General features: G+C 30.4%; 208 protein-coding genes, 3 tRNA genes and 1 pseudogene (2 of these 212 running past the window's edge). 105 read left to right on the top strand and 107 right to left on the bottom strand.

Going from position 1 to position 230,686, the window contains the following annotated elements; translation table 11 throughout:
• Window positions 1–498, top strand: the end of a protein-coding gene (gene rocD / locus ES045_RS04640; RefSeq protein WP_147113114.1) for an ornithine--oxo-acid transaminase. 777 nt of this gene lie to the left of the window's left edge; 498 of the gene's 1,275 nt are visible here — the last part of the coding sequence; the start codon falls outside the window, past its left edge; its stop codon occupies window positions 496–498.
• A gap of 111 nt (window positions 499–609) precedes the next feature.
• Window positions 610–1,059 (top strand): DUF5362 family protein, encoded by a 450-nt coding sequence (locus ES045_RS04635; protein ID WP_223267182.1) that lies wholly within the window; start codon window positions 610–612, stop codon window positions 1,057–1,059.
• Window positions 1,060–1,117: 58 nt separating this feature from the next.
• Here the strand turns inward: ES045_RS04635 and ES045_RS04630 are convergent, their stop codons facing one another.
• A complete protein-coding gene (locus ES045_RS04630) occupies window positions 1,118–3,715 on the bottom strand; it encodes an AsmA-like C-terminal region-containing protein (RefSeq protein ID WP_189663029.1) in 2,598 nt (865 codons plus the stop codon).
• 112 nt (window positions 3,716–3,827) lie between these two features.
• Window positions 3,828–4,151: a YbaB/EbfC family nucleoid-associated protein gene (locus tag ES045_RS04625; protein WP_100945208.1), complete on the bottom strand. Its 324-nt coding sequence runs from the start codon at window positions 4,149–4,151 to the stop codon at window positions 3,828–3,830.
• 138 nt (window positions 4,152–4,289) lie between these two features.
• Here ES045_RS04625 and ES045_RS04620 point away from each other — a divergent pair, with 138 nt between their 5' ends.
• The 12 genes from ES045_RS04620 to hisIE all read left to right on the top strand — a co-directional run bounded on the left by ES045_RS04620 (window position 4,290) and on the right by hisIE (window position 17,513).
• Window positions 4,290–6,389, top strand: coding sequence for a S9 family peptidase (locus tag ES045_RS04620; RefSeq protein ID WP_147113110.1), 2,100 nt, complete (start codon window positions 4,290–4,292; stop codon window positions 6,387–6,389).
• Window positions 6,390–6,553: 164 nt separating this feature from the next.
• Entirely contained in the window at window positions 6,554–7,552 is a 999-nt protein-coding gene (locus ES045_RS04615) for a PLP-dependent cysteine synthase family protein (RefSeq protein ID WP_147113108.1), read from the top strand.
• 86 nt (window positions 7,553–7,638) lie between these two features.
• Window positions 7,639–8,886: an aminotransferase class I/II-fold pyridoxal phosphate-dependent enzyme gene (locus tag ES045_RS04610; protein WP_147113450.1), complete on the top strand. Its 1,248-nt coding sequence runs from the start codon at window positions 7,639–7,641 to the stop codon at window positions 8,884–8,886.
• Window positions 8,887–9,229: 343 nt separating this feature from the next.
• A complete protein-coding gene (gene hisG / locus ES045_RS04605) occupies window positions 9,230–10,087 on the top strand; it encodes an ATP phosphoribosyltransferase (RefSeq protein ID WP_147113105.1) in 858 nt (285 codons plus the stop codon).
• 177 nt (window positions 10,088–10,264) lie between these two features.
• A complete protein-coding gene (gene hisD / locus ES045_RS04600) occupies window positions 10,265–11,548 on the top strand; it encodes a histidinol dehydrogenase (RefSeq protein ID WP_147113103.1) in 1,284 nt (427 codons plus the stop codon).
• Between the two features lie 176 nt (window positions 11,549–11,724).
• Window positions 11,725–12,771, top strand: a complete 1,047-nt coding sequence (hisC, locus tag ES045_RS04595) for a histidinol-phosphate transaminase (protein WP_147113100.1) — start codon at window positions 11,725–11,727, stop codon at window positions 12,769–12,771.
• A gap of 59 nt (window positions 12,772–12,830) precedes the next feature.
• Window positions 12,831–13,970 (top strand): bifunctional histidinol-phosphatase/imidazoleglycerol-phosphate dehydratase HisB, encoded by a 1,140-nt coding sequence (gene hisB / locus ES045_RS04590; protein WP_147113097.1) that lies wholly within the window; start codon window positions 12,831–12,833, stop codon window positions 13,968–13,970.
• Between the two features lie 69 nt (window positions 13,971–14,039).
• The gene (hisH, locus tag ES045_RS04585) at window positions 14,040–14,621 is read left to right on the top strand and encodes an imidazole glycerol phosphate synthase subunit HisH (RefSeq protein WP_147113095.1); all 582 of its coding nucleotides are present in this window, start codon (window positions 14,040–14,042) and stop codon (window positions 14,619–14,621) included.
• Between the two features lie 243 nt (window positions 14,622–14,864).
• The gene (hisA, locus tag ES045_RS04580) at window positions 14,865–15,602 is read left to right on the top strand and encodes a 1-(5-phosphoribosyl)-5-[(5-phosphoribosylamino)methylideneamino]imidazole-4-carboxamide isomerase (protein WP_147113092.1); all 738 of its coding nucleotides are present in this window, start codon (window positions 14,865–14,867) and stop codon (window positions 15,600–15,602) included.
• Window positions 15,603–15,680: 78 nt separating this feature from the next.
• Window positions 15,681–16,436 carry an imidazole glycerol phosphate synthase subunit HisF gene (hisF, locus tag ES045_RS04575; RefSeq protein ID WP_147113089.1) on the top strand — a complete coding sequence of 252 codons (756 nt, stop codon included), beginning with the start codon at window positions 15,681–15,683 and terminating at the stop codon, window positions 16,434–16,436.
• Window positions 16,437–16,452: 16 nt separating this feature from the next.
• Window positions 16,453–16,914, top strand: coding sequence for a GNAT family N-acetyltransferase (locus tag ES045_RS04570; protein WP_147113087.1), 462 nt, complete (start codon window positions 16,453–16,455; stop codon window positions 16,912–16,914).
• Window positions 16,914–17,513: a bifunctional phosphoribosyl-AMP cyclohydrolase/phosphoribosyl-ATP diphosphatase HisIE gene (gene hisIE, locus ES045_RS04565; RefSeq protein WP_147113084.1), complete on the top strand. Its 600-nt coding sequence runs from the start codon at window positions 16,914–16,916 to the stop codon at window positions 17,511–17,513. Before ES045_RS04570 ends, hisIE begins: the two co-directional genes overlap by 1 nt.
• 193 nt (window positions 17,514–17,706) lie before the next feature.
• On the opposite strand, the gene ES045_RS04560 is transcribed toward hisIE, so the two are convergent.
• Window positions 17,707–17,862, bottom strand: a complete 156-nt coding sequence (locus tag ES045_RS04560; protein ID WP_147113081.1) for a YqaE/Pmp3 family membrane protein — start codon at window positions 17,860–17,862, stop codon at window positions 17,707–17,709.
• Window positions 17,863–18,125: 263 nt separating this feature from the next.
• Between ES045_RS04560 and ES045_RS04555 the strand changes: the two genes are divergently transcribed.
• Window positions 18,126–19,046 (top strand): EamA family transporter, encoded by a 921-nt coding sequence (locus tag ES045_RS04555; RefSeq protein WP_147113078.1) that lies wholly within the window; start codon window positions 18,126–18,128, stop codon window positions 19,044–19,046.
• A gap of 11 nt (window positions 19,047–19,057) precedes the next feature.
• Complete coding sequence (locus ES045_RS04550) at window positions 19,058–20,383, top strand: MFS transporter (protein ID WP_147113075.1); 1,326 nt, start codon at window positions 19,058–19,060, stop codon at window positions 20,381–20,383.
• A gap of 18 nt (window positions 20,384–20,401) precedes the next feature.
• Here ES045_RS04550 and ES045_RS04545 read toward each other — a convergent pair whose 3' ends face one another.
• Window positions 20,402–21,283, bottom strand: coding sequence for a geranylgeranylglycerol-phosphate geranylgeranyltransferase (locus ES045_RS04545; protein WP_189663028.1), 882 nt, complete (start codon window positions 21,281–21,283; stop codon window positions 20,402–20,404).
• 51 nt (window positions 21,284–21,334) lie between these two features.
• Window positions 21,335–21,799 carry an SsrA-binding protein SmpB gene (gene smpB / locus ES045_RS04540; protein WP_147113070.1) on the bottom strand — a complete coding sequence of 155 codons (465 nt, stop codon included), beginning with the start codon at window positions 21,797–21,799 and terminating at the stop codon, window positions 21,335–21,337.
• Between the two features lie 91 nt (window positions 21,800–21,890).
• Between smpB and ES045_RS04535 the strand changes: the two genes are divergently transcribed.
• Window positions 21,891–22,637, top strand: coding sequence for a DUF6503 family protein (locus ES045_RS04535; protein WP_147113067.1), 747 nt, complete (start codon window positions 21,891–21,893; stop codon window positions 22,635–22,637).
• 275 nt (window positions 22,638–22,912) lie between these two features.
• On the opposite strand, the gene ES045_RS04530 is transcribed toward ES045_RS04535, so the two are convergent.
• Together ES045_RS04530 and clpB are read right to left on the bottom strand one after the other, a co-directional pair.
• Window positions 22,913–23,413 (bottom strand): SixA phosphatase family protein, encoded by a 501-nt coding sequence (locus ES045_RS04530; RefSeq protein ID WP_147113064.1) that lies wholly within the window; start codon window positions 23,411–23,413, stop codon window positions 22,913–22,915.
• A gap of 132 nt (window positions 23,414–23,545) precedes the next feature.
• Window positions 23,546–26,155 carry an ATP-dependent chaperone ClpB gene (clpB, locus tag ES045_RS04525; protein WP_147113061.1) on the bottom strand — a complete coding sequence of 870 codons (2,610 nt, stop codon included), beginning with the start codon at window positions 26,153–26,155 and terminating at the stop codon, window positions 23,546–23,548.
• 158 nt (window positions 26,156–26,313) lie between these two features.
• Here clpB and ytxJ point away from each other — a divergent pair, with 158 nt between their 5' ends.
• From ytxJ to ES045_RS04495, 6 genes are all read left to right on the top strand, one after another.
• A complete protein-coding gene (gene ytxJ / locus ES045_RS04520; protein ID WP_147113058.1) occupies window positions 26,314–26,715 on the top strand; it encodes a bacillithiol system redox-active protein YtxJ in 402 nt (133 codons plus the stop codon).
• Between the two features lie 60 nt (window positions 26,716–26,775).
• Window positions 26,776–28,326 (top strand): DEAD/DEAH box helicase, encoded by a 1,551-nt coding sequence (locus ES045_RS04515; RefSeq protein ID WP_147113056.1) that lies wholly within the window; start codon window positions 26,776–26,778, stop codon window positions 28,324–28,326.
• Between the two features lie 524 nt (window positions 28,327–28,850).
• Window positions 28,851–30,242, top strand: coding sequence for an arginine decarboxylase (locus ES045_RS04510; RefSeq protein ID WP_147113053.1), 1,392 nt, complete (start codon window positions 28,851–28,853; stop codon window positions 30,240–30,242).
• 104 nt (window positions 30,243–30,346) lie between these two features.
• A complete protein-coding gene (gene speB / locus ES045_RS04505) occupies window positions 30,347–31,291 on the top strand; it encodes an agmatinase (RefSeq protein WP_147113052.1) in 945 nt (314 codons plus the stop codon).
• Window positions 31,281–32,258, top strand: coding sequence for a deoxyhypusine synthase family protein (locus ES045_RS04500; RefSeq protein WP_147113049.1), 978 nt, complete (start codon window positions 31,281–31,283; stop codon window positions 32,256–32,258). Before speB ends, ES045_RS04500 begins: the two co-directional genes overlap by 11 nt.
• Window positions 32,259–32,331: 73 nt before the next feature.
• On the top strand, window positions 32,332–32,610 hold the full coding sequence (locus tag ES045_RS04495; protein ID WP_147113046.1) for a hypothetical protein: 279 nt from the start codon (window positions 32,332–32,334) through the stop codon (window positions 32,608–32,610).
• Between the two features lie 56 nt (window positions 32,611–32,666).
• Here the strand turns inward: ES045_RS04495 and ES045_RS04490 are convergent, their stop codons facing one another.
• From ES045_RS04490 to ES045_RS04480, 3 genes are all read right to left on the bottom strand, one after another.
• Window positions 32,667–34,190 (bottom strand): carbon-nitrogen hydrolase family protein, encoded by a 1,524-nt coding sequence (locus ES045_RS04490; protein WP_147113043.1) that lies wholly within the window; start codon window positions 34,188–34,190, stop codon window positions 32,667–32,669.
• 175 nt (window positions 34,191–34,365) lie between these two features.
• Complete coding sequence (locus ES045_RS04485; RefSeq protein ID WP_147113040.1) at window positions 34,366–36,621, bottom strand: FUSC family protein; 2,256 nt, start codon at window positions 36,619–36,621, stop codon at window positions 34,366–34,368.
• Between the two features lie 236 nt (window positions 36,622–36,857).
• A complete protein-coding gene (locus ES045_RS04480; protein ID WP_147113038.1) occupies window positions 36,858–37,730 on the bottom strand; it encodes a LysR substrate-binding domain-containing protein in 873 nt (290 codons plus the stop codon).
• Window positions 37,731–37,840: 110 nt separating this feature from the next.
• On the opposite strand from ES045_RS04480, the gene ES045_RS04475 reads away from it, so the two are divergent.
• Complete coding sequence (locus ES045_RS04475) at window positions 37,841–38,464, top strand: LysE family translocator (RefSeq protein WP_147113035.1); 624 nt, start codon at window positions 37,841–37,843, stop codon at window positions 38,462–38,464.
• 136 nt (window positions 38,465–38,600) lie between these two features.
• Here ES045_RS04475 and fahA read toward each other — a convergent pair whose 3' ends face one another.
• Window positions 38,601–39,878 (bottom strand): fumarylacetoacetase, encoded by a 1,278-nt coding sequence (fahA, locus tag ES045_RS04470; protein ID WP_147113033.1) that lies wholly within the window; start codon window positions 39,876–39,878, stop codon window positions 38,601–38,603.
• A 195-nt stretch (window positions 39,879–40,073) separates the two neighbouring features.
• On the opposite strand from fahA, the gene glyA reads away from it, so the two are divergent.
• On the top strand, window positions 40,074–41,348 hold the full coding sequence (gene glyA, locus ES045_RS04465; RefSeq protein WP_147113030.1) for a serine hydroxymethyltransferase: 1,275 nt from the start codon (window positions 40,074–40,076) through the stop codon (window positions 41,346–41,348).
• Window positions 41,349–41,451: 103 nt separating this feature from the next.
• On the opposite strand, the gene ES045_RS04460 is transcribed toward glyA, so the two are convergent.
• The 3 genes from ES045_RS04460 to rmuC form a co-directional block, all read right to left on the bottom strand.
• The gene (locus tag ES045_RS04460) at window positions 41,452–41,637 is read right to left on the bottom strand and encodes a CsbD family protein (protein WP_147113028.1); all 186 of its coding nucleotides are present in this window, start codon (window positions 41,635–41,637) and stop codon (window positions 41,452–41,454) included.
• A 115-nt stretch (window positions 41,638–41,752) separates the two neighbouring features.
• Window positions 41,753–41,986: a hypothetical protein gene (locus ES045_RS04455; protein ID WP_147113025.1), complete on the bottom strand. Its 234-nt coding sequence runs from the start codon at window positions 41,984–41,986 to the stop codon at window positions 41,753–41,755.
• 98 nt (window positions 41,987–42,084) lie between these two features.
• Window positions 42,085–43,428: a DNA recombination protein RmuC gene (gene rmuC, locus ES045_RS04450; RefSeq protein WP_147113022.1), complete on the bottom strand. Its 1,344-nt coding sequence runs from the start codon at window positions 43,426–43,428 to the stop codon at window positions 42,085–42,087.
• Between the two features lie 91 nt (window positions 43,429–43,519).
• Between rmuC and ES045_RS04445 the strand changes: the two genes are divergently transcribed.
• Window positions 43,520–44,059 carry a 1-acyl-sn-glycerol-3-phosphate acyltransferase gene (locus tag ES045_RS04445; protein ID WP_147113019.1) on the top strand — a complete coding sequence of 180 codons (540 nt, stop codon included), beginning with the start codon at window positions 43,520–43,522 and terminating at the stop codon, window positions 44,057–44,059.
• A 138-nt stretch (window positions 44,060–44,197) separates the two neighbouring features.
• On the opposite strand, the gene pepT is transcribed toward ES045_RS04445, so the two are convergent.
• Both pepT and ES045_RS04435 read right to left on the bottom strand, forming a co-directional pair.
• Entirely contained in the window at window positions 44,198–45,439 is a 1,242-nt protein-coding gene (gene pepT, locus ES045_RS04440; protein ID WP_147113016.1) for a peptidase T, read from the bottom strand.
• A gap of 565 nt (window positions 45,440–46,004) precedes the next feature.
• Window positions 46,005–47,045, bottom strand: a complete 1,041-nt coding sequence (locus tag ES045_RS04435) for a WD40/YVTN/BNR-like repeat-containing protein (protein ID WP_147113013.1) — start codon at window positions 47,043–47,045, stop codon at window positions 46,005–46,007.
• A gap of 45 nt (window positions 47,046–47,090) precedes the next feature.
• Between ES045_RS04435 and ES045_RS04430 the strand changes: the two genes are divergently transcribed.
• Together ES045_RS04430 and ES045_RS04425 are read left to right on the top strand one after the other, a co-directional pair.
• A complete protein-coding gene (locus ES045_RS04430; RefSeq protein WP_147113011.1) occupies window positions 47,091–48,059 on the top strand; it encodes a patatin family protein in 969 nt (322 codons plus the stop codon).
• Window positions 48,060–48,073: 14 nt separating this feature from the next.
• Window positions 48,074–48,979 carry a DUF72 domain-containing protein gene (locus ES045_RS04425; protein ID WP_147113008.1) on the top strand — a complete coding sequence of 302 codons (906 nt, stop codon included), beginning with the start codon at window positions 48,074–48,076 and terminating at the stop codon, window positions 48,977–48,979.
• A 117-nt stretch (window positions 48,980–49,096) separates the two neighbouring features.
• On the opposite strand, the gene ES045_RS04420 is transcribed toward ES045_RS04425, so the two are convergent.
• On the bottom strand, window positions 49,097–50,581 hold the full coding sequence (locus tag ES045_RS04420) for a S41 family peptidase (protein WP_147113005.1): 1,485 nt from the start codon (window positions 50,579–50,581) through the stop codon (window positions 49,097–49,099).
• A gap of 1 nt (window position 50,582) precedes the next feature.
• On the bottom strand, window positions 50,583–52,037 hold the full coding sequence (locus tag ES045_RS04415; RefSeq protein WP_147113002.1) for a S41 family peptidase: 1,455 nt from the start codon (window positions 52,035–52,037) through the stop codon (window positions 50,583–50,585).
• 169 nt (window positions 52,038–52,206) lie between these two features.
• Between ES045_RS04415 and ES045_RS04410 the strand changes: the two genes are divergently transcribed.
• From ES045_RS04410 to ES045_RS16320, 13 genes and pseudogenes are all read left to right on the top strand, one after another.
• Entirely contained in the window at window positions 52,207–52,716 is a 510-nt protein-coding gene (locus ES045_RS04410) for an RNA polymerase sigma factor (protein ID WP_147112999.1), read from the top strand.
• Complete coding sequence (locus ES045_RS04405; protein WP_147112996.1) at window positions 52,703–53,137, top strand: hypothetical protein; 435 nt, start codon at window positions 52,703–52,705, stop codon at window positions 53,135–53,137. Before ES045_RS04410 ends, ES045_RS04405 begins: the two co-directional genes overlap by 14 nt.
• A gap of 42 nt (window positions 53,138–53,179) precedes the next feature.
• On the top strand, window positions 53,180–53,692 hold the full coding sequence (locus ES045_RS04400; RefSeq protein WP_147112991.1) for a DUF4252 domain-containing protein: 513 nt from the start codon (window positions 53,180–53,182) through the stop codon (window positions 53,690–53,692).
• Window positions 53,693–53,748: 56 nt separating this feature from the next.
• On the top strand, window positions 53,749–54,291 hold the full coding sequence (locus tag ES045_RS04395; RefSeq protein WP_147112987.1) for a DUF4252 domain-containing protein: 543 nt from the start codon (window positions 53,749–53,751) through the stop codon (window positions 54,289–54,291).
• A 202-nt stretch (window positions 54,292–54,493) separates the two neighbouring features.
• On the top strand, window positions 54,494–56,935 hold the full coding sequence (locus ES045_RS04390; protein WP_147112981.1) for a M1 family metallopeptidase: 2,442 nt from the start codon (window positions 54,494–54,496) through the stop codon (window positions 56,933–56,935).
• A 255-nt stretch (window positions 56,936–57,190) separates the two neighbouring features.
• The gene (locus ES045_RS04385) at window positions 57,191–57,688 is read left to right on the top strand and encodes a T9SS type A sorting domain-containing protein (protein WP_147112978.1); all 498 of its coding nucleotides are present in this window, start codon (window positions 57,191–57,193) and stop codon (window positions 57,686–57,688) included.
• Between the two features lie 1,697 nt (window positions 57,689–59,385).
• Window positions 59,386–59,640 (top strand): annotated as a pseudogene (locus tag ES045_RS16570) (phage tail protein); the annotation flags it as partial.
• A 7-nt stretch (window positions 59,641–59,647) separates the two neighbouring features.
• Window positions 59,648–61,330 carry a S8 family serine peptidase gene (locus tag ES045_RS04375; RefSeq protein ID WP_147112972.1) on the top strand — a complete coding sequence of 561 codons (1,683 nt, stop codon included), beginning with the start codon at window positions 59,648–59,650 and terminating at the stop codon, window positions 61,328–61,330.
• A 129-nt stretch (window positions 61,331–61,459) separates the two neighbouring features.
• On the top strand, window positions 61,460–62,713 hold the full coding sequence (locus ES045_RS04370) for an NAD(P)/FAD-dependent oxidoreductase (RefSeq protein WP_147112969.1): 1,254 nt from the start codon (window positions 61,460–61,462) through the stop codon (window positions 62,711–62,713).
• A gap of 585 nt (window positions 62,714–63,298) precedes the next feature.
• The gene (locus tag ES045_RS04365) at window positions 63,299–64,450 is read left to right on the top strand and encodes a hypothetical protein (RefSeq protein WP_147112966.1); all 1,152 of its coding nucleotides are present in this window, start codon (window positions 63,299–63,301) and stop codon (window positions 64,448–64,450) included.
• A gap of 63 nt (window positions 64,451–64,513) precedes the next feature.
• Window positions 64,514–66,139, top strand: coding sequence for a BCCT family transporter (locus tag ES045_RS04360; protein ID WP_147112963.1), 1,626 nt, complete (start codon window positions 64,514–64,516; stop codon window positions 66,137–66,139).
• Window positions 66,140–66,147: 8 nt separating this feature from the next.
• Window positions 66,148–67,005, top strand: coding sequence for a universal stress protein (locus ES045_RS04355; RefSeq protein ID WP_147112960.1), 858 nt, complete (start codon window positions 66,148–66,150; stop codon window positions 67,003–67,005).
• A 113-nt stretch (window positions 67,006–67,118) separates the two neighbouring features.
• Complete coding sequence (locus tag ES045_RS16320) at window positions 67,119–67,280, top strand: hypothetical protein (RefSeq protein WP_189663027.1); 162 nt, start codon at window positions 67,119–67,121, stop codon at window positions 67,278–67,280.
• A gap of 176 nt (window positions 67,281–67,456) precedes the next feature.
• Here the strand turns inward: ES045_RS16320 and ES045_RS04350 are convergent, their stop codons facing one another.
• Window positions 67,457–68,323 carry a formyl transferase gene (locus ES045_RS04350; protein ID WP_147112956.1) on the bottom strand — a complete coding sequence of 289 codons (867 nt, stop codon included), beginning with the start codon at window positions 68,321–68,323 and terminating at the stop codon, window positions 67,457–67,459.
• A gap of 200 nt (window positions 68,324–68,523) precedes the next feature.
• Between ES045_RS04350 and ES045_RS04345 the strand changes: the two genes are divergently transcribed.
• Complete coding sequence (locus ES045_RS04345) at window positions 68,524–70,383, top strand: B12-binding domain-containing radical SAM protein (protein ID WP_147112953.1); 1,860 nt, start codon at window positions 68,524–68,526, stop codon at window positions 70,381–70,383.
• Between the two features lie 73 nt (window positions 70,384–70,456).
• Here ES045_RS04345 and ES045_RS04340 read toward each other — a convergent pair whose 3' ends face one another.
• The 4 genes from ES045_RS04340 to ES045_RS04325 all read right to left on the bottom strand — a co-directional run bounded on the left by ES045_RS04340 (window position 70,457) and on the right by ES045_RS04325 (window position 72,652).
• A complete protein-coding gene (locus ES045_RS04340; RefSeq protein WP_147112950.1) occupies window positions 70,457–70,876 on the bottom strand; it encodes a hypothetical protein in 420 nt (139 codons plus the stop codon).
• A 190-nt stretch (window positions 70,877–71,066) separates the two neighbouring features.
• Window positions 71,067–71,450 (bottom strand): DUF3037 domain-containing protein, encoded by a 384-nt coding sequence (locus ES045_RS04335; RefSeq protein WP_147112947.1) that lies wholly within the window; start codon window positions 71,448–71,450, stop codon window positions 71,067–71,069.
• On the bottom strand, window positions 71,440–72,219 hold the full coding sequence (locus tag ES045_RS04330; protein WP_147112945.1) for a HipA family kinase: 780 nt from the start codon (window positions 72,217–72,219) through the stop codon (window positions 71,440–71,442). The genes ES045_RS04335 and ES045_RS04330 overlap by 11 nt, the downstream gene beginning before the upstream one ends.
• Before the next feature lie 73 nt (window positions 72,220–72,292).
• Window positions 72,293–72,652, bottom strand: a complete 360-nt coding sequence (locus ES045_RS04325; RefSeq protein WP_147112942.1) for a helix-turn-helix domain-containing protein — start codon at window positions 72,650–72,652, stop codon at window positions 72,293–72,295.
• A 347-nt stretch (window positions 72,653–72,999) separates the two neighbouring features.
• Here ES045_RS04325 and ES045_RS04320 point away from each other — a divergent pair, with 347 nt between their 5' ends.
• From ES045_RS04320 to ES045_RS04300, 5 genes are all read left to right on the top strand, one after another.
• Window positions 73,000–74,049 (top strand): M14 family zinc carboxypeptidase, encoded by a 1,050-nt coding sequence (locus ES045_RS04320; RefSeq protein ID WP_189663026.1) that lies wholly within the window; start codon window positions 73,000–73,002, stop codon window positions 74,047–74,049.
• 85 nt (window positions 74,050–74,134) lie between these two features.
• Window positions 74,135–74,614: an Lrp/AsnC family transcriptional regulator gene (locus ES045_RS04315; RefSeq protein ID WP_147112936.1), complete on the top strand. Its 480-nt coding sequence runs from the start codon at window positions 74,135–74,137 to the stop codon at window positions 74,612–74,614.
• Between the two features lie 114 nt (window positions 74,615–74,728).
• Window positions 74,729–76,717 (top strand): thiamine pyrophosphate-dependent enzyme, encoded by a 1,989-nt coding sequence (locus tag ES045_RS04310; RefSeq protein ID WP_147112933.1) that lies wholly within the window; start codon window positions 74,729–74,731, stop codon window positions 76,715–76,717.
• Window positions 76,718–76,752: 35 nt separating this feature from the next.
• Window positions 76,753–77,757 carry an NADP-dependent oxidoreductase gene (locus tag ES045_RS04305; protein ID WP_147112931.1) on the top strand — a complete coding sequence of 335 codons (1,005 nt, stop codon included), beginning with the start codon at window positions 76,753–76,755 and terminating at the stop codon, window positions 77,755–77,757.
• A complete protein-coding gene (locus ES045_RS04300) occupies window positions 77,757–77,942 on the top strand; it encodes a CPXCG motif-containing cysteine-rich protein (RefSeq protein WP_223267181.1) in 186 nt (61 codons plus the stop codon). Before ES045_RS04305 ends, ES045_RS04300 begins: the two co-directional genes overlap by 1 nt.
• Window positions 77,943–78,024: 82 nt before the next feature.
• Here ES045_RS04300 and ES045_RS04295 read toward each other — a convergent pair whose 3' ends face one another.
• Window positions 78,025–78,723 carry a pseudouridine synthase gene (locus ES045_RS04295; RefSeq protein ID WP_317131296.1) on the bottom strand — a complete coding sequence of 233 codons (699 nt, stop codon included), beginning with the start codon at window positions 78,721–78,723 and terminating at the stop codon, window positions 78,025–78,027.
• 114 nt (window positions 78,724–78,837) lie between these two features.
• On the opposite strand from ES045_RS04295, the gene ES045_RS04290 reads away from it, so the two are divergent.
• Complete coding sequence (locus tag ES045_RS04290) at window positions 78,838–79,377, top strand: DUF4251 domain-containing protein (RefSeq protein WP_189663025.1); 540 nt, start codon at window positions 78,838–78,840, stop codon at window positions 79,375–79,377.
• A gap of 12 nt (window positions 79,378–79,389) precedes the next feature.
• Here ES045_RS04290 and ES045_RS04285 read toward each other — a convergent pair whose 3' ends face one another.
• The 8 genes from ES045_RS04285 to ES045_RS04250 all read right to left on the bottom strand — a co-directional run bounded on the left by ES045_RS04285 (window position 79,390) and on the right by ES045_RS04250 (window position 86,949).
• The gene (locus ES045_RS04285) at window positions 79,390–80,595 is read right to left on the bottom strand and encodes a multidrug effflux MFS transporter (protein ID WP_147112922.1); all 1,206 of its coding nucleotides are present in this window, start codon (window positions 80,593–80,595) and stop codon (window positions 79,390–79,392) included.
• 109 nt (window positions 80,596–80,704) lie between these two features.
• Complete coding sequence (locus ES045_RS04280) at window positions 80,705–81,088, bottom strand: DUF805 domain-containing protein (RefSeq protein WP_147112919.1); 384 nt, start codon at window positions 81,086–81,088, stop codon at window positions 80,705–80,707.
• A 25-nt stretch (window positions 81,089–81,113) separates the two neighbouring features.
• A complete protein-coding gene (locus ES045_RS04275; RefSeq protein ID WP_147112916.1) occupies window positions 81,114–81,548 on the bottom strand; it encodes a DUF805 domain-containing protein in 435 nt (144 codons plus the stop codon).
• A 33-nt stretch (window positions 81,549–81,581) separates the two neighbouring features.
• Window positions 81,582–82,916: a DUF58 domain-containing protein gene (locus tag ES045_RS04270; protein ID WP_147112913.1), complete on the bottom strand. Its 1,335-nt coding sequence runs from the start codon at window positions 82,914–82,916 to the stop codon at window positions 81,582–81,584.
• Between the two features lie 121 nt (window positions 82,917–83,037).
• Window positions 83,038–84,057: an AAA family ATPase gene (locus ES045_RS04265; protein WP_147112910.1), complete on the bottom strand. Its 1,020-nt coding sequence runs from the start codon at window positions 84,055–84,057 to the stop codon at window positions 83,038–83,040.
• 2 nt (window positions 84,058–84,059) lie between these two features.
• Complete coding sequence (locus ES045_RS04260; protein WP_147112907.1) at window positions 84,060–85,271, bottom strand: hypothetical protein; 1,212 nt, start codon at window positions 85,269–85,271, stop codon at window positions 84,060–84,062.
• The gene (locus tag ES045_RS04255; protein WP_147112905.1) at window positions 85,268–85,984 is read right to left on the bottom strand and encodes a hypothetical protein; all 717 of its coding nucleotides are present in this window, start codon (window positions 85,982–85,984) and stop codon (window positions 85,268–85,270) included. The genes ES045_RS04260 and ES045_RS04255 overlap by 4 nt, the downstream gene beginning before the upstream one ends.
• Window positions 85,981–86,949 (bottom strand): stage II sporulation protein M, encoded by a 969-nt coding sequence (locus tag ES045_RS04250; protein WP_147112902.1) that lies wholly within the window; start codon window positions 86,947–86,949, stop codon window positions 85,981–85,983. Before ES045_RS04250 ends, ES045_RS04255 begins: the two co-directional genes overlap by 4 nt.
• 22 nt (window positions 86,950–86,971) lie before the next feature.
• On the opposite strand from ES045_RS04250, the gene ES045_RS04245 reads away from it, so the two are divergent.
• Window positions 86,972–87,784 carry an RDD family protein gene (locus ES045_RS04245; protein ID WP_147112899.1) on the top strand — a complete coding sequence of 271 codons (813 nt, stop codon included), beginning with the start codon at window positions 86,972–86,974 and terminating at the stop codon, window positions 87,782–87,784.
• 645 nt (window positions 87,785–88,429) lie between these two features.
• Window positions 88,430–88,927, top strand: a complete 498-nt coding sequence (locus tag ES045_RS04240) for an Lrp/AsnC family transcriptional regulator (protein ID WP_147112896.1) — start codon at window positions 88,430–88,432, stop codon at window positions 88,925–88,927.
• Window positions 88,928–88,999: 72 nt separating this feature from the next.
• On the opposite strand, the gene ES045_RS04235 is transcribed toward ES045_RS04240, so the two are convergent.
• The 5 genes from ES045_RS04235 to ES045_RS16560 form a co-directional block, all read right to left on the bottom strand.
• Window positions 89,000–90,403, bottom strand: coding sequence for an aldehyde dehydrogenase family protein (locus tag ES045_RS04235; RefSeq protein ID WP_147112893.1), 1,404 nt, complete (start codon window positions 90,401–90,403; stop codon window positions 89,000–89,002).
• Window positions 90,404–90,413: 10 nt separating this feature from the next.
• Window positions 90,414–91,430: a homoserine dehydrogenase gene (locus ES045_RS04230; RefSeq protein ID WP_147112890.1), complete on the bottom strand. Its 1,017-nt coding sequence runs from the start codon at window positions 91,428–91,430 to the stop codon at window positions 90,414–90,416.
• A gap of 811 nt (window positions 91,431–92,241) precedes the next feature.
• A tRNA-Tyr gene (locus ES045_RS04225) sits at window positions 92,242–92,323 on the bottom strand.
• Between the two features lie 198 nt (window positions 92,324–92,521).
• Window positions 92,522–93,130, bottom strand: a complete 609-nt coding sequence (locus ES045_RS16565; protein WP_223267180.1) for a transposase — start codon at window positions 93,128–93,130, stop codon at window positions 92,522–92,524.
• Window positions 93,131–93,177: 47 nt separating this feature from the next.
• Window positions 93,178–93,459: an IS110 family transposase gene (locus ES045_RS16560; protein WP_262712857.1), complete on the bottom strand. Its 282-nt coding sequence runs from the start codon at window positions 93,457–93,459 to the stop codon at window positions 93,178–93,180.
• Between the two features lie 395 nt (window positions 93,460–93,854).
• On the opposite strand from ES045_RS16560, the gene ES045_RS04215 reads away from it, so the two are divergent.
• Window positions 93,855–94,109: a hypothetical protein gene (locus tag ES045_RS04215; protein ID WP_189663024.1), complete on the top strand. Its 255-nt coding sequence runs from the start codon at window positions 93,855–93,857 to the stop codon at window positions 94,107–94,109.
• 125 nt (window positions 94,110–94,234) lie between these two features.
• Window positions 94,235–94,468 carry a DUF6266 family protein gene (locus tag ES045_RS04210; RefSeq protein WP_147112885.1) on the top strand — a complete coding sequence of 78 codons (234 nt, stop codon included), beginning with the start codon at window positions 94,235–94,237 and terminating at the stop codon, window positions 94,466–94,468.
• A gap of 10 nt (window positions 94,469–94,478) precedes the next feature.
• Here the strand turns inward: ES045_RS04210 and ES045_RS04205 are convergent, their stop codons facing one another.
• Both ES045_RS04205 and ES045_RS04200 read right to left on the bottom strand, forming a co-directional pair.
• Window positions 94,479–96,971, bottom strand: a complete 2,493-nt coding sequence (locus ES045_RS04205) for an ABC transporter permease (RefSeq protein ID WP_147113437.1) — start codon at window positions 96,969–96,971, stop codon at window positions 94,479–94,481.
• A gap of 44 nt (window positions 96,972–97,015) precedes the next feature.
• Window positions 97,016–97,705, bottom strand: coding sequence for an ABC transporter ATP-binding protein (locus tag ES045_RS04200; RefSeq protein ID WP_147112882.1), 690 nt, complete (start codon window positions 97,703–97,705; stop codon window positions 97,016–97,018).
• 123 nt (window positions 97,706–97,828) lie between these two features.
• Here ES045_RS04200 and ES045_RS04195 point away from each other — a divergent pair, with 123 nt between their 5' ends.
• Window positions 97,829–98,473, top strand: coding sequence for an arylesterase (locus ES045_RS04195; protein WP_223267178.1), 645 nt, complete (start codon window positions 97,829–97,831; stop codon window positions 98,471–98,473).
• A 48-nt stretch (window positions 98,474–98,521) separates the two neighbouring features.
• Here ES045_RS04195 and ES045_RS04190 read toward each other — a convergent pair whose 3' ends face one another.
• Window positions 98,522–98,701, bottom strand: a complete 180-nt coding sequence (locus ES045_RS04190; RefSeq protein ID WP_147112876.1) for an adenylosuccinate synthetase — start codon at window positions 98,699–98,701, stop codon at window positions 98,522–98,524.
• 621 nt (window positions 98,702–99,322) lie between these two features.
• Between ES045_RS04190 and ES045_RS04185 the strand changes: the two genes are divergently transcribed.
• From ES045_RS04185 to ES045_RS04120, 14 genes are all read left to right on the top strand, one after another.
• The gene (locus ES045_RS04185) at window positions 99,323–99,937 is read left to right on the top strand and encodes a TetR/AcrR family transcriptional regulator (protein WP_147112873.1); all 615 of its coding nucleotides are present in this window, start codon (window positions 99,323–99,325) and stop codon (window positions 99,935–99,937) included.
• Between the two features lie 2 nt (window positions 99,938–99,939).
• A complete protein-coding gene (locus tag ES045_RS04180) occupies window positions 99,940–101,190 on the top strand; it encodes a TolC family protein (RefSeq protein WP_147112870.1) in 1,251 nt (416 codons plus the stop codon).
• Window positions 101,191–101,276: 86 nt separating this feature from the next.
• Complete coding sequence (locus ES045_RS04175; RefSeq protein ID WP_147112868.1) at window positions 101,277–102,164, top strand: HlyD family secretion protein; 888 nt, start codon at window positions 101,277–101,279, stop codon at window positions 102,162–102,164.
• A gap of 32 nt (window positions 102,165–102,196) precedes the next feature.
• Complete coding sequence (locus tag ES045_RS04170) at window positions 102,197–102,679, top strand: hypothetical protein (protein WP_147112865.1); 483 nt, start codon at window positions 102,197–102,199, stop codon at window positions 102,677–102,679.
• A complete protein-coding gene (locus tag ES045_RS04165; protein ID WP_147112862.1) occupies window positions 102,680–103,582 on the top strand; it encodes an ABC transporter ATP-binding protein in 903 nt (300 codons plus the stop codon).
• Window positions 103,583–103,696: 114 nt separating this feature from the next.
• Entirely contained in the window at window positions 103,697–104,425 is a 729-nt protein-coding gene (locus ES045_RS04160; protein WP_147112859.1) for an ABC transporter ATP-binding protein, read from the top strand.
• A 135-nt stretch (window positions 104,426–104,560) separates the two neighbouring features.
• Window positions 104,561–104,947 (top strand): GxxExxY protein, encoded by a 387-nt coding sequence (locus ES045_RS04155; RefSeq protein ID WP_147112856.1) that lies wholly within the window; start codon window positions 104,561–104,563, stop codon window positions 104,945–104,947.
• Window positions 104,948–105,264: 317 nt separating this feature from the next.
• Window positions 105,265–106,371, top strand: coding sequence for an ABC transporter permease (locus ES045_RS04150; RefSeq protein ID WP_147112853.1), 1,107 nt, complete (start codon window positions 105,265–105,267; stop codon window positions 106,369–106,371).
• A gap of 39 nt (window positions 106,372–106,410) precedes the next feature.
• Entirely contained in the window at window positions 106,411–107,532 is a 1,122-nt protein-coding gene (locus tag ES045_RS04145; protein WP_147112850.1) for an ABC transporter permease, read from the top strand.
• Window positions 107,533–107,616: 84 nt separating this feature from the next.
• The gene (locus ES045_RS04140; RefSeq protein WP_223267177.1) at window positions 107,617–107,937 is read left to right on the top strand and encodes a hypothetical protein; all 321 of its coding nucleotides are present in this window, start codon (window positions 107,617–107,619) and stop codon (window positions 107,935–107,937) included.
• Window positions 107,934–108,374: a DUF2141 domain-containing protein gene (locus ES045_RS04135; RefSeq protein ID WP_147112844.1), complete on the top strand. Its 441-nt coding sequence runs from the start codon at window positions 107,934–107,936 to the stop codon at window positions 108,372–108,374. The genes ES045_RS04140 and ES045_RS04135 overlap by 4 nt, the downstream gene beginning before the upstream one ends.
• A gap of 55 nt (window positions 108,375–108,429) precedes the next feature.
• Window positions 108,430–109,008, top strand: a complete 579-nt coding sequence (locus tag ES045_RS04130; RefSeq protein WP_147112842.1) for a cytochrome b/b6 domain-containing protein — start codon at window positions 108,430–108,432, stop codon at window positions 109,006–109,008.
• 45 nt (window positions 109,009–109,053) lie between these two features.
• Complete coding sequence (locus tag ES045_RS04125; RefSeq protein ID WP_147112839.1) at window positions 109,054–109,953, top strand: hypothetical protein; 900 nt, start codon at window positions 109,054–109,056, stop codon at window positions 109,951–109,953.
• Between the two features lie 14 nt (window positions 109,954–109,967).
• Window positions 109,968–110,816 (top strand): restriction endonuclease, encoded by an 849-nt coding sequence (locus ES045_RS04120; RefSeq protein ID WP_147112836.1) that lies wholly within the window; start codon window positions 109,968–109,970, stop codon window positions 110,814–110,816.
• Window positions 110,817–111,337: 521 nt separating this feature from the next.
• On the opposite strand, the gene ES045_RS04115 is transcribed toward ES045_RS04120, so the two are convergent.
• From ES045_RS04115 to ES045_RS16555, 7 genes are all read right to left on the bottom strand, one after another.
• Window positions 111,338–111,961: a MarC family protein gene (locus ES045_RS04115; RefSeq protein WP_147112833.1), complete on the bottom strand. Its 624-nt coding sequence runs from the start codon at window positions 111,959–111,961 to the stop codon at window positions 111,338–111,340.
• Window positions 111,962–112,229: 268 nt separating this feature from the next.
• Window positions 112,230–114,182, bottom strand: a complete 1,953-nt coding sequence (locus tag ES045_RS04110) for a heavy metal translocating P-type ATPase (protein ID WP_147112830.1) — start codon at window positions 114,180–114,182, stop codon at window positions 112,230–112,232.
• Window positions 114,183–114,185: 3 nt separating this feature from the next.
• Complete coding sequence (locus ES045_RS04105) at window positions 114,186–114,554, bottom strand: DUF3703 domain-containing protein (protein WP_147112827.1); 369 nt, start codon at window positions 114,552–114,554, stop codon at window positions 114,186–114,188.
• A gap of 64 nt (window positions 114,555–114,618) precedes the next feature.
• A complete protein-coding gene (locus ES045_RS04100) occupies window positions 114,619–115,035 on the bottom strand; it encodes a Fur family transcriptional regulator (RefSeq protein WP_147112823.1) in 417 nt (138 codons plus the stop codon).
• Between the two features lie 3 nt (window positions 115,036–115,038).
• Window positions 115,039–116,238, bottom strand: a complete 1,200-nt coding sequence (locus ES045_RS04095) for an efflux RND transporter periplasmic adaptor subunit (protein ID WP_147112818.1) — start codon at window positions 116,236–116,238, stop codon at window positions 115,039–115,041.
• Window positions 116,239–116,242: 4 nt separating this feature from the next.
• On the bottom strand, window positions 116,243–120,577 hold the full coding sequence (locus ES045_RS04090) for a CusA/CzcA family heavy metal efflux RND transporter (protein WP_147112815.1): 4,335 nt from the start codon (window positions 120,575–120,577) through the stop codon (window positions 116,243–116,245).
• Between the two features lie 121 nt (window positions 120,578–120,698).
• Window positions 120,699–121,010: a DUF6660 family protein gene (locus ES045_RS16555; protein ID WP_223267176.1), complete on the bottom strand. Its 312-nt coding sequence runs from the start codon at window positions 121,008–121,010 to the stop codon at window positions 120,699–120,701.
• Window positions 121,011–121,334: 324 nt separating this feature from the next.
• Between ES045_RS16555 and ES045_RS04085 the strand changes: the two genes are divergently transcribed.
• From ES045_RS04085 to ES045_RS04075, 3 genes are read left to right on the top strand one after another with little or no spacing between them, the layout of a single operon-like run.
• Complete coding sequence (locus ES045_RS04085) at window positions 121,335–121,946, top strand: DEAD/DEAH box helicase (RefSeq protein WP_147112812.1); 612 nt, start codon at window positions 121,335–121,337, stop codon at window positions 121,944–121,946.
• A gap of 59 nt (window positions 121,947–122,005) precedes the next feature.
• A complete protein-coding gene (locus tag ES045_RS04080) occupies window positions 122,006–122,644 on the top strand; it encodes a thiamine phosphate synthase (RefSeq protein WP_147112808.1) in 639 nt (212 codons plus the stop codon).
• A 56-nt stretch (window positions 122,645–122,700) separates the two neighbouring features.
• Complete coding sequence (locus tag ES045_RS04075; RefSeq protein WP_147112803.1) at window positions 122,701–123,963, top strand: mechanosensitive ion channel family protein; 1,263 nt, start codon at window positions 122,701–122,703, stop codon at window positions 123,961–123,963.
• Window positions 123,964–124,023: 60 nt separating this feature from the next.
• Here ES045_RS04075 and ES045_RS04070 read toward each other — a convergent pair whose 3' ends face one another.
• The 5 genes from ES045_RS04070 to ES045_RS04050 form a co-directional block, all read right to left on the bottom strand.
• Window positions 124,024–125,028, bottom strand: a complete 1,005-nt coding sequence (locus ES045_RS04070) for an LLM class flavin-dependent oxidoreductase (protein WP_147112800.1) — start codon at window positions 125,026–125,028, stop codon at window positions 124,024–124,026.
• Between the two features lie 135 nt (window positions 125,029–125,163).
• Window positions 125,164–126,219 carry an NAD(P)-dependent alcohol dehydrogenase gene (locus tag ES045_RS04065; protein ID WP_147112797.1) on the bottom strand — a complete coding sequence of 352 codons (1,056 nt, stop codon included), beginning with the start codon at window positions 126,217–126,219 and terminating at the stop codon, window positions 125,164–125,166.
• 2 nt (window positions 126,220–126,221) lie between these two features.
• Window positions 126,222–126,647: an OsmC family protein gene (locus ES045_RS04060; protein WP_147112791.1), complete on the bottom strand. Its 426-nt coding sequence runs from the start codon at window positions 126,645–126,647 to the stop codon at window positions 126,222–126,224.
• Window positions 126,648–126,673: 26 nt separating this feature from the next.
• Window positions 126,674–127,768, bottom strand: coding sequence for an alkene reductase (locus ES045_RS04055; RefSeq protein ID WP_147112788.1), 1,095 nt, complete (start codon window positions 127,766–127,768; stop codon window positions 126,674–126,676).
• Between the two features lie 88 nt (window positions 127,769–127,856).
• Window positions 127,857–128,432 (bottom strand): Crp/Fnr family transcriptional regulator, encoded by a 576-nt coding sequence (locus tag ES045_RS04050; RefSeq protein WP_147112785.1) that lies wholly within the window; start codon window positions 128,430–128,432, stop codon window positions 127,857–127,859.
• Between the two features lie 148 nt (window positions 128,433–128,580).
• On the opposite strand from ES045_RS04050, the gene ES045_RS04045 reads away from it, so the two are divergent.
• From ES045_RS04045 to ES045_RS04005, 9 genes are all read left to right on the top strand, one after another.
• Entirely contained in the window at window positions 128,581–128,943 is a 363-nt protein-coding gene (locus ES045_RS04045; RefSeq protein WP_147112782.1) for a MauE/DoxX family redox-associated membrane protein, read from the top strand.
• Window positions 128,944–128,946: 3 nt separating this feature from the next.
• Window positions 128,947–129,540, top strand: coding sequence for a TetR/AcrR family transcriptional regulator (locus ES045_RS04040; RefSeq protein WP_147112779.1), 594 nt, complete (start codon window positions 128,947–128,949; stop codon window positions 129,538–129,540).
• 17 nt (window positions 129,541–129,557) lie between these two features.
• Window positions 129,558–130,190, top strand: a complete 633-nt coding sequence (locus ES045_RS04035) for a nitroreductase family protein (protein ID WP_147112776.1) — start codon at window positions 129,558–129,560, stop codon at window positions 130,188–130,190.
• Between the two features lie 11 nt (window positions 130,191–130,201).
• On the top strand, window positions 130,202–131,200 hold the full coding sequence (locus tag ES045_RS04030) for an NADP-dependent oxidoreductase (protein WP_147112773.1): 999 nt from the start codon (window positions 130,202–130,204) through the stop codon (window positions 131,198–131,200).
• A 27-nt stretch (window positions 131,201–131,227) separates the two neighbouring features.
• Window positions 131,228–132,388, top strand: coding sequence for an iron-containing alcohol dehydrogenase (locus ES045_RS04025; protein WP_147112770.1), 1,161 nt, complete (start codon window positions 131,228–131,230; stop codon window positions 132,386–132,388).
• 6 nt (window positions 132,389–132,394) lie between these two features.
• Window positions 132,395–133,201, top strand: a complete 807-nt coding sequence (locus ES045_RS04020; RefSeq protein WP_189663023.1) for a type 1 glutamine amidotransferase domain-containing protein — start codon at window positions 132,395–132,397, stop codon at window positions 133,199–133,201.
• A 149-nt stretch (window positions 133,202–133,350) separates the two neighbouring features.
• On the top strand, window positions 133,351–134,259 hold the full coding sequence (locus tag ES045_RS04015) for an EamA family transporter (protein WP_147112767.1): 909 nt from the start codon (window positions 133,351–133,353) through the stop codon (window positions 134,257–134,259).
• Window positions 134,260–134,355: 96 nt separating this feature from the next.
• The gene (locus tag ES045_RS04010; RefSeq protein WP_147112764.1) at window positions 134,356–134,925 is read left to right on the top strand and encodes a Crp/Fnr family transcriptional regulator; all 570 of its coding nucleotides are present in this window, start codon (window positions 134,356–134,358) and stop codon (window positions 134,923–134,925) included.
• 68 nt (window positions 134,926–134,993) lie between these two features.
• Window positions 134,994–135,734 (top strand): acyl-CoA desaturase, encoded by a 741-nt coding sequence (locus ES045_RS04005; RefSeq protein ID WP_147112763.1) that lies wholly within the window; start codon window positions 134,994–134,996, stop codon window positions 135,732–135,734.
• 96 nt (window positions 135,735–135,830) lie between these two features.
• On the opposite strand, the gene ES045_RS04000 is transcribed toward ES045_RS04005, so the two are convergent.
• The 7 genes from ES045_RS04000 to hpf all read right to left on the bottom strand — a co-directional run bounded on the left by ES045_RS04000 (window position 135,831) and on the right by hpf (window position 142,712).
• Complete coding sequence (locus ES045_RS04000; protein WP_147112760.1) at window positions 135,831–137,366, bottom strand: SDR family NAD(P)-dependent oxidoreductase; 1,536 nt, start codon at window positions 137,364–137,366, stop codon at window positions 135,831–135,833.
• Between the two features lie 13 nt (window positions 137,367–137,379).
• Window positions 137,380–138,720 (bottom strand): DEAD/DEAH box helicase, encoded by a 1,341-nt coding sequence (locus tag ES045_RS03995; RefSeq protein WP_147112757.1) that lies wholly within the window; start codon window positions 138,718–138,720, stop codon window positions 137,380–137,382.
• Window positions 138,721–138,954: 234 nt separating this feature from the next.
• Window positions 138,955–139,146 carry a cold-shock protein gene (locus ES045_RS03990; protein WP_004570569.1) on the bottom strand — a complete coding sequence of 64 codons (192 nt, stop codon included), beginning with the start codon at window positions 139,144–139,146 and terminating at the stop codon, window positions 138,955–138,957.
• A gap of 148 nt (window positions 139,147–139,294) precedes the next feature.
• Window positions 139,295–140,605, bottom strand: a complete 1,311-nt coding sequence (locus ES045_RS03985; protein WP_147112754.1) for a DEAD/DEAH box helicase — start codon at window positions 140,603–140,605, stop codon at window positions 139,295–139,297.
• Between the two features lie 198 nt (window positions 140,606–140,803).
• Window positions 140,804–141,700 carry a YihY/virulence factor BrkB family protein gene (locus ES045_RS03980; RefSeq protein WP_223267175.1) on the bottom strand — a complete coding sequence of 299 codons (897 nt, stop codon included), beginning with the start codon at window positions 141,698–141,700 and terminating at the stop codon, window positions 140,804–140,806.
• A gap of 133 nt (window positions 141,701–141,833) precedes the next feature.
• Window positions 141,834–142,343: a peroxiredoxin-like family protein gene (locus tag ES045_RS03975; protein WP_147112751.1), complete on the bottom strand. Its 510-nt coding sequence runs from the start codon at window positions 142,341–142,343 to the stop codon at window positions 141,834–141,836.
• 66 nt (window positions 142,344–142,409) lie between these two features.
• Entirely contained in the window at window positions 142,410–142,712 is a 303-nt protein-coding gene (gene hpf / locus ES045_RS03970) for a ribosome hibernation-promoting factor, HPF/YfiA family (RefSeq protein ID WP_147112748.1), read from the bottom strand.
• A 182-nt stretch (window positions 142,713–142,894) separates the two neighbouring features.
• On the opposite strand from hpf, the gene ES045_RS03965 reads away from it, so the two are divergent.
• The 3 genes from ES045_RS03965 to ES045_RS03955 all read left to right on the top strand — a co-directional run bounded on the left by ES045_RS03965 (window position 142,895) and on the right by ES045_RS03955 (window position 145,226).
• Window positions 142,895–143,473 carry a Maf family nucleotide pyrophosphatase gene (locus ES045_RS03965; protein WP_147112745.1) on the top strand — a complete coding sequence of 193 codons (579 nt, stop codon included), beginning with the start codon at window positions 142,895–142,897 and terminating at the stop codon, window positions 143,471–143,473.
• Between the two features lie 156 nt (window positions 143,474–143,629).
• Entirely contained in the window at window positions 143,630–144,583 is a 954-nt protein-coding gene (locus ES045_RS03960; RefSeq protein WP_147112742.1) for a transketolase family protein, read from the top strand.
• A gap of 49 nt (window positions 144,584–144,632) precedes the next feature.
• The gene (locus ES045_RS03955) at window positions 144,633–145,226 is read left to right on the top strand and encodes a porin family protein (protein ID WP_147112739.1); all 594 of its coding nucleotides are present in this window, start codon (window positions 144,633–144,635) and stop codon (window positions 145,224–145,226) included.
• Window positions 145,227–145,605: 379 nt separating this feature from the next.
• Here ES045_RS03955 and ES045_RS03950 read toward each other — a convergent pair whose 3' ends face one another.
• Window positions 145,606–146,412 (bottom strand): FKBP-type peptidyl-prolyl cis-trans isomerase, encoded by an 807-nt coding sequence (locus ES045_RS03950; protein ID WP_147112736.1) that lies wholly within the window; start codon window positions 146,410–146,412, stop codon window positions 145,606–145,608.
• 79 nt (window positions 146,413–146,491) lie between these two features.
• Here ES045_RS03950 and ES045_RS03945 point away from each other — a divergent pair, with 79 nt between their 5' ends.
• Window positions 146,492–146,872, top strand: coding sequence for an RNA-binding S4 domain-containing protein (locus ES045_RS03945; RefSeq protein ID WP_147112733.1), 381 nt, complete (start codon window positions 146,492–146,494; stop codon window positions 146,870–146,872).
• Window positions 146,869–147,372: a phosphoribosyltransferase family protein gene (locus tag ES045_RS03940; RefSeq protein ID WP_147112730.1), complete on the top strand. Its 504-nt coding sequence runs from the start codon at window positions 146,869–146,871 to the stop codon at window positions 147,370–147,372. Before ES045_RS03945 ends, ES045_RS03940 begins: the two co-directional genes overlap by 4 nt.
• On the opposite strand, the gene ES045_RS03935 is transcribed toward ES045_RS03940, so the two are convergent.
• Window positions 147,364–147,879 carry a shikimate kinase gene (locus ES045_RS03935; protein ID WP_147112727.1) on the bottom strand — a complete coding sequence of 172 codons (516 nt, stop codon included), beginning with the start codon at window positions 147,877–147,879 and terminating at the stop codon, window positions 147,364–147,366. The genes ES045_RS03940 and ES045_RS03935 overlap by 9 nt on opposite strands.
• Before the next feature lie 96 nt (window positions 147,880–147,975).
• Here ES045_RS03935 and ES045_RS03930 point away from each other — a divergent pair.
• The 3 genes from ES045_RS03930 to ES045_RS03920 all read left to right on the top strand — a co-directional run bounded on the left by ES045_RS03930 (window position 147,976) and on the right by ES045_RS03920 (window position 149,517).
• Window positions 147,976–148,048: transfer RNA gene (locus ES045_RS03930), tRNA-Lys, on the top strand.
• A 48-nt stretch (window positions 148,049–148,096) separates the two neighbouring features.
• Window positions 148,097–148,180: transfer RNA gene (locus ES045_RS03925), tRNA-Leu, on the top strand.
• 119 nt (window positions 148,181–148,299) lie between these two features.
• Window positions 148,300–149,517 carry a tyrosine-type recombinase/integrase gene (locus ES045_RS03920; RefSeq protein ID WP_189663022.1) on the top strand — a complete coding sequence of 406 codons (1,218 nt, stop codon included), beginning with the start codon at window positions 148,300–148,302 and terminating at the stop codon, window positions 149,515–149,517.
• 558 nt (window positions 149,518–150,075) lie between these two features.
• Here ES045_RS03920 and ES045_RS03915 read toward each other — a convergent pair.
• From ES045_RS03915 to ES045_RS03850, 15 genes are all read right to left on the bottom strand, one after another.
• Window positions 150,076–150,831 carry a nucleotidyl transferase AbiEii/AbiGii toxin family protein gene (locus ES045_RS03915; RefSeq protein ID WP_147112721.1) on the bottom strand — a complete coding sequence of 252 codons (756 nt, stop codon included), beginning with the start codon at window positions 150,829–150,831 and terminating at the stop codon, window positions 150,076–150,078.
• A 3-nt stretch (window positions 150,832–150,834) separates the two neighbouring features.
• Window positions 150,835–151,122: a DUF6922 domain-containing protein gene (locus ES045_RS03910; RefSeq protein ID WP_147112718.1), complete on the bottom strand. Its 288-nt coding sequence runs from the start codon at window positions 151,120–151,122 to the stop codon at window positions 150,835–150,837.
• A 166-nt stretch (window positions 151,123–151,288) separates the two neighbouring features.
• Window positions 151,289–152,194, bottom strand: coding sequence for a DUF5655 domain-containing protein (locus tag ES045_RS03905; RefSeq protein ID WP_147112716.1), 906 nt, complete (start codon window positions 152,192–152,194; stop codon window positions 151,289–151,291).
• A gap of 53 nt (window positions 152,195–152,247) precedes the next feature.
• On the bottom strand, window positions 152,248–152,520 hold the full coding sequence (locus ES045_RS03900) for a hypothetical protein (protein ID WP_147112713.1): 273 nt from the start codon (window positions 152,518–152,520) through the stop codon (window positions 152,248–152,250).
• Window positions 152,521–152,546: 26 nt separating this feature from the next.
• A complete protein-coding gene (locus ES045_RS16315) occupies window positions 152,547–152,684 on the bottom strand; it encodes a hypothetical protein (RefSeq protein ID WP_189663021.1) in 138 nt (45 codons plus the stop codon).
• A 99-nt stretch (window positions 152,685–152,783) separates the two neighbouring features.
• On the bottom strand, window positions 152,784–153,119 hold the full coding sequence (locus ES045_RS03895; RefSeq protein WP_147112710.1) for a hypothetical protein: 336 nt from the start codon (window positions 153,117–153,119) through the stop codon (window positions 152,784–152,786).
• Between the two features lie 57 nt (window positions 153,120–153,176).
• Window positions 153,177–153,356: a hypothetical protein gene (locus tag ES045_RS03890; RefSeq protein ID WP_147112707.1), complete on the bottom strand. Its 180-nt coding sequence runs from the start codon at window positions 153,354–153,356 to the stop codon at window positions 153,177–153,179.
• 3 nt (window positions 153,357–153,359) lie between these two features.
• Window positions 153,360–156,020 (bottom strand): hypothetical protein, encoded by a 2,661-nt coding sequence (locus ES045_RS03885; protein WP_147112704.1) that lies wholly within the window; start codon window positions 156,018–156,020, stop codon window positions 153,360–153,362.
• Window positions 156,021–156,023: 3 nt separating this feature from the next.
• The gene (locus ES045_RS03880; RefSeq protein WP_147112701.1) at window positions 156,024–158,642 is read right to left on the bottom strand and encodes a hypothetical protein; all 2,619 of its coding nucleotides are present in this window, start codon (window positions 158,640–158,642) and stop codon (window positions 156,024–156,026) included.
• A gap of 100 nt (window positions 158,643–158,742) precedes the next feature.
• Window positions 158,743–159,468: an AbiV family abortive infection protein gene (locus tag ES045_RS03875; RefSeq protein WP_147112699.1), complete on the bottom strand. Its 726-nt coding sequence runs from the start codon at window positions 159,466–159,468 to the stop codon at window positions 158,743–158,745.
• Between the two features lies 1 nt (window position 159,469).
• Complete coding sequence (locus ES045_RS03870) at window positions 159,470–160,285, bottom strand: DUF4339 domain-containing protein (RefSeq protein ID WP_147112695.1); 816 nt, start codon at window positions 160,283–160,285, stop codon at window positions 159,470–159,472.
• Between the two features lie 45 nt (window positions 160,286–160,330).
• Window positions 160,331–161,647: a restriction endonuclease subunit S gene (locus tag ES045_RS03865; protein WP_147112693.1), complete on the bottom strand. Its 1,317-nt coding sequence runs from the start codon at window positions 161,645–161,647 to the stop codon at window positions 160,331–160,333.
• The gene (locus tag ES045_RS03860) at window positions 161,640–163,265 is read right to left on the bottom strand and encodes a class I SAM-dependent DNA methyltransferase (RefSeq protein ID WP_147112690.1); all 1,626 of its coding nucleotides are present in this window, start codon (window positions 163,263–163,265) and stop codon (window positions 161,640–161,642) included. Before ES045_RS03860 ends, ES045_RS03865 begins: the two co-directional genes overlap by 8 nt.
• A 104-nt stretch (window positions 163,266–163,369) precedes the next feature.
• Window positions 163,370–166,498 (bottom strand): type I restriction endonuclease subunit R, encoded by a 3,129-nt coding sequence (locus ES045_RS03855; RefSeq protein ID WP_223267174.1) that lies wholly within the window; start codon window positions 166,496–166,498, stop codon window positions 163,370–163,372.
• Between the two features lie 84 nt (window positions 166,499–166,582).
• On the bottom strand, window positions 166,583–168,079 hold the full coding sequence (locus ES045_RS03850) for a hypothetical protein (protein ID WP_147112687.1): 1,497 nt from the start codon (window positions 168,077–168,079) through the stop codon (window positions 166,583–166,585).
• Window positions 168,080–168,148: 69 nt separating this feature from the next.
• On the opposite strand from ES045_RS03850, the gene ES045_RS03845 reads away from it, so the two are divergent.
• Window positions 168,149–169,060: an IS1595 family transposase gene (locus ES045_RS03845; protein WP_147112684.1), complete on the top strand. Its 912-nt coding sequence runs from the start codon at window positions 168,149–168,151 to the stop codon at window positions 169,058–169,060.
• Window positions 169,061–169,171: 111 nt separating this feature from the next.
• Here ES045_RS03845 and ES045_RS16550 read toward each other — a convergent pair whose 3' ends face one another.
• The 4 genes from ES045_RS16550 to dinB all read right to left on the bottom strand — a co-directional run bounded on the left by ES045_RS16550 (window position 169,172) and on the right by dinB (window position 176,727).
• On the bottom strand, window positions 169,172–169,453 hold the full coding sequence (locus tag ES045_RS16550) for a hypothetical protein (protein WP_223267173.1): 282 nt from the start codon (window positions 169,451–169,453) through the stop codon (window positions 169,172–169,174).
• A 479-nt stretch (window positions 169,454–169,932) separates the two neighbouring features.
• A complete protein-coding gene (locus tag ES045_RS03835) occupies window positions 169,933–172,419 on the bottom strand; it encodes a WG repeat-containing protein (RefSeq protein ID WP_147112682.1) in 2,487 nt (828 codons plus the stop codon).
• Between the two features lie 124 nt (window positions 172,420–172,543).
• Window positions 172,544–175,501 (bottom strand): DNA polymerase III subunit alpha, encoded by a 2,958-nt coding sequence (locus ES045_RS03830; RefSeq protein WP_147112679.1) that lies wholly within the window; start codon window positions 175,499–175,501, stop codon window positions 172,544–172,546.
• An 11-nt stretch (window positions 175,502–175,512) separates the two neighbouring features.
• The gene (gene dinB, locus ES045_RS03825; RefSeq protein ID WP_147112676.1) at window positions 175,513–176,727 is read right to left on the bottom strand and encodes a DNA polymerase IV; all 1,215 of its coding nucleotides are present in this window, start codon (window positions 176,725–176,727) and stop codon (window positions 175,513–175,515) included.
• Between the two features lie 52 nt (window positions 176,728–176,779).
• Between dinB and ES045_RS03820 the strand changes: the two genes are divergently transcribed.
• Complete coding sequence (locus ES045_RS03820; protein WP_147112673.1) at window positions 176,780–177,553, top strand: XRE family transcriptional regulator; 774 nt, start codon at window positions 176,780–176,782, stop codon at window positions 177,551–177,553.
• Here the strand turns inward: ES045_RS03820 and ES045_RS03815 are convergent.
• From ES045_RS03815 to ES045_RS03805, 3 genes are all read right to left on the bottom strand, one after another.
• A complete protein-coding gene (locus ES045_RS03815) occupies window positions 177,545–178,480 on the bottom strand; it encodes a DUF6371 domain-containing protein (protein ID WP_147112670.1) in 936 nt (311 codons plus the stop codon). The two genes, ES045_RS03820 and ES045_RS03815, sit on opposite strands and share 9 nt — an antisense overlap.
• A gap of 118 nt (window positions 178,481–178,598) precedes the next feature.
• The gene (locus tag ES045_RS03810) at window positions 178,599–179,891 is read right to left on the bottom strand and encodes a DUF3987 domain-containing protein (protein WP_147112667.1); all 1,293 of its coding nucleotides are present in this window, start codon (window positions 179,889–179,891) and stop codon (window positions 178,599–178,601) included.
• 73 nt (window positions 179,892–179,964) lie between these two features.
• Window positions 179,965–180,756 carry a hypothetical protein gene (locus ES045_RS03805; protein ID WP_147112664.1) on the bottom strand — a complete coding sequence of 264 codons (792 nt, stop codon included), beginning with the start codon at window positions 180,754–180,756 and terminating at the stop codon, window positions 179,965–179,967.
• 965 nt (window positions 180,757–181,721) lie between these two features.
• Between ES045_RS03805 and ES045_RS03800 the strand changes: the two genes are divergently transcribed.
• The 6 genes from ES045_RS03800 to ES045_RS03775 all read left to right on the top strand — a co-directional run bounded on the left by ES045_RS03800 (window position 181,722) and on the right by ES045_RS03775 (window position 188,968).
• A complete protein-coding gene (locus ES045_RS03800) occupies window positions 181,722–182,687 on the top strand; it encodes a hypothetical protein (RefSeq protein ID WP_147112661.1) in 966 nt (321 codons plus the stop codon).
• Window positions 182,688–182,795: 108 nt separating this feature from the next.
• Entirely contained in the window at window positions 182,796–183,089 is a 294-nt protein-coding gene (locus ES045_RS03795) for a helix-turn-helix transcriptional regulator (protein WP_147112657.1), read from the top strand.
• Window positions 183,089–184,009, top strand: coding sequence for a hypothetical protein (locus ES045_RS03790; RefSeq protein WP_147112654.1), 921 nt, complete (start codon window positions 183,089–183,091; stop codon window positions 184,007–184,009). Before ES045_RS03795 ends, ES045_RS03790 begins: the two co-directional genes overlap by 1 nt.
• A 229-nt stretch (window positions 184,010–184,238) precedes the next feature.
• The gene (locus ES045_RS03785) at window positions 184,239–185,108 is read left to right on the top strand and encodes a hypothetical protein (RefSeq protein WP_147112651.1); all 870 of its coding nucleotides are present in this window, start codon (window positions 184,239–184,241) and stop codon (window positions 185,106–185,108) included.
• A 5-nt stretch (window positions 185,109–185,113) separates the two neighbouring features.
• Window positions 185,114–186,481, top strand: a complete 1,368-nt coding sequence (locus tag ES045_RS03780) for a phospholipase D-like domain-containing protein (protein WP_147112647.1) — start codon at window positions 185,114–185,116, stop codon at window positions 186,479–186,481.
• Window positions 186,482–187,291: 810 nt separating this feature from the next.
• Window positions 187,292–188,968, top strand: a complete 1,677-nt coding sequence (locus ES045_RS03775) for a DUF6035 family protein (protein WP_147112643.1) — start codon at window positions 187,292–187,294, stop codon at window positions 188,966–188,968.
• A gap of 30 nt (window positions 188,969–188,998) precedes the next feature.
• Here the strand turns inward: ES045_RS03775 and ES045_RS03770 are convergent, their stop codons facing one another.
• Window positions 188,999–190,297 (bottom strand): tyrosine-type recombinase/integrase, encoded by a 1,299-nt coding sequence (locus ES045_RS03770; RefSeq protein WP_147112638.1) that lies wholly within the window; start codon window positions 190,295–190,297, stop codon window positions 188,999–189,001.
• A gap of 329 nt (window positions 190,298–190,626) precedes the next feature.
• Between ES045_RS03770 and ES045_RS03765 the strand changes: the two genes are divergently transcribed.
• The gene (locus ES045_RS03765; protein WP_147112634.1) at window positions 190,627–191,430 is read left to right on the top strand and encodes a carboxypeptidase-like regulatory domain-containing protein; all 804 of its coding nucleotides are present in this window, start codon (window positions 190,627–190,629) and stop codon (window positions 191,428–191,430) included.
• 342 nt (window positions 191,431–191,772) lie between these two features.
• On the opposite strand, the gene ES045_RS03760 is transcribed toward ES045_RS03765, so the two are convergent.
• From ES045_RS03760 to ES045_RS03715, 10 genes are all read right to left on the bottom strand, one after another.
• A complete protein-coding gene (locus ES045_RS03760; protein ID WP_147112632.1) occupies window positions 191,773–192,603 on the bottom strand; it encodes a prohibitin family protein in 831 nt (276 codons plus the stop codon).
• A gap of 104 nt (window positions 192,604–192,707) precedes the next feature.
• On the bottom strand, window positions 192,708–194,735 hold the full coding sequence (locus ES045_RS03755) for a VWA domain-containing protein (protein ID WP_223267172.1): 2,028 nt from the start codon (window positions 194,733–194,735) through the stop codon (window positions 192,708–192,710).
• Between the two features lie 100 nt (window positions 194,736–194,835).
• Window positions 194,836–195,582 carry a 3-oxoacyl-[acyl-carrier-protein] reductase gene (gene fabG, locus ES045_RS03750; RefSeq protein ID WP_147112629.1) on the bottom strand — a complete coding sequence of 249 codons (747 nt, stop codon included), beginning with the start codon at window positions 195,580–195,582 and terminating at the stop codon, window positions 194,836–194,838.
• A 138-nt stretch (window positions 195,583–195,720) separates the two neighbouring features.
• Window positions 195,721–196,599, bottom strand: coding sequence for a succinate--CoA ligase subunit alpha (sucD, locus tag ES045_RS03745; protein WP_100945379.1), 879 nt, complete (start codon window positions 196,597–196,599; stop codon window positions 195,721–195,723).
• Window positions 196,600–196,660: 61 nt separating this feature from the next.
• A complete protein-coding gene (locus ES045_RS03740; protein ID WP_147112627.1) occupies window positions 196,661–197,587 on the bottom strand; it encodes a UDP-3-O-(3-hydroxymyristoyl)glucosamine N-acyltransferase in 927 nt (308 codons plus the stop codon).
• A gap of 80 nt (window positions 197,588–197,667) precedes the next feature.
• Window positions 197,668–198,234: an elongation factor P gene (gene efp / locus ES045_RS03735; RefSeq protein ID WP_147112624.1), complete on the bottom strand. Its 567-nt coding sequence runs from the start codon at window positions 198,232–198,234 to the stop codon at window positions 197,668–197,670.
• A 77-nt stretch (window positions 198,235–198,311) separates the two neighbouring features.
• On the bottom strand, window positions 198,312–199,097 hold the full coding sequence (gene lpxA, locus ES045_RS03730; protein WP_147112621.1) for an acyl-ACP--UDP-N-acetylglucosamine O-acyltransferase: 786 nt from the start codon (window positions 199,095–199,097) through the stop codon (window positions 198,312–198,314).
• 3 nt (window positions 199,098–199,100) lie between these two features.
• Window positions 199,101–200,492, bottom strand: coding sequence for a bifunctional UDP-3-O-[3-hydroxymyristoyl] N-acetylglucosamine deacetylase/3-hydroxyacyl-ACP dehydratase (locus ES045_RS03725; RefSeq protein WP_147112619.1), 1,392 nt, complete (start codon window positions 200,490–200,492; stop codon window positions 199,101–199,103).
• Window positions 200,492–201,526, bottom strand: a complete 1,035-nt coding sequence (lpxD, locus tag ES045_RS03720) for a UDP-3-O-(3-hydroxymyristoyl)glucosamine N-acyltransferase (RefSeq protein WP_147112616.1) — start codon at window positions 201,524–201,526, stop codon at window positions 200,492–200,494. Before lpxD ends, ES045_RS03725 begins: the two co-directional genes overlap by 1 nt.
• 45 nt (window positions 201,527–201,571) lie before the next feature.
• Window positions 201,572–202,795, bottom strand: coding sequence for an HD domain-containing protein (locus tag ES045_RS03715; protein WP_223267171.1), 1,224 nt, complete (start codon window positions 202,793–202,795; stop codon window positions 201,572–201,574).
• Window positions 202,796–202,980: 185 nt separating this feature from the next.
• Here ES045_RS03715 and ES045_RS03710 point away from each other — a divergent pair, with 185 nt between their 5' ends.
• From ES045_RS03710 to ES045_RS03695, 4 genes are all read left to right on the top strand, one after another.
• Window positions 202,981–204,525: a bifunctional response regulator/alkaline phosphatase family protein gene (locus ES045_RS03710; protein WP_147112610.1), complete on the top strand. Its 1,545-nt coding sequence runs from the start codon at window positions 202,981–202,983 to the stop codon at window positions 204,523–204,525.
• Between the two features lie 280 nt (window positions 204,526–204,805).
• Complete coding sequence (tsaE, locus tag ES045_RS03705) at window positions 204,806–205,213, top strand: tRNA (adenosine(37)-N6)-threonylcarbamoyltransferase complex ATPase subunit type 1 TsaE (protein WP_147112607.1); 408 nt, start codon at window positions 204,806–204,808, stop codon at window positions 205,211–205,213.
• A gap of 7 nt (window positions 205,214–205,220) precedes the next feature.
• Entirely contained in the window at window positions 205,221–206,417 is a 1,197-nt protein-coding gene (locus ES045_RS03700) for an alanine dehydrogenase (protein ID WP_147112604.1), read from the top strand.
• A gap of 250 nt (window positions 206,418–206,667) precedes the next feature.
• Window positions 206,668–207,036, top strand: a complete 369-nt coding sequence (locus ES045_RS03695; protein ID WP_147112601.1) for a DUF4258 domain-containing protein — start codon at window positions 206,668–206,670, stop codon at window positions 207,034–207,036.
• Window positions 207,037–207,143: 107 nt separating this feature from the next.
• On the opposite strand, the gene ES045_RS03690 is transcribed toward ES045_RS03695, so the two are convergent.
• Complete coding sequence (locus ES045_RS03690) at window positions 207,144–207,821, bottom strand: TrmH family RNA methyltransferase (RefSeq protein WP_147112598.1); 678 nt, start codon at window positions 207,819–207,821, stop codon at window positions 207,144–207,146.
• A 73-nt stretch (window positions 207,822–207,894) separates the two neighbouring features.
• On the opposite strand from ES045_RS03690, the gene ES045_RS03685 reads away from it, so the two are divergent.
• Complete coding sequence (locus tag ES045_RS03685) at window positions 207,895–208,578, top strand: SIR2 family NAD-dependent protein deacylase (RefSeq protein WP_147112595.1); 684 nt, start codon at window positions 207,895–207,897, stop codon at window positions 208,576–208,578.
• 91 nt (window positions 208,579–208,669) lie between these two features.
• Here the strand turns inward: ES045_RS03685 and ES045_RS03680 are convergent, their stop codons facing one another.
• On the bottom strand, window positions 208,670–209,842 hold the full coding sequence (locus ES045_RS03680; protein ID WP_147112593.1) for a response regulator: 1,173 nt from the start codon (window positions 209,840–209,842) through the stop codon (window positions 208,670–208,672).
• A 164-nt stretch (window positions 209,843–210,006) separates the two neighbouring features.
• Here ES045_RS03680 and ES045_RS03675 point away from each other — a divergent pair, with 164 nt between their 5' ends.
• The 3 genes from ES045_RS03675 to ES045_RS03665 are packed head-to-tail and all read left to right on the top strand — an operon-like array spanning window position 210,007 to window position 215,821.
• Window positions 210,007–213,096, top strand: a complete 3,090-nt coding sequence (locus ES045_RS03675; protein WP_147112590.1) for a hypothetical protein — start codon at window positions 210,007–210,009, stop codon at window positions 213,094–213,096.
• Window positions 213,096–214,307, top strand: coding sequence for a hypothetical protein (locus tag ES045_RS03670; RefSeq protein WP_147112586.1), 1,212 nt, complete (start codon window positions 213,096–213,098; stop codon window positions 214,305–214,307). Before ES045_RS03675 ends, ES045_RS03670 begins: the two co-directional genes overlap by 1 nt.
• Window positions 214,304–215,821, top strand: coding sequence for a glycoside hydrolase family 2 TIM barrel-domain containing protein (locus ES045_RS03665; protein ID WP_147112584.1), 1,518 nt, complete (start codon window positions 214,304–214,306; stop codon window positions 215,819–215,821). The genes ES045_RS03670 and ES045_RS03665 overlap by 4 nt, the downstream gene beginning before the upstream one ends.
• A 12-nt stretch (window positions 215,822–215,833) precedes the next feature.
• On the opposite strand, the gene ES045_RS03660 is transcribed toward ES045_RS03665, so the two are convergent.
• Together ES045_RS03660 and ES045_RS03655 are read right to left on the bottom strand one after the other, a co-directional pair.
• Window positions 215,834–217,015 (bottom strand): glycosyltransferase, encoded by a 1,182-nt coding sequence (locus ES045_RS03660; protein ID WP_147112581.1) that lies wholly within the window; start codon window positions 217,013–217,015, stop codon window positions 215,834–215,836.
• Between the two features lie 108 nt (window positions 217,016–217,123).
• On the bottom strand, window positions 217,124–218,389 hold the full coding sequence (locus ES045_RS03655) for an oligosaccharide flippase family protein (protein WP_147112578.1): 1,266 nt from the start codon (window positions 218,387–218,389) through the stop codon (window positions 217,124–217,126).
• A gap of 283 nt (window positions 218,390–218,672) precedes the next feature.
• Between ES045_RS03655 and ES045_RS03650 the strand changes: the two genes are divergently transcribed.
• Window positions 218,673–220,748 (top strand): tetratricopeptide repeat protein, encoded by a 2,076-nt coding sequence (locus ES045_RS03650; RefSeq protein WP_147113421.1) that lies wholly within the window; start codon window positions 218,673–218,675, stop codon window positions 220,746–220,748.
• Between the two features lie 47 nt (window positions 220,749–220,795).
• Here the strand turns inward: ES045_RS03650 and ES045_RS03645 are convergent, their stop codons facing one another.
• The 9 genes from ES045_RS03645 to ES045_RS03605 form a co-directional block, all read right to left on the bottom strand.
• Window positions 220,796–223,918 (bottom strand): ice-binding family protein, encoded by a 3,123-nt coding sequence (locus ES045_RS03645; protein ID WP_147112574.1) that lies wholly within the window; start codon window positions 223,916–223,918, stop codon window positions 220,796–220,798.
• 109 nt (window positions 223,919–224,027) lie between these two features.
• Window positions 224,028–224,741: a LytR/AlgR family response regulator transcription factor gene (locus tag ES045_RS03640; RefSeq protein WP_147112571.1), complete on the bottom strand. Its 714-nt coding sequence runs from the start codon at window positions 224,739–224,741 to the stop codon at window positions 224,028–224,030.
• Between the two features lie 8 nt (window positions 224,742–224,749).
• Window positions 224,750–225,067 carry an Hpt domain-containing protein gene (locus tag ES045_RS03635; RefSeq protein WP_147112568.1) on the bottom strand — a complete coding sequence of 106 codons (318 nt, stop codon included), beginning with the start codon at window positions 225,065–225,067 and terminating at the stop codon, window positions 224,750–224,752.
• Window positions 225,068–225,069: 2 nt separating this feature from the next.
• Window positions 225,070–226,113 (bottom strand): sensor histidine kinase, encoded by a 1,044-nt coding sequence (locus ES045_RS03630; RefSeq protein WP_147112566.1) that lies wholly within the window; start codon window positions 226,111–226,113, stop codon window positions 225,070–225,072.
• Window positions 226,113–227,252, bottom strand: coding sequence for an FIST signal transduction protein (locus ES045_RS03625; RefSeq protein WP_147112563.1), 1,140 nt, complete (start codon window positions 227,250–227,252; stop codon window positions 226,113–226,115). Before ES045_RS03625 ends, ES045_RS03630 begins: the two co-directional genes overlap by 1 nt.
• On the bottom strand, window positions 227,249–229,234 hold the full coding sequence (locus ES045_RS03620; protein ID WP_147112560.1) for a PAS domain-containing sensor histidine kinase: 1,986 nt from the start codon (window positions 229,232–229,234) through the stop codon (window positions 227,249–227,251). The genes ES045_RS03625 and ES045_RS03620 overlap by 4 nt, the downstream gene beginning before the upstream one ends.
• Window positions 229,234–229,773, bottom strand: coding sequence for a heme NO-binding domain-containing protein (locus ES045_RS03615; RefSeq protein ID WP_147112557.1), 540 nt, complete (start codon window positions 229,771–229,773; stop codon window positions 229,234–229,236). Before ES045_RS03615 ends, ES045_RS03620 begins: the two co-directional genes overlap by 1 nt.
• Window positions 229,774–229,775: 2 nt before the next feature.
• On the bottom strand, window positions 229,776–230,189 hold the full coding sequence (locus ES045_RS03610) for a response regulator (protein ID WP_147112554.1): 414 nt from the start codon (window positions 230,187–230,189) through the stop codon (window positions 229,776–229,778).
• 141 nt (window positions 230,190–230,330) lie between these two features.
• Window positions 230,331–230,686: the 3' portion of a DUF6495 family protein gene (locus ES045_RS03605; protein WP_147112552.1), read on the bottom strand. 115 nt of this gene lie beyond the right edge of the window; 356 of the gene's 471 nt are visible here — the last part of the coding sequence; its start codon lies off the right edge, out of view — the gene reads right to left on this strand; the stop codon is at window positions 230,331–230,333.

The raw sequence follows: 230,686 nt of genomic DNA, 5'->3' as shown, positions 1-230,686 counted from the left end.
TCTGGTACACCAGAAGTTAAACCAGATGTTTTAATTCTTGGTAAAGCGTTAAGTGGAGGTGTATATCCTGTTTCTGCTGTTTTAGCAAACGATGCTGTTATGAATGTAATTGGCCCTGGAAACCATGGCTCTACATTTGGCGGAAATCCGGTTGCTGCAGCAGTTGCAATGGCCGCTTTAGAAGTTGTTGCAGATGAAAAGTTAGCAATAAATGCAGATAGATTGGGTGAAATATTTAGAGCTGAATTAACGGAGTTTTGTAAAAACAATCATTTGGTTGAATCTGTGAGAGGTAGAGGCTTGTTAAATGCAATTTTAATTAACGATTCTGAAGACAGTTCTACTGCTTGGGATATTTGTATGAAATTACGTGACAATGGTTTATTAGCGAAACCAACACATGGAAACATTATTCGTTTTGCCCCACCTTTGGTTATAACAGAAGAACAATTAATGGATTGTATTGCGATTATTAAGAATACAATTTCTGAGTTTTAGAAATAGACCTCTTTAAATTTATATTTTTAAAAGCCACAAATTTTATTATTTGTGGCTTTTTATTTGTCAATATTTTAAATTGACTACTTTTGAGTTTAAACAAAAAAATAAATGACTATGCAAAATGCAATTACAGAGTTAGAAAAACTTACGTTATCAGGCGCTGCTAAGAATTTTTTAAAAGAAACCGCTAAATGGTGTAAATTCTTATCTATATTAGGTTTTATATTTATAGGCTTAATGCTTATTGGTAGCTTTTTCATAGGTACAATTTATAATAATATTCCTCAATCTCAAGCAGTTCCTTTTAATTTAGGAGGCATAATGACGGGGTTATATATTTTATTTGGACTTATTTATATTTTTCCAATTTATTATTTATATCAATTTTCTGTAAAAATGAAAAGTGCATTACTTTCTAAAGATGATGAAGTTTTGGCAAAAGCGTTTGAAATGCTAAAATCTCATTATAAATTTATTGGAGTTGTTACCATTATCACTTTGTCTCTTTATGTCTTAGGAATTGTGATGGGAATGCTAGGAGCATTGTCTGCACTTTAAAAAGAAGACTTTATTATCTACAAAAAAACGGAAGCAAATTGCTTCCGTTTTTTTATGATTAATTTTTCTTAAGAGTATCTTTTTTCTTTCCGAAGAGTCCGCCAAGAACATCTTTTATTTTGTCTTTTGTCTTATCTGTAGGTTTTATTGAATCTTTTTTAGTTCCGCCAGAAATTAGATCATTTATTTTATCTTTTCCTTGATTTATTAAGCTTTGTTTTTGCTTTTCTATAATATTTTTCATTAAATCTGCCGTTGCATTTTTAATATTTGAAGAAAAATTAGGACTCGAAAAACTACCTGTTAAAATCGCTTTTACTGGAATACTTTTAACTTCTTCGGCATCTTTTGGGGTTAGTTTAGCCAAAGCAGTTGTAACGGTGTTTCCTAAGTACTTTACAGGTACATCAAACGTAACATTATAATTCATAGTGTTGTCGAAACCATGTTTACCATCAATTACAATACCTACATCTTTATAATTTAGATTGATAGGTTTTACACTTACTTCACCATTATTAAAGGTTAACAGTGCATTAATTCCGTCTAAATTTAATTTATCTAAACTTATAAAATCAACATTTTTTTCTAATAAGGTAAGCATCTTAGAATTGCTTCCATTCAACTTCGGATTTAATAATTTTCCGAATAATTCACCCGTAATAGATTTTAAATTAGGCGTCATATTGCCATCTAAATCTCCAGAAACTTTTACGCTCGAGTTTATTTTACCTTCAATAACTTTAGCAATAGGAGCAATGGACTTTAGCATTTCTAAACTGCTAAAAGATTCTGAAATATTTAATTCTTTCAGATTCAAATCCATCGTAAATTTAGATTTATCTCCTTTGGTAGAAACAATTCCGTTAAAACCAATATTACCACCAAAAACTGCCGTTTTTAAATCTTTTAGACGAACTGTTTCATCTTTTATGAGAATTACACCAGACACATTTGCTAAATGAATGTTATCGTAAATTACTTCTGTTGCTTTGGTGTTTAATGTAATATCTAAAAAAGCAGGAATTTTTAAGCTAGAAGTTTCTTGTGTTTTAGTAGTTGCTTCACTCTTCGCTAAAAAATCATCTACCTTAAAAGTATTTGAGTTAAGATTGAAATTTCCTTTTAATTTTTGATTTTTAAATAGGAATCCATAAAAGTTTTCTAAGTTTCCTTGAATAGCCAAATCGGAAGCACCCGTTTTACCATTAAATTCTTCTAATTTTATGGTATTCGTGTTAAAAGTAACCGAAGTTTTATCAATAAAAAACGGATTTGCAACATCTTCACCTTTGTATTTGAAGTTAGAAACGGTAATATTTCCCTTATTATTTATGTTTTGATAGTTTCCTTTTTCAATAGAATTCATATCAAATTTTGTAATAATATCTGCTTGTAAAATTCCTTCTAATTCGTTTTTTAAAGCAACAGGATATACTTTACTAATGTTAGCTAAATTTATATTTCCTTTTGCTTCTAAGTTTACAGTCGCGTTTTTTGTTAAGTTTGAAATGTTACCGTTTGCACTAAAAATATCTTGATCAATTTTAAATGACGTTTGATTAATGGCAACGTAAGTGTCTTTTATAAAACCTGATTTATTAATAATAGTTGCATCAATATTTATATTATTTACGGCTTTTGGTAAATCTGCATATTTAAACATCGCATTTTTAGAAATAAAAGAAATGTCTAAAGTTGGAATTGTCGTTTTAGAATAGGTTCCTTTTACCACGCCTTTCAAATCGAAGTTTCCTTCTGTTTTTAGGGTGCTTAAATTACCTGAATATTGTTTTGGTAATAATGCTAGTAAATTTTTAAAGTCTGAGGTTGGCGTTTTAAACGTCATGTCATACAGCTGATTGCCGTCTACCAGCTGAATAAACCCATCAAATTCTAATGGCAATTGGTTGATGTAGCCTGTATTTTTTTTAAATGTATATTTTAAGTTCTTTAAGTCAATTCCTAAAAGAGCATCTAATTTTACAGGTATCTTATTTAGATAATTTACATTTTCTATATCTAGAGAAATTTTAGCTTCGGTATTGGTATCTAAATCTAAAATATCTTTGGCAAAATTTCCTTTTCCTGTATGGTAAATACTGTCTGCAATAAATTTTATTTGAGAAATTTCATCAAAATAATTAAACTGAATATTTTTTAATTCATAGGCTGTGATGTCTAAAGAAAGTGCGTTTTTTGAATTTTCTGAAGTTGTATTGCCTTCTTTAGCAATGTTATAATTACCAAAATTATCCTTATTGAAAAGAATGTTTACTGTTCCGTTTTCTGCAGAAACACTATTTATTTTTAAAGTTTCATTAGCGCTTTTAAAAAGTTCTGTAATCTTTAGATTTATATCTAGTTCTTTAGCATTAAACAAAGTGTCTCCTAAAAAAGGTGCTTTGTTCACAACAGCAATATCGTTCACTTTTAAACTTGCCATCGGAAAATTTCGAAACAAACTTAAATCAGATTCATTAAAACTAACAGTTGCATTTATATTGCTATTAATAGTTTTAGAAACCATTGCAACAATTTTATCCTTAAATAAAAACGGAATCGAAACTAAAGTAATTATTAAAACTAAAAAAATAGAGACCGTCCATTTAAGTATTTTCTTTCCTACAGATGTTTTCTTTTTTTCTTTTATCATAATCGATGTTATATTTAGAATGCAAAAATACCTCTTTTACAAGAGGCATCTTAGTTTAAAAACTGTTAAAAATAACTCATATGAGTTATGCTATGATGTTTTAGAAAATGTACTATTTAAACATGTCCATCCCAGGAATATTTGGCATGTTTGTCTTAGCAGCTGCCGCCATTTCATCTTCATTAATTTTAGAAGCCTTAGCAATCGCTTTGTTTAAGGTAAGAATTAGAAAATCTTCTAACTCCTCGGCATCCGAAAGTAAAGATTCATGAATAGAAATATTTTTAATTTCTCTATTTGCCGTTAGTGTAATTTTAATTTTATTGTCTGCTGAAGCTTCATCAATTAAAACAGAATTTAATCTTGTTTTTGTTTTTTCAACCTCTTGTTGCGCGTCTTTTAATTTATTCATCATTCCAGATAAGTCTCCAAACATGTCTATTTTTTTTAAGATTAAGTTAGCTGCAAATTTAGTAAATTGTAAGGATACATAAATCAACTAAAAATGAGAAAATTATTTGTTATAAGCATTGTTATAAATCTTATTTTTGCAACCGCTTGTAAAAATGATCCCATGAAAAATATAGATGCAAAAACACCTACAGCAGACAAACAAACCACTAAATTAGAAAAACACGGAGATGTAAGAATAGACAACTATTTTTGGATGCGTTTGACTGATGAACAGAAATTAGGGGATGTTAAAGATGAACAAACCCAGAAAGTAATTAATTACTTAGAGGAAGAAAATACGTATCACGATAAAATAACTGCGTTTTCTAAGAATTTTGATGAGAATCTATTCGAAGAAATGAAAGGTAGAATTAAAGAAGATGATTCTTCTGTGCCTTATAAAGACAATGGATATTTTTATATTTCGCGTTTCGAGAAAGGAATGCAATATCCTATTTATAGTAGAAAAAAAGACAATTTAGAAGCAGAAGAACAAATTATGTTCAATGTAAATGAATTGGCGAAAGATTTCGATTATTTTCAATTAGGTGGTTTAAATATTTCTAATGATAATAAGTTGGCTGTTTTTGCAACAGACACCGTTAGTAGAAGACAATATTTTTTACGAATTAAAAATTTAGAAACTGGTAAGATTTATAAGGATATTATAGAAAATACCACAGGTGGTTCTGTTTGGGCAAATGACAATAAGACTATTTTTTACACCAAGAAAGACCCGCATACTCTAAGAAGTGAAAAGATTTTTAGGCATGTTTTAGGAACACCAACTTCTGAAGATGTTGAAGTTTTTCATGAAAAAGACGAAACTTTTGGAACCTATGTTACAAAGTCAAAATCCGATAAATACATTCTTATTGGTTCTCATAGTACGGTTTCTACAGAAGCGCAGTATTTAGATGCAGACAATCCTACCGGAGAATTTACAATGCTTCAAGTTAGAGAAAGAGATTTAGAATATAGTGTTTCTCATTTTGGAGATGATTTTTATATCCTTACAAATAAAGACAATGCCATCAATTTTAAATTGATGAAAACACCTATTTCTAATACTGAAAAAGAAAACTGGGTAGATGTAATTCCGCATAGAGAAGACACCTTATTAGAAGATTTTTCAATATTTAAAGAGTATTTAGTTTTAGAGGAACGCACAGATGGGTTAAATAAAGTACGGATAAAGCGTTGGGACAATTCAGCAGATTATTATTTACCTTTTGATGAAGAAACGTATTCTGTAGGGGTGTATTCAAATCCAGATTTCGACACACATGTAATTCGTTACGCCTATAATTCGATGACAACTCCTGCTTCTGTGGTCGATTTTAATATGAGCGATCAATCGAAAGAAATTAAAAAAGAACAAGAAGTTCAAGGCGGAAAATTTAAGAAAGAAAACTACCTAAGTAAACGTGTTTGGGCAACAGCAAGAGACGGAAAAAAAGTAGCTATTTCTTTGGTGTATCATAAAGACACAAAGCTAGATGAAAGTACACCTTTATTACAATATGCGTATGGTTCTTATGGCTATACTATTCCAGACGGCTTCTCTACCACACGTTTAAGTTTGTTAGACAGAGGTTTTGTGTATGCTTTGGCACACATTCGTGGAAGTGAATACTTAGGGAGAGATTGGTATGAAGATGGTAAAATGTTGCAAAAGAAAAACACCTTTACAGATTTTATAGATTGTTCTAAATATTTAATTGATAATCATTACACTTCTGCAAAACATTTATACGCTATGGGTGGTTCTGCCGGTGGTTTGTTAATGGGGGCAATTGTAAATATGAATCCAGAATTGTATAACGGTATTATTGCCGCGGTACCTTTTGTTGATGTAATTTCTACCATGTTAGATGACTCTATCCCTTTAACTACAGGAGAATATGACGAATGGGGAAATCCGAATGATAAAGAATACTACGATTACATAAAGTCATATTCACCGTACGACCAAGTGGTATCTCAAGCATACCCTAATATTTTGGTAACCACAGGTTTTCACGATTCTCAAGTACAATATTGGGAGCCTGCAAAATGGGTTGCTAAATTGCGTGAACTAAAAACAGATGACAATTTATTGCTGTTAAGAACAAACATGGAAGCTGGTCATGGTGGCGCTTCTGGTAGATTTGATGCGTTAAAAGAAACCGCGAAAGACTACACATTCTTGTTAGCTTTAGAAAATAAATTAGAGGAATAATTAATTAAGCTTTAGAATCAATTTCATATATCAAAACGAAAATGTACTTTTGCAGTCTATAAAAAGACTATAAAGCGTCATTACAAAGGTAACGAAGCAATCTTTTTTTAAACAAGATTAACTCGTCATGTCTCTTGTAATGACGTTTTATATATGAATTAAGAATGACAAAAAATAACGGAATTGCCAATAGTATTTTAGATTTAGTTGGAGAAACACCACTTATTAAACTTCATAAAATAACAAAGAATTTAAAAGGTTCTTATTTTGCTAAAGTAGAATCTTTTAATCCTGGTCACTCCTCAAAAGATCGAATCGCACTGCACATTATTAACGATGCAGAAAAAAAAGGAATCCTTAAAAAAGGCGCTACAATTGTAGAAACTACTTCTGGTAATACAGGTTTTAGTTTGGCAATGATAAGTCTTGTAAAGGGGTACCAATGCATTTTAGCTGTAAGTGATAAAACTTCTCAGGATAAAATCGATTTATTAAAAACAATGGGAGCAGAAGTGCATATTTGTCCAGCAAATGTAGCCGCAGATGATCCAAGGTCTTACTACGAGGTAGCAAAAATAATTCACAAAAAAACAAAGAACTCAGTTTATATCAATCAATATTTTAATGAATTAAATATTGAAGCACATTACAGAACTACGGGGCCAGAAATTTGGAAGCAAACAGCAGGTAAAATAACGCATTTAGTAGCTGCAAGTGGTACTGGAGGAACTATTTCTGGGGTAGGGAAATATTTAAAAGAACAAAACCCTGCTATTAAAATTTTAGGGGTTGATGCCATTGGTTCGGTACTTAAAAAATTCCATGAAACTGGCGATTTTGACACGAATGAAATTAAACCTTACAAAATTGAAGGCTTAGGAAAAACATTAATACCAACGGCAACAGATTTTGATGTAATTGATGTTTATGAAAAAGTTTCTGATAAAGAATCTGCCTTTGCAGCAAGAGAAATTGTAAAGAAAGAAGGGTTGTTTTGCGGATATACAAGTGGTGCTGTAATTCAAGCTACCAAGCAGTATGCAGCCATGAATTTTTTTAATAAAGACAGTTTTGTAGTTGTAATATTTCCAGATCACGGTTCTAGATATATGAATAAAATTTATAGCGATACATGGATGAAAGAACAAGGTTTTTTAGACTAAAAAACAACCAAATTTTGGTACCTATATCCAATTGTGTTAATTGTTAAAAAATGTTAACTTTGCAAACTGTAAAAACAGATGATAAAATGACGACAGATTTATTTGATAGAATAGTTAAAGATAAAGGTCCATTAGGTAAATGGGCAGATAAAGCAGAAGGCTATTATGTATTTCCAAAATTAGAAGGGCCTATTTCAAATAGAATGTCTTTCAATGGAAAAAAGGTAGTTACTTGGAGTATTAATGATTATTTAGGTTTAGCAAACCATCCAGAGGTTTTAAAAGTTGATGGAGACGCGGCTTCAGAACACGGTTTAGCATACCCAATGGGCGCTAGAATGATGTCTGGACACACACCTTTTCATGAGCAACTAGAGGAAGAATGTGCAGAGTTTGTAGCGAAAGAAAAAGCATATTTATTAAACTTTGGTTACCAGGGTATTATGTCTGCAATAGACGCTTTGGTTACGAAAAATGATATTATTGTATATGATATGGACACGCATGCTTGTATTATAGATGGTGTTCGTTTGCATTCTGGTAAGCGTTTTGTGTATCGTCATAACGATATGGCAAGTTTTGAAAAAAACATTAAACGTGCCGCTAAAATGGCAGAAAAAACGGGTGGTGGAATTTTAGTGATTTCAGAAGGGGTTTTTGGAATGCGTGGAGAGCAAGGTCGTTTAAAAGAAATTATAGCTTTTAAAAAAGAATATAATTTTAGATTTTTGGTTGATGATGCACATGGTTTCGGAACGCTAGGAAAAGATGGAAGAGGAACTGGTTTTGAGCAAGGAGTACAAGATGATATTGATATTTATTTTGCAACGTTTGCAAAATCTATGGCAGGTATTGGTGCTTTCTTAGCAGGAAATAAAGATGTAATTCAATATTTACAATATAATTTACGTTCTCAAATGTTTGCAAAATCTTTGCCAATGGCAATGGTTAAAGGTGCTTTGAAACGTCTAGACATGATTAGAACAATGCCAGAGTTAAAAGAGAAACTTTGGGAAAATACAAATGCCTTACAATCTGGTTTAAGAGATGCTGGTTTCGATTTAGGAACAACGCAAACATGTATTACACCTGTATTCTTAAAAGGAGAAATTCCTGAAGCAATGGCAATGGTGAATGATTTACGTGAAAACCACGGTATCTTCTGTTCTATTGTAGTGTACCCTGTAATTCCTAAAGGATTAATTATTTTAAGATTAATACCAACGGCAACACACACACAAGAAGATATAGACGAAACAATTACCGCTTTTTCTGCAATTAGAGAATTGTTAGAAAACGGAACTTATAAAAAGATTGCAGCTTCTATGATGTAATCTTTACAAAATTAAGGATTCTAAAAACCGAACATTCTAAGTTCGGTTTTTTTAGTTTTAAAAAGATAAAATCTAACAAATAGCAAGAAAATGATAAATTTTATTTTTTTACAAAAATTTCTTCAATAATATTGGAATACATAGAATAAAATTTAGATATTTGCATAATATAAATAAAGACATGACATTTATTCAATTTCATCATCATCATTTTTATAATTGCAAGCAAGCGATCTAAAAGTGTATTGAATAAAATCAAGATATTTATAAACCCGTTTGAGCAAATCAAACGGGTTTTTTTTATTTAAAACCGTATTTGCTCGAGCATCAAAAAAAACAGAAAATGAGTAATTTAAGAATTGCAGTACAAAAATCAGGAAGATTAAATGAAGATTCAATGAGAATCTTAAAAGACATTGGTATTTCTATAGACAATGGTATCGATCAATTAAAAGCGTCCGCAAGAAATTTTCCTGTTGAAGTTTTTTATTTAAGAAACGGAGATATTCCGCAATACTTAAGAGACGGAGTTGTAGATGCAGCCATTATTGGTGAAAATGTGTTAATTGAAAAAGGGAACGATTTAGAATTTGTAGAGCGTTTAGGTTTTTCTAAATGTAAAGTTTCTATTGCGGTACCAAAGGAATCTGAAGCAAATTCATTGAAAGATTTAGCCGGAAAAAGAATTGCTACTTCCTACCCAGAAACCGTTAAAAAGTTTTTAAAAGAACAAAATATAGAAGCACAATTACACACCATAAGCGGTTCTGTAGAAATTGCACCTAACATTGGTTTAGCAGACGGAATTTGTGATATTGTATCCAGTGGTTCAACTTTATTTAAAAACGGTTTAAAAGAAATTGAAGTTTTATTAAAATCGGAAGCAGTTTTAGCTGTATCTCCAAAAATATCCGAAGAAAGAAGAGCTATTTTAACTAAAATTCAATTTAGAATTCAGTCTGTTTTAAAAGGACAAGATTCTAAATATGTATTGTTAAATGCTCCAAATGAAAAATTAGATGCTATTTTAAGTTTATTACCAGGTATGAGAAGCCCAACTGTTTTGCCTTTGGCAGAAAAAGGATGGAGCTCTGTACACACCGTAATTTCTAAAAATGAGTTTTGGGAGATTATAGATGGATTAAAAGAAAATGGGGCAGAAGGCATTTTAGTGTGTCCTATTGAGAAAATGGTGCTTTAATTTTTGTAAAAAAATAAAGGATGCAGAACTTGTTTCAGTATCCAGAAGTGAAATATTTTAATTTGGGCGTTTAAACGGGCTTTTCGCACTCGCTTTTTTTCTAAAAAAAAGAAAAAAGAGCTCAAACAAATGCTACAATCCCTAACGCTAGAGCAAATTTATAAGAGATCGTAAATTATGAAAATCATAAACAATCCATCCAAAAAAGATTGGAATACAATATTAGAGAGACCAACAAAAAAAGTGGATGATATCGAAAGTGTTGTAAACGAAGTTTTTTCAGACATTCAAAAAAATGGAGACGTTGCTGTAAATAAATACACTCAAAAATTTGATGGTGTTTCTTTAGAAAACAATTTGGTTTCAGAAGATGAAATTAAAGAAGCTGTAACATTGGTTTCTTCAGAATTAAAAGAAGCAATTCAACTTGCAAAAGAAAATATTACAAAGTTTCATGTTGCACAAAAAACGGAGAAAGTTTTTGTAGAAACGGCAAACGGAGTTGTTTGTTGGCAAGAAAAAAGACCTATTCAAAAAGTGGGTTTGTATATTCCGGGAGGAACAGCACCTTTATTTTCAACAGTTTTAATGTTGGCAGTTCCCGCTCAAATAGCAGGTTGTAAAGAGATCGTATTGTGTTCTCCACCAAATAAGGAAGGAAAAATTCACCCAGCAATTTTGTATACTGCACATTTATGTGGCGTTACAAAAATCATTAAAGTTGGCGGAATTCAAGCAATTGCGAGTTATACGTTTGGTACAGAAACCATTCCGCAGGTGTATAAAATATTTGGTCCCGGAAATCAGTTTGTAACGGTTGCTAAACAATTGTCAACCAAATATGGCGTTGCAATTGATATGCCAGCTGGCCCAAGTGAATTATTAGTGGTGGCAGATGCTACTGCGAATGCAAGTTATGTCGCCTCAGATTTATTAAGTCAGGCAGAACATGGTGCCGATAGTCAGGTTATTTTGGTCTCAACTTCTAAAGAGTTAATTGCTGAAGTAGAAAAAGAAATTGAAAAACAGATTTTAGACCTGCCAAGACTAGAAATCGCTCAAAAAGCAATCAATAATTCGAAGTCTATTTTTGTAGAAAATGATGCGATAGCATTAGATTTAATTAATGAATATGGTCCAGAACACTTTATTGTTTGCACAAATAACAACGATTTTTATATAGAGAATATAGAAAATGCAGGTTCTGTTTTTATTGGTAATTATACGCCAGAAAGTGCAGGAGATTATGCTTCAGGTACAAATCATACATTACCAACAAACGGATTTTCTAAATCGTATTCTGGTGTAAACTTAGACAGTTTTACTAAGAGCATCACCTTTCAGAAAATATCGAAAGAAGGAATTAAAACGATAGGGAAATCTATTGAATTAATGGCAGCAGCAGAAGGATTGCAGGCGCACAAAAATGCAGTTTCAATTCGTTTAAAAGATTTAAAATAAGAATTAACAATTTTGTCATTCCGAACGCTAATAAATCAAAATATATTTTGATTGAAATTATCTAGCGAAGCGAGCGAGTAAAATTCTAGTAATATAGAGATTTCTCAATTGCTAAAAAGTTCATTTCAACATGACATTTAGAATAAATAATTAAGATTGTAAAAGTCTTTATAAATATGATTCAATTCAATTTAAATAATCTCATTAGAGAAAATATAAAATCTCTAAAACCATATTCCTCTGCAAGAGATGAATATAAAGATGCAACTTCTAAGGAAATGATTTTTTTAGATGCGAATGAAAATCCGTTTGAAAATGGAGTAAATCGCTATCCAGATCCTCAGCAACATAATGTAAAAGAATTATTAGCAGATATTAAGAATAGCAACAAGAAAAATATTCTTTTAGGAAATGGAAGTGATGAAGTTTTAGATTTAATTTTTAGAGCTTTTTGCGAACCTAATACAGACAATATTATTACATTACCACCAACGTACGGTATGTATGCTGTTCTTGCGAATATAAATGCCATAGAAAATAGAACTGTTTTATTAACGGAAGATTTTCAACCAAAAGTTGAACAAATTTTAGGTGAAGTTGATGCAAATAGTAAGATCTTGTTTTTATGTTCACCTAACAATCCTTCGGGAAATAGTTTTTCTACAAAGATTGTTGAAGAATTATTGCATAGATTTAATGGTTTGGTGGTGATTGATGAAGCCTATATTGATTTCTCTGAAGAAAAAAGTTGGTTAGAGAAACTAGAAAAATTTCCAAATTTAGTAATTACACAAACGCTATCGAAAGCGTATGGTTTAGCAGGAATTAGATTGGGAGTTTGTTATGCTTCCGAAGAAATTATAAGCATTTTAAATAGGATAAAACCGCCCTACAACGTTAACGAGTTAACGCAGCAGAAAGCAGTTGAAAGATTGTTGAAAATTGATGAAGTTGAAAAAGAGGTTTCAGAAATTATCAATCAGAGAAATGCACTATTAAAAGCTTTAAAAAAGGTTTCTTTTATTAAAATAATTTATCCAACAGATTGTAATTTTGTTTTGGTAAAAGTAGACGATGCTACCAAAAGGTACAATCAATTAATAGCTAAAGGCATTGTAATTCGAAATAGAACCACACAACCTTTATGTGAAAATTGTTTGCGTTTTACTATTGGAACACAAATAGAGAATGAGAAATTAATTTCAGTTTTAACAGCCATTTAATAATATAATAAAAAGACCTCACAGATTTTTAAAACCTGTGAGGTCTATAAAATAAAATCATGAGCAAAAAAGTATTATTTATAGATAGAGACGGTACGTTAGTTTTAGAACCGGCAGTAGATTATCAATTAGATAGTTTAGAAAAGTTAGAATTCTATCCGAAAGTATTTCAATACATGGCAAAAATTGCTTCAGAATTGGAGTATGAATTGGTGATGGTTACCAATCAAGATGGTTTGGGAACGGATAGTTTTCCAGAGAGCACTTTCTGGCCAGCTCAAAATAAAGTGATGGCTGCTTTCGAAAAAGAAGGAGTCATTTTTACAGATGTTTACATTGATAAAACATTTCCGCATGAAAATGCAGAAACTCGCAAGCCAAGAACAGGTTTGCTAACGAAGTATTTTTCTGAGGAGTATGATTTAGAAAATTCGTTTGTTTTAGGAGATAGAATTACAGACATGGAGTTGGCAAAGAATTTAGGAGCAAAAGGCATCTTTTTATCGGAAGATTCAGAATTAGGAGCCGATGAAATAGAAACGTCAAAGCAAGAAATTTTAGACTGTATTGCTTTAACGAGTGCAGATTGGTCAGAAATCTATCAGTTTTTAAAATTAGAAGACAGAGTTGTTGAAATTACTAGAAACACGAATGAAACGAAGATTTATATCAAATTAAATCTAGACGGTTCTGGTAAAAATGATATTGCTACGGGTTTGTCTTTTTTTGATCACATGTTAGACCAAATTGGAAGACATGGAAATATGGATTTAACGATTAAGGTTGATGGAGATTTGGAAGTTGATGAACACCACACCATAGAAGATACCATGATTGCTTTTGGGGAATTGTTTAACAAAGCACTTGGAAATAAATTAGGGATTGAACGTTATGGTTTCTGTTTGCCAATGGATGATTGTTTGGCACAAGTTGCCGTAGATTTTGGTGGAAGAAATTGGTTAGAATGGGAAGCAGATTTTAAACGTGAAAAAATTGGAGACATGCCAACAGAGATGTTTTTCCACTTATTTAAATCGTTTACAGACGGTGCAAAATGTAATTTAAACATTAAAGCAGAAGGAACAAACGAGCATCATAAAATAGAAGGAATCTTTAAAGCTTTTGCAAAAGCGATGAAAATGGCTGTGAAAAGAGATGCGAATAAGATGTTTTTACCATCTACAAAAGGAATGTTATAATTTAGCGATTCGTTTTTTAGCATTTAGCTTTTAGCTAATTGCCAAGAGCGAAAAGCGAAAAGCGAATAAATGAAATTAGTAATTATAGATTACGGAGCGGGTAATATTAAAAGTATTCAGTTTGCTTTTAAACGTTTAGGAGTAAATGCTGTTTTATCAAATAATATTGATGAAATAAAAGCTGCGGATAAAATAATTTTCCCTGGAGTTGGTGAAGCAAGTTCTGCAATGAAAATGCTAAAAGAAAGCGGATTAGACAACGTAATTCCTACTTTAAAACAACCTGTTTTGGGTATTTGTTTAGGAATGCAACTAATGTGTAATTTTTCGGAAGAAGGAAATACAAAAGGATTGGGGATTTTTAATGTAGCTATAAAAAAGTTTTCAAATGCAGTAAAAGTTCCGCAAATGGGTTGGAACGTAATTTATGATTTGAAATCAGATTTATTTACAGGAATCAAAGAAAAAGAATTTATGTATTTGGTACATAGTTTTTACGCGGAAAACTGTAAAGAAGCAATTGCAACAACAGATTATGAAATTGAATATGCATCTGCATTGCAAAAAGATAATTTTTATGGAACTCAGTTTCATCCAGAAAAAAGTGGTTTAGCAGGAGAACAAATATTAAAGAATTTCTTGAAGTTATAGAATAGACCCTTCAGGTTTTTAAACCTGAAGGGTCTGATCAAAAAAAAGTAAAAGAAGAAGAGCAGTTATTAGTTCTTCCTGAATTTATAAATAATAACGGATGTCATTCCGAATGAGGAACGGAGAGGAATCTAGGAATCTCATGATAAGATTTCTCAATCGCCTAAAAAGGCTCATTTCGAAATGACAATAATTAATAAAAAAACCCTGAAACAAGTTCAGGGTTGCTTAACAAGTTAATCAATGAGAATAATACCAGCAATAGATATTATAGACGGAAAATGTGTTCGTTTAACAAAAGGCGATTATAGCACAAAGAAAATTTATAATGAAAATCCGTTAGAAGTTGCCAAAGAATTTGAGGCCGCAGGAATTGAATATTTACATGTGGTAGATTTAGATGGTGCAAAGGCAAGTAAAATTATCAATCATAAAGTATTAGAGCAAATTGCTTCTAAGACTAATTTGAAAATTGATTTTGGTGGTGGTTTAAAGTCTGATAAAGATTTAGAAATTGCCTTCAATTCAGGAGCGAATCAAATTACTGGAGGAAGTATTGCTGTAAAAAATAGCGAAATTTTCGAAAGTTGGATTGCTAAATATGGATCTCATAAAATTATTTTAGGAGCCGATTTTTATCCAGATAATTCAGGAGGAAAGATTGCTACAAATGGTTGGCAAGAAGAAAGTACATTAGAGTTAATTCCTTTTATTGCTGATTATCACCAAAAAGGAATTCAGTATGTAATTTGTACCGATATTTCTAAAGATGGTATGTTACAAGGACCAAGTTTCGAAATTTATCAACAGATTTTATCTGAAGTAAAAAAAGTGAAATTAATTGCTTCTGGCGGAATTTCGACCTTTGATGAATTGCCTAAATTAGCAGAAAATGGTTGTGAAGGTGTTATTATAGGGAAAGCGATTTATGAAAATAAAATTAGCTTAAAACAGTTAGAGAGTTTTATATTAACGAACTAAATGTTATTGCGAGGAACGAAGCAATCTCTTTACTAAGAGCAGATTGCTTCGTTCCTCGCAATGACGAAGACAGAAATAATGTTAACAAAAAGAATAATACCTTGTTTAGATATTAAAAACGGAAGAACTGTAAAAGGTGTTAATTTCGTGAATTTAATTGATGCAGGAGATCCTGTAGTTTTAGCAAAACAATATGCAGATTTAGGTGCTGATGAATTGGTTTTTCTAGATATTTCGGCAACATTAGAAGGTAGAAAAACCATGTTAGAAATGGTTTTAAAGGTTGCAGAACAAGTTAATATTCCGTTTACAGTTGGTGGCGGAATTTCTTCAATTGCAGATGTAGATTTATTGTTAAAATCTGGTGCAGATAAAGTTTCTATAAATTCATCTGCCATAAAAAGACCCAATTTGGTAAATGAATTGGCAGAAAAATTCGGAAATCAATGTGTGGTGGTTGCAATTGATGCGAAACAAATTGATGGAGAATGGATTGTGCATTTAGCAGGCGGAACAATTGCTACAGAGCTCAATTTATTCGATTGGGCAAAAGAAGTAGAGAAACGGGGCGCAGGAGAAATTTTGTTCACTTCTATGAATAATGATGGTACAAAAGCTGGTTTTGCAAATGAAGCTTTAGCTAAATTATCAACAAAATTAAACATACCAATCATTGCTTCTGGTGGTGCAGGAACGGTACAACACTTTATAGATACTTTTAAAATTGGAAAATCTGACGCAGCATTGGCAGCAAGTGTTTTTCACTTTGGTGAAATACCTATTTTAGAGTTAAAAAAAGAATTAAAAGAGAATAACATTCCTGTTCGACTTTAATTTCAAAAAAGTAGGTATGAAAGGGTTGCAAATTAAAAGTTACGAAGATAAATACCATGAACAATTTAAAGAGATTTCTTTAAACTGGTTGCATGCACATAATTTGTATGAAAAAGCAGATGATGATTTATTAGACAACCCTCAAAAGTATTTAGACAAAGGGGGTTACATCTTTTTAGCACATTTAGAAGCTAAAATTATTGGAACAATAAGTTTAATTCCTGTGAATAAAAATACCTTCGAAATATTGAAATTAGGTGTTGTAAATGGATACAAAGGGTTAGGAATAGGAAAGAAATTAATGCAAATTTGTATTGACATTTGTATCGATAAAAATATAGAAATAATTACGTTAGAATCAAGTAGTAAGTTAGAAAGTGCTTTAAAATTATACGAAAAGTTAGGTTTTAAACATGTAGAAGTAGTAGATGCTCATTTTGAATCTGCTGATGTAAAAATGGAGTTAAAATTAAAATAATGACAATAGATTTCAATAAAAATAACGACGGATTAGTACCTGCAATCATTCAAGATGCCACCACAAAAAATGTATTGATGTTGGGGTACATGAATGAAGAAGCATTCAAAAAAACACAAGAAACAAAATTTGTTACGTTCTATTCTAGAACTAAAAAACGTTTGTGGACGAAAGGCGAAGAAAGTGGAAATGTGTTGAATTTAGTTGATATAAAGCTAGATTGTGATAATGATTCTTTACTTATTTCTGTTAATCCGAATGGACCAACGTGCCATAAAGGATCTGATACGTGTTGGAATGAAGAAAATAATTCAAACTTTGGCTTCTTTTCAACTTTAGAAAATGTTATAACAGAAAGAGTTGCCAATAAAGACACTCAAAAATCTTATGTAGCTAGTCTATTTGACAAAGGAATTAATAAAATAGCGCAGAAAGTGGGTGAAGAGGCAGTGGAAACTGTTATTGAAGCAATGGATAATAACGATGAGTTATTTGTATATGAATCTGCCGATTTATTGTTCCATTATTTAATGTTGTTGCAAGCGAAAGGATTCACTTTAAAAGATATTGAAGCAGAGTTGAAAGGAAGACAAAAATAAACTTAATTATTTATAAAATATAAAGTGACCAAATACATCGAATGTTTGGCCACTTTTTTTGTGTTGAAATAAAGTACTTAATATAGAAACTGTTTTGTGTTTATAAATTAATTTGTTATAATTCAATTTTTTAAAATTTATTTTTCTCAAGAAATAAAAATGTAACCTAAAACAGTTTGTGAAATACTATAATTTATTTACCATTTACGTACAATGCGTGAATAACACCTGGCAACCATCCTAAGATTGTAAGTAATACACTCAATAAAAATTGTTTACCGATTCCGTGATTTAAAAAAACGGCTAATGGTGGTAATAATACACTTAGAATAATTGTTAAAATTGACATAATAATTTGTTTTTATAGATTGTTATCCTGCAAAAATAGTTACGGAATTAAAAAATATTTAATTTATTTGAATCAATCTTTAACGCATTTCAAATATAAGAATCTACCTTTTATCAATTTATAATGTACAAAAGTTAAACTTTAGCGCTTCTTTATTGGTACAATTTGTTACTTATTATTCCTGTTATTTATTCATTTATAAGGAAAAAATAAAGCAATTAAAATTATTTTATAATCTATCTTTGATTATAAATTTAAACATCTTGAAAAATTCAAAAATACTCATAGTTATAGCATTTTTTACAATCTATATTGTTTGGGGTTCAACTTATTTGTTCAATAAAATTGCAGTTACCGCGTTACCTGCATTTTTTATGGCTTCCATACGGTTTTCTGTAGCTGGTATTTTAATTATGATTATTGCAAAAATCATGAAACTAAACCTTAGAATCACTAAGAAACAACTTCTCAATTGCTTTATTTCTGGTGTTTTATTTTTGGTGTATGGAAACGGTGTTTTTGTTTGGGCTTTAAACTATTTAGATAGTGGTTTTGCGGCTTTGTTAGCTTCTACTCAGCCATTATTTGTTTTAATTCTATTGCGATTAATAGACAGAAAGCCAATGCAAAAACAATCTATAATTGGTGTTTCATTAGGTCTTATGGGTATGTATTTATTAGTTAGCCAACAATCTATTACCACATCAGAAGGTAGTTTGCTGGGTATTTTTATGATTTTCACTTGCGTGTTAAGTTGGGCTTATGGAGGTGTTTTTGTCTCTAAAGCAGATTTACCTAAAAACTTCTTTGTCACTACCGGTTATCAAATGTTATTTGCAGGTACTGTATTATTATTGATGAGTTTCAGTTTTAATGAAACCATGATATCTCCTTTAGAATGGTCTCAGCAAGTACAATTTTCTATGGTGATGTTAGTTGTATTTGGAAGCATTATTGCCTTTACAGCTTTTAACTATTTGTTAAAACTAGTTTCAACAGAGAAAGTAGCAACTTCTTCTTATGTAAATCCAATAGTTGCAATGTTTTTGGGTTGGTATTTTCTAGATGAAGTGTTAACTACACAATCTATTATTGCATCTGGGATATTGTTATCTGGAGTTTATTTTATTACTTCTCGTAAAAGAATCGCAAAAGTTTCTGCGGAAGAACCTATTAAACCCTAAAGAATTTCGAAATGAAAAATCCAAATTCTTTTTCTCTTATAAATCCTAAAAAGTGGCCATTTTTCTACGGATATGTAGTTCTTATTTTTGGAAGTATCGGTGTTTTATTTAGTATTCCTGGTCAAACAGTTGGTGTTTCTGTTTTTACAGATCCCGTTAAAGATGCACTCGGTTTAACTAGAAATCAATTTAGCAATGCATATTTAATAGGTACTTTGTTAAGTGCTTTTTTTGTTACAAAAGCCGGAAGATTATTTGATAAATTTGGTGCAAGATTTGTTGCTTTTTTTGCAGCATTTTTTTTAGCGGTTGCGTTAATTGTCTTTTCATTTGCAGAAGGAATTAGTGATACCATTAAACTTTTTTTTAATACAACATCTTGGTTCGTTCCTTTTTTTTTGCTTAGTTCCCTGTTTTTCTTAGTTCGTTTTTGCGGACAAGGAGTGCTAACTATGTCTTCTAGAAATATGGTAATGATGTGGTTTGATAAGAATCGAGGAAAAGTAAATTCTATAAGCAGTATTGCCGTTTCGTTAGGTTTTTCTAGTTCGCCAATATTATTTAATTATTTAATTGATAAAAATGGATGGGAAGTAAGTTGGCAGATTTTAGCAATATGTTTATTTATTTTCAGTATTTTAATACTTCAGTTTTATAGAAATAAACCAGAAGATTTTGGTTTAATTCCTGATGGTTTTGTTTCAAAAAAGAAATATCAGAAAAAAACAATAAAAAATACTGAAGTTAACTTCACTTTAGAAGAAGCAAAAAAAACAAGAGCTTTTTGGGTCTTTGGCTTAGCACTTGCCTTTAATAGTTTTTTTAGTACAGGTTTTACTTTTCATGTAATTTCAATCTTTAAAACGCAGGGTTATGATAAAACAGCTGCAATTGCAGTCTTTTTACCAATTTCTATAATTGCAATTTCCGTTTCTACAGTTGCTAACATTCTAAGCGATTATATTCAACATAAAATATACCTTTATATCATGTTATTTGGCGGATTTCTAGCCTCTGTAGGAGTTTTAATTTTAGATAATACGATAGGTATTTATCTTTTAATTCTTGGTTTAGGAATTTACAGTGGCCTTTTTGCTGTTGTAAATGCCGTTACCTGGCCACGTTATTTCGGGCGGAACTTTCTAGGCGCTATCACCGGTAAAATAATGAGCTTTTTAGTAATTGCAAGTGCTATTGCGCCAAGTTTGTTTAGTTATTGTTACACTAATTTTGGTACTTATAGTTACGTAGGGTATTTGTTACTTTCTTTTATTCTTTTCTTGGGGATTGCTGCCATTAAGGTAAAAAACCCTCAGCACAACATAAAGAAGCTTTAGCTTGATAAAGCTACAGTTCTAAAGTTTAAAAAGTAACATTGATAAAACTCCGAAAAGCATAATTATTTTCATCAAACTACTCAATTTAGAAAAATCTTTTTTACTTTCTGCTAACCACAAAGAATGCATAAAATAGAGTAGTGGTAGTAGCATAAAAATGCCTCCGTAAACTAAAAGTAAAGGCTCATTCTTCAAGGTTTGAAAAATTACTAATAAGAACAGTAATAAAATACATGAGAAGAAAAAAGCGACTTTAGAAGCTCTTTTTCTACCAAATAAAATAGGAAGTGTTTTTGCTTTTATTTTTAAATCTCCATTAATATCTTCAATATCTTTAATAATTTCTCTAATTAATGTTGTAAGAAATGCGAAAAATGAATAAAGAATTACAGCACCCCAAACGGGCAAAAATAATGTTAAATTTTCTACTTTATCATGGGTTAAATTCCAAAATTTAAGGTATTTAAAATCAAAAAGGTAAACGATATAAATAACAAGTCCAATAAATATTGAAACCGTAAAATTACCAATTATTGGAATTTTTTTTAAATACTTTGAATAAAAGAAAAGCCCAAGGCTTGTAAAAATAAATACAGAACTTAAGTAAGTAAAAACATTATAAATTGAAATATAAACACCTAAAGTAAATCCTAAAAAAGTTACTATAAAATAAACTTTCCAAGCACTTTTTTTAGAAACCTTTTTATCAATAAACACTTTATCAGGTTTATTTATTTTATCAGCTTCAATATCAAAAATATCATTGATTATATAACCGCCAGCAGTAATTAATAAGACACTTAAAGTTAAAATTGAGAATTCAAAATTAGTTAAAAAACTATTTGTTATGAAGGAATGAACCAACGCATACTTTGTTAAAACCATTGTTAATAAAACCATTAGAAGGTTTTTGTAACGAATTAGTTTTAAATAAAAAAGCATAAACTAAATTTATGAATTAAAACTCTTTTTAATTCGAGCCAAATCACGTTTATTGTCTCTGTCTTTTATAACTTCTCGTTTATCATGCGTTTGTTTTCCTTTAGCTAAAGCAATTTCTAATTTGGCAAAACCTCTATCATTAATAAACAAACGTAAAGGAACAATTGTATTTCCTTTCGCTTCAACATCTTTTTTTAAACTACGTAATTCTCGTTTATGCATCAATAACCTACGTTCACTTTTAGGTTTGTGATTAAAGTGATGGCCAAACATATATTCTTGAATGTACATGTTTACAATAAACAATTCTCCGCGCTCGTTAAACTCACAGAAACTCTCTGTAATTCTAGCCTGACTTAATCGAATCGATTTAATTTCTGTACCTGTTAACTGAATTCCAGCCACATATTTGTCTAGAATTTCAAATTCGAAACGTGCCTTTTTATTTTTTATGTTGATGTTTTTTTGAACCATCAATATTTTGTTTTAATTTTAACAAAGATACATTTTTACACTCGGGAAAGAAACGTAATTTTGAAATCTATTTAAGATCAAACAAAAATAAATGAAATATTTATCCCTCTTTTTACTAGCATTTTTATTTTCTTGTAAAACCTCTGAAACAAAGTTGACTGCACAACAAGTTATCGATAAAACAATTGTGTATTCTGGGGCAGATAAAGTAGCAAATTCAGAAATTAGTTTTAATTTTAGAGACAAAGAATACGTTGCGCTTAGAGAAACGAATGGAAAATTTGTTTTAATTAGAAATCAAATAACAGAAGAAGGTGAAATAATATCAGACATCGTTCGTAATAATGGCTTTACTAGAGAAGTAAATGCAGAAGAATTTCCTATTCCAGATTTAATGGCAAGTAAATACTCAAATTCTGTAAATTCTGTACATTATTTTTCTGTTTTGCCTCATGGTTTAAATGACAAAGCAGTCAATAAAAAGTTACTAAAAGCGGCTACTATAAAAGGAAAGGATTATTACAAAGTTGAAGTTACCTTTTCTGAAAATGGAGGAGGAGAAGACTTTGAAGACATTTTTATTTACTGGATCGGAAAAGAAGATTTTTTAATAGATTATTTAGCGTATTCTTACCATACAAATGGTGGTGGAAAACGTTTTAGAGTTCTAAAAGAACAATGTATTATAAACGGAATTCGTTTTGTAGACTATCATAATTACAAGTCTTTAAAGAAAACAGTTTCTTTAAATAATATTGATAAAGCATTTGAAAACAATGAGCTTAAAAAAGTATCAGAAATTGTTTTAAAAGATATTGAGGTAAAGATTTTACAATAATTTTGTCATTCCTTCGAAGGCAGGAACCCATAATTAAATCTTTGACAAGATCAAGAAACATTAGGATATTTTTTTTTGAAGCTATTTCCTGCTTTTCACTACATCTTTTTTTTTCTATTCTGAAATTTTCATCTATATAAAATGAAGTAATTTCATTATAAACAGATTGCTTCGTCATTCTTCCTCGCAGTGACGCTTATAGAAAAGATAAAAAAAGGATGTCGTTTCAATCAGGGCTAAACTTGCTTGCTAACTTCACTAATTTTTAGAAGATCTTATTCACCTATTTTCTCAATGCTACTCATTTTTTTATCACCAGCAATAGTTACAATGTATAAACTAGCATTGTCGTTATCACTTATATCTTCGTACTTTTTTTCTCCTAAAATTTTATTAGCAAAAGCCGGTGTTGTATTACTATGTCCAACAACTAAAACAGTTTTACCTATAGTTGCTTGTTTAAAAATAGCATCATTCATTTCTTTAGGATCATAACTAATAATCTTTAAGTTTTTACTTTCTGAAGTAGGTTTTGCTGTCTGTTGTGTTCTGTTATAATGAGTAGAATATACCGCGTCCAAATCGATTTCATCAAAATACTTGGCCCACTTTTCTGCTCTTTTCAATCCATTTACATTTAAATCAGGATTATTATTTGTTGTATCTGTTCTGTCTTTTTCTGCATGACGAATTAAATAATAAGTTGTGGTTTCATCTGAAGTACAAGAACTTAAAAAACTAAAAATAAAGACAAATACTAAAATAAATTTTTTCATAATGAGGTATTTATACAACGAATATACACAAAAAAAGAAAAATTATTAAAAAAACGTCATTGTGAGAAAGAATAACAAAGCAATCTACTTAATAAAAAGAGATTGCTTCGTTCCTCACAATGACGCTATTATTTATGAATTCTCTTCTAAATCAGACTGATTTCTAAAAACTAATTTATCATCAAAAGCATCTATTAAAATAATACTATCCGTTGTTATTTTACCAGATAAAATTTCTTTAGAAAGTTCATTTAAAACTTCTTTCTGAATCACTCTTTTTACAGGTCTTGCACCAAATTCTGGCTGATATCCTTTTTTAGCTAAATAAGTAATTGCCTCATCTGTTGCATCTAAAGTAATTTCTTGTTTACCAATCATTTTCTTTAAAAGATCTATCTGCAACTTTACTATTTTAAAAATATCACTTTCTTTTAATGGTGTAAACATAATTACATCATCAATTCGGTTTAAAAACTCGGGTCTAACAGATTGTTTTAATAAGGCCAAAACTTCAATTTTTGCCAATTCTGTAACCGCATCTAAATCTGCTTTCGGATCTCTAAACTTCTCTTGAATAATATGACTTCCCATATTAGAGGTCATAATTATAATCGTATTTTTAAAATCTGCAACACGTCCTTTATTATCCGTTAATCTGCCTTCATCTAAAACTTGTAACAATACATTAAACGTATCTGGATGCGCTTTTTCAATTTCATCTAAAAGCACTACAGAATAAGGTCTTCTTCTAACAGCTTCTGTTAATTGCCCACCTTCATCATACCCAACATATCCTGGAGGCGCTCCAACCAATCTACTTACAGCATGTTTTTCTTGATATTCACTCATATCAATTCTAGTCATGGCATTTTCATCATCAAATAAATACTCTGCCAGTGCTTTTGCCAATTCTGTTTTTCCTACTCCCGTAGTTCCTAAAAACAAGAAGCTTCCTATTGGTTTATTCGGATTTTGCAAACCTGCTCTAGAACGTCTTACAGCGTCTGAAACAGCAACAATTGCTTCTTGTTGGCCAACAACCCGTTTGTGTAATTGGTCTTCTAATTTTAGCAATTTTTCACGCTCAGACTGAATCATTTTTGTCACCGGAACTCCCGTCCATTTTGCAACCACTTCTGCAATATCGTCATAGGTTACTTCTTCTTTGATCAAAGAGGTTTCAGACTGATTTTCTTTTAAATCTTTTTGCAAAGCTTCTAAATTATCTTGCGCTTCCTTAATTTTTCCATATCTAATCTCAGCAACCTTACCATAATCACCATCTCTTTCTGCTCTTTCTGCTTCAGTTTTAAAATCTTCTATAGCAGCTTTTGCATTCTGAATATTATCTACAACTTCCTTTTCAGATTTCCATTTGGCATTCATTTCATTACGTTCTTCTTTTAGGTTTGCTAAATCAGATCGTAAAGATTTCAACTTCGTTTCGTCTTTTTCTCGTTTAATCGCTTCAATTTCAATCTCTAACTGCATCACTTTTCTATCTAAAACATCTAGCTCTTCTGGTTTAGAATTGATTTCCATACGCAGTTTCGCCATCGCCTCATCCATCAAATCAATTGCCTTGTCTGGTAAAAAACGATTGGTAATATAGCGTTGAGATAATTCTACAGCACCAATAATAGCTTCATCTTTAATACGAACTTTATGGTGTGTTTCATACTTATCTTTAATTCCTCTTAAAATAGAAATGGCACTTTCTGTATCTGGTTCATTCACTTGCACTTTTTGAAAACGTCTCTCTAAAGCTTTGTCTTTTTCAAAATATTTTTGATACTCATCTAAAGTGGTCGCTCCAATTGCACGTAATTCTCCACGAGCCAAAGCAGGTTTTAAAATATTTGCAGCATCCATTGCGCCATTTCCTCCACCGGCACCAACTAGTGTGTGAATTTCATCAATAAAAAGTACAATGTCTCCGTCTGAAGTTGTTACTTCTTTGATAACCGCTTTTAAACGTTCTTCAAATTCTCCTTTGTATTTTGCTCCCGCAATTAATGCGCCCATATCTAAAGAGAAAATTAATTTGTCTTTTAGATTCTCTGGTACATCTCCATCTACAATTCTATGCGCCAAACCTTCTGCAATGGCAGTTTTTCCTGTTCCTGGTTCTCCTACTAAAATTGGATTATTTTTGGTTCTTCGAGATAAAATCTGAAGCAACCTTCTAATTTCTTCATCTCTACCAATTACCGGATCTAATTTGCCTTCTTCTGCTAATTTATTTAGGTTTTTAGCATATTTATTTAGTGAATTATATGTTTCTTCCTGACTTTGAGAAGTTACTCTTTCTCCTTTTCTTAATTCTTCTATGGCAGCTAATAAATGTTTTTCTGTAACACCTTGGTCTTTTAAAACCTGTGAAATATTACTCTTCGATTTAAAAATTGCCAAAATTAAATGTTCTATCGAAACATAATCATCTTTCATTTTTTTGGCAATAACAGCTGCTTCTGTTAACGTTTTATTTGCTTCTCTAGAAAGCATTAATTCTGCACCAGTAACTTTAGGTAAACTCTCTAATTGTTTGTCTAAAATCTGATTTACAACTTCTGTATTAATGTTTAACTTCTTCAATAAAAAAGGCAACACATTTTCATCTACCTGCGTTAATGCTTTAAAAATATGCTCATTTTCTATTTGATTATGACCAAAACCTTGCGCAATCTGCTGCGCCAATTGTATGGTTTCTTGCGATTTTGTGGTATAATTATTAAAATTCATTTTCGTTTTTTTTATTTTCTTTTAATATAACAAATTTAGTACCAACTAGAAAGAAATGGTTTAATAAGTCATTTTGTCTCTAAAAGTATTGTTGTTACTGACTTTTTGACTGCTAAAAGTTTCTTATATTTGTATCAATAAAGAATAAAAAACAAAAAATGGGTATATTTAACAACATGTTTGGTAATAAAACTGAGAACGAATCGAAAACTGAAAAAAAGTCATTTTTAAACTGGCTTCCATTAACCTCTTTAGAGCAGTTAGAAACAATAAAGGAGAAATCTAATACAGAAGCAATACTAATTTTTAAACATTCTACAAGATGTGGTATTAGTAGCATGGTTATCAAACAGTTTGAGAAGTTATTTACAGAAGAACATCAAAATTTAAAGGTTTATTATTTAGACTTACTAAATTATAGAAATGTTTCTGATGAAGTTGGTGCTAAATTTCATGTAATGCATCAATCTCCGCAACTAATTGTAGTTAGAAATGGTGTTTCTGTACATGATGCTGCCCATAATGACATCACTCAAACGAACTTATCGAGATTTATATAGTTTTAATTTGGGAATAACCTATTTTAAGTCTTACTTTTGTAGCTTAAAATTTTTAAACTTTTGGCAGAAACAAACACTTCACAAGTAAAGGTAGGTAAAGAATTATACGGATATCAGAAAGATGCACTTCAAGAGATTTTTAATCGTTTTGGAACTGCACCTAAAGATTATCACTTATTGTATCAATTACCAACAGGAGGTGGAAAAACAGTTATCTTCTCTGAGATTGTAAGACGTTATATAGAAACTTTTAAAAAGAAAGTTTTAGTATTAACGCACAGAATTGAGCTTAGTAAGCAAACGTCTAGAATGTTAGACGAATTTGGTGTGAATAATAAAATCATCAACAGTACTGCTCAATTAGACGATCAAGATGACTACAATTGTTTTGTTGCTATGGTAGAAACCTTGAAAAACAGGTTAACAGATGAAAAATTAGATATTTCAGATATCGGTTTGGTTATTGTAGATGAAGCGCATTACAATTCTTTTACCAAAATTTTTAAATTTTTTGATGATGCTTTTATTTTAGGAGTAACAGCAACTCCTTTAAGTTCTAACATTAAGTTACCAATGTTTGAGAACTATCAAGAACTTTTTGTAGGAGAACCAATTCATCATTTAATAGAAAGCGGTTACTTAGCGCAAGCAAACATGTACTCTTACAATGTTGGGTTAACTTCTTTAGAAGTTGGTGCAAATGGAGATTATACAGTAAAATCTTCTGAAGATTTGTATATGAATACAGACATGCTTTCTAAACTAGTAAGTGCGTATGAAGAAACTGCAAAAGGTAAAAAAACACTAATTTTTAATAACGGTATTAATACGTCTATACAAGTATTTCACGCGTTTAAAAAAGCAGGATATCCTATTGCACATTTAGACAATACCAATACTAAAAAAGAGCGTGAACTTATTTTAAAGTGGTTTCATAAAACACCAAATGCAATTATTAGTTCTGTAAGTATTTTAACTACTGGTTTTGATGAACCTAGTATTGAAGCTATTATTTTGAACAGAGCAACAAAATCGCTTACTTTATATTATCAAATGATTGGGCGTGGTTCTCGTATTTTTGGTGATAAAAAGACCTTTGAGGTAATTGATCTAGGAAACAATTTTCATAGATTTGGTCCTTGGGGAGCAGATTTAGATTGGCAAAAAATGTTTAGAGCGCCAGATTATTATTTAGATGCCATTCTTTCTGATGAAGAAATAGAAAGCACCTTTAGATATGAGCTTCCGGCAGATATTAAAAAAGAATTTGAAAAATCTACAGACACGTATTTCGATATGAAAAAAGTGTATATAGATACAATTAAAACAGGGGAGTCTTCTAAAAGAGTTTTAGAGAAATCTATAATTCATCATGCAAAAATGTGTATTGAAAACAGCGAAGATGTTTTTGATGCTTTAATTTTAGCTAAAATGATTGGTGAAGAAATTGATGATAGAATTAATAGATACGCAAAATGTATTTCTAAAAGTACACACAATTTTGTAACTTGGTTAAAAGACGATTATCGAAAGAAACTGAACGCTTACTTAAGATCTAATTTTGATGAAGATTTTGAAGAAATTCATGGTCATCCACCAATTGAAGAATAAAAAATAATAAAAAAGCTCTGAATTTTCAGAGCTTTTTTATTTTACAGTTGTACCATTTATTCCTTTGATACAAGTTTGTTTTAGAGAGGATTATATGTCTAATTATAGACGGTTTTATGCTTATTCCTTAAATATTTTATCGCAAAACGAGCTAAGACCACTGTTTAAAAGAAAAAAATAATTCAAAAATAATATACATTTTTTTTTGACTTTTGTTTTTTATATTCAAAAATAATATACATTTGCTTAACTTATTTAAGTAAAATGTTTAATTTTTCTTATTTCGGATGTAGCTTTCAATCGGAGACTGATCGTTACATAGCATTTTGGAAATGCAACGAAAAAATTAAGGTATCTCCATTTTCAATGCTTCCAGAATTGCAGCTCTTCTCAAAGTTGCATGTTGTTTACTTGCAAATATTACAGTGATAAACCCCCTTTATTTAAAGGTTGCTATTTCTATTCTAAAACATTCATACGTTTTAGCTTAGACAGATTTATCATACATATAATTTAAAATAAAAGTGAACACAAAATACATCGATTTAATCGAACAAACATTCGATTTCCCTCAAGAAGAATTTAATATAGAAAACAACAAATTGTTCTGGCATGGAATTAATTTAATGGAATTAACCGCTAAATATGGCGCTCCTTTAAAGTTTACCTACTTGCCAAAAATATCAGAAAACATCAATAAAGCAAAAGGATGGTTTCAAAATAGTATGGAAAAACATAATTATAAAGGAGATTATTTTTATAGTTATTGTACAAAAAGCTCTCATTTTAAACATGTTTTAAATGAAGCTTTAAAAAATGATATTCACATAGAAACGTCTTCTGCTTTTGATATTGATATTGTAAATAATTTAAAAAAAGAAGGTAAAATAAAAGACAATACATTTGTTATTTGTAACGGATTTAAGCGCGATCAATACATAAAAAATATTGGTGATCTAATTAATTCTGGTCATAAAAATGTAATTCCTATTATAGATAATTACGAAGAACTTCCTTTACTTCAAAAAGAAACTTCTAAACCTTTTAAAGTAGGTATTAGAATTGCTTCAGAAGAAGAACCTAAATTCGAATTTTATACGTCTAGATTAGGAATTGGTTATAAAAATATTGTTTCTTTTTATGAGCGTGAAATAGCTGATAATACGCAGGTTGATTTGAAAATGTTGCATTTTTTTATCAATACTGGTATTAGAGATAATGCGTATTATTGGAACGAATTGATGAAATGTTTAAATGTGTACATCAACCTTAAAAAAGTATGTCCTACTTTAGATAGTTTAAATATTGGTGGCGGATTTCCGATAAAAAATTCATTGGCTTTTGACTATGATTATCAATACATGATTGATGAAATTATCAATCAAATAAAACAAGCCTGTGATGAAGCAGGAGTGGATGTACCAAATATTTTTACAGAATTTGGAAGCTTTACTGTAGGTGAATCTGGAGCGGCAATCTATGAGATTTTATATCAGAAAAAACAAAATGATAGAGAGTTATGGAATATGATAAACTCTTCATTTATAACTACTTTACCAGATTCTTGGGCAATAAATAAGCGTTTTATTATGTTACCTCTTAATAAATGGAACAAACAATATGAGCGTGTTTTATTAGGTGGCTTAACTTGTGATAGCGATGATTATTACAATTCTGAACAACATATAAACGGAATTTATTTACCTGTTTACGAGAAAAATAGTCCACTGTATATCGGGTTTTTCAATACGGGTGCCTACCAAGAATCTATTGGTGGTTTTGGCGGATTACAGCATTGTTTAATTCCGCATCCAAAGCATTTATTAATAGATAGAGATGAAAGCGGAGAACTAACTTTTAATGTTTTTAAAGAACAACAAAAAAGTAGCGAATTACTGTCAATTTTAGGGTATTAAATAATAATTAATGCGTCATTAGTGGGAGTGCAAAAGAGGTAATCTCTCTTTTAAATTATAGATTTATTCACTCTTTAGAATGACAAATACATCAACAAAAAAAAATGAACACAAAGAAAACATATGCAGGAATTCCAGAAGAATTTGGAAACTTGTCAACATCAAAAATCGTAGTTATTCCTGTTCCTTATGACGGAACAAGCACTTGGCAAAAAGGAGCAGACAAAGGGCCACAAGCTTTTTTAGACGCTTCAGAAAATATGGAATTGTATGATATTGAAACAGATTCTGAAGTTTATAAGGAAGGGATTTTTCTTGCGGAAGCAATTACAGAAAATTCGTCTCCAGAAGCAATGGTAGAAGAAGTGCATCAAATTACAAAAAAATACATCAATAGAAATAAATTTGTCACTGTTTTTGGTGGAGAACACTCCATTTCAATAGGTACCATTAGGGCTTTTAGTGAGCGTTTTAATAATTTAACGGTATTGCATATTGATGCACATGCAGACTTAAGAAAAGAGTACGAAGGTTCTAAATGCAACCATGCTTGTGCGGTTTATGAAGCAAGTCTAAATACTAATTTAGTACAAGTTGGTATTAGAAGTATGGATGTTTCAGAAAAAAGAAACATGAATACTGACAAAGTTTTCTTTGCACATGATATGGCTGTAAATGAAGATTGGATGGAAGATGTTGTAGATCAACTTACCGAAAATGTATTTATTACCTTTGATTTAGATGCGTTAGATCCTTCTATTATGCCATCTACCGGAACACCAGAACCTGGTGGATTGTTGTATTATGAAACATTAGAGTTTTTAAAGTTAGTCTTTAAAGATAAAAATGTAGTTGGTTTTGATATGGTAGAATTGTGTCCAAATAAATTAGATAAATCGTCTGATTTTTTAGCGGCTAAATTGTTCTACAAAATGTTAAGTTATAAGTTTGCTTCTAATGAAGATTCTTATGATGCTGGTGAAGAAAAAAATAAAGAAAACTCTTTTAGCAAGTTAGCTAAATTTAAAAATGACGAAGATGAATACTAATCAAAAACCAATTTCAGAATTTATAGAAAAATATTTTTTACACTTTAACGCTGCTTCTTTAGTTGACGCTGCAAAAGGGTATGAAGACCAATTAAATAAAGGAAATAAAATGTTAGTTTCTTTGGCTGGTGCAATGAGTACCGCTGAATTGGGTAAGATTTTTGCAGAAATGATTCGTCAAGATAAAGTGCATATTATTTCTTGTACAGGTGCAAATTTAGAAGAAGATGTTATGAATTTAGTAGCACATTCTCATTACAAACGTGTTCCTAATTATAGAGATTTAACGCCACAAGATGAGTGGGATTTAATGGAGAAAGGCTTAAATAGAGTTACAGATACCTGTATACCAGAAGAAGAAGCTTTTAGAAGAATTCAAGAGCATATTGTAAAAATATGGAAAGATGCAGAAGAAAATGGGGAGCGTTTTTTACCTCATGAATACATGTATAAATTATTGTTATCTGGTGTTTTAGAGCAATATTATGAAATTGATATTAAAGATTCTTGGATGTACGCTGCTGCAGAAAAAAATCTACCTATTATTTGTCCTGGTTGGGAAGATTCTACCATGGGAAATATTTTTGCTTCCTATGTAATGAAGGGAGAGCTAAAAGCGTCTACCGTAAAATCTGGTATCGAATACATGACTTTTCTTGCAGATTGGTATACCAATAATGCTAATAACGGAATTGGATTTTTCCAAATAGGAGGAGGGATTGCAGGAGATTTCCCTATTTGTGTAGTGCCAATGTTGTACCAAGATATGGAAAGAACAGACACCCCATTTTGGAGCTATTTCTGTCAGATTTCTGATTCTACAACAAGTTATGGTTCTTATTCTGGTGCAGTACCAAATGAGAAAATTACTTGGGGAAAACTAGCAATCGATACACCAAAATTTATCATAGAAAGCGATGCAACTATTGTGGCTCCATTAATTTTTGCTTATTTGTTGGAGATGTAAATGACGAATGTCATTCTGAAATGAGCTTTTTTAAGCGATTGAGGTATCTCAAAATAATTTAATTATTAAAAAAATGAATAGAGTAATTGTAGACTATGCAAAACTAACAACTGATATTTTAGACATGTTAGTAGAAAAATATCCTGATGGATATGATTATTCAGATATTATTTCCTTTAAAAACGGAAAAGGAGAAACCATAAAAGCGGTAGAAGTTAGAACAGAAACAACTATTTATTTAGTAAAGATTAGTTCTAAACTAGAGCAAACTATGGAAGATTATGCAGATGATGAAGATTCTTTTGATGAAGACGAAGATTTAGATCTAGACGATTTAGAAGATGAAGATTAAATAAAACAAAAAAGCTCCGAAATTCGGAGCTTTTTTGTTTTTCTAATAAGATTGAATTATTTTTTTCGCAATTCGAAAATATCCTTTCTTCTATCTTTTAAGTTTCTTACAGAACCAAATTTATTTAAATCCTTTAGTAAATCTAAATCTACGTCTGCAATTAAAATCATTTCTGTGTTTGTGGTTGCTTCTGCCTTAATTCCGTTTGCAGGAAAAGAAAAGTCACACGGCGTAAAAACCATCGATTGTGCATATTGAATGTCCATATTATTAACCTTCGGTAAATTACCAACACTACCAGCAATGGCAACATAACACTCGTTTTCTATAGCTCTTGCTTGTGCACAATGGCGTACTCTCGAATAGCCATTTTGAGTGTCTGTTAAAAACGGAATAAACAAAATATCCATTCCTTCATCGGCTAATAATCTACTTAATTCTGGAAATTCTGAATCGTAACAAATTAAAACTCCAATTTTACCACAATCGGTATCAAAGGTTTTTAATTGATTACCGCCCTGTAATCCCCAAACTCTAGCCTCATTTGGTGTGACATGCAATTTCTCATAACGTTCTACAGATCCATCTCTTTTACAGATATAACCAACATTGTAAAGTAGTTCGTCTTTAATTTCTGGCATGCTACCAGTAATAATATTTATGTTGTAGCTAATTGCAAGTTTAGAGAACCTTTGTACAACTTCTGGTGTAAATTTTGCCAATTCTCTAATTGCTTCAGATTCTGGTAAATGATTATAAGCAGCCATTAAAGGCGCATTAAAAAACTCTGGAAACAAAGCAAAATCTGAACGGTAGGCAGAAACAGAATCAACAAAAAACTCTGCTTGTTCCATTAATTCGTCTAAATCTTTATACAAACGCATTTGCCACTGAATTAAACCTAAACGGACAACTTTTTTATTGCTAACTGCTTTTTTTGACTTCTTTTCGTAGTAAATATTATCCCATTCTAATAAAACAGCAAACTCCCCAGAATTTTCATCACCCTCTAAATATCCTTTTAAAATTTTTGAAGGATGAAAATCGTTTGAAATTTGAAAGTTTAAAACCGGATCATGAATTTCTTTACGCTTCACCTTTTCTATATATTCTTTAGGTGATAGGGAAGTAGCAAATTTATGGTAATTAGGAATTCTACCACCAAATGCAATTCCTCTTAAATTTAGTTTTTCTGTTAATTCTTTTCTATAATCGTACAATCTTCTCCCAAGACGCAAACCTCTGTATTCAGATTTAATGAACACATCAATGCCATATAAAATATCTCCATCTTCATCATGCGTATCAAAAGTAAAAGCACCTGTAATTTCTTTGTACGTGTGTTGGTCATCAAAACTATCATAATCTAAAATGATAGAAAGGGCACAACCAGCCAACTCTCCATTAATTTTAATAACCACCTGTCCTTCAGGGAATTTATCTATTAAAGATTTAATCTGGTCTTCTTTCCAGTAAGAATCTGGCATACTAGAATATGCCTCAATCATTGCTTCTTTTAACTGTTTATAATCTGTTAACGTTAAATAATGAAGCTCAATGTTTTCTATATTTTGTATCATTTTACTTGTAATGGTTTTTTATCAGAGACCATTTTGTAATAACAAAATTAATTAAAAAAAGGATTGCTTTCTTAAAATAAAAAAATATTTATGGTGTGCTTTTTTAGCGCTATAATTTTATGAAAAACATGTTATTTTATTCGTAAAAATGTCATTTATGAAGAAAATAACTAAATTACTGATCCTCTATAATAGAAGAGTGGTAACGTTCAGTTGCTTTTTTTAAGCTTTCTGAAAGTGATTTTAACCAACTCAGGTGATTTGAAATTAAATACGCTTCTTGCAGACCGTGAAGTGTTTCTGTATCTATTTCTGTGTTTCCTTTTTTGATATTTTCATCTCGCAGATTAGATAATTGCTGATAGGTGTCTAACAATTTATCTTCTGCATCTTTTACCTTCTTTTCTGTTATTTTTTTATTGATTTCTGGTTCTTCTAAACTCTCACAAGAGATTTGTAAAGTATTAGAAATTTTATGAATTAGCATATTAAATTCATCGGAAGCAGGAGTTGTTTTATGATTGATAATAAAGTTACCAATAGATGCAATCGCAGAAATCATTGTTTGATTTAAAGTTACAATTTCATAAATAAGTTCAAATTCCTTTTGTTTCGATTTCGGATCTTGAGTCAATCTTTGAAATGAAGCATTCAAATTACTAATCGCAAGAAACGCTTCTTTTCTAGCCAAATTATAGGAAAGTTTGTGTATTGTAGGGTCTTGATATAGTTCTTGCGTTGCTAAAAGATACTTCTTATTCATTTCTAAAGCATTTAGCAATATCTTTTTAAGGTTATTTGCTTCCCAACTTGGTAAAATCAAATAATTGGCAACCACAGCAATGGTAGAGCCAATAACAGTGTCGATAACGCGATATTGAATTACTTCAAATCCATTAGGATTCATTAAGGAATACAAGAAAATAATACTAATGGTAATGAACGCAGCGGCAGATTTATAATTCTGCTGAATCAATGAAAATGCTAAAATTAACGAAATATAAGCTAATACTGCATAGACAATTACATTTTGAGTAATAAGCACAATGCCAACGGCAATAACAGCCCCAATAAGCGTTCCAATAATACGATCTTTTGAGCGCTCTTTAGTTAAACCATAACTAGGACGCATAATAACCAGAATGGTTAACAGAATCCAATAAGCATTTTGAATGTCAAAAATAAAGCCTAAAAGATATGCAAATACAAGAGCAATGGTAAGACGAAATGAATGTCTAAACATGGTAGAATTGAAACTGAAACTCTGCGTAAAAACATTCAATCTGTATTCTTGTAGTGTTAGAAACTGACTAGAATCTTCTCTTTTTAAGGATATTTTAGAGGCATCATGAACATTTGCCATTACGCGTCTAATGGTTCTTATTTCTTGCAGCAATTGTTCTTGGTAATCGTACAGATTCTTTAAAATAAGCGCGCCCTCACGTGCTTTTGGTAATTTAATGGCATCCACGTAATTGGTTATAGAAGCATCTGCCGCTGACAAAGCTTTTAATAGATCTTCATTTTTTGGTATTTTATCATTCTGAATCAATAATTCTGACAAAAGAATTAGATGATTTCCCATAACCTTGTTTAGCTTTTTCGAAGCTTTTAGAAATTCTTTTCGATCTCCAAAAATTGAATCAATCTTCTTATAATTTAAGTGTTTTGCTTCTATTATCTCAAAAATCTTAATTGTGGAAACAAAAATTAAAAGTTGCTTTTCTTCATAACGAGAGCGTCCAGAACGTTTACGGGCAGTAAGTAATACTTCTCGAAGGGTTTCATGCTTATCATTAATTTGATTCTGAAGTACAAATGTTTGTTTTAAACGTTCGTCTCGTTTTGTCTTTTTAGTTAATAGTTTTGCACGTAACTTTAGGTATTCACCAATAAGTAAAAGAGTATCTGATAATAATTGATTCTGATCTTTTTTAGGTGCCAATTTTTGAAAAACATAAGACACAACCAAATACCAAAGTCCGCCAATACCCATTAAACCAACATGAACAAAAATTTCTTGTGAAGTTTCTTTGTGAATGGCAAATGCCAAAACCATTGCCAACAAGCCAGAAAAAGAAACTAAAGAAGCTCTAAAACCATACACAGAAATTAAAGACACAACAAAAGAAATAACAGCAATTGCAAGTAGTAGAAAGGGTAAGAAAGGTTTTAAAAACAAAATAATAGTGGTAACAGCCATCGTTAATGCTATGCTTATTAAAATAGCATTCACTTTACGCTTAATACTTCCAGGAATGTCACCTGGTGCATTTAAAAAAGCACCTACTACAAGAGCTGGCGCATATTCAAAATACCCTAAGAAATAGAGCAAACCAAAGGGAACAGCAATGGTAACGCCTATCCGAATTCCTCGATTAAAGTTAGAACTTTTTAGAAATAATTCTAGTTGTTTTATTTTCTCTTTCAAGCTATTTTTTTCAATTTAAATGTAAAGTTAGGCTAATTGAATGAAGTATTGTTTTGTAAATTACAATTTAAAAAAATGTACAAAATATCATTTCAGACTAATGAAGCAAAATTATCTTTTTTTAAGGAGAAAAACAAAAGAGAAAACTTCCCTTTTATGAAAAAGTGACATTTTAATTAAATTTCAAAGAACTATTTTTTATAAAAAGAATACCTGTTCTCTTCTCTTTTTAGCTATCAATTTTTAATTAGTTTAGCAAAATCAATTATTTTTTTGATTGTTTCATTTGGATCTCTTTTCCTCCAATTGATAAATAAATTTATTTCTTCATTTAGCTCAATAAATCTAACATTTTTAAACTCTGCAAATTTGTATGAATGCGGAAGTATAGAAACACCTAGTTCTCGAGAGACTAGATTTAGAATCATTCCTCCAAAATCAGATTCAATTATTGTTTTAGGCTCAAAACCATGTTTTTCGAAAAAATTTCTTAAAAGTGAAGCAAAGAAAGTTGTTTGATGTAAACCAGAAATAATAAATTTCTCATCTTTTAGCTCCTTTAAATTATCTAAAGATTCTCTATTTAACCAATGATTATCGGGAACCACTAAACAAATTGGTTCTGATGATAATTTGAAAGAATCTATGTTTATATTTTTTATGGCGTCTCTACTTAATGCAATATCGGTTTCATAATTAAGTAATAAATTTTCATGGCTTTTGTCTGTTGGTTCAATCAATTCTAATTTTAGATCTGGTAAATTAGAATTTAAAACTTCTAAAAAGTTTGGTAGAAATTTAAAAGCAATAGAACCAGGATAACTTATTGATGCAAAACCAGAAGTTCCTTCATCAATTTTTTTCGCTTGCCTATGCACTCTATCAATTTCTTTAATGGTTGCAGTCCATTTCTCTTGGAGAAATTTACCTGTATCTGTTAACTTTACATTTCTTTTATCTCTTTCAAAAAGTTTTATGCCCATTTCGTTTTCAAGAGACTGAATTTGTCTACTAAGAGAAGATTGAGATATAAATACTTTTTCAGAAGTTTTCCAAAAGTGAAGTTCGTTAGAAAGGGCTAAGAAGTACTTTATTTGTTGAATTGTCATATGTAATGCGTTTTTTGCATTAATCAATCAAAAATAAGTATTTTTTTGCGGCTAGCAAAATAGTTTCTTTGCAGTCTATTTTAGTTTGAATTTTTAAAAACAAGATAAAGATGGGAATTGAAAATTTTATTACTTTTATGCTGACTGCTTTAGTTTTTGTAATCACACCAGGAATTGATACCGTATTTGTATTAAACAAATCTATTGGACAAGGTAGAAAATCTGGAATACAAGCTACATTAGGGATAAATACTGGTATTTTAGCACATATTATTTTTGCTGCTTTAGGACTGTCTGTAGTACTTTCTAAATCTGATATTGCTTTTACACTAATTAAATATATAGGTTTTCTTTACTTGATTTATTTAGGTTATTTGAAGCTTAAAAACAATAAAAAAGGATTGAATATAGCACATGAAGTAACTCAAAATAAAAAAGTAAAAAGCGATTTTTGGTCAGGATTTTTAACAAACACATTAAATCCGAAAGTTGCATTATTCTTTTTGGCTTTCTTTCCTCAATTTATAAATCCAGATCAGATAGAAAATCCAATACCTTTTATTTTATTAGGTTTTACATTTGCGCTTATTGGCACCCTTTGGTATTTAGGTTTAACTTTTTTTGCAACAACTTTTACTCAAAAAATTAAAAGCAATCCTAATTTCAGTATCTATTTAAATAAATTTAGCGGCATTGTTTTTATATTAATGGGTATTAAAATAGTTTTAACATAAGAACTAAATGGATCGTTTGTTTAAAGTTTAAAAAGGCATTCTTTTAAAAAGGAAAAACCTCACTTTATATATTAAAGTGAGGTTTCAATTAAATTATAATAGACTTCTACATCTGCAGAAATAATAAATTAGAAACTTATTTAGCAGGTAATATTTTTCCAATACATTCACCAAAACCAATACGAATGGTATCATTTTTACAATGAGCACGCATAATTACCGTATCGTGGTCATTAATAAATTTACGTGTAGTACCGTCTTTTAACGTAATAGGATTTTGTCCTCGCCAAGTTAATTCTAACATCGAACCAAAACTGTCTTTTGTAGGCCCAGAAATAGTTCCAGAACCCATCATATCTCCAGCTTCAACAGGACAACCATTTACTGTATGGTGCGCTAATTGCTGCGCCATTGTCCAATACATGTATTTAAAGTTAGAATTTGCAACGATAGTCTCTTCACCATTTTCTGGTTGAATTCCTACTTGCAAATGAATATCATAACTTCCTTTACCTATTTGTTTTAAATAGGGTAGTGGCTCATGAACTTGTTTTGGGTTGTCTGTTCTAAAGGGCTCTAATGCATCTAAAGTAACAATCCAAGGTGAAATTGTAGAGGCAAAACTTTTCCCTAAAAAGGGACCTAAAGGCACATATTCCCAAGCCTGAATATCTCTTGCAGACCAATCGTTAAATTGTACCAAACCAAAAATGTATTCTTCAGCTTCTTCAATAGGAATTCTATCTCCTAAAACATTTGCATCTGTGGTAATAAAAGCCATTTCTAATTCAAAATCTAATAATTTTGAAGGTCCGAAACCAGGGGTATCACTCCCTTCTACGGGTTTAGATTGGCCCATTGGTCTTCTAACTGGCACACCAGAAGGTATAATAGAAGAACTTCTACCGTGGTAACCAATTGGTATGTGCAACCAGTTTGGTAATAATGCGTTTTCTGGGTCTCTAAATAAAGAGCCTACATTTGTTGCATGTTCTTTACTTGCATAAAAATCTGTATAATCACCTACGGAAACTGGCAATAACATTTCAACTTCGTCCATTCTAAAGATAATTTTATCTTTGTGGTCTACATTGTCACGCAAAGATCCATTGGCAACATCAAAAATTTCTGCAATTCTATTTCTTACTAAACGCCAAGTCTTTCTACCATCTGCAATGAAGTCATTTAAATTATCTTGTAAAAATATATCGTCTGTTAAAGGAATCCCTTCAAAATAGCCTAATTGATGAAAAGCGCCTAAATCTATAGCAAAATCACCAATTCTACTTCCTATTGTAATTATATCATCTCTTGTAATAAAAACACCAAATGGTATGTTTTGTATCGGAAAATCTGATTCTTCGTCTACTTTTAACCATGATTTTCTATTCGGATTATTTGCTGTTATGATCATTCTTTAAAATCTTTATTTTGTTCAAATCTATGGAATTTTTTCTCATTTTTAAAATGAAATTTCACGAATAACTTATTTTTAACACTGCTTTTTTTTGAATTGTACAAATCTTGATAAGTTCTTGAAAATATACGAAAAAGATATTTAAAAGAATTGGGGTTTTTGTTACTTTTGTTCTTACTCAAAACAACAACAATGCAATTAGACAATCAAATTTTTGACCTTATTCAGGAAGAAAAAGAAAGACAATTAAATGGTTTGGAATTAATCGCTTCAGAAAATTTTGTAAGCGACCAAGTAATGCAAGCCCAAGGTTCTATTTTAACGAATAAATACGCGGAAGGATATCCTGGAAAAAGGTATTACGGAGGTTGTGAAATTGTTGATATTGTAGAGCAAATAGCTATTGATAGAGCAAAAGAATTATTTGGTGCCGAATATGTAAATGTACAGCCACATTCTGGTTCTCAAGCAAACACAGCAGTTTTTGCTGCGTGTTTAAAGCCAGGAGATACTATTTTAGGTTTCGATTTATCTCACGGTGGACATTTAACACACGGTTCTTCGGTTAATTTTTCTGGAAAACTTTACAATCCTACTTTTTATGGTGTTGACAAAGAAACAGGAAGAATTGATTACGATCATGTAGCAAAACAAGCAAAAGAGCACAAACCAAAATTGATTATTGCGGGTGCTTCTGCATATTCTAGAGACATCGATTTTGAAAAATTTAGAGAGATTGCAGATTCAGTTGGTGCTATTTTAATGGCAGATATTTCTCATCCTGCTGGTTTAATTGCAAAAGGAATTTTAAATGATCCTTTACCTCATTGTCATATTGTTACTACTACAACCCACAAAACATTGCGTGGACCAAGAGGAGGAATGATAATGATTGGAACAGATTTTGACAACCCGTTTGGCGAAAATTTAAAAAATGGCAAACCTAAAAAGATGTCAACTTTAATAAATTCAGCTGTTTTTCCAGGTAATCAAGGTGGACCGTTAGAGCACGTTATTGCTGCAAAAGCAATTGCTTTTGGAGAGGCTTTAACAGATGAATTTTTAGAATATCAAATTCAAGTTAAAGAAAATGCAGCTGAAATGGCAAAAGAATTTGTTGCTAAAGGATATGATATTATTTCTGGCGGAACGGATAACCATTGTATGTTGATTGATTTACGTAACAAAGATATTTCTGGTAAAGATGCAGAAATTGCTTTAGGTAAAGCAGACATTACTGTAAATAAAAACATGGTTCCTTTTGATGATAAATCTCCGTTTGTTACTTCTGGTATTAGAATTGGAACTGCTGCAATTACTACGCGTGGTTTAAAAGTAGAACACATGAAGGCAGTTGTAGGTTTTATTGATGAAGCAATTAAAAATGCAGAAAATGAAGTAGCTTTACATGAAATAGGAGATCGTGTTTCTGAAATGATGAGCGCAAGAAGATTATTCGTTATGTAACCACGTACTGGTTTTTAGAAGCTCACTCAAGTGAGTAAATATAAAAAAAGCATCAAGTTTAAACTTGATGCTTTTTTCTTTAAATATAAGGTATAAAAGTAGATTACCAGCTTTTTACTTCTTTTTCAATTTCTTCGCGAGTCTTCCCGTATTTTTCTTGAATTTCTCCAACTAGCTTATCAAAAGATCCTTCTGCCTCTGTAGACTTATCATTAGTGGCTTTTCCGAATTTTTCTTTAAATTCCCCTTTAATTTGTTTCCACTTTCCTTCGTTTGTATCAGAATTCATAATTTTTGTTTTTATGTACTATAATAGTACTTGTTAACGCTATTACAAATTTAAAAGAAAACTACTTCAGTAATTGATTCTATCAATTAAAATACGAACTCATTTGATAAAATTATTATTTTTTTGAATTCTGAATTTTATCAGCAACCTTGTTAGCATCATCGGTGGCAATGTATACTTGATTTTCTAGCTTGTCTTTAGCTGCGCCTTTCAATTTATCTTTACTACCATCTTCATCTTTATATCCTTTTTTAACAGTACCTTTTAAAGGATGTAAACCTCTTTCATGTTCATCTCCAGAATTTCCTCTTATAATCTTTTCTGCACTAGCTCTTTCTTTGTTCGACATAATTTTATTTTATTTAAATGAATACTGATTCTTTCAAGAATAAAATATAGTGTTGTTTATAATTAACAAAATGCAGATAAATAATAACTCATTCACAATTAATAGTCTTCTTTAGCTCTTTCAATAATATTTTCTGGAAGCGATTTTTTAGCTTTTGCCCCCATTTTCTTTAACTTTTCTACACTTGTAATAATATTTCCACGACCGTCAATGAGTTTATTCATAGCATTCGAATATTCCTTTTTACTATCATCAATTCTTTTTCCGATACCTATTAAGTCACTTAAAAGACCTTGAAACTTATCATATAAAGCACCTGCTTGTCTTGCTATTTCCAAAGCATTTCTTTGCTGTTTTTCATTATTCCACATAGTATCAATAGTTCTAAGTGTGGCCAATAGGGTAGAAGGCGTAACAATTACAATATTTTTTTCGAATGCTTTATTGTATAAATAGGTATCAGAATTTAAAGCAACAGCAAAGGCGGGTTCTATCGGAATAAATAAAAGCACAAAATCTGGCGATGTTATTTTATAAATATCTTCGTATTTTTTGTCACTTAATTGATCTACGTGTCTTTTAAGAGAAGCAACATGTTCTTTTAAGAAACGTTCTTTTAGAGCATCATCTTCTTCATTAATATATTGTTCGTAAGCAACCAAAGAAACCTTAGAATCTACAATCATTTTTTTGTTATCTGGCAAATGAATTACAACATCTGGCAATACACGTTTGCCTTCATCATTGGTAAAGCTTTGCTGTACAAAATACTCTCTATTTTTCTCTAAACCAGACTTTTCTAAAACACGTTCTAAAACCAATTCGCCCCAATTACCTTGCATTTTATTATCACCTTTTAACGCTTTGGTAAGGTTGATGGTTTCTTTACTCATTTGTAGATTTAGTTCTTTTAAACCTACAATTTGCTGGCGTAAAGCGGCATGATAATCGATGCTTTCTTTGTGTGTTTTTTCTACTTTATCTTCAAATCCCTTTATTTTTTCTTGTAACGGACTTAATATATTCTTTATATTTTCTTTATTCTGTTGGGTAAATTTTGATGATTTTTCTTCTAATATTTTATTGGCTAAATTTTCAAATTCTTTTGTGAATTTTTCATTCAGTTTTTCTACCTCTCCTTTATTTTCGGTTAGCTTTGTTTGTAAATTATTTATTTCTGATTCTTGCCTTGTGTTCGTAGCAATTAATTTTTCTTTCTCTTTTTGATTATTTTTTAACTCTTTTTGAGATTCAATAAAATTATTTTCTGTAATATCATTAGATTGTTGCAGTAAAATAACACGCTCTTCTAAGGCCGATTTTTCTTTCTCTACAATAGTTTTCTCTTTTTCGAAGTTTAATTTAGAAAGTAACTTCCCTATAAATAAACCAATTAAGGCAAATATTATGGCTATGAATAAGTAGATAATTATTTCTGTCATTTTGTAATTTTAAGTCTTTAAATTTATCACTTTAAATAATAAGATAAAATCTTTATATTCGGTATTTGTAAACAATTAATAGAAGATATTTTTGAAAACACTCGCTAAATTTATTTTACACACTCTTTTAGGTTGGAAAGTGGAAAACGGTTTTCCGCAAGAACCTAAAAAATACATCGTTATTGCTGCTCCGCACACTAGTTGGGTAGATTTTCCTATTGCCATGTTAACAAGAATGAGTCAAGGTACAATGGTTCATTTTATAGGTAAAGGATCTCTTTTTAAATGGCCTTTTGGTTGTTTTTTTAAAGCTTTGGGTGGCACACCCGTAGATAGAAGTAAAAGCAATAACTTAGTAGATGCCGTTATTCAACTTTTTAATTCGAAAGAAGAGTTTCGGCTAGGTTTGTCTCCTGAAGGTACTAGAAAAAAAGTAGAAAAATGGAAAACAGGCTTCTATTATATTGCAAAAGGAGCAAATGTACCTATTGTAATGGCTACATTAGATTTTGAAAATAAAAAGGTAAAAATATCCGAACCATACTATACCACTGATGATATGGAGGAAGACTTTAAAATATTTAAACTTTTTTATAATAATATAAAGGGGAAAAACCCTGAATTATCATAAAGATAGTATCTAAATCAATAATATTTACTAAATTTGTGATTGTAAATAATTTTTAATAGAGATTAGGGGCTTTATTACTTAGAAATTTACAAAATAGCATACGCTATGAAACGAGTCTCCAGTTTACTGGAGACTTTTTTATGCACTCTTTTCTACCACTTTTTGGGCAATTCCTACAATTACTTCTGTTGCTTTTACCATTGATTCTACAGGAACATATTCAAAACGACCGTGAAAATTATGTCCGCCAGCAAAAATATTAGGACAAGGTAATCCTTTGAAAGATAGTTGAGAACCATCTGTTCCGCCACGAATAGGTTTAATAACTGGTGTAATACCTATTTCTTTCATTACTTCTTCTACCAAATCTACAATATGCATTACAGGAACAATTTTTTCCTTCATATTAAAATACTGATTCTCAATTTCAACTTCAATTAAATCTTGCCCTAATCTTTCATTAAAATCAAAGGCAATTCTTTGCATTAAGTATTTTCTTTGCTCAAACAAATCAAAATCATGATCTCTTATGATGTATTCTAAAACTGTTTTTTCTACATTTCCAGACATATCATGTAGATGGAAAAAACCTTCATAATCTGTCGTTTTTTCTGGAACTTCTTTTGGTGGAAGTGATGCAATAAATTCATTTGCAATATGTATGGAGTTAATCATTTTTCCTTTTGCATAACCAGGGTGTACAATTTTACCGGTAATGGTCACTTTTGCACTTGCAGCGTTAAAGTTTTCAAATTCTAGTTCTCCAATCTGACTTCCATCCATGGTGTACGCCCATTCTGCATCAAATTTATTCACATCAAATTTATGAGCACCTTTACCAACTTCTTCATCTGGTGTAAAACAAATTCTAATTTTACCGTGTTTTATTTCTGGGTGCTGAATTAAATATTCCATGGCAGTTACAATTTCTGTAACACCTGCTTTGTCATCTGCTCCTAAAAGCGTTGTACCATCTGTAGTTATTAAAGTTTGCCCTTTGTATTGCAACAAATCATCAAAATAATCTGGCGAAAGAATAATCTTTTTTTCTTCGTTTAGAATAATGTCATTTCCTTGATAATTTTCTACAATTTGTGGTTTTACATTTTTTCCTGTAAAATCTGGACTTGTATCTATATGTGCTACAAAACCAATTGTTGGCACTCTGTGTTCTATATTGCTAGGTAAAGTTGCCATGATGTAGCAGTTTTCGTCTAGATCTACATCTTGCATTCCAATATTTTTTAAATCTTCTACCAAAACCTTGGCCAAATTCCACTGTTTTTCTGTGCTTGGAAACGCAGGATTGTTAGGATCTGATTCTGTATCTATAGTTACATATTTTATAAACCGGTCTGTAATCTGCTTTTTATCAATCATTTTTTTGTGCTATTTTAATTTTTTCTAGTAATATTATTGCTTTACAACGTCTTTCGTTTATCAAAAGAATTGCCATAAATTTCTGCTTTTATAAACAAAGAACGCTCTTTATTTATCTTTGAAAGAATTTGTAACTATTTATACGTATACTTCCCTTTTTTTCTAATTAAAACTACAAAATAACCAGGCTTATTTAAAAAAGTAAATTCTTTTGCTTTTTTCTGAATAAGTTTGTCTACTAAATTATCAAGCTCTATTTTTAGTTTGAAAATGTTGTTAATTGCTATAGTATTAGAAATAGAATTTACATCTAAAAGGATGGTTTCTGTAAGTTGTTTCGTAGTGTCTGCAGCATATATAGAAGATTATACTTCATCTGTATAAAAGCTAGTTTTCCAACTTGTTGGTCAATGAATAGAAAAATTGTCTTTTAAATCTTTAATGACTTCTAAATTACTAAAGAATGTTTCTTTGCAATTAAAACTTTCTTTTAATTCTGATGACTAATTGCTAAAAAAATAGGGGAGAAGCACTATAAACGGCTATAATTTAACTAATTATATCGCTACAATTCAAGTTTTCCTATTTTTTGATGTCCGCTTAACCATGCCGTGTTTTCGTCTATAAACTGAATCGCATAATAAGATTCTTTAGAAACTTCGGTCCATGTTAATCCGCCATCATTAGAAAAAGAAACCCCTGTTTTACCTACAGCAAAAACTTCTTTCCCAAAAGTATTTGGTACATATTGCACACAACTTTTATAATTTGGCTTTTGGTTATCTGAAACTAAAGTCCAAGTTTTACCACCATCTGCAGTAATTGCTTTATTTGCTTTATTTTCTAGAGGTTTAGAATAATCGCCACCAACTATAATTCCGGTATTCTCATTAAAAAAATCAATAGAATAAATACCTTGTGGACCATTTCCTTGAATTATTGGAGTCTCGAATACTTGCCAAGTTTTACCATAATTTGTAGATTTTAAAATTCTAGCATTATTTCCTCCAGAAGCAATCCATACGGTGCTACCAATTGTTTTTATGTTGGTATTACTTGCTGCAAAAAAAGCTTCTCCTTTATTAATTTCAGGTAAATTATCACAAGGAATTTTATTCCAATTTTCTCCACCATCTTCCGTTACAATAATAGAAGCACAGTTTTCTGTAGGATCGCCAACGGCAATTCCGTGCAAATTATCATCAAAAAAAGTAAGTGCATCATAAAAAACATTGTCATCTTCTTCTACATACTGTAAAGTTGCTTCCCCTTCAGAAATTTTATATAATAAAGCCGGATTCCCAATAGACAACGCAAAATAATCTGAACCGTTAAAGCCTAAGCTTCTAAAATGCGGAATAATAGAATCTTGGTATCGAATGTTTAACGCATTCCAAAGTGTACCATTGTCTGTTGTATAACCAACATCGCCATTTGAACCCGCGTAAAAAATAGTTTCACTATCTACTACTTGAATTGCTCTAATACTAGAACTATCCATTTTAAAGGCTTTAATAGACACTTGTTCTATAATTCTTGGTTTGTATTCTTGTTTGCAAGCTATTAAAAAAAGGAAAGTAAAAATAAGTACGATTATTCTTTTCATTTTTGATATTTTTATAGCACTAAAGTAAACAAATCATAATAGATAATGAAAAAAGCATTGGTAATTTCTGGTGGTGGAAGTAAAGGCGCATTCGCAGGAGGAGTTGCGCAATACTTAATGAAGCATGAAAATAAGAAATATGATTTGTTTTTAGGAACTTCTACCGGAAGCTTAATGGTTTCTCATTTAGCATTGGGTATGTTAGATGAATTAAAAGAATTATATACCAATGTAAACCAAGAAAGTATTTTTAGCAACAATCCCTTTAAAATTAAGAAAATTGCGGGTGAAAAAGTAATTACCATAAACCATTTAAATACTTTTTGGAACTTTTTAAACGGAAGAAAAACATTCGGAGAAAGCAAAAATTTACGTTCGTTAATTAAAAGGAACATTACAAAAGAAATGTATGTAAAAATTAGAGCAGCCAACAAAGAGGTTGTGGTTACGGTTTCTAATTTAACGGCAAATCAAATAGAATACAAGTCGATAACAGATTGTACCTATGACGATTTCTGTGACTGGATTTGGGGTTCATGTAATTATGTGCCTTTTATGAGTTTGTTAGAAAAAAATCATTGCCAATATGCAGATGGAGGTTTTGGCTCTTTAGTACCAATTAGAGAAGCTATTTTAAAAGGAGCAACCGAAATTGATGCAATTATTTTAGAAACAGAAGTTACTCAGATTAACAGATTGCCAGCTACTAACCCCTTTTCTTTGTTATTTGATGTGTTCGATTTTATGTTGACACATGTAGAAAGACACAATATTACTATTGGTAAATTAGCGGCTTCAAATAAGGATATTAAGCTAAATTTATACTATACACCAACCGTATTGACCACAAATTCTTTGGTTTTTGATCAGAAATTAATGAAGAAATGGTGGAAATCTGGTTTTAATTATGCCAAATCTAAAGATGAAGAAAAAATGAGTGAGTTTAGACCAGATATTCTTACCGATCAAGAAATGGAAGATTCTGCGGAAGATTTAGAAAACTTAAATATTTAAGAAAGTATTTTAGTATGAAATTCGGAAAAGTTGAAAATCCTGAAAATATTGATTTTACCCTACCAGAAACAAACTCTAATACATTTAAAGTTTTAAGTACTTTTCAAAAACCAAAAAAACCAACAGTTTTTGTTGGTTGTGCAAAATGGAATCGTGCAGATTTAAAGGGTTTTTATCCAAGAGGAACCAAAGACGAGTTGGTATATTATTCAAATCAGTTTAACGCTATTGAACTGAATGCTACTTTTTATAGAAATTTTCCTGCACAGCAATTTGAAAAATGGTACGCTAAAACTCCCGCTAATTTTAAATTCTTCCCGAAATTAGGGCAAGAGATTAGCCATTGGAAACGCTTAAATGGAGTGACTGAAGTGACCAACTCTTATATTGACCATTTTAGCAATCTTCAAGAAAAACTAGGAACCATTTTCTTACAATTGCATTCTAATTTTGGTCCCAAGAATTTTAATATTCTTCAAGATTTTGTAGAAAGCTGGCCGAAAAACCTTCCTTTGGCAGTAGAAGTAAGGCATAAAGATTGGTTTTTTAATACAATGATCTCTAGTGAGTATCAACAACTTTTAGAAGAAAATAACATTGCAAATGTTATAGTAGATACTGCTGGTAGAAGAGATATGTTGCACATGAGATTAACCAATAACGAAACTTTTATTAGATATGTTGGTGCGAATCATCCGACAGATTATGATAGGCTAGATGATTGGGTTTTAAAATTAAAGGAATGGACTGACGCAGGTTTGCAAAATATTAATTTCTTTATTCATCAAAATTTAGAAGAAGCATCTCCTTTACTTGCTGCGTATTTTATTAAAAATCTAAATGCTGAATTTGGTTTGGATTTGAAAATTCCGAAGGAAAAAGAGGCGGATTCTTCTGATGGACAAATGAGTTTGTTATAAGTATTTTTTTGACTTCAAAAGTTAGAAAAAGAGAAAGCGACATTATAATTTCTATAATGCCGCTTTAAATGTTATGGCTACTTTATCTTCCATAAAAAATAAATCACCACATTCTTCCTAATATTTTATCAATTCTGAATACATATTGTTACCTGCAGGAGTGGCTAACTTAGAATTAAAAATTTCTTCTGTTTTTACAAAATCATCTTTTTTAGAGAAAGATTTAGAGCCTGTAGAAATATACTTCAAAGTTCTGTCTAATAATGGGTCTGATCTTTCTCCTATAACACCTAAATCGCCAATATTTTCCGCTAAATTTATTCCTGTAAAATTTATTCCAGGAATAATTCCGTTCGGGTAATTTTTATCGTCTTTATTTTTAATTTCTAACACCAAAGGTTGCATTGCATACGTATGTTTGGTGTTTAAGTTAGCGCCTGTTCTCTGTAGATTATCAGAATCATATAATGTAATAGAACCCACTTGTTTACCAACTGTTGTAGTACCAATTACTCTTACATCTATGTGTGCATCTAAAGAATTAATAACCAATTCAGATGCTGAGGCAGAACTTCCTGTAACTATAAAATAGACTCTTTGTAAATTTAAACTGTTAATGGCTTCATCTACAACCACGTTATTATTACGATCTGTTTTTTTAATTCTTGTAGGGAAATTATTGATAAAGTTTTCCGCAGGTAAAGCTGCCATTACCTTACTATTCCATACTTCTTTAGAATATACTTCATCTGAAAATTGACCAGTAACCATACTTCCTAAAAAACCTGCGGTATTTGTAGAACCACCTCCGTTGTAGCGTAAATCGATAATTAAATCGTCTACTACTTCCGTTTTAAAAGTACTAAAGACGGCATTTAAATCTTGGTCATAAGAACTTGCAAATTGGTTGAACATTAAATAACCTATTTTCTTAGATCCATCTGTAATTACTCTAGAATCTGCTATCGGGTTTTCTTTAATTTCTGTTTTATCTAAAGAAACTGTTGTATTATTTGCGATCGGATTTCCAGAATTATAATCTGCCAATCCTATTGAAAAAGAAATAGCATTACTAAATAATAAACCTCTAAAATTACTATCTGTAAGCTGAGTTCCGTTTACAGCGCTAAAATACATGCCTCTTGTAACACCTAATGTTGCTGCGCTAGAACCAGGAATTACATAACGTACATAACCAAAAATCTTTGTAGTACTATTTGCATATCTTACCAAACCAAACTCCATTCCTGTGCTTAGATTTATACCTTGAAAAGAATTCTCTAAAGCAACATAATCATCAACAATCCAAGAAAAACGATCTATGGTACCTGGTTGCTTTAATAAACTATTAAAGGTTTCTTCTGGCGTTGCGTATCTTCTAAAATAAGTGTAAATTTCTTCTAAATTACTAAACCTATTGTCTGCTAATGTTGGTACATCTTCTTGCCATAAATAGTAAAGATTTAAACCTTTCCATATAAAATTATTAATTTCATCATTTGTAGTAACTGTATAACCTTGACTTAAGCCATCTGCTTCCTTATTGCAAGAAGCTGTTAAAAATAAGATGGATAGTAAACTAGCTAAAATGTATTTCTTCATATTAATTGTTATTAGGTAAATCTTGCCTTATAAATACGCCTTTATCAATTTCTCTTTGAAAATCTATAGAGCTGTACAAAAAGGTTAAACCGTTAGCGTTACACGCAACACTTGGACTAGTACTTCCTGTTGAAACATATTCTAAAACTCTATCTAAGATCGGTTCTGATTGATCTCCCAAAATTCCTAAGTCTAAAATATCTTCATTAGGACAAAGCGCAATGTTTGGCATAAATCCGTTTTCATAGGTTTGGTCGTTTTTATTTAAGAAACTTAACACAATAGGTTGTATCGCTACCGTATGTGTTTCATTTCTTAGTTCAAAATCATAATCTTCAGAATTGTATAAAGTGATCGCACCCGTATTGTTACCCACTGTATTTGTACCAATGACATGTACGTTTATATGCGGTTTTAAACTGTTAATTAATAATTCGACAGCAGAAGAACCAGAGAAGTTATTTCCGTTTAAAACAATATAAACATCTGTTAGATTTAAGCTGTTAAAGTTTGTTGTTGGATTTAATTTTGCAGGGAATTTAGTTAATAAAGAGTCTGGCTGGTTTGCTTCAAACCAAGGTTGTGCTTTCGAATTCCATTCTTCCTTTATAAAGACTGCATCTGTAAATTGCCCAGTAATCATGGTTGCTAAGTTGGTAACGTTTTTGGCAAAACTACCACCACCTATATTATATCTCAAATCTAAAATAAGTTCGTTAACCGATTGATTTTTAAAGTTTAAAAAAGTGTTGTTTAAATTGTTTATTGAAGTTTTAGAAAAGTTATTATGGTACATTAAATAACCAATATTATCTGTACCAATAGTAAAAGTCTTTTCTAAAAAAACAGTATCATAATCATAAATTTGTTTTTCTAAAGAAACAAATTTAGTATTTGGGGTAACCGTTGTTCCATCAAAATTTACCATTGTTAGATTAAAAGTGTCTGCACCATTTATTAATAAACTTTCAAAATTTGTTTGTGTTAATTGAATACCATCCACAGCATTAAAAAATTCACCACGAAGTATATTTTTTGTTGCCGCATCAGAATTTGGTAAAATATGAGTTACATAACCAATTACATTTTGTGCATTATTAGGTTCTTCAATAATTCCAAATTCCATTCCGTTTAAAAAACCAGTTCTTGGCGCATGATTATTTAAGCTTGTATAGTCTCCTAATAAAGACGATTTTACATCCGAAGTTAATACTAAGCTAGAAAACAATGTATTGTAGTCTGCAAAACCAGTTAAATAAGCATTTAATTGCTGGTCTGAACTAAAACGTCTGTCAGATAAATCTTTAATATCATCTTGATGCAGATAATAAGCGTTTAAACCTTTCCAAACAAAATCTTTTACCACCAAATTTTCTGGTAAGTTGTATTCTTTAGAACATTGAACAAAGAAAATAGCAAGTATTACTAGGTAGAAAGCTTTTAAAAGGTGTTTCATTTATAGAATAAATATGAATTGTTTCGTAAATCTAACGCAATATAAATAGAATTAGTATTATTTTTAAATTCTTGTGTAACAAATTAAATTGTTACTCGTCTTAATGATATAGACTTGATACTATGAAGATAGTAATTATCTCGTTTATAAATTAATCAACCAAACCTAAATGAACCAATCAGACTTTTTAAAAGTTGTTTTACCATTTAAAGATAAGGTCTTTAGATTAGCAAAAAGATTGTTAGTTTCTACAGAAGAAGCTGAAGATGCTACTCAAGAACTGATTTTTAAATTGTGGAGAAGCAAAGAAAAAATTGCTGATTATAAAAATGTTGAAGCATTTGCAATGACAATGACGAAGAATTATTGTTATGATAGATTAAAATCGAAGCAAGCAAGTAATTTAACATTAATACACAGTAATTATCAAGAAAAAGAAACGTCTTTAGACAAGAAACTGGAGTATAGAGATAGTGTAAACCAAGTACACCAATTGATAGAAAAGTTACCCGAGCAACAAAAAGTTATTATTCAATTAAGAGATATTGAGCAATATGATTTTGAAGAAATCTGTAAAATGGTAGAGATGAAACCAACAGCAGTAAGAGTTGCATTGTCTAGGGCAAGAAAAACAATTAGAGAAGAATTAACTAAAAAACACAACTATGGAGTTAGCTAACATAGAAAAATTAGTAGAAAAATATTTAAACGCAGAAACTTCTTTGCAAGAAGAAACAACCTTGAAAAACTACTTTACAGCAGGGAATGTTGCACCACATTTGCAAGAATATGAAAGTATGTTTAATTATTTTGCGATTGCAAAAGATGAAACGTTTACAAAAACCTTAAAGTTAGAAACTAAGAACTCTAAAAAGAGCAACTTTAAATGGTTGTCTGTAGCAGCATCGGTAGTATTGTTGTTAGGCGTATTTGTTGGCAAACAGCAATATGACAAAAATCAACAAAGAAAAGAAGCGCAAATAATTTATGCGCAAGTAAGTAAAGGGCTAGAATTGTTATCTAAAAACTTAAAAAAAGGAGAACAAGCTGTAGCCACTTTATATACTTATGAAAACACAGTAAATAAAATATTAAAATAAAACCAAGTAAAAAAAGAGTAAAACCGAGTAAATACAGAAATTATGAAAAAAATAATCCTATTAATAGCGTTCATTGTTACTTCAATGGTAACTAGCGCACAGTCCTTATTCGATTCTTTAGAAGAATTAGATGGCGTAGACATGGTAGTTGTTACCAAAGATGCTTTTGAATTGTTGTCTAAATTTAGTCCAGAAAAATTTAAAGATAGCGAAGAAATGCAAGTCTTTCAAATGATAAAAGATTTAAAAGAATTTAAAATGTTTTCTACGGAAGACAAAGCTATTGCAGACAAAATGGAGACCATGGTAAATTCTTCTATAAAAAAACAAAACTTAACACAATTAATGCGAATTAAAGAAGATGATACGCGCGTTAAGATCTATGTAAAATCTACAAAGAACAAAGATTTTGTAAGTGAAGTTTTAATGTTTATTAAAGGAATTGATAAGAGAACAAATGGAATGTCTGAAGCAATGATTATTTCTTTAACAGGAAACATTGATATTAATAAAATGTCTGATTTAGCAGATACTTTTACTAAAAAGAGCAAGTAACAACAGGTAGTGTCAGGTTTTAAAAAATCTGACGCTACTTTTATAAAACCAGCCAAATGAAAAATATAACAAAAATACTTTCGATATTAACGTTAATTTTGATGATAACTTCATGTAAAAATGAAAAATCATTACAAAGCTACTTAGTAGATACCAGCGGTAAAGAGGGCTTTTATACGGGCGATTTGCCAGTAAGTTCTGTACTTCCTGTAAAAGCAGCTGTTTCTGAAGAAGTAAAGAAAACCATTAAAAGTATCAAGAAAATAAATGTCGCTTTTTTACCTAAAACAGCAGAAAACACAGCTGCTTATGAATTAGAAAAAGGGAAACTTAAAAATATTTTCACAGACAATGATACTTACAAAAGCTTAATGTCTATGAAGGTAAAAGGCATGAATATAAATATTTATTATTCTGGAGATACAGATGCTATAGATGAAGTTATTGCTTTTGGATATGGAGACGAAGCCGGAGTAGGAGTTGCTAGGATATTAGGCGAAAACATGAATCCTGCACAAATAATACAGCTATTAAATAGTGCAGCTATTGATGGAGATAGTGACTCATTAAAACAATTCTCTAAAATGTTTAACAAGTAAAACGCACGTTTTTAAGATATAAAAGCCTCAATTTCTTTTGAAATTGAGGCTTTTACTTTTTAAGTTCCTCTTTGTAATGAGAAGTAAACCAGTTGTATTCTTAGGTTTCAGTACAATTTGGTATACTTTTTGAATTTAACTGCTCATTAACAAGTTCTATCTTCATATTTAGTATTTTTGAAGCTAGAAGAAAACATTATTTATGAAGATTAAAAATTGGATCCTAGTTCTTTTTGTGGCAATTACCACCATTGGTTTTTCTCAAAACAACTTAATTTATAAAGCAGAAAGAGAAAAAACGCACAATTTAATTCATACCAAATTAAAAGTTGATTTCAATTTTACCGAAAAACAATTAAATGGTGAAGCTTGGATCACTGCAAAACCTCACTTTTATGCAACAAATCTATTTACCTTAGATGCAAAAGCCATGTTAATTCATGAGGTTTCTTTAGCTGGAAATAAACTAGATTATGATTATGACGATTATAAAATCACAGTAAAACTTCCGAAGAAATATACAAAAGAAGAAGAATTTACCATTTATATAAAATACACCGCAAGACCAGAAAAAGTAAAAGAAAAGGGGAGTGCTGCAATTACAGATGCAAAAGGGTTGTATTTTATAAATGCCGAAGGTGCAGATAAAAATAAGCCGACACAAATATGGACGCAAGGAGAAACCGAAGGAAGCAGTTGTTGGTTTCCTACAATTGATGCTCCGAACCAGAAAACAACGCAAGAGATTTACATGACCGTTCCTAATAAATATGTAACACTTTCCAATGGTGCATTGATTAGTCAGACTAAAAACGGTGCAAACAGAACAGATTATTGGAAAATGAATCAGAAACACGCACCCTATTTATTCTTTTTAGGTGTTGGTGAATTTGAAATTATAAAAGACACCTATAAAGATATTGATGTAGATTATTACGTAGAAAAGGAATATGCAAAGTATGCGAAAGATATTTTTGGAAACACACCAGAAATGATGCAATTTTTCTCAGAAAAACTAGGGGTAGCTTTTCCTTGGAATAAATATAGCCAGATTGTAGTAAGAGACTATGTTTCTGGGGCAATGGAAAACACAACAGCGGTGGTTCACGGAGAACAAGCCTACCAAACAAAAGGGCAGTTAATTGATGAGAACACACATGAAAACACCATTGCTCATGAATTGTTTCATCATTGGTTTGGTGATCTAGTAACTTCAGAAAGCTGGTCTAATTTAACTTTAAACGAGTCTTTTGCTAATTATAGCGAGTACTTATGGCAAGAATATAAATACGGACAAGAAGCTGCAGAAATGCAGATGTTTGAAAACAAGAAAATGTATTTAGACGGACAAGAAGCTGGTAAAAAATTAGTCCGTTTTGAGTATTTAGACAAAGAAGACATGTTCGATTTGGTGAGCTATAATAAAGGTGGCGCTATTTTACATATGTTACGTAATTATGTTGGTGATGAAGCTTTCTTTGCAAGTCTAAAAACCTATCTAAATAAATATAAATACCAAGCTGCAGAAGCCCATCAATTGCGTTTGGTATTTGAAAAAGTAACCGGCAAAGATTTAAACTGGTTCTTTAACCAGTGGTATTTTGGTGCAAATCATCCAAAAATTGATGTTTCTTACGATTATAACAAACTAAGAAAAACAGTAACTGTAAATATTCAGCAATTACAAGCAGAAAACTTTCAATTCCCTTTAACCTTAGATATTTTTGAAGGAAATAAGAGAAGAAGAGAAACTGTTTTTATTGAAAAAAATGACGCTTCATTCACATTTGATTTTAAAACACAACCTACTTTAATTCAAGTAAATGCAGACGGGGTTTTATTGGCGGAAATTAATGAGAATAAAGTGTTAAGTGATTATATTTTTCAATTGAAAAATGCTCAGAATTATGCGCACAGAAGAGAAGCTTTGTTAGAAGTTGTAAAAAAACAAGAGGATAAAGATGCTTTTAATGCAGTAGTAAGTGCCTTGGATGATTCTTCTCATAAAATTAGAATTTTAGCTTTAGAAAAAATCGATTTAATTAATAAATTCTCTAAAAAAGATGCGATTGATAAAATTATGAAAGTCGCAAATTCTGATAAAAAAACATTAGTGCAAGCTGCAGCAATTGAGACTTTAGGGAAATTAACAGATCCAGAATTAAAGCCACTATTTGTTAAAGGGTTAGAGAGTGAATCGTATGCCGTTATAGGAAAGTCTTTAGTTGCCACGTATTATGTAGATAAAGAATTGGCAATAAAAAAGTCTAAAGAATTACCAGACGAAATAAGAAAAATTTTAGCAACACCATTAACTAAGATTTTTATAGAATCGAATGACGAAACAGAATTGCCTTTTATTGCAAAAAGTGTGGTTTCTGGAATGTTTTTAGCTGGTGATGGCACTACAAAAGTATTATACGAAAAAGCTTTTAAGATGATTTCTAAGAGTAATAATATAGTAGCAATTCAGAATTTGGTAGAAGATATGGTTGTTAAAGGAAATCAGTACAAGAAATTTAGTTTCGATAAAGTGGTTATTAATCTAATGAGAACTATGATTAAAGATCAAGAAAAAAGTGATAATTCTAATAAAGAAAGAAATATTGCAATTGTAAAAGAAGGAATGATGGGTTTATTATAATCTCTTCACATATACTTATATATATTTAGAAAGAATACTTTAACTTTTTAAATATCAAGAACATAATAATCACTGCTTTTAGAATAATGTATTACTTGTAATTTACAAGTATTAACAAATCATTAAATAAGGTTAAAAAAAAGCAGGTATAAATACCTGTTTTTTTTAACTAACTAAGTATAAGTAGTTTTAGAGTAGATTTTTTAATTATTTTTAGCGCACCTAACTTAATAATAATTAAAAAACTATTTAAAAATGAACCTCAAATTTTACAGTAACAAGCACTTTTATCCCCTTGTGTTGGTACTTTTTTTTGCATTTAATATATCTGCACAAAATGTATTGCTATCTAGCTATGGGGAAAGTAAAAATAATACCGGGCAAGTAAGTTATTCCGTCGGTCAAATAATAAATAACGTTACATCTTCATCAGGTAAATCTTCAATTTCTACTAGTATACAACAACCTTATGAAGTTTTTAAAGTATTAAATGCAGACAATAATAGCATTGTTCAGTTAATACAACCTTTTCCGAATCCTACTAAAGATATTTTAAATATTAAAGTGAACAACTTTACAAAAGGTAGTCTAAAATATCAATTATATAATATTAAAGGAGCCATGGTAGATAGTAGTACTATTGATTCTTCACTTTCTTTAATTTCAATGAAAAATAAAGCAATCGGATTTTATTTTTTAAAAATAATCAACAACCAAAACTTAGTTCAAATATTCAAAATAGTTAAAAAATGAAAAAAATATACTTTCTATTAACAGTCTTTTTAATTACAGCAAATGTATTTAGTCAAAGTCCTAATAAAATCGGTTACCAAGCTATTGTAAGAGATGCAGATAATAAGTTAATTAAAGAATTACCAATAGGTTTACAGATTAGTATTCTACAAGGATCTGAATCTGGTTCGAGTGTTTATTCAGAAACACATGCCATAGACACCAACATGAATGGTTTAATGAGTGTTAATATTGGTAACGGTAATAATCCATCAACTATTTTTAAAGAGATTAATTGGGCAAATGGTCCTTTCTATATTAAATCTGAAATAGATATAGACGGAGGTTCTAATTATACAATTATTGCGACAAGCGAATTATTAAGTGTTCCTTTTGCTTTATATGCATTATCTTCTGGAGATTCTAAAACAGGAGCTCAAGGAATTAAAGGTGAAACTGGAGAGAAAGGAGATACCGGAGCAACAGGATCGCAAGGTCTAAAAGGTGAAACTGGAGAGAAAGGAGATACTGGAGCAACAGGAACGCAAGGTTTAAAAGGTGAAACTGGAGACAAAGGAGATACTGGAGCAACAGGAATTCAAGGTTTAAAAGGTGAAACTGGAGAGAAAGGAGATACCGGAGCAACAGGAGTTCAAGGTTTAAAGGGTGAAACTGGAGACAAAGGAGATACTGGAGCAACAGGAGTTCAAGGTATTAAAGGTGAAATTGGAGACAAAGGAGATACTGGAGCAACAGGAACTCAAGGTTTAAAGGGTGAAACTGGAGAGAAAGGAGATATTGGAGCAACAGGAACTCAAGGAATTAAAGGAGAAACTGGAGACAAAGGAGATACTGGAGCAACAGGAATTCAAGGTTTAAAAGGTGAAACTGGTAACAAAGGAGATACTGGAGCAACAGGAATACAAGGTTTAAAAGGTGAAACTGGTGACAAAGGAGATACTGGTGACAAAGGAGATATTGGAGCAACAGGAACTCAAGGTTTAAAAGGTGAAACTGGAGACAAAGGAGATACCGGAGCAACAGGAGCTCAAGGAATTAAAGGTGAAACTGGAGACAAAGGAGATACTGGAGCAACAGGAGTTCAAGGTATTAAAGGTGAAACTGGAGACAAAGGAGATATTGGAGCAACAGGAGTTCAAGGTATTAAAGGTGAAACTGGAGACAAAGGAGATATTGGAGCAACAGGAACTCAAGGTTTAAAAGGTGAAACTGGAGACAAAGGAGATACCGGAGCAACAGGAATGCAAGGTATTAAAGGTGAAACTGGAGACAAAGGAGATATTGGAGCAACAGGAGTTCAAGGAATTAAAGGAGAAACTGGAGAAACAGGAGAGAAAGGAGATACAGGAATACAAGGTTTAAAAGGAGAAACTGGAGCAACAGGAATGCAAGGTATTAAAGGAGAAACTGGAGACAAAGGAGATACCGGAGCAACAGGAGCTCAAGGAATTAAAGGTGAAACAGGAGATACTGGGGCTGCAGGAGTTGATGGAGATGATTTGGCTTTACCAACAGGAAGCAATGGTGATTTAATTACAAATGATGGTACAAATTGGGTTGCAAAAAGCCCTGTAATAAATACAATAGCAGCACAACAAATTCAATCTAGAGATCCTTATTTAGCTGTAAATTATGTAATTGCTTTGCAAGGTATATTTCCTAGTAGAAGTAGTGCTGAGCCTTTTATAGCAGAAATAATGATTTTTGCAGGTAACTTTGCTCCCAGAGGTTGGGCGTTTTGCGATGGGCAACTACTACCTATTAGCTCATATCAAGCATTATTTTCTTTAATAGGTACTACTTATGGTGGAGATGGTAGATCTACATTTGGATTACCAGATTTAAGAGGTAGAACAGCTGTCCACGAAGGTTCTGGTCCAGGTTTGTCTAATATTAGGTTAGGACAAAGAGGTGGTAGTGAAACAATTATAATACCAGCTCATACCCATACAATTACTTATGAATAAAAAAATAATAGTATTTATTTTTATTAATAGTATTTTTATTATAAATAATATTACTGCTCAAAAGTCCACAAATCTATCAGATTTATGGGCTTTTGATATGTTAGAAATACCAAAAAATAAAATACAAAAAGAAAAGCTACATAAAATTACTGTAGCAGTAATAGATGATGCTTTTTCACTTTCGCATAAATCTATCAAACCATTTTTGCATAAGTTAGAAAATGAAATACCAGGTAATTTTTTAGACGATGATGGTAATGGGTATGTAGATGATGCTTATGGTTGGGATATAGCAGATAATGATAATGATGTAAGTATAAAAGTTGGTAAAGAAGCAATTTTTTATCACGGAACTTGGGTTGCCAGTATAATTACCCAAATTGTAAAACTACATTATGGTAAAGAGGCAGAGAACCTTGTAGAAATTATGCCAATTAAGGTTTTAGAAGATAAAGCTATTAATAGTGCCATAAGAAAAGGGTATTTAGGAATTAAGTATGCTATAGATAACGGTGCAGATATTATTTCACTTTCTTGGAGTGGTGGTAATGTTACTTTGCAAGAAAAAAATATTATAGCAGAGGCTTATGCTAAAGGTATAATTATTGTTGCTGCAGCGGGTAATTTTAATGAACGCAAAGTTCTATATCCTGCAAATTTTAATAAAGTAATTGCTGTTTCAGGAATTGGTGCTAATTTAAAAAAATATAAAGAAGCTAATTATGGCGATAATATAGTGGTTACGGCTCCTGCTGTTTATGTAAAAGGAGCACATCCATCAAAAGACAATGCTTATTTTCATGAAAACGGAACTTCTGCTTCTTCTGCAATAGTAGCAGGTGTAATTGCTATTTTAAAAACTAAAAATCCGTTATTAACTTCAGAAGAATGTGAAACAATTTTAACTAATTCAGCCATATTAAATTCAAAAGATATTAATTTTAAGGGTTTATTAGGTGCAGGAAGTGTTAATGTAAAAAGGGCGCTAATTGCATTAGAAAAACCTTTAGAATATCAAGATTTTACAAAATCTAAAGCAACTTTAATTTGGACCAATCAAAATAATAATCAATTATTAAAAGTGAATTCTTTGGTAAGTTTAGAAGGTTATTTAATAAAACCAAATGTTAACCATGTAAAAAAGAAATCTAAAAAAAGTTTTCATATTTTTCTAAAAGATACACTTTGGAAAAAGTACTCGTTTGAAAAAATACCAGAAAAAATATTTATCCCAAATAAAACATTTTCTATTAAGACATTAGGCAAACTTAAGAAGAAAGATCTATTTACAATTTCTTATGCCGCAAAAACAATAGATTCTACAACTTTATATTGCAGAGATATTACCTATCTAAATGATAAAAAAGGAACAGTTAGTGATGGTAGTAAAACCAATAACTATAGTAATAAATCTTCTTGTAAATGGCAAATTACAGCACCTAAAGGGAAAAAAATTAAGTTCAATTTTATTAAGATGAATACACAGGGAAATGTTGATTATGTTTACTTAGCAGATGGTAAAAGCTTAATACCTAAAAACATATTTGCTAAATTTAGTGGAAATTCTAAGCCACCAGTAGTTATTTCTAATACAAATGATGTATTGGTTTGGTTTTTATCTGATAAGAAAAAAACACAAAAAGGGTGGGAGTTTGAATATGAATTTATAGATTAAATCTAATTTTAAATACCATTTTTCAATTCTTAAAAAGACTTAAAATTATATTTTAAGTCTTTTTTTTATACAAGTATTAATGTAAATTTGATGGTGATATCTTTTATATAAGGATTAAAAGTAAAATACATGATTAATAAAGAGTATAAAATACATATTGTTGGTGCTGGTGTTAGTGGTCTTGTAGCTGCTAGAGTTTTAGAAAACAATGGTTTTTCACCTGTTATTATAGAAGCTACAGATACAGTTGGTGGAAGAGTAAAGACCGATATTGTAAATGGATTTCAATTAGATCATGGTTTTCAAGTTTTACTAACGGCATATCCTGCAGCTCAAAAATACCTCGATTTTAAATCGTTAGAATTGCAACGTTTTTTACCGGGAGCTTCCATTTTTAAAAATAAGGAACAAAAAATAATTGGAGACCCTTTAAGAGATTTCTCTTTGTTGTTTTCTACACTATTTTCTGGAATTGGAAACTTTTCCGACAAGCTTAAAATATTAAAACTGAACAGTTACCTAAAGAAAAAAAAGGTAGCATCTATTTTTACTGATAAAGAACAATCTACCCATTCGTATTTAAAAAATTATGGTTTTTCAGATAAAATGATTTCAGAATTTTTCAAACCTTTTTTTAGTGGTATTTTTCTAGAATCAGAATTAGAAACATCGAGCAGAATGTTTGAGTTTGTCTATAAAATGTTTGGTGAAGGAGATGCTGCAATTCCGAAAGCAGGAATACAGGCAATTCCTAATCAGTTGCAACAAAATCTAAATAACACAACTTTCCTATTCAATACAAAAGTTGCAGCTATAAAAGATGGAATAGTAACTCTTACTAATGGAGAAAAACTAGAAAGTCATTTTTCGATAATTACCGCAGATGCAAGTAATTTAATTTCAAACTTAAAAAATCAAGCTACCAATTGGAAATCTTGTGACACGTTATATTTCGAAACAGAAAACAGAATCATTCAGAAGAAATTGATTGGTCTTATTCCTAAAGAAAATACATTAATAAATAATATTTTTTACCATACAAGTTTAAAAACAGTTACCAAAACAGATAAAGAATTATTATCTGTAACCATTATAGATTCTAAAAACCTTTCAGAAGAAAAACTTGTAGCAGAAGTAAAAAAAGAACTCAAAGAATATTGCAGTATTGATTCTTGTACATTTATAAAACGGTATAAAATACCAATGGCATTGCCAAAACTTACTAACTTACAATATGAAATGCTGCCATCTGAAACTCGTTTAACAACGCAGGTGTTTTTAGCAGGAGACGCCCAGTTAAATGGATCTTTAAATGCAGCTATGATTTCTGGTGAAAGAGCTGCACTTGGTGTTATCGAAACAATATCGAATACTATTTCTTAAAATTGAAGGAAAGGCAGGGTATAAAATAAGTACCAATTTTAATAAAGAGCGAAATAATGTAATTGTAAAAGAAGAAATGACGGTATTATTATAAGGTTCTTGATTGTATCGTCAATAAAAGTTATTAAATAAATATTGCTGTTTAAGTCCTATATCGAAATATTTATTAAAAAAATTGTTGTAGAAAATAACAGAATATATAAATCATTATTTTTATACCCTAATCAAATCAATTTCTTAAGTTTCTGTACTTTTTACAACAGAAGTCTTATTTTTATTCTCATTCGTTAGAATAATCAGCAATTAAATTTCAACTATTAACACATAATCATTGTCTGATTAAATACCTTATTACTTGATAATGTGATCTTTATATTTTTTAGTCTACTACTAGTCCGTATCCGAGTAAACTCCTTTTTTGTTGCTTACTTCTTAAAAGTATTATATATTTGCATTTTTAAGATAATCGCTAAACATTGACTAACAAGGTGTTACCTTAATCTTAAAATTATATTATGTATATACCTTGTTTATTTTCTAAAATAGACACTCTAAATTTTCCTATAATTTGTTGAATTTAAAATAATGACAAAACTAATTACGTGCTTACAATTTTCAAAAACTTTATACTTTTTAACCTTATCATTTCTGCTACTTTTTTCTGTAAAAGCGCAAGATAAGCCAGAGATCAAAATTGGTGGGGCACTGCGTTTTAACTATAATTTGTCTTCTTGGAAAGACGGTCAAAAAAAACGTGGTGGTGATTTTGGTTACGATATGTTCAGAATAAATGCGAAAGGAGCTTACAAAGGAATCAAGCTAAATGTTGAGTATCGGTTATATTCAGAGGGTTTTGGAGGTGGAATGCTAAAACAAGGTTGGCTAGGTTACAACTTTAGTGAAAAAAATCAAGTTCAGTTGGGGTTAACACAAGTTCCTTTTGGAATTCAACAATATAATTCTCATAACTGGTTTTTTAACCTGACGTATTATGTAGGAATGGAAGATGATCACGACATGGGTATCAAGTACATGCATACAGGTGATACCTTTGAATATCAGTTGGCATTCTTTAAAAATGCAGAAGAATTGAGATTTGGTAACAATACAGAAGTTTCTCCAAGCCGATACTCGTACGACGTTGCAGGAAGAAATAAAGAAATAAATCAATTCAACGGAAAGTTTCTTTACAAATTTGGAGAAAAATCTGCAAGCAGACTCGGGGCTTCTGTTCAATACGGGGGCTTGTATAATCTAGATACCGAACAAGTAGGAGATCACTCTGCAGTTGCCATTCATTACGAACTAAACAAAGGAAAATGGAATGTAAAAGCACAATTTATTACTGCTGCTCACAATCCGGAAAATGCCACGGGAGAAACTAGAGATGTAATTTCTATGGCTGCTTATGGAGCTCCTTATCAGGTTGCTGCCGATTTTAAGATGTATAGTTTAGGGTTTTCTAGAAACGTTCCCGTAAAATTTGGGCCTATTACAAATTTGCAGTTTTATAACGATTTTGCTTATATGGAGAAAAATATATCCGAATTTACAGACTCCTATATGAATGTTACAGGAGTTTTAGTTTCTGCCGGAAATGTATATACCTATTTTGATTATGCAGCTGGTTATAATCACTCTTGGTTGGGTGGCAATTTTGTAGACGATTTTGCAAAAGGAAATTCTGATGCCAAATGGGAAGCAAGATTTAATATTAATATTGGGTACTATTTTTAGTATTTATTAAAGAAGATTTAAAACTCTTATAAAAATTAAATTATAATTAAAAACAAAATTATTATGGCCAAGAAAATTATAAGAAGTGATGAAAAAAAATCCATTTTTGGATTGGACGTGAATGGGCCTGTATTTTTCACCTCTGCAATTACTATCATCATCATTATAACATTAACCTTGATGTTTAAAGACAAGGCTGAACAACAATTTACAGCAATTCAAAATTTTGTAGCAAATAAGGCAGGTTGGTTTTTTATATTAAGCGTAAATGTGTTTCTAATATTTATGATTTATTTGGCCTTTAGTAAATTTGGGCAGTTAAGGATAGGAGGACAAACTGCAAAACCCGAATTTAAAACCCTTTCTTGGTTTGCGATGTTATTTAGCGCAGGAATGGGAATTGGGTTGTTGTTTTGGAGTATTTCAGAACCTATTTATCATTTTCTAAGTCCTCCGATGGCAGTAGGTGAAACTGCCGAAGCCGCTAAAGAAGCTATGAAATTTACATTTTTGCACTGGGGTTTGCATGCTTGGGCAGTATATGCACTTGTAGGGTTGTCTCTGGCGTATTTTACATATTCTCGCGGACTTCCACTTACTATTAGATCTGTTTTTTATCCCTTTTTAGGAGATAAAATTTATGGGAAAATTGGAGATGCTATAGACATCTTTGCTGTACTAGCCACTTTATTTGGTCTAGCAACTTCCTTGGGTATGGGTGTGCAACAAATTGCTGCAGGATTACATCACCTCTTTGGAATAGATAGCGGTGTCTTAACTCAAGTTATTTTAATTGGAGGAATCACCTTAATTGCTACTATTTCAGTAGTCTTGGGAGTAGATAAAGGAGTGAGAGTTTTGAGTGAATGGAATATGAGAATAGCAGTGCTATTTCTACTGATAGTACTAATATTAGGACCAACCATCTTTATCTTTAAATCTTTTGTACAAAATACCGGGAATTACTTATCTAGTTTACTTGAAATTTCTACCTGGACAGAAAGTTACACCGGTTCTAATTGGCAAAATGCTTGGACTATCTTTTACTGGGGATGGTGGATTGCATGGTCTCCTTTTGTAGGAATGTTTATTGCTCGTATCTCCAAAGGACGTACCATACGTGAGTTTATTTTGGGTGTTTTATTAGTACCTTCTGTTGTTACTTTTTTATGGATTTCAGCTTTTGGAAGCACTGCAATAAATGAAGCGATTCTTGGAAATGATGCTATTGTAAATGCCGTGAATGATAATGTTGCCACTGCGTTGTTTGTATTTTTAGAAGATTATCCTTTCGCATTTATTCTTAATATTATTGCCATAATTTTAATTGCAGGATTCTTTGTTACTTCTTCAGATTCTGGATCTTTGGTAGTTGATAGTTTAACCACTGGAGGTAAAATAGATGCGCCTGTAGGGCAAAGAATATTTTGGGCAATTACAGAAGGTGGTGTTGCAGCTGTTCTTCTTATAGGTGGTGGGTTACAAGCACTTCAAACAGCTACTATTGTAACCGGTTTACCCTTTGCTATAATTTTAATAGTCATGTGCTTTTCACTGTACAAAGGTTTAAGCGAAGATATGCGGAAACTAAAAAAACGAGAGTCTCAAAAAGAACTAGAAAATTATGAGGAAATAGTTTCTACCATCGTTAAAAAACGAAATATAAATAAGGAAAACAATACTAAATAATTCGAATAATGACTGAAATAAAAAACATATTGGTTGCTTTAGACCTTTCAGATATTGACAACACCTTAATTGAGTATGCATCCTTTATTGCAGCATCCCTTGAGGTTGAAAAAGTGTATTTTGTGCATAATATTAAAAAATATGAAATCTCAGAATTATTTGAAGAACAATTAAAGGATATTAATCTTGACGAAATAATTGGAGATGAGTTAAATGAAAAAATAACAGAAAAATTCACATCTTCAGTACCATGGGAAGTACTAATCTCAGAAGATCCTTATTCTGAATCTCTCATTAATTATATTGTTGATAAATATGTAATTCAGCTCGCTTTAATCGGAAATAAAAATAAATCTAGAGGTACAGGTGTAGTTAGCGGAAAGTTACTACGTCTACTCAAATGCAACATTCTGTCCATTCCAAAAGATACAACACCTGCGATTACTAGCATTTGGGCAGGAACAGATTTTTCTAATGCTTCTAATAAGGTTTTTAAAGTAGCTGAAAAATTACAAGAAACAACTACTGCAAAAGTGAAGGCAATACACATATACAATGTACCGTTGCAATTCTCTCCTTACATTCCAAAAGAACATCTAGATTCGAAGATAGAGAGTCACTTGAAGGAAAAATACGAGAAATTTATAAAAAGAATTGCATTTAAAGGAGACTTATCTTCAGAAATTATTTTAGGTAGAGATATTGGTATTGCAGAAAAACTAATATCAAAAGCTGAAGACTCTGGGGTAGATCTTATTATTGTTGGAGATAAAGGGAGAAACACTTTTTCTTCCTTGCTTATAGGAAGCGTTACAGAAGAGCTTTTTAACCAGGACATGGAAGTCCCTTTATGGATTGTAAAATAGTTAAAAAAAATAAGAGCTATTACTAATGGTCGTAAAACCAACAACTGCAGGAATAGCTCTTCTTGCAAACGGCCATTAGGGCAGCTAAAGGAAAAAAGTTTAATTTTATTAAGATGAATACGCAAGGCAATATCAATTATGTGTATTTAACAAACGGAAAAAGTTTAGCTCCTCAAAATGTATTTGCTTATTTATTGGTGATTTTTAGCCACCAGTTGTTATTTCTAAGAACAAATGAGGTATTGGTTTGGTTTTTATTTAATAAGAAAAAATAACTAAAGGGTGAGAGTTTTAGTATGACTTTGTAAATTAAAAGAACCTTATTATATATTCTCTCCATGTTATAGAGTAGTTGAGATGTTATATTTAAAGGATTGCATTTACTAAAATATTCTTCATTAAATAACAGGAAGTATTTTAAAAAAAAATCTTCCTAATAAAACAAACCTCTCTATTCTTTAAGATTACCAAAGCCGTTCTGTACGTACTTTTGTAATTGTTGAAATTCTATTTTAGATAAATTTTTGAAGACAAAACTAGTCAGAATATTTAAGTAATCTTTTGGTGAAATAATTTCCATTCCTAAGCCCTTAATTTGTTCAAAATCGCTTTTGTTTGGTAGAGAAAAATAATTTCCTTTTTCTAAGTTTTGTTTTTCAGTTTTAAGGAAGTTATTACCTTCAATTATTTTTAAATTTTTAAGTATTAGCTCCGTTCCTAAAGGATAGAGTAAAACAATATTCCAAAAGAGAGATTTTTCACGATCCACATCAATTTTAGCAATTTCAATTATTTCCCCAGTATCAATTCCGCTATTTGGTATTGTGTGAAGCGTACATCCAATTTTGTTATTTTCATCTTTAAGAGCATGTAGAGTTCCCATAATTCCTCTGTAGTCTGGCAAGATTGCTGAATGCAGGTTTATTAAACCGTTTTTAGGGATTTGGATAATTTCATTCTTAAAAATTTTACCAAAGCGAATCGAAATAAATAAATCTGGACTAAAACTTTTCATTTCATTTATAAATTCTATAGAATTAACATTAGGAGATTTCTCAAATGGAAAAGTATGAAAACTACTATCAAAAAATTCGAAAGTATGTTCAATATTCTTTTTATGTATAAATTTTGGTAATTCATTAAAAAGGAATCCTTTTTCAAAATATTCTAACTTTATTAAATCAGACGGCTTATTGTTCGGGTTCCCAACTGTATCAGAATAATAGATTCTAACACGATGTTTTAAAAGTGCGGGTTTCAGTAAATTAAAAGCAATATTAGCTTCAAGGTCTTTATTAAGGAATAATACTATTTTCATTATATCTTAAAATTATACTTTAACAACATTAGTAAACTGTTGAAATGATATTTATAAGTTGTTAGCGAAGTTATCTTTTTTTGAGAGAAATTCAAGATAAAAAATAGCCTGTTTCATTCTAAAATGAAATCTAAAGAGTTTTATAATTCCGTTAAAAATTACTTAGGGAAACCTATCTTTGCACTTTTTTCAAATAATCTATGTCTATAAACACACTTTTAATAACACCCCCTTTTACACAGCTAAACACAGCATATCCTGCAACTGCATACATTAAAGGTTTTTTAGATTCTAAAGGTGTAAAAGCAACCCAATTAGATTTAAGTATCGAGTTATTTACCACAGTGTTTACCAAAGAATTTATAGATGCTATTTTTAAACAAGCAGCAATGCTTGGCAATAAAGAGTTGCCTTTGGTTTGGAATCAAAAGGAAGAGTATATAAATAAGGTAGATTCTGTAATGAACTATTTACGCGTGCAAGAAGTTACTGCTGCGTATCAAATAGTACATAAAGATTATTTACCGCACGGTCACAGAAGAATTAAATTAGACAAAGACTTAACAACGGAGTTTGGTAAACTAGGTATTCTAGACAAAGCCAAACATATTGCAACCTTGTTTGTAGAAGAATTAGGCGATTTTATAAATATAAATGTTGATGAATTTTTCTCTTTTACACGCTATGCAGAACAAATAGCAAGAGCCGCTTCTAGTTTTGATACGCTTGATGAATGTTTGCAGTTTGAAACAACGTTGGTAGAAGATGAAATGTTGTATTTATTGGATGAGAAATTACAACAAGAAACGTATGATTTAGTTTGTTTTACAATTCCTTTTCCAGGGAATTTATTTTCTGCTTTGCGATGTGCGCAATTTATAAAACAAAAATATCCTACCATTAAAATAGGAATGGGTGGTGGTTATTGCAATACAGAATTAAGACGTTTGTCGGATCCTAGAATTTTCGATTTTGTAGATTTTATAACTTTAGATGACGGTGAAGGTCCGTTATTAAGAATTACCGAGTTTTTAGCTGGTAAAATAGAGGAAGACGCTTTAGAAAGAACCTATATCTGTAGAGATCATAAAGTTGTTTATGCCAATAAAATTCCTAACACTATATTTCATCATAAAAATTTACCAGCACCAAGTTATATAGGTTTGCCTACAGAAAAGTACCTGTCTTTTTTAGATGTCATGAATCCGATGCACAGAATGTGGTCTGATGGAAAATGGAATAAACTCACCATTTCTCACGGTTGCTATTGGAAAAAATGTACTTTTTGTGATGTTAATCTAGATTATATTAGCAATTATCAAAATACCACAGCCGATGATTTGGTTGATAAAATTGAAAAGATAATATCAGAAACAGGTATTACCGGTTTTCATTTTGTGGATGAAGCTGCACCACCTAAAATGTTGCGCGCATTGGCGAACAAGCTCATAGAAAGAAAAGTGTATATTACTTGGTGGACGAACATTCGATTTGAAAAAACATTTACACCAGAATTGTGTGCTTTATTGTCTAAATCTGGTTGTATTGCTATTACTGGTGGTTTAGAAGTTGCTTCAGACAGATTATTAGCGAAGATGAAAAAAGGAGTAGATATTGCACAAGTTGCAAGAGTTACCAAAGCTTTTGCTGATGAAAACATTATGGTACATGCCTATTTAATGTTTGGTTTTCCTACGGAAACAGCGCAAGAAACCATTGATTCTTTGGAAGTTGTACGTCAGTTATTTCAGAATAATTGTATCCAATCTGCTTTTTGGCATCAGTTTGCTTGTACAAGCCACAGTCCAGTTGGTAAAAACCCAGATGCATTTGAAATAAATATTATTGGTCCAGAGTTTAAAGGATTTGCAGAGAATGATTTGTATCACGAAGATCCAACAGGAGCAGAGCATCACTTATATAGTGAAGGATTAAATACAGCGTTAAACAATTATTTAAATTACAAAGGATTTGAAATTCCGTTAGAAAATTATTTTGATTTTAAAGTTCCAAGAATAACCTTGCAAAGTAATTTAATTGAAAGTTGTTTAGAAGCGTAAATATGAAAATAATCTCGTCTAAAGAAGGTGATCTTATAGTGTTTTGATTCTTAATTTACTAGGTAACACTATTTTAATTTTTAGTTTTGGGATCTGGTAAAATTATATGTTGTTTCGCCTTTCTTCTTCGCAATGATTGTTGTTCTAAGGAATTATTGTTTGCATTTATTTTAATTTGTAACTCCTTTATTTCAATAGATAAGTAAGTAATATATGCCTTAAGTACTTCTTCTTTTGTTTTTAACTTAGACAAGTCTTGTTTCGCAAAATTATTTTGGACTTCCCTCGCTTTTAAATTCAAATACTCAAATTCAGATTTATTAATTTGGGAAATTAGAGGATTATTTTCTTTATTAACTATTGGTTGACTTCCTGGGTTTTTCTTAATAATGATATCAATGCCAGAAATCAGATCATTTCCTCCTTGTTTATTCTGAGAAAATACAAAAGTAGATACTAAAATTAGTATTAGTAATAAGGTCTTTTTTTTCATAATTATAACTATTTTAAAAGAACAACTATCTTAATTATTCAATTTTAAACTTAAAATTGAATTTCAGTTTTGGATAAAATGAACACATATTTGAACTTTTTTCACCTGTTCTTTAAACTGGTAGCTAAATTAGCTTTTTTTACTCGGGAATTGAATAGGGGAAAAGCCCCTGTTTTAGAAAGTACTTTTCTTATAAAACAAATTTTTCAAAGATCTCTTGTAATTCTATTTCTGGGTTTTCGCACAAACCAGGATGTGTTTTAGAACTTTGTATAATGGTACTTCTACAAGCTGCAAGCCATCTAAAACGATCAGAAATTTCAAATGCTCCAATTTTTCCTCCAGCAGCTTTTCCTTCGCAAATTAATTTCCAAGCATTTAAATAATCATTTAAGACAGCGACATCTAATTCTGGTGCTAGTGCTTTTAATTTATCAGGATTGATATGATATTTTACAGCTAAGAATTTCTTTCGCTTAGAAAAAAGAAGCACTCCAACATTAAAAAATTCTTCGCGTTCTACTTTGGGGACAACTCTAATAATTGCATATTCGAATGTAACTTTATCTTGCATCTTCTGCTTCTTTAACTAATGTATCAATCATAGCAAGTTTTGCATTTAAAAAGGCAATATATGCAGCTCTCATTTCAATCGGACTCATAGAATCGACTTCATTCAATAACCAATCTTCAGGAATGTTCGAAATGATTTCTGTTATAACATCCATATTTATAAGCTGTTTTATTGCTGTGGAAGCCTCTAGTAAAGAAGTTGCTTTTGGTAAAAGCACATGGTCTTTAATTAATGGAAAAGTTCTTGTCAAATGGCTTTCCCAAGTTTGCCAATTGTGATGAAAATACAAACTAGCACCATTATCAATTACCCATAATTCATGGTTCCAATTTAACAAGTTGGTGTTTTTTGCTGTCCTATCAATATTGCTAATTAAGCTGTCTAGAATTACCACTTTAGAAGCTGTTAAAGAATCTACTTTAGAAACCAAAGGATCATACGTAATTGCGCTAGATAAAAAGTGTAAACCTAAATTTAAACCAACACTAAATTTTAGTAAATCTTGAATTTCTTCATCGGGTTCTGTCTTACTAAAAGAATCGTCTAGATTCATAAAAACCAATTCTGGTACATTTAAGTTGATGGCTCTTGCCAATTCACCTCCAATAAATTCTGAAATTAATGCTTTCTTTCCTTGTCCTGCTCCTCTAAATTTTAAAACATACAGAAAGCCATCATCAGCTTTTACAATTGCTGGTAAAGAACCACCTTCTCTTAAAGGTTGTAAATATTGCACAACATTTACAGTTCGAATATCAATTTTATTCATACGTACTAAAATATACTATTTAACGAAATCTAAGCTAAAAAAGAAAACTTTGTTTTGAAACTGGTTTTTCTAACTATTTCTGATATTCATCAAAAGTACCATCAGAATAAAAAACGACGATACGTTGTATTTTTTTGCCACTACTTTCAGAATTGGTCTTAAATATAGAAGGAGCAGAAGTAGTACTATTTTTTGCTGAAACATCAATAGTAGGAAAAACACCTTTCCCTTTTAACAACCAATGAATGTCTACATCTTTAAATTCTGAAGTCACTTTTAGAATAAAATCTAAGCTGGGTTTATTTCTTCCAGATAGAATATGAGAAATGCTAGAACGTTGCACGCCCACTTTGTCTGCAAAGGTAGATGCCGAAAGTTGATGGTGTTCCATTAGTTTCTTTAGTCTGTTAGTAAAATCTTCACTGTTTATCATTGTAACTATTTACTGTTTTACAAATGTAAAACTTATCATTACAACCACAATGCTAAATCTTGTTTTAATTAAAAAAGATAAAAAAAACATTAAACTAAAACTTTAATAAAACAATACAAGTTACTTAAATACAGTTATTTATAACGCTACTATAGAGGTGTCTTATACTATATTTACTATCTATGTTAAAACAAACTAAGTGTAATTAAAAAGTTTACAAATGTACCTGAATTAATCGAATCAATTGTTTACAAATGTAATGTTTACGTAATTTACAATTGTAACATTTTAGTTTGATTACAAATGTGATTCGTTTATTTTTACAGCAGATTTTACAACAACCAATTATGAGTTTACTACAGATAGATTTTTTAGAAGCAATTTTTAAACAACAAAAGGAAGTTGCTCTTTCTGGAAAATGGATTCGCTTTAAAGACATTAAAGACGTATTTGAAAAATATAAATCTAAATTTACAATTACTCAAATAGGTACTTCCGAACAAGCAACACCTATTTATCAATTAAAAATTGGTACGGGGAAAAAGAAGATTTTATTGTGGTCTCAAATGCATGGTAATGAAAGTACGGGTACAAAAGCATTATTCGACCTATTTAACTGTTTTTTAAATTCACCTAAAGAAGAACTACAAACAATTTTAGAAGCCTGTACACTTGTTTTTATTCCGATGTTAAATCCGGATGGAGCAGAAAAATACACAAGAGTTAACGGTAACAATATTGACTTAAATAGAGATGCTGTAGATAGAAAAGCAAAAGAAAGTAAACTTTTACGCAGTGTTTTAGAAGAATTTAAGCCACAGTTTTGTTTTAATCTACACGACCAAAGAACTATTTTTAATGTAGCAAGCACTAAAAACCCTGCTACTATTTCTTTTTTAGCACCATCAGAAGAAGAAACGCGTGCATTAACAAAAGGCAGAAAAGAAACCATGAATGTTATTGTAGCCATGAATGCGATGTTGCAAAACACCATACCTAATTATGTGGGTAGATATACAGACGAGTTTTATCCAACAGCAACGGGAGACAATTTTCAGAAATTGGGCTATAATACAATCTTAATAGAATCTGGTCATTACCCAGAAGACTATACAAGAGAAGCATCTAGAAAATATACTTTTTTCTCCATTTTACAAGGAATTTATCATATCGCAAAATCAACAGACTTTAGCACATATAAAGACTATTTTAAGATACCTAATAACGACAAAGTTTTTTACGATGTTATGCATCGATATCCAAACTCTGAGAATGACATTGCTTTTCAATTTAAAGATCAAATTATTGATGATAAATTAATTTCATTATTAGTTAAAATTGAAGATGAAAGCCTAAAAGGCAAAATTGGACACTACGAAATCGTTTTCGAAAGCTAAAAACATTAGTTATTTCTCACTTTTTTTATTGTTTTTTTAAATTAAAATCATAAATTTGCACATATAATTGAATAATATATAAATTATGAAGAAATTTACTTTAGACGAAATTGATCATCAAATTTTAGACATTTTAATAGAGAACGCAAGAACACCATTTACTGATATTGCAAAACAATTATTAGTATCTGCAGGAACAATTCATGTGCGTGTTAAAAAGATGGAAGATGAAGGTATTATTCAAGGTTCTACCTTAACACTAAATTACGAAAAAATGGGGTATTCTTTTATAGCGCATGTTGGTGTTTACCTAGAAAAAACATCTATGACACAAAGCGTTATAGAAAATTTAAGAAACATATCTAACGTTACAGTTGCTTATGTAACCGCTGGTAAATACAATATTTTCTGTAAAGTAAGAGCTAAAGGAACCAATGATGCTAAAGACATTATATACGAAATAGATGATATTCCTGGAGTAAATAGAACCGAAACAATGATTGCTTTAGAAGAAAGCATTAATGATAAAAAAAGAATGATGCATGCAATTTTTAAAGAATTGTAGCATTTAAAATATTCATATTTTTATATACATCCTTATCCGTAAAATGGTAAGGATTTTTTTATGGATTTTACTTTTGATTCATTAAGTTTGTTATCATTATGAAATTTATAATTTATGTCTAATAAAATTAAATTTATCACAAACTCTATACCAAAAGAACAATTATTATCACTCTATAGAAACATGCTAAAACCTCGCATGATAGAAGAAAAAATGCTAATTCTTCTAAGGCAAGGAAAAATCTCTAAATGGTTTTCTGGCATTGGTCAAGAAGCTATTTCTGTTGGACTTACGGCTGCTTTGTATGATGATGAATATATTTTACCAATGCACAGAAATTTAGGTGTTTTTACTACAAGAAACATTCCTTTATACAGACTTTTTTCACAATGGCAGGGAAAAATGAACGGCTTTACTAAAGGTAGAGATCGAAGTTTTCATTTTGGTACGCAAGAATATAGCATTGTGGGCATGATTTCTCATCTAGGACCACAATTAGGAATTGCAGACGGAATTGCTTTAGGAAACTTATTAAAGAAGAATCGTAAAATTTGTGCAGTTTTTACAGGTGAAGGAGGTACAAGTGAAGGCGACTTTCATGAAGCGTTAAATATAGCTTCTGTTTGGAGCTTGCCTGTTTTGTTCTGTGTAGAAAATAATGGCTATGGTTTATCTACACCTTCTTCAGAGCAATTTAATTGCGAAAACATTGCAGATAAGGGGATTGGATACGGAATGGAAAGTTTTATCATAGACGGAAATAATATTTTAGAAGTCTATGCAAAGGTGACCGAAATAGCAGAAAGCATACGTAAAAAACCGAGACCTATTTTACTAGAGTTTAAAACCTTTAGAATGCGCGGACATGAAGAGGCGAGTGGCACAAAATATGTACCGCAAGAAACCTTAGATTTTTGGGCAGAAAAAGACCCTCTAGAAAACTTTAAAGAGTTTATAAAAGAAGAAAATATTCTAACGGATGCAATTGAGACCGCTTATAAAAATGAAATTACGCTAGAAATAAATGAGCATCTAGAAAAAGCGTATAACGAAGAAAAGATTGTACCAGATTTAGAAACAGAGTTAAAAGATGTTTTTAAAGAACATTTATTTGAAGAAATAAAACCTGCAGCAGAAAAGAAAAATATTCGTTTTGTTGATGCTATTTCTCAAGGATTGTTTCAGTCTATGGAGAAACATGATGACTTAATTATTATGGGACAAGATGTTGCAGCATATGGTGGTGTTTTTAAAATAACAGATGGGTTTGTAGAAAAATTCGGAAAAGAACGTGTTCGAAATACCCCAATTTGTGAATCTGCCATTGTTGCTGCAGCCTATGGTTTGTCTGTAAACGGAATAAAAGCTGTGGTAGAAATGCAATTTGCAGATTTTGTTTCCTCTGGTTTTAATCCGGTTGTAAATTTATTGGCAAAATCTCATTACAGATGGCAACAAAATGCAGATATTGTAATAAGAATGCCTTGTGGTGCTGGCGTTGGTGCTGGCCCTTTTCATAGTCAAACAAATGAAGCTTGGTTTACAAAAACACCGGGTTTAAAAGTAGTGTATCCCGTATTTCCTCAAGATGCAAAAGGCTTATTAATTGCTGCCATTAATGATCCGAATCCTGTTTTATTTTTCGAACACAAAGCATTGTATCGCGCTGTTTATAATGATGTTTCTGAAAATTATTTTACAACAGAAATTGGCAAAGCAGCACTTCTAAAAGAAGGAAGTGATGTGACTATTATTAGCTACGGAGCGCCAATTCATTGGGTATTAGAATGCTTAGAAAATAACACCTCCATTTCTGCAGATGTTATCGATTTAAGAACTTTACAACCTTTAGACACCGAGACCATTTATACTTCTGTAAGAAAGACCGGTAAAGTTATAATTGTGCAAGAAGATTCTCTTTTTGGCGGAATAGCTAGTGATATTTCAGCATTAGTAAACGAAAACTGTTTTGAATATTTAGATGCGCCTGTAAAAAGAGTCGCGAGTTTAGAAACTCCAATTCCGTTTGAACCTAATTTAGAAAAACAATATTTAGGAAAAAATCGATTAGAAAAAGCCATTAAAGAACTTTTAAATTATTAATAATATTCTTATTTTTAAGTAATCTTATCAATCTTATGAAGAACAAACAAATCATCTTAAAAAATAGACCCAAAGGTTTTCCTGATGAAACTACTTGGAAGCTAGAAACACAAACAATTCCTGAGTTAGAAGAAGGAGAAATTTTAATTGAACACCATTATGTTTCCTTAGACCCTGCAATGCGTGGCTGGATGAATGATACAAAATCTTACATTCCGCCCGTAGAATTAGAACATGTAATGCGTGCTGGTGCTATTGGAAAGGTGATTAAAAATAACAATAATCCTAAATTTGAAATTGGAGATTGCGTTACCAGTTGGGGCGGAGTGCAACAATATTCTGTTTCTAATGGACATAGTTGGTTAAAAGTTGATGAGAAACTGGCTTCGATGCCAATGTATTTAGGAACTTTAGGAATGCCAGGGATGACGGCTTATTTCGGGATATTAGAAGTTGGAAAAATAAAAGAAGGAGACATTGTTTTGGTTTCTGGAGCAGCAGGAGCTGTAGGATCTATTGTTGGTCAAATAGCAAAAATAAAAGGCTGTACCGTTATTGGTATTGCTGGTGGACAAGAAAAGTGCGATTATATAAAAAATGAATTGGGCTTTGATGCTGCAATTGATTATAAGAATGAAAACATTTATTCTGCTTTAAAAAAGAAATGTCCGAAAGGAATTGATGTCTTTTTTGATAATGTTGGTGGTGTAATTTTAGACGCTGCTTTAAGTAAATTAAGAATGCATGCTAAAGTAGTTCTTTGTGGTGCTATTTCACAATACAACAACAAACATAAAGTTAATGGGCCAAGTAATTATTTATCATTATTAGTAACCCGCTCTACCATGCAAGGTATGGTGGTTACAGATTATTCAAAATATTTCGAAAAAGCAGCGAAAGAAATGGGTATTTGGTTACAAGAAGGAAAACTAAAATCTAGAGAAGATATTTATGAAGGCATAGAAAATTTTCAAGAAACGTATAACAAACTTTTTTCTGGAGAAAAGAACGGAAAATTAGTTTTAAAAGTAAAAGAATAGTGGAACAAGAACATTTTTTTCAATGTCCGCATTGTTGGGAAGAAATCTCTATGATTTTAGACGCCAGCGTCCGAGAGCAAACCTACATAGAAGATTGTGAAGTTTGTTGCAACCCTATTGAGATTTCACCAAATTTTGAAGACGGAGAGTTGATTGGTTTTCGATCTCAATCTATTGATCAATAGGTTGTCTGGTGGCTAATAGTAAAGTTTTAATTCATCATGAATACCTCACTGTTTTTTTTTCTAGTACACAATAAACTTGTAACTATGCCAGCGGATTCTCCCATGAAAATTCCTTAAACATCGCGATCCAATCTTTGGGATAAGGAGCTTTTAGAATTAATTCTTCACCTGAAAAAGGGTGTTTGAATGCTAACTTTCCTGCGTGCAAAAACATATTTTTCCAACCAAAATTTTCATCAAACATAACATCATGGTTTTTATCACCATATTTTGCATCGCCAATTAAAGGGTGGCTAATTTTATTTGTATGTACTCTTAATTGATGCATTCTACCTGTTTTTGGTTTTAATTCTACCAAACTGTAGCGAGAAGAATCATACGGTTTTACTGGGACATCTAAGGTCACTTGCGCTAGTGTTTTAAAATACGTTAAAGCTTCTTTATGCACATTTGCATCGCGTCCTTTTACAGGAGAATCTATCGTTTTGGTTGCTGGTGAAAAGCCTCTTACAACACCGTAATACGTTTTTTCAATTTCATTATTTGTAAATAATTCTTGAAATTTAGAAACAAACGCGGTTTCTTTCGCGAGTAAAATAATTCCTGAAGTTTTTCTATCTAATCGATGAATAGGATATACTTTGATGCCTTTTTCTTCTTGAATCCATTGTAAAAGAGAAGTTTCTTCGGATACATTTCTAGAATGGTGCGCATGATGCACCAACATATTATTTGGTTTGCTTACGCACAAGAGGTATTCATCTTCAAAAACAACTTTCATCGGTATTTTATATTTTAGATTTCAAAAATACTACTTAATTTATAATATTTTTAAAAGTTTTTTAATGTGATTTTTGTATATTTAGATCACTACTAATCAGTTAATTATTAAATGATGAGAATAGCCATTTTAAGTATTTTAGTGATTTTCATGAGCTGTGCAAGTGCTAAGAACACTTTTACTTCAACGGAAATAAATAATTTAATAGGAACAGTAGCGTCAAAAAATATCGAAGCTACTTTTAATTGGGCACAACCAACCGGTTTAAGTAATGTGAGAGGTTTCAATAAATTATTGCCTCCAGGAAGTTCTGCTAACAATATCAATCTCATAGGAAATGCTAATTTCTTTCGAATAAAAAACGATAGCATTCATATTGATTTGCCTTATTATGGCGAGCAACAAATGTCTACAGGATATACTTCTGGCAGCGGAATTAAATTTGAAGGTAAAGCCAGCGAAACTTCAAAAGTATACAATGAAAGAAAAGGAGCTTATATCATAGCATATTCTGTACAGGCTAAAGATGAAAACTATGAAATAATGCTGACACTTTATGCGAATAATAAAAGTAATTTGAACGTAAACAGCAGTCACAGATCAAATATTTCTTACAATGGAGATTGGAAAGAATTAAAAAAGACTTCTAAATAAAGTCCACGTTTTTTAGATTGCTTTCCTTTTGTTTGAAATATTCAAATATTGAATGAGAGCTAAAGCTAAGAGTCCACAAACAAAGAAACCAATAAATAAGGGTAAAGCCGTTTTTTCTATAAAACCACCAATATAAGTTGCAATAGGTACCGCCATAATTGTAGAAACAAATCCATTAATTGCGGCTCCAATACCAGCAATATGCCCAATTGGCTCCATTGCTAGCGCTCTTGTATTCCCAAATAAAAATCCGATTGCAAAAAATTGCATCCAAAAAAAGGCAATTAACACATAAATACTAGGGTTGCTTTCTCCTGAATATAAAAAAATATATACCAAAGGAACAAGCGTAAAAACAATAGCAAAAACATTTACGAGTTTAAACATTCCTAGTTTTACAACTAAGGTTCCGTTTAAAAAAGTTGCCAAACCAATACCAATTGCAAGACCTGCAAAAATAAACGGAAACTCTTCTTTTAAGTCATACTGTTGCTCGAATATTAGTTGACTTGCACTTAAATACACCATAAAAGAACCTGTAATAAAACCAGAAAATAAAGTGAAAATTATAGCATTCTTATGTTTTATAAATTCTTTTACTCCACCTACAAAAAGAGAGAATTTAAACTTCTTTCTCTTCTCTAGCGGTAACGTTTCTGGTTGTCTTTTCCAAAGCCAAATCATTACAAATAACCCAAAAAATAACTGACTATAAAAAATAGACTTCCAGCCATATAAATCTAACATAATCTTTCCTATTGCTGGTGCAACTACGGGTACCAAAATAAAAATAACCACTACAAAAGACATTACTTTAGCCATATAATTACCACTAAAACGGTCTCTAACCATTGCTATACTAATGGTTCTTGGAGCAGAAAGACCAACTCCTTGTAAGATTCTACCAACAATCATCATCTCTAAACTAGTAGCAAACACACAAACTAAACTTGCCATCGCAAAAACAACAAAACCTACGTAAATAACAGGCTTTCTCCCAAAACTATCAGACAAAGGTCCAGAAATTAATTGTCCGAAACCCAAACCTAAAAAAATCATAGTAATTAATAACTGATTATCCCGTGGATGTGTCACATTTATAGACAAACCAATATCTGCAATTGCAGGTAATAATGCGTCTATAGAGAGTGCTACTAAAGACATTAAAGAAGCCATTACAATAATAAATTCTAGTTCTGTTTTTTGCTTAATCTTCATGCTGCAAAAGTAGTTTTTTAAGATTGATATCTATTTGGGTTTTCATAATTTTTAACCAAAAAAAAGGACTGCAAATTGCAGTCCTTTTTAGTATTCTAAAAAAGAAGTTTTATGCTTTTCCTATGGCATCTATTTCTGCATTGTTACCAATTCCTTTTGGATTTTCACCCCATTTATTTTCTCCATTATCACTATCTGTGCATAATAAAATTAAATTATAAATAGGAATTAACATATACCAACCACTTTTACCAACATCATGCATTCTTCTTGCAGTAACAGCTATATATGGTAATAGAACGGCTAAACTATAGAAAGATTCAAAATATCCATCTTCATTAAATTCTCCGTATGTTGTTCCTAGCGCTTTGTCTAAAAAAACTAGAAGAATAGAGAAAATAATGTTAAAAAGAACAAACATCCAATATTCTTTTCTTCTTGCTCTTCCTTTAAAATCTGAGTACTGCTTTAATACTTTTAAATACCAATTCATTTTTTTTATTTATTAATAGTTACACTTATTCTTTTCCTATAAATTCTATTTCTCTGTCACTTCCTTTTCCTTTTGGATTCTCTCCGTATTGATTTGTTTTACTTTCTCCGTCCATACATGTTAAAACTAGGAACCAAAAACCACCAATATAGGGTATTAAGTTTATAAAAAACCAAGCACCACTTTTTCCTAAATCGTGCATTCTTCTTGAACTCACTGCCAATATAGGAATTAAAGTACCCAAAGAATACAGCCCCAAAACTTGAAGAAATAAAAAGCTTGTAGTTCCATCTGCAAAGCTTTCTTCGTAAGAATTCATGTTATTATTCGTATAGAAAAAAAGAAATAATAAGAGTCCTGAAAATAATAAATGAAATAACTGAAACATCCAATATTCTTTCCTTCTTGCTCTACCAGAAAACTTAAAATAATTCCTTAAAACGAGTAGATACCAATCCATAATTTATCTTTTTTTTTGCTAAAATATGTAAAACTAAAACAATCCTCTAGACTTTAATTCTAAATATTTATGAAGCGTATCTCCCGTTAAATTTTCAGGAGAAGTTAACACAGATTGAATTCCGTATTTCTTTAATTCATTCACAATACTTATCTTTTCGTACATAAATTTTTCAGCAATGATACTGTCGTACACCTCTTGAACATTTTCTGCTTCTGTATTTATCAAAGACTGTAACTCGGTGTTTTTAAAGAAAACAACCAAAACTAAATGGTTTTTAGCCAACGCACGCAAGTAGGAGAGTTGCCTGTTCAAACCATCCATCGTTTCGAAATTTGTGTAGATAATTAGCAAACTTCTGTGTGTAATTTTTCTTTTAATAACTGAGTATAAGGTACTAAAATCTGACTCTGAAAAATCTGTTTTCAAGTTGTGTAAAGCTTCAGAAATTAAACTCATTTGCGAGTTTCTTTTTTCAGCAACAATCCAATCTTCTAAACTCTTAGAAAAAGACAACATTCCTGCTTTGTCTTGTTTTCTAAGAATAATGTTACTAATTGCCAACGTTGCATTTATAGCATAATCTAGCAAACTTAATTCATTAAATTGCATTTGCATTGCACGCCCTTTGTCTATAATATTATAAACAGGTTGCGATTTTTCTTCTACATATTGATTCACCATTAATTGGTTTCTCTTCGCAGTCGCTTTCCAATTTAACGTTCTAATGTCGTCACCAGAAACGTATTCTTTAATCTGCTCAAACTCTAAAGAATGGCCAATTCTACGAACCTTTTTCGTTCCGTAAGAAATGGCATCATTGGTAAAAGCCTTAAAATCGAATTCTCTTAATCTTAAAAAAGAAGGATAGCATTTTAATTCTTTTTCTTCTGCTAAAATATATTTTTTAGTCACTAATTGCAGCGGGGAACTCACATAAATGTTGCTGTTACCAAAATTATAAACACCTCTTTCAGATGGTTTTAAATCGTAAAAAAGTATTTTTTCTTCTTTGGATGCTATCAGCAAAGGAAAAATAAAATCTCTCTTTTGAAATTGAAAAGGGACTTCTTCAATAATGGATACATGATTGGTAAACTTATAGTTGTTCTTTATTTTTAAGGTTACCTTATTCAAGTCTCCGTTCGAGAATCTTTCTGGCAAAATGCGTTCTAAAGAAATCCCTTTTTTGGTATTGTACAAAAGAAATACATCCACAAAAAATAATACTGAAAGGATGAATAACAACACTTTAGAAACCTCAAAAAAGATAGGAACAAAAAAACCAACTACAAACAAAACGGAAACCGTTCCTAAAAAGTAGAAAAAACGATTGTTTAGAAAAAGGGTGTTGTAGAAATGTTTCAAATGTTGTGTACTTGTTTAAATGTTTTATGTTGAAATTGACGTCATTGCAAAGATTTTTTATCACTTTCTCTGACAATCTGTTTATTATAATAATTATTTAGTTCTTCGGAATGATGTGCGTTTATCTCGGAATTTCAACAGCTTCAATAATTTGCGCTATAATTTGTTTGCTTCCTAAACCTTCCATTTCTCTTTCTGGCGTTACAATAACTCGGTGTTGTAAAACAGGAATTGTTGCTTTTTTAATATCTTCTGGGGTTACAAAATCACGACCTTCAATTGCTGCAAAAGCTTTTGAAGCGTTTAAAATAGCAATACTTGCCCTTGGTGAAGCACCTAAGTATAGAAATGAGTTAGAACGCGTGTTTACAACAATATTTGCAATGTATTTTAAGAGGTTTTCTTCAATAGCAATCTGATTTACTAAATTTCTAAACTCCATAATTTTAGCCGCAGAAATAACCGTTTCAATTTTACTTGATTTCGTTGTGTTTTTTAACCCCTGTTCTCTAAATATAATTTCATATTCTTCTTCAGCATTCGGATACTCTACATTTATTTTGAATAAAAAACGATCTAATTGTGCTTCTGGCAAACGATATGTTCCTTCTTGCTCAATCGGATTCTGAGTCGCCAAAACCATAAAAGGTTCGTCCATTTTATAGGTTTTACCATCTATTGTGACTTGTTTTTCCTCCATTACTTCAAACAAAGCCGCTTGTGTTTTTGCTGGCGCTCTGTTAATTTCATCAATTAGAATCATGTTGGAAAAAATAGGTCCTTTTTTAAACTCAAATTCAGACGTTTGCAAGTTATAAACCGAAGTTCCTAAAATATCTGAAGGCATTAAATCTGGCGTAAACTGAATTCTACTAAATGCTGCCGCAATGGTTTTTGATAATAGTTTAGCAGTAATGGTTTTTGCCACTCCAGGAACGCCTTCAATTAAAACATGACCGTCTGAAAGTAACGCCACAATTAACAAATCTAACAGGTCTTTTTGCCCCACAATTACCTTTTTTAATTGTGCTTTAATTTTGAAGACATTTTCTTGTAATTCAGCAAGATCTATTCTGCTTTTAAAGGCAATAGCATCAGAATTTTGTTCGTTGTTGAAGTGGTCTGTATTTGGTGTTTCCATCGTTATTTTTTTAAGAAATTTTCTATCATTTTATGCAATCCAATTAACTCTTCTTCAGAACATTCTAGCTTCTTATTTAAAGTAATAATTGTATGTATTAAATATTTTGTTTTTTGGATTTCATTTCCAGATTTAGCAGCTAATTTTATAATAAAATCCGTATTTAAATTAGCGGTATCTATTAAATACTTTGAGCGGACTTTCGACAAGAAAAAAGCAATTTTTTTATCTACTAGATTTTTATGATCGGCTTCACTTAAATACAAATTAGAAATGGTTTGTGTAAAAGCAACCGTGGTATTTTTTAGCGGTTCTAAAACAGGTATTGCACGTTGTTTTCTTCTCGCATTAAACAGCATAAATAATAATAAACCCACTAGAGAAACAAATAAAAACCAAGTTAAGCTTTTGTGCTTTAGAAAGAACTTAAAAATAGAGGGTTTCTTTTCTTCAGCATCTGAATATGCACTTGTTTTTATATGATTGTCCCATAGAATAGGCTGTTTTGGAAGGTAGGAGAGTAGGTTTTCTACATATACTTCCTGATCATTTAACAAATAATAGTTGCTAAAAACAATCGGATTGGTATGCAAATAAAAAGCCCCTTTGCCATGGTGTATTTTAATAAAATTAGGAACTTCTTCTCCGTCTATGTTGGTTGTTCCCAAAACAATAGTCTTGTTCTCATTGTATTCTAAAAAGTAATTTCTACGGATGTTTCTTTCAAAATTATAGGGTTGATCACTAAAATCTTTGTGTTTTAAATAAAATGTCCCTTTCAATTTCCTTAGAGCAGCTACGTCAAAAACTTCTGTATCGAGATTATTGGTCGTAAACTCTAACTGTTCTTTAAAATTTTCTTTGAAGAAATTTAAGGCTATAAATGCCGAATTCCCTTGTTTCACATAGTCTAAAAGAGCCGTTGTACCTGCTGCAGTTTGTTTATAAGCGGCATTTTTAATAAGAATATAATTGCTAAACTTAGTACTAACCGTATCACTTTTAAATAATAAGTAATCGTAGAGATTTTCTTTTAATTTGATTATTTTCTGATCTTTAAAAAGTGTTGCCGCTTCGTTAGAAATAATATAATTACCAAACGGACTTTTCTCTTTTTCGCTATAATTTTCTTTCCAATCTGTTTTTGTACAACTTGTAAAAACAACAATCGATAGAATAAAAAGAGTTTTTAATAAGTGCTGAAGTTTTCTCATTTCTTTACCTTGGTTTTAAATGATGAGTACTTCTCTTTAATTTTATTAAAATCGTTGCTATCAATAGGGAAATCGCCATACCAAACATATGTGTACACATAAGAAAGATAAGAGAACTCTTCTCTAATAGTTCCTTGTTCTAACTCATATGTATAGGCGGTATTTGTTTTATCTTTATGATAATCAATCAATTTTTTGTTTGATAATTCCTTTAAAACAGACAGATAGTTATAACGAACTGCCAACCTAAAGTTCTGCTCTAAAATTGCTTGTGCTAACAATGCTTCTAAATCTACTTCGTGAATATCTTCATCTTCATACACTAGTTTTTCTGCAACTTTCTTCTTTCCTTTTTTGAAGTTCCAAAAGCCAATTTCAGAACCTAAAACCAATTTTAAAATAATAAACACGACAAAGCCACCTAATAAAAATGGAAAAATAGCCTGCATGAAAGAAGCAAAAGCTCTTAGAAAACTCAAATCTGTAGAAGAGGCTTCATTTTCTTCAGGGATTTCTTCTTCTGTATATACAAATTCTTTATCGGTGTATCTTAATTTGATCGCTTCTTGAAAAGACCTTTTAGCCGTATAATCAATTGTTTTTACATATTTTGTAGTGTCTTTTACCACAGCAATACTGTCTAAAAGGTGCTCTTGTGCATTTGTAATAAAAGAGAATTGAGCCATGATAAAAAGTACAAGGAGTTTTCTCATGAGCGCAACTGGTGTTTTCGAGCCACTTTAAAAGGCAAGATTAAATAGTAATAACTAATAGACGCTAAACTAAATAGTATAATTGCGAAGCTTACAATTGTAGGCATTTTGTTCGAGTATCTGGTTACATATCCTTCTAAAAAAGCTGCCGCTATGGTAAACGGAATGGTGCTAATAAAGATATAAAAAGCATCTCTAACCCCTTTTTTAAAAGATTCGAAACGTTTTAAAGTTCCTGGGAATAAAATACTTGCGCCAATAATATACCCCGTAGCTGCTTCAATAATAATTCCGAAAATTTCGTAAGTTCCGTGAATCCAGATTCCTTTTAAACTGTCGAAAAAACTATTTTGCTGATAGAAAAAAGCTTGAAAAACGGCCACCATAATTCCGTTTACCACCACATAATACCCCGTTCCAATTCCTAAGAATAAGCCCGAAAGAAACATGTTTAAGCCCACTCTTTGGTTGTTGTTATAAATACCAATAAAGGTTCCCCAATTGCTACCTCCTTTGTAAATAGCCATGGCATCGCCACTTTCTATATTCTCTAAAGTAAGATCTACATATTCGTTTCCTAAAATTTGTCTTGCAAAAGTCTCATCATTAAAAGTTGATAATAACCCAATGAAAAAGCAGATAAAGAAGAATATAAAAGACAAATAAATGTATTTTTTATATTGATAGGCGAGGAGTGGTACTTTGTCAAAAAAGAAATATAATAAAATATTTTGATCTCTTCTTTTGGCGTGATATACCTTATCAAAACTACTTTTAGCAAGCTTATTTAGATAGGTAGTCACTTTACTTTTAGGGTAATAGGTTTGTGCATATACCAAATCATTCATGATTTTTATATGCAGGTTGGCTATGTCGTCTGGACTTTTTTTATTTTTATTTGAATTTACTTGTTCAAATTCAAGCCATTTTTCTTTATTTTGCTTTATAAAAGCGACCTCTCTCATTAAGAGCGAATTTAACCATTGCATGAAAACACTCCAAATAAAAACAGCACAAAATGTAAATATTAATTTTACGGTAGCCAATGTTGGTCAGCGTTTGTTAGCTTTTACACTAGACAATGTTCTTAAATTTGCATACTTGTACTTTGTGTATTATGTATTTGATTTTCAAGCAGTAGAACGTCTTTTTTCTGGCGATAATTGGACCATACAAGCTGTGGGTATTTTAGTTTTAATTCCGGTTACTTTTTACTCTTTGTATTCAGAAATTTTATTAGACGGACAAACATTAGGTAAAAAACTTTTAAAGATTAAAGTTATAAATGAAGACGGATTTAAACCTAGCATTACAGATTATGTAATGCGTTGGTTTTTACGTATTGTAGATTTTAATTTGTTTATTTTATTAGGGGTTTATATTTATTCTGTGGGTTTAGATAATGAAGATTTCTTATTAGGATTGGCTTTTTTAGGCGGAAAACTAATTGGTCTGTTATTAATTATTTTCACAAATAAGAGTCAGCGTTTTGGAGACATCATAGCAAATACTATTGTAATTTCTTTAAAAGACGAAGTTCAGTTTTCTGAAACCATCTTAGAGAATATCTCAAGCAAATACATTCCAACGTACCCGAATGTGATTCGCTTGTCAGACAATGATGCTCGTATTATTAAAAACACATTTCAGTCTGCTAAGAAATTTAACGATTATAAAACTTTAATCAAACTTCGTTCTAAAATACTAGAAGTAACCGAGATTAAATCGGTGCATAAAAGCGATATTAAATTTATAGATGTTGTCTTAAAAGATTATAATTATTATACTCAAAGCATGTAACTATTGTGCTTTGTGATTTTCTATTTAACATAATATAAATTATAGTACATTTATAAAGTAATTTCTGTATAGCCGTTTTTACGGCTATTTACACATAATATCAGATATAGTGCCTTTAGGTCTATATCGGCAGATATTATGTTAAAAGAAATTACGGCTAATTTAACTTCTAGATTTGTTTGATAGCTATAATTCTCTATTTTTGTTTAGTACTTTTAACATTATGTAAAATAGGAATCAAACATTGTAACTATTAAACCTTTTAATATTTTCTTTTTTTCCTTTATGAAAAAAGAAATCGACTTTTTAGGAGATTTACGAACACTAAAAAATATAAACGCGTGAGCTAAACAAAAAAATCAAGACTTACATATAATCTTGGAAACAATTACGGTTCGTCTCTTTCTATTTTAAGCCATTTAGCGTTAAGAAAATGTCTGGGAGACATTTTTAGATAAATACTATTTAAAGCAAGATTATAGTTTAGTTTTGTATCTAAATACAATTTTCTACTAGATAATTGTATTTGGATAGCCTAAAATATTACGTTCCATTATCTTATTGTTTTCCCATAATTACATTAATTAAATATAATTTTGTATTATTATACTTAAACATTAGGATAAACAATAAAACATTATAAAAATGGATACTATTCGGAAAAACTCCGCAAATAACGAATTAGATAAAACTGACGAACAAATAATTAGACTCTTACAAAAGAATGCGAGATTATCTAATAAGCAAATTGCTGCAGAAGTTGGTATTGCAGAGTCTACCTGTTCTGAAAGGATGCGTAAATTACAGCGAAAAAAAATATTCTTCGGGTTTCACGCTATTGTTGATTCTTCTAAACTTGGTACGAATATAGAAGCAATGGTTGCCATAAAATTAACCAAAAACACAAAAGATCAAGTTGATCATTTTAAAAATGCAATGTCTTTGTTACCTGAAGTTGTAAATATTTACCATTTAGCAGGTCAAATTGATTTTCTGCTTTACATTGCAGTAAGAGATAAAAATCATTTAAGGGATTTTGTAATGGATCATGTTACAAAAGACTACGTCAAAAGTTTAGAAACTTCTTTGATTTATGATTTTTCACAAAACCCATTATTTCCTATTTATTTGGATCATGAATAAAGGAGAAATTCTAATTAAAATATTGATTAGATCTTCTCCTCTATACTTGCTAATTGAAAAAATAAATGATATTTATATTTTTAACTTGAAACAAACAACTTTGGTTTCAGACATCGCTTCAATAGCAGATTTTAGGCCTTCTCTGCCTATCCCGCTGCTTTTAACGCCGCCAAAAGGCATCGCATCTATTCTATAATCTGTAGAATCGTTAATCATTACACCAGCGCACTCTAGTTCGTTAATTGCTTTATGTGCATGATTAATATCATTCGTAAAAATTGCGGTATGCAAACCAAAAGGAGATTTATTACAGCATGCGATCGCTTCATCTAAGTTTTTTATTTTTGAAATCGTTACTACAGGTCCAAAAACTTCTTTGCAATTGGCGATATCATTATTACAGTCAGCCTCCAAAATGGTTGGCACATAACAATTTCCAATTGTTTTTCCTCCACTAATTATTTTTGCTCCATGATTTATGCTTTCGGCAACAAACAGCTCAATCTGATTAATTGATTCTTTACTAATAATTGGTGCAATATCTATATCTTCAGACAAAGGTGAACCCATTTTTAAAGTAGCCGTTACTTGAGAAAAATGAGTTAAAAATGAATCGTATATAGTTTCTTCTACAAAAATTCGTTTTACACCCACACAATTTTGTCCACTTGCAAAAAATGCTCCTGAAACACAAGATTGAACAGCGTCTTTAACATCAGCATCAGACAAAACGATTACAGGGGAATTAGAACCCAATTCCATCACTATTTTTTTTAGTCCTGCTTTTCTTTGGATAACCTTTGCTGCTGCTACTCCCCCCGTAAAACTTATCAATCTTATGCGATCATCGCTAATGAGCGCATCACCAAAGTATTCTGGAGAACCTGTAATGATACTTAACATTTCTTTTGGTAAGCCAGCTTCATAAAGAATTTCTCCAAACTTAATGGCTACTAAAGGCGTATAATCACTTGGTTTTAATATCACCGGATTTCCTGCAGCAATTGCTGGTCCTAGCTTGTGACAAATTAAGTTTAAAGGATCGTTAAAAGGGGTAATGGCAACAACAATACCAATGGGTACTTTTACTTCGTACCCCACTCTGTCTTCTGAACCAGAAACAGCGTTAAACGGAATGGTGGCTCCAATTATTCTTCCTGCTTCCTCTGCAGAAAGTTGCATGGTATTTAAAGCTCTAGTAACTTCTTTTCTTGCCTGAACTATTGTTTTTATTCCTTCTGTTGCAATGAGATTCGATAATGCATCAAATTCTCGCTCCATTAGGGTTACGGCTTTTCTAAGAATTGCCATTCTTTTTGAAGCTGGCATTTTTTTACCAATTGCCTCTCCTATTTTTGCTACATCAAGGGCATTCTTTACATCTTGTTCCGTTGATTGCGGGACAGTTCCGATTTTATCTCCTGTATAACTATTATAAACAGGTACGGTACTTGTATTTTTTTTATCTATTACCATGTTTTAATTTTTAACCTTTAACTATTGATATAATATCATTGTACAAAGCAAAACCAGTTTCAATTTTCCCAGCTCCAGTGCCAACTATTGTAGTATCTCCTAAAATATTAGAGGTGATTTTTAAAGCATTCGTAGCACCTAAAATACCATATAATGAATCATTCATTGGTATCAGTTTAGGGCAAACTGAACCATGGACAATACTTTTATCATCCTTCCAAACGCTTCCAATTAGTTTCCATCTTTTATTATTTGATGCTGCTTCTTTTACATCTGAAAGTGTAATTTTAGAGATTCCCTTTACGGCAATATCTTCTTGAATTAATTGCACATCAAAAACAACATTTGCCAAAATCATTACTTTAGCCAACGTGTCTAATCCTTCAACATCACTTGTAGGATCTGCCTCTGCATATCCTAGTTTTTGTGCCTGTGAAAGTGCATCATTATAAGACATTCCTAATTCCATTTTAGATAAAATATAATTAGATGTTCCGTTCATAATACCACTTACAGCAGTAATACTTGAACCTAAAAGACCATTGTTTAAAACATTTATAATAGGGGTACCACTCATTACAGTTCCTTCAATTGCTAACGTTTTTCCCTTTAGTTTAGCCAAATTAAAGATGTGTTCATACCCTATAGCAAAAGGACCTTTATTAGTAGTGACAACATGCTTACCTGAATTTAGTGCAGTTTCTATATGAGATATTGCTGGCTGCCCTGTTTTAATATCTGTGAAGCTAGCCTCAATGATGATATCTGCATTAATTTCTTGTATCGCTTTAGGAATGTCAAGTATATTCTCTGATAACAAACTATAATCAGCGTTATTGGCATTTGTAAGCACTTTCTGCATATCTATTCCATTCGCATCGATCAGACTGCCTTTCATGATATCTAAAATACCTACCGTTTGTATTTCTAAATTTTTAGCCAGCGGTAATACCGAATTATTTCTTAAGATAATTTCAGCTAATCCTTGTGATACAATTCCAAATCCTACATATACTATTTTTACCATTTGTAATTATTTAAATTCATGTTTATGCCACAAATCTATATATATATTCATATACAATAATTATTACCGTAAAGGATTCTGTTATTTTGTGTTTTTAGTAAATTATATGCGATTGTTAATGCAAAACATATTTAAAACAAAATTTAAATCGTTTGTAAAACATTTTATGAAGCAGATAAGTTTTTATTGGAGAAATTTGAGAGCTAACTTTAATGTGTTTTTTAATACAACCTAATGTAAAAATTGGATACTATGGCCAGCATATAATTCGTTTTATTTTTCCTTTCCACACACATTTCCACTTCTCTCCTATTGTCATTTCGTAAAAAGCATATTCCATTAAATTTTAAAAGAAAGTTTTTAGAAGTAAGGTTTGAGAAGAAAAAATAAAAGAAGATTGGTATTGTAAAAAGCTTTTTACCAAAGCAAAGTAACATAACGCAGAACATTATAGTACATTTATATTATATTTTCTCTACAGCCTTTTTTAACGATTTTTATACACAATACTAGAGATTAACCGCGTCATTTCGAGGAACGAAGCAATCTGTTCGTAGTTTACAAAAATCTTTTAAAATTTAATTATTCATTCTTACAGTACCAAGACCCAATCTATAAAATTCCTTCAGAATGCTGTACTTGTTATAAAAAAAATAAAGCAGATTCGTATGGTGTAAAGCTTTCCCAGCAAAGAAATCCATCAATAAAAATTATCAGAATAGCACTTTTATGCGATATTTAATAAGGATATCAGATCGTTAGAATTAACGAAGAAATTTAATTCATTTTAGAGTGCAGAAAGGGTAAATTGTGGGGAGAGCAGGATTCGAACCTGCGAAGACGTAGTCAACGGAGTTACAGTCCGTCCTCGTTGGCCGCTTGAGTATCTCCCCTTTTATTTATTGTTTCAATGAACATGCAAATTACTTTCGTAATGCATTGTTTTTTTTAACGATTGCGAATATACAAAGTTTTCATATATGTCCTAAAAAAAGTATGTTTTTTTTCAACTTTATTTTTCAGTCGAATAGTAGGTTTTAAGAATCCGTCATTGCGTATTCTATGACTATACCAAATATATTTTCTATTATTTATGCAGCATATTTTAAAACATTTACATAGGGAGTTTGTCTTTTAATAGTTGCAAAAATACGTGATAATAACTTATTTCTAATGATGTTAATTGTACTCATTTTATTTTTTCCTTGATCAACTCTACGATTATAGTATATTTTCATTTCAGGATTATTTTGTATTGCTGATTTTGCGCACATATCAAAAAGGCTTTTGAGTTTTTTATTAGCAAGATTGCTCACTTTAGTTCTTCCTCTGATACTTGTTCCAGAGGTGTTAGGGAAAGGAGCAATACCACAATAAGAAGCAAATTTTCTCCAAGATGCAAATTTTGTAAATCCGTTGGTTGTTACAATCATAAATAAAGCTGTCTGGTTTCCTACACCTTTAATACTAATAATTAATTTATACTGTTGTTTTAGTTGCTGGTTTGATTTAATAATTTCTTTCATTTCAGCTTCAATAGTCTTAATTTGTTTGGTAAGGTATTTTATCATTCTTTCTTGAGTTTCTAAAAGAAGTTGATTTTCTTTTCTAGTATAAATTCTTTTTTGCTCTTTAAGTGTTGATTTATGACCAGCTCTTTGTTTAACCAATCTTTCTCTTAATGTTAGTAGGCGTTTCAATTGATTAATACTTTTTGATGGCAGTTTATAGGGTTTTATTTCGTCTCTTAATGATAGCCATACAACGCAATTTTTGTAGCATCTACTTTATCATCTTTTCCTCTGGATATTCCTAACGATTTCTTTATCTCTAATCCTGGAATTAATGCAAAATAAAAATCATTTTCATCAAAAAATAAAGAAATTTGTTCAGAATAGATACCAGTGTGTTCTAAAACAAATAAAGTTTGCTCTTTAGAAATAGGATTGTTTTTTTCTACCCATTTAATAAGTCTTTTAAAGCCTTTAGGATTATTCTCAAATACTTGATAAAGCCGGTTACTGTGAATACGAACATCAAAAGTTAATTTACTAATGTCAATACCAATTGTTTGTTTAATTTTATAATTTTGTTTTGTGTTAGTAAAAATGATTACGTTGACTAAAACCTTTAAAAGGTCGAAACTGAAATTCTATTTGGTCCTTTGTAATCGAAAATGAAAAGAATGGAGACTAATACGCAAAATAGAGCTAATAATTCTAGAGGGACGATAAGTTCACTCCATTCTTTTTTATTAAAGAAATGAAATTCTTTAATGCTGTATAATATAGCAATTAAATGATATAATTAGACTTTGCTAATCTAAAGGAGGCACGAAGCAAGCTGTCCATTATTACATCCTACTTCATTGTGTAGCCACTCTTATCTTCCATTCTTTGCATTAGGTTGCCACGTTGTACCTCCTTGCAACAACAACAACAACAACAACAACAACAACAACAACAACAACAACAACAACAACAACAACAACAACAACAACAACAACAACAACAACAACAACAACAACAACAACCCACTACCCTACGCACGACTCTCCCTCACCTTTCCTCCCCAAAAAGTCCATTTTTAAAAAATACAGTCTTGCAGTCTCCGAACAAATCTCGAGCCAAGCCCGAACAAAACCCCTTAAAAAAGTTGTTTTTGTGTCATCACATGTAATTAGAGGTCAGCACCGTTTACAACCTGTCAGTTTGTGTCAATACGTGTCAGAAGGTTTCAGGTGTTTGGTTATCTTAGTTTTAGACTTTAGATTTGGAATCTATTAATCATAAAAAAAAATAATTATGGCAACATTTGAAAAAGGCATACTTGGCGGGTTTTCTGGCAAAGTAGGCAACGTAGTAGGTGCTAGATGGAGAGGTGAAAATGTAATGCGTAGTTTACTAAAGCGTGGTAATTACACAGCTACCGCAAAACAGGAAGAACAACGTCAAAAATTTAAAACCCTCATTGGTTTTTTAAGTCCGATTGTAGACGTATTAAATCCTTATTTTGGGAATCCACAGGGCAATCTATAAATAAATAAAACTACACCTCTTTTCTCAACACCTCTAAAGGCGGACTTCTTAAAACCGATTTCAAATTGCTGACACCAATAAGTACTACTAAAAAAGTAACACCAGGTAAAAAGACCAGAAAAGGAATTACAGCGGGTATAAAAGGTTCTTTGAATAAAAAGGTGGCTAATAACTGACTCCCAATTAAAGACAATAAAATACCAGTTAAACTTCCTAAGATTCCTAAATAGACATATTCTAAGGCTGTAATTTTTAAAATTTGTTTGCTTTTTGCTCCGAGTGTTCTTAATAAGACACTTTCTTTAATTCGTTGGTATTTGCTATTTCTCACAGAACCTATCAGCACAATAAAACCTGTTAAAATGCTAAAAAATGCCATAAAATTGATAATCCATGAGATTTTATCTAAAATACCTTCCACTAGCGTAAATACTTGCCTTAAATCTAAAATGGTCACATTCGGAAATTGTTGCACCAAATCTCTTTGTAAGGCTGCTGAACTTTCTTTGTTAGGCACCTGTGTGGTCATCACATTAAATTTTGGCGCATTTTCTAAGACTCCGGTTGGAAATAAAATTGAAAAATTGACTTTCATACTGCTCCAATCTACTTTTCGAATACTCCCCACAATCGTTTCCATCAACACTCCTTGAACGTTAAAAACAACGGCGTCTCCTACATTTAAATTTGCATCTCTCGCAATATTGTCTGCAATAGAGATATAAATAGGTACTCCTTGGAGTCTTTTTCCTGTAAACTCACCGGCTACAATCTCTTCTGTCGCAGATAAAGCATTTCTATACGTAACTCTAAATTCTCTATTTAAAATCCACTTACGCATTTTAACCGTGGTGTCTTTGCGAATCTCATTGACCGATTCACCTCGAATGCTTTGCATGCGCATGGTAATGATTGGTATGTTGTCAATCACTTCTAAGCCTTTGCTTTTAAAGGTTTCTAAAAGCGCGGTTTCTTGGATGCTTTGTACATCCATTAAAATGATATTGGCATCACTTTTTTTATTTTCGATCGTTGTTTTAGCAAGTAAAATATCTTTGGTAAAATACAACGTACTAATTAAAAAAGTACCGAAACCAATGGCCAAAACAAGTACCAAGGTTTGGTTGTTGGGGCGAAATAAGTTTAATAAACTTTGGCGTTGGGTATATCCCCAAGAACTGGGAAAGTATTTTTTAATTAGTTTGATGAATGCATTGGCTACCCCCCCCATAATAGCAAATATGATGAAAATACCGAGCGTAAAAAACAGGCCATTTAGGGCATCTTTTAGAATCCAAAAAGAAAACAAAAAGATAAAAAGTAGTATTAAAAACCCTACTGCAATTCGTGCTATTTTAGGTTTTTGTAAATTGTCTTCAGCACCTCTTAAAACTTCTAATGGCGATATATACCAAGTGCCTAATAATGGCAGTAATGCAAACAAAATAGACATTAATACACCTAATGAAATCCCCATAATTATAGGCCAAATAGAAATTGATATGGCCACATTAAAGGGTAAAAAATCTTGTAAAATATAAGGAAATCCATATTGTAAAACAATTCCTATAGCAGCACCAAGTATACCTCCTATAAGTCCGATGCTTAAAATTTGAAACAAATAAATTAAAAAGGTTTGTTTTCTAGAAGCTCCTAAACATTTTAAAACAGCTACGATTTTTAGTTTTTCTTTAATATAAATATGTACAGAACTTGCTATACCAATGCATCCTAATAAAAGCGCAATAAAAGCAACTAAATTTAAAAACCGACTCACATTATCGTATCTTCTTCCCAAACGTTGACTTGTACTTGTATGGGTATCTAAATCTGCATTTTCCGCTTTAAGAATAGGAGCTATTTTTTTATCTAATCTTTCTAAATCCATTGCTGGAGCTTCAAAAAAGTATTGGTATTCTTTTCTACTGCCAACTTGCAACAATGCTGTTTCTTCTAAAAAACGATAAGGAATTAGAACAGTTGGTGCTATAGAAGAGGAAATCGCTGTACTACCCGGAATTGATTTTAAAGCGCCTAGAATAGGAATTGTAAGTTTGCCTAATTTTATGGAATCGCCAGGATTTAGATTGTATTGTAATAACAAGGTCGCATCTACCAATGCACCACCTAATTCTTGATAATTTTCACCAGCAGCTACTGGGTCTGTTGCCAAATTTCCGTAAAAAGGGAATGCTCCTTCAATCGCTCGTACTTTTACTAATTTGGTGCCGTTATTTTTTGGGAAAGCAGCCATAGAAACAAAATTGACTTCAGAGGCACTTGCTCCTAAGGAATCTATAATTGCTTGTACTTTTTTAGAGGGAATTTGTTTGCTATCAATCAAAAAATCGGCGCCCATTAAGGCTTTCGATTGCAGTTGTATATTCTGTTTTAAATTATCACTAAATAATTGAATGGAAACCACCGCTGCAATTCCTAATATAATAGATGCCATAAAAAGCATTAATCTAGAAAGACTTGCTTTTCCGTCTCTCCAAGCCATTTTTAAAAGCCACTGTAAATTCGCTTTAGATTTAATTGTACGCATTAAATAGTGTTGGTTTTTTCGTTTGAAGTAATCTTTCCTCCTTTTAAGCGTAAAATTTGTTGTGTTCTGTTGGCCAAATCTAAATCATGTGTAATAATCACCAAAGTGGTACCGGCTTCTTTATTCAATTCAAAAAGTAATTGAATCACCTTTTCGCCTGTTTCTTCATCTAAATTCCCGGTAGGTTCATCGGCAAATAAAATAGACGGTTTGTTAGAAAAAGCTCTTGCCAATGCCACGCGTTGTTGTTCTCCACCAGATAATTGAGACGGATAATGGTGCAAACGATCTGCTAACCCTACCTTTTCCAACAAAGCGATACCAAATGTAGCGGCATTTTTTTCGCCTTGTAATTCTAAAGGTACAATGACGTTTTCTAAAGCCGTTAATGTAGGGAGCAGTTGAAAATTCTGAAAAATAAAACCTACTTCTTTGTTTCGCAATGCCGCACGTTCGTCTTCATTTAAATCTTGCAGAGGCGTTCCGCATAATTCAACGGTTCCTGAACTTGGATAATCTAAACCTGCACACAAACCTAACAACGTAGTTTTACCACTTCCAGATGGACCTACAATTGAAAAAACACTTCCTTTTTCTACTTCGAAAGAAATAGTACTAATTACTGTTAATTTTTTAGATCCACTAGTATACGTTTTCTCTAAATCATTAATCTTTAATATATTTGACATTCTTCTTTTTTAATTTTTATCTAAAATAAGCTGATGTTTAAAAATAACCAATTACTGAAACATACCAACAATAGAACTCGAAATATTTTCTTAAAATTTTGTTATTTTTCTTTGCTGATATTCTTGTGCGCCTGCAAATCTGATGTTCCTAAAAAAGCAACAACTATAGAAACCACAACACCTAAAACTGAAATTAAGCAGCCTGAAGATACACGTTCTAAAAGAATTGTTTTTTTTGGGGATAGTTTAACTGCTGGTTACGGTTTAAACGATGTTACCGATGCATTTCCTGGAATTATTCAACATAAAATAGACTCTTTGCAATTGAATTATCGCATTGTTAATTCTGGTGTAAGTGGAGAAACTACTTCGGGTGGAAAAAATAGAATCGATTGGGTTTTAAATGAAGAACCAAGCATTTTTGTTTTAGAATTGGGCGCAAATGATGGTTTAAGAGGTGTTCCTTTAAAACAAACAAAAGAAAACTTACAAGCTATTATAACTGCAGTTAAAAACAAGTATCCTACTACAAAAATTGTTTTAGCAGGCATGCAAATTCCGCCTAATATGGGACAGGATTATACCTCGGAATTTAAAAATATATTTCCTGCATTGGCTCAAAAAAACGATTTATTTTTGATTCCCTTTCTATTAGAAAATGTTGGTGGTATGGCAGGTTTAAATCAATCGGATGGCATTCATCCAACAAAAGAAGGGCATCAAATATTGGCTAAAAATGTTTGGACTGTTTTAGCGCCTTTGCTTTAATAAAGCGATGAAGATACTTTACGTATCGTAACCTTTATGTAGCAAAAATTATTTCCTATTCTTTCGCTTCTTTCTCCAAATGATATAAAATAAAAAAGCTAAGATGGGCATAATGATAATTACAATCACCTCAAATGGATCTGTAAAATCTAACGGTTTGTTATCGTCTGGGTTTGGCGTACCTATTGGTAATTGTAAAATAACGCTGTTATATATTGCTGCGAGCATATTTTTAAGGATTTATAGTCAAATTTATGAAATTAAAAACACCTTACAAGCATAAAACCAAATTACATTATTCAAAAAACTTTTTCCCCTTAGGTTTTACACTAATTAGTACTTGCAATTGCATGTAGTACCCTTTTATGGGGAAATTTCGCAAAAAAACACCCTATTTTTTTTTATAGTATACTGCGCTAAAAATTCACTTTACCGTCTAATTCTTAAAATAGTATCAATTGATTTAACGAGCTATCTTATCTAAAACAGCGATAATTTCATGCTCCTTTTAGCTTACTGCTCATAAAAGTTACAGTTTGATTTGTAATTTTAAAAAAGGAAAAAGCGGATGCCATTTTTAAAGTTTCCCTACTGCTATTTTCTGTGTTTTTTGGTGGCAGATACGTACTCGTTTCACCTGTAAATAAAACAGTATTTTAGAAATAGCACCTTTAAAATTCTTAAAACTATTTTATATAGTTTTAAGGACCAATCTTGTACTACCTATTGATTATCAAACACCTTTTGTCTACTTTCTTATTAAAAAAATTGTTTCAATCAGATTTTTAGCAAGCACTTGCAAAATTAAATGTACCTTTGTTAACCAAGTGGTTAAACTATATAGTTAGAATGACAAAAACAAAAGACAAAAATACAGAAGAACAAATATTAAATGCGGCTAAAAATATATTCCAAACAAAAGGAATGGATGGTTCTCGTATGCAAGAAATTGCTGATAAAGCAGGTATAAATAAAGCAATGCTGCATTATTATTATAGAAGTAAGCAATTGCTTTTTGAGGCTGTATTTAAAAATGCATTTTCATTACTAGCCCCTCAATTGAACACCATTTTAAATGATGATTCTTCTATTGAAGATAAAATAAAAAACTTTACAGTAGACTATACTTCATTTATGATGAAACATCCTTATTTACCAAAATTCATTATACAAGAACTGAATAGAAATGAAGATTTTATTAAAAAGCTAAAAGAAAATGCAGGATTTCCTAATCTTAAAAAATTCAAAGAAAAGGTGGCAGAAGAAATCAAACTCGGTACCATAAAACCAATAGATGCAGATCAATTATTTGTAAATATATTGGCGTTAAACATATTTCCTTTTTTAGGAAAACCATTAATAAAAGCCATTACAAACAAAGACGAAAATAACTATAAAACATTTGTTAACCAGCGTAAAACAGCGGTAGCAGATTTTATTATTAATGCTATAAAGACCTCATAAAAATGAAACAGTTCTTATTTTTTTTAACAATACTAACATCCCTTTCGGGTTTTTCTCAGCAAAGTATCAGCTTAGAAAAATGTTATCTTTTGGTAACAGAAAATTTTCCGTTAGCTAAGCAAAAACAACTTTTAGAAGCACAGAATAAACTAGATTTAGAAGTTATCTCTACATTAAAATTGCCACAAATTAATTTAGCTGCACAAGCAAACTATCAATCCGAAGTTATAGAAATACCAATTGCAAATGCAAACTTAGAGTCTTTAAATAAAGACCAATATAGAGCAACACTTTCTGTAAATCAATTCATTTATAATGGCGGCATAACCAATGCTTCATTAAAAGTTAAAGCTGCACAGTTGAAAACCAAACAAAAACAAATAGAAGTTAGTTTGCATCAATTAAAGCAACAAATCAATCAACTTTATTTTTCTATTTTACTGTCTCAGGAATCTAATTTGTTATTAAATGCTAAAAAAATACAACTAGAAGCAAAACTTAAAGAGGTTACTTCTGGCATAAAGTATGGCCTTATTTTACCTGCTTCAGATAAAATTCTAGAAGCCGAATTATTAAAAATTAGGCAACAATTTTACGCATTAGAAAGTAATAAACAAACATTAATAGAAACATTATCTAGTCTAATAAACAAACCTTTAAACCCGAGTACTTTGTTTAAAAACCCGCTAATAGAAACGCAATTTCAAACAGCATTAACAAGACCAGAACTAGCGTTATTTCAACTTAAAAAAGAAGAAATTGAAAATTCAGAAAATTTAATATCTAAGCAAAATGCTCCTAAATTATTAGGTTTTGCAACAGGAGGTTATGGCAACCCTGGTTTGAATATGTTAGACAATTCTTTTCAACCTTTTTACACCTTAGGTGTTCAATTAAAATGGAATGTTTTTGACTGGAATTCCAATAAAAAACAACGTAAATCAATCGCTATTCATAAGGATATTGTAGATAACGAAACCGAAATTTTTAAACTGAACACAAAAATCGAATTAAATAAGGAACAAAAAAATATTGATAGAATGACCACAATCATTGCGTCTGATACGGAGATTATTAACCTTAGACAAGAAGTTCTAAAAATGGCAGATTCACAGCTTAAAAATGGCGTGATTACTTCCTCTGCTTATATTACAGAGCTCACTAATTTATACGAAGATGAAAACACATTAATACAACATAAAATTGAGTTACAACTAGCGAAGGCTAATTACAATATCATTAAAGGACACTAAAAATAAAATTTCGCGGATTTGGCTGATGTAATTTAAAGACAGGAAATACAATCAAATGATAATCAGTGGAAACTAAAATACAAAACATGAAAAAACACACCTATATAGTAAGTTTAAGCATCGCAGCTACACTGTTGTTTTCTTGCAACAACGAAAATGGAAAAGCAGATGGTTACGGCAATTTTGAAGCTACAGAAATAACTATTTCCGCAGAAAATAACGGAAAACTAATACAGTTTGCTGTTCATGAAGGTGATCAATTGGAAGCAAATCAATTTATAGGTTATATAGACACGATTCCGTTGTCTTTAAAACGTGAGCAATTAGTTATTTCTAAAGCTGTAATTAGTTCTAAATCTAGAGGTGTTTTGTCTCAAATTAATGTGCTAAAAGCGAAGTTAAAATCAGCAAAAATAAACAAAACACGAACTGAAAATCTAATAAAAGATAATGCTGGTACACAAAAACAGCTAGATGATGTTACAGGAGAAATGAATGTTATAAAAAGTCAAATTAGAAGTGTAGAAATTCAAAATGCACCCGTTGTAAATGAACTGAAATCTATGGATGTTCAACTAAAACAAATTGACGATCAAATACAGAAAAGTAAAATCATAAATCCGTTAAGAGGAACCGTTTTAACAAAATATGCAGAGCCAAATGAAATTACTGCTTTTGGAAAACCTCTTTATAAAATAGCAAATTTAAACACCATGCAACTGCGCGTGTATGTTAGCGAAACACAATTAGCCAGTATTAAAATCGGACAAGAAGTTATGGTTAAAATTGATGCTGCTGATGCTATGAAATCTTACACTGGTAAGGTTAGCTGGATTGCTTCAGAAGCAGAATTTACACCTAAAATTATTCAAACCAAAGAAGAACGCGTTGCTTTAGTATACGCAGTGAAAATAAATGTGACCAATGATGGAGTTCTAAAAATAGGAATGCCCGCAGAACTTTGGCTTGACTAATAAAACACGAACAATTAAATAAATTAGAGACAATGAAACATGTAATTTTAGCAATAAGCCTATTGGCTTTCGTAAGCTGTAAAGACCGCAATAACAAAGAAAAAACAATAGAAAAAGATGGTATTGAAACAACCGAAATACATCAAAAGGAAGAAATTAAAAACCTATCTGACAATTCTTGGATAAAAGAAATTAAAACCAATAATGGCAGTAAATGGAAAGCCAATACAGCAACTAATGATGGTGTACAGCAAATGGAAAAAAGCATTGAAACACAAACAACCAATACTTTAGAAGACTATTATGCATTAGCAAAACAGCTGAGTGATGATAAAGATTTTGTCCTAAAAAATTGCACAATGAAAGGCGCTTCTCATGATAACCTACATGTTTGGCTTTTGCCTTTAATGGGAAAAATTGAAGCTCTTTCTGAAGCTAAAACTTTAGAAGATGCTTCTAAATTAAAACAAAGTATTGTAAAGAATGTAAATGAATATACTAACTACTTCGAATAAATGGGCATTACTGTTGCTAACATATCAAAATCTTATAAAAAGGTAAATGCTTTAGAGGATATTTCCTTTGAAGTAAAACCAGCAGAACTTTTTGGACTCATCGGACCGGATGGTGCAGGAAAAACAACTTTGTTCCGAATTTTAACAACGCTTTTAATTGCAAATGAAGGCAATGCTACAGTTGCAGGGTTTGATGTTGTTACAGATTACAAAAAGATTCGAAATAATGTAGGATACATGCCAGGGAAGTTTTCACTGTACCAAGATTTAACCGTAGAAGAAAATCTGAATTTTTTCGCTACCATTTTCGGAACAACTATTGAAGAAAACTACGACCTCATAAAAGAAATTTACGTACAAATAGCACCTTTTAAGAATCGTAGAGCAGGTAAATTGTCTGGTGGAATGAAACAAAAACTAGCTTTGTGTTGTGCTTTAATTCATAAACCAAAAGTGTTGTTTTTAGACGAACCAACCACTGGTGTTGACCCCGTTTCTAGAAAAGAATTTTGGGAAATGCTAAAGCGCTTGCAAAAAAAAGACATTACCATTTTGGTGTCCACACCTTATATGGATGAAGCTGCTTTGTGTGACAGAATTGCCTTGATTAAAGATGGCAAAATTTTGCAGATTGATACACCAGAAGCAATTGTAAAACACTTTCCTAAGCAGATTTATAATGTAAGAGCAAGCAACATGTATCTGCTTATTAATAGTTTAAAAACCTATGAATACAACCATAGCGTCTACCCTTTCGGAGAGTTTGTGCATTATACAGACAGTAGAACTGATTTTAATCCAACAGAATTAAAGAAGTTTTTAGAATCGAAAAATCTGTTAGATATAGAAATTAAAGTAACAGAAGCAACCATTGAAGATACTTTTATGGAATTAGCAAAATAGAGCTCATTTTAAGCATTATTATAAAGTCAGAATATTTTTTTTATAGTAGTATGTGAAACTTTTAGAGAACCATTAAGACATCTTAACTGCCATAGATGAGACAAATTAGAAATTATGAACAACACTAAAGTCATACAAGTAGAAGGATTAACCAAAATGTTTGGTGATTTTGCAGCAGTGGATGCCATTACTTTTGAGGTTGAGAAAGGCGAAATATTCGGATTTTTAGGCGCAAATGGTGCAGGAAAAACCACCGCTATGAAAATGTTAATTGGTATTTCTAAACCAACCTTAGGAAAAGCAAATGTTGCAGGTTTTGATGTGTTTACGCAAGCGGAAGACATCAAGAAAAATATTGGTTATATGAGTCAGAAATTTGCTTTATATGACGATTTAACCGTCAAAGAAAATATCACATTTTTTGGAGGGATCTATGGTTTGTCGAGAAAACAAATCAAAGAAAAATCGGCTGTTTTAATTGAAGAATTAGAATTAAAGGAAGTCGCAAATAAATTAGTTGGTGCTTTGCCATTAGGCTGGAAACAAAAATTATCTTTTTCTGTGGCGTTGCTTCACGACCCTAAAATTGTGTTTTTAGATGAACCAACAGGAGGCGTAGATCCAATTACCAGACGTCAGTTTTGGGAAATGATTTACAAAGCAGCCAACCAAGGAACAACCGTTTTTGTAACTACACATTATATGGACGAAGCAGAATACTGTGATCGTGTTTCCATTATGGTAAACGGTAAAATTGAAGCTTTAGATACACCAAAGAAATTGAAAGAACAGTTTAAAGCAGATACGATGAATGAGGTGTTTTTAAAATTAGCGCGTGGGTGAAATTTCTCCCGCAGAAATATTAAAGGTTTCCCGTAGATTTCGCAGATGTGCGCAGAAATAATATAAATGAAACTCATTGAAGAAAAAAATCTGCGATAATCTGTGAAATCTGCGGGAGAAACAACAAAAACAACTATGGAGGAAAAAACAGAAAACGAAATCTCTTATATAATAAGAGGGGCAATTTTTAAAGTTTATAATGAATTAGGTCCAGGTTTATTAGAATCTGTTTACGAAGCTGTTTTATTATTCGAATTAAGAAATCAAGGTTTAGACGTAAAAAGCCAAGTAGTATTGCCAGTATATTATGAAGGCGCTAAATTAGAAATTGGTTTTAGGCTGGATTTACTGGTAAATGATAAAGTAATCATTGAAATAAAATCGGTTGAAACTTTATCAAAAGTACATCATAAGCAAGTTTTAACTTACTTAAAGATTTCAGAATTGAAATTAGGCATTTTGGTAAACTTTAATGTAGAAGATATAACAAAAGGAGTTTTCAGAAAAGTAAACGGATTATAGAAAAAATGTCCCGCAGATTTCGCAGATACATGCAGAAATATAATATTCATAATCAATGAAAAAATCTGCGAACATCTGCCGGAGAAAAGAATAATAGAGGTAAAAGTTTCCCGCAGATTACGCAGATTCAAGCAGAGAAATGTGTGTGAGTCAACATTATAAAAATCTGCGAATATCAGCGAGATCTGCGGGAGAAAAGAATAATAGAAGTAAAAGTTTCCCGCAGATTACGCAGATTCAAGCAGAAAATGTTTCACGAGTCATATTAAAAAATCATCAAGATCAACGGGAGTTAAATCTGTATAAAAAAATATAAAATGAAAAGATTTGTAGGTTTTATAAAAAAAGAATTCTACCATATTTTTAGAGATAGACGCTCCTTGTTTATTCTCTTTGGTATGCCAATTGCGCAAATTTTATTATTTGGTTTTGCAATTACCAACGAAATCAATAATGTAGACATTGCTATTTTAGACCATTCTAAAGATGCCACAACAAAAGAAATAATCAATAAAATTTCGGCTTCTAAATATTTTAGTATCAAACAAATTATTGAGAAAGAATCTGATATTGAACCCATTTTTAAAAAAGGAAAAGTAAAAGCAGTCTTAAGTTTCGAAAAAGATTTTAGTAAAAACTTAATCAAAGAGAACAACGCAAGAATACAGATTATTACAGATGCAACAGACCCCAACACAGCAAATACAATAAGTAATTTTGTGAATGCCATCCTTCAAAAATATCAAAAAGAATTAAATAAAGATATTAGAATTGCGTACCAAATAATACCAGAAACACGTATGGTATACAATTCGGAATTAAAAAGTGTGTACATGTTTGTTCCTGGAGTAATGACCATTATTTTAATGCTAGTTTCAGCAATGATGACGTCTATCTCCATTACAAGAGAAAAGGAATTAGGTACTATGGAAATCCTGTTGGTTTCACCAATAAAACCTTTTCAGGTGATTATAGGTAAAGTGTTTCCATATATTTTTCTATCAATAATTAATGCTGCTGTAATAGTTGTTTTAAGTATTTTTATTTTTAAAATGCCAGTTCAAGGAAGCTTGTTTCTTTTAGGTTTAGAAAGTATTTTATTTATTGTTTCTGCTTTGGCTTTAGGCATTCTAATCTCAACAATTTCTGCGACACAACAAACAGCCATGATGATTTCTTTAATGGGCTTAATGCTACCAGTAATATTATTATCTGGTTTTATTTTCCCTATTACAAGTATGCCAATGCCACTTCAAGTAATTAGTAATATTATTCCTGCTAAATGGTTTATCATTATTGTAAAAGGTATTATGCTAAAAGGTGTAGGATTACAGTTTATATGGAAAGAAACGCTAATTTTAGTAGGAATGACGGTGTTTTTTATTGCACTAAGTATTAAGAAATATAAAATTAGACTAGAATAAAAGTTTGCAATATTTAGTCATCAGTAAGCATTCAAAAATATGAAAACAATACTATACATCATACAAAAAGAGTTTAAGCAAATCTTTAGAAATAAAGGAATGCTTCCTATCATTTTTGTTTTGCCTTTATTACAACTAGTTATTTTATCTAATGCAGCTACTTTTGAAGTTAAGCATATTAAATTTGGTTATATTGATAACGACCATTCTATAACATCAAGAGCTTTGGTTGAAAAATTCAATGCGTCTACTTATTTTGATGTCTTAACAAATTTTTCATCTGAAAAAACAGCAAGTTCTGCAATGTTAAAAGGTGAAATTGACGTTGTTGTAAATATTCCGTTACACTTTGAACGCGATTTACAAAAAGAAAAGCATATTGATTTAGGAGTAACTATCAACGCTATTGATGGTGCAGCAGCCGGAGTTGAAAACGTATATATAACGCAGATTGTACAAAATTTTAATAGACAGTTAAAAGTCGATCTATTTCAAATTTCAGACCAACAAATACAGCCAATACAGATTGAAACCATTCCATTATTCTGGTATAACCAAACCTTAAATTATAAAACCTTTATGGTACCAGGTATTTTGGTCTTATTGGTTTCTATGATTACTTTATTTCTTTCGGGAATGAATATTGTTCGCGAAAAAGAAATAGGAACTTTAGAACAAATAAATGTAACACCAATTAAAAAAAGCCAGTTTATTATTGGTAAACTTTTTCCGTTTTGGGTAATAGGAATGGCCTTGTTAACGGTTGGTTTACTTCTATCGAAACTAATTTTTAATGTTCCTATGCTTGGTAGTTTAGCACTTCTATACGCATTTACGTCTGTTTATATTTTAGTGATTTTAGGCATCGGTTTATTTATTTCAAATTTTACAGATACGCAACAACAAGCCATGTTTATTGCTTGGTTTTTTGTGGTTATTTTTATTTTAATGAGCGGTTTGTTTACACCTATTGAAAGCATGCCTGTATGGGCACAAATAGTTACAGAATTTAATCCCATAAAATACTATGTAGAAGTCATGCGAATGGTGATGCTTAAAGGTTCTGGTTTTACAGATATTCTTCCGCTATTAATTAAAACATCGCTGTACGCAATTATTATGAATGGATTGGCAGTTTGGAGTTATAAGAAAACAACTTAGAATAATAATTATATGAATGCTAGAAATATTATCCGTAAAGCGAGTGCGATTATAATATTCATAATTGCATGTGTTACTTTGTTTATGAGTAGTTCTGTAATTTTTGACTGGTTTGGAATTAGGGCCAAAGAAGGAAATTATGTGCTATTTATTGTTTGGGCGAATTTTATTTCGGGATTCTTTTATGTAGCTGCTGCCTACTACTTTTTTAAAAATAATAAAAGAGTGTTTCCAATATTAATCTTCGTTTTAATACTATTGATTATTGCTTTTATTACACTACAATTTCATATTAAAAACGATGGGATTTATGAACTCAAAACAGTAAATGCTATGATTTTTAGAATGATGTTTACATTCGTCTTTTCTTTAACAGCATGGTTTACTTTAAATAAATTAAAATGAAAATACTACTTTTTTTAAGTTTATTATTTGGTGTATTTACAGCCAATACCAAAATAGATTCTTACTCATTAACTATAAAAACGAATGGTTTAGAGAACTCTAAAGGATCCGTTATTGTTGCTTTGTACAATAGAGAGGGCTCAATTCCGGATCAAAAACTTAAAAAGTATTACAGAAAAGTAAATGTTCCAATTATTAATAAGAAAGCAGAAGCTATCTTTAATAATTTACCCAAAGGTTTATATGCGGTTACACTAATACATGATGAAAATAAAAACGAAAAATTAGATACAAAATTTTTGTTACCGTTACCTAAAGAAGGTATTGGTTTTTCAAATTATGAAGACTTTGGATTAAGCAACCGGCCAAGTTTTAATAAGGCAAGTTTTAATTTAATTAAAGACACAATTATTACGATACAAGTAATTTATAAATAAAACTGAAACAATATTATACATCAAAAAAGAACATCAGAATAAAAAAACAAACATTATGGAAAACACAACGTATTCTAAAGTATATCGAATTATTCATTGGTCCATAGCTATTTCATTTATGCTATTATTAATTACAATTTTTTTACGATTAACATGGATGAATAAATATAATGTCGCAGCAATTATTCAGGATTATTTGAGTGACACAGGGCAAAACTTATCTCAAGATCAATTGATTGTTTTGGCTAAGAAAATAAGACAGCCTATGTGGAATTGGCATATTTACATTGGTTATGTCTTGGTTGGCTTATTTAGTGTTCGTTTTATACTTCCTGCATTTGGGGCTATGAAGTTCCAAAATCCATTGGATAAAAATCTAACCACAAAAAATAAAGTACAGAAATGGACATATATTATTTTTTATATCTGTGTTATTGTTTCACTTATTACCGGCCTAATTATAGAATTAGGACCAAAGGAATTTAAAAAGCCGATGGAAGAAATTCACATACTTGGTATTTACTATCTGTTAGCATTTATAGGAATCCATTTGGCAGGTGTATTGATAGCAGAATTTACAGACCAAAAAGGAATTATTTCAAGAATTATAAGTGGCTCTAAAAAAAAAGATTAAAACATAGAAAACACTGCAAAGAATATATAAAATAAAACGAATCAAATGAAAGTTAAAGCATATCTCTTATTTTTATATTTGTGTTCTTCACATATTGTCTTTGCGCAACAAGCTCTTGATACATTGCCACAGCTTAATTTATTTAAAATAGCGCTAATCAATCAAGCAGATAGTTTTATTACTTTTCCAACAGATATTGGTAACATTTCACCTTTAATATTTGAAGCTAATTTAAATCCGTCTTTTGTTATTAGAGAACGAAAAGACTCTAAACTTATGGCAATCTTAACACCACAGATAATTATTAGAATGTTTAATGAAGATTCTTACCCTATAAGAACGCCAAGTTATATTCCTCAAATTTCATTTTATTATTTAGCAAGTAAAAAACAAGCCCTTAATTATTTGGTATTATTCGGAAGAATTGCACATCATTCTAACGGACAAGAAGGAAATTTTTACAATGATGATACAACTATCAACATAAAAACCGGAAATTTTGCCACTAATTATATGCAATTTGGCTTTCTTAAAACATCCTATAGTAGTAAATTGAAAGCAATTAAAACGATAAAGAGTGCTATAGAATTTCATCCTAAAAAATGGATGCTACAAGAAATGAGAGCTATTTACAGTGGCTTTAGATGGCATAATTCTTTTACATCTTTTAAATTCCCCTTAAATAATAATAATAATAAAACTGGGAAAGCTAAATTTTCATTTAAAGCAGAAACAACCTTAATGCTAGATAATTTTAATAATTTAGCTTTTTTCGATTTAGAAAGATTCAATGCGAGTCTTACCTTTTATTATCATCCAAAATTTTTAGAAGATATTGGGTTGTTTGTTCAATTTTATCATGGGGCAGATTACTATAATATTAATTTTAAACATCAAATAACTGCTATTCGATTTGGATTAATGACAGAAATACTAAGGTTTTAAAACAATATCATATAATGGAGAAACTAGTTTATATTAAAAAAGAGAACAATAAAATTGAACTTTTTTCATTCGAAAAATTAAAAAACTCCCTTCGAGCCACAGGAGCATCTGAAGAAGAGATTGAAACTATTGTAGAAATAATTCAACCTAAAATTTACGATGGTATTTCTTCTAATGAAGTCTATAAAAAAGCTTTTGCTTTATTAAAAAAACACAATAGCGTTTCTGCTTCGCGATACAGCTTAAAACGTGCACTATTCGATTTAGGACCAACCGGTTTTCCTTTTGAGAATCTAGTGGGTGCATTGTTAAAAGAAAAAGGCTATAAGACCCAAGTAAGTAGTATCTTAAATGGGGAATGTATTACTCATGAAATAGATGTGTTGGCTGAAAAAGATGGAAACGTGTATGCAATAGAATGTAAATTTCATTCAGATACAAAAGCCACAAGTAATGTAAAAGTACCACTGTATATAAATTCTAGATTTTTAGACATTCAAGAACAATGGAATAAAAATCCAAATTACAAAACACATTTAAAACAAGGTTGGTTGGTAACCAATACCAGGTTTACAAAAGATGCTATCGATTATGCAGAATGTGTTGGTTTAACTTTATTAAGTTGGGATTATCCAAAGAATAACGGACTAAAAACAAACATAGATTCTATGGCTTTGTACCCCGTTACCACGTTAACAACATTAACTAACAGAGAAAAACATCAGCTTATAGATAGTAATATTATTTTAGTGAAAGAATTGATAAATGCTACCGATAAAATGAAAAATATAGGATTGTCTGATTCGAAAATTAAGCACGTCTTATCTGAAGTTAAAAAATTATGTTTTAATAAGTTAGCGTAAAAGATATTTTAATAATCACGCGCTGCACAAACAGCCTAGTTATTAAAAAAATATTCTTTAATACAACTATAATATAGCATAATAACTTGTAAAATCCTTTAAATTTCTTGTGTAATATAAGTTACTGTATCGCCCATTTATTAAGGGAATCCTTACTCTCAAATGAAGGATGGTTATTCCGCAGAAAGTCAAACTGATATATGTCAGCTTCTATCCTTTAATTTTAAACTAATTTCACCATATAAAATAATGAAAACTGACTTATTAAAGTGTGAAAATAATATTTATTTTGCTAGAGGAAATGTCCGCAATAGAAAAGTAAACTGAAGTGGTTATCAGTTTTTAGTTGGTTAGTTAGTTGAAAGAAGGCATTTATAAAAGATTATAAATGCCTTTTTTTTATAGTAATAGCCTGTGTAATTTTATTTAAAAAAAAACATTCAAATCTTTACGACTAGTTTACAAATTAAACGCTGCTTTATTTTAAACCTTTCTTATTTCAGCTAGCGCTTAAAAAGCAACTATTTAGAAAGTAAATCAAAAGAAATTTTAATTCCCTGTATAATCATACCCGTACCAATAATTGCAATAATTAATCCCATTATTTTTCCAATTACAGAAATTACGTTATTACCAACTATTCTAACAACAAGATCACTTAGTCTAAAAGTAAAAAAGGTAATCAAACTCATCAATCCGAAAATAGCAATTACTAAGAATATTTGCAGATTACCAGCGTTAGACACAAAGTTCATCGCAGTAACAATGGTTCCTGGGCCTGCTAAAATAGGTATTGCCAATGGTGACACTGCTATGTCTTCATCTTCATCAACTCTATCTAAACTCTTTACGTTAGACTGTTTAGATTGTAGCATATCGAAACCAATAAAGAAGATTAAAATACCTCCTGTGATCTTAAATGCAGGAATACTAATATTAAATAATTCGAATATATATTTACCTAAAAGGATAAAAACAGTTACAATTATAAATGCTATAATATTTGCTCTTTTATTAATGTCTGCCTTCGTTTTTTTATCTTCACCTCTGGTTAAAGATAAAAAAACAGTCATGTTTGATATTGGGTTTGTTATCGCAAAAAAACCTGTAAAAACTGTAATTGAAAATGTAATTAAATTATCCATCTGTTACTAAATTATTCTTCTGAAAAAAAAGAGCAAAACTACTTCTTTATATTAAAGTAATTCTACTTTATTTTTAATATTTTATGCAATAATTTAATATAGGGACTATTGAGATTATAAAAAATTATTTATTATAAAATTGTCGTCGCATTCATTCATTTTATCAATTTTTGAAAGAATAAAATCGAGAGAAATTTCAACAAAACAACTTCATTTTACCAAAAAAAAAAGAACTAAATAAATGTATCATTCGTTAAAGATGCAATAATTAACTCCATTTCATTCTTTGCAATCTCACGGCATTTAAGATTGCTAACAAAGCCACACCTACATCTGCAAACACAGCTTCCCACATAGTTGCCAAACCTCCTGCTCCTAAAATTAAGACAATTACTTTCACGCCGAAAGCCAATGTAATATTCTGCCAAACAATTTTTCTTGTAGAACGACTAATTTTAATCGCTTTTACCACTTTAGAGGGTTGATCTGTTTGAATGATAACGTCTGCCGTTTCGATAGCAACATCACTACCCAAACCACCCATTGCAATACCTACATCACTTGCTGCTAAAACAGGGGCATCATTTATTCCATCACCAATAAAAGCAATTTTATTTTTTGGATCTTGTTTTAAAATTTCTACTTCATTTAATTTATCTTCTGGTAATAAGCCGCCTTTTGCAATTTTGATGTTCAATTCTTTTGCTACTTTTTGAGTAATAGCATCTTTATCACCTGAAAGCATTATAATAGTATCAATACCTACTTTTTGCAAGTTGATAATGGTTTCTTTAGCATCTTCCTTCAATTCATCTGCAAGTACTACATACCCTGCAAATTTGCCATCAATAGCTACTAAAACAATAGATTCTACAATGGATACAGTTTCTGGCAGCACTTCAATATTATAAGTTTCCATTAAGGCTTTGTTTCCTACGATGACCGTTTTGCCATTGATGACTCCTTTTAATCCTTTTCCTGCGATTTCAGAAACTTCAGAAGCTTTAAAATCTGCTCCTTCGGCTTTGTAGTCTAAAATAGCCTTGGCAATAGGATGTGTAGATTGTGTTTCCATGGCCATAAGATATTTCATAAACTCGGCTTCATCATAACCAATGGCTTTTACTGCTGTTATTTTAAAAACACCTTTGGTAACGGTTCCTGTTTTATCTAGCACCAACGTATTTATTTTAGTCATAGCCTCAAGAAAAGAAGCGCCTTTAAATAAAATTCCGTTTTTAGACGCTGCTCCTAGTCCACCAAAATACCCCAACGGAATAGAAATAACCAAAGCACAAGGACAAGAAACTACTAAGAAAATTAAGGCACGGTACAACCAATCGTTAAAAACATAATCCTCCACAAAAAAGTAAGGAAGTAGTGTTACGCCAATTGCTAAAAACACGACAATTGGTGTATAAATACGTGCGAATTTTCTAATAAATAATTCCGTTTTAGATTTTCTAGCGGTTGCATTCTGAACTAAATCTAAGATTCTAGCAATAGAACTGTCCTTAAATTCTTTCGTTACCTCAACCTCTATAACACTTTCTAAATTAATACTTCCCGCAAATACAGTTGCTCCTTTTCTAATACTATCTGGTTTGCTTTCTCCTGTTAAAGCCGCCGTATTTAGCGATGCTTTTTCAGAGGTTAAAAGACCATCTAACGGAATTTTCTCACCTACTCTTATTTGAATTTTTTCTCCGATGTTAACTGTTTCTGGCGAAACACTTTCTATACTTCCGTTTCTAAAAACATTGGCTTCTTTGGGTCTTACATCTAACAAGGCTTTTATGTTTCCTTTTGCTTTGTTTACCGCAGCACTTTGAAACAACTCGCCAACTGCATAAAAAAGCATAACTGCAACACCTTCTGGGTATTCTCCAATAACAAATGCACCAATGGTTGCAATAGACATTAAGAAAAACTCCGTAAAAACATCTCCTTTTAAAATACTTTTCCATCCTTCTTTAACTACCGGAAGTCCGACAGGTATGTAAGCGATTCCGTACCAAACAATACGAATCCAGCCTTTAAAAAAAGACACATCAAAATAATCGAAGCCAATACCAATCATTAACATTGTAAAACTTACAATTGCTGGAATGTAGGCTTTAAATCCAACTGAATCTCTATCGTGATTGTGCCCATCATCATGACTGTGCTCTTCTAGATCGTTCGGTTTTAGATCTCTTAAATTGAGTTGCTTTTTCTTCATTTGTTATTTTTTATAGTATTTGAATACTAATTTAAGGTCATTTGGTAACTCCATTTTCTTTAAGGGATGAACATTTGAACCACCAGTGTTCCCTTTAGGAATCTGATTGATAAAAGATTTCCAACCACCTACTAACAATCTAATAACTTGACCAAAAACTTCTTTTATATTTTTAAGACGAAATCCAAACTTTAACATCAACCAATGAGAATAGGTATGTTCAAAAGGATAAGATTGACCAACAATATGTAATCTTTCTAAATGATACCATGCCAATTCTAAATTTTGGGAGCCCATAGCCTTTTCATACATTTCATACTCCACCTTAAAAATTGATTTTAAGTATTTCGTTATTTTAAAATTGAAAGTCATGGTATCTTGTATTTATTGTTAAATACTTCAAATTTACCTTAAAAGATTATGCAACGGAAGTGCATTAATTTTTACTGCACTTATCACAAATACCTTTAACCACCAAGTTTACATTTTCTGAAACAAAACCCTCTGGCACTTTTATTTGCGGAATTTTATGATCTGTTAAACAAATGGTTGTATTGCAATTGTTGCAATGGAAATGTAGGTGTAAATCTGTTTCAATTTCACAACTACAACCTTGTTCACAAAGTGCATATTTTGTTATACCTGTCCCATCATCTATTTGATGTACAATTCCTTTCTCTTCAAACGTTTTTACGGTTCTATACAAAGTGGTTCTGTCTGCTTTGTCAAAAGCATTTTCAATGTCACTTAAAGTTACAGTTACTTGTTTTTGTGTAAGAAACTTATAAATTAATAAACGCATTGCCGTAATGCGAATATTTTTTGACGCGAATAGTTCTTCTATTGTTTTCATAGGCTAATGTTCGTGTGCTGTATCTCCTTTTTTCATTTCTGCAATTAGGTAATACGCATTGTTATATGCAAATTTGGTGTTTTCTGAGATCTCTTTGAGAAATTTTACAGCGATCCATTCTCCATCTTTTTGACCTAATATAACTTCCACAGGTTTAAAACTCCAATCTTTATTTTCCATTTCTACTGAAAACACATAAAAACGATCACCTTCCTTTGTAATTGCACTTTCTGGCAATGCCATTGTGTTGGCACGCTCCACTTGAATTCTTCCTTTAATGTACATACCTGGAATTAAATTACCATGTTTATTTTCAATTTCTGCGTGTACATGAACTGCTTTCGGGTTGTCTTCAAAAGTTTTACTAACGGAATAAATTTCTGCTGATAACTCTTCATTCGGAATAGATTGAACATCAAACGTTACTTTTTGTCCTTTTTTTACCTTGTAAACATCTTTTTCGAAAACCATTAAATCTGCATGCACATGATGTGTATTTACAATTTCGAATAATTCTGTTTGTGGCGCTACATATTGACCTATTTTTACGGACACTTTTTGTACAAATCCTTCAATAGGACTTCTCAAAGCGATGCGTTGCAAAATTTTACCATTATGAACAACTGTTGCATTGATGTTTAATAATTTTAACTGTGCTCCCATTCCGTTTACCAAAGATTTTGAAGCTTCATATGCTGCTTCAGATTTTTGAAAATTTGCACCAGAACCAACACCTGCATCATATAATTTTTGCTGACGCTCATACCCTTTTTGTAAGAAATTACGATTGCTATAAGCGTTCAAATAATCGGTTTGCATTTTTATAATAGTAGGATGCGATAAATACGCCACAACTTGATTCTTATGTACTTTATCACCTTCAATAACTTCAATTGAAACCACATTTGCACCTACAACCGAAGTTATTGCTGCTTCACTTTGTGGCGGCACTTCTAAGGTTCCGTTTGCTTCAACATAGCCATTCATTTGTCGAGACGCAATAATGCCTACTTTCATTTGTAAAGCTTCAAATTGTTTTGCAGAAAGCATCGCTTCTTCAATCTTTTTATTCGCTATTTCTATCTTTTCTTCCGTTCTTACATCTTCGTCATGTGAATGATCATCGTCTTTTTTATGATCACATGCTATTAGTAACATTGAAAATACTGCGATTGCTAAAGTATTATATATTTTGAATTTCATTTTTCTAATTTTTAAAATATTGTAATTCGAAAGTACTTTCGATATAATTTATAAATGCGTTTTGTGCTTCTAGTTCAGATTGAATGGCTTCTTTTATAAGCTGTGTAAATGTTGTGTAATCTATCTCTCCTTCTTTATAAGCGAATAAAGCACCCATTTTTTGTTCTTTTGTAAGTGGCAATACTTTCTCTTTATAAAAGATCCAAGAAGTTTTCCATTTTTTATAATTCTCTTTGGCTTGCAATAATTGAGATTGCACTTCCTTTTGTTTAAATAGCACATTCGCTTTCGCTATTTCGGTATCAATTTTCGCCGTTTTAATTTGTGCTTTCGTTTTACCAGATAAAAACGGAATAGAAATACCCGCTTGATAGGCGTAAAACCCTGAGGTACCATTTACTTTTTGCAAGCCTCCTTGCAAATTAAATTTTGGTAAATTGGCTGCTTTTGCTACTTTATAATTGGCTGCTGCTGCAGTAGCTTTTAGAGTCGAAAGCATATATAAAGGATGTGATACTGCTTTAAAAGTATTTAAATCAATAGTAGCAACAACATCAAACGCATCTAAAACCGTGTATAATTCATTAGAAACAAACCATAAATTTAACTGCTGTAAGGCAATAATGTATTCGCTGTAGGCCTGTTTTGTTTTATTCTGAATTTGCAATGCCTGGTTTTTTGCTGCTAAATATTCTAATTTTGAAATGGCTTCTACTTCATAATTCAAGCTTACCGATTTTTCAAAATTGATATAAATAGTATCTAATTCTTCATACAAATTATAGTTCTTTTTTGCTTTAAAGGTTTTTAACCATGCTTTTTTAACTTGTAATTCTAAATCTAATTCAGAAAGTTGAAAAGCTTTTTCTGCAAGTTGAATTTGTTGTTTTTGTAATTTTCGTTTGGATGAAATTCCAAAAATATCAATATTAGATTGACCAACACCAATGGTTGTGTAAATTCCAACCCCGCTATTTAATTCTTCTCCTCCAGTAAAAACTTCCGTGGTACCGAAGTCGAAAGCAGTACTTTTTAACAATTGTTGCTTCTTTATTTCTAACTGACGTTGTTTTAAAATCGGATAATTTTCTTTTGATAATTTCACGGCATCTTCCATAGAAATTACTTGCAATGCATTCTTAGATTGCTGTGCATTAACAGAAATTGGCAAAAAGAATACAAATGCGAAAACTGCTGTAACTGTAATTGCTTTTTTATTCATTTTAAAATGGAACGTTTTATTTTCTACCCAATGGTATAATATTGGTAAAACAAACAAGGTTAATAATGTTGATGTTAATAAACCACCAATAACAACCGTTGCCAATGGACGTTGTACCTCTGCGCCTGCCGACGCTGAAATTGCCATAGGTAAAAACCCTAAAACATCTGTAAAAGCTGTTAACATTATCGGTCTGATTCGGCGTTTTGTGCCTTCAATAATTCGGTCTTTTAAATTGGTCACACCTTCTTCTTTTAATTCATTTAAGCCGCTAACCATTACCAATCCGTTTAAAACAGCAACACCAAACAGTACAATAAAACCAACACCTGCAGAAATACTAAAAGGCATGTCTCTAAGCCATAGCGCCACAACACCACCAATGGTTGCCATAGGTATTGCGATGTAAATCATTAATGTTTGTGGTAACGATTTTAAGGCAAAATAAATCAATACAAAAATAAGAAGTAACGCAATTGGTACCACAGTTTGTAAGCGATTACTAGCGCGTTCTAAATTCTCAAAAGCACCACCATAACGAATAAAATAACCAGATGGTAATTCTAGTTGTGCATCTAACTTTAATTTTATTTCTTCTACTAGCGATTTTACATCTCTACCTCTTACATTAATACCTACATAGGTTCTTCTATTGGTATTGTCTCTACTAATTTGCATCGGGCCCGATTTGTAACTCACATCTGCGACTTCACGAAGCGGAATTTGTGCGCCAGATGGCAAATTGATATACAAGTTTTCAATGTCTGAAATATCTTTACGGTTTGCTGAATTTAACCGTACGACAAGATCAAAGCGTTTTTCACCTTCAAAAATAACACCTGCGGTTCCTCCTGCAAATGCAGATTGCACAATTTGATTCAACGTATTTATCTGCAAACCATATTGTGCCAGTTTATTTCTATTGTAGGTAATTGTCATTTGTGGTAAGCCTGTAGTAGCTTCCGCCTTCATGTCTCCAATACCCGGAGTTCCTGCTATTATTTTTGAAATTTCCTGTGCTTTTTGAGAGAGTACATTAATGTCTTCTCCATAAACTTTAATAGCAATGTCTTCTCTTACACCTTCTAATAATTCATTAAAACGCATTTCAATAGGCTGACTAAATTCGTAATTTACACCAGGAATTATTTCTACCGCTTTCTTAATTTTATCAATCAGCTCATCTTTAGAAGTTGCTGAAGTCCATGCGCTTTTGGGCTTCAGAATTACAAAAACATCTGCAATATCCATTGGCATTGGGTCGGTTGGAATTTCTGCAACACCAATACGACTTACTATTTTTACAACCTCTGGAAATTCTGATTTCACAATTTGCTCTATTTTCGTAGTTGTTTCAATGGTTTCTGTCAGAGAACTTCCTGGTTTTAAAATGGCATGAAATGCAATATCACCTTCGTCTAATTGCGGAATAAACTCACCACCCATTTTAGAGAACATAAACACAGTAATTCCGAATAAAACAACTGCAATACCTACAATCCATTTGCCTTTTTTTAAAGCTTTTTCTAATAATGGTTGGTATTTGCGTTCTACCCAATGCACAAATTTATCACCGTACGATTTTTTGTCAGATTTTGGAGCTCTTAAAATTAAGGCAGACATCATTGGTACATAGGTTAAACAAAGAATCATTGCACCAATCATGGCAAAAATAAAAGTCAACGCCATGGGTTTAAACATTTTTCCTTCAATACCCTCTAATGCTAGAATCGGTAAAAAGACAATCAGAATAATAAGTTGCCCAAAGAAGGCAGCATTCATCATCTTTTTTGAAGCTTTTGAAGCAACACCATCACGTTCTTTACTCGTTAATTTCTTCTTTTTTAATACTTGTGACGCTATTAGAAAAACGGTACTTTCTACAATAATTACGGCACCATCCACAATAATTCCGAAATCGATAGCACCTAAACTCATTAAGTTTGCCCAAACACCGAAGGCATTCATAAGAATAAAAGCAAATAATAAAGACAACGGAATAGTGGAAGCGACAATTAAACCACCACGCCAATTTCCTAATAGAAAAATCAGCACAAAAATAACGATTAATGCGCCCTCCATAAGGTTTCTAGAAACTGTAGTAGTTGTTTCGGCTATTAATTTACTTCGATCTAATAAGGGCTCGATAGTAACACCCTCTGGCAAAGAACTTTCAATTTCTAGCATTCTTTGCTTTACGTTGGTTATTACATCGTTAGAATTTGCACCTTTAAGCATCATCACCATGCCTCCAACAACTTCGCCAGTACCATCTTGGGTCATTGCTCCATATCGAATAGCAGCACCAAATTGAACCGTAGCAATGTCTCCAATAGTAATCGGAATGTTATTCGTGTTTTTAACAGCAATTTTCTTAATATCATCTAAACTTCTCGCCAAACCTTCCCCACGAATAAAATTGGCTTGATGATTTTTTTCAATATACGCACCTCCTGTATTTTGGTTGTTCGCTTCCAATGCCTCAAAAACATCGGTAATGGTTATTCCGATGGCTTTTAATTCGTCTGGATCTACCGCTACTTCATATTGCTTAATTTTTCCGCCAATAGCATTCACTTCAACCACACCTTTTACCATCGCCATTTGACGTTGTACAATCCAATCTTGCATGGTTCGCAAATCGGTTATTGAATAGGTGTCTTTAAATGCTGGGGCTACTTCAAGTGTGTATTGATAGATTTCTCCCAAACCAGAAGAAATGGGGCCCATGGAAGGTTTGCCAAATCCGGTTGGAATTTCTCCTTGCACTTCGTTCAGTTTTTCAGCAACTAATTGACGCGGTAAATAAGTTCCCATATCGTCGTTAAAAACGATGGTAACGACCGATAAACCAAAACGAGAAATAGAACGAATTTCTTGAACGCCTGGTAAATTACTCATCGCAATTTCCACAGGATAGGTTATTATTTGTTCAATGTCTTCGGTGCCTAAATTAGGTGCTTGGGTAATTACTTGTACTTGGTTGTTGGTAATGTCTGGTACAGCATCTATAGGTACTTTGGTCATGCTCCAAATACCTGCTGCTGCAATGGTAAGCGTTAGCAAACCAATTATAAATTTGTTATTGATTGAAAAATCAATGATTTTATTAATCATAGAAAATGTTTAATTCAGTGATAGTTTTCAATGTAATTCTAATACTACATTAGATTACCTCGAAATGAATAGAACCAACGATGGTTCGAAATTGGATATAAGTATCCTCTAAAAAACTGAATTATACACGTGGTGGTTGTAATAGTGAGTTTTGATACCCTTTGTTTCTACCATCAAAGTATTTGGTATGCAGCTGAGGCATCAAAAGCTTTATAGGCTTAAATTTTAAAATATCAAAAGCAATGGTGTGAACATGACAGCAATTACAAAGACAAAAAGGAGAACAAGTATCAATTGTAGCATGCCCGTGATCTGAATCTATTAATTGTGAAATTTCTGTATTTATATCACTTTTATTCACAGCCGTATCTCCGCAAGGCGCAAAGTTGAGCCCTAGTAAATAAAAAGACAATATGATTGTAAGTATTTTCACTTTACAAAGATAAAATAAATTTAATGCAACTCGGTTGCAAAAGGAATGTGATTTTATCTTTTTGATAAGCCTTACCCTAAGATGAGGTAAATTTCATCAATAAAAAGATATATTTTGATGCTTATTGGAAACAATACATTCCCATTTTAGAAGTTACAATTAGTTTTAAATTTTATGCTATTTTTTTGCTAAGAAAAAAATAATAAATGCATTTACGTAAGTACATTCTAAGTAGCTTTTTGTAGGTATAAGTACGTCAATTAAATTGTATCTTTGCCTCCTTTAACATGAACATTACGAGAAACAATTATCTATTTATTTCCTATGCCTTTTAAAAAATTACATTCACATATACAAGAGAAGTTAGAATCTCTAGAAATAAGTACGCCTACGCCATTTCAGAAGGCAAGTATCCCCGTTATAAAAAGTGGTGCGAATCTCTTTTGCACAGCGCCAATAGCTGCCGGAAAAACAACGACTCTTATAGTTACCACTTTGCAAAAGTTAAAGTGTGAGGAAGTTGGCGTTGCACCAAGAGCTATTGTTTTAGTCGAAAACAGAGAAAAAGTTTTAGAATTAAATGAAATCTTTCTAAAATACACCAGACATACTTCATTACGTGTGTATGCTTGTGATGATAAATTACATATTGAAGTGCTCACCTCAGAAATTTTTGAAGGGGTAGATATTCTTATTGCGACTCCTAAGACGGTTTGTAAATTGCTTTTGTTAGAAGGTCTAAATATGACACAGTTAAAGATTTTTAATATTGATGATGCTGAATTTTTATCCAAAAAAATGGCATACACAGACCTTATGGCAATTACACAGAGTATTTACAAATGCCAATATGTACTGTATTCAGAAAAAATAAACCCAATGTTAAAGCGCTTGGAAACTCAATTTATGGAATATTCTAAAACAGTAGCTATTTAAGCCTGTACTGCTTTGTACTTGTATAGCACTATAAATTACTAACAAAAAACGAAGACCTCATGATCCCTAAACTACATTATATTTCTCAAGGAGATTCTCCAAAAGAACATCTAGAAAATATTCAGAAAGCGTGTTCATCTGGTGCAGAATTAGTACAGTTACGCTTGAATACTGTTTCAGAAAAAAAATATTTAAAAATTGCAAATGAAGCTCGAGAAATTACTTCTCATTTTCAAACAAGGCTAATTTTAACCAATAATTATAAAATAGCAAAAGAAGTAAAAGCAGATGGTGTTCATTTAGAAAACACAGATTTCTGCGCTACAACAGCGCTAGAACATTTATTTACTTGGCAAATTGTTGGTGGAACCGCAAATACTTTACAAGACTGTGAAACTTTAATTAGTAAAAAGGTAGATTATATTAGCTTACGTCCGTTTAGAAGTGCAGAAACAAAAGAAGAATCACCTACTGTTTTAGGTTTACATGGCTTTACTGCAATTGTGGAAGCCTTAAAAACTGAAACTCCAATTATTGGTGCTGGTGGTATTACAACTGATGATGTAATTTCTATTTTAGAAACAGGTGTTTCTGGAATTGCGGTATCTGAAGAAATTACCAAAAACTTTGACTGCATTAAAGAATTTAATCAACTATTAAGCGCATCATCTATAGATGAGCAGCGTCATACTTTTTAAGTAGTAAAGAAATTCTATTTTAAAACGAAGAAACTTTCTTCGAAAATTGCACACCCATGAAAAATGCTCACCTATTATACGATTATTTAGTATCAACAGGAATCTCAGAGACATCATCTGCATATATAAATATGTTTGCTTTGCTAATCGCTGTATTAATAATTGCGTTTTTAATCGATTTTATCATTAAAACAATTATCGTACAATTATTTTCACGTTTTGCTCTAAAAAGTAAAACTAATTTCGATGATTTATTAGTGAAAAATAAAGTACCCCGGAATATAGCGCATATCGTCCCTTTAATTTTTGCGTTAGAATGCGTACCCTTCGTGTTTATAGATTACCCATATATTGAAAATTTAGTTCAAAAAGGATTAGAGGTATTTACGATTGTGCTTATACTTTGGATTGTACGAAGTCTCTTAAGCGCTCTTAAAGATTACCTAAAAACGGTGCCTCGTTTAAAAGACAAGCCTGTAGATAGTTACATTCAGGTATTTATGATCTTTTCTTGGACGTTCGGAATTTTATCTGCCTTTGCGATTATTACAGGCATAGAATTTATCAAATTTATTACCACTATTGGTGCTGCTTCGGCGGTTATTATTTTGATTTTTAAGGATACCATTTTAGGTTTTGTTGCGAGTATTCAAGTCTCTATTAATGACATGGTAAGAATTGGAGATTGGATTACGTTTGAAAAATATGGTGCAGATGGTGATGTTACCGAAATTAATCTATCTACCGTAAAAGTTCAAAACTTTGATAAAACCATTACTACAATTCCTACATATGCCTTAATTTCTGATTCTTTTAAAAACTGGAGAGGAATGGAAGATTCTGACGGAAGGCGTATAAAAAGATCTTTAAATATTAATTTAGAGAGTATTCATTATTTATCTAAAGAGGAGGTAGATAATTTAAAAAAAATTCAATCTATCACCACTTATTTAGAAACACGTCAAGCAAACATAGATGATTACAATAAGAAAAATAATATCAATAAAGAACTGCTTTTAAATGGAAGAAACCTTACCAATATTGGTGTTTTTAGAAAATATATTGAAACCTATATAGAAAATCATTCGGGTACGAATAAAGAAATGATGATTATGGTACGTCAATTAGAACCAGGAAGTCAAGGAATTCCTTTAGAAATTTATACTTTTAGTAACGATAAACGTTGGAAAAATTACGAATACATCATGTCTGATATCTTTGATCATATCATTGCTGCTGTTCCTTATTTTAATTTAGAAATTTTTGAATTGCCTAGTAATTCAAGTTTTTCAGTTCAAAAGAATAATTTACCTTCTTAAAATAGAAAAAATGGCACAAGAATTTTATCATGCTTCTAAAGTTCTTGTGCCATTGTCATTTTATGAGAACTCTTTCATAATTTCAGAAAACAATTCATAAGACCTAATTCTGTCTTCTATATCATAAATATTTGTAACAGCAATGATCTCATCTGCATTAGTTTGCTTCATAAAATCTGCTATCTGCGACTTTACAGTTGCTTTGCTTCCTACGAAAGAATATTTTAACATCTGATGAATTTGAGGGTTTTGCAACAACCCTCTAAACTCATCTGTCATGTCTGTTGGGGGTTGTACAAAATCTCGTTTTCCTGTTAATATCCCCACAATCATTCTTATTAAAGAAGTTGACAAACGTTCGGCTTCTTCATCTGAATCTGCGACTATAGTATTTACACCCGCAATTACATACGGTTCTTTTAAGTCTTTTGAGGGTTGAAACTCGTTTCTGTAAATAGCCAAAGCTTCTAATAAATGTGTTGTTGCAAAATGACTTGCAAATGCATAAGGCAATCCTTTTTTTGCGGCTAAATGCGCACTATCTGTACTAGAACCTAAAATATAAATTGGTACTTCTACTCCCTCTGCTACCGTTGCACGTACTTTTGAAGTTGCATTCTCTTTAGAAAAATATTTTTGTATTTTGTCTACTTCCTGCGGAAAAGAATGTGCCGCTTCCATAAAATCTGAACGTATTGCTTGTGCCGTTTGTCTGTCTGTTCCTGGCGCTCTTCCTAAACCCAAATCTATTCGATTAGGATACAAAGAAGCAAGGGTTCCAAATTGTTCTGCTATAATTAATGGTGAATGGTTTGGTAACATAATACCACCAGAACCAACATGAAGCGTACTTGTACCTTGCGCAACATATCCTATTAAGATAGAAGTTGCACTACTACCAATATTAGGTGAATTATGATGTTCTGCCAACCAATAACGTGTGTACCCAAATGCTTCTGCATGTTGTGCCAATTTTAGGGCATTATTAAAGGTTTCTTTTAGTGTGTGATCTTTAGAAACTAAAGCAAGGTCTAAAATAGAATAAGCTGTGTTTTTAGTTTTCATAAAATGTATATAATCGTTTATAAAATTCGTTCTCTAAAATAACAATTTTGATTTTTAATCAACTTAATATTTCGTTAAAAAACAGCACCTAAAATTACTTTAGATGCTGTTTTTTAAGACGAAATGAGAAACTACTTATTTAAGCGATTTCATATCAATTACAAATCGATATTTTACATCATTTGCTGTAACACGTTCAAAAGCGGTGTTAATATCTTGCATATCTATCAATTCAATATCACTTGTAATATTATGTTTTCCGCAGAAATCTAACATTTCTTGCGTTTCTTTAATACCACCAATCAATGAACCCGCAATGCGTTTACGACCTCCAATTAGACCTCCTCCATGAAATGGTTTTAAAGGCTCTACTGCACCCACTAAAACCATGGTTGCATCAATTTTAAGTAATCCTAAATAAGGATCCATTTCATGACCAACAGGAATCGTGTTTAAGATGAAGTCGAAACTTCCTTGATGCTTTTTCATATCGTCTGCATCTTTAGAGACTAACACTTCATCAGCTCCTAGCCTTTTTGCATCTTTTCCTTTTTCTGGAGACGTAGTAATCATAACCACATGTGCGCCTAATGCGTGTGCAAATTTCACGCCCATATGTCCTAAACCACCTAAACCAATCACACCAACTTTATCTCCTTTTTTCACTTTCCAATGACTTAAAGGCGACCATGTAGTAATTCCTGCACAGAGTAAAGGTGCAGTGGCTGCTTCGTCTAAATTTTCTGGAATGCGTAATACAAATTTTTCATCAACAACTACAGACGTAGCATAACCTCCATAAGTTTGAGCTCCTTCGTTATGTTTATCTGGACTGTTATATGTAAATGTTGCTCCTTTTTCACAGAATTGTTCTAAATCTTGCTCGCAAGAAGAACAGGTTTGGCAAGAATCTACCATACAACCTACACCTACTAAATCGCCTACCTTATAATTGTTTACACCGTTACCAACTTCTGTTACACGACCAATAATTTCGTGCCCTGGTACTACCGGATAGGTAGATCCTTTCCAATCATCTCTAGCGGTATGAATGTCACTATGACAAACACCACAATACGTAATATCTATTTTAACGTCGTCTGCTTCCACAGCTCTTCGTTGAATTGCTAATGGTTTTAAATCTTCTGTTGCGGCTGTTACACCGTATGCTTTTATTGTTGTAGTTGCCATTATTATGCGTTTTTTAGAGTGACTTTTAATTCGATTTCTGTGTTCAATAATTTTGAAATAGGACACACCTCTTTCGCTTTGTGTGCTATTTGCTGAAACTCTTCAGCATCAATCTCTGGCACATCTCCTTCTAAATTTAAAGTAATTTTTGTAATCGCTCCGTCTTCAAAAGCAACTGTAGCAGCTACATCTAAAGTTGTTGCTGTAAATTTAGCTTCGTTTAATAAGAAACTTAATTGCATTGCAAAACAACCTGCATGCGCAGCACCTATTAATTCTTCAGGATTGGTTCCTTTTTCTCCATCTTCAAAGCGCGTATGAAATGAATATTGTGTTTTATCTAAAACTTTGCTTCCTGTAGTGATATTTCCTTGTCCTTCTTTTCCACTACCTTTCCACGCTGCACTTGCTTTTCTTGTAAATTTCATAATCTATGTATTTTAAGTTAAACTATTTATTTTGAAGCCTTCGGGTAATCTGTATACCCTTTGGCTCCTGTGGTGTAGAACGTATCTTTATCCCATGTTGCTAACTCCAAATTGTTTTCAAAACGTTCTACTAAATCGGGATTCGAGATATAGGGCTTTCCGTAAGCAACTAAATCGGCAAGACCTTCTTCTATTACTTTATTTCCTTTTTCTTGATCGAATGCTGAATTAATCATTAAGGTTCCGTTGTATAAAGGTCGGAAATGTTTAGCGATTTCTGTTACAGCAAACGGAATTTTAGAAACATCTGTAAATGGTTCCGAAAGATGCACGTACGCCAAATTATAATCGTTTAATTTCTTAATAATATATTCAAAGGTTGGAATCGTTTGTTCATCCATCGTCATTCCAAATAAACCATTTAAAGACGGATTAAAACGTGCGCCAATTTTTTCTTGCGGAATTACTTCTTTCATTGCGTCTAGCACTTCAAAAAAGAAACGAGTATTATTTTCTATACTTCCACCATATTCATCGGTTCTTTTATTAGAAGTATTGTTGAAGAATTGATGAAACAAATAACCGTTAGAAGAATGTATTTCTACACCATCAAAACCTGCTTTTACTGCATTTACTGCGGCATTTTTAAAATCTTTAACGGTAGTTTTAATATCTTCAAGAGTCATTTCTTTTGGCGTAACCGTATCTTTAAAACCTTCTGGAGTATAAGATTGTGCGTTCGGATTGATCGCTGAAGCAGACAATGGCAATTCACCATTATGAAAATCGGGATGCGACATTCTACCCACGTGCCATAACTGAATAAAGATTTTTCCTCCTTTATCATGTACACGTTTCGTTACTTTTTTCCAACCCTCTACTTGCGCATCAGTATAAATACCGGCAGTATGAATATAACCAACCGCATTGGCAGAAACCTGCGAACCTTCTGTAATAATTAAACCTGCAGATGCACGTTGCTCGTAATACAAACCATGTAAATGGTCTGTTGGCACGTGCCCTTTGTTATCTGCTCTACTACGTGTCATGGGTGCCATGACAATTTTGTTTGATAAGTTTGTGTTTTTATGATAGGGTGTTAATAGGTGTTGCTTGCTCATATAATTTTTATCTAATTATGTTATCAATAAGAACAAAAATACAGTACTTCATCACCAACCTCATTGACCTATGTCAATTAAGAGATCTTTAACTTTTAATTTGTCGTCTAACACGACTCAAGTTTTCTGGTGAAACACCTAAGTAATTTGCAATGTCATAATTAGCAACTCGATCTTCTATATTAGGGTATGAAGTACAAAACTCGAGATACCGTTCTTGTGTATTTTTTTCGAGTGTAGACAAAATTCGTTTTCGCTGTGAAATAAAAGCTTGTGTTGTTAAAATTCTAAAATAACGTTCAAAAATTGGTGCTTCTGTATAAATTTTTTCAAGACTATTATTCGTTATCGATAACAGTTGAGAGTCTTCTATTGCTTCTATGTATAATTTTGAAGGTACATGATTGTAAAAAGCATCAAAGTCGCCAACCCACCAATTCTCTATTGCAAACTGAATGATGTGCTTGCTCCCCTTATCATCCATATAATATGCTTTTAAACATCCTTTAATAACAAAGTATTCGTGTTTAATGTTTGTACCTGGTTTTAATAAAAACTGACCTTTGCCCACAGTTATTTCATTTAGTGCAGCATAAAAGAACTCGAGATCTTTAGGGATAGGTTTTATATGGTTTTGTATGTGTTTTGTAATTGACTGATGCATGTTACAAAGATGCATATTTTTTAAACTTGAAAATAATATTTCTTATTAGTTGTATATATATTCATCTTATTCTGCGATAAATAAATTTGATATTCAAAAAATGAATGTTCATTCTTTTTATATACCTTTGTCATATCAAAACAAATAAATGAAACCTTTTTGGTGTGTTTTAAGAATAATAGTAGCCCTCTTTATATTGTATGCAGGGATTCAACATTTTATCAAGCCAGACTTTTTTAATGCTTTTGTTCCTGACTTTTTGATCTATAAAACGGCTATTATTTATGTTTCAGGAATTATAGAAGTTGTTTTAGCTATACTATTAATCATACCAAAATATGCACGTATAGCGGCAACAGGAATCTTCTTTTTAATGCTTCTCTTTCTACCGATACATATTTGGGATGTATTTTCTGAAACACCGGCAATTGGAAGTCATAAAGCAGCAATGATACGTTTACCACTGCAGTTTGTATTAATAGGATTGGCTTATAAACTTAAAAAAAAATGAATAATGGCGAAGCTTCAAAAAAGTAAAGACAAAAGAAATGCGCTAATTAAAGCAACTATAGAGCTCGTAAACAACAATGGTTTTCATGCGACTCCTATGAGTAAAATTGCAAATATGGCCAATGTTTCTCCTGCTACTATTTACTTGTATTTTGAAAATAAGCAAGATCTAGTTAATAAAACATACGTAGAGGTGAAAGCAAAATATACAGATTATGCTTTTGAAACTTATGATGTTGATATGTCTGTAGAAAAAGGGTTTGAATTGATATGGAAACGCATTGCAGATTTTAAATTAAAGGATTGTGAGAATGCCATGTTTTTAGCACAATGTGACAACACACCAGTAATTGATGAAACTAGTAGACAAGAAGGTATTAAACATTTGCAGCCCCTACTCGATCTTTGGAGTCGCGGTAAAAAAGAAGGTATTATAAAACCAATGTCAGACTATTTATTATATGCTTATTCCATAAATCCGCTATCGTTTTTAATGATGTCAGAAAAAAGAGGAGCATTCAAATTAGATAAAACACATTTAGAAGAAGCCTATCAATCTGCCTGGAATAGTATAAGAGTAATGAATGAAAGTTCGTAAAAATAGAATTGAAAAATATGGAATTATTAGATAAATTAAAGTGGAGATACGCAGCAAAAGCAATGAATGGTAAAGTTGTCGCTGAAGATAAAATTGAACGTATTTTAGAAGCGGCTCGTTTAGCAGCAACTTCAAGCGGATTACAGCCTTTTGAAATTTTTGTTGTGAAAAATCAAGAAGTAAAAGAAAAAATTAGACCCATTGCATGGAATCAATCTGTAATTACAGACTGTTCTCACCTGCTTGTTTTTGCTGCCTGGGACACGTATACACCAGAACGTATCAACTATATGTTCGATTTAACCAATGAAATTCGTGGTTTTAAAAATGAAGGTTGGGAAGCTTATCGTCAAATGTTATTAAGCACATATCCTCAAAAGGATGCAGAAGAAAACTTTAACCATGCTGCAAAACAAGCATACATTGCTTTTGCTCATGCTATAATTGCTGCTGCTTATGAAGGTGTAGATGCAACACCTCTAGAAGGTTTTGATCCTGAAGCTGTTGATGAAATTTTAGGCTTAAGAGAAAAAGGATTGCGTAGTGCTGTTTTATTACCATTGGGTTATAGAGCAGAAGATGCAGATTGGTTGGTAAACTTAGTCAAAGTTAGAAAACCAATGAAAGATTTAGTAACTGTAATTGAATAAAAAGAACAATTATGATAAAGACGATAGTATTAAAAAATAGACCAGAAGGAAAGCCTACGGTTTCAAACTTTCAGTTTATTACCGAAGACACAACGCTAACAATTAACAAAGGAGAGGTTTTGTTAGAAGCAACTTATGTTTCTGTTGATCCTTATTTAAGAGGAAGAATGAGTGCTGCGAAATCGTATATACCGTCTTTTGAATTAAATAAACCAATACAGTCTGGTGTTGTTGCTAAAGTTATCGAATCTAAAAACGACAACTTTAAAGAAGGTGATTTTGTTTATGGAATGTTATCATGGAAAACAAAACAAGTTTCTAATGGTGAAGGTCTTTTAAAAGTTGATGATTCTAAAGCTCCTTTAAGTACCTATTTAGGTGTTTTAGGAATGACAGGTTTAACGGCTTATTTAGGTTTAAACCAAATTGGTAAACCTGTTGCAGGAGAAACAATTGTTGTTTCTGGTGCCGCTGGTGCTGTAGGATCTGTTGTTGGTCAAATAGCAAAAATTCTTGGACTTAGAGTTATTGGAATTGCTGGCACCGATGAAAAAATAGAAATGCTTAAAACGAAGTTTGGTTTTGATGCTGGTATCAATTACAACACAAGTAAAGATATAAATGCAGACATTAAAGCAGCTGCGCCAAGTGGTGTAGATATTTATTTTGATAATGTTGGTGGACCAATATCTGATGCGGTATTATTTAATATTAACAGGTTTGCAAGAATTATTGTTTGTGGCGCTATTTCTGTTTACAACAATATCGAGACTCCAAAAAGTGTGAGCGTACAACCGTTTTTAATTAAAAATAGTGCCCTAATGCAAGGTTTTATTGTTTCTAATTATGCTGATAAATTTCCAGAAGCAATGCAGCATTTATCTGGTTGGTTAGCAGATGGAAAGTTAACATACACAGAAACTATTGTAGATGGTTTTGATACTATTCCGAATGCTTTTATCGACTTATTTGAAGGTAAAAACAAAGGAAAAATGGTTGTTAAAATTTAATTTTAATAAAATAATAAAGAAAATAAGATGAACAATTTTGAATTTAAAAATCCGACTAAAATTATTTTTGGAAAGGATTCTATCGGAAAATTAGAAAGTGAAATTCCTAAAAATGCCAAAGTATTACTATTATATGGTGGAGGAAGCATCAAGAAAAACGGAATTTACGAACACGTAAAAAAAGCATTGTCAGGTTTTGAGGTTGTTGAGTTTGGCGGAATTCCTGCAAACCCTGAATACGCCGTTTTAATGGAGGCATTGGACGTTATCAAAGAAGAAAATATCACCTACTTATTAGCTGTTGGTGGAGGTTCTGTAATTGACGGAACTAAATTTTTATCTGCTGCTGCTATTTATGATGGTGAAACTCCTTGGGATATTTTATCAAAAAACATTCGAACAGAAAAAGGAATGCCTTTCGGTACCGTTTTAACATTACCAGCAACAGGTTCTGAAATGAATTCTGGTGCCGTAATTACAAGAGCAGAAACCAAAGAAAAACTAGCAATGGGCGGTCCTGGTTTGTTTCCCGAATTCTCAATTTTAGATCCTCAAGTAATTAGTTCTATTCCAGAGCGTCAATTAGCAAATGGTTTAACAGATGCTTTTACACATGTTTTAGAGCAATATATGACGTACCCAAATGGTGCACTATTACAAGATCGTTTTGCAGAAAGTATTTTGCAAACAATTATTGAAGTTGCTCCAAAAGTATTAAAAGATCCTACAGATTATAAAGCTGCTTCTAATTTTATGTGGAGCTGTACGATGGCTTTGAACGGCTTAATTCAGAAAGGAGTTCCTACAGATTGGGCGGTGCACGCAATGGGACATGAATTAACGGCTTTATTTGGTATCGATCATGCACGTACTTTGGCGGTAATTGCTCCAAGTCACTACAAATTTAATTTTGAAGCTAAAAAAGAAAAATTAGCACAATACGGTGAACGTGTTTGGAATATTACCGAAGGAAGTATCGATGATAAAGCAAATGCTGCTATCGAAAGAACGGTTGCTTTTTTCCATGAATTAGGTATCGATACCAAATTATCTGATTATACTGAAGAGTACGAAGGTACTGCAGAAAAAATAGCACAACGTTTTACAGATCGTGGTTGGTTAGGTTTGGGTGAACACCAAAACTTATCACCAGAAAAAGTAGCCGAAATAGTAAAAATGTCTTACTAGAAAATAATGAAAATAACAAAAATAATAGCTTTAGCGCTAACGATCATTACAGCATCTAGTTGTAAGGAATCAAAAAAAGAAGTAACTTCTGAAAAAGTTTCAGAAGAAAAAATAACAATTAAAAAAGATAAAAAAATGAACATATTATTTGTTTTAACATCTCATGATAAATTAGGAGATACAGGGAAAAAAACAGGATTTTGGGTAGAAGAATTCGCAAATCCATATTACACATTATTAGATAAAGGTGCTACAATTACTATTGCAACACCTAAAGGAGGTGCTGCACCTATCGATCCAAGTAGCGATTCGCCAGATGCTGCTACAGAGGCAACTGCACGTTTTGATAAAGACACAGAAGCAAAGGAAAGAATTGCAAATACGAAAAAATTATCAGATATGAATGCCGATGATTTTGATGCCGTTTTTTATCCAGGTGGACATGGACCGTTGTGGGACTTAGCAACCGATGCAACTTCAATTGCTTTAATTGAAAAATTTAATAGTCAAGAAAAGCTAGTTGCTTTTGTATGTCATGCGCCTGCTGCTTTAAAAGATGTAAAAAATGCAGATGGAACACCTTTAGTTAAAGGAAAAAAAGTAACAGGATTTACAAATACAGAAGAAGCCGCAGTTGGATTATCTGAAGTTGTTCCATTTTTAGTGGAAGACATGCTTACTAAAAATGGCGGAATCTATTCTAAAAAAGAAGATTGGGCTGCTTATGCAATTCAAGACGGAAATTTAATTACAGGTCAAAACCCTGCTTCCTCTAAATTGGTTGCTGAAAAATTACTACAAAGCTTAAAATAATTTTTGGTTAGTTAGTTAGTTAGTTTGAGAAAAGGTTGTCTATTAAGACAGCCTTTTTTTTATTTGTTAAAATCATAAAATAACATCCTAAAAAAAGCTGTAATAATTTTATTTTATAATGGCTTTTTAAAAGTATCTTCGCGCGCATTATGTGGATGTATTTAGGCTTATTAGCAGCACTTTTTTTAGGATTACACAATTTATGCAAGAAACATGCAGTGCAAGGAAATGAAGTTTTTCCTGTACTTTTTGGGACAATTCTTTCTGGTTTTTTACTATTACTCCCCTTTTTTATAGGTTCACTCTATTTTCCTGCATTTACAAAAGAAATTGGATTTCATATTACCACACTTCCTTGGAAAACACATGGTTTTATTTTTATAAAATCGATGATTATGGCAGCTTCTTGGGTTTTAGCATATCAAGCTTTAAAACATTTACCTATTACTATTGTTGCTCCTATTCGTTCTGCGGGTCCGTTTTTTACATTTATTGGTGCTATTTTAATTTATAATGAACAACCTACCTTTTTACAATGGATTGGTTTTTTTCTTATCATTTTATCTGTATTGTTATATGCGAGAGTAGGTAAAAAAGAAGGCATTATTTTTAAACGAAATAAATGGATATTCGCTATTATTGGTGCCACCTTTTTAGGTGCCTCTAGTGGATTGTATGACAAGTTTTTAATTCAGAGTTTGACCTTGAATCCGCAGACATTGCAATTTTGGTTTTGTTGGTATACCGTTTTAATTTTGTTCGTTATTTTATCGGTTACTTGGTTTCCTAATGCAGTAAAAAGAAAATCTTTTAAGTTTCGTTGGACCATTGTTGCTGTAGGAATTTTATTACAAGCTGCAGATTATTTTTATTTTAAGGCGCTGCAAGATCCAGATGCCTTAATTATGTTATTATCAGCAATAAAAAGGAGTCAGTTAATAATTGCCGTAGTTGTTGGTGGTTTGTTATTTAAGGAGAAAAATAAGCGTAAAAAACTAGTGCCATTGGTAGGGATTATGATTGGAATATTTTTGATTTTATATTCCGCTAGTTCCTAAAAAATTCTATTAATTTTAGGATTTAAAACGTCATAAATCACTTTTGAAGTTGCTTGAATCCTTATCTTAGCAACTTAACTAGACTAATTTTAAGATTTGGAACAAATAAAAGCATACATTGATCAAATAGCGACCATATCTAAAGAAGATTGGACTTTTTTTAAATCTAAATTGCAGCGTCGTACTTTTCCGAAGAAAACTGCTTTTTTAAAAATTAATGAAGTAGAGAATCATATTTCTTTTATTGAATCTGGTGTTGTACGTTTGTACATTCCTAAAGAAAATCCTGAAAAAGAAATTACTTTCGGTTTTAGCTTTGAAAATCAATTTATAAGTGCTTACGATTCTTTTTTAACACAAAAGCCTTCTTTATATCAATTACAAACGCTTACAAAAACGAGTCTTTTAAGCATAACCTACAAAGATTTACAAGAAGTTTATAAAACAACACAAATTGGTAATTTAATTGGAAGATTAACTGCAGAACGCCTTTTTTTAATAAAATCTAAACGAGAACAAAACTTATTAAACCTTACTGCAGAAGAACGGTATTTAAAATTATTTAAAGAACGTCCAGAGCTTTTAAAAGTAATCCCTTTAAAATATATTAGCTCTTATATTGGTGTTACTGCACAAGCTTTAAGTAGAATTAGAAAACGTTTATAAACCTATTTTTATTGATTTGGGTTCATTGTTTTGTGCATGATATCAAACTATCTTTGTAAAAAAAATAAATGATTATAATTATATTTGTTTTAGTACTTTGGTATGGAGGTTTGTTTTTTCAATCTTTCTTTTTACATCGGTATGCAGCGCATCAAGTTTTTACAATGTCTAAAACCATGGAGCGTATTACGTTTATTTTAACTTGGTTTTTTCAAGGCTCTAGTTACTTAAGTGCTTATGGCTATGGCGTAATGCACCGCATGCACCATGCATATACTGATACTGAAAAAGATCCTCATTCGCCGTCTTATGACGATAATTTGTTCGCAATGATGTGGAAAACAAAAACTATTTACCAAGATATAAATGAGCAAAATATTGCGGTAGATGCAAAGTTTACTAAAAACGTACCACAATGGAAAAGCTTCGATGCTTTTGCTAGTTCTCGTTTTTCTAGATTGCTTTGGATTACTTTTTACATTGCATTTTTCGCCTATTTTACAACGGCTTTGTGGCAATGGGCCTTATTACCAATTGCATTGTTAATGGCGCCAATTCACGGAGTAATAATCAATTGGTTTGGTCATATTTATGGCTATGTGAATTACAAAATGACAAATACAAGTAAAAACCTTTTCCATTTCGATTTCTTAATGATGGGAGAAGGATATCATAACAATCATCATAAACATGCAAGTAGCGCTAACTTTGGTGTAAAATGGCATGAAGTAGATGTTACTTATTTAATCATTAGAGTTTTAGATTTTCTTGGTTTCATTAAGTTAAAGGCAGTTGCTATCAAAAAATAATTTTATAAGTATACTTTTTTATTCTATTGATAACAACAAAAAACCTTTCGTACAATCGACGAAAGGTTTTTTGTTGCTCTTTGATAAATTAAAATTCTACCAATCTATAGGAAAATAATCTTTTAGGAATTTACCAGACCAATGTTTACCTGTGTTAATTCCATCAATTAAAGGATCCATTACTCTCGCTGCACCGTCTACAATATCTAACGGAGGCTGAAAATCGTGAACGTCTTGTTTCTTTTTAGACAACTCTGCAGGATCTTCATCTGTAACCCAACCAGTATCAACAGCATTCATATAAATACCCGATTTTGCAAACGTAGATGCAGAAGTATGCGTTAACATATTTAAAGCTGCTTTTGCCATATTTGTATGTGGATGTCTGTCTACTTTCTTAAATCTATGGAACTTTCCCTCCATTGCAGTAACATTGATAATGTGCTTTTTACCCGTATTTTCTTTCATCATTAAATTAGACAAACGATTGCATAAAACAAAAGGAGCAACAGCATTTACCAACTGTACTTCTACCATTTCTGTGGTTTCAATTTCGCCTAATCTTAAACGCCAACTGTTTGTTTTTCTTAAATCTACTTGTTGTAGATCACCATCTAATTTACCTTCAGGAAAAACTTCTGCGGTTTGCAAAGAATTGTCAAAACTATACGGAATTTGAGATAATTCTGCTGAATTACGCAGACCAATTCCTGGTTCTGGTCCGTGCCAAGTAACTGGTAATACGTTATTTTTACTTGTTTTAGAAGTAGAATCACTTAAACTAGACAATTCTAACAAACAATCTGCATGTTCTTTTAACAAACTCTGTGCTAATTTTGGTAATTGATCTATTGGTTTCTTTTCATTTTCCATTAAATGGAAATAAAAACCAGAAGGTCTTCTAACAGTTTGTGCCGCATTATTGATTAGAATATCTAATCGATTGTATTTTTGCTCTATATAGTTACAGAAAATCTCTACACTTGGTATGTGTCTTAAATCTAAACCATGAATGTGCAAACGATCTCCCCAATCTTTATAATCTTCCTCTTTAGAAAAACGAATGGCAGAATCTGCTGGAAAACGTGTGGTTGCAACTACAGTTGCTCCTGAACGCAATAACATTAACGTAATATGATAGCCTATTTTTAAACGAGAACCTGTAATTACAGCAACCTGATCTTTTAAATCTGTGGTTTGAAAACGTTTAGCATAATTCAAATTTCCACAATCAGAACACATGGTATCATAAAAATGATGCAACTTGGTAAAAACAGCTTTACAAACGTAACAGTTTCTTGGAGATTCTAATTCTGGCGTTTCTTCATCTATAGAGGCTGCAGATAGTAATTTCGGAGCCACAAAAAGAGCAGATTCTCTTGCAGAACGAATTCCGGTTGATTTTCTAGCATGCTTGTCACTCTCTATTTGCTTACGTTTTGCGGCTTTTTTAGCGTCTTTTCTTCTGCGTTGAAATTCATCACGATTGGGTCTAGACAATTCGCCGGCAACCTTAAAAAGTGCGACTCTTTGTGCTTCTGGAATTTCAAAAAGTTGATTGGTATCTTCCAATAATCTCTGAAGGGTAGCAATGCAAAATGCTATTTCTGTATTCTCTTCTTTATCGCTCATAATACTGATACAATTACTTCTTTTTCTTCTTTTTTGTAACTTCAGAACTCGTATTCGTAGCTTTTGTATTGGCTAAATAATTCGCTAATATTTTGTCTACTAATTCTTCTTTTGTTAAATGATGAAAAATGGTTTTTATTTGCGATTTAAAATCTTCTGATACTGAACGATTTGGTTTCGTTTTAAATATTTTATTTGCCCAAATTACCCCATTACTTTCTTCAATACTTTGTGCATCTGCCTTTTTATAAGCTTCAAAACGAATGTCTAATGCTTTTTCAAAATCGCCAATATCTTGTCTTTCTTCCTTCTGAATAATGGTTAAAGACAATCCGCTTGCTCCTGCCCTAGCAGTTCTACCGCTTCTGTGTACATACGCATCATACGTATCTGGTAAGTGATAATTTACAACATAAGAAAGGTCTTTTACATCAATACCACGCGCAGCTAAATCAGTAGCTACCAAAATATCAACATGTCCTTCTCTAAATTGATCCATAATACGATCACGAATTCCTTGGGTTAAACTACCATGAATTGCGCCAGAAGAAAATTTATTAATTGCTAAGTTTTTGGCTAATTTATTAACGGCAGCTTTCGTTTTACAGAAAATAATTCCTCGTTTTCCAGCTTGTGAATTTAAAAAATGCAGTAATACCTCTAACTTTTCAATAGGTGCTACCACTACATATTGATGATCGATACCTTGATGACCAAGAGTTTCCATATTGGCTTCAATAGTAATGACCTGTTTTGCCATGTAATTATTTACCATTTGTCTAATGGCTCCTGGCATGGTAGCTGTAAATAATAACGTTCTTCTTTTCTTCGGAATTTCTGCAATAATACTATCTAAACCTTCTTTTAAAGCAGTAACCATTTCATCTGCCTCATCTAAAATAAAGTAAGAAATATTTTTAATGTTGATGGCTTCTCTTTTTACTAAATCTGCCAAACGTCCTGGAGTTGCTACCACAATGTGAGTTGCCTCTTTTAGACGCTCTATCTGAGGTTTAATAGGGATTCCTCCGCAAATAGTAGCAATTGAAATATTAGGACTATTTTTTGCAAAAGATTCTAAATTACTAGAGATTTGTTGCCCTAACTCTCTTGTTGGTGCTAAGATTACGGCTTGTATATTGTCGTTTTCTACATCAATTAATTGCAACAATGGCAAACCAAAAGCTGCAGTTTTACCAGTTCCTGTTTTTGCCAGTGCAACAACATCTTCTTGTTGTTTTAAAACAATAGGAATTACTTTTTCTTGAATCTCTGTAGGTATAGCGATGTTTAAATCGGCTAAACTCTGTTGCAACTCTTTATTAATTCCTAAATCTGAAAACTGTTTTGACATGAAAATATTTTTGTGCAAAGATACTGACTGTTTTAATTGATTGTATTATTTATAGACAGTATTATTTCTCTTTGCGTTGTGTTTTTTATTGATGAGTTCTAAATAGAATTTATTCAGCATAAAAGTTAAGAACCGCTACCTAAAATCTTAACGAAAATGATAAACTCTAAATTTTAAGCAATAAAAAAGCCCATCTTTAAAAGATGGGCTTTTATGAAAATGTTTGAATATATATTAGATAACTTTTACGTTAACTGCATTTAATCCTTTGTTTCCTTCTTGTAAGTCAAATTCAACTTGGTCACCTTCTCTGATTTCATCTACTAATCCAGAAATGTGAACGAAATGATCTTTATCAACTCCTTCTTCTGTAATAAATCCAAATCCTTTAGACTCATTGAAAAACTTTACTGTACCTTTACTCATCTTATTATAATTTAATTTGTAATATTATATTGCAAAGATGGTACCAATAAATTAGATATCAGTCATAAAAATCATAAATCTTTTAATAAAACTCATATTTCTAAGTTTTATTCGCTAATTATAGATAAATCACGTGATTTATAAATATTTATACACCGTAAATTCTAACTTTTTTCTTTTTTAAACGAGAATTATTTAACTTTTCTTCTAATTCTGAAGCCAAACTAGCAGGAACGGCTACAAATGCACAATCTTGTTTTAGCTCTATATCTCCTAATTGATCTTTTGTCAATTTTCCTTGTTTGATAAATAAACCAGCAATATCACCTTTAGAAATTTTATCTTTTCGACCACCAGAAATAAATAAAGTTTCCCAAAAAACAGGTTTTCTTTCTGCTTGTTTAGAAATGTTCTCTAAATCTGCATGCTTCATAAAGTCTGGTAAGCGCTCTTCTTTCCATTTTAATACATACGCAGTTCCTTTTGCAGAAACTCTTGCTGTACGTCCGTTTCTATGCGTAAACTCTTCTACTTCTCTTGGTAGTTCATAGTGAATGATGTATTTCATCTCTGGAACATCAATTCCTCTCGCTGCTAAATCTGTAGCAACTAAAAGTTGATTGGTACCGTTTCTAAACTTAATTAAAGAACGTTCTCTATCTTTTTGCTCCATTCCACCACTAAAATTACCGTGCTTAATACCTTTACTTTCTAAAAAAGCACTCACATTATTAATGGTATCTTTTAGGTTACAAAAAATAATTCCTTGCTGATTGCCTAAGTGATTTAATAAATGTAATAACGTATTTAGTTTATTTTTTGCAGGAGAAACAACTGTTTTAATTTGTAATTTAGAAGTGGTTGCTTTTAAATAATTAACCGTATTTGGCTTGTCTAATCTTACAAAATCAGGAATCTCAACTCCTTGTGTAGCAGAAGTTAAAATTCTTTTATTACAAGCCGTTAATTGGTTAATAACACCACGCATTTCATATTCGAAGCCAACTTCTAGAGACTTATCAAACTCATCTAAAATTAATGTTTTAATATGGTCTTTAGAGAATCTTTCGTTTGCAAAATGATCTGAAATTCTTCCAGGAGTTCCTATTAAAATCGCAGGTAAATGTTTCAATTCTATTTTATCTTTAGACATTGGTCTACCTCCATAAACAGCATTTACTTTATAACCAGACCCCATAGAACGAAGTACTTGTTCTATCTGAATTGCCAATTCTCTTGATGGTACTAAGATTAATGCTTGAATTTCTTCAACATTAGGATCTAAGAACTCTAATAAAGGTAAAGAAAAAGCCAATGTTTTTCCTGTTCCTGTTGGTGATAGTAATATGGTATTTACGTTTTTCTTAATCGTAGCAATAGCCTCCTCTTGCATAGGATTTAACTGACTAATATTCAGTTTTTCTAATATTTCTTGCTGTCCTTTTATATGATTCGCCATTACTTTGGTGTTTGCTTTTTTTTTAAAATAATGCACAAAGATAGTTAGACTTAGCCCGTATTGGATAAAATTGTTAAATAATTGTATTTTTTTTTCAATAAAATAAAGGATATAATTATTTTAAAAGAAATAAAAAGCATCGATTTCAATCTTCAAAAGAGTGTAAAATTGATAAATTTAAACGGAGCTATAAAAATTCTATTTCTCGTTCACTTTAGTACGCAACGGAATTTTATCTTCAATTAGGTACACATCAGAATATACTTTGGTAAAATGTGCTCCGAAAAATAGGATGAGACTAGAATATGAAACCCAAAGCATAATTAAAATAACAGAACCTGCAGCACCATAAGTAGAACCCGGGTCCATTTCTTTAAAATACCAAGCCATTAAGTATTTACCAATTACAAATAAGATTGCTGTTACCGCTGCTCCTACTTTTACTGCGCGCCAACGCACAGTTTTACTCGGTAAATATTTAAACATCGCTGCAAAAAGAATGTAAATAAAAACAATGGACATTAAAAAATCTACCAGAAAGATATATTCAAATAAATTATCGGGGACAAATTTTTCTATCCGTTTACTAAAAGTGCTTATTAAGGCAGTTAATACAAAGCTAATCAATAATAAAAATCCGATAATTAGAATAAAGCCAAAACTTTTTATTCTACTAAAAACCATTTTTAAGAATCCGTTTGCATTTTTATTTTCTGGGATTTTCCAAATTTTATCAAAAGCTGCTTGTAATTGATAGAAAACACCTGTAGAACCATATAACAGTGTACCAAAACCAATAATAGTTGTAAATATTGAAACTTTTTCATCTCCTCTGTCTAACATCATAACCCGAAAGGATTCTGCAGTTTGTGTGCCAACAGCACTTGAAATTTCATCTAATAATTCTCCCTGAACAATTTCTCTTCCCCAAACATTTCCAACTAAATTTAGAATAATTACAACCAATGCAGGTAGAGATAAAATAGCATAATACGCTACAATTGCACTCAGCTCAAAAGGCTCGCTTTCGAGCCAATTGTTTCCTGCCTTTTTTAATAGACTAGGAAAATCTTTCATTACTTTTTTAATTTGCAATAGTGTTGCTTTTTTGGAGTTGTAAAAATCAATCAAAAATAAGCTATTTATCTTCTAAAAATTAACGATTTACTTACTTTTATATCTGTAAAAACGTCTAATTTCAAAAAAATAAAATTAGACGTTTGACCTTTTAAGCTTGGCCTCTAGCGGGATATCCTTCTTTTAAGATATAATCAATTCCGTTTAGAACATCTTTAAATTCTGGTCTACCAAATGGCATCGATTGTATCGATTCCCAATATACTTTCCCCTCTTTGTCTATTAAAAACAAACCAGGCTCTGTAAACTGTTTGGGTTCTTTATCACTAATACCATTAGAAATAAACAAGCCCCATTTTCTTGCTTCTTCCATTGTTAAGCCATAACCAATTGGTAAGTCTTTAACATTCCAATCTTTATAAGTTTCTTTTGCTATTTCTTCTGTATTGGCACTTATTGCGATTAAATTTACACCTCTTTCTTTAAAATTATTTACTTTATTTTGCAATTCTTCTAATTGTTTTTTACAAACAGGGCAATGTTTTCCTCTGTAAAACACTATTAATGTAAAGTTTGTGGTTTTTTGTTCTTGCAGACTCCATTGTGTATCATTTACTAAATTGATTGTTAGCTCTGGTGCTTTTTCTCTTGGTTTTATCATCTTTATTGCTCACTTTTATAATAAATATCTTGGTTCCTTAATTACTCATAAATTGATAAATACAATTTAATGATCCATCATTTTACCTTTTTTCTTTGTCAATTGTTTCTCCAAATCGCTAATAGATTCAGAGATAGCGCTCACAAAATTATCATGACTTGCCTCGGCAAACAACCTTGGCCCTGGCACACTTAACCGAATGTTACAAATCTTACCGGTTTTATCTGAAGAAGTATTTTCTGTTTTAAAGAAAACATCTGCTCTTGTAATCATTTCAAATTTGGTGTATAAGTATTTTAATTTTTCTGTTACAGACGCTTCTAGTCTCTCACTTGCCTCTACATTGTGGTATTCAAAGTTAATATTCATAATCTCTTACATTTTTAATTAATAATTAAACTCTCTACTGTAAAACTATCAATACTTTAAAGATGCTGTTTGCGTAAATGATGCTATTATGAACTCATATCAAATTCTAAGTGTTTTATTGAAGCCTATTTTATATTTATAACTAGCTTTGTTTCTTTTTTTAAAACAATTTAATTCAAACGATGCTGAAACAAAAATTAAAATTTTATAATGTAATTCTTGCTTCTAAATCTCCGAGAAGACATCAGTTTTTTAAAGATTTAGACATCAAATTCTCTATTCAATTAAAAGAAGTTGAAGAAATTTATCCGAAGGAATTAAAAGGTACAGAAATTACCGATTTTTTAGCCAATTTAAAATCGAAAGCGTTTACAGATTTGCAAGAAAAAGACCTGCTTATTACTTCTGATACTATTGTTTGGTTAGAAAATAAAGCGTTAGGAAAACCAAAAGATGCAAAAGACGCTTTTACCATGTTAAGAGCGCTATCTGGTAAGAAACATGAAGTAATTACATCTGTTTCTATTAAAAACAATGCTTTTCATAAAATTATAAATGACATCACAACCGTCTCTTTTAAAGAATTGACGGATGATGAAATTAATTATTACATCAACAATTATAAACCTTTTGACAAAGCCGGTGGGTATGGCATACAAGAATGGATTGGTTATATTGGCATAGAAAATATAGAAGGAAGTTATTTTAACGTAGTTGGTTTGCCTGTTCACAAACTCTATCAAGAGTTAATGGACTTATAAAAATTAGCTGTTTTTTTAGTCATATAATTGTTTTAGGAGACTTTCTCATATTATATTAAAATCTTAGCTCTTATTCTCTCTTTTATGTACTTTAAAGAAAAATAAAAGTTTATTTTTACAAAAATTTTTACAACACAACATTTTTACAACTTTATAATGAAAAAATACACGTACACAGAAAAAAAAGATACACGTTCAGGTTTTGGAGACGGTTTAACAGAATTAGGTAGAACGAACCCAAATGTAGTTGCTTTATGTGCAGATTTAATTGGCTCTTTAAAAATGGATCAATTTATTGAAGAAAATCCAGAAAGATTTTTTCAAATTGGTATTGCAGAAGCAAACATGATTGGTATTGCAGCTGGTTTAACTATTGGTGGTAAAATTCCTTTTACAGGAACGTTCGCTAATTTTTCTACAGGAAGAGTTTACGATCAAATTCGTCAATCTGTTGCATATTCTGGTAAAAACGTAAAAATTTGTGCCTCTCATGCAGGAGTTACTTTGGGTGAAGATGGCGCAACACACCAAATATTAGAAGATATTGGTTTGATGAAAATGTTGCCAGGAATGACGGTAATTAATACCTGTGATTATAACCAGACAAAAGCAGCAACGATTGCAATTGCAGATTTTGATGGCCCTGTTTACTTACGTTTTGGAAGACCTAAAGTACCGGTATTTATGCCAGCAGATGAGAAGTTTGAAATTGGTAAAGGAATTCAATTAACAGAAGGTACAGATGTTACTATTGTTGCAACTGGACATTTAGTTTGGGAATCTTTACAGGCTGCAGAACAATTAGAAGCAGAAGGTATTTCTGTAGAAGTTATCAATATTCATACAATTAAACCTTTAGACGAAGATATTATTTTAAAATCTGTGGCTAAAACAGGTTGTATTGTTACTGCTGAAGAGCACAATAAGTTAGGTGGTTTGGGTGAAAGTGTTTCTAGAACATTAGCATTAAATAATCCTACACCACAAGAATTTGTAGCAACAAATGATACTTTTGGTGAATCTGGTACACCAGAACAATTAATGGCTAAATACGGTTTAGATGCTGCTGCAGTTGTAAAAGCTGTTAAAAAAGTAATATCTAGAAAATAATTTCGTTTTAAACTTTAAAAGTTTTAATATTAATTTTAAATAAAAAAGGATGAAAAAAGTTATTTTAATGATGTGTTTGGCTTTTACTTTTAGTCAAACGTCACATGCACAAATAGATTTTGGTGTAAAAGGTGGTATCAACTACAATAATGTAGGAGAAGACTCTTTTAAAGATGCAACAAATGATATTGTAGATGGTGCAAATGCAAAAACGGGTTTTCATGCAGGTTTGTGGTTTAGAGGTAATATTCCTATTTTAGGTTTGTATTTAAGACCAGAGCTTGTTTATACGCAAGTTAAAACAGAGTTCGAAGAGCAAAGTAGTCAAAATGAATATTCATTTAAAAAATTAGATGTACCTGTTTTAATAGGTAAAAAGTTCTTAGGATTTGCGAATGCATTTATAGGCCCATCATTTCAATATATTTTAGATGATGAAATTAGCTATAAAAATTTTTCTTCGGAAGAATTAGATAAATTTTCTGTTGGATTGCAAATGGGTGTTGGTGTAGAGTTTGGAAAACTAGGAGTTGATGTTCGTTGGGAAAGAGGTTTATCTAAAACGGAAGCAAAATTTGCGAATAGTGTAACTGTAGATAACAGAACGAATCAAATAATATTTGGTCTTTCTTTACAATTATAAGAAAATAAATTACGAAATAGATAAAAGGCTCTTGATTTTCAAGAGCCTTTTTTGTTGAGATCATATTTACCTTTAAATATTAATCGAATACGTTAGAAGCTCTAAAATGTGTTAGATATTCTTCATTAATTAACATGTTATTCAACCTAATACACAAGCTTACATACCATTCATTGAATTTAGAATAAGGGCTATAAATACTAAATATATCGAAGCATTTTTTTTACGAATAAATCATAAAAAACGTTTCAATATAAAGATAAAACGAATCTGAATTAATTTTGATTTCTCTAATCTAAGAGTCAAGGTTCAAATCTTAAAACAAAAAGGCTCTTGATTTCTCAAGAGCCTTTTTCTATATAATAAATTAACTTACTTTTTAAACATTAGGATTTAAGTAATCTGGTAAAGTAGGATTACTTTTGTCACTAAAATCATTTGTAGGATCACCGTCACCATCTGCATCTTCATCTATAGAAGCTGTACCATCATTATCATGATCTGTGTTTTCAACCAAATCTAACAATTCTACATAGAACATTAAATTTGTGTTTACAAGATTGCTGTTAAAGTTGATTGCATTGCTTGAAGGATACGCCAAACCAGAAGGAATAAACAAAATACCTTTACCTGTATTCAAGTAATTGATTGGTCCGTTTACAGTCTCTCCATTTGAATCCTTTTCTAACTCACCTCCTTTAAGCTTCGTAAAACCATGTGTCCATCCTTTAATAACTGCATTTAAAGTCAACCAAATTCCATTGTCATTTTTATCAAAATTAAAAGAGAGCAACTTAGCATTAGAAAAAGCTTGTCCCGAATACTTCACATAAATAGAATCCATTACCGTAGGATTATCTTTTACAGGAACTGGTTCTCCTTCTTGTCTCATATATACATACAATGTATGCTCAATATCATTTTCTATTACTTGCATGGTCTTTAAATTACTGGTATCATCAAATAAAGATGTTTGCCCAGAAACTAGCGTTTTTACAGAGTCTAATGAAATATCATAGTAATTGTTTTTTAAAAACTTTACAATAGAATCATTGTCAGAAATGGCTAATTCTTCGTAATTTATATCCGCAAACGGATTTACAAAACCATTATTATCATCATCACAAGAATAGATAATACCTACTCCTAATAAAATCAGTAAAAAAATATTTTTTATTTTGTTCATTTAGTCATAAAATTTAAGCGTGCAATTTACCATTTTTATACCTTTGTAAAAAGACAAACATTATATTTTAACTTTTTTTATGAGAATAGATAAATATTTATGGTGTATTCGCGTTTTTAAAACGAGAACTATAGCAACAACTGCCTGTAAAAAGGGTCAAGTTAAGATCGACGCAAAAAGTATAAAACCTTCTAGAGAAATTTTTGGAGGAGAAATAATTGTGGTTCGAAAAAATCAGATTAATTATCAAATAAAAGCTTTAGATTTACCAGAAAGTAGAGTTGGCGCTAAATTGGTAGATCAATATAGAAAAGATGTTACACCAAAAGAAGAATTTGAAAAAACAGCGCTTTTAAAATTTGCCAAAGACCATTATAGAAAGAAAGGAATTGGTAGGCCAACAAAAAAAGACAGAAGAGATTTAGACAATTATCAAGAAGATACAACAGAAGATTTATGATTGCAGAAAACAATATTATTTTAGACAACATTCAAATAAATCAAAAAATTAAAAGAATAGCGTATCAAATTTACGAAAGTAATAGCTCTGAAAAAGAAGTTGTTATTGCGGGAATTGTTGGTAACGGATTCACTTTTTCAAAAAAAATAGCTCTAGTTTTAGAAGAAATTTCAACAATAAAAGTTAGGCTATGTGAAGTTGTTATTAACAAGAAAAAACCTTTGTTACCAATAACAACGTCTATTTCTGTTGATGAATATAAAAACAAACCCTTAATTTTAGTTGATGATGTTCTAAATTCTGGTACCACTTTAATATACGGAATTAAACATTTCTTAGAAGTTCCTCTAAAAAGATTTAAAACAGCCGTTTTGGTCAATAGAAATCATAAAAAATATCCTGTAAAAGCAGATTTTAAGGGTATTTCTTTATCTACGTCTATTAAAGAGCACGTGCAGGTAGAATTTAATGAAAAAGACGCTATTGCCTATTTAGTGTAGTGCAATTCTTATTTCTGTTACAATTTCTTCGATAGTTTTTTTGTCTATGCTAAGCGTTATGTCTGCTTGCTCATAGAAAAACCTTCTTTCAAAAAGATGCTTTGCTACAAATTCTGTGATTTTTTCATTATCTAAACTGGCAACTAACGGTCTTTTACTTTTCTCATTAATTAGTCTAGCAACTAAAGTATTTATACTTGCTTTTATATAGACCGATTTTGCTTCAGAGTTTTTAATCAATTCCATATTATTTGCATAACAAGGTGTTCCTCCACCTAAAGAAAGCACAAAATTACCTTCAGAATTTAGAATTTCTTTCAAATATGTGTTCTCAATTCGTCTAAAATAAATTTCTCCTTTGATTTTAAAAATTTCTAAGACACTCATCTTTTCTTGCTCAGAAATGTAATCATCTAGGTCTATAAAATTCATATACAGCTTTTTAGAAACCTCTTTGCCAATGGTAGATTTTCCGGAAGCCATGTATCCTAAAAGTATAATTTTCATTTATTTTTGTTTTTCACAAATATCGATAAAAAAAAATCATTTTTATGCTAATAGTTCCAATGATTGATAGTATATTTGCAGTCGATTTAAGAAAAAGACCTGGTAGCTCAGTTGGTAGAGCATCTCCCTTTTAAGGAGAGGGTCCTGGGTTCGAGCCCCAGCCCGGTCACAAGAAAGTTAAGCTTAATACGCTTAACTTTTTTTTTTAATATAATTTGCGCACGTGGCGAAATTGGTAGACGCGCAGCCTTGAGGGGGCTGTGTTCGCAAGAACGTGGAAGTTCGAATCTTCTCGTGCGCACTTAACTATAAGTGTCTGTTTCACAGTCTTATTAGAGTTGTTTTTTATTGCAAATAAAAAATATAATGGCTCTTAAAAAACAAATCGTCCCACTATTCGTCCCTGTTTTAAATCACAGTATGAGATATTCTAAACCTAAAATATTTATACCAAAATCTAAAAATAAAAAAGGAGATTTAAAGCCAACAACGGCAGTAGGTAAGTATTGGTATGTGAAATATTCCTACAGAAACCCTAAAACAGGAGTTATGGAAGTGTTTAGAGTTAAAGAAGGAATTAATCGGGTACAAACGATTAAAGAACGTACAAGGGCTATAAAGTGTTTGCGTATTGCTGTACAACAATTTTTAGAAATGGGTTATTCTCCTTTTGAGTACATTCCTGAAAATGTTATTGAAAAAAAAACATGGACAACAAAAGAAGCTTTAGAATTGGCTTTGGAAGAAAAACAGAAAGTATGGAGTGTATCTACCATAAAGATTAATCATTTTCCTGTAAATGTTTTTATTCGATATTTAGAAACTTCAAACTTATACCACAAGGATATTAAAGATATTACAAAAAGGCACATCATAATCTTTTTAAATAACCTTGGTAAAGACAAAAATAAACCTGTAAATCCAACAACTAGAAATACTTATCGGAAAATAATAAGTAGCTTATTTAATCAATTGGTGGCAGATGACATTATCTCTAAAAACTTTGTAGAAAGCATTCCTAAACTTGCTGCAAAACCTAAAAAAAATATTCCGTTTCGAAAAAAAGAAATGGAAACGATAAAAGAACATTTACTAGAACATGATCCTTATTTATATCTTTTTATAAAATTTGTAATGTATGGTTTTTTTAGACCTGTAGAAGTTTGTAGAATAAAAATAAAAGATATCAATATAGATCGCAATACTATTTCTGTAAAGAGTAAAACAGAAGATGCTACTGCAAATACGGTATTTCTTACAAAGCAATTAAAAGAAACTATTGCAGAAATGGATATTCATAAATTTGATTCTGATTTTTACTTATTTACTTCAAAATTAGAGCCTAGTAATTGGCTTGTTGATGACACTATAAAAAGAACATATTTTGGTAGGCGTTTTGCAAAAGTAAAAAAAGAACTAAAATTTGATGAAAATTATGGTATCTATTCTTTTAGACATACAGCAGCCATAGATATTTTTACAACTTATAAGGAACAAGGCTTAACAGATTTAGAGGCTAAGCATAAAATGCTACCTATCACAAGACATAAAAGTATTGATAGCTTAAATAAATACCTTCGTGATATTGGTGCGTCTTTGCCTAAAGATTATTCTGACGATTATAGTTTGGATTTTTAATTTATTATGATATATTTAGTTGTAATATCTAAAATTATAAAACTATTGTAATTCAAATAATATTACCTTAGAAAACATAGAGTCCATCTGATTTGACATTTATTTGTATAATTACAGAAGTTAGGAAATATTAAATTCACCTGTTACAGAAATTATACTCTTTTTCCAATTGATTTTTTATATTGAAACTAAGCTAGCATATATAAAAAAATGCAACAAGTAGCGCATGTTCTTAAACTATCTGTGGGCTATTAAAAGTTTCTAAGTTGACCGCTGGAAGTGGTTATTTTACATAATGGCGTTATAGACCCTGGAGTTTTACGCAAGAGGGCTATAACTTGTATTATGTAACATAGCTTGGGTGAGTTTAGGGTTTTATGAAAACAATTTCAAGGTTTGCTTTTTATAGTTGTTTTTGAGTGTGCGAAAAGACAAGCTTTAAAATGCAAGTACCTTTAGAATACTAAAACGCTAAACTTGCGGAGGTGTGCGGAATAAAACAAAAACAGAGGCTTTTGAAGTTATGAAAAAACTGGGTTTTGTTTTGTGGGGAATTTGTTATGACGGATATTCAATACCTAAAGTAGTATACAGTCTTCTTAATTTCATTCTCCAACTTGTTCTTGTTACTATCCAAGTTTGACCTCCTTCAACTATTAAAATATTATCGTTAGAATGTATTGGTATTTGTCTGTTTTGCTTAGGATTTTTATCGAATTTTAATAATAGATAAGGGTTTTTAGTAGGACATTCTTCACCATCTAAATCAAAGATATTTTGATGTTCTTTTTTATAAAAAGTTTCTTTTTTAATCTTTAAGGACTCAAACAATTCTATGATTGGTATTTTTTGAGTAATAAACTCTAAATCGTAAATATCTTTTTTAGCTGCTCTACTCGAACCACTTATCAGTTTAAATAAACCTATATCTTTTGTAGTTACCAATCTAACCTCATCTACAATCTCCATAGCATCCATCATTTTCATATTCTGAATAATTTCTACTTTAATCATTGCACCACAAGGTTTTGTTACCCAAAATCTAAGATACGTATGTTGCTCACTTTCTTTATCAAAAGGGTATTCTAAGCCAGATATGTTTGTTTTGCCATAAAAGTTTAGTACTTCTTTTTCTATAGCTTCAAAATGCTTTATACCTACAATTTCAGAGCAAAACAAATCGATGTCTTGAGATTCTCTATGATTGAAACGGAATGCTAAATTTGTACCTCCTGCTAATGCAAATTGAGATAAACTTGGTAAGGACTGTAATTCTTTTATGGTTTGTAAGAGTACTGAAGATACTGCACTCATTATTTAAAACTTATAGCGTAAAAAGGTAGGTTTCTTATATCGCTTAGAAACCATTCTGCAAACATTATTACTAATACGCTCTTTAGTTTCTTTTAATGTTGAATAGATTTCATTGGTATTATAAACACTTTCTACAATAGCAATATCTTTAGAAAAAGAAGCTTCATTTGTAGTCATCAAAACTCTTGGAATAATAATAGCTTTATCTCTTTCAATAGATAATCTACTACAATCCATATCCCAAAACGCTTGTTTAGGAAAAACTTCTGATATGTTTATTGCTTTAGCCAACAGTTTCATTGTATTAATAATACTATACAAAAGTATGTAATCATAGTTTACTAAACAACTATTATACCAATTATTGTATTGTAAACGTTATACTTAACTATATAATTACTTTTATTAATTAGACGTTTATTTCTATTTATAGTTACAAAACTATCGTTAAAGTATTTTATATAGCCTGTTTAATCAAGTATAAAATATACTCTAAATTATCCTTATTAGTTATTACTAATTCATAATCTCCATTTCCCCAATGACCAGTATTAGATACATCACGCATTAGGTTTTTAGGGTCTTCTAGTTTACCTTTTTGTAGATTTATAAATAGTTTTATTCCTTTCTTTAGTGTTACAATATCTGCTATGTTTTTATCCTTTTTAAAAGCGATATATAGTTTTTTAGGCTCTAACTCTATATCATCTGCTAGATTTAAAATAGCTTCTTTATATATTTCGTAAATCTCTTTTACTTTATCTGGATAACTATCTAAATGAAATTCTTCGGTATATACTTTTATCTCTTTCGTAACTGCTTCTAATTGTGTATTGCTTGATGTTATAGGCTTTATACTTTCGGCAGATTTACTTTTCTTTATCTGATTTACACTAATTAAATTGTTTTCGTAGCGTTTTACTTCCCACAACTCAATAGCTATATCTTTAAAGTTTGTTGCTGTTCTTTGATTTTCAGTAAAACTTGTAGATACAAATACCACTCTTGTTTGACTCCAATCAACATCAGTACGTTTTAAATTTTGCTTTAGTGTTTCGTTATACTCAACAATAAAATCTGCTTTATTTTCGAGCATTAAACTTAAATATGTAAAACCTTGATCTACTACACTAATGTTTTTACTTCTCTTATATTCAATTATAATAAATGCATTTGATTGTGTATCGTAAGCTAAAGTATCGATACGTTTGTTTTTAATAGAGAACTCAGACTTTACTAATTGTAAATCCATTAACTCATTTAAATTATTTTCAAAAAGTGATTGTATTTCTCTTTCTAATTTAAAAGGCTTTTCTCTTAAAATACTAATAGATTCTTTTGATTTTAAATTGTATAAATGCATATTTTTTTTAACTATTTTAAGATATTACAGATTGTGAATTATAGCATAAAAAATCAATTAGAACTTGCAATAAACTCACCAAATCTTCTTAAAGCATTGATAAAAGCGTTATTACTTTTTTTACCAAAAGCACTATCATTACCAGTTGGACCATATTTCTCAATATAAATATTTATATTATCTGCTAAATGTACTACAGTGATAGCTTCTCTAGAACATATTTTACTTACACGCTTCATATAGTCATATGCTGTTGAAGGATTACCAGATGGAGTAAACTCGCTGTAACCTTTACTGATTAAATATGTTTTGAATTTTTCCAACATAGTTGTAAATTTTAAAAATTGATATACTAAACACTACCACCCACACCCTTAAACTTCTCTACAAAAGAAGCTGTTTTTTGAAAAACACTTTGTTTCTTTGTCAAATACCGTAGATTTAAAGGGCCAATTTTTTGCTCTTTCTTTGCATAGTAATACTCTTTCATAATTATTCTTTCAGGGTTATTTTAATTATTTAGTTGTTATCTTTCTTTTTATCAGTAACAACATTTTTTTTGTTTTTTATGTTCATTTTATTTTTAACACTAATCTAAAATTCTGACAACAATCCCATCTATTCTTTCTTTTTCTTCTTCCATATTTTCTTCATCTTCCTCCTCAATTTCTCCTAAAAATAAAGTGTACCAACTTTCTAACTTTATATTTTCGGTTAAATTTCTCTTCACCTTTTCTAAAGCTAAATTTAAATCAGCTGTAATTAACATTGCAAATATTTTAATTAAAACATCATATTCTATCTTTAAATCTTCTCCCAAAAAATAAGTTTTTTCATTAATTGAATGGTATTCTAAAAACTTTTGTTTTCCAAAATAATAGTCATAGAGGCAGTGATATTCTTTTTCACCTCTATCTATTAACAACTCTATAATATAATCTTCATTAAAACTTGGTGTACCATGATTATCTTGCCTAAATAATTATTTACTAATTGTATTGGCAGCTAGTGTTTTATAAAAATAAGTTAAGCTATTAGGGACTTTGTGATACCCCATTTTTTCTATAACAAATTCATAGATTTTAGATTCATTCACATATTCATTTTCATCTATTTCTGATGTAAACTTTAACTCACTTAAAATTTCTTCTATTACTAACATATTTTACTTTTTAAAACTTTGTTCTAAACCCATTTCTCTAATTTTATCTAGCCATTCATAAATCATGGTTTGGCTATATTTAGGTTTTCCGTCTTCATTCTTTTCTTTTTCCATGGCAATAGCTAATAAAGCATATTCATTTTCTAAAGATGTGCCAAAAACACCTTGATCGTCTGTATTTATAGAGACAAACAATTGTGGACATTCTTTTATCTTGTCAAAATCAGTTTCTAAATGCAAATTGAAAAAGTTCTTTATAGGGTGTTTATTGTATTTATCTATGGTTCCTATTAAATAATTGGATGTTGGATTACATTCAATCCCTATATTCATTTGTACGATGTAGTTTTGATATTCTTTTTGAATACTTGTTACTAGTTTTATATAGGCATCTGTAATTTCAAATTGCTTTATTTCTTTACCCTTCTGTTTTATTGCAGGATTAAAATGATATTGTTGATACAAAAATTTTGTTTTACTATCATTTCTTATGTTTCCTCTTTTAGGATAAAAATGGTTAATTCTACATCTTTCCCAATAGGTAATATTCGGAATGTCTTCTATTTTCTCATGTATATCTTCTAAATATAAATACGGATCATCTCCTCTTAGTTTCCATGCATCAAAATAGATTTCATGTTTAAAATGTATGTTATAAAATTTAGAATCTTTATCAAAATAACATTGATAAACTTCTCTAAATAAGGAATCAAATAATTTTTCTAATTTATATATTTCGCTGGTATGGTCATTTATGTTGTATTTTCTAACCTTAGCCAATAACCACGCAATATTATCTAACAACATTTCTTTCGGAATCAATAATTTTCTTCCTTTAAAATCAAAATACGCTTTAACATCTATTCCTAATGCCAATGCATGACCGATTCTGTCTCCTTGGCAAAATTTCAGAAACTTAATGGTTTCATCAATACATCTAATTCCATCTATAATATCATAAAAATCTTCTCCTGCATGATAAGTAGCATACAGTTTATTTTCTACAATCTCTTTCTTTAAATGATTGTATTTTCCATTTAATTTATGGTCTTTTAAATACCTAAAGGCTTGTGCAAAAACTTCTGGTCTTGCATTAAATTCATTTGAAGCTGCATCGATGCCTCTTATCAATTTTGCTTTCTTAGAATACGACTCTCTTAGTTGTACGATTGCTCTTGCTTGTTTTTTTACATCTTTTCTTAATTGGTGATGTCTTGGTAATACTTCTTGAGCCAATTTGTAATTCGTATTCTTCTCTTTAAACTTAATAAAATGAACTGTATAAAAATGTTTTTCTTTGTTTGCTTTATATGTACCTAAAACCTTTTTGATAGGAATATTAAAGTGCGTCTGTTTTAATGCTTTAGGATCACTATTAATTTGATATTTCTTTAAACTCTTATTAATTGCTAAAGCTGTGTCTTTAGGTGCAATCCTGGTTTCAAAAGAAGTTATATTTTGAAACTTAGTACTATCATTAATAGCCATTTGTAATAAGGCTGTTTCATAAATACTATTATCTGGAATAAAGTATTCTTTTCTATCCTGATATGTAGAAAAGTTTGCAAAACCAACTTTTTTATTTACTTGAATTAATTCTGACCTAAACTGATTTTTAATGGATATATAAGCGTGTAATAATTTTTCTACTTTAAAGCTTTCTTTTTTTTCTGCATACATATATTTTAAAGCTTTGTAGAGTAATTGCCTTTCACCATACATCATAAAAGAACCTTTAAAGTTATTAATATGCATGTCTTTGGTAATGGCGTAATCTGCAACGTCTTTTTTTCCTTTATGATAAAATTTATAGCCGTAAAGTTTCTTTTTTTCGTTTATTTCAATTTGAATATTAGACAAATTCATTAATACCTCAAATGAATCGTTTTTATTAGAATTTGGATATAATAAGTACTTAAAATCAGCTACGTTAATTTCACTATTTTTATCTAATAAAAACTGAAACAACACCAGTCTTATTTTCGAAGCTTTATAAACAAGAATGTCTATTTCTTTATTTTGATTATGGAAGGAATGAGAAGTAGCTCCATTTAATTTGAGTCCTTTTTTTAATTTCTTAAACTTTTCAGTATGATGATTACTATTAATTGTATTCATTAAAGAAATCCAATTCAAGTCGAAAACAGGAGCAGAACCTTTTAAATGAAAATGATTTTCTGCAATCCCTTTATCTAATAATTTTTTAAGTCTGTTATTGTTAGAAAAAGCAACGGTTCTCCATGAAAAGAAATTTCTTTCTCTTTTCGAACGATTATCCATGTATGCAAAATAAGAACACGTAAATAAATCCTCTCCTAAAGAAAAAGATAAATCTCGCCATCGTAATAAATGCTCATAACATACAAAAGGTTCTTTGTCTCGTTCTATTAAAACTTGTTTATTAAAATGAGTTAATAAATTAAAAATTGACTTATTACTCCTTTCTCCTTTATATACATCTAACAACCAATCTGAATCTAACTTTTTATATAAGTTTTCAATTTCATCAAAACTATAGTTATTAAAAAGTGCCAAACCTTGTTCTAAAAATCTTGTTTTAGAAAAAGCATCATTTTCTAAACCATTACTATATATATACTGAAGTATTAAATCAGGGCATGTATTGTTAAAAATTGCTTCTATGGATTTTCTGAGGTTATCCATGTTTTATGCTTCTAATTTACCTAAACTATCTAAATAATCATATAATTCATCTAAATGCCCTTGATGGCTATTTATCATGCTTTTATCTCTTAAAAGAGTATAAATATTATCTAAAGGTTGAATTATGTTTGTTTTATTTTTGAAATCTTTCTGTTTCAATTTATTTATCAATGTCTTTAAGCTAGTAGATTGTGTTTTTGCTCTCTTTATCTTATTGATATAGCTTTTAGCTAACTTAATAGCTTCTTTTGTTTCATCTTGATTTTTAACATTCCTGATTAAATCTAACAATGCAGTAACAGAATCTAAGTTTTTGTTCCAATACTTTATAATTGGATTATCAAGAATTGGAGTCAAATCTAGATATGGATATTTAACATTAAAAACATCAATTACTTCTGCTAACCCATTAACAATAAAGTTGTGTAAATCTGTTCCAAAACTCCCATTACTATCTAAGTTTTTGTCCATTGCTTTGTTATATAATTCAATCAAAAACTCATCAAAAAGTTGAAAATTAAATATATTGTAGTAATTAGAACCTTCTTTTAATTCTTCATTCCATGCTTCGATCTCACCAAATAATGGGGTTTGTTTTACTAAATTATCATTAGGAAAGAATCTTTTTAAAACAAGTTTTGTAGAAAGGGTATTGTGTAAAAAAGCTAAAGCATTAAAAGTAACTGTTAGGTATGGGCTTCCTATTTTTTTAGCTATTGTTTTGTATTGGACTTCAGACTCATTTCTGTACCTTGAACTAGGTGTTCCTAAATGAGTGAAAAAACAAGTCAACCAAAAGTAGAGCTCCTCTTTAGAAGTTGTATATTTCACGTTAGTTTCTTCTTTAGTTGGTTGTATATTTTCCTTAAAATTAAATAAACTCTTTCTATCTTCTATAAGTCTAAATAGATCAGCAGCTTTATATTCTATTTTAAATTCGTGACGATCTGAAGATCCTTGTTCAGAACGAAGAAATTTAAGCTCTGAGTTAGTCATTTCTCCATTTATTAATTGAAGTAATTCAGTTTTATCTGATAAAGATACTCTAAGCGAATAATATAATTTTATATATGAATACAGTTTAAATAAATCTTTATCAGAAAATAATCGATATTCTTCAAGGCTTCTGACTAATAGCATTACATCTGCATAAGATACATTAGCATTATTGGAAGCTTCTGTTATTAAATATACATGACGATAAATTACAGATTCTTCTCGATTTTTAAAATTTTTAACTGTTGGATATAATAAACGCTTAAAACCTCTTTTTGACTCGTTATTTTCTAATCTTTTGTTGTTTTCACTACCAATCCAATTTACGATGTATTGGTTTAATGATTTATTAGGTGTATTTTCTATTTCTTTAAAAAAGTTTATATAATCCGTATTTAAATCGCTATTTATACCTTTAAATAATACTCTTTTATATGCTTCAATATTTTTTTCTCTATAAATAAATGTTGCGACATTTGCTATATTTCTAAGAGTAGAAGGAATTATAATATTTTCAAAATCATTAGAAGTAACAATATGTTTCGTTTTTCTGTAAATTAGTTCTAATATTGTTTTTTCAATTGATTTTCCTTTATAAAAATCGTTGTCAACATCTTCTCCATGAATATTTAAAACATCTTTGGAAGAGTTATTTAAATCGAAACTAGGTGTGTTAATTCTCTTTTCAATTGGTAGTAATTTATCTAAATATCTTTCAGATTTATCATTAACTTCTTCAGACAAATAAACATTTTGTATGGTATCATTATTAATTATTGTTTTGAAGTTTTGAACTATTTCCTGGTTCACTGAATCCTGTAATTGTTCTATTTTACAGGCGATAAAAAGAATTATATTTTTTTGAATTAAAAACTGACGAATATCTTCTAACATTTCATGTGCTCCAGAAATATTCAAATCAAAATCATCAATTACAATAAGTATAAAATTGGAACCTTTCCCTATTGTCTTTAAAAAAACATCTACTAGTTTACCAAAATTGTCCTTTAAGTTTGTACCATAAGCTAAGTCACTTAAAGCTTCAATAGCTTCTTTATCATAAACATCAGACTTGCCTTTGTGAACTACTTTTAAATTATTAAATACTTTTTGAAAGTGTTTAATTAATTTTCTTTTGTCATCTTGACTAATATTTTGAACTCCTTCTTTTATTTCTTTTTGAAATGTTGAGAACATTTTTGAAATTATTATTTCAAAAAGCTTGTCTTCACCTTTAAATAATGAAGGGTCAATTACATCTAATGAAATTATACTTGTATCATTAATAACTGTAAAAGGTTTTAGTGTTACTTCAGCATTTTTATTTGCTTTTTCTTTTGTGAAAAACTCTTTATGAGAACTATCTTTTTTATTTATTAAAGCTTCAGCAAAAGAAATCATAGAAGAACTTTTACCTGTACCACGTTCTCCTGTAAATGCAATAATATTATTATAACTATCATTACTTATAGAAGAAATAGTATCTGTTTTTTTAGATTGAACTATAATTTCTTCTACACATTTACCAGCTTGTCTATAAACGTCTTTAAAAATAGATGTATCAAACTTGTTACCTTTTTCAATCTTAATATTATATTCTTCACCTATATTAATTTCTAATGCCATTTTTTTTCTTTTTTTAAATATTTTATATCAATTGTTTTTTTCATTTATTAAAACCAAAATTGGTATTAATTTATCGATACTAGATAAACCGCAGCTAACCTCATACACTCATTTTCTTTAACGCTTCCGAATCATATATCTTCATTCCATGATCAATAAAATAATTAATGTTTTCTTTTAGTTTTTTAATACTACCTTTTTCTATATGATCTTCAACTTTTTCATGAAATAGAATCCTTAATAATTTATTGAATTTAAATATTCTATTTGCAATTTTTAAGGCAATCTGATAATCATTAATAGTAACTTGTACGTTAGGGTCAATTAAAGCATCTCTATAATCTACATAAAAGCCTTTATTTTTAATAGAATTAAACTTTTGAAGGTAATCGATATTAAGCTTTGTGTTTAGAATAGGGTCTAATGCTTTTCCTATATCTATAAAACCATTTACAAGATTATCAACCCATTTAATATTTGTTTTTAAAAGTTTTGTAGGTTTACGTTGATCATATAAATACCAAGACTCGAAAATACCCAGTCCCATTTCTATAAACATTGCTATTTGATGCCTGATTACATGATCTGAAAAGAATTTTTTTGCATCTTTTATTTTATAAACATTACAATTTTCAGAATGTAATAAGACCAAAATTGACTTTACACATTCTTCTGTACTTAAAACTAACAAAGATGTAGCAGAACTATAAGATTTACTTTTTTCTGCGATTAAAATAGCATCTCGTTTTAAGTTTAATGCATTTTTATAAATAGGTTTGTCTAAACCTTTTGACTGTAAAGCGGAAAGATTTAAAAATCTCTTCATACTAAGCTATTTGTTTATCAGTCTTTATAAAATTTTCAAGTAAGAATATTAATGGAAATGCACTTAAAAAAGTTTCTATAACTGTTGCTACTTTGTCTTCAAATACCATAAATGCAATAATCATTAAAGGAAAAGCGATTATAGTTGTATAAGCAAAAGTTGAAATTTTTGAGGCTCTTTTATTTTCAATTTTTGAAAGTTTTTTTCCAAGTTTATAGTAATAAATCACATTAAAAATTAAAGCAATAAAAACAACTAAACCAGCAATTAAAAAAGGAGTTCCTAATGTTTCCATTGCGTCCAATTTAGTCTCGTATTTAATAAGTAATTTCGTTGCTACACCCAATATTATAGATGTCACAATTAGTATATTTAAGGTGGTATTAGCAGCATTATAATTTAAACCTTTATTAAGATAAGTTTTTATACTTTGTAAAAGGTAATATGTTGCTATTGCTATAGCAGTGAATAAGAACCCATAGAATTTATTAGATTCATAATTATTAAATTCCATAAAGCCAACAGCTAAGAATACTGCCAATAATATAAGCGCATTATTACCTATCTTTTTTGCGAATTCGTTATTCTGAGATTCTGAACCTGGAATAGGTGGTGCTTCTTGCTGTGTTTTTGAGTTAGGTATTGGTGGTGGCTCATTTTGAAAAAAGTCTTTTAACTCAGAATGTGCAGATGCCTTAACCCAATCTTTCATTCCTGCTTTCCAAATTAATGTGTCTTGAGATATTTTACCTTTTAATTCTGCTTTGGAAACTGGACCTATTTTTTGATCATTCTTTACATAATAGTACTCTTTCATAATAATTAATTTAGCAATTTATTTATTTTCTTTTTTATACTCTTTTTAACTTTTTCTATACTCTTCTCTTTCCTCAGCAACCAAACCTAAAGAATCACTTGCGTTTTCTTTATAAGATTGCTTCGTGCCTCGCAATGACGAAACTGCTGTTTCTGCACCAACAACTGTAATTTGCCCATTCATTAACATAGGCAATAACCAATCTCGTAATTCTGAAAGTTTTTGGTTTTGTTTTGAATTTACAATTATTTTATTATGAAGTGGATCTGCAATTTTTTTGAATTCTTTTAAAACTTCTTTTTTAGGAATACAAACTTTTAAACTAAAAAGATCATCCTTTGTGATTGAACCAAATGTTGTCCCTGAAGAATTTCTTCTATCAAAAATTTGTTTAAAATATTCCATTTGACTCCATAGAAAAGAAATAGAGCCTTCTTTCTCTCTTAAAGCTGCCAAACCACGACCAATACAACATCTTTCTATTGCTTGATTCAATGTTCCAACAGGAGCTCTTACAGATAAAAGAATATCACCTTTTTCTGCAATTCTTGAAGGTTCTGTTGTGTATTTTCTTACTGTTGGAAATCTTGAACCAAAATCGGTTGAACCTTGATAGAAAACAGTTCCGTTTTTATTTTCGTTATATGAACTTCCTGAAGGAGATTGTCCCATTGTAATATCAGCAATATCAGTTAATATTCCACTTTCCCAACCAAAAGGAATCTCCCGTTTCAATTCTTCATTAAAAACCATTTTACCACCAGAAGATTTATAAGGTTTGCTATTGGCATCAGGAAAATCGAATTGTACAAACCAATAATCATACAACGTTTTTGCCATTGCTTCTAATTCTTGGTTTATTTTATTGTTGATATCTATTTTTACATCTAAATCTGATAAAACTTTGGCGATTTTTTTTTGTTCCTCTAGCTCTGGTAATTGAATAGGAAATTGTTTTAACATTACTACATCTACTCCAGTTTGTCCTCCGGTTCTTGGGGATAAAGCATTTACATATTCAAATAAATGCTCTTGAGTTAAAAAATAATATAAATAGTTATTTGTTATATTTTCCTTTGGTATTGCTTTCATCAAAGCGACATTATATGCGCCATCAATTCCTCTCAAAATTTGAAATATTGGAGGGCCATAACGTCCGATCATTATGTCTGTTTTTGAACAGAATTTTCTAGTACTATCTTCTGGAATATAAGTAATGTAAGTATCTGTTTTATAATCTCGTATTTGGATTAATCTGATATAACCTTGTTTTTTAGAATTTATAAAGAATTTTTTAGCAGGTTGACTACCTCCTACAAAATCACAAACTTCATCTAAAGTTGTGTTTATTATATTACTCATATTTCAAACTTTTTAAATTAGTTTGAATTTCCTTTTCCAATGTTTTAGATTCTGCAAACAAGGTTTTTAAATTACTTTCAAAACTGTTCATTTTAGTTGCAAAGGCATCCGCAGAAATATCTATGTATTCAATTTTAACTTCAAAATATTGTCCTGCACTTAAACTGTAGTTTTTGGCTGTTATTTCATCATAAGAAACCACCACAGAAAAATCTTCTTTTATTTCTTTAGCATTAAAAACATCAATAATTTGTTGTTCTTCAGTTTCGCTTAAAACCGTTTTTTGGTTTTTACCATCTTTAACCTTGGTTCCTAAATTAGAAGCATCAATTAAAACCACGTCTTTGGTATTTGCTTTGTCTAAAAACAAAATACTAACGTTAGTACCTGTAGTTGCAAAAATATTAGAAGGCATAGAAACCACACCTGCCAACATTTTACTTTCCACTAATTTTTGTCTAATCTTTTTATCAATGCCACTTTGTGCGGTAATAAAACCTGTGGGCACTACAATTGCCGCTTTTCCTTTGGCAGACAAACTGTGCATAATATGTTGTATAAACAACAAATAAATTGCCATAGAATCTTTCTTTGTTTTCGGAATGTTTGGTATTCCTGCAAAAAATCGTTCTTTATTGGCTTTAGAATCTAAAGATGCCGAGTAATCAGAAAAATCTAATTTAAACGGTGGGTTAGAAACAATATAATCGAAGGTTTGTAATTGTCCTTTTTCTTGTTTGTGCGTTGGGTTAGAAATGGTATTCCCTTGTACAATGTTTTGTATGGAGTGTACTAAGTTGTTTAAAATTAAGTTTAAACGCAATAAGCCAGAAGATTTCTGCGAAATATCTTGTGAGTAAATAGTACATTTATCTTCGCCAATTTGGTGTGCAATATTCATTAAAAGCGTACCAGAACCTGCACTTGGGTCGTAACAAGTAGCATTGGTTACGTTTTTGTCTGTTACCAAACACGCCGCCATAATTTTTGCTACGGCATGAGGTGTAAAATACTCTGCATATTTACCACCACTATTGCTATTGTAATCTTTTATTAAATACTCGAAAATAGTAGCAAAAAAATCGAACTTTTGTTCAAAAATATGCTCGAAACTAAAACCAACCAATTTGTTAACCAATGCTTTGCAAAACGCATCTTTATTGTCGGTTACATATTTGCTAATATCATCAAACAAGACTATTTTTTCTCCGCCTTGTGTGAGTACCGAGAAAATATCATTATTAGCTCTGGCAACTTCTAAAAAGGTTTCATCAAAAATTTCTGCAAACTTGTCTTTGTTTTGTTGTTCAAACAAACGAGATAATAAGTTTTTAGGTGCAAAAACAGCTGTATCTTGGCTAATTTGCATGGTCAGCATTTCTAAATCGTCTGCGGATAAGTTTTTTAGAGCAGCATCGAAATCTTCTGCTTGGGCTAATTTTGGTTCTAATTGTTTTAGTTCGTAAACGTACTTATCGTTTAAGAATTTATATAAAAATACTTGGGTAATTATTTTAAATTCGTTTCCGTCATTTCCTAAACCATAGTTTGCACAAACGCTTTTTAGGTCGTCTATTAATGCTTTGGTTTTGGTTTCAAATTGTAGTGTACTTGTCATTTATTAATATAATTTTAAATCGTCATTGTTAACGGAAAGAAGCTATCTGCTAGTCGATAAACAGATTCCTTCATTCGTACCTCTTTCGGAATGACGAGTTTTATTTAAGCAACGTGTCCGTTGTATTCGTTGATGTATTCTTTTACTAAAATATTATTGATGCGTTTTACATCGGTTGCATTGATGTTGATGTTTTGTTTGTTTTTAAATTGATTGATCACCAAACGCATCATCATTTTTTCTACATAACTTTCGTTTTCTAAAATTTTAGCGTTTTGTAAAATCTCATTATCTACTTCTGTTTTCAATCCTTTTAAGGCTTCAAACAATTTACGTTCGTTGTCTGTTAACGGATTTTTCTCTAGCAGTCTTTTATGAATTCGTGTATACTTTTCATCATTATCATACTTTGCTCTCAATAGCTGATTTTCTCTTTCTAGTTTTTTTGCTTTGGTGTAAATTTCATTTAAGGCTTTTATATTAACTTCCATTTCTTCTTTAGAAACTTCACTTAAATTTTTCTTTTTAAACAAACGTTCTAACTCTTCACGTAAGGAAACAAAAATTGGGTCTTTCTGATCGAAATTTCCACCTAACATTTCTCTTGTTTTTTGTAACGTGTCTTTTAATTCATCTGCCAACACCATTTCTTCTTGCTTTATTTTGGTAAAAGCAAAAATGACATCTTCTAAAGCAGTGTTTAAAATGTTGTTAGTTTCTAAATTGGTTTCTAAAGCAATTTTTGTATTGATTAACGCTAATCGATCATTAGTCATTCTAGATAAAATAACCAGTTTTCTAAAGTCTAACTGTTCTAATAATTCAAAGTTACCAGATAAACGAATTAAGTTATACAGTTCTTTAGAGTTGTTTAAAACTTTAGCAATTAACCTTATTTCTGTACGATCGTTTATTTCTGATATTTGCTGACTAAATACTTCTGCATTTATAGTGTCAAACTTGAAAAGAACATCTTTTATTTCTTCAATCTCTTTTTCTATTTCTTCTGCGGATTTAAACAGATTGGTGTAATGTTGCATTTCATCTCCTAACTCAGACTGTAATTCGTTAAAATAATCTTGATTAGTTTTATCGAATTCTTTCTGAATATCAGCAAAATCTACTACAAAACCATACTTATGATTTTTATAGGTTCTGTTAACTCTGGTAAGCGTTTGTAGTAAATTGTGTGATTTTATTTTACGCCCAATGTATAGTTTCTTTAATCGTTTTGCATCAAAACCTGTTAATAGCATATTGTAGACAAAAAGAAAATCGATATTACCTGCTTTATAATCTGCAACCCAATCATTTCTATCTTGTTTTGTACCAACATCATGTAAAATTACTTGTGCTTTTTTTACTTTGCTATTTTCTAATTTCTGATGACCATAATGCTCTGGATCTTCTGCTGCTTGTAAAAAAGAAGAAGCTTCTTTTACGGCATATTTTTCTTGAAAGATTTCATACATCATTTTTGCCTGATCAGAAGAATCGCAAACCACCATTCCGCCAATAGAAGTATCATCCATAGAAATTCTTGCTTGTTCCATATCTTGTACAATATAGTTTAGCATCGGTTCTACAAATTTATGATGTGCAAAGGTTTTCTTTTTATCAGCATCACCTTCTAAAACTTTAATTTTCTCTAACGTTTCTTGTAAGGTCAGTTTGAATTTGGTTTCTATTTCTTCACGAATTAAACGCAAAGTATAGCCATCTTTTATAGATAAATTGTAGTAGTATTTATGAATATAATCGCCAAATAAGGTTTTAGAATTGTATTCTTTTCCTAAAAGTGGCGTTCCTGTCAATCCTATTTTTATAGAATGCTTGTCTGCTAATTCTAAATTGGCTAAAAAACTCCCTTTTGGATTGTAACTTCTGTGTACTTCATCTAAAAAGAAAACACGTTGTACGCTTAAATTGTAATCGTTGTTTTTAATAACATCAGGATCGTCTTTAAACTTCTGAATATTTACAACGGTAATTTCTGCTTTACCAGAACTGTTATGTATTACTTTGGTAGATTTAATATCTCGGGTAAATTCATCTCTACTATTTACTTTGTGAACTATTAATCCACGAGCGTTAAATTCTTTTGCAGCCTGGTTTAATAAATCGATTCTATCTACAATAAAATAGAATTTTGGAATGATATTTTTCTTTTGATAATAGTCTGTAAGATGTTTTACATTAAAATAGGCTAAGGCAGTTTTTCCTGAACCTTGTGTGTGCCAAATGATTCCTTTTTTTGTTCCGTTCTCTAACTTATCTTCAATTGCTTTTGTTGCAAATATTTGAGGATAACGCATTACGTGTTTCTCTAAACCCTTTTCTTCTTCTACATACGCAAAGGCATATTGTAAAATGAATTTTAAGCGTTCTTTTTGAAATAGGGAAGTGGCAATAGAATTTGTTGCTGTATTTGGACTTTTATTCGATGCAAATTCATCAGAACTTTTAATCCCGATTAAATTATTGTCTTTTAAAACAACGTTTTCAGTTTCATCAGAAACTGGTAATAATAATTTTTCTAAATCAAAGGTTTCTTCTTCTCTAAAATAATTAAAAATTGGTTTTCTATAATTTGTAGTGCTGTAAAAAGCACCTTCTAACATTTGTGTATCGTTATCACTATACTGCATGTTGTTAGAAAATACCATTAACTGTGTTTGGTTGATGAATTTTCGGAACTTCTTATTTTTAAAACGAGTTTGCATGCGTTTATGTTCTGCTAAAATTCCATCTCTATTATTTGGCTTTTTAACCTCTATAAAAACAAGTGGCATTCCGTTTATGATAAGAATAATGTCTGGTCTAAAATTATCATCATCTTTTTCATACGTCAATTCTGTAACTACATGAAACGTGTTGTTATCAAAATTCTCGAAATCAATTAGTTTTATTCCTGATTGATCTATTAGTTTTTTATAAAAAGCTCTTCCTAAATCTTCATTTTCTAATGAAAGAGAAATTTCTGTAAAAACTTTTTCAGCTTCTTTTTGAGAAAGGTTTGTATTGATTTTTTTTAGCTGACTGTAGAATATGTCTGTAAATATATTTGTTTCTAAATCCCAACTATTTTCCTTCAAAGAAAGATACGTGTATCCTAACTTGATTAAATGGAGTATTGAGGGGATTTTTACTCGGGAATCTTCGTTAAACTTCATAGCAAATGAATAAGCTACTAATGTAGTAAAACGAACTGATATATAATTATGGATTTCCATAATTATATAAAACTAGATTGGTTATATAAAATCGTGTCTAATTATTTCAAAAGATAACATTTACATTTTAAACTTTGCTTAAGATTATTTCAACACTATTTGTAAATTATTTAAGTTTTTTATATTTAATATTCCTTGATAAAAATCCAAATCATTACTAAAAAGTATCCAGCTTAAAAATTCTATTGCATGTTCTATTTTTTCAAAATTAAGTACTTCAAGATTTATTTTTAAAGGGATGTCATCTTTTAAAATTTGATAAACCTCAGGCTGGAAATCTGATTTGTTTATTAATATAATTTCTTCACATCGATCATCATCTTTTTTTATTTCACCAAATAGATATTTTACTCTGTGTTTATATTCAGGTATGTATTTGTGTCCACCGCTTTTTTGTCCTAGTATTCTTCTATATAAAAATCTGTAATTAATCTTAGCTTTTATATCTTCATTTATATCAGGAAAAAAAACGTTTGTGAAGTTTTTATTCAAATCATCATAAGAATTTGGTTTTGTACCTTCTAGTGTAGTTTTAAATAAATTAGTATAATTGGTGAATTTTATGGTTTTACCAAAATTGCCATTATATTGTAAATCAACATTAATAGTGGTATTCCCTTTTAGATTTATACCTTCAAAACCTTCTTGTTTAATGTCAAAACCATTATCATTTAATGTACCAGAGAGCTTTAGAATTTGAGACTTAAATAATCTTGATTCATCGAGTTTATCTGTAGCAGATAACTTACCACTAGCTGCAGTTTTTGCTGATTGAGTAAGTTGCTTTATTTTGTTATTTAATAGATTTAAAACATTTTTATCAGATGTAGATTGTCCTGTTGTATTGGATAACACCTCATTTTCATCTGTATTACTAATTGTAGAATTTGATATTTCAGTTAACTCATTATTAATACTTTTTTCTTCTTTCATGTCATCCGTAGAACTCACGCTTCCACTAGTATCATATCCTAATGAGATTTCAGAAGAAAGACTTTTACTAGAAGTAATAGAACCAAAATCTGCAGTTGCATAATCATTCTCAAATTTATTCCAATTTTTAAATTTTAGTTTGTTTGAGTTTATTATTTCCAAACCTAAATCTAAATATTGTATTCGATCACCTACTTTATTAATCGTCTTAAAATTATCTCCTTGCGATGTAAAAACTCTTGTTACGTTAAAAACAATATTTTTATTAATTTCATTATTTAGAAATTTTGTTTTATGAGTTATTACACCTTTTTTAGGTTTACTTTTTGATGTATTATTTTTTGGTAAAATATTAAGTTCTTTAACTAAAGCAGATATTGTTAAAGCAGTGTCTTTAAGAGTTACTTTTTTAAGAATTTCACTTTGCCCTTTTTTTGATAAATCAAAAATTGTTTTATATTTTTTTTTATCATCTGTTTTTTTTGCAGAATTGGTCTTATAGGTATTTGTTTTTACAGTTACATAGTTTTGTACTGATTCTGAATTAATCCAAACATTTTTAGAAGATTTATACCTTTTTGCTAATTTGGGCGAAGAGCATCCTAATAAAAAAGTTATTGAAACAATTAATAAAATGTATTTTTTCATAATAAATTATTGTATATCCGTAAACATTCATAATGAACAAATTTCATTATCTTTAAGAAAAACCAAGTTATGAATATTTTTAGTTTTACAGCAGAGTTTGATAGTGAAGAAGCTTGCCGTACTCATTTTAAAGAAGAACGAGACAAGTTAGGTGTTATCTGTAAACGTTGCTCACATACAGAGCATTACTGGATAAAAAGTCAATGGAGTTATGAATGTAAACAATGTAGGAGTCGCACCTCTCTTCGTAGCGGAACGATAATGCAGAGTTCCAATCTTTCGTTTTTGATCTGGTACAAGACCATGTTCTTATTAACTGCAACAAAAAAAGGATTTTCTTCTAAAGAGATACAGCGTCAATTAGGCTTAAAGCGTTATGAGCCAGTTTGGGCAATGGTCCATAAACTACGAAAAGCCATGGGAAATAGAGATGATCGATATACTCTTGAAGGCATGATAGAAATGGACGAAGGTTATTTTACTATAGAAGCATCTGAATATGAGCATAAAACCCAAAAATCAGGACGTGGTAGTAAGACCAAATCCAATGTTATGGTCATGGCTGAAAGCACTGTTCTTGAAAATTTAGATACAGGAAAAGTAGAACGTCAATGTCGCTATTTTAAAGCAAAAGTATTAGTAGACCACCAAGCAGATGGTACCGATAAAACGTTTAAAGATGCAATTGAACAAGACGAGTCCATTGTTTTTTCAGATCAAAGTACGTCGTATATAAATATTGCTGACTATGTAGAGATACATATAAGTGAAAAATCGAGCGAAAAAACAACAAAAGAAACCCTAAAATGGGTGCATATAGCAATTAGTAATGCTAAACGGAATTTTGTAGGTAATTATCATAAAATCAAGAAGAAATACTTGCAATTATATCTAAATGAGTTTGTTTACAAGCTCAATCGTAGATATTTTGGAGAGAGAATCTTTGAAAGGCTTGTTATTGCTAATATTACAGGATTATGATTAATTACGGATATACAAATAAATTATTTTAAATCGAAAATAGTTTTTTCTTTTTTTAAAGTTCTACCTATAATTAGGTATGTTCTAATAAAGTATTGTTTTTTCATAACCTTATAACCTCGGATCACCAGCAATACTCATTTTTTTAGACTGAATAACATTCATAGAGCAAAAACCAAAACGATCTGTGATTTTTCCATAACAGGCATAAACTCCCATTCCGTTTATTGGGTATTGATGCACCACATTTGTAAAATGAACAGCATCAAAATAATTGCCATCAGCATCAATAAACGTACTTAAACGCATGAGTTTTCCTTGAGATGTTTTATTGAATCGTGTATTTACCAACTGCCCATATAGCAGTACGCTTTTATTTATATACTGATGCATCTCTTTGGCTTTTACATGCGGACATAGTTTGTCTGCTACTAAAGAAAATAATCGTGAATTGTAAATCCTAGTAGCTCCATTTCATCATATACCTTTTCTAACCAGTGGGTATTTAATGTTGGAATTTCAAAATTTTGATTTTGTACGCGAAACAATTTCACCTGGCCTGGTTTGAGTTCTTTTTTAGTCGCATTGAGTTTAAAAGTAGCTTGCCAAAGCAATTTGGTTTTTGGTTTTCATTCTGTATGAAGTTCCACACATTTTTACTTCGTGGGTATAATGATTGTTTAAGTAAAGAAGAGAAAGAGAATATAGATAATAATTTAGAAATATTTACACCTTAATAACTGACTGTACATCCTGTTTTTCCTCTTTATTTTCTTATAAAATTAAAGCCAAAATTACTTGTATTTTTATACAGGACAGATTATCAAAGAAGGTTCTTTTAAGGTGTAAATATTGCAGCCTATTTTGCTATTTTATTTTTTTTCTATTATAGCACCAGTTTCATCAACATACACATAATTAGGTTTTCTCCAACTACCAATATCAACTTTAGCTATTCCGCTTACAAAAGTGGGTTTTCTTTTAAATTTTAATTTTAATTTAGAATTTCCTTTTTTATCAACTATAGCCCATTTTGTTCCTTTTTTAACTAGTGCATATCCATTTTTATAAGGATAAGCCAAAGTATAATTATTAACATTTAATTTTTTACCCGAGGAATTTAAATAATAAGATTTGGCGTTACTACCTCCCATAAATGAACCCTTCGCATATTTTCGAACTATCGCTAAACCATCCATAAATGGTTTACCTGCGTCAAATTTTCCATCAAAAGCGATCTTTCCATTCTTATTAATATAGGCAGATTTTCCGTACATTTCACCTCTTTTTATTTTCTCAATTATATAAACATAAGCTAATCCTTCAGAAAAAGGTCCTGCTTTACCATACTGAAAACTAATTATGAGTTTTCCCTTTGTGTCAATAAAACCCCATCTTTTTGCTTGTAAATCTTTTACGGCAGCTAACCCCTCATTGAACATACTTGCATCTTCGTAATAGAACGGAATTGCAACTTCTCCTTTCGTATTTAAAAACCCATATTTTCGGTCAAAATTTCTACGAACCCTTAGCAAACCATTATTAAATTCATCCTCGCCCAGGTCATATTCAGATTTGTTGTAATTATTTCTATACTTAATGTAGAAAGAATATTTTTTACCTAAAGAGATACATACCTCTCCTTCATCATTAATAAAATAGTAATTATCATGTTCATTATATCTCATTAAATTATTATGTTGGGACCAATTATAATTCGGTCTCTGACTTACCAGATCTTTAGACAAAGTAATTGTTATTTGTCTTGTTAATTCTGCTCTATTTTTAACATCTACAAGTTGCTTTTTATAAATATTTTTACCAGGGCTTAAAGCAATTAGTCTTTCTAACAACATAATTTTACCTTGCAAGCTCATTCCCTTAGTATTGTATTTTTCGAAAAGCCAGATTTCATTATTTGGTTCTTTCTCTATAGCTAGTTCTAGAAAGTAGACTGCATTTTTAGAAAGTTCTTTAATATTTTTTTTACTTTGGTATGCTTTGTAATATTCTTTACCAGAATATTTATTATTTTTAGAAAAAGTTTTTGTTTCTGGTTTTCTGCAAGTTTCTGTATCTAAAATTACCGAAAGTGCATTATCTATCATACATGTATTATACTTATAATGCCTTAAGTAGTAATTTTCTTCATTACCATTAACCGCAAATTTTGCTTTTTCTAAGTAAGATTCAGCTATGGGTTTATATTCTTTTTTCAGCATTAATGCAATTTCCTCTAGTTTTTTTTGTTTTTTATATTCAAGATTATTAATTTTCTCTTTACGTTCTTTTTCTAAAGAAGATTGTGAAATAACCTTACCTAATCCACTAAATACTGAATTTACTGCATCTTGTTTGTTATCTCCTGTTTTAGCGTAAATATTGTCTATCTCTCTGTAGGTATCACTTTTTTTGTCAGAATATAAATTATTTATTTGCTGTATTTTATAATTTACTTCTTTTAAAATTGCTGAGGCATCAAGACTGCTAATTTTTGATAACGAGTTTATTTTTCTGCGGAAATTATCCTCTTTGGCCCAATTGCTAGACATTCTAGAAAATTGAGAATTTAACGTACTACCAAGGTTCTCTAAAGCAGCATCATATTTCTTACTTTCTGCTTTTTGTTTATTTACAAAATCATTAGCATCCTTTAATCGTTTGCTTTCTAATGGAGTCGCGTTATCGCTTCTTTGATCAGAGAAATCTCTATTCTTATCGCTTTTAATTGTTGATGAAGAATTATCTTCAGTTCGATTATTGTTCTCTGGAATAATTTCTTTTACCTCATTTAAGTTAGAGTTCTTTTGATTATTACTCATTTTATCAAGAAAGCTTTGAATTATTCTTTCGTTTGAAGTATTGCGAGCATTAGTTATTTCAATATTACTAATTTGATAATCTTGAAGTCTATGTGGTGCTGATTTTTCTCCATCGTTTCCATCAAAATTAACCCCAGAATATGTCGTGAAATTACCATTTTTTTTAAGTCCGTTGACAAGTACTACACGAGCCTCAACTGACTTTGGTGACATTATAGCTGGGTTTTTGCCACTAAAATCATTATACGGGTACAACTTATTTTTATAAACATAACCCGTAGAGTTTAATTCACCCTTTAAAACGACAGAACCTTGGATAGTCCATAACTTATCACTTTTAGCAGCTCCGTTAGAATTGTCCCAATTGTAGGTGTTTTTAACTTTACATTCAAAAATAATATCACTTAAGATTGCTCCATCTTCATTTATACTACCATGACTAGAGATGGTATAAGTATCATTGAAGTTTTGTGCTTTATTAGCGGTTGAAATAAATAATAATAGTAAGATAAGAGTTTTAGTAATTTTAAAATTCATGCTGTTAATTTTGATTTTTTTTATTGGAATTGCCTTGTTAGATTATGGTTTTAAAGATATTTAAATATATGATTTAATCATATACCTACTTATAGGGATATTTCAGATATTTATTTTCAATTAACTACAGCCTAGGATCCCCAGCAATACTCATTTTTTTAGACTGAATAACATTCATAGAACAAAAACCAAAACGATCTGTGATTTTTCCATAACAGGCATAAACTCCCATTCCGTTTATTGGGTATTGATGCACCACATCTGTAAAATGTACAGCATCAAAATAATTCCCATCAGCATCAATAAACGTACTTAAACGCATGAGTTTTCCTTGAGACGTTTTATTGAATCGTGTATTTACCAACTGCCCATATAGCAGTACGTTTTTATCTATATACTGATGCATCTCTTTGGCTTTTGCATGCGGACATAGTTTGTCTGTTACTAAAGAAAAATAATCATGAATTGTAAATCCTAGTAACTCCATTTCATCATATACATTTTCTAACCAATGTGTGTTTAATTTCGGAATTTCAAAATTTTGATTTTGCACACGAAACAATTTCACCTGGTCTGGTTTGAGTTCCTTTTTAGTCGCATTGAGTTTAAAAGTAGCTTGCCAAAGCAATTTGGTTTTTGGTTTCTTGGTAAAGCGAAATGCATCTATACGAATTAGAACCGTTAGCTGCTCTATAGATATTGCAATACGATCTATAAAATCATCTAAAGAAAGAAAATTGCCATACAATTGACGTTCTGTTAAAATTCGTTGGATTAATAAATGTTCTAAATTTTTTAAATACCCAAAACCCAAATAAATCGTTTTTCCTTTTACGGTATTTGCATGGTCGCTATTATTGATACAAGGCAACTCTACAATAGCACCACACATTTTTGCTTCATGAATGTAATGTTCTGCAGCATAAAATCCGCCACCATTATTTAAAACAGCAGTCATGAATTCTATTGGATAGTAACATTTTAAGAATAAACTTTGGTAGCTCTCTATCGCATAGGAAGCAGAGTGCCCCTTTGCAAACGCATAGCCTGCAAAACTTTTGATCTGATTCCACACTTCAAAAATTAAATCGTCTTTGTGTCCCTTTTTTCTACAATTGGCTATAAATTTATCTTCCACCGCTTTAAATTCTTCCACAGAACGGTATTTTCCACTCATTCCTCTTCGCAACACATCTGCTTCCCCCAGGGTTAAATCTGCAAATTTGTTTGCGACCTTCATCACATCTTCTTGGTACACCATTACACCATAGGTTTCGGGCATAATTTGTAATAAAATCGGATGTGCTTCTTTTCGTTTTTCAGGAAAACGATGTCTTTTTATAAATTCCTCTTTCATTCCAGAACCAGAAACACCTGGTCTGATAATAGAACTCGCCGCCACCAAACCTAAATAATCATCTGTTTGTAATTTTTGCATCAACCCACGCATTGCAGGAGACTCTACATAATATGCACCAATGGCTCCCCCTGTTTTTAAAAGGTTGTTGATGTTTTTGTCCTTTTTGAAACTTTCTACATCTGTGATGTCAATTTCTGGAGCATCGGGATTGTTCTCTTTGATGATTTCTAAGGCCTCCTTAATTTTTGCCAATCCACGTTGACCTAAAATATCGAATTTAAAAACACCTACATCATCTGCAATGTTCATATCGAACTGAACGGTAGGAAATCCTTTTGGAGGTAAACTGGTCGCAGAATAATAATGAATGGGCTTTTCTAGAATTAAAATCCCTGCAGAATGCACACTTACATAATTTGGAAAGCCCTCTATCAGTTTTCCGTATTTTAAAACCAATTTCGAAATATCGTCTAATGTATCTCCAATAGCTCTTTTACTGAGCTTGTCGATTTCCTCTTTAGGTAGCCCAAATACTTTCCCCAATTCCCGAACCACTGCTCGGTATTTAAATGTAACGTAGGTTGCTAATAAAGCCACATTATCAAAACGATCGAACATATATTGTGTCACGGTGTTTCTATCTTTCCAAGAAAAATCAATGTCAAAATCTGGTGGAGAAGCTCGAAACGGATTGATAAAACGTTCGAAATATAAATCGAGCTCAATAGGATCTACATCTGTAATTCCTAAAATATACGCCACTATACTATTGGCGCCACTTCCTCTACCCACATGAAAAAAGTTGTTGCTTTTCGCATATTTGATAATGTCATAATTGATTAAAAAAAAGGAAACAAACTTCAATTCAATAATGACTTTCAATTCTTTCTGAAGTCGCTCGTGTACTTTTTGAGTAGGGTTTGGATATCTCTTGTGTATTTTTTCATCACATAACAGCAATAACATTTTACAATCTTCCTCGAAACTATTGCAATACTTTTTAAGGTTTTGGTTGTTTCTATCATCATGAAAGTCAAAAAACGTATTACATTCTTGCAATACTTTTTCTGTGTTTGCAATACTTTTAGGAAACTCTTTATAAAATGCTAACAATTCTTTTTTTGTATGCATTACATCTGTTGTAAGACATTGTTCTGTGGTAGCGAGTTTGCTTAATAAAGTATTGTTGTCTATGGCACGTAACAATCTGTGTGCGTTAAAATCTTTTTTATTTCTGATGGTAACTTGTTGTTGTATGACAATTTTATCTTCAAATTTGTTTAAATGAGAAAAACGGAGTTTATTAATTTCAGCAATAGAAACCCCAATAAATTCATGCTCTTTAAAAGAGGTCATATTTAACTGCAATACTTTTTCAAAGGGATAAATAATAAACACCTCTTCTAAATAACTTGGAATATCTGGAATGGGTGTTTTAGATTCTAAAAAAGCAGATAAGTATTGATTAATGTTTTGAAAACCAATATTATTTTTTGCAAGTGCTACAAATTGTTGTTGATTGCCATTTCTAAAATCAACACCAATAATAGGTCTAATGTTATATTTATTAGCTTGTTGTATAAAATTCATGCAAGCAGAAGTATTGTTAATATCTGTAAGAGCAATACTTTTTATATTGTTTTCTTTTGCGAGTTCTAGTAACCCTATTTCCGAAAACGTACCGTAACGTAAGGAATAATAAGTATGACAGTTTAGATACATATAACGATGGATTATTGTTTTCTATGTGCTAAAACTAATGGTGGTTCTCCGTTAAAAGGATTGCTAAAACGTCCAATAGATTTTGCGCCCATAGAAGCCGCTCTCATAATACTTTTCTCTCCGTACTTGTTACGAACCATATCCATTGCATTGTATAGCTCTAACATTTGTTCCGTATCATCAAAAAGATTGATTTGATAATTACCACTTACAATATCAGATACCTTCACTCCGACCAACCGAATTAATAACCTACGTTGATACAGTTTTTTAAACAATTCTAAAACAGCAGGAATAATAATATGATCTGCACTCGTATATGGGATTTTTATTTGTTTGTTATACGTGTTAAAGTCTGAATATCTAATTTTCACACTAATTACACCTGCTAATTTGTCTCCTTTTCTCAGTTGGTAAGCTAAGTTTTCAGCCATTGCAAAAATGGTTTCTTTTAACTTTATCATATCAATGGTGTCTTTTGTATAGGTTCTTTCAGTAGATAAAGATTTGCGCTCGTGAAAAGCAATAATTGGGGGATTATCAATTCCGTTGGCACGTTTCCATATTGTTTTTCCGTTTTTACCTAAAACACTAACCATCATTTCTAAAGGCATTTCTTGAATGACCTTTATTTTATCAACGCCAAGATTTCTAAGAATTTGATAGGTTTTGTTACCTACGGATGGAATTTTTTTAATGGATAAAGGTGCCAAAAAATCTTTTTCAAAACCTGCATCAATCAATAATTGATTGTTTGGTTTTGCTTCACCAGTTGCTACTTTAGAAACCATTTTATTCTGCGACATTCCGAAGGATATTGGCAATCCGCTTTCTCTAATAATTCGCTGACGTAATTCAGAAGCATATTTATAACTTCCAAAAAAGGCATCCATTCCGGTTAGGTCTGCATAGAATTCATCAATACTTGCTTTTTCGAAAATAGGCACTTTCTCTTTGATGATTTCTGTGACAATATTTGAGTATTTAGAATAGATACTGGTGTCTCCCCGAATAACAATTGCTTCAGGACATAACTTTCTTGCAATCTTCATAGACATGCCAGAATGCACGCCAAATCTTCTTGTTTCATAACTACAAGCCGCCACAACACCTCGGTCTCCAGTTCCGCCAACTAACAAAGGTTTTTTTTGCAACCTACTATCAATCAAACGTTCACAAGAGACAAAGAAAGTATCTAAATCGAGATGCAAAATATTTTTTTTCACGCTACAAAACTAGCTACAAAAGACTACATTTGTTGCTCACTATTGTAGCATTATGAGTAATTTATCAAAAAACATCAAACATTTAAGAAGTTTAAAGAAGTTTACACAAGAGTCTTTAGCAGAAGAATTGTCTGTAACTAGATCTAGAATAAGTTCTTATGAAGAGGGAAGGTCTTCGCCTACCATCGATTTTTTGATTGATTTTTCGGCTTATTTTAAAATCCCGATTGATATTATCATCAAAAATGATTTGACAAAAGCTAAAGATGTTTCCTTTATTGAAGTTGGTAATAAAAGAGTCTTATTTCCAATTACAGTAGATAGTGATAATGAAAACTTAATAGAAGTTGTTTCTGCAAAAGCATCTGCAGGATATTTATTGGGGTATGATGATCCTGAATACATTGAACAATTAGAAAAAATAAAGCTCCCATTTTTACCTACAGGAAAACATAGGGCTTTTCCAATTAAAGGAGATTCTATGTTGCCAATGAAAGATGGTTCTTATGTGGTGGCAGAATTTGTTGAAGATATTAAAGAAGCGAAAAGCGGACATTCTTACATTGTCGTTACCAAAGATGATGGAATGACCTATAAAAGATTAGAAAACCTAGTCGAAGAAAAGCAATCTTTTTTATTGAAACCAGACAATACAATGTATCAGTCTTACGAAGTGCCTGTTTCTGAAATTTTAGAATTGTGGAAATTTACTTGTAGTATTAATACCCAAGAATATGAAGAACATGAATTAAAACTAAGTAGTATTTTACAAATGTTTAATGGTTTAGGTGTGGAGTTAGAGGCTTTGAAGAAAACATTAGTTTAAAAAATCCTCTAAATCGCAATTGTAAAAACCTTTTTCAATTAGTTCCTCGTCACTTAATCCCTTTCTCATATCCCAAATTTTTGCTGAGATTTTTAATACCTTTAATTCTTCCGCTCTTTTATTTGCAATACTTATTGCTTTTTCGCTTAAATCTGGCACTATAAAAATATTTTTTCCAGATAATACTTTCATTTTATCATTTGTCATACCATTTATTCCTCCGTATGACAACCAATTAAAATTTGGAAAATGAATTGCACAAACAATGGCGGTTTTTTCTCCTTCCACTAAAACGATGGGGTTATTGTTTTTAAATAAAAGATGTTCTCCGAAAAGACAATCGTAATATCCGTCATCTTTTACAAATGGAACTTTAAAATGCGTTGTTCTTTTTCCGTTCTTTTTATGATAGAAAATTTTAGATTTCTGAACTTTACCATCTTTGTTAATGTTCCAAAAAATCGTTCCGCCATCTTTAACAGTACCGATATAATACTTTTTTTTAATGAAATCAATTTTAGTGTTGCAATACTTAGAACGTAAGTGTCCTAATAAATTATTTTCAGGTAATAGTTGCATACTTTTTGTAACTTCATAAAAATCAATGTGTTTTATAGCTGCAATACTTTTTGTTTTACTTGTAGCAATACTTTTTATATTTTGTAATACAGATTTGTCATACAAATGTAATACGGATTCAAACTTCTTCTGTAATACATTCCAATAAAACTCATTACCAAGATCATCTTTATAAATTGTTGGAGGTAAAGTTGCTTTTCCACATGAATGGCAATAACCATATATTTCTGGATAGTTCCTATAAGTTACAAATTTTAAATTTTTATTGCTTTTATGACAACACGGCGTAACCAAGTTTTTATTCCTTTTTTTATTAAATACTAAATGCTGCTCTATTTTATGATACATATTGTTTTAGTTTGCAACCTGCAACTCACAACTTTACAAATAAGTTGTTCAAGTTGTTTATTTTTAGATGTTTAGGTGGGGTTGTTAGAAAGTTTCTAGTTGCGTGTTGCGTGTTGCATTAATCATCTCCCCATTTTCTTGAAATAGTACTTTTATGAACCCCAGTAACTTCTGTAACAGCTTTTTGAGTTGCTCCATTCTTTTTACCCATTGCAACAACATCGTCAATAGAAATTTTATTATGTTCAGCTTTAATAGCATCTTCAATAATAACTTGAAAATTTAAAAAATAAAACTCATTTAAAGCTATCGCTAACTCTACTGATTCTTCAGTTATTTCTGATTTAAAAGTACTTTCAGAAGCATTTAACATCATAAAAGACAACAAACAAAACTTATGAATAGAAATTTGCATTTTTGACATATACTCTTTTATCATTGGTTGCGCAATCTCTTTTTCATCTATAAGATTTTGCACATAATTAAATAACATTAATTCAGCTTCTTTGGTAAATGGAATTTTAAATTGTTTTCTTAATTCTTCTGGATTTTCACTCTGCTTTTTATAGTCTAATAAATTTTTAATAGAATGATTGTATTGCTCTAGACAACCTGGAGGAATACCTTCCTTTCTAAGTTTTCTATTTTCAGTCAACTTTGTAGTAAATAGAAGTCTATCAATAAAACCACTTTCTAAATTACCATTTGCAAATAAATCCTTTACAAACTGATGTTGCAAACCACCAATTAAGGTTGGATAGCTTTCGGGAATTCTAAAACTAAGACTTGTTTTTCTAGATACATCAATATAATCGTTGGTATAACCTTCTAAAAAGAAATTTCTCCATTCTACACCATCTCTACTATTAGGATTAGCCATTTTTTGTACCAAACCATAAATTTCATCCAAACACAAACCGATAGAATTGGGATTTTCAAAATGAATCTGTTGCGCTGCTTCTATAGTTGCATTTTGAATTAATGTTTGTCTTCTTTTAATTTCTTTATCATCTTTACCAAGATCTCTATTATCAAATAAAAAGGTTTCATAATCTATATCATCTGCCTTTTTTATTGGAGCAGTAGCGGTTTTTATTGCTTCACTTTTTACATCTCCTCTGCTTCCTATTATTACAAAATAAAGGTTTGCATAGTTTTTATACCCAAAAGCATCAATAAAAAATGTTCTTCCTGTAGCTGCTGAAAATGCAAATAGAACGGAACTTAATAAATACTCTTTTGGTATTCTTTTATACTTAAATCCATTTTCTATTAAGGAAGATAAACCTAGAGGTAATTTTGAAATTATTACATCTAATTGATCTCTAAGAATGTCTTTCTTTGATTTAGTTAATTTTTCTAATGATTTTTCTATCTCTAAATTTGAGTTAAATAATTTTTTATTTACCATAATTTTTATTTTTAATTACGGTGTAAACGTATATAAATATCTAGTGATTTTTAGTTTTGGTATATACCAAGTCTTATACCATGAGGCTTTTTATAAGGCTATCCATTTGATCAACATATTTCTTATTCTCTTCAAATGATCTATTAAGTTTAGAAATAGACTTTCTAAGGAATTGCTCATTATTACCAGTTAATAAGCTTATAATTTTAGCCCTTTTTTTGTAGTCTAATTCATCCCAAGTATCAACTTCAATTTCCCTAATTTTATCTAAAAAAACAATTTTTTCAGGAATTGTTAATACATTATTTTTTCCATTTTTATTATGAGTAGCGTTGGTTATTTGAGATTGTAAAAATTCTAAAGCCATCATTGCTTTTTCAATTTTTATTAAATCGTTAAAAGGATAGGTGGTTTCATAATATGTATAGGTAAGCTCACTTGTAATGTAGTCTTCAATTACCTCTTCGGAAATTTGATCTTTAAAGTATTCTTCAAAACTATCATATAACATTTCTTTAAGATCTTCTGGTGAAGATAAGTAACCAAAAGTTAGTTCACATTTATGAAGTATTTTTTTGTTTTTTTTGAATTTCTTTTTAATAAGTTTTTCTTTTTCTAAATTATCTATTGTAATTTGCAGGTCTATTTTTAATTTTCGAATAGGATAATCCTCCGCTTTTACAGTGTTTAAATGATCGTAGCAAAAAGTTTCATAAATCTCATCTAATATTTTATTGCTGATGTAAGTTTTATTATTATGTTCACTTCTAGTAAGAATACCATTAGCAATAAATAATTCTTCTTTCTCTTTTTTGTTTAAATTTTTTAAATACTCTTTTTTTAGACTGTTTTTTAGCAAATTCATTTTATAGCATTATATAAAAATAATTGAAATGGTGTTTCAATTATGTAATAGTTAGTTTATTTAAATTCAAAGATAATATCTTTATTAGAGAGTTGTTTAAAAAGTAATAATAAAACCTAGTACTCAATAATTCATAGAATATTAATTTTATTATTACTTTTACATTATTATAAAAATAATCTGCTTTTAAAGGCAAAAAAATCGTACCAGTAATCGTACCACTTTTAAATTAATATAATAAAAAACAATAATATAAACCTCTGATTATCAGTCGTGAATTTTTGGTAAATTTGCACTACATAATTGAGGGGGCTGTGTTCGCAAGAACGTGGAAGTTCGAATCTTCTCGTGCGCACTTTTAAAAATCATAATACACTACAGTAAAGACACTTACACTAATGTGTATTTATTTTTACCCCCAAAAACACCCCTTTTTTATAACCTTAATCTAGTTTAACTTACTTTAATTAGGTTTTATAAATTAGTTTATAATCTTCATTTAAAAACATAATTTGTAAAAGCTGTAATAACTACCTAGGGGATATTTTAAAAAATAGCTTCATAAGCATAAGTGATCTTAACAGTGGGAGCAAATACAATTCCGCAAAAAAAAATAGAATAAGTAATTAATTCAATTACAATTTTAAAAATTTTGATTATTTGTAAATTTAATCTTTCTAAATAGTTGGTAACTGTTACAAACTTAATATCATAATCTTTAATACTAAAGGTCGTCGGAAGTAAAACAAGGGTTATTCATGCTTTTATGAAAACTTTTAAGATATATATTAAAATTGACCAACCAATAAAAAACCTATATACGCATGTGAAACAAATTTTATTAATATATTTCATATATTTCAGATATGAAAATATTTCTGTTTCAATGAGGTTTATTGTGGTAGGTGACAATTTCTCTTAATTAGTAAAATATATTTCACAGAATCTAAATTAATTAATATGTTATGGCTAAAAAAGACTTTCTAAAGACCAAATTTGTAAACAAACTAATGTTATTTAACGTTTTTGATATAGATGAATTCGTTTTGAACGTGATTGAGGATATTAAAAAAGGTAATAATGGCTTGAATGCATTTGAAGTTAGTAGCGCTAAAAGATATTCTTATGAATTATGCAGAGTTGGAGAAAATGAAATGCAAAAAGATGAAATTAGCACAGAAGATTATCTCTATAGAAAAGAAAATTTTGATGATACTATGTATTTTTATTCTGAACTAAATTATATAGATTTTGAAAAAGAATTTCCAACAGAAGAGCTTTACCAATGGTATGGAAATGAATGGCTATATGATGTTCATTACAATAAGTACTTTTTTCCAGAAGTTAAAAAATGGATAAATGTAGCTGAAGGAGATGGATCAAAAAAAATAAGAATAAGAGATATTTTTAATTTATTAAGGAGAAGTAATTTTGCTTTAAAAAATATTGAAACTAATTGGAATGAGATTAAACCAATTCACGAAATTCAAAAAGCTGTAATAGATATTCATATAAACTTTACAGATTTGATGATAGAATCAATAATTAAATACTACAACTATATATTCCCAAATTTCTTGGAGATTGAAAAGGAAAATGAAAAAGAAGACAAGGAAGACAAGAAAGACAAAAAGCTACCCATTAAACGCCATTCTGATTATTTTAAAGATAATTTTTACATTAGTTTTAAAATCTACACAGAAAAACATATAATTGAACAATATGTAGATTACAGTTACTTATTTCAAAGAATGAAATTTGAGAAAATGATCTATGAGATTAAACATAAAGAATTCGCAAAATGGCTATTAGAAAATAAATTCATTAATGAAAAAACAATGGAAAAAATTAATGAAAGTGGTTTTCGTTCATTAAATAAATCAGAAAGTGGTCAGCGAATGAATAACTTTAATAACTTATTTGGTATTTAATTTTGTTCCTGTTCCGATTATCGGAAAAAACTGATTACAATAGGAATTCTATTTTTTTGAATATTTGTCTTGTCAATGAGATAACTAAAGCCATGACACAGATAAAATATGAGTACACAAAGCCTACAAATGATAAACCTATCGATTGATGATTTATCAAAATTAATTAAAGACTGTTTTAAAGAACAGCTTAAAAACATCCAAGAATCTAAAATTACTGAACCCAACAAAGCAGAAACAGATTTCTTAACCAGGAAAGAAGTTAAAAACATTTTAAACGTGTCTTATCCTACCCTTTGGAAGTATAATAACGAAGGCACATTAAAGGTTAAAAAGAAAATTGGTAGAAGAGTTTATTACTCAAAGCAAGATTTAAATAACCTTTTAAATGATTTAGTCTAATGATAGATTTACTAAAATATTACGTTATCAACAAAGATAAATTTGTTACAACATTAGAGAACTCGGAGAAAGTAGATTTAAGATTAAGTGTTAATTCAAGAACTGCCGAAGTTTTAGATAAACGGACTGCGCACTTCAATAAAACCATATTTATTGATGTTACAAAGAATAACGCTTCACTAAAAGGTAGTATTCACAAATATTACAATGTAACAGAAGAATTTGGAAATCAGAATTATAATGATTTTAGTTACTGTAACTATAAATACGCTATTAATCATTTACAAAATTCATTTAGTATTGATAATGATGATACAAGAATCACTAATTTAGAGTTTGGTTTAAATATTGAAACTAAAGAAGACCCTGAAAAATTAATTAATAATCATATTTTAATGTATGACTACAAAACGCCAACCATAGACGAAAAATTTCGAGGAAAAGGCGATTATTTAGAATTTAAAACTACTGATTATAGTATAAAAATATACAATAAATCGAAACAGAACGCAATAACAGATAAAAATATATTGCGCATAGAACTAAAAATAACTGGTGCAAGATATTTAAAAAAGCATTTTAATATTTACACCTTAAATGACCTCGATAGAAACAGATTTCAATTATTATTTAACAAGCTTTTAGAGCATTTTAATAAGCTATTAATAGTAGATGAACTAATTCTTACAAAACACGATAGAATAGACGAAACAATGCTTTTTCAACAAGGTACAAACAGCAATTATTGGAAAGAAATCAGACAAAACGCAAGAAATAAACTAAAGTTTAAAAATGATTTTGAAAATTTACTAAAAGCCAACTGTTTACTAAAAACAAAGAATCAATTAAAGTTTCTTTTAAATGATAAATTTAAAGAAATGATGAATTGCGATTTAGAAATCCTAAAATACATTGCTTAAAAAAGAAAGTACTAATTGTTTGTAACTATATAGCTTACAATTAGTACCATTCCATTATTCTTATTGAGAAATAGAATCAATTAAACCTTTTAAAAAATACTACTCCTTTTATCAAATGAAATTACTTACAATTTTTAAAATAGACTCTTGTAAATATTATTTAATAAAACATACCAACATACCTCCTATTTTAAGTGTTTTTTATTTATTTTTACTAAAAAGAGAATTAATGGAAAAAGAAAATGGTTTAGTAAAAATAAACAACAATGTTTTAAAAAAAACTGACAATATTTTTTCTATTACAAATAAAGTTTTATCCAAAAAACAATTAATTCTTTATGACGATTATGAATGGTGGGATAGTTTAGATGATATTTGGAAAAAAATATTTAATCTTTACATCAATAAACCTAATCATAATTTTCAATTAACTACTGGTGAAATTTACTCTAGGTACGATGATTGCACTTATGAATTGGGAAGTGCTTGGGATAAAAATGAGCTCAAAAAATTTATTTTGTTTAAGGGTTCTGTTTCTAAACCTAATAAACTTGAACTTAATAAAATTCTAGAATTAACAAATATAAATATAAACGATTTTGATTATTTAGATCCTAGCGAATCACCTTCACTGAATATAAAAGACTTATCTCCTTTGAAAAGGTTAAAAAATCTTAAATGTTTGATAGTCCATAATTCCCATAAGAATGTTGATATAGAGTATATAAAAAGTTGTGTAAATTTAGAAATACTGCAAGTAAATTGTATAGAAAATAATGAAAGAGTATTGCAAAATTTTAAAAAATTAAAAATTCTAAATTTAAGTTGGAGTGAGCTACTTAATATTGAATCAATTAAGAACTTAAATAATTTAGAATTTTTAAGTTTAGGTTTTACCCCAGTCGCCAATTTAACACCGTTAAAAGATTTGAATAAATTAAAATTCATAGGTCTATGTTCTAGTTCAAAAAATTACGACTTAACACCTTTAATAGGTTTAAAAAGTTTAAAGTATTTATATTTGCACGACTTTTTCACTTATAAAAAATACAGAGATTTTTATAAAAAACACCTAAATCACTGTACAATTATACCGTAATAGATATGCAAACAGAAGCAATATTTGAAAATATAAACAAGCGAATAAAACAAGAAATCCAAGAAGCAGAATACTCAATTTATGTGGCTGTTGCTTGGTTTACTGATGATGTTTTATTTCACGAATTAGAAAAAAAAGTAAAAGAAGGTTGCACAGTTTCTATAATAACTTCAGATGACTTTATTAACAAACAATCAAGAATTGATTATGATTATTATAGGTCAGAAAATTTTCAAATACTATTATACGGAAATTCGAATAAAGATTTAATACATCATAAATTTTGTGTAATTGATGAAAAAACTGTTATTTCTGGCTCTTATAATTGGACAAGAAAAGCTAAAACTAATTCCGAAAATATAGTCATTACCAAAGGAGATGATGAACTGGCAAAACAGTTTATAAATGAATTCAATAAACTACACAATCAATTTAATAAAGATGATAAAATAATAGATTATAGAATTGATTTAGATAAAATTATTAGACGTTTAGAAATAATAAAAAATTTCATTTTTTTAGAAGATATTGAATCTATTGATAATGTAAGTAAAAAGTTAAATCAATATTACAGTAACAAAGAATTAAAGTCAATTGTTAAATCTATAAAAAATAAAAATTATTCTCTAACTATTAATCAAATTCAAGACTTTATTAATAATCATAAAAATGAAAATCTAATTATTTGGGTTGATGAAGAAGTTGTTGCACTGAAATTAGAGCTAAAAAACCTAGAAATTCAATTAAATGCCTACAGTAACGAAAAAATTGAAATTGAAAAACAATTATTAGATTTTCAACATAGACACAGCATAGAGCTTGGAGATATAATGTCTAAAATTTTACATTTCCGAAAAATAAAATACAAAAATAACAAGAAGAAATTTAAGGAAGCAGAAAAAGACGAAGAACAATATAACGAACAAATAAAAGAAGATAAAGAAAAGAAACATTACGATCTTAATGACGCTCAAAAAAAAGAACTAAAAGTAAAATTTAGGAAAGCATCTATTTTGTGCCACCCAGACAAAGTAAATGATGAAATGAAAGATGAAGCTGAAAAAATGTTTATCGAACTAAAAGAATCTTATGATAATAATAATTTAGAAAAAGTATCTGAAATTTTGAACTCTTTAGAAATTCAGAATTTTTTCAAATCAAAATCAGAGACAGTAACAGAAAACGAGAAACTTAAACTAGCCATTCAAAAAACTAGATCACAAATAAAAATTATTTTAGATAATATTATTGAGATTAAAGAAAATGAAACTTTTAAAACTATTACATCAATACAGAGTTTAGACGAATATTTTAATAACCTAAAATCTGAATTAAAATCTGAATTGGAATCTTTAGAAAATGAAGCCGTATAAAAATTAGTTATTAATTTTGTATCTGCTTTAGCGTTTTTAAAATTTGAGAATAGCGGATGATACAAGCGCAAAGGCATTCTCAAATTTTAAAAATGTTAGCCCAATGGCGATTGAATGACACAAAGTGAATAAAAAAATTAATTTATATCAAAAAAAATATTATTTTTATACTTTCTTTTTCATAGCAGTTTCCCACCTCTCAACGATGTGGGTTTTTTTTGAAAAAAACTGAATTAAAGTACCTAGTGCGCTGGCAGAAGTGGGAATAAGTGTATCATTTTTTATTTGTATTTTTCCACTTTTCTTGATTGGTTTTGTTAAAAGTAGTTGTTCTAAATTATTCTAAAAAAACAACAATTCCTTTAACTTATTAACCACTTTTATTAAACATATAAAAGCAACTGCTTTTAGTGAAAACAACTTTCTAAATTTCTTCACAAATAAAAAATTATACTCTTATTGGCTTTTTTTGATTTTATAAGTGCTTTAGAGAGATACTTGTTATAACCGTATTGTGTTGTTTGAAACCTTGTTGTATTGAAATTAAGCTAGCATTTATAAAAACAATGCAAAGAGGCACTGCGTGTTATTAAATTATCTACTTGTTATTTCTAATTTACGAAGTGAGCGTTGGCTGAAGTGGCTATTTTACATAATGGCGTTATAGTGCCTGGAGTTTTTACGGAAGAGCATTATAACTGCGCATTATGTAAATATAGCTTTGGGTTTCATTATCGTAAATTAATAGATTAAGAATAAATCATTAAGTTATTCTTAATTAAACTATATTTAAGGACAGTAATTATAAGAATGGAAAATATAAAGAGTATTCGAACAATCAAATCAGTTTTAAACAAAAAAACAGGACAAGAAATTATTGCTGATGAATTTTTTAATAAAAGTGAGCCAGAAATTTGGGATTATAGGATAAGACTACAACAAGTATTTCAGAAATTAAAAAAACCACTATTAGTATGTTACATATGTGGACAAAATGTGAAAATAAATGGGGGAATTGGTACAAACAAAATACTTCATTTCTCTCATTTTAAAGATAGTGAAATCTGCCCATTAAAAACAGATAGTTTAATTGATAGAGCAGATTTATTAAGAGCAAAGTATAATGGAGCTAAAGAAAGTTTACTGCATAAAGAAACTAAAAATTTAATAAAAGATTTTCTGCTTTTGGAAAAATTAACTACAGGTAATATAACTTATGTAGAAACAGAAAAGGTAAAAAAAAGTATAACAAATTATTCAAAATGGAAAAAACCAGATATTACATCGATTTACAAAGGTCTAGATTTAGTATTTGAGATACAATTATCAACAACTTTTTTAAGTGTGATAATTGATAGGGAAAACTTCTATAAAGAAAACAAAACATACATAATATGGATTTTCAAAGACTTTGAACTTAAAAAATCTAAACAGCGTTTTACTGATAAAGATATATTTTACTCGAATAATAGAAATGTATTTGTACTAGATGAGGAAGCTATCATACAATCAAAAAAGAATAAAGAATTAGTTTTGTTATGCTACTGGGAAGAACCAAAAATAATAAACAATAAAATAGTATATACTTGGTCTAACAATTATGTAAACCTTAATGATTTAACTTATGACAAAGAAAATTTTAAGGTTTTCTATTTTAATTTCAACAAAGAAGAAGAAATTCTTAAAAAAGAATTAGAAAAAAAAAGACAAACAGCTATACTAGAAAATAATAGGGAGGAAATTAAAAATAACAATCAAAATTATATTAACACAAAATTTAAAGAAAATTACAACATCAGAAGAAGAAATCATTTATTGCAATATGAAGAGGATTTTATTAACAGAAATAATGAATTTTATAACAGATTATTTAATAATAACGTTATCAGCAAATTCAAAAAAAATTTTCTATTACCAAAATTTGAACTTCAAAATAATATTTATAACTATTTTGAACGTTATCATAACATCAGTGTTATGGACAAATCATTCATAAATAAAGAGTTTCTAATCGAACTTGAATCGAATAATAGCAAGGGCGATGAATCAATCTTCTATTATTTAACCCAAACCGTTTTTTATATCAAATTCATAGAACACCACAAAGAAGAGTACTTTCCTCGTTATAATTTAAAAGACATTGTAAAACATAATAAAAAATTATTTACAATTTTATCCTTTAAATACAATTTAATACTAGGCTTTAACTATAAACAATTTTCTCAATTAGTTAATTTATATTTTAATCCAAAAAGTGCTTATTACAATTATCGTGCTATTATTGTCTTTGGAATTAAATTTTATTATCCAGGAGGTTTCGAAGCATTTTATAAAGTAGAAGATAAAAAAGGTGCTTTAAAACTAAAAATTGATGACTATATTGAAGTTAATCAGCAAGAAGGTATCACAAAAATGAAAAACGAACCAGAACTATCAAACCTTATAGAAATTATTTTTCCTAAAATATCATTTCATAGTTACATTTAAAGAACACTGTTTTAATTTAAAAACAAAAGATTACTCAAACAAATCTTTATGATTTTCCCAATAGCTTTTTAATTTATTAGCATATTCTTTAGGAGTTATTTTTATATAATCCAAAAATTGAGATTCGGTTTTGTGTCCTGTAATATTCATTATTGTCAAAGTATCTAACTTTCCATATAAATTTGAAGCAAAAGACCTTCTACAAGTATGACTTGTAACTAACTCGAATTTCGGAAATTTACCATCTTTTTTTCTATGTATTATTTTCTTTTTTCCATTTTCTTCTATTTCCTTTGGACACATTTTTGCACCCTCCACTATTTCAGTAATACCAGCCAATTCACAAACTATTTTTATATAATCGTTAAGTTTTTGGTCACTTATTCTTTTAGGAAAGTTATTATTTCTTTTATTTAAAATCTCTTTTACGTGCTTATGTATCGGAATAATAACAGGAAATTTTGTTTTAAGAGTTTTCTTATAAATAAACTCTTCGTCTCTATCTTTTTTTGTTAGTTTGAGTAAATCAGAAACTCTTAAACCAGTATATAAACCAATAATTAACCAATCTTTTGCATTACTCAACTTTTCATTTTCGATATGAGTTTCGTAAATCTTGTTAATTTCTTTTGTTGTTAAATAAATATCATTAGTCTCATAACTTGGTGAAAAGAATTCGCTTAATTTATAGTCATTTGAGACCTTAATATCTGTATTGTCGGCATTTCTACAAAACGCACGTATATCGTCTATATAACCACCAATAGTGCTATCCTTTAGGTGTTGCTCTTCTCTTAAATGATTTAAAAAAGCAGAATGAAAATCTAAATCTATATCTATAATTTTCAATCGTTTATTAATTTTATTTTCTAACGACTGTACTTTTCTTTTAGTGGTTTCATAATGTTGTATCGTTCTTTTTGCAACAGGTGTATTTTTTTTAGTTTTTCTTGTATTTGATTTTTTAATGTAAGAATCTATAAAATTTACAAAAAATATTTTATCATCAATAACAGCATTATTAGTTTTAGTATTTAAAAAAGATGCTATCTTTTCTTTTAACCATTTAGTACTTATTATTGTACCATCTGTTTTAGAATCTTCATACTCTTTTATTATATGATTTTTAAGTTCTTTAAGCTTTAGATTTACTTTTACCGCACTTAACTTTGTTGTTGATAGTATTTCTTGTTTTGGTTTGCTCCACCTGTTTTTAGGGGCTTTTAAATCTGTTTTTATTTCATAATCAAAACTATTACCTTGTTTAAATCTTAAATAGATACTATTCCACTCACTATCAGTTTTTAATCTATAACTTATTGAAGCCATTAGTATAATATATTTTTTATCAAATATAACAAATTACCCCCATTTTTACCCCTATATTGATTAATATTTTAGAATTTAACTGAATTAATAAAAGTTAACACATTAACAAATGTTATTAAAAAACCTTATATTCATTGACATTATAAATAAATTAAGATTAATCAAAATTAAAAGTTCGACTCTTCTCTTGCGCACTTTTAAACACCCAATACATTAAACTACAGTATTTTAATGTATTTCATAAGAACATGTAAAAATAATTGTGATGTTTTTAACTTCTTTCACAAATAATTAACCAAATTATAACGGATTATCATTAATTTTGCAACATGCAAAAATTAATAATTATTTTGTGCTTATTTGCCTCCTTAAGCACATTTTCTCAGATTGATACATTACGTACTAAAATTTTAAAAGGGCAAATTATACACGCAGAAAATAAGAGTGTTTTAAGCGCCGCGCATGTATTGAACTTAAATTCCGTTACAGGAACCATTACCAATGATAAAGGTTTTTTTGAGCTTGTTACAAGAGTAAATGATACAATCTTAGTTTCTTACTTGGGATATTCTTCGATTAAATTAAAAATTACAAATGATTTATTAAAAGGAAACGAATTAGAAATTTCCTTATATGAAAAGCCAGAAGAAATTAGAGAAGTTGTTATAAGATCTACCGAATTAATAGGTGTCTTAGAAATTGATGTAAAACAAGTTCCTAAAGATCGTTTTACCAGAATACATATCAATGGCTTACCTCAAACCTACGAGGTGGGTAAACCTAAAGGAACAAATTTCTCCTCTCCTATTGCTGCATTATTTCAGCCAGTAGACTTCTTATATAATCTTTTCGGAAATAAACCCAAGCAGTTAAAAAAACTACAAAAATTAAAAAATGAAGACGATTTACGAAAAATGCTTGCGGGTAAGTTTGACAGAGAAGTGATGATGGAGTATCTAGAAATGGATAGACAAGAGCTTTCTGAATTACTAACAGACTGCAACTATTCAGATTATTTTATTAAAAAAGCATCTGACTTACAAATGATCGAAGCTGTTTTAGATTGTTACGAGAACTACAAAGCTCTAAAGAACGGTAAAATAGAGCGTAATAAAATTCCTGAAAAGAATTAAACATCAAAATTGATTAAGGTCAGAAACACGATGTATCTGACGTTAATCAACTATTAAAAACTAACGAATAACTAAAATACAGTGGTTATGTATTTATAGTTGTATTTTCTCTCGCATTCCAAGTTCTTCTTTTAAATTGAACTACGGTTACTTTTTAGTCTCTTTCTCTAAAGTTTGTATTGCTGTAAATAAGTGTTTTCTTTACTCTTTATAACAGCCATAAGAATACAGTTACCTTTATTAAACTGTTTAACACAACTTTAGCAACTTCACTTAAAACTTTATTAAACAAAAAAAAATCTAGCAGATGCTAGATTTTCTTAATTAAAAAATTATTGTTTCTTATTGGTTTCCTAAAATAATTGGCATTCCAGATTTTCCAGAACCAATTACAACTACCTTACTATTAGGTGATTTAGATAATTCTAAAGTTGCATCAATTCCTTTTTCTTGTAAAATTTTATCAGTTAAAGAAGCACTCAAAATTTTATTTGCTATTGCTTTACCTTCTGCATCAATTCTTTGTCTTTCAGCCTCTTTTTTAGCTTTAGAAATTCTAAACTCATACTCTAAAGATTCTTGCTCTTGTTTTAATTTTGTTTCAATAGCAATTCTAATAGTACTTGGTAATTTTACATCTTCTACCAAAACTCTTTTCACTAATAAGTATTGTTCTTTTAATACTATTTGAATTTCATCTAAAATCTCCTGTTCAATAACATCTCTTTTACTAGAATAAAGTTGTTCTGGAGTGTAACGACCAACAACACTTCTTGCTGCAGCATTAATAGCAGGATCTAGCAATTCACGTTCGTAATCTTCTCCTTTTGTTTTAATTAAAAAACCTAAATTCTCAAATTCTGGTTCATACCAAATTGTTCCATTTACTTTAACCTCTAATCCGTTAACAGAAAGTACATTCATTTCATCTGAAATAGATTGCTGACGTACTTTTCTTACAATCATTCTGTTCCAAGGAGCAACAATATGAAAACCTTCTCCATATGTTTTTTCTGTATTAATACCACTCCCTAAAGTTTCAAAGAGAACACCTCCTTCACCAGGACCAATAGTAACCGTAGATTTAGAGAATAGAATTAATGCAGCTACTGCTAAAATTATAAAAAAAATTCCACCTTTTGGAAACTTAATATCCATTTGATTGTTTGCCATTTGTATTTATTTTAAATTCATTCAAATTTACAATATATCTTTAGGAAACGCAATGAATATGTATAATATTAAAAAGAAGGTTTCACTAAAAACAGATGATATCATTAGATTTTACCATAATATTTTCTAATAAACCATTCTGCAGTAAATAAAGAGATTACAAAAAATAAGCCCCATTTCCAGTCAATTAAATTTTGCTCTTTAATTGTTGGTTTTTGAACTGTGTAATAGGCTTTATTTTGAAGTAATGTTTCAATTATTTTTTCTGAATCATTCCTGTAAAATAAAACACCTTCTGTTTTTGCCGCTAATTTTGTTAACTTTGCTACGTTTGCATGTGTAAATTGTTCTTCAACCTGATAAGAAGTTATTTTAAAACTACCGTATTCAGCAATACTCTGTCCCAAAACATCCACTTTAAAGCCATATTCACCAGAAGAAAGGTTTTCTATGGCTATTTGATATGCGTTGTTTATTAACGATAAAGGTAGTTTTGTAATCTCTTTTGTGTCTTTATTAGTAATGGTAATTTCTAAAGAAGCTCTTGCATCAAACTGATAATTCTTATCTGTATAAAAAGCAGAGATCTTAATAGCAGCATTGGCAGGATATAAATTTTCTGAGTTTACTTCTAAACGGTTTCTTTGTTTCGTTGAAGAAAGATACTGTACCAAATTCCCTATAAACTGATCAAAATCTTGAAATGAATTCGCATTTAAATAACTAGAAGCTCTCCATTTCCAGATTCCTTCTCCAAAAATCATCCCTATTTTCTGATTATTTTGTTCTAAAACAGAAATTAAAGGTTGCTGTGTTTGCAGTCCATTTATATTTTGAAGTAATAAATCTTGATGGTCTCTAGAAAAAATAATTTCCCCGAACGTGTCCTTTAAAGGCGAAAACTGATTGAAACCAATATCTTTCTGTAAAAAGGTTAAGAAAGAAGCATTGTAGATTGCCCCATAATTTTCTGTCTGATTGATGCTTTTTTTAGAAAAACTTAATTGTTGTTTGTTAATGAGATCCCAATCTGTATTTGCACCAGAAACGAATAAGAGGTTAGAGTTTGCTTGTTTTATCTCACTCAAAACAGTCTTGAATAAATTGTTTGGTTGATATAATATAATTAACTGATAATCAGATAATTTATTATTAAATTTATCAATCATAAAAACATCAACAGAACGTTGTTTATTACTTTCTATTGCTTTTTTTAATGCACCGATATCGGGGTGTAAAACAGCCGTAAGGAGTAACACTTTTGTTTGTTCATCAATTACTTCTACAGAAAAATTCTTACTATTATTTTTGATGTTTCTCTCGTCTTTTATTTTCTCAATAGAAGCTGTGTAGTAATTAACACCTTCTTTTGTTGAAGTTAAATTTGTAGTAATTATTTGAGAGTTTTCCTCTTTCGAGAATTGTATCTTTTTAGAAAACACCGTTTTTCCGTTACTAAAAATTGAAAACTTCGTTTGAACAGTTTCATTTCCATCGTAATTTAAAATAACTTCTACAGGAAATTTATTTTTAATATAACTGTACTTATTTACGTTTACTTGACTTACTTTTAAATCCTTGTATTTTGTAGTATCTCCAAAAACTACCGGATAAATTGTTTGTTTAGAGTTGATAAACTCATAATCATTACCAATGGTCTGGTTACCGTCTGTTAATAATAAAATTGGCGCATTCTTACTCTTGTTCAATTTATTTATGGCTGTAATTGCTGTGTAAATATTTGTCGCATTTCCAGTGAAAGAGATACTGTCAGAAATATTCAAATCTGCACTAAAATTAAATTTTTCAATCGTAAACTTATCAGATAAATAACTATTTTTATTTATCTTACTTATGAATTCTTCAACATTTTTCTCTTCTTTAAAAAATGAAATTGAGCTAGAATTATCTACCAGAATAGATAAAGTTGGCTTTGTATTTTCTAATTTCGTCGTTTTTATCTTCGGATTTACCAATAGAAGTATTAATAAAAATAAAGAAAACGTTTTTAGACTAAAAAGTAAAATATGTATTTTAGCTTTACTTTTCGCCTTATAAAAATATTGAAAATAGGAAATAGCAATACTTATGAAAAGTGCTAATATGATGTATAAAATAGTTATTGTTTGCAATTATTTTTATTTGTGTGAAAGATATAAAGAACTATCTAAAAAAAGAAAACCTGTAACGTTAAATTGTTACAGGTTTTATAAATTTTATAACTTTTATTTTTTAAGTCAACATTCCACCATCTACAGATAATGTTTGTCCTGTAATGTAAGCAGACATGTCTGAAGCTAAAAATACACAAGCATTTGCAATATCAATTGGCTGTCCTCCTCTTTTTAAAGGAATACCATCTCGCCAAGATTGAACTGTTGCTTCATCTAATTTTGCTGTCATTTCTGTTTCTATAAAACCAGGAGCAATTACATTACTTCTAATATTTCTAGAACCTAACTCTAAAGCTACAGATTTAGAAAAACCAACAATACCTGCTTTTGATGCTGCATAATTAGATTGACCAGCATTTCCTTTCAATCCAACAACAGAACTCATATTAATAATAGAACCAGAACGCTGCTTCATCATTGGTCTAATTACTGCTTTTGTTAAGTTAAAAACAGATTTTAAATTTACTTCTATAACTTTATCAAAATCATCTTCAGAAATACGCATTAACAAGTTGTCTTTTGTAATTCCTGCATTATTTACTAAAATATCGATAGCACCGAATTCTTTGTGAACTTCTTTTGCTAACTCTTGTGCGGCATCAAAATTTGCTGCGTTCGATTGGTATCCTTTTGCAGAAACTCCGTAAGATTTTAATTCCTCTTCTAATACATTTGCTGCATCTACAGAAGAACTATAGGTGAAAGCAACATTTGCGCCTTGTCTTGCAAATTCTAACGCAATTTCACGTCCGATTCCTCTTGTTGCTCCAGTAATTATTGCCGATTTATTTTCTAATAATTTCATATTGTAGTATTTAGTTGATATTCAAATATAAAAAAGAAATTCCCGTTTTCACGGGAATTTTATATTATTGTCATTGTTTTTATAACAGAAAATCAATTTTATAAAAAGATTACCTCATTATAAATAAATAACACTGTTTTATTTTTTACCTAAAACTTTAGCTACCATTTCTCCAATTTTAGCTGGTGAACTCACTACGTGAATTCCATTTTCTGCTAAAATCTTCATTTTTGCTTGTGCTGTATCATCAGCTCCACCAACAATTGCTCCTGCATGCCCCATTGTTCTTCCTGCTGGTGCAGTTTGTCCTGCGATAAAACCAACAACTGGCTTTCTGTTTCCATCAGCCTTAATCCATTGTGCAGCTTCAGCTTCTAAATTTCCACCAATTTCACCAATCATAACAATTGCTTCTGTTTCTGGATCATTCATTAATAATTCTACAGCTTCTTTTGTTGTAGTTCCAATAATAGGATCTCCACCAATACCAATTGCAGTTGTAATTCCGTATCCTTGTTTTACAACTTGGTCTGCTGCTTCATACGTTAAAGTTCCAGATTTAGAAACGATACCTACTTTCCCTTTTTTGAAGATAAAACCTGGCATAATACCAACTTTAGCTTCATCTGGCGTAATTACACCCGGACAGTTAGGACCAACTAATCTACAATCTCTTGTATCAATATAAGCTTTCACTTTTACCATGTCTGCAGTAGGAATTCCTTCCGTAATACAAATAATTACTTTAATTCCTGCATCTGCAGCTTCCATAATTGCATCTGCTGCAAAAGCTGGTGGTACAAAAATAATTGAAGTATCTGCGCCAACTTTATCTACAGATTCTTTAACTGTATTAAAAACTGGTTTTCCTAAATGCTCTTGTCCTCCTTTACCTGGAGTTACCCCTCCAACAACATTCGTTCCATAATCAATCATTTGACCTGCGTGAAAAGTACCTTCACTACCTGTAAAACCTTGAACTATAATTTTTGAATTTTTATTTACTAAAACACTCATTGGTTTGATATTTTATTTTGTTACGCAAAAATAGTTTATTGCTTGTTTCTAAAAAAGTTTTTTAAGAATTCTTTCTCTCTTTCAAAAAACGTTTTATTTCTGCCATTTCTTTTAATTTTTCTCTTGATTCTGAAACCGGAGTTCCAAAATAACTTTTTCCTCCAGCCACAGATTTTGTAACGCCTGTTTGCCCAAGAATAATAGCTCCTTTTCCTATTGTAATTCCACTATTTGTACCTACTTGTCCCCAAATAGTTACTTCATCTTCAATAATTACACAACCTGCAATTCCTGTTTGTGAAGCTATTAAACACTTTTTCCCAATTTGAGTATCATGCCCAATATGAACCTGATTGTCAATTTTTGTTCCTGCTCCGACTCTTGTATCTCCTGTAACTCCTTTATCAATTGTACAAGAAGCGCCTAAATCTACATTGTCTTCTATGACAACTCTTCCTCCAGAAATTAATTTATCAAATCCTTCCGGTCTATTTTTATAATAAAAAGCGTCTGCGCCTAAAACAGTATTTGCATGAATAGTAACATTGTTTCCAATTACAGCATTATCGTAAATAGTAACATTTGGGTGAATCACACAATTTTTACCAATTGAAACATTGTTTCCAATAAAAACATTTGGCTGAATAACAGTTCCTTCTCCAATTACAGCACTTTTAGAAATACTTTCTTCAGATGCAATAAACGGATTGAAATGTTTTGTTATTTTATTGAAATCACGAAAAGGATCTTCTGAAATTAATAATGCTTTTCCTTCTGGGCAATCGACTTTTTTATTGATTAAAATGGTAGTTGCAGCAGAATTTAATGCTTTGTCATAGTACTTCGGATGATCTACAAAAACAATATCACCCTTTTCTACAACGTGAATTTCATTGATACCAAGAATTTCAAAATTTTCATCACCAATAAATTCCACCTCTATTAGTTTTGCTATTTGTTGTAATGTCTGCGATTTTTTGAATTTCATAGTTCAGTGCTCAGTGCTCAGTCTTGCGCAGGTAGCATTCAGTTAGATAGTTTTACTGAACGGCCTACTGCCAACTATTTTTATTCCTTAATACGTTCTTGATACGTTCCTTTTGTAGTTTCTACTTTTATTTTATCTCCTTCATTTATAAACAAAGGTACGTTTACAGAGGCTCCTGTTTCTACAGTTGCAGGTTTTGTTGCATTTGTGGCAGTATTTCCTTTAACACCAGGTTCTGCATGTGTTACTTCTAAAATTACACTTGCTGGCAAATCTACAGAAAGTGGCATATTATCTTCAGAATTAATAATAATTGTTACCACCTCTCCTTCTTTCATTAATCCAGGATTGTCTAAAGCAGCTTCTAACAAGCGAATTTGAGTATAATCTGCTTCATTCATAAAATGATAAAATTCACCATCATGATACAAAAACTGAAACTTATGTGTTTCTACTCTCACATCATCAATTTTTCTTCCGGCAGGAAATGTATTATCAATTACTTTACCATTGGTAACGCTTTTTAATTTTGTTCTTACAAAAGCAGGTCCTTTTCCTGGTTTCACGTGTAAAAACTCTACAACTTTAAATATATCGTTGTTATATTTTATACACAATCCGTTTCTAATGTCTGATGTTGTTGCCATTTGTAGTTTTTATATTAAATTAATAATTTTAATAAAATTATCGTAATTATTACTCCTTATTTACTTTTATTCGAAATTTAGTTAGAGTTAAAATACCCTTTCATAATTCCTCTATGAGATTCTTTTATAAATTGAATAATTTCATCTCTTTCTGGAGTTGCTTCCATTTCTGCTTCAATAATATCAATTGCTTGCGTATAATTGTAGTTTTTTTGAAATAAAATTCTGTAGATATTCTGAATTTCTCTAATTTTTTCGGTGGTGTATCCTCGTCTTCTTAAACCAACAGAATTAATACCAACATAAGATAAAGGCTCGCGTGCAGCTTTTACATAAGGCGGAACATCTTTTCTTACCAAAGAACCACCAGTAACAAATGCGTGTTTACCAACAGATGCAAATTGATGTATTGCAACCATACCTGCCAAAACTACATTGTCTCCAATAGTAACATGACCTGCTAATGTTGTATTGTTTGAAAAAATACAATTGTCACCAACAAAAGAATCGTGTGCAATATGGCAATATGCCATTATTAAACAATTATCACCAATTTTGGTTTTCATTCTATCTGAAGTTCCTCTATTAATGGTAACACATTCGCGAATGGTAACATTGTCGCCAATTTCTACGGTAGTTTCTTCATCATCAAATTTTAAATCTTGAGGAATCCCTGAAATTACTGCTCCTGGAAAAATTCTACAATTTTTGCCAATTCTAGCTCCTTCCATAATCGTAACATTAGAGCCAATCCATGTTCCAGATCCAATGGTTACATTGTTATGAATTGTTGTAAAAGGTTCTATGACTACGTTTCTTGCTATTTTTGCTTGCGGATGTACGTACGCTAAAGGTTGATTCATATTTTAATTTTTTCTAGCAATTTGAGCCATTAATTCTGCTTCGGCAACTAGTTTCCCGTTTGCATAAGCATACGCTTGCATGTGACAAATTCCTCTTCTTATTGGTGAAATTAACTCACATTTAAAAATAATAGTATCTCCTGGTAGCACTTTTTGTTTAAACTTAACATTATCCATTTTCATGAAATAGGTCAAATAATTCTCAGGATCTGGTACGGTATTTAATACTAATACGCCACCACATTGCGCCATTGCTTCTACTTGTAAAACACCTGGCATTACTGGTGCTCCTGGAAAGTGACCTACAAAGAAGTTTTCATTCATTGTAACGTTCTTCATACCAACAACATGTGAGTCTGAAAGTTCTATAATTCTATCAATTAATAAAAAAGGAGGTCTGTGAGGTAGAATATCCATAATTTGATAAATATCTAATAATGGAGGTAAGTTCAAATCATATGAAGGTACGTTGTTCCTTTTTTCTGCCTTGATAATTTTTGCAAGTTTCTTTGCAAATAATGTATTAATTAAATGACCTGGTTTATTTGCAATAATTTTTCCTTTGATACGCGTACCTACCAGAGCTAAATCTCCAATAACATCTAATAATTTATGTCTTGCAGCTTCATTAGCCCAATGTAAAGTTAAATTATCTAAAATTCCGTTGGGTTTAACAGCAATGTCATCTTTATTAAAAGCTACTTTTAATTTACGCATTGTGCTTTCAGATAACTCTTTGTCTACATATACAATTGCATTATTTAAATCGCCACCTTTGATTAAGTCATTTTCTAATAACATTTCAATTTCATGTAAAAAACTGAATGTTCTAGCATCTGCTATTTCCTTCTTAAAGTCAGATATTTTTTCTAAAGTAGCATTTTGTGTACCTAATATTTTAGTACCAAAATCTACCATAGTAGTTATTTGATATTCTTCTGAAGGCATTAATATAATTTCGCTTCCAGTGGCTTCGTCTCTGTAAGAAATTATTTCTTTTACAACATATTCTTCAATGTCTGCTTCTTGCTCTTGGATGCCTGCTTTCTCTAAAGCTTCAACAAAAAACTTAGAAGAACCATCCATTATTGGTGGTTCAGAGGAGTCTATTTCAATTAATAGATTGTCTATATCTAAACCAACAGCAGCCGCTAAAACGTGCTCTGAAGTCTGAATTTGTACTCCGTTCTTCTCTAAATTTGTACCTCTTTGTGTGTTTACCACATATTCTGCCTTTGCCGCTATTATTGGCGAACCTTCTAAATCTATTCTGCTAAATGCAAAACCATGATTTATGGGTGCAGGTTTCAAAGTCATTTTTACAGTATTACCGGTATGTAAACCCACACCAGATAAACTGATCTCTTTCTGTATTGTTTTTTGTTTTTTACTCATTATTCTTTTATTTGAGCCTTCAACTGTTTTTCTAGTTGATTGATTTTTGATATTATTTTTGGTAAACTTTTAAAATGAACATAACTTCGGTTAAAGTCTTGTACTTTAAAGGCTGGTGTTCCATAAACCATTTCATTGTCCTTCAAACTTTTTGTTACACCAGTCTGACCTAAAACCTTCACATTATTTCCTATCTTTATATGACCGGCAACACCTACTTGCCCACCAATCATACAATTTTCACCAATTTTTGTAGAACCAGAAACACCCGTTTGAGAAGCGATTACAGTATTTCTACCAACTTCTACATTATGGGCAATTTGAATTTGATTGTCTAGTTTAACACCTTTTCTAATAATGGTAGACCCCATAGTAGCTCTATCTATTGTTGAAGCGGCACCAATATCTACATTGTCTTCTATAATCACATTTCCTATTTGAGGAATTGCTTTGTATTCGCCGTTTTCATCCGGTGCAAAACCAAAACCATCTGCACCAATAACAGCACCAGAGTGAATTTTACAGTTTTTACCAATTTGTGTATCAGAATAGATCTTTACACCTGCAAAAATAACGGTATTGTCGCCAATTTTGCTATTATCTCCAATATAAGAATTCGGATAAATTTTTACATTATCTCCAATTACTACGTTTTCTCCAATATAAGCAAACGCACCAATATATTCATTTTCTCCAATTTCAGAAGATTCAGAAATAAAATTAGGTTGCTCTCTACCTGTCTTGTTGTTCTTAACCTCGTTATAGAATTCTAGTAACTTAGAAAAAGATTTATAAGCATCAGCTACCTTAATTAGGGTAGTTTTCACTTCTTTTTCTAGAATAAAACTCTTGTTAACAATTGCTACAGAAGCATTTGTTGTATATAAGTAAGAGTTGTATTTAGGATTCGATAAAAAAGTTAGAGATCCTTTTTCTCCTTCTTCAATCTTAGAAAGTTTAGATATTTCTTCTTCAGGATTACCTATTACTTCACCTTCTAAAATATCTGCTATTTGTTGTGCTTTAAATTTCATCAAACGCAAAAATATAAAAATTATACCGTTTTCTCTAATCTCATCTTACTTTGGATAACAAATAAAATATTTTACTACGGGTATTGTGAGCGCTTGCAGGTTTAATTGGTCAGATGCTTTTGAAATATCTTTTAATTTTCCTTTCTTATTTAAAATAAAAATTGGTGTGTCTAAATTGTAAGCTTGATTGCTAATTTCTTGATGAAAAACAAAATAACTAGCTTCTTTCTCTGAAATATTTAATTTATTAATTGCTTTTTCTTTCTTTTTATTAATATAACTTTCTTTAAAACCTTCTTGCTGAATTTCAATTCTTAATAATTTTCTATCAACAATCATTTTTGCTATCAATGAAAGTACTTTATCCTCGTGATTTACCCATTCTTTTATGGCAGACATAACATCATAATCATCTAATTTAGAAAACATCTCTAATGTTTCTTCTGTAAAATTATTGGTAGAAATCTGATTGTATAAAAAATACTTTAATGCAGAACTACCATACAATTCTACCCCTTGTTCTGCCAATTCTTTGGCTCTTTTTAAAATATTTACTAAAATATTTTCTGCTACCAAACCTGTTTTATGTAAATATACTTGCCAATACATGAGTCTTCTGGCAATTAGAAAATTTTCTACCGAATAAATTCCCTTTTGCTCAATAACCAACACATCATTTTTAACATTCATCATGGCAATTAATCTGTCTGATGAAATGTTTCCTTCTGTGACACCTGTATAAAAACTATCTCTTTTTAAATAATCTAATCGGTCTATATCTAACTGACTAGAAATTAATTGCCCTAAAAAATCACGCGGACTTTTACCTTCAAAAATTTCAATTGCTAACGTTAATTCTCCTTTAAATTCTTCATTTAATTTCTTCATAAATTTTAAAGAAATTTCTTCATGACTAACACCACTTACAATGCTGTGCTCTAAAGCGTGTGAAAATGCGCCATGACCAATATCATGCAATAAAATAGCAATGCACAAAGCATTTTCTTCTTCATTAGAAATTTCTACTTGCTTAAAACGCAAAACTCGTATCGCCTTTTGCATTAAATGCATGCAACCAATGGCATGATGAAAACGGGTGTGATTTGCACCTGGATAGACTAAATTAGAAAACCCCATTTGCGTAATTCTTCTTAAACGCTGAAAATAAGGATGTTCTATAATGTCAAAAATTAAAGAATTTGGTATTTGAATAAATCCGTAAATAGGATCATTTAAAATCTTAAGTTTGTTTGCTGCTTTTTTCTTCAAAAGGTAAAAATTTTTCAATGTATACCTGCAAAATACAATATTTATAAGCGCAAAATTATAAATTTAATTCAGAAATTTATAAGTAGGTCATTTAATTTGTAAAATTGGCAATATTTTATCATTTTAGTGGGGTAAAAAAAATAACAAAACCCTAATTTTAACGTTAAAGAAATAAAACAAGTTATATGAGCATACAAATTCTATGGGTAGATGATGAAATTGATTTATTAAAACCGCACATTATATTTTTAGAACGTAAAGGTTATAAAGTAACTACTTGTACCAATGGTGCAGATGCTATAAACTTAGTGGATGAAACAAATTTTGACATTGTTTTTTTAGACGAAAATATGCCGGGTTTAACGGGGTTAGAAACACTTTCTGAAATCAAACAAAAACAAGCCAATTTGCCAGTGGTAATGATTACCAAAAGTGAAGAGGAATATATTATGGAAGAAGCAATTGGATCTAAAATTGCAGATTATTTGATAAAACCGGTAAACCCGAATCAGATTTTATTAAGTTTAAAGAAAAATTTAGATCATTCTCGTTTGGTTTCAGAAAAAACAACGTCTAGTTATCAGCAAGAATTCAGAAAAATTACGATGGACTTAGCCATGGTAAATTCTTATGAAGAATGGATAGAATTGTACAAAAAACTAGTGCATTGGGAGTTAGAATTAGAAAACATTAGCGATCCCGGAATGTTGGGGATTCTAGAAAGTCAGAAACAAGAGGCAAACTCACAGTTTTTTAAATTTATCAAAAAAAATTACGAAGATTTTTTAACAGCACATGACAAACCTACTTTTTCTCATACGTTGTTTAAAGATTACGTAGTACCAGAGTTAAAAAAAAAACAACCTGTATTATGGGTTGTAATTGATAATTTACGTTACGATCAATATAGAATCTTAGAACCATTAATTAACAATCACTATAAAAAGGACGAAGAATACTCCTATTTCTCTATTTTACCAACAGCAACCCAATATGCTAGAAATGCTATTTTTTCTGGGTTGATGCCATCTGAAATGGAAAAAAGACATCCTGATTTATGGAAAAACGACACCGAGGAAGGCGGAATGAATTTGTATGAAAACGAATTTTTAACTGCACAAATAAAGCGCCTGAGTTTAGATATTAAACACGAATATTATAAGATAACTTCGCTAAAAGGTGGAAAAGAATTGGCAGAGAATTACAACGGAACAAAACAAAACGACCTAACTGCGGTGGTTTATAATTTTGTAGATATGCTATCTCATGCTAAAACAGAGATGGAAGTAATTAAAGAATTGGCCGGAGATGACAAAGCATATAGAAGCTTAACTTTAAGCTGGTTTAAGAATTCTGCTTTGTATGAAATTATTCAAAAAGCGCAAAGTTTAGGTCAGAAATTAATTATTACCACAGACCACGGTACCATTAATTGTAAACATCCAACAAAAGTAATTGGCGATAAAAATATTAGTTCTAACCTGCGTTATAAAACGGGTAGAAGTCTTTCTTACGAAGAGAAAGATGTGTATGCCGTAAGAAATCCTAAAGATGTTTTTTTACCAACGGTAGCAATGAATAGTCCGTTTATTTTCGCAAAAGAAGACCTGTTTTTTGCCTATCCAAACAACTTTAATCATTTTGTAAAATACTTTAAAAACACGTATCAACATGGTGGCGTTTCTTTAGAAGAAATGATTATTCCGTGTGCAATTTATAGTCCGAAATAAAAAAGTTGGCAGTTTTAAGTAGCAATAAATTAGTATAAAACTTATGTGCTCTATATTTCCATTTGGTTAGAAATTTAAAAAATTCTTTTAAAAAATTTTTAGAAGCTATTTCCTGCTTTCCACTATATCTTTTTTATGAAAATAAAAAAGGATGCCGTTTCAATCAGGGCTAAGCTTTTTTGCCAACGAAATTGCTTAAACTAAAATAATTAAACATAAAAGAACCTCAAAGGCTTTAAAAATCTTTGAGGTTTATTATTTTTACATTTTTATTTATAAAATGAACAAAAACTATTCTTTAGAAAACGTACCTGAAATTGCAACTGCAATTATTACATCCGTAAAAAATAAAACGTTATTGTTTTACGGAGAAATGGGGGTGGGTAAAACTACGCTTATTAAAGAAATATGTAAACAATTAGGTGTTTTAGATAACATTACCTCTCCTACCTTTTCATTGGTTAATGAATATGAAACTTCTAAAGAAGAAAAAGTTTTTCACTTCGATTTTTATAGAATTACAGATGAAGAAGAAGCTTTAGACATGGGAATTGAAGATTATTTATATGATAACGATTGGTGTCTTATCGAATGGCCGCAAAATGTGGAAAATTTACTACCTTTAGAATCTGTTGAAATCCATTTATCTACATTAGAAAACGGACAACGCAATATGCAAATAAAATAACCAAATTATGAGTTCATTTTCTCCGTTTAGTAAAGCAGAATTACTCCCTCAAGAAGAAATGTTAGAAATAAAAAAGCAAAAAGGAGAACTCTTTATTGGTTTGCCTAAAGAAATTTATTTAAGTGAAAAACGTGTTTGTTTAACACCAGATGCTGTAGGTGCTTTAACTGCAAACGGACATAGAGTTGTTGTAGAAACAGGTGCAGGAGATGGTGCTAATTTTACAGACAAAGAATATTCAGACGCTGGTGCAAAAATTTCTTATAACGTAGAAGAAGCTTTTAAGTGCAATATTATTTTAAAAGTGGCACCACCAACAGAAGGTGAAATCGAATACATTAATCCGCAAGCAATTTTAATTTCTTCCTTGCAATTAAAAACACAAACTAAAAAATACTTTGAATGTCTGGCTAAAAAGAAAATTACCGCCATTGCCTTCGATTATATAAAAGATGAACAAGAAACCTACCCAATTGTTAAGTCTTTAAGTGAAATTGCAGGTACTGCTTCTATTTTAATTGCTGGTGAGTTAATGAGCGGTGTTAATAAAGGAAACGGTCTATTATTTGGAAATATTGGTGGCGTTCCGCCAACAAGTGTTGTTATTTTTGGTGCAGGAACCGTTGGCGAATATGCCGCAAGAACCGCTATTGGTTTAGGTGCAAGAGTAAAAGTTTTTGATAATTCTATTAGTAAATTAAGAAAATTACAAGATTGTTTACACACACCTATCTATACATCTACATTACAACCTAAATCTATTTTAAAAGCATTAATGCGCTGTGATGTTGCTATTGGCGCCATTCGAGGTAAAAATAGATCGCCAATTTGTGTTACAGAAGAAATGATTGAAAAAATGAAAGAAGGCGCTATTGTTGTAGATGTAAGTATTGATAGAGGTGGTTGTTTTGAAAGTTCAAATGTAACCACTCACAAATCTCCCACTTTTGTAAAACATGGTGTAATTCATTATTGTGTGCCTAATATTCCTGCGCGTTACGCAAGAACAGCTTCGGTTTCTATTAGCAATATCTTTACACCGTATTTATTAAACATTGCAGAAGAAGGTGGTTTTGAAAATACGGCAAGGTTTGATAAAAGTTTGCGCAACGGAATGTATTTCTATCACGGAATTTTAACCAACAAAACCGTTGCAGATTGGTTCGATTTGCCTTTTAGAGATATTAATTTATTGATTCTTTAAGAGTTTATTATATCGCACTATGACATAAAAAATTACAGATATTTACAGCATTTTTACTCTTTATATTGAAATAATCTTAGTCTCTACAAGCACTCAAAACACGCTTTTATTTTTATTTATCGGTCTAAAAGCCTTAAATCATTCACTAATACGTCTTCTTCAATTTTTTTACGAGCTACCCTGTTAAAATTCTCTGTGAATCTCTGTGAAACAAGTTTAATTCCATAAATTTGCATTTCAAAATTTTAGCATGTTAGTAAAGAGAATTTTTTATTATTTAGTAGGATTGTCATTAGGTTCTATTGCCGTTTATTTCTTTTGGCAAAAGAAAAATGCAACTTTTGATTATGGAATGGACTCAAGAACACTAAAAACGATTCGAATTAAAAAACGTTTGTTTTCTGAAGATGCAAAAACTGCAATGCGAAAATTTGAGATTGATACTTTAAAAATATCTACCATCTTAACTACTGGTGATGTAGATTTTGGAAAAGGAAGTCCGAGAGAAAGACCTTGTGCAAAATATTATGTTACCGGAACAAAAGAGCTAAAAAATGTAAGTTTATTAATAAAACGTTGCGATTCAACTGCTACAATAGAGAAAATTATTGTTGAATAAAGTCTAACTTCTTTATAAGAAAGAGTAACAAAATAATTTATATTTTAAATAGTTATCATCTATTTCTAAACTGCGTAAAGATTTCGGTCTTATTTAGAATCTCAAAATTATTCAGTTTTTAAATTTTGATGATAATGTGCTTCTATTTTAGCTACATTTTTAATCGTTTTTTGTACCCAATCAAAATACAAAATTTCTTTTTCTTCTTCAGATAATTGCCACTCGATATCTGAATTTCTAAGCTTTATAGTAACATCTTGCAAAATAATAGCTGCGGCAACAGAGATATTTAAACTTTCTGTAAAACCAACCATAGGTATTTTAAGAAATCCATCTGCATTTTCTATGACAGTATCAGAAACACCCTCTGCTTCTACTCCGAATACAAAAGCAGCTTTTTTTGTAATATCAAAATCTTCTAACAAACAAGAATCATTGTGTGGTGTAGTTGCTATTATTTGATAGCCTTTTGCTTTTAAAGCGTCTAAACAAGGCTTCGAATTATCACCATCTTTTCGATATCTATATTGATTTAACCATTTCTGAGAACCTTTCGCAACATGTCTCGAAACTTTATTGTTATATTTATTTTCGATGGCATGTACATCTTGTACGCCAAAAATATCACAAGTTCTAACCACAGCACTCGCATTATGAGGTTGAAAAATATCTTCTAAAACCACCGTAAAATGTCTTGTTCTTTCTTCTAAAACTCTTTTAAACAGCTTTTTTCTTTTGTCTGTTAGAAAACCTTCGAAATAATTTAATAATTTTTCATCAATCATAAATACAAATTTAAAATTATTATTTTTGTCTTCCTTGAAATATATTCATAAAAATACTCAAATCTTCAATTGAATGAAAAAACTAGTTATTTTAACAGGAGCAGGAATTTCTGCAGAAAGTGGTATACAAACGTTTAGAGATGCTGACGGTTTGTGGGAAGGTCATGATGTAATGGAAGTTGCTTCTCCCGAAGGTTATAAAGCAAACCCTACCTTAGTTTTAGATTTTTATAACAAGCGTAGAAAACAACTATTAGAAGTTTCTGCTAACAAAGCACATTCTAATTTAGTTACATTAGAAAATAATTTTGATGTTGAAATTGTCACGCAAAATGTAGATGATTTACACGAACGTGCAGGAAGCTCTAAGGTAACACATTTACATGGCGAACTTTTAAAAGTGAGAAGTTCTGTTAATGAAAACGATATTTTAGAATGGAAAGAGGACTTGGTTTTGGGTAATTTATGCAAAAAAAATAGTCAATTAAGACCTCATATTGTTTGGTTTGGAGAAATGGTACCAATGTTAGAAAAAGCCATTGAAATTACTCAAAAAGCAGATATTCTAGTAATTATTGGAACCTCTATGCAAGTATATCCGGCAGCAAGTTTAATTGATTATGTAAAACCGAATACACCCATTTATTTTATTGATCCCAAACCATCTGTTTCTATAAATAATTACAACAACTTAACAATTATTGAAGATGTAGCCAGTTCTGGCACTAATAAATTAATTGAATTATTAAAAGGTTAGAAATTATTTTAAGATAAAATCCTTTTTTATGTTTCTCGTCTTTACTTCTAAAAGAAGATAGGGTTCATATTCTTTTCCCTAAAATGCTCTGCTATTCTACTAAGACTTTATGTCCTTTATTTTTGCCTTCTCTATAGTACCAAGCAATTTGCCCTAATTGACCAACTATTTTTACAGAATCTTTCATAGATAATTTAGAACCATCTGCATGAATCCATCTTTTTAAAGGTTCTTCACACACTATTTCTTTTGCCTTTTCTAAGCCAAAATGAAGTGTTATTCTTCTAAATATTTCAACATCAAAAATCCATTGTGTTACAAATTTTTCACCAAAAGAGATATCAATTACGTCCTTATGGAAAATTTTAGCTCCACACTGAGTATCTTTAAAATCCATTTTTAAAATCTTTCTAATAATATAGTTTATGGATAAACTAATAACCTTTCTAGCAGATTCTTTCGTTATATTGGCTCCCATTCTACTAATTCTAGAACCACTAACTATCTTATAGTTAGAGTTTTCTATCGTTTTCACTAAGTCATCAAAATCTGCTAAATCTGTAGATAAATCTGCATCCAAAAAACCGATGTAATCCAGATCTTCTTGTTTTGCCATGTATAGCATTCCTTGTCTTACCGCTTCTGCTTTGCCTCCATTTTTCTCACAGTCATAAACGGTAATAAAATCCTCTCTTCCTTTTCTTAAATCATTTAAGACTTGTAACGTATTGTCTTTACTTCCATCATTTACAAAACATAAATGATAACCAGAGTTTTTAATAATAAAGTCTGTAAATTCTTTACTTAAAAGTCGTTTTTCTTCATCATAACAAGGTATCACAACACCAACACATCTTTGTTGAATTAAGACGTTTTTATATTTCTTCTCTTTATTCTTTGTTTCTGGTGCGCCAATTAGCCTTTTTGTTCTAGCACAAACTTCTTGTAAGCTTAACGGCTTTTTCATGTAATCATTTGCCCCCAACTCAAACCCTTGCGTAATCATGTCATCATCGGTATTACCAGACAAAATCATAATTGGGGTCTCTGGTTTTTTAGATGCTCGAATATGCTTTACAATTTCTAACCCAGAAATAGATGGCATATTAATATCTACAATGACTAGATCTGGCTGAAAAGAGTCATATAATTCAATTCCTTTTACTCCATCTGTTTCCGTAATAACTTCATATCCCATTTCCTTTAGTCTACTTGCTAATGGAATTAAAACTAATTTTTGATCATCAATTGCTAATATTTTCATCTTCTATTTGTTTGGCTAAAAACTCGTACAAAAGTACCTTGGATATCCTAATTCTTTTTAAATGTAAAGAACCTTAGTTGAAAGGTAAGATAGTAAAGTTAAATAAAAAAAAATAAACCTTAAAAGTTTTTATATTTACAATATTATAAGTCATCAATTTATCCATGAAAGAAAAATCTAATAAGTATCTAATTACAGCAATACTACTTGCTGTAATATTTCATGGATCTACAATTTTTTTTACACTAGAAACAACTTATGATGCATTAATTCATCTCTTTTTTGCAGATCACTATGCAAATAGTTGGTTTGAACCTTGGAACTATAAGTGGTATACTGGTTTTACGGTACAAAGTTATCCTCCTTTGGTGCATCAAACAATTGGAGCACTGTCTTTAATTGGTGGTTTAAAATTCGGACTTTTCACCGTTGGTTTAATTGCGATTGTTCTTTTTGTTACAGGTGCTTATCGATACTCTTTACTAATAACCGCTAATAAAACTGTTGCTGGTTATGCTGCTATTTTAGCCGTTTTTTCTTCCTCTTTTGTAGAAACCTTACATATTTTTGGCCAGCTGCCCAGTATTATTGGCGTTTCCATTTTAATGCACGCTTTACCAGAAATTTATTTATGGCTTAAAACAGGTAAATACAAGTTCTTTTTCACATCACTTTCATTAATTGCTGTTACAGTTACCTCGCATCATGTGACTCCTATCTTCGGAATGTTATTTTTTATATTTCCTTTAATTGGAACCGTAATTATGGATGTTGCTAGAGAAAAAGTAAACTCATACAAAGAAGTTACTTTTTCTCTATTTCTGAAGACATTTTTTAAACAATTGAAACGAAACTTAACCTTTGGTTTTTCATCATTACTTCTTATTATATTTTGCATTTTTCCTTATTGGTTAAACTCTAAAAAAAACCCGATAACTCAAGTACCAATTCCGCATGGGTCTAGAGACAACTTTCTAGAAATAACATCTTCTGGGTTGGTATTTTTTACGATTCCTTGGGGACTCTTACTTTTTATTTTACCGTATATTTTTTACAGATATTTTAGTAAAAGATACTTGTTCTTTGGATTGTCTTTTACCATGTTAGTTATTTTAGGAACGGGTGGTACAACGCCAATTCCAAAAATGATCTTGGGTGAAAATGCCTTTAATATTTTAACCTTGGATAGATTTACACTTTGGGCAACAATTATGTCGATTCCTATTTTTGGTGAATTTATTTACAGATTTGTAGAAGGAGATTTGAAAACATTGATACAAGAAAGGTTTGGTGCAGTATATCATCGTTTATTGGGCGGTCTTTTAGCTACTTTATATATTGCTATGGTTATTTTTACGATGAGTTTAGGGTACTTTAGACCCTCACAACCTCAAAAAATAAAAATGTTGCCTATTGTGAATTTTCTAAGTCAAGATTCACATGATCAATGGCGTTATTTAACGCTAGGTTTTGGAGATCAAATGGCATGGTTAGCTGCACAAACAAATGCGATGAGTGTAGATGGTAATTATCATTCTGCAAGACGTTTGCCAGAGCTTACAACAAGACCCATAGAACGTTTAGAAAATTCTAAATTTAAGGGAGTTGCTGGTATTGGCTCTCTACAACAATTTTTAACTACACCTGAAAAGTATAATTTAAAATATATTTTTTCGAATGATAAATTTTATGACCCTGTGTTGTTTTTCTGCGGATGGCAGCGTTTATCGCAATTAGAAAACGGAATTATGGTTTGGGAAAAATTAAACGTCCCTCCTGTTTCTTCAATTTTACCAAAAGAAGATGTGGCTACTTGGATAAAAATAGTTTGGGGAGTAATTCCGTTTTTAACGGTACTTATTGCCTTTATTTTAAATATTCAATCCTTATTTGTAAATGGTTTAAAAACGAAAGTGAAAGAGAAACCTGCCTACTTTAAATTTCAAAATAATTACACCAAATTTCCTAGCATTGTTTTAAAAGTATTTCATATTTGGGCAGTAGTTTTAATCGCTCTTATAATATACGCTTCTTACCTATTTTATATTAAAAACGACACCCAAAGATCCCCTAAAAATGTTGTTAATGCTTATTATGATGCGTTAGATTTTAAAGAATTAAATAAAAGTTATAGTTATATAGATCCTAAAAGTGGTGTAAGTCGCGCTCAATATTTATTAGAAATATCTGTAACAGATGGTTTGTTAAGTTCGTATGCAAAATTAGATGCAATCACCACAGAGATCACCAAAAAAACAGATAGTTTAGCAACTTTAAAAGTAGAAACAAAATGGATTACTCCTTTAGAAAAACTATCGAAAACAACATTTAAAACAGCTGTTAAAAGAAATGGAAAATGGTTTTTAAAACCAGAAAGAAAGTCTATCGATTTACCACCAGATCAATTATATTCTAGAAATACTACAGGCTATTTTAATCAAGGAAGAAGAAGAATTACAACAGAACAAACGCACCACGAAGATGTTTTAAAACAACCTGTATTAGAAATTGTTTCTGCTAAATTAATAAAATTTAACAAGCGATATGCCATTATAGGGGAAGTACAAAATATAGACAATGTACCTGCAGATGTTGTATTAAAAGGAACACTTTATAATGATGCTAATAAAGAATTGGCAACTTACAATGCTAAACATATAATAAAGCATAAGTTAATGCCTAAAGAAATAAGTGCTTTTAGAATTAATTTTGAAGGCATTGCATGGTCTAAAACAAAGGATTCCATTCCTAAAACATTTAATCCTGATGAATTTACACCTATAGAATTAAGTGAACAACCAACTAAGTTTAACTTGCAAGCTGCAGGAAATGTTTCAAATTCAGATTTATTTAAAGACATTGCTTTGAGTAATTTAAACGTTTCTTCAAAATTTATAGATGGAACTTTATTTAACAGTGGTATTCAAGAAATAACAGTTCCTCAAGTAATTATAACCTTTTACAACGAGGAAAAAGAAATGATTTGGGTAGATAATTTATTTTTAATAGAAGGAATTCGACAAGAACGAAAATTACGTTTTCAATATGCGATTCCTATAAACCCAATAATTATAACCATAAACGATGATATGAGCTTCTGTTTTGTAAATGGTTTGCCCAATAAAGATATTGCTGGTAAAATTTTACCGAATAGGAAAAGAAACCATACCACAGATAAATTACAAAAGGTCAACCATCCTTTGTTTGGCTATATAAAAATAGAATTAAATAATTACATTGGTAATCCTAAATAATGAAATTAAAAAAGCTTTTTTTTCTACTATTTTTTCAACTAATATTAACTTCTTTTCACGCACAAGAGGCCAATATTAGCAATGCTATCCGATTAATATCTACAACTAAGGAATTTATTGCAGGTGCTAAAATTATTCTAGAATTTAAAGTAGAAAAAGAAACCAAGTTTCAATTATATTGTTCCAATAGTTATGGGTCTAGCATTATAGAATCAGAAAATTCGGGCAATAAAATATCCTTTGAAATTCCTGAATTTTTAACCAAAAAAAGAGGTGTTTTATCTTGGGAAGTTCTCGCTACAAAAGAAAAAGTTTCTGGTAATATTACAATTCTTTCAATACAAAAACCAGTTACTATAGAAACCTATTTAGGGCCACCAAGTATAGATGCTGGCGCAGTAGACTATACAATGTTGGTTGTTATACCAACCGATAGCCTAGACAATCCTATTAGAGATAATAGTAAAGTTTTGGTGAAACATCAATTTTTAAAATCAGAAAAAGAAACAGCTATTTACACTGATAAATTAATCGGTTATAAAAATATTTTTTCTCCTTTAAAAAGTGGTAGAATAATTATTTCTTCAGAATCATTTGGTTTGAATTCTAAAGAATTTGATGTAAACGTTATGCCAGCAATTGCAACTAATTTTAAATTATTTGTGAATAGAAATCATGAATATGCAGACGGAAATCAAATAACAACTTTTTACACGTCTGTTATAAAAGATAAAAATAATAACATTGTTAGTGATGGTAGTTTTGTAGAGTTTTTTATCAGAAATAAAACTAAAAATATTTTAAAAACTTTTGGAACAACAATTAACGGAATTGCAAAAGCAAAAATGATACACCCAGATTACGAAGAAAAATGGAAAGTAAAAGCGTATTTTATTGGCATTGCTGAAAGTAATGTTTTAGAGGTAAACTATAAAAAAGTAATTGAAGATTATATGGTTTCTTTCTCAGAAAATAATAGAAAAATAAAGGTAGGGCCTTTAAAAAGTTTTATGAATCAGACAATACCAGATGGTTTGTCTGTAAAATTAGCTATTTATCAAAATAACATACTAATTAAGCAGCTCTATGAGGAGTCTAAAAACGGATTTACAGAATTTTATTTAGATCCGAATATTTTTGAGAATAATTCTTATAAAATAATTACTGAAACTGCAGGTATCCAAAAAGAATTTAAAGAGATAAAACTATGATAAAAACAAATAAGCAAATTATTAGAGGCACATTAATGCTTACTTACCTTTTAATCATTGCAATTCTATTATTCTTAGTAAGCTCTTTATATAGTTTTTTAAATACAGGTGCAGACAGAAGTAAAATGTTGCACACAGAAGTAAAAAAAGTAGAACAATATTTACCGAAAATAGTATGGAAAGATGACGGTAATGAAGGCAGAACCATTAGTCAACAAAAAATAAGTGCAGTAGAAAACGATTATTTAGATGCTTGGTATGTAAAGCAAATTGCCTACAAAACAAACACGCAAGCAGGCATCTCAGATTATTACACCAAAAACTCAAGAAAAAATATTTATGACATTCTAAAATATAATAAATTAAACAAAATATCTATAGATGCAACAACTTTAGAACACCATTTAGATATTGAGTTTTTTAGTGAAGACGGACAATTAATTGTTTTAAAAGATAGCAATGCTATAGAGTATAAACAGGTTTTTAAAAATGAAAAATTAATTTTAGAAGCGACTGAAGTTTCAAGTTATAGAGCTGTTCTTTTATTAGAAGATGGTTTTTGGCGTATCCGCCATATGGTAAAAGAAGCTTCGGAGAAATTTAAAAATACTACTCAAAAAAACTTCATCGCTTTTACAAATATTAAGGGGATAAACTATTACCCACAGGCAACTCCTTGGAACATGTATGGAGACGATTTTGACATCAATATTATTGAAAATGATTTTAAAATTATTAAAAATGCAGGTTTAAATTCTATTCGAATTTTTGTGCCTTATGTAGATTTTGGGAAAGCAAATGTAAAATTAGATAAGTTAGAAAAACTTCAAAAAGTATTAGATACCGCTCAAAAAAAAGGTTTAAAAGTTGTTGTTACCTTATTTGATTTTTATGGAAATTATGATGTGTTAGATTGGACATTAAATCACAGACATGCAGAGAAAATAGTAGAAAATTTTAAAGATCATGAAGCTATTTTAGCTTGGGATATTAAAAATGAACCCAATTTAGATTTTAACTCTAGAGGAAAAGAAAATGTAATTGCTTGGTTAGATTATATGATTATTGTAATAAAATCTATTGATAAAAAACACCCGGTAACCATTGGTTGGTCTAATACAAAAAGTGCTACAATTTTAAAGGACAAAGTAGATGTAGTTTCTTTTCATTATTATGAAGATCTGGCTAATTTTGAAAACGAATATCTAGCATTACAAGAAGAAATAAAAGACAAACCAATCATTTTACAAGAGTTTGGATTGTCTTCTTATGGGGGTTTTTGGAGGCCTTTTGTTGGCTCAGAAAAAAAACAAGCAAACTACTATGAGGAAATTCAAAAAATCATGACAAAAAACTCGATTCCTTTTATGTCCTGGACTTTGTATGATTTTGATGTTGTTCCAAAAGAAGTCTTAGGTAGACTTCCTTGGCGCACGAATCCTCAGAAAAAATTTGGCTTTATCAATAATAAAGGCGAAAAAAAACTATCTTTTAAATATATATCTAAGGAATAGATTCAATAAAAATTATTTCTTTTTAGCTATAATTTTATGAAATTCTTCTAAATAAATATCAGTAATTCTATCCATAGGAAAAGCAGTTGCTGCCTTATAATTTGTTTCTCCTAACTCAATTCTATAAGCATCATTCGTTACAATTGCTTTAATTGCATTTGCCAAACTTTGTACACTTTCTGGCTCAAAAAACTCACCTCTATATCCTTCGTCTTCAATCAAAGTAGTTAAATCCCCCAAATTTGGCATTACTACTGCCCTACCATAGCTTCCTGCTTGGTGCAAAACGCCAGAACTTCCTGTGGTAGATGTATAAGGAAAAACAACAACAGCACTTTCTGTAAACAACGGTGCTACCTCTACTTCTTCTACATAACCTGTAAAAATAAGCTGTGGTACCTGCTTGTATTTTTCTTTCGCGTTTGCTAAATAACCTGGTACATTTGGGTTGTCTGTTCCTGCAATTATAATCTCTAAATCTAAGCCTGTTTCTTTTCTTACAAGTTCTACCGCTTCAATCATAGACTCTACTTTTTTGTACGTTCCAAATTTACCGAAAGTCATTATTTTTAAAGGGCCTTCAGGTAATTTCTGCGAAGGATTTTCTGGTATTTCAAAAGTTCCGTGAGGAATCATTTTTACATTATCTACCTTATATTTATCCTTTAAAGTGGTTACATATTTATCCATAGTAACAGCTACTAAATCTGCTTTTAGAATCATTTTGGTTAATGAAGTTCCTATGAAATTATATGCTTTTTGGACTAATTTATTCGATGTAAAGCCTGCACTTTCTAAGTCTACTTGTTCTAAAATATTGTGTAATAAAACTATTGTCGGTATTTTTTTAATTCTACACACCATTGGAATTGCCAAACCTAAAGCAGCGGCCACTTTTTTATCACCAAATTTCATGAACTGTAAATTAAACAAAATTGCGTCTGGTGTTGTTTCATTAATTGCTTTGGTAACATTTACAATATTTGTATAACTGTTAAACTTCCAACATTCTTTCACTGTAATCTTACAGCCATCTTGCTCAAAATGAATATCTTTTTTTCCTGGAGTTGCATCTGTTAAAAGAATTAATTCTGTTATTTCTTTCTTTTGTCTAAAACTTTTTACTAAATGATATGCATATTCATTTAAAGTTACTTTACTTGGAGGATATGCAGTTACAATGGCTAATTTCATATTGTTTTTTTAAGTTATATTATAAATTTCAAACTCTTACTTTATTTTTTTGTAAAACTGTTTAAAGGCAGTTGTATAGAGATGAATGAAAAATAGGTCTAGATATTATTATTTTATTTCCTTTATTGATTTCGGCACTTTAGAATCTTTAAAAAAGAAGAAACTAAGCTGCACTATTAACAGTAAAACCATCGCAATTATTTGCACGTGCACCACCTGCTCCAATGTTTCATGGTAAAGCACCAATAGAACTATTTGTAACATTCCAAAAATACCAGAAAGTACTACAGGTACATACTTATCTAATGACAAATAATAGTATGCAAATATGTTTGAAATTGCAAAAATACCCGTTGCAGAAGCATATTTCCATAACAACCCTGAAACTGACACATACTCGCTGCCAAATAAAAGACTGATAATTTCATTAGGAAAGAAAAAACAACTCACAACAATTGCAGTCGCTATAAAAGCAATATAGCCAACATATTTTAATAAAATAGGTAGCGTTGGTTTTCCTTCTTTTTTAAGTTGGACTACCGTTGGTAATAATAACATTACAAACATCCAAGCAATAAAATAGACAACTCTACCTATTAATGCTAAAGAAGCGTATAAACCTGCTTCATAAGATTCAAAATAATGTTTTACCAATAAAATATCACTATTATTAATGATGATTTGTGTAAGCTCGTAAAAAGCGGTAATGATAAAGAATTTCTTAACTAGCTTTTGGTTAACAACATCTAAATTAAAAGGTTTAAATAAAGAAAAATTACTACTTTTAAAAGGAATTAATCCGAATACAAAAGAACAAAAAATGCCAATTGCTATAATTAAAGATGAATCTATTTCTAGAAAATATAGTAAAGCAAAAGTTAGTAATAAACGACTAATCATTTCTGATTGATATGTTAATGACAACGATTTTAACTCTTGCTTTCCTTGAAAAACACCTCTATTTACGCTCATTAAAAAATAAAATGGAACTCCAAATCCGAAAATCACGAACATTGTCGCAGAAGTTGTTTTAAAAAAATATTGCAATTGTGATGAAAAAAGAATGATTGCAATCCCTAAAAAGATACCTGTAAATAAAGCATTCTTATATATCTTAGAAATAAAACCACTAAATATCGAATCTTCAAATAGCACAGAAAATTTAGCAGTTACCAATTGAAAAGTCATAGCTACAAAAGATAACACTAATAAAAAGGTAATTAAGATTGCCGCATCTGCAAATTTCTCCGGCCCTAAGACTCTACCTAAAACCAGATTATACAGGTAATTTCCTCCATTCACCAAAAGAACGCTAAGCATAAATAATTGTTCTGGCTTAACACCTTTTTTCACAAATCTTATAATTGCTTGCATGACTTCTTTTGTTTTATTTAACTACTTTTATGTGTTGAAAATAATAATAAAATTCATTAAAACAGTAAACAACAGGATAAAATAATTATTTATTATTTTGCATTATCATAGAATATCTTGTTTTTCTAAATTTTTAGGATTAAAGTGAGTCGTTTTTTATTCTTAACAAACAAATTATTATATTCATACTCTAAAAATAATATTTATCATTGAAAACAACTTTATATAGTAAAATGATAAAATACTAATGCTTAACTTGCCTTTACAATAAACACCTATAATGATGAAATTAATATATTCTACTCTTTTGTTCCTTATTTTTTTTAGTTTGAACAGCTTTGGTCAAGACATGAAAGAAGGATTTACCTATTTAGAAACCGGTAAATACAAACAAGCAGAAGTTTTTTTTAAAGAAATACTAAAAGAATATCCTACAAATAAAACAGCAAGACTCTGTTATGGTAGAGCGATTGGTTTAAAAGGTGATGCTGAAAAAGCTGTTACTATTTTTACGAACCTTCTAAAAGACTACCCTACAGATTTTGAGGTAAAATTGAATTATGGAGAATCTTTACTTTGGAGTAAAAATTACTTGAAAGCTAAAGGATATTATAAAATATTATTGGAAGAAAACGATAAAAGTTTTCCTGCATTGTTAGGTTATGCAAACACACTATCTAATTTAAAAGAGTTTGAAGAAGCTTTAGTTTACGTAGACAAAGCTTTAAAAGTTTTACCAGGTAATCCTAATGCGTTGGTTTCTAAAAAATATATGAGACTAGGTTTAGCGAACAAAAAAATTCAAACCAAAGAATATAATGTTTCAGAAGCATTGCTAAAAGAAAATTTAGAAACCTTTAAGAATGATAAAGAAACATTATTAAATCTTGCTAATTTATATTTAATTTCTAATCAAATTGATAAGGCTAAAAGTACTTATGAACTTATTGGAGAAAATACAGAGAATAAATTGACTTCTTTAAATGGAATTGCATTAGCGTATCATTTAAATGGTGATGACAAAACTGCTTTAAATATTAGTGAAAAAGCTTTGAAAAGTATCGATGCAAATACTACAGAAACATTAAAAAATCAAACAACAGAAAGATACATACAGGCTTTAATTTGGAATAAAAAATATACACCAGCAGCAACGGAAATCGACAAACTTTTAGATGATAATAAAGCTCCTGAAAATTGGATGTTATCTTTAAGAGCAACACTTAATATTTATAAAAGTGATTTTAAAAAGAGTTTAGAAGATTATAACCTAATCTTAAAAAAAGACAGCGCTTCTTTTGATGGCAACTTAGGGAAGGCAAATACTTTAAAAGCATCTGGTTATTATAAGAAAGCTTACAAAAGTGCAGAAAACACCTTAATATTTTATAAAAACCAGAAAGATGCGATGAACTTCGTAAAACAATTAGACTTAAGCTTTACACCTTTTGTAGAAACAAAAGTTTCTTATTCCTATGATAATGGAGACAATAAAGCAAATGCATATGACATTAATGCTGAAATTCCTTTTTCTACAAAGTTTAAAGTTTTAGCTAATTATAACTATAGAGTCACTTCTAATGATGTTACTAATTTAAAGGCAACAACAAATAATTTACTGTTAGGTGCTTCCTACCAGTTATTAAATAATGTTACCTTAAAAGGAAGTTTTGGGGTTACATCTTCAGATTCTGAGACTAGTAAATACAATCAATTATTAACAGACATTTCTATTAATATCAAACCTTTTAAACTTCAAAATCTAGAATTGGGTTATAAACGAGATATTCAAAATTTTAATGCGGCATTATTAGACAGAGAAATAGTACAAAACAACCTTATTCTAAATTATAGTTTGAATACTAATTTCAATTTAGGTTGGTTTACTCAATATTATTACACATTTCAAAGTGATGAAAATGCGAGAAACTTATTATTTACTTCTCTTTACTATAATATCTTAGAAAAGCCTGCTTTAAAAGCGGGTGTGAATTACCAAAATATTTCTTTTAAAAACCAAGTACCTACAATTTATTTTAGTCCAAGTAAATTTAATGCTATAGAAGTTTTTGTTAACATTATAAAAGATGAAACTGCTGCTAAAAATAAAGAATGGTTTTATGCATTAACTGCGGCTACTGGTTTGCAATATATAGAAGATGAAGAAAAACAAAGTACGTACAGAATTCAGGCGAAGTTGGGGTATAAATTCTCCGAATATGCGCTATTAAATTTTTATGGCACCCAAAGTAATATCGCTTCTGCAGTTGCAACTGCTGGTTCTGCTGGTTTTACGTATACCGAATTCGGATTGCGTTTTAAATGGATTTTTCTTAAAAAACCTTTTTTCAAAAAATAAAGGCAAAAGAATAAACTTTTGCCTTTAACATTCTTTTAGGTTTGGGGCTAATTGACAATAAAAGTTCCCGAATGCGATTTGTTCTTATCGTCTTTCAAAAGGTATTTATAAATTCCTGATTTTAGATTTGGAGCATTATATTGTACTTTATTCATAGAATTATCTGTGTCTAGCTTCTTATAATCTACAATTCTTCCTATTACGTCGAATACTTGAATTTGAATAAATTCTGAATTTACAGGTAATTTAATCGTTGTACTCTGTGTAAACGGATTTGGATAATTCATTAACTTAGCTTTCTTTTCTGTTGAAAAACGATCCATAGACAAAACAGCTTGTGAGGTAAATGATAAATTTTTTATAGCAATATTAAATGGTATGTAATTTGTATAATCTCCAATTACAGAGAACACAATTGTCTTAATATTAGCAATATCAACTGTTGTTCCCTCGGCATCCTTAAAGTCGTTAAAAGCAATCTTAAATACCTTTTCTTCTGAGTTTGCAGCAATTGTGTAACGCAATCTGTTTTCCCAAGCTCTGTCATCTTCTTGCATAATAACAATTTCAATTGCTTGATTGTTCATTATTGAAAAATCTACAAAATCATAATCTGCAACATCTAACGTTTGATCTCCTGGTAAAAGGTGTCTAAATAAGTTAATATTTCCTTTTACTTCACCTGTAGCACTTGCACTTCTATCTACTTCATAAACATCATCTGCATATGCTCTTTCTCCTACTTCAATTTTAAACTCATCTACAGTAGCAAATTCTTTTAAATAATCTAAACCCCAAGGACCATCTGCAAGATATAAAGCATCTTTTTGAGCAGAATTACTGGTCTGTAAAGAGAAACCAATATCAAATAACACCCCTGTTTCTATGTATAGAACTTCATTATAATTACCAGATAATGAAAAAGTACTTTTAACATTGTTATGTTTTGATACTTCTGTTTGTGCAATGTTACCATCAAAAAGAATAGCTGTTTCTTTTGTTTTATTGACAATGTTTAACTTAAGAACTCCATTAGAATAAGAACCCGATTTTACAAATACATTTGGCAATACAGAGGCAACTTTATTACTTATTAATCCAGTCTGATTGATGTGTTTATCTATAATAAAATTTGCTATAGAAAATACTTGTGAGAATGAACTTCCCCAAATTTGAAAATTCTGATAATTACCTATCGGATATTGATCTATATTCCAAAAACTAAACAATTCATTTTCAGTACCATCTACCTTAACAGAAAAACTTAAACTATATTCTATTTCTCCTGTTGCTCTTTTTATTTTAGAACTAATAATTTGATGCCCTCTTGTCTCTACTGTTCTTATATCTTCTAAACTAGAGTTATTCAATCTATCACAAATAATTTTTGAATGGTCATAAATGGTCCCTTCCGTTGTTGTTGCTAAGACTGCAGAGATTCTTTTTTCTCCTTGATAGTAATCTACTGAGAATATTTCTTTCGCATTTGTTATTCCTAATAAATCTGTGGGACTAGAAACCTTTGCCGTTTCTGTTTTATACATACCTGTTTCTGGTAAATAATCTATTAAAGAACTTGTATTTGTTTTACTTTTTAATTGTGTTTTACTAAATTTTGATTGTGCATCTTTTTTGTTGAATGAGTTTCCTTCTTTATCTCTCTTAAAATTTCTTTTTGCTATTAAACTTGCTAGATCACCATTACTTTCTAAGCCACCATCATTAGCTGAAGTAACAACATTAGCTTCTGCTATATCTGCAAAATTATTGGTATTAATTGCTTCATAAGGATTCGCGGTTACATAAAAAATAGCATCATTAAAATCTTGATCACAAGAAGGGTTATCTCTTCTAATGTCTTCAAACCCAAGAATAATTCTTTCATTTTCTGGATCTGCAAGTAATACATTGTGATATTTTAAAGCTTTATTACTTTCTGGATTAAAATTAGGATTCGAATATAGTTTCCAAAGACCATCTCCTACAGTTTGCTCATTTGAACTCCATGCATTTGCTAACAACACCCAACCAATTCCTGTTCCGGCCTCAAAGGTTCCTATTTTTACTTTATCACCAACTTGCAATCCGCCACCACTTCCTAAAGCAGATACATTCGGAAATATAATTGTAATTTCATCTTTTGTTGGGGCTATGTTTTTTGGGCTATCTAAGTCATATGTATAATAGCCTAGAACATTTTTATAACCAGCTCCTTCTTTCACAAATGTTACCCAAACATCTGCATGTGCATCAATTTTAATATCTGTATCATAACCAGAGGTAATGTATTGTGGGTTGTAGTCTGGAACGGGATAGCTTTCTGGAAGTGAATTACTTATCATTTCTTGAGTTTCTACAGAAATAACATCACTGGGGTTTTCTAAATAAAGTGGCGTACCATTTGAAGTATATTCTCCAAGATAATTATAAGAAGGTATTGTTACCGGAACTGCGCCTAATGTGCTATTAATAGCAACGGCACCCACAGTAGCATATAATCTCCCATCTAAAACACCTCCAGCTCCCAATGAAACTGCTCCTGGATATCCAATAGCAGTTCCTATCATTGTTGTATTTGCTGCCAAAGCAACAGCACCAACAGCAATCCAATAAACATTATCAGATGATGCACCATTAGCCAATATTACCTTTGTACCAGCTACTGAGGTAAGCGCTCCTGTAATTTTAAAAATAAACATCGCATTAGGATCTCCTTGGGCATCTAATGTTAAAGTACCTGTAATGGCTACGGCTGCAGCAACAGCATAAACACCAGGGTAAATGGTTTCCCCGTTTATACTACCAAAAATGCCACCGTGATCTGTTATTGTTGCTGGTATATTTTGAAGTTGAACGCAAGCTGCAGATAAATCTGTTTTAGCTTGTGCAGTAATTGCGTTGGCACTTTCTACAGTTCCGTTTAAGACCGAAGGTGCCCCAAAACCAGCAATCGCTCCTACATTAGAACCAACATCACCAGTAAGTGTAGAAACACCCGTATTAGCTACCGCTCCTGCTCCTGTAAAAAGTATGAAGTTCGCTACTGAACCAAAATCAATCTCAGTTGTTTCTAAAGTACTACGATCGTATGTATTTCCAAATGATTGGTTCTTTTGCGCATTTATCGATGTAATTGCTGTCGAAAGTAAAATGAGTAGAAATTTTTTCATGATGTGGTTTTTATACCGCAAAGATACTCAATAAATTAGTTAAGGTTATACGTGTTCGTCACCGACACTTTAACTATAGACCAAATGCAGGTTTAATGTAGACCAAATATTAAAGTAAATCTAAACGTTTCATTAATTCTGGTCGTTTAGATCTGCTTACAGGAATTACATCTTTCATTATCAAAACACTATTATCTTCAATATCTATAATCTTTTTAATATTGATTATATAAGAACGATGAATTTTTAAGAATAAAGAACCTGGTAGTTTTCCTTCTATCTTTTTTAGGGTTGAATGCACTGTATAGTCTTTGTGATCTGTTTTTATTTTTATATAATCTCCTTTTGCTTCTATTAAATAAATACTTGGTAAATCTATTTTTATTAAACGTCTGTCTATGTTTACATAGAAGTCATTATCAACCTCATTCTTACTAAAATTATTATTAATAGTACTTGAAGCCGCCTTTAATTCTTTAGCCTCGGCTTTGTCAATTGCTTTCTTAAAACGAGGTAACGCTAATGGTTTTAAAAGATAATCTACTATAAAATCATATTCAAAAGCTTCTATTGCAAATTTTGGATCTGAAGTTGTTAATATTATTTTTGGTGGGTTTTTTAAGCTTCTAATAAAATCTAAGCCACTAAAATTTGGCATATGAATATCCAAAAAGATTAAGTCTACTTTGTTTTCGTTTAAGTACTTTATTGCATCTATCGCATTAGAAAATTCTTCTAAAAGGTTTAAAGAATCTATTTCATTGCACAAGGTTTTTAGAATGACCCTAGCCATTTTTTCATCATCAATAATAATACAATTCATAAGGAGACTTATATAATTTCTATATAGTCTGAAATTGCTATTAAAATTTCATCAAAATCCTCTTTTCTATCTAAACTTAGTTCTCGAAGATTGTGTTCAAACTCATTCGCTATTTCATAACTTTTTTCAAGCCCTAAAATACTGATTTTATGTTTAAGTTTATGAACATTTTCCTCAATTCTTTTATATTCTTTGCTTTCTAAGCTATTATAGTAGTCTTTTTTTTCTTCTGGAAACTCTGTTTTTATTACATCAATTAACTCATTTTTAATAGACTCGTCTCCTCTTGCTAGTTGATTTATATATTCTAAATTTGGCTGTTCCATACTTATTTTTTTAAACTAAAATAAAAAGTAGTTCCTAAATTGGGGCTAGATTCTATCCAAATTTTTCCTTTATAAACATCAATAACTTTCTTCACTAAAGACAACCCTAAACCTGTAGATGTATTTTCGTTTTCTAATTTTTGAAAAGCTTCAAAAACTTTATCAAAATACTTTTCTTCTATTCCATTCCCATTATCTTTAACAAAGAAATTCCAATACTTACTTTCTTCTTCAAAGCCTATTTCTACTACTGCAATCTCCTTCTCATTATACCTTATTGCATTCTGTAAAATATGATAAAAAAGCTTTTCTAGTCTATAATTATCTCCTTTTATTGTTGGTAGTTTTTTTGGTATTACTACTTTGATATTATTGGTTGTAATTAATTTTTTTAAAATAGTATCAACTAACTTTTCTAAATCAACATTATAATATTTATTTTCAATTTTTCTAATTGTAGCATATTCTAAAATTCCTTTTACTAATGTATCCATTTTTTCTACATTATCTCTTATAAGTTGTAAATTCTCATTTCCTGAAGCATCTAAAAGATTTTTATAATCTTCTTGAATCCAACTTATCAAGGCTTCTATACTTTGTAAAGGTGACTTTAAATCATGAGAAACCATGTGCGCATAATCATTTAACTCTTGGTTTTGTAGCTCTAAACTTTTTAAAAGTTTGTCTTTCTGTTGATTTACTTTTATTATTTCTCTTGTTTGATTGTCTATAAAATCAACTAATTTTAAAGAGTCTGTATTTTCTTCTGGTCTATCACCTAACAAATTAAAGGACTGTATCTTATCGATTACACTTTCTAATTTATCGATCACTAGCTTTTGAGAGTTAGATTCTTCTTTTAATCTATTATTAGCCCTAAAAAGTTCTTCAGAACTAATTGCAGTAGCTCTTTGAAGCATACCGAATTGTTCTTCTGAGGTTGTATAAGACCTATCAATAGCATCTAGAAATTTCTCTAAATCTTTATTAGAGTGCAATTCTTTTGGCAGAAATTTTCTTATTTGTCTTTTTAAAAGTGAATTCATTATTCGCTAATTAATGTAATTGTCATTGTTTGGTTGTGTAACTGACAATTATTTTCGCCATGAAATGGAGCAATCTCTCCATAAGAATACAAACCACATATTGTGGTAGTATCTCCAACAACTTCCATTACTTCTTCAACTTCTTCTTCTACTCTTTGGTCTAAAACTAACTTCCTACCAATACAACTTACTAAGATTGCTAATTCTGGTTTTTTAGTTCGAAATTCTAAGGCAGATTCTGCTGCAAATTGTGCTGCATCTACAATATTATCTACATTTGTCATCATCAACTGAACCTTAGAGTTTTCTAAAATATCACCAGCCAATATCATAGAGTTTTCTTCTTCATTTATATTTAATATTGTTCTTACAATAGATTGTTTTTCATTTGTAGATTTTACTTTTAAAGGGTACAACAGTGCTGCTCCTGGTAATTCTTTAGATTTATCACCTAAATATTTTTTATATAAATCTAACGCTGGTTTATCGTCTAGCTCGAAAAGTATATTGTCTTTAGATTTTGTGACCGTTCTTTCTGGTCCAAAAGGTGTCCAACCTCCGTTAATTGAAAATGAAACCTCTAATGTTTCTCCATACAAACCTATCGCTATAATTTCTCCTTGTTTAGGATTTTCATTGTAAGAAGAAATTGTTTTTTCAAACCTAGCTGCATCTCCACATAAAGCACCTGTAATTAGTAAATTATTGTCAGTAGCAGCGTTCATGCCTTTAGACAATTGGCTTCCGTTTATAAAACTTCCTTCAGAGATTATAAAAACATGCTTTAAACCCTCTTGTGGAAATTGTTTTATTAAATCTTTACCAGCTTTAAAGCTATCTAATTTCTCTTTGCTTTTTAAAATATTTGATGTTTTTACAAGAAAAGAACTTCTTTCAAACTCGATTGCAGTTATTGTAATACAATTATCATCTACAGATTTTGATGTGATGTCTCCTGAGGTTGATCCAAATATTATTTCACCATCTTTAAAAAGGTCCTTTATTTCGTTATAAATCTCACTATTTTCTAGCAAATATCTATTACCAAAAACCAAAACTAAAGGCTTTTTTAAAGTTAACTTTTTACTTAGGTACTCCCAATCTTCTCCTTTTCCTCTCTTTAATTGTACTATTTTCATTTAGTTTTTTTAATTGTAAAATAAAATGTTGTACCAACGTTAGGTTCACTTTCTAACCAAATATTCCCTTCATGCAAGTCAATTATTTTTTTAACAATAGACAATCCTATTCCTGTTGAATCTTTTCTTTTATTTAGTGAATGAAAAATTTGAAATATTTTTTCGTGGTATTTTTTTTCAATACCAATACCGTTATCCTTTATAGAGAATTGATGAAAAGTATTTTTATCACAATAATCTATTTCTATAATTCCTATTTCTTTATCACAGAATTTAATAGCATTGCTTATAAAATTTTGAAATAATTGCTGAAACTTTGTTTTATCTCCTTTAATTAAAGGCAATTTATTTAAAACATTAACAGATATGTTTTCTGGAATAAATAAGATCTTTTTCAAATCACACAAGGTATTATTCAAGTCTATTTCCTCTTCTTCTTGTGTAATAGAGCCAGCACTAGAATATTCTAAAACATTAGAAATTAACGTCTCCATCGTTTCTAATGTTGTGTCTATTAATTCGAAGTTTTCAAGTGTCATCTCATCAAATGTTCCTTCATTGTCTGTTTTAATCCAAGAAACTAAAGCATTTATACTTCTTAGTGGAGATTTTAAATCATGAGAAACAATATGGGCATATTCATGCAATTGATTGTTGCTTTTTTCTAATTCTTTTAAAATACTTTCTTTCTGTAATTGTAATATTTTAAACTCTGTAATATCTAAGTAAATACCTACAGAACCTATTTCTTCTTCTTTTAGATTATAATTAGGTGCACCACTTATTAACCAATATCTTAGGTCTCCATTTTTATTCTTAATTCTTAATTGGTAAGAACTGTCTTTCCCTTCTCTCTTATCTAAATTATTATTAATAATAATTTCTTTATCTGCATCTATCGGAAAAATTTCTCCAACCTTTTTTCCTAATAATTCTTCTTTTTTGTAACCAGACATTTCAGAAAAACTCTGATTCACCATCAAAATTTCATCATTTGTGTTTACTTCTACCAAGCCTAAATTCATATTGGCAATGATATTACTATACTTTGCTTTTTGTGCTTCTAAACTTAAGTTATATTTTTTTTCTAGCGTTATATCTCTAAACGTCCACAAATAGCCTTTCGTCTTTCCATCAATAATTATAGGTGTGTAGTTTCTTTCAAGAATTTTACCATCTATCATTTCTAATTGATCTCCAAAAACAGCAATCTTACCTTCAACTATTTGGTTCATTCTTTGAACAAAAGACAATGAATCTTTAAATAAAAATTTATGCTGTTCGGATGCCAAGCCACAATCCATTCCTAATAAATCATTTGGCTTAGCATCTATTTGAAATAATTCGCAAAACCTAGTATTAGATGAAATTATTTTTCGATTTTCATCTTCTAAAACAACACCACTATTTAGATTTAAAACAAGTGCTGCTAACATATTCTTAGACTCCATTAACTTTTGATCTAAGGCTCTTTGTTCTGTTATATCTCTAACAATGCCCTGCGCTGCAATTGGTTTTTTATCTTTGTCATAAATTACACTAGCATTTATATGTACCAATTTAATTTGTTTAGACTTTGTATAAATTCTAGCTTCGTAATTCTTAAAAAAACCTTTTGTCTGTAAATCAAAAAAAGAAGATAGAGCGTATTGCATATCTTCTTTATATATTAAGTTCATAACATTTAAAGGCTCTATATCTATATCATAGCCAAAAAGATGAGTAGCGGCGTCGTTAAATTTAATAACATTGCCTCCAAGATCGATCACAACAAATGCATCAACAATATTTTCAAAAACCCCTTCTAATTGAGCTGACTTTTCACCTAAAAGACTCTCTAACTTAAAGTTTGTTTTCTTTAATTTATCAGTTATAAAGTATAAATCTCTAGATTTATCTTCTAATATTTTTTCTGCTGCTTTTCTTGCTGCTTTTTCTCTTTTTAAACTTCTTTCTAATATGTCTATTCTTTCTTGGCTCATTAATTTTTATTAATGATAAACTTCACTTCTGTACCGTCTTCTTTTATTTTTTCTAACACAATAGTTGCTGTTGAATTAAAATGTTCGAAAGTTTTATTCATTAATCCCAAACCAAAGTGATGCATTGCTCTGCTAGACTTATAGTTTAAAACTAATGAGTTTGCTGTTTTTTCTTCTACTATAAATGTAGGTAATTCTGCATCTGGGTATATTTTTCTTACTTCTACATGAATATGATCTTCTATAGAAGATATCATTTCTATAGGATCTTTATAAGTTGCTAATAAACCTGGGTAACTTTTTTCTATAACACCAAAAAAATGTTCTGCATAAACTAGTAACAAATTATCTATTGAAATACCAGTGTTTTGACTCAAATGCTGCAATAATTGCAACATTTCAGAAAAACTGTAAGTTCCTATTGAAGTATAAATCCCTTCAGATTCTAAGTCTGATTTAGAAATAATCTCATCTACCATTTCTAAACCAAACTTTTCTTCTACTAAGTCTAATAATTCGGTAAAAACAATACCTTTCATATTTAATATTTTTTCAATTCATTAATGCTCCAATAAGACATAACACTTTCAATTTTTTTAACGTAATCATCATATTTTAATGGTTTCAAAATATAACCAGAGACTCCTATTCTATAACACTCTTCTAAATCTTTTTGATTGTCTGAAGTTGTTAATATAACTGTAGGAATGTGTTTTATAGCATCGTTATTTTTTAAAATCGTTAAAAATTCTATTCCACTAACTTTTGGCATGTTTAAATCTAATAAAATTAAATCAGGAAATTTACTTTTATCTTCTAAAACTTCTAAAGCCTCTTCTCCATTGTTAGCTACATTAATAGTATGCTTTAATTCTAATAATGAAAGTGTTCTTTTCATTTTCATTATTTCTATTAAATTATCTTCTATCAATAATACGTTAAGCTGTCTTCCCATAATTAGATTTTCACTTTTACTAGATACGAAAATAAACTAATAATAGAAGTTTAATTTCTAAACCTGATTAAATAAATTAAAGTGTAGACAAGATACAAAAAAATATAGATGAATGGTAAAAAACAAATTATTCGATAATATCTAAGAAACCAATTGATTAAAATACTCAAAAATTTCTCCTTTAGAAATTGAACTTCCTTTTTCTATCAAGTCGAAAATTTCGATATTTCTTTCGTCATTATTATAAGGTTTGGTTCCTTTAAAAATTTCAACAGAATTATCCATAGGATTTTGCATTAACCACTCAAAACCTTTCTGTTCTAGTAAATTAATATCCCAAGTTATTTTTATAGCAATTCTATGAATTTCTTCGGCATCGCATTTAAATAAATTTACAGATGTTTTAGAAAAATGTTCTACATACGCCGTTTTTGTTAAAACATCATCCCAAACAACATCAGAAAAAACATTCATTTCATCTTCTGCCACTTTTGGTG

It is taken from the genome of Polaribacter sp. IC073, from assembly GCF_007997075.1.
GTDB lineage: Bacteria > Bacteroidota > Bacteroidia > Flavobacteriales > Flavobacteriaceae > Polaribacter.
This window is presented reverse-complemented; position numbering and strand designations above follow the sequence as displayed.

Coding starts and splice junctions, on each gene's coding strand:
- ES045_RS04635 (WP_223267182.1), top strand. CDS start 610: ATGACTATGCAAAATGCAATTACAGAGTTAGAAAAACTTACGTTATCA.
- ES045_RS04630 (WP_189663029.1), bottom strand. CDS start 3,715: ATGATAAAAGAAAAAAAGAAAACATCTGTAGGAAAGAAAATACTTAAA.
- ES045_RS04625 (WP_100945208.1), bottom strand. CDS start 4,151: ATGTTTGGAGACTTATCTGGAATGATGAATAAATTAAAAGACGCGCAA.
- ES045_RS04620 (WP_147113110.1), top strand. CDS start 4,290: ATGAAAAATATAGATGCAAAAACACCTACAGCAGACAAACAAACCACT.
- ES045_RS04615 (WP_147113108.1), top strand. CDS start 6,554: ATGACAAAAAATAACGGAATTGCCAATAGTATTTTAGATTTAGTTGGA.
- ES045_RS04610 (WP_147113450.1), top strand. CDS start 7,639: ATGACGACAGATTTATTTGATAGAATAGTTAAAGATAAAGGTCCATTA.
- hisG (WP_147113105.1), top strand. CDS start 9,230: ATGAGTAATTTAAGAATTGCAGTACAAAAATCAGGAAGATTAAATGAA.
- hisD (WP_147113103.1), top strand. CDS start 10,265: ATGAAAATCATAAACAATCCATCCAAAAAAGATTGGAATACAATATTA.
- hisC (WP_147113100.1), top strand. CDS start 11,725: ATGATTCAATTCAATTTAAATAATCTCATTAGAGAAAATATAAAATCT.
- hisB (WP_147113097.1), top strand. CDS start 12,831: ATGAGCAAAAAAGTATTATTTATAGATAGAGACGGTACGTTAGTTTTA.
- hisH (WP_147113095.1), top strand. CDS start 14,040: ATGAAATTAGTAATTATAGATTACGGAGCGGGTAATATTAAAAGTATT.
- hisA (WP_147113092.1), top strand. CDS start 14,865: ATGAGAATAATACCAGCAATAGATATTATAGACGGAAAATGTGTTCGT.
- hisF (WP_147113089.1), top strand. CDS start 15,681: ATGTTAACAAAAAGAATAATACCTTGTTTAGATATTAAAAACGGAAGA.
- ES045_RS04570 (WP_147113087.1), top strand. CDS start 16,453: ATGAAAGGGTTGCAAATTAAAAGTTACGAAGATAAATACCATGAACAA.
- hisIE (WP_147113084.1), top strand. CDS start 16,914: ATGACAATAGATTTCAATAAAAATAACGACGGATTAGTACCTGCAATC.
- ES045_RS04560 (WP_147113081.1), bottom strand. CDS start 17,862: ATGTCAATTTTAACAATTATTCTAAGTGTATTATTACCACCATTAGCC.
- ES045_RS04550 (WP_147113075.1), top strand. CDS start 19,058: ATGAAAAATCCAAATTCTTTTTCTCTTATAAATCCTAAAAAGTGGCCA.
- ES045_RS04545 (WP_189663028.1), bottom strand. CDS start 21,283: ATGGTTTTATTAACAATGGTTTTAACAAAGTATGCGTTGGTTCATTCC.
- smpB (WP_147113070.1), bottom strand. CDS start 21,799: ATGGTTCAAAAAAACATCAACATAAAAAATAAAAAGGCACGTTTCGAA.
- ES045_RS04535 (WP_147113067.1), top strand. CDS start 21,891: ATGAAATATTTATCCCTCTTTTTACTAGCATTTTTATTTTCTTGTAAA.
- ES045_RS04530 (WP_147113064.1), bottom strand. CDS start 23,413: ATGAAAAAATTTATTTTAGTATTTGTCTTTATTTTTAGTTTTTTAAGT.
- clpB (WP_147113061.1), bottom strand. CDS start 26,155: ATGAATTTTAATAATTATACCACAAAATCGCAAGAAACCATACAATTG.
- ytxJ (WP_147113058.1), top strand. CDS start 26,314: ATGGGTATATTTAACAACATGTTTGGTAATAAAACTGAGAACGAATCG.
- speB (WP_147113052.1), top strand. CDS start 30,347: ATGAACACAAAGAAAACATATGCAGGAATTCCAGAAGAATTTGGAAAC.
- ES045_RS04500 (WP_147113049.1), top strand. CDS start 31,281: ATGAATACTAATCAAAAACCAATTTCAGAATTTATAGAAAAATATTTT.
- ES045_RS04495 (WP_147113046.1), top strand. CDS start 32,332: ATGAATAGAGTAATTGTAGACTATGCAAAACTAACAACTGATATTTTA.
- ES045_RS04490 (WP_147113043.1), bottom strand. CDS start 34,190: ATGATACAAAATATAGAAAACATTGAGCTTCATTATTTAACGTTAACA.
- ES045_RS04480 (WP_147113038.1), bottom strand. CDS start 37,730: ATGACAATTCAACAAATAAAGTACTTCTTAGCCCTTTCTAACGAACTT.
- ES045_RS04475 (WP_147113035.1), top strand. CDS start 37,841: ATGGGAATTGAAAATTTTATTACTTTTATGCTGACTGCTTTAGTTTTT.
- fahA (WP_147113033.1), bottom strand. CDS start 39,878: ATGATCATAACAGCAAATAATCCGAATAGAAAATCATGGTTAAAAGTA.
- glyA (WP_147113030.1), top strand. CDS start 40,074: ATGCAATTAGACAATCAAATTTTTGACCTTATTCAGGAAGAAAAAGAA.
- ES045_RS04460 (WP_147113028.1), bottom strand. CDS start 41,637: ATGAATTCTGATACAAACGAAGGAAAGTGGAAACAAATTAAAGGGGAA.
- ES045_RS04455 (WP_147113025.1), bottom strand. CDS start 41,986: ATGTCGAACAAAGAAAGAGCTAGTGCAGAAAAGATTATAAGAGGAAAT.
- rmuC (WP_147113022.1), bottom strand. CDS start 43,428: ATGACAGAAATAATTATCTACTTATTCATAGCCATAATATTTGCCTTA.
- pepT (WP_147113016.1), bottom strand. CDS start 45,439: ATGATTGATAAAAAGCAGATTACAGACCGGTTTATAAAATATGTAACT.
- ES045_RS04435 (WP_147113013.1), bottom strand. CDS start 47,045: ATGAAAAGAATAATCGTACTTATTTTTACTTTCCTTTTTTTAATAGCT.
- ES045_RS04430 (WP_147113011.1), top strand. CDS start 47,091: ATGAAAAAAGCATTGGTAATTTCTGGTGGTGGAAGTAAAGGCGCATTC.
- ES045_RS04425 (WP_147113008.1), top strand. CDS start 48,074: ATGAAATTCGGAAAAGTTGAAAATCCTGAAAATATTGATTTTACCCTA.
- ES045_RS04420 (WP_147113005.1), bottom strand. CDS start 50,581: ATGAAGAAATACATTTTAGCTAGTTTACTATCCATCTTATTTTTAACA.
- ES045_RS04415 (WP_147113002.1), bottom strand. CDS start 52,037: ATGAAACACCTTTTAAAAGCTTTCTACCTAGTAATACTTGCTATTTTC.
- ES045_RS04410 (WP_147112999.1), top strand. CDS start 52,207: ATGAACCAATCAGACTTTTTAAAAGTTGTTTTACCATTTAAAGATAAG.
- ES045_RS04405 (WP_147112996.1), top strand. CDS start 52,703: ATGGAGTTAGCTAACATAGAAAAATTAGTAGAAAAATATTTAAACGCA.
- ES045_RS04400 (WP_147112991.1), top strand. CDS start 53,180: ATGAAAAAAATAATCCTATTAATAGCGTTCATTGTTACTTCAATGGTA.
- ES045_RS04395 (WP_147112987.1), top strand. CDS start 53,749: ATGAAAAATATAACAAAAATACTTTCGATATTAACGTTAATTTTGATG.
- ES045_RS04390 (WP_147112981.1), top strand. CDS start 54,494: ATGAAGATTAAAAATTGGATCCTAGTTCTTTTTGTGGCAATTACCACC.
- ES045_RS04385 (WP_147112978.1), top strand. CDS start 57,191: ATGAACCTCAAATTTTACAGTAACAAGCACTTTTATCCCCTTGTGTTG.
- ES045_RS04375 (WP_147112972.1), top strand. CDS start 59,648: ATGAATAAAAAAATAATAGTATTTATTTTTATTAATAGTATTTTTATT.
- ES045_RS04370 (WP_147112969.1), top strand. CDS start 61,460: ATGATTAATAAAGAGTATAAAATACATATTGTTGGTGCTGGTGTTAGT.
- ES045_RS04365 (WP_147112966.1), top strand. CDS start 63,299: ATGACAAAACTAATTACGTGCTTACAATTTTCAAAAACTTTATACTTT.
- ES045_RS04360 (WP_147112963.1), top strand. CDS start 64,514: ATGGCCAAGAAAATTATAAGAAGTGATGAAAAAAAATCCATTTTTGGA.
- ES045_RS04355 (WP_147112960.1), top strand. CDS start 66,148: ATGACTGAAATAAAAAACATATTGGTTGCTTTAGACCTTTCAGATATT.
- ES045_RS16320 (WP_189663027.1), top strand. CDS start 67,119: ATGAATACGCAAGGCAATATCAATTATGTGTATTTAACAAACGGAAAA.
- ES045_RS04350 (WP_147112956.1), bottom strand. CDS start 68,323: ATGAAAATAGTATTATTCCTTAATAAAGACCTTGAAGCTAATATTGCT.
- ES045_RS04345 (WP_147112953.1), top strand. CDS start 68,524: ATGTCTATAAACACACTTTTAATAACACCCCCTTTTACACAGCTAAAC.
- ES045_RS04340 (WP_147112950.1), bottom strand. CDS start 70,876: ATGAAAAAAAAGACCTTATTACTAATACTAATTTTAGTATCTACTTTT.
- ES045_RS04335 (WP_147112947.1), bottom strand. CDS start 71,450: ATGCAAGATAAAGTTACATTCGAATATGCAATTATTAGAGTTGTCCCC.
- ES045_RS04330 (WP_147112945.1), bottom strand. CDS start 72,219: ATGAATAAAATTGATATTCGAACTGTAAATGTTGTGCAATATTTACAA.
- ES045_RS04325 (WP_147112942.1), bottom strand. CDS start 72,652: ATGATAAACAGTGAAGATTTTACTAACAGACTAAAGAAACTAATGGAA.
- ES045_RS04320 (WP_189663026.1), top strand. CDS start 73,000: ATGAGTTTACTACAGATAGATTTTTTAGAAGCAATTTTTAAACAACAA.
- ES045_RS04315 (WP_147112936.1), top strand. CDS start 74,135: ATGAAGAAATTTACTTTAGACGAAATTGATCATCAAATTTTAGACATT.
- ES045_RS04310 (WP_147112933.1), top strand. CDS start 74,729: ATGTCTAATAAAATTAAATTTATCACAAACTCTATACCAAAAGAACAA.
- ES045_RS04305 (WP_147112931.1), top strand. CDS start 76,753: ATGAAGAACAAACAAATCATCTTAAAAAATAGACCCAAAGGTTTTCCT.
- ES045_RS04295 (WP_317131296.1), bottom strand. CDS start 78,723: ATGAAAGTTGTTTTTGAAGATGAATACCTCTTGTGCGTAAGCAAACCA.
- ES045_RS04290 (WP_189663025.1), top strand. CDS start 78,838: ATGAGAATAGCCATTTTAAGTATTTTAGTGATTTTCATGAGCTGTGCA.
- ES045_RS04285 (WP_147112922.1), bottom strand. CDS start 80,595: ATGAAGATTAAGCAAAAAACAGAACTAGAATTTATTATTGTAATGGCT.
- ES045_RS04280 (WP_147112919.1), bottom strand. CDS start 81,088: ATGAATTGGTATTTAAAAGTATTAAAGCAGTACTCAGATTTTAAAGGA.
- ES045_RS04275 (WP_147112916.1), bottom strand. CDS start 81,548: ATGGATTGGTATCTACTCGTTTTAAGGAATTATTTTAAGTTTTCTGGT.
- ES045_RS04265 (WP_147112910.1), bottom strand. CDS start 84,057: ATGGAAACACCAAATACAGACCACTTCAACAACGAACAAAATTCTGAT.
- ES045_RS04260 (WP_147112907.1), bottom strand. CDS start 85,271: ATGAGAAAACTTCAGCACTTATTAAAAACTCTTTTTATTCTATCGATT.
- ES045_RS04255 (WP_147112905.1), bottom strand. CDS start 85,984: ATGAGAAAACTCCTTGTACTTTTTATCATGGCTCAATTCTCTTTTATT.
- ES045_RS04250 (WP_147112902.1), bottom strand. CDS start 86,949: ATGAGAGAGGTCGCTTTTATAAAGCAAAATAAAGAAAAATGGCTTGAA.
- ES045_RS04245 (WP_147112899.1), top strand. CDS start 86,972: ATGAAAACACTCCAAATAAAAACAGCACAAAATGTAAATATTAATTTT.
- ES045_RS04240 (WP_147112896.1), top strand. CDS start 88,430: ATGGATACTATTCGGAAAAACTCCGCAAATAACGAATTAGATAAAACT.
- ES045_RS04235 (WP_147112893.1), bottom strand. CDS start 90,403: ATGGTAATAGATAAAAAAAATACAAGTACCGTACCTGTTTATAATAGT.
- ES045_RS04230 (WP_147112890.1), bottom strand. CDS start 91,430: ATGGTAAAAATAGTATATGTAGGATTTGGAATTGTATCACAAGGATTA.
- ES045_RS04210 (WP_147112885.1), top strand. CDS start 94,235: ATGGCAACATTTGAAAAAGGCATACTTGGCGGGTTTTCTGGCAAAGTA.
- ES045_RS04205 (WP_147113437.1), bottom strand. CDS start 96,971: ATGGCTTGGAGAGACGGAAAAGCAAGTCTTTCTAGATTAATGCTTTTT.
- ES045_RS04200 (WP_147112882.1), bottom strand. CDS start 97,705: ATGTCAAATATATTAAAGATTAATGATTTAGAGAAAACGTATACTAGT.
- ES045_RS04190 (WP_147112876.1), bottom strand. CDS start 98,701: ATGCTCGCAGCAATATATAACAGCGTTATTTTACAATTACCAATAGGT.
- ES045_RS04185 (WP_147112873.1), top strand. CDS start 99,323: ATGACAAAAACAAAAGACAAAAATACAGAAGAACAAATATTAAATGCG.
- ES045_RS04180 (WP_147112870.1), top strand. CDS start 99,940: ATGAAACAGTTCTTATTTTTTTTAACAATACTAACATCCCTTTCGGGT.
- ES045_RS04175 (WP_147112868.1), top strand. CDS start 101,277: ATGAAAAAACACACCTATATAGTAAGTTTAAGCATCGCAGCTACACTG.
- ES045_RS04170 (WP_147112865.1), top strand. CDS start 102,197: ATGAAACATGTAATTTTAGCAATAAGCCTATTGGCTTTCGTAAGCTGT.
- ES045_RS04165 (WP_147112862.1), top strand. CDS start 102,680: ATGGGCATTACTGTTGCTAACATATCAAAATCTTATAAAAAGGTAAAT.
- ES045_RS04160 (WP_147112859.1), top strand. CDS start 103,697: ATGAACAACACTAAAGTCATACAAGTAGAAGGATTAACCAAAATGTTT.
- ES045_RS04155 (WP_147112856.1), top strand. CDS start 104,561: ATGGAGGAAAAAACAGAAAACGAAATCTCTTATATAATAAGAGGGGCA.
- ES045_RS04150 (WP_147112853.1), top strand. CDS start 105,265: ATGAAAAGATTTGTAGGTTTTATAAAAAAAGAATTCTACCATATTTTT.
- ES045_RS04145 (WP_147112850.1), top strand. CDS start 106,411: ATGAAAACAATACTATACATCATACAAAAAGAGTTTAAGCAAATCTTT.
- ES045_RS04140 (WP_223267177.1), top strand. CDS start 107,617: ATGAGTAGTTCTGTAATTTTTGACTGGTTTGGAATTAGGGCCAAAGAA.
- ES045_RS04135 (WP_147112844.1), top strand. CDS start 107,934: ATGAAAATACTACTTTTTTTAAGTTTATTATTTGGTGTATTTACAGCC.
- ES045_RS04130 (WP_147112842.1), top strand. CDS start 108,430: ATGGAAAACACAACGTATTCTAAAGTATATCGAATTATTCATTGGTCC.
- ES045_RS04125 (WP_147112839.1), top strand. CDS start 109,054: ATGAAAGTTAAAGCATATCTCTTATTTTTATATTTGTGTTCTTCACAT.
- ES045_RS04120 (WP_147112836.1), top strand. CDS start 109,968: ATGGAGAAACTAGTTTATATTAAAAAAGAGAACAATAAAATTGAACTT.
- ES045_RS04115 (WP_147112833.1), bottom strand. CDS start 111,961: ATGGATAATTTAATTACATTTTCAATTACAGTTTTTACAGGTTTTTTT.
- ES045_RS04110 (WP_147112830.1), bottom strand. CDS start 114,182: ATGAAGAAAAAGCAACTCAATTTAAGAGATCTAAAACCGAACGATCTA.
- ES045_RS04105 (WP_147112827.1), bottom strand. CDS start 114,554: ATGACTTTCAATTTTAAAATAACGAAATACTTAAAATCAATTTTTAAG.
- ES045_RS04100 (WP_147112823.1), bottom strand. CDS start 115,035: ATGAAAACAATAGAAGAACTATTCGCGTCAAAAAATATTCGCATTACG.
- ES045_RS04095 (WP_147112818.1), bottom strand. CDS start 116,238: ATGAAATTCAAAATATATAATACTTTAGCAATCGCAGTATTTTCAATG.
- ES045_RS04090 (WP_147112815.1), bottom strand. CDS start 120,577: ATGATTAATAAAATCATTGATTTTTCAATCAATAACAAATTTATAATT.
- ES045_RS04085 (WP_147112812.1), top strand. CDS start 121,335: ATGCCTTTTAAAAAATTACATTCACATATACAAGAGAAGTTAGAATCT.
- ES045_RS04080 (WP_147112808.1), top strand. CDS start 122,006: ATGATCCCTAAACTACATTATATTTCTCAAGGAGATTCTCCAAAAGAA.
- ES045_RS04075 (WP_147112803.1), top strand. CDS start 122,701: ATGAAAAATGCTCACCTATTATACGATTATTTAGTATCAACAGGAATC.
- ES045_RS04070 (WP_147112800.1), bottom strand. CDS start 125,028: ATGAAAACTAAAAACACAGCTTATTCTATTTTAGACCTTGCTTTAGTT.
- ES045_RS04065 (WP_147112797.1), bottom strand. CDS start 126,219: ATGGCAACTACAACAATAAAAGCATACGGTGTAACAGCCGCAACAGAA.
- ES045_RS04060 (WP_147112791.1), bottom strand. CDS start 126,647: ATGAAATTTACAAGAAAAGCAAGTGCAGCGTGGAAAGGTAGTGGAAAA.
- ES045_RS04055 (WP_147112788.1), bottom strand. CDS start 127,768: ATGAGCAAGCAACACCTATTAACACCCTATCATAAAAACACAAACTTA.
- ES045_RS04050 (WP_147112785.1), bottom strand. CDS start 128,432: ATGCATCAGTCAATTACAAAACACATACAAAACCATATAAAACCTATC.
- ES045_RS04045 (WP_147112782.1), top strand. CDS start 128,581: ATGAAACCTTTTTGGTGTGTTTTAAGAATAATAGTAGCCCTCTTTATA.
- ES045_RS04040 (WP_147112779.1), top strand. CDS start 128,947: ATGGCGAAGCTTCAAAAAAGTAAAGACAAAAGAAATGCGCTAATTAAA.
- ES045_RS04035 (WP_147112776.1), top strand. CDS start 129,558: ATGGAATTATTAGATAAATTAAAGTGGAGATACGCAGCAAAAGCAATG.
- ES045_RS04030 (WP_147112773.1), top strand. CDS start 130,202: ATGATAAAGACGATAGTATTAAAAAATAGACCAGAAGGAAAGCCTACG.
- ES045_RS04025 (WP_147112770.1), top strand. CDS start 131,228: ATGAACAATTTTGAATTTAAAAATCCGACTAAAATTATTTTTGGAAAG.
- ES045_RS04020 (WP_189663023.1), top strand. CDS start 132,395: ATGAAAATAACAAAAATAATAGCTTTAGCGCTAACGATCATTACAGCA.
- ES045_RS04015 (WP_147112767.1), top strand. CDS start 133,351: ATGTGGATGTATTTAGGCTTATTAGCAGCACTTTTTTTAGGATTACAC.
- ES045_RS04005 (WP_147112763.1), top strand. CDS start 134,994: ATGATTATAATTATATTTGTTTTAGTACTTTGGTATGGAGGTTTGTTT.
- ES045_RS04000 (WP_147112760.1), bottom strand. CDS start 137,366: ATGAGCGATAAAGAAGAGAATACAGAAATAGCATTTTGCATTGCTACC.
- ES045_RS03995 (WP_147112757.1), bottom strand. CDS start 138,720: ATGTCAAAACAGTTTTCAGATTTAGGAATTAATAAAGAGTTGCAACAG.
- ES045_RS03990 (WP_004570569.1), bottom strand. CDS start 139,146: ATGAGTAAAGGTACAGTAAAGTTTTTCAATGAGTCTAAAGGATTTGGA.
- ES045_RS03985 (WP_147112754.1), bottom strand. CDS start 140,605: ATGGCGAATCATATAAAAGGACAGCAAGAAATATTAGAAAAACTGAAT.
- ES045_RS03975 (WP_147112751.1), bottom strand. CDS start 142,343: ATGATAAAACCAAGAGAAAAAGCACCAGAGCTAACAATCAATTTAGTA.
- hpf (WP_147112748.1), bottom strand. CDS start 142,712: ATGAATATTAACTTTGAATACCACAATGTAGAGGCAAGTGAGAGACTA.
- ES045_RS03965 (WP_147112745.1), top strand. CDS start 142,895: ATGCTGAAACAAAAATTAAAATTTTATAATGTAATTCTTGCTTCTAAA.
- ES045_RS03960 (WP_147112742.1), top strand. CDS start 143,630: ATGAAAAAATACACGTACACAGAAAAAAAAGATACACGTTCAGGTTTT.
- ES045_RS03955 (WP_147112739.1), top strand. CDS start 144,633: ATGAAAAAAGTTATTTTAATGATGTGTTTGGCTTTTACTTTTAGTCAA.
- ES045_RS03950 (WP_147112736.1), bottom strand. CDS start 146,412: ATGAACAAAATAAAAAATATTTTTTTACTGATTTTATTAGGAGTAGGT.
- ES045_RS03945 (WP_147112733.1), top strand. CDS start 146,492: ATGAGAATAGATAAATATTTATGGTGTATTCGCGTTTTTAAAACGAGA.
- ES045_RS03940 (WP_147112730.1), top strand. CDS start 146,869: ATGATTGCAGAAAACAATATTATTTTAGACAACATTCAAATAAATCAA.
- ES045_RS03935 (WP_147112727.1), bottom strand. CDS start 147,879: ATGAAAATTATACTTTTAGGATACATGGCTTCCGGAAAATCTACCATT.
- ES045_RS03920 (WP_189663022.1), top strand. CDS start 148,300: ATGAGATATTCTAAACCTAAAATATTTATACCAAAATCTAAAAATAAA.
- ES045_RS03915 (WP_147112721.1), bottom strand. CDS start 150,831: ATGAGTGCAGTATCTTCAGTACTCTTACAAACCATAAAAGAATTACAG.
- ES045_RS03905 (WP_147112716.1), bottom strand. CDS start 152,194: ATGCATTTATACAATTTAAAATCAAAAGAATCTATTAGTATTTTAAGA.
- ES045_RS03900 (WP_147112713.1), bottom strand. CDS start 152,520: ATGTTGGAAAAATTCAAAACATATTTAATCAGTAAAGGTTACAGCGAG.
- ES045_RS16315 (WP_189663021.1), bottom strand. CDS start 152,684: ATGAAAGAGTATTACTATGCAAAGAAAGAGCAAAAAATTGGCCCTTTA.
- ES045_RS03890 (WP_147112707.1), bottom strand. CDS start 153,356: ATGTTAGTAATAGAAGAAATTTTAAGTGAGTTAAAGTTTACATCAGAA.
- ES045_RS03885 (WP_147112704.1), bottom strand. CDS start 156,020: ATGGATAACCTCAGAAAATCCATAGAAGCAATTTTTAACAATACATGC.
- ES045_RS03880 (WP_147112701.1), bottom strand. CDS start 158,642: ATGGCATTAGAAATTAATATAGGTGAAGAATATAATATTAAGATTGAA.
- ES045_RS03875 (WP_147112699.1), bottom strand. CDS start 159,468: ATGAAGAGATTTTTAAATCTTTCCGCTTTACAGTCAAAAGGTTTAGAC.
- ES045_RS03870 (WP_147112695.1), bottom strand. CDS start 160,285: ATGAAAGAGTACTATTATGTAAAGAATGATCAAAAAATAGGTCCAGTT.
- ES045_RS03865 (WP_147112693.1), bottom strand. CDS start 161,647: ATGAGTAATATAATAAACACAACTTTAGATGAAGTTTGTGATTTTGTA.
- ES045_RS03860 (WP_147112690.1), bottom strand. CDS start 163,265: ATGACAAGTACACTACAATTTGAAACCAAAACCAAAGCATTAATAGAC.
- ES045_RS03855 (WP_223267174.1), bottom strand. CDS start 166,498: ATGGAAATCCATAATTATATATCAGTTCGTTTTACTACATTAGTAGCT.
- ES045_RS03850 (WP_147112687.1), bottom strand. CDS start 168,079: ATGAAAAAATACATTTTATTAATTGTTTCAATAACTTTTTTATTAGGA.
- ES045_RS03845 (WP_147112684.1), top strand. CDS start 168,149: ATGAATATTTTTAGTTTTACAGCAGAGTTTGATAGTGAAGAAGCTTGC.
- ES045_RS16550 (WP_223267173.1), bottom strand. CDS start 169,453: ATGCATCAGTATATAAATAAAAGCGTACTGCTATATGGGCAGTTGGTA.
- ES045_RS03835 (WP_147112682.1), bottom strand. CDS start 172,419: ATGAATTTTAAAATTACTAAAACTCTTATCTTACTATTATTATTTATT.
- ES045_RS03830 (WP_147112679.1), bottom strand. CDS start 175,501: ATGTATCTAAACTGTCATACTTATTATTCCTTACGTTACGGTACGTTT.
- ES045_RS03820 (WP_147112673.1), top strand. CDS start 176,780: ATGAGTAATTTATCAAAAAACATCAAACATTTAAGAAGTTTAAAGAAG.
- ES045_RS03815 (WP_147112670.1), bottom strand. CDS start 178,480: ATGTATCATAAAATAGAGCAGCATTTAGTATTTAATAAAAAAAGGAAT.
- ES045_RS03810 (WP_147112667.1), bottom strand. CDS start 179,891: ATGGTAAATAAAAAATTATTTAACTCAAATTTAGAGATAGAAAAATCA.
- ES045_RS03805 (WP_147112664.1), bottom strand. CDS start 180,756: ATGAATTTGCTAAAAAACAGTCTAAAAAAAGAGTATTTAAAAAATTTA.
- ES045_RS03800 (WP_147112661.1), top strand. CDS start 181,722: ATGGCTAAAAAAGACTTTCTAAAGACCAAATTTGTAAACAAACTAATG.
- ES045_RS03795 (WP_147112657.1), top strand. CDS start 182,796: ATGAGTACACAAAGCCTACAAATGATAAACCTATCGATTGATGATTTA.
- ES045_RS03790 (WP_147112654.1), top strand. CDS start 183,089: ATGATAGATTTACTAAAATATTACGTTATCAACAAAGATAAATTTGTT.
- ES045_RS03785 (WP_147112651.1), top strand. CDS start 184,239: ATGGAAAAAGAAAATGGTTTAGTAAAAATAAACAACAATGTTTTAAAA.
- ES045_RS03780 (WP_147112647.1), top strand. CDS start 185,114: ATGCAAACAGAAGCAATATTTGAAAATATAAACAAGCGAATAAAACAA.
- ES045_RS03775 (WP_147112643.1), top strand. CDS start 187,292: ATGGAAAATATAAAGAGTATTCGAACAATCAAATCAGTTTTAAACAAA.
- ES045_RS03770 (WP_147112638.1), bottom strand. CDS start 190,297: ATGGCTTCAATAAGTTATAGATTAAAAACTGATAGTGAGTGGAATAGT.
- ES045_RS03765 (WP_147112634.1), top strand. CDS start 190,627: ATGCAAAAATTAATAATTATTTTGTGCTTATTTGCCTCCTTAAGCACA.
- ES045_RS03760 (WP_147112632.1), bottom strand. CDS start 192,603: ATGGCAAACAATCAAATGGATATTAAGTTTCCAAAAGGTGGAATTTTT.
- fabG (WP_147112629.1), bottom strand. CDS start 195,582: ATGAAATTATTAGAAAATAAATCGGCAATAATTACTGGAGCAACAAGA.
- sucD (WP_100945379.1), bottom strand. CDS start 196,599: ATGAGTGTTTTAGTAAATAAAAATTCAAAAATTATAGTTCAAGGTTTT.
- ES045_RS03740 (WP_147112627.1), bottom strand. CDS start 197,587: ATGAAATTCAAAAAATCGCAGACATTACAACAAATAGCAAAACTAATA.
- efp (WP_147112624.1), bottom strand. CDS start 198,234: ATGGCAACAACATCAGACATTAGAAACGGATTGTGTATAAAATATAAC.
- lpxA (WP_147112621.1), bottom strand. CDS start 199,097: ATGAATCAACCTTTAGCGTACGTACATCCGCAAGCAAAAATAGCAAGA.
- ES045_RS03725 (WP_147112619.1), bottom strand. CDS start 200,492: ATGAGTAAAAAACAAAAAACAATACAGAAAGAGATCAGTTTATCTGGT.
- lpxD (WP_147112616.1), bottom strand. CDS start 201,526: ATGAAATTTAAAGCACAACAAATAGCAGATATTTTAGAAGGTGAAGTA.
- ES045_RS03710 (WP_147112610.1), top strand. CDS start 202,981: ATGAGCATACAAATTCTATGGGTAGATGATGAAATTGATTTATTAAAA.
- tsaE (WP_147112607.1), top strand. CDS start 204,806: ATGAACAAAAACTATTCTTTAGAAAACGTACCTGAAATTGCAACTGCA.
- ES045_RS03700 (WP_147112604.1), top strand. CDS start 205,221: ATGAGTTCATTTTCTCCGTTTAGTAAAGCAGAATTACTCCCTCAAGAA.
- ES045_RS03695 (WP_147112601.1), top strand. CDS start 206,668: ATGTTAGTAAAGAGAATTTTTTATTATTTAGTAGGATTGTCATTAGGT.
- ES045_RS03690 (WP_147112598.1), bottom strand. CDS start 207,821: ATGATTGATGAAAAATTATTAAATTATTTCGAAGGTTTTCTAACAGAC.
- ES045_RS03685 (WP_147112595.1), top strand. CDS start 207,895: ATGAAAAAACTAGTTATTTTAACAGGAGCAGGAATTTCTGCAGAAAGT.
- ES045_RS03680 (WP_147112593.1), bottom strand. CDS start 209,842: ATGAAAATATTAGCAATTGATGATCAAAAATTAGTTTTAATTCCATTA.
- ES045_RS03675 (WP_147112590.1), top strand. CDS start 210,007: ATGAAAGAAAAATCTAATAAGTATCTAATTACAGCAATACTACTTGCT.
- ES045_RS03670 (WP_147112586.1), top strand. CDS start 213,096: ATGAAATTAAAAAAGCTTTTTTTTCTACTATTTTTTCAACTAATATTA.
- ES045_RS03665 (WP_147112584.1), top strand. CDS start 214,304: ATGATAAAAACAAATAAGCAAATTATTAGAGGCACATTAATGCTTACT.
- ES045_RS03660 (WP_147112581.1), bottom strand. CDS start 217,015: ATGAAATTAGCCATTGTAACTGCATATCCTCCAAGTAAAGTAACTTTA.
- ES045_RS03655 (WP_147112578.1), bottom strand. CDS start 218,389: ATGCAAGCAATTATAAGATTTGTGAAAAAAGGTGTTAAGCCAGAACAA.
- ES045_RS03650 (WP_147113421.1), top strand. CDS start 218,673: ATGAAATTAATATATTCTACTCTTTTGTTCCTTATTTTTTTTAGTTTG.
- ES045_RS03645 (WP_147112574.1), bottom strand. CDS start 223,918: ATGAAAAAATTTCTACTCATTTTACTTTCGACAGCAATTACATCGATA.
- ES045_RS03640 (WP_147112571.1), bottom strand. CDS start 224,741: ATGAATTGTATTATTATTGATGATGAAAAAATGGCTAGGGTCATTCTA.
- ES045_RS03635 (WP_147112568.1), bottom strand. CDS start 225,067: ATGGAACAGCCAAATTTAGAATATATAAATCAACTAGCAAGAGGAGAC.
- ES045_RS03630 (WP_147112566.1), bottom strand. CDS start 226,113: ATGAATTCACTTTTAAAAAGACAAATAAGAAAATTTCTGCCAAAAGAA.
- ES045_RS03625 (WP_147112563.1), bottom strand. CDS start 227,252: ATGAAAATAGTACAATTAAAGAGAGGAAAAGGAGAAGATTGGGAGTAC.
- ES045_RS03620 (WP_147112560.1), bottom strand. CDS start 229,234: ATGAGCCAAGAAAGAATAGACATATTAGAAAGAAGTTTAAAAAGAGAA.
- ES045_RS03615 (WP_147112557.1), bottom strand. CDS start 229,773: ATGAAAGGTATTGTTTTTACCGAATTATTAGACTTAGTAGAAGAAAAG.
- ES045_RS03610 (WP_147112554.1), bottom strand. CDS start 230,189: ATGGGAAGACAGCTTAACGTATTATTGATAGAAGATAATTTAATAGAA.